The sequence below is a fragment of the Pedomonas mirosovicensis genome, assembly GCF_022569295.1.
In the GTDB taxonomy this organism is placed as follows: domain Bacteria; phylum Pseudomonadota; class Alphaproteobacteria; order Sphingomonadales; family Sphingomonadaceae; genus Pedomonas; species Pedomonas mirosovicensis.
The window spans coordinates 1,595,205-1,825,890 of the sequence record NZ_JAKFIA010000001.1 but is presented as its reverse complement, the minus strand read 5'-3'; the positions used below and the strand labels follow the sequence as shown (position 1 = coordinate 1,825,890).

At 65.5% G+C, this 230,686-nt stretch carries 192 protein-coding genes, 4 tRNA genes and 7 pseudogenes (1 of these 203 running past the window's edge); 113 read left to right on the top strand and 90 right to left on the bottom strand.

The features are described 5' to 3' along the window. Positions 1-238 precede the first annotated feature (238 nt). Entirely contained in the window at positions 239-526 is a 288-nt protein-coding gene (locus L0C21_RS08685; protein ID WP_259277977.1) for a hypothetical protein, read from the top strand. Between the two features lie 185 nt (positions 527-711). Here the strand turns inward: L0C21_RS08685 and L0C21_RS08680 are convergent, their stop codons facing one another. After that, positions 712-1,914, bottom strand: coding sequence for an MFS transporter (locus L0C21_RS08680; RefSeq protein WP_259277976.1), 1,203 nt, complete (start codon positions 1,912-1,914; stop codon positions 712-714). Positions 1,915-2,111: 197 nt separating this feature from the next. On the opposite strand from L0C21_RS08680, the gene proS reads away from it, so the two are divergent. The 4 genes from proS to L0C21_RS08660 all read left to right on the top strand — a co-directional run bounded on the left by proS (position 2,112) and on the right by L0C21_RS08660 (position 6,038). Beyond that, complete coding sequence (proS, locus tag L0C21_RS08675) at positions 2,112-3,446, top strand: proline--tRNA ligase (RefSeq protein ID WP_259277975.1); 1,335 nt, start codon at positions 2,112-2,114, stop codon at positions 3,444-3,446. Between the two features lie 70 nt (positions 3,447-3,516). Continuing rightward, complete coding sequence (locus tag L0C21_RS08670; protein ID WP_259277974.1) at positions 3,517-4,764, top strand: lipoprotein-releasing ABC transporter permease subunit; 1,248 nt, start codon at positions 3,517-3,519, stop codon at positions 4,762-4,764. Continuing rightward, positions 4,757-5,464 carry an ABC transporter ATP-binding protein gene (locus L0C21_RS08665; protein ID WP_259277973.1) on the top strand — a complete coding sequence of 236 codons (708 nt, stop codon included), beginning with the start codon at positions 4,757-4,759 and terminating at the stop codon, positions 5,462-5,464. Before L0C21_RS08670 ends, L0C21_RS08665 begins: the two co-directional genes overlap by 8 nt. Positions 5,465-5,498: 34 nt before the next feature. Continuing rightward, on the top strand, positions 5,499-6,038 hold the full coding sequence (locus L0C21_RS08660) for a phosphatase PAP2 family protein (RefSeq protein ID WP_259277972.1): 540 nt from the start codon (positions 5,499-5,501) through the stop codon (positions 6,036-6,038). Positions 6,039-6,469: 431 nt separating this feature from the next. On the opposite strand, the gene L0C21_RS08655 is transcribed toward L0C21_RS08660, so the two are convergent. The 3 genes from L0C21_RS08655 to trmFO all read right to left on the bottom strand — a co-directional run bounded on the left by L0C21_RS08655 (position 6,470) and on the right by trmFO (position 9,848). Continuing rightward, positions 6,470-7,780 (bottom strand): hypothetical protein, encoded by a 1,311-nt coding sequence (locus tag L0C21_RS08655; RefSeq protein ID WP_259277971.1) that lies wholly within the window; start codon positions 7,778-7,780, stop codon positions 6,470-6,472. A gap of 390 nt (positions 7,781-8,170) precedes the next feature. After that, positions 8,171-8,246 (bottom strand) — tRNA-Ala (locus tag L0C21_RS08650). 231 nt (positions 8,247-8,477) lie between these two features. After that, the gene (gene trmFO, locus L0C21_RS08645) at positions 8,478-9,848 is read right to left on the bottom strand and encodes a methylenetetrahydrofolate--tRNA-(uracil(54)-C(5))-methyltransferase (FADH(2)-oxidizing) TrmFO (RefSeq protein WP_259277970.1); all 1,371 of its coding nucleotides are present in this window, start codon (positions 9,846-9,848) and stop codon (positions 8,478-8,480) included. 182 nt (positions 9,849-10,030) lie between these two features. On the opposite strand from trmFO, the gene gyrA reads away from it, so the two are divergent. Both gyrA and L0C21_RS08635 read left to right on the top strand, forming a co-directional pair. Beyond that, the gene (gene gyrA / locus L0C21_RS08640; protein WP_259277969.1) at positions 10,031-12,781 is read left to right on the top strand and encodes a DNA gyrase subunit A; all 2,751 of its coding nucleotides are present in this window, start codon (positions 10,031-10,033) and stop codon (positions 12,779-12,781) included. Positions 12,782-12,866: 85 nt separating this feature from the next. Next, entirely contained in the window at positions 12,867-13,145 is a 279-nt protein-coding gene (locus L0C21_RS08635) for an ETC complex I subunit (protein ID WP_259277968.1), read from the top strand. 253 nt (positions 13,146-13,398) lie between these two features. On the opposite strand, the gene L0C21_RS08630 is transcribed toward L0C21_RS08635, so the two are convergent. Further along, positions 13,399-14,394, bottom strand: a complete 996-nt coding sequence (locus L0C21_RS08630; RefSeq protein WP_259277967.1) for an NAD(P)H-dependent flavin oxidoreductase — start codon at positions 14,392-14,394, stop codon at positions 13,399-13,401. Between the two features lie 186 nt (positions 14,395-14,580). Further along, a complete protein-coding gene (locus tag L0C21_RS16705; RefSeq protein WP_310593360.1) occupies positions 14,581-15,048 on the bottom strand; it encodes a cold-shock protein in 468 nt (155 codons plus the stop codon). 339 nt (positions 15,049-15,387) lie between these two features. Here L0C21_RS16705 and L0C21_RS08620 point away from each other — a divergent pair, with 339 nt between their 5' ends. Next, entirely contained in the window at positions 15,388-15,741 is a 354-nt protein-coding gene (locus tag L0C21_RS08620; protein ID WP_259277966.1) for a phage holin family protein, read from the top strand. A 30-nt stretch (positions 15,742-15,771) separates the two neighbouring features. Beyond that, a complete protein-coding gene (locus L0C21_RS08615; protein ID WP_259277965.1) occupies positions 15,772-16,104 on the top strand; it encodes a hypothetical protein in 333 nt (110 codons plus the stop codon). A gap of 5 nt (positions 16,105-16,109) precedes the next feature. On the opposite strand, the gene L0C21_RS08610 is transcribed toward L0C21_RS08615, so the two are convergent. Beyond that, positions 16,110-16,565: a YaiI/YqxD family protein gene (locus L0C21_RS08610; protein ID WP_259277964.1), complete on the bottom strand. Its 456-nt coding sequence runs from the start codon at positions 16,563-16,565 to the stop codon at positions 16,110-16,112. 138 nt (positions 16,566-16,703) lie between these two features. Here L0C21_RS08610 and L0C21_RS08605 point away from each other — a divergent pair, with 138 nt between their 5' ends. After that, positions 16,704-17,162, top strand: coding sequence for an acyl-CoA thioesterase (locus L0C21_RS08605; RefSeq protein ID WP_259277963.1), 459 nt, complete (start codon positions 16,704-16,706; stop codon positions 17,160-17,162). A 302-nt stretch (positions 17,163-17,464) separates the two neighbouring features. Here L0C21_RS08605 and L0C21_RS08600 read toward each other — a convergent pair whose 3' ends face one another. Together L0C21_RS08600 and uvrB are read right to left on the bottom strand one after the other, a co-directional pair. Continuing rightward, positions 17,465-17,842: a VOC family protein gene (locus L0C21_RS08600; protein WP_259277962.1), complete on the bottom strand. Its 378-nt coding sequence runs from the start codon at positions 17,840-17,842 to the stop codon at positions 17,465-17,467. Between the two features lie 106 nt (positions 17,843-17,948). Further along, positions 17,949-20,155, bottom strand: a pseudogene (gene uvrB, locus L0C21_RS08595) (excinuclease ABC subunit UvrB). Between uvrB and L0C21_RS16880 the strand changes: the two are divergent. The 9 genes and pseudogenes from L0C21_RS16880 to L0C21_RS08550 all read left to right on the top strand — a co-directional run. Next, positions 20,154-21,269, top strand: a pseudogene (locus L0C21_RS16880) (amidohydrolase); the annotation flags it as partial. The pseudogenes uvrB and L0C21_RS16880 sit on opposite strands and share 2 nt — an antisense overlap. A 37-nt stretch (positions 21,270-21,306) precedes the next feature. Continuing rightward, positions 21,307-21,702: a M20/M25/M40 family metallo-hydrolase gene (locus L0C21_RS16875; protein WP_374940253.1), complete on the top strand. Its 396-nt coding sequence runs from the start codon at positions 21,307-21,309 to the stop codon at positions 21,700-21,702. A 93-nt stretch (positions 21,703-21,795) separates the two neighbouring features. Further along, positions 21,796-22,616 (top strand): annotated as a pseudogene (locus tag L0C21_RS08580) (arylamine N-acetyltransferase family protein). A gap of 101 nt (positions 22,617-22,717) precedes the next feature. Further along, positions 22,718-23,209: a DUF3617 domain-containing protein gene (locus tag L0C21_RS08575; protein ID WP_259277959.1), complete on the top strand. Its 492-nt coding sequence runs from the start codon at positions 22,718-22,720 to the stop codon at positions 23,207-23,209. 447 nt (positions 23,210-23,656) lie between these two features. Next, positions 23,657-25,525, top strand: coding sequence for a ribonucleoside-diphosphate reductase subunit alpha (locus L0C21_RS08570; protein WP_259277958.1), 1,869 nt, complete (start codon positions 23,657-23,659; stop codon positions 25,523-25,525). A gap of 136 nt (positions 25,526-25,661) precedes the next feature. Next, the gene (locus tag L0C21_RS08565; protein WP_259277957.1) at positions 25,662-26,669 is read left to right on the top strand and encodes a ribonucleotide-diphosphate reductase subunit beta; all 1,008 of its coding nucleotides are present in this window, start codon (positions 25,662-25,664) and stop codon (positions 26,667-26,669) included. 403 nt (positions 26,670-27,072) lie between these two features. Further along, positions 27,073-28,032: an SGNH/GDSL hydrolase family protein gene (locus tag L0C21_RS08560; protein WP_259277956.1), complete on the top strand. Its 960-nt coding sequence runs from the start codon at positions 27,073-27,075 to the stop codon at positions 28,030-28,032. Positions 28,033-28,323: 291 nt separating this feature from the next. Continuing rightward, positions 28,324-29,469 (top strand): aminotransferase class V-fold PLP-dependent enzyme, encoded by a 1,146-nt coding sequence (locus tag L0C21_RS08555; protein WP_259277955.1) that lies wholly within the window; start codon positions 28,324-28,326, stop codon positions 29,467-29,469. A 201-nt stretch (positions 29,470-29,670) separates the two neighbouring features. Then, complete coding sequence (locus L0C21_RS08550) at positions 29,671-30,624, top strand: peptidylprolyl isomerase (RefSeq protein ID WP_259277954.1); 954 nt, start codon at positions 29,671-29,673, stop codon at positions 30,622-30,624. A gap of 573 nt (positions 30,625-31,197) precedes the next feature. On the opposite strand, the gene L0C21_RS08545 is transcribed toward L0C21_RS08550, so the two are convergent. Continuing rightward, positions 31,198-31,270 (bottom strand) — tRNA-Gln (locus L0C21_RS08545). Positions 31,271-31,458: 188 nt separating this feature from the next. Between L0C21_RS08545 and L0C21_RS08540 the strand changes: the two genes are divergently transcribed. From L0C21_RS08540 to L0C21_RS08520, 5 genes are all read left to right on the top strand, one after another. Further along, positions 31,459-32,538 carry a Ppx/GppA phosphatase family protein gene (locus L0C21_RS08540; protein WP_259277953.1) on the top strand — a complete coding sequence of 360 codons (1,080 nt, stop codon included), beginning with the start codon at positions 31,459-31,461 and terminating at the stop codon, positions 32,536-32,538. Continuing rightward, positions 32,535-33,239: an RlmE family RNA methyltransferase gene (locus L0C21_RS08535; protein ID WP_259277952.1), complete on the top strand. Its 705-nt coding sequence runs from the start codon at positions 32,535-32,537 to the stop codon at positions 33,237-33,239. Before L0C21_RS08540 ends, L0C21_RS08535 begins: the two co-directional genes overlap by 4 nt. Before the next feature lie 70 nt (positions 33,240-33,309). After that, positions 33,310-34,782 carry an IMP dehydrogenase gene (gene guaB, locus L0C21_RS08530; RefSeq protein WP_259277951.1) on the top strand — a complete coding sequence of 491 codons (1,473 nt, stop codon included), beginning with the start codon at positions 33,310-33,312 and terminating at the stop codon, positions 34,780-34,782. Between the two features lie 209 nt (positions 34,783-34,991). Continuing rightward, positions 34,992-36,227: an SAM-dependent methyltransferase gene (locus L0C21_RS08525; protein WP_259277950.1), complete on the top strand. Its 1,236-nt coding sequence runs from the start codon at positions 34,992-34,994 to the stop codon at positions 36,225-36,227. Positions 36,228-36,383: 156 nt separating this feature from the next. Next, positions 36,384-36,914 (top strand): tetratricopeptide repeat protein, encoded by a 531-nt coding sequence (locus L0C21_RS08520; RefSeq protein WP_259277949.1) that lies wholly within the window; start codon positions 36,384-36,386, stop codon positions 36,912-36,914. Positions 36,915-37,815: 901 nt separating this feature from the next. Here the strand turns inward: L0C21_RS08520 and rsmA are convergent. The 5 genes from rsmA to L0C21_RS08495 form a co-directional block, all read right to left on the bottom strand. Beyond that, on the bottom strand, positions 37,816-38,688 hold the full coding sequence (gene rsmA / locus L0C21_RS08515; RefSeq protein WP_259277948.1) for a 16S rRNA (adenine(1518)-N(6)/adenine(1519)-N(6))-dimethyltransferase RsmA: 873 nt from the start codon (positions 38,686-38,688) through the stop codon (positions 37,816-37,818). Continuing rightward, entirely contained in the window at positions 38,685-39,680 is a 996-nt protein-coding gene (gene pdxA / locus L0C21_RS08510; RefSeq protein WP_259277947.1) for a 4-hydroxythreonine-4-phosphate dehydrogenase PdxA, read from the bottom strand. Before pdxA ends, rsmA begins: the two co-directional genes overlap by 4 nt. A gap of 8 nt (positions 39,681-39,688) precedes the next feature. Further along, positions 39,689-41,008: a peptidylprolyl isomerase gene (locus L0C21_RS08505; RefSeq protein WP_259277946.1), complete on the bottom strand. Its 1,320-nt coding sequence runs from the start codon at positions 41,006-41,008 to the stop codon at positions 39,689-39,691. Positions 41,009-41,120: 112 nt separating this feature from the next. Beyond that, positions 41,121-42,539 carry an LPS-assembly protein LptD gene (locus tag L0C21_RS08500; RefSeq protein WP_259277945.1) on the bottom strand — a complete coding sequence of 473 codons (1,419 nt, stop codon included), beginning with the start codon at positions 42,537-42,539 and terminating at the stop codon, positions 41,121-41,123. Then, positions 42,508-43,464 carry an LPS-assembly protein LptD gene (locus L0C21_RS08495; protein WP_259277944.1) on the bottom strand — a complete coding sequence of 319 codons (957 nt, stop codon included), beginning with the start codon at positions 43,462-43,464 and terminating at the stop codon, positions 42,508-42,510. Before L0C21_RS08495 ends, L0C21_RS08500 begins: the two co-directional genes overlap by 32 nt. A 165-nt stretch (positions 43,465-43,629) precedes the next feature. On the opposite strand from L0C21_RS08495, the gene L0C21_RS08490 reads away from it, so the two are divergent. From L0C21_RS08490 to ndk, 3 genes are all read left to right on the top strand, one after another. Beyond that, on the top strand, positions 43,630-45,126 hold the full coding sequence (locus L0C21_RS08490) for a leucyl aminopeptidase (RefSeq protein WP_259277943.1): 1,497 nt from the start codon (positions 43,630-43,632) through the stop codon (positions 45,124-45,126). A 19-nt stretch (positions 45,127-45,145) separates the two neighbouring features. Continuing rightward, positions 45,146-45,595: a DNA polymerase III subunit chi gene (locus L0C21_RS08485; RefSeq protein ID WP_259277942.1), complete on the top strand. Its 450-nt coding sequence runs from the start codon at positions 45,146-45,148 to the stop codon at positions 45,593-45,595. A 128-nt stretch (positions 45,596-45,723) separates the two neighbouring features. Then, positions 45,724-46,146, top strand: coding sequence for a nucleoside-diphosphate kinase (ndk, locus tag L0C21_RS08480; RefSeq protein ID WP_259277941.1), 423 nt, complete (start codon positions 45,724-45,726; stop codon positions 46,144-46,146). Between the two features lie 294 nt (positions 46,147-46,440). Here ndk and purN read toward each other — a convergent pair whose 3' ends face one another. Both purN and purM read right to left on the bottom strand, forming a co-directional pair. Then, the gene (purN, locus tag L0C21_RS08475; RefSeq protein WP_259277940.1) at positions 46,441-47,100 is read right to left on the bottom strand and encodes a phosphoribosylglycinamide formyltransferase; all 660 of its coding nucleotides are present in this window, start codon (positions 47,098-47,100) and stop codon (positions 46,441-46,443) included. Then, the gene (purM, locus tag L0C21_RS08470; RefSeq protein WP_259277939.1) at positions 47,090-48,193 is read right to left on the bottom strand and encodes a phosphoribosylformylglycinamidine cyclo-ligase; all 1,104 of its coding nucleotides are present in this window, start codon (positions 48,191-48,193) and stop codon (positions 47,090-47,092) included. The genes purN and purM overlap by 11 nt, the downstream gene beginning before the upstream one ends. 128 nt (positions 48,194-48,321) lie before the next feature. Between purM and L0C21_RS08465 the strand changes: the two genes are divergently transcribed. The 6 genes from L0C21_RS08465 (at position 48,322) to L0C21_RS08440 (ending at position 57,200) form a co-directional block, all read left to right on the top strand. Further along, a complete protein-coding gene (locus L0C21_RS08465) occupies positions 48,322-49,662 on the top strand; it encodes a hypothetical protein (RefSeq protein ID WP_259277938.1) in 1,341 nt (446 codons plus the stop codon). A 6-nt stretch (positions 49,663-49,668) separates the two neighbouring features. After that, positions 49,669-50,763, top strand: a complete 1,095-nt coding sequence (locus tag L0C21_RS08460) for an AI-2E family transporter (protein ID WP_259277937.1) — start codon at positions 49,669-49,671, stop codon at positions 50,761-50,763. Further along, positions 50,760-51,425: an HdaA/DnaA family protein gene (locus tag L0C21_RS08455; protein ID WP_259277936.1), complete on the top strand. Its 666-nt coding sequence runs from the start codon at positions 50,760-50,762 to the stop codon at positions 51,423-51,425. The genes L0C21_RS08460 and L0C21_RS08455 overlap by 4 nt, the downstream gene beginning before the upstream one ends. Before the next feature lie 31 nt (positions 51,426-51,456). Further along, positions 51,457-53,649, top strand: a complete 2,193-nt coding sequence (locus L0C21_RS08450; RefSeq protein WP_259277935.1) for an RNA degradosome polyphosphate kinase — start codon at positions 51,457-51,459, stop codon at positions 53,647-53,649. Between the two features lie 64 nt (positions 53,650-53,713). After that, a complete protein-coding gene (ppx, locus tag L0C21_RS08445) occupies positions 53,714-55,255 on the top strand; it encodes an exopolyphosphatase (protein WP_259277934.1) in 1,542 nt (513 codons plus the stop codon). Positions 55,256-55,412: 157 nt separating this feature from the next. Continuing rightward, a complete protein-coding gene (locus L0C21_RS08440) occupies positions 55,413-57,200 on the top strand; it encodes a methyl-accepting chemotaxis protein (protein WP_259277933.1) in 1,788 nt (595 codons plus the stop codon). A 236-nt stretch (positions 57,201-57,436) separates the two neighbouring features. Here L0C21_RS08440 and rnd read toward each other — a convergent pair whose 3' ends face one another. Next, positions 57,437-58,603 carry a ribonuclease D gene (gene rnd / locus L0C21_RS08435; protein WP_259277932.1) on the bottom strand — a complete coding sequence of 389 codons (1,167 nt, stop codon included), beginning with the start codon at positions 58,601-58,603 and terminating at the stop codon, positions 57,437-57,439. Between the two features lie 99 nt (positions 58,604-58,702). Here rnd and aspS point away from each other — a divergent pair, with 99 nt between their 5' ends. The 7 genes from aspS (at position 58,703) to L0C21_RS08400 (ending at position 68,283) form a co-directional block, all read left to right on the top strand. Next, positions 58,703-60,475, top strand: coding sequence for an aspartate--tRNA ligase (gene aspS, locus L0C21_RS08430; protein ID WP_259277931.1), 1,773 nt, complete (start codon positions 58,703-58,705; stop codon positions 60,473-60,475). Between the two features lie 219 nt (positions 60,476-60,694). Continuing rightward, entirely contained in the window at positions 60,695-62,185 is a 1,491-nt protein-coding gene (gene glpK / locus L0C21_RS08425) for a glycerol kinase GlpK (protein WP_259277930.1), read from the top strand. A gap of 13 nt (positions 62,186-62,198) precedes the next feature. Next, entirely contained in the window at positions 62,199-62,429 is a 231-nt protein-coding gene (locus L0C21_RS08420; protein WP_259277929.1) for a hypothetical protein, read from the top strand. A 34-nt stretch (positions 62,430-62,463) separates the two neighbouring features. Continuing rightward, entirely contained in the window at positions 62,464-62,604 is a 141-nt protein-coding gene (locus L0C21_RS08415; RefSeq protein ID WP_259277928.1) for a hypothetical protein, read from the top strand. Between the two features lie 256 nt (positions 62,605-62,860). Next, entirely contained in the window at positions 62,861-64,486 is a 1,626-nt protein-coding gene (locus tag L0C21_RS08410) for a peptide chain release factor 3 (RefSeq protein ID WP_374940252.1), read from the top strand. A 275-nt stretch (positions 64,487-64,761) separates the two neighbouring features. Beyond that, positions 64,762-65,430: an SLC5/6 family protein gene (locus L0C21_RS08405; RefSeq protein ID WP_259277926.1), complete on the top strand. Its 669-nt coding sequence runs from the start codon at positions 64,762-64,764 to the stop codon at positions 65,428-65,430. 81 nt (positions 65,431-65,511) lie between these two features. Beyond that, complete coding sequence (locus L0C21_RS08400; RefSeq protein ID WP_259277925.1) at positions 65,512-68,283, top strand: hybrid sensor histidine kinase/response regulator; 2,772 nt, start codon at positions 65,512-65,514, stop codon at positions 68,281-68,283. 63 nt (positions 68,284-68,346) lie between these two features. Here the strand turns inward: L0C21_RS08400 and L0C21_RS08395 are convergent, their stop codons facing one another. Further along, entirely contained in the window at positions 68,347-69,000 is a 654-nt protein-coding gene (locus L0C21_RS08395; RefSeq protein WP_259277924.1) for a response regulator transcription factor, read from the bottom strand. Between the two features lie 107 nt (positions 69,001-69,107). Beyond that, the gene (gene acs, locus L0C21_RS08390; protein WP_259277923.1) at positions 69,108-71,051 is read right to left on the bottom strand and encodes an acetate--CoA ligase; all 1,944 of its coding nucleotides are present in this window, start codon (positions 71,049-71,051) and stop codon (positions 69,108-69,110) included. Between the two features lie 269 nt (positions 71,052-71,320). On the opposite strand from acs, the gene L0C21_RS08385 reads away from it, so the two are divergent. Continuing rightward, positions 71,321-72,763, top strand: a complete 1,443-nt coding sequence (locus L0C21_RS08385; protein ID WP_259277922.1) for a DcaP family trimeric outer membrane transporter — start codon at positions 71,321-71,323, stop codon at positions 72,761-72,763. A 260-nt stretch (positions 72,764-73,023) separates the two neighbouring features. Beyond that, complete coding sequence (locus L0C21_RS08380) at positions 73,024-74,679, top strand: MFS transporter (protein WP_259278849.1); 1,656 nt, start codon at positions 73,024-73,026, stop codon at positions 74,677-74,679. A 119-nt stretch (positions 74,680-74,798) separates the two neighbouring features. Here L0C21_RS08380 and L0C21_RS08375 read toward each other — a convergent pair whose 3' ends face one another. Then, entirely contained in the window at positions 74,799-75,341 is a 543-nt protein-coding gene (locus L0C21_RS08375) for a GNAT family N-acetyltransferase (RefSeq protein ID WP_259277921.1), read from the bottom strand. A gap of 238 nt (positions 75,342-75,579) precedes the next feature. Between L0C21_RS08375 and L0C21_RS08370 the strand changes: the two genes are divergently transcribed. The 3 genes from L0C21_RS08370 to L0C21_RS08360 all read left to right on the top strand — a co-directional run bounded on the left by L0C21_RS08370 (position 75,580) and on the right by L0C21_RS08360 (position 78,662). After that, positions 75,580-77,076, top strand: a complete 1,497-nt coding sequence (locus tag L0C21_RS08370) for a DcaP family trimeric outer membrane transporter (RefSeq protein WP_259277920.1) — start codon at positions 75,580-75,582, stop codon at positions 77,074-77,076. Between the two features lie 181 nt (positions 77,077-77,257). Then, positions 77,258-77,566 carry a TM2 domain-containing protein gene (locus tag L0C21_RS08365; RefSeq protein ID WP_259277919.1) on the top strand — a complete coding sequence of 103 codons (309 nt, stop codon included), beginning with the start codon at positions 77,258-77,260 and terminating at the stop codon, positions 77,564-77,566. Positions 77,567-77,807: 241 nt separating this feature from the next. Beyond that, complete coding sequence (locus tag L0C21_RS08360) at positions 77,808-78,662, top strand: universal stress protein (protein ID WP_259277918.1); 855 nt, start codon at positions 77,808-77,810, stop codon at positions 78,660-78,662. A 25-nt stretch (positions 78,663-78,687) separates the two neighbouring features. On the opposite strand, the gene L0C21_RS08355 is transcribed toward L0C21_RS08360, so the two are convergent. Then, complete coding sequence (locus L0C21_RS08355) at positions 78,688-79,326, bottom strand: DUF2076 domain-containing protein (RefSeq protein ID WP_259277917.1); 639 nt, start codon at positions 79,324-79,326, stop codon at positions 78,688-78,690. A gap of 176 nt (positions 79,327-79,502) precedes the next feature. Next, positions 79,503-80,714 (bottom strand): NO-inducible flavohemoprotein, encoded by a 1,212-nt coding sequence (gene hmpA, locus L0C21_RS08350; protein WP_259277916.1) that lies wholly within the window; start codon positions 80,712-80,714, stop codon positions 79,503-79,505. A 226-nt stretch (positions 80,715-80,940) separates the two neighbouring features. Here hmpA and L0C21_RS08345 point away from each other — a divergent pair, with 226 nt between their 5' ends. Continuing rightward, positions 80,941-81,399: an RrF2 family transcriptional regulator gene (locus tag L0C21_RS08345; protein WP_259277915.1), complete on the top strand. Its 459-nt coding sequence runs from the start codon at positions 80,941-80,943 to the stop codon at positions 81,397-81,399. A gap of 69 nt (positions 81,400-81,468) precedes the next feature. Here L0C21_RS08345 and L0C21_RS08340 read toward each other — a convergent pair whose 3' ends face one another. From L0C21_RS08340 to L0C21_RS08330, 3 genes are all read right to left on the bottom strand, one after another. Then, a complete protein-coding gene (locus L0C21_RS08340) occupies positions 81,469-81,702 on the bottom strand; it encodes a hypothetical protein (RefSeq protein ID WP_259277914.1) in 234 nt (77 codons plus the stop codon). A gap of 118 nt (positions 81,703-81,820) precedes the next feature. Continuing rightward, positions 81,821-82,030, bottom strand: coding sequence for a cold-shock protein (locus tag L0C21_RS08335; protein ID WP_259277913.1), 210 nt, complete (start codon positions 82,028-82,030; stop codon positions 81,821-81,823). A 235-nt stretch (positions 82,031-82,265) separates the two neighbouring features. Next, positions 82,266-82,355: transfer RNA gene (locus L0C21_RS08330), tRNA-Ser, on the bottom strand. Between the two features lie 495 nt (positions 82,356-82,850). Between L0C21_RS08330 and L0C21_RS08325 the strand changes: the two genes are divergently transcribed. The 9 genes from L0C21_RS08325 (at position 82,851) to L0C21_RS08285 (ending at position 92,085) form a co-directional block, all read left to right on the top strand. Continuing rightward, on the top strand, positions 82,851-83,837 hold the full coding sequence (locus L0C21_RS08325; RefSeq protein ID WP_259277912.1) for a lytic murein transglycosylase: 987 nt from the start codon (positions 82,851-82,853) through the stop codon (positions 83,835-83,837). After that, positions 83,830-84,753 carry a septal ring lytic transglycosylase RlpA family protein gene (locus tag L0C21_RS08320; RefSeq protein ID WP_259277911.1) on the top strand — a complete coding sequence of 308 codons (924 nt, stop codon included), beginning with the start codon at positions 83,830-83,832 and terminating at the stop codon, positions 84,751-84,753. The genes L0C21_RS08325 and L0C21_RS08320 overlap by 8 nt, the downstream gene beginning before the upstream one ends. A gap of 28 nt (positions 84,754-84,781) precedes the next feature. After that, the gene (locus L0C21_RS08315) at positions 84,782-85,981 is read left to right on the top strand and encodes a D-alanyl-D-alanine carboxypeptidase family protein (RefSeq protein WP_259277910.1); all 1,200 of its coding nucleotides are present in this window, start codon (positions 84,782-84,784) and stop codon (positions 85,979-85,981) included. Beyond that, on the top strand, positions 85,982-86,611 hold the full coding sequence (tmk, locus tag L0C21_RS08310; RefSeq protein WP_259277909.1) for a dTMP kinase: 630 nt from the start codon (positions 85,982-85,984) through the stop codon (positions 86,609-86,611). Then, positions 86,608-87,645, top strand: coding sequence for a DNA polymerase III subunit delta' (locus L0C21_RS08305; protein ID WP_259277908.1), 1,038 nt, complete (start codon positions 86,608-86,610; stop codon positions 87,643-87,645). Before tmk ends, L0C21_RS08305 begins: the two co-directional genes overlap by 4 nt. Before the next feature lie 3 nt (positions 87,646-87,648). Then, the gene (gene metG / locus L0C21_RS08300; protein ID WP_259277907.1) at positions 87,649-89,241 is read left to right on the top strand and encodes a methionine--tRNA ligase; all 1,593 of its coding nucleotides are present in this window, start codon (positions 87,649-87,651) and stop codon (positions 89,239-89,241) included. 19 nt (positions 89,242-89,260) lie between these two features. Next, positions 89,261-90,034, top strand: coding sequence for a TatD family hydrolase (locus tag L0C21_RS08295; RefSeq protein WP_259278848.1), 774 nt, complete (start codon positions 89,261-89,263; stop codon positions 90,032-90,034). 271 nt (positions 90,035-90,305) lie between these two features. Beyond that, on the top strand, positions 90,306-91,064 hold the full coding sequence (locus tag L0C21_RS08290; protein ID WP_259277906.1) for an MBL fold metallo-hydrolase: 759 nt from the start codon (positions 90,306-90,308) through the stop codon (positions 91,062-91,064). A gap of 223 nt (positions 91,065-91,287) precedes the next feature. Further along, positions 91,288-92,085 (top strand): MipA/OmpV family protein, encoded by a 798-nt coding sequence (locus L0C21_RS08285; RefSeq protein WP_259277905.1) that lies wholly within the window; start codon positions 91,288-91,290, stop codon positions 92,083-92,085. On the opposite strand, the gene L0C21_RS08280 is transcribed toward L0C21_RS08285, so the two are convergent. Further along, the gene (locus L0C21_RS08280; protein WP_259277904.1) at positions 92,082-92,528 is read right to left on the bottom strand and encodes a PaaI family thioesterase; all 447 of its coding nucleotides are present in this window, start codon (positions 92,526-92,528) and stop codon (positions 92,082-92,084) included. The genes L0C21_RS08285 and L0C21_RS08280 overlap by 4 nt on opposite strands. A 248-nt stretch (positions 92,529-92,776) precedes the next feature. Here L0C21_RS08280 and L0C21_RS08275 point away from each other — a divergent pair, with 248 nt between their 5' ends. Beyond that, positions 92,777-93,220: a DoxX family protein gene (locus tag L0C21_RS08275; RefSeq protein WP_259277903.1), complete on the top strand. Its 444-nt coding sequence runs from the start codon at positions 92,777-92,779 to the stop codon at positions 93,218-93,220. A 103-nt stretch (positions 93,221-93,323) separates the two neighbouring features. Here L0C21_RS08275 and L0C21_RS08270 read toward each other — a convergent pair whose 3' ends face one another. After that, on the bottom strand, positions 93,324-93,581 hold the full coding sequence (locus L0C21_RS08270) for a hypothetical protein (protein ID WP_259277902.1): 258 nt from the start codon (positions 93,579-93,581) through the stop codon (positions 93,324-93,326). Between the two features lie 78 nt (positions 93,582-93,659). Here L0C21_RS08270 and mazG point away from each other — a divergent pair, with 78 nt between their 5' ends. Beyond that, positions 93,660-94,493, top strand: a complete 834-nt coding sequence (gene mazG / locus L0C21_RS08265) for a nucleoside triphosphate pyrophosphohydrolase (protein WP_259277901.1) — start codon at positions 93,660-93,662, stop codon at positions 94,491-94,493. A gap of 118 nt (positions 94,494-94,611) precedes the next feature. Here the strand turns inward: mazG and hflX are convergent, their stop codons facing one another. From hflX to dusB, 7 genes and pseudogenes are all read right to left on the bottom strand, one after another. Further along, positions 94,612-95,874 (bottom strand): GTPase HflX, encoded by a 1,263-nt coding sequence (gene hflX, locus L0C21_RS08260; protein WP_259277900.1) that lies wholly within the window; start codon positions 95,872-95,874, stop codon positions 94,612-94,614. Positions 95,875-95,990: 116 nt separating this feature from the next. Continuing rightward, positions 95,991-96,212 (bottom strand): annotated as a pseudogene (gene hfq / locus L0C21_RS08255) (RNA chaperone Hfq); the annotation flags it as partial. Between the two features lie 222 nt (positions 96,213-96,434). Next, on the bottom strand, positions 96,435-97,835 hold the full coding sequence (gene ntrX / locus L0C21_RS08250) for a nitrogen assimilation response regulator NtrX (protein ID WP_259277899.1): 1,401 nt from the start codon (positions 97,833-97,835) through the stop codon (positions 96,435-96,437). 53 nt (positions 97,836-97,888) lie between these two features. Then, complete coding sequence (locus L0C21_RS08245; RefSeq protein ID WP_259277898.1) at positions 97,889-100,168, bottom strand: sensor histidine kinase NtrY-like; 2,280 nt, start codon at positions 100,166-100,168, stop codon at positions 97,889-97,891. A 354-nt stretch (positions 100,169-100,522) separates the two neighbouring features. Then, positions 100,523-101,989, bottom strand: coding sequence for a nitrogen regulation protein NR(I) (gene ntrC / locus L0C21_RS08240; protein WP_259277897.1), 1,467 nt, complete (start codon positions 101,987-101,989; stop codon positions 100,523-100,525). Continuing rightward, complete coding sequence (locus L0C21_RS08235; protein WP_259277896.1) at positions 101,986-103,116, bottom strand: two-component system sensor histidine kinase NtrB; 1,131 nt, start codon at positions 103,114-103,116, stop codon at positions 101,986-101,988. The genes ntrC and L0C21_RS08235 overlap by 4 nt, the downstream gene beginning before the upstream one ends. Next, the gene (gene dusB / locus L0C21_RS08230; protein WP_259277895.1) at positions 103,113-104,111 is read right to left on the bottom strand and encodes a tRNA dihydrouridine synthase DusB; all 999 of its coding nucleotides are present in this window, start codon (positions 104,109-104,111) and stop codon (positions 103,113-103,115) included. The genes L0C21_RS08235 and dusB overlap by 4 nt, the downstream gene beginning before the upstream one ends. Positions 104,112-104,259: 148 nt before the next feature. Between dusB and L0C21_RS08225 the strand changes: the two are divergent. Both L0C21_RS08225 and L0C21_RS08220 read left to right on the top strand, forming a co-directional pair. Continuing rightward, positions 104,260-105,443, top strand: a pseudogene (locus L0C21_RS08225) (bifunctional 2-C-methyl-D-erythritol 4-phosphate cytidylyltransferase/2-C-methyl-D-erythritol 2,4-cyclodiphosphate synthase). A 171-nt stretch (positions 105,444-105,614) separates the two neighbouring features. Then, complete coding sequence (locus L0C21_RS08220; protein WP_259277894.1) at positions 105,615-106,133, top strand: CinA family protein; 519 nt, start codon at positions 105,615-105,617, stop codon at positions 106,131-106,133. Here the strand turns inward: L0C21_RS08220 and L0C21_RS08215 are convergent. Together L0C21_RS08215 and lipA are read right to left on the bottom strand one after the other, a co-directional pair. Then, positions 106,073-106,555, bottom strand: a complete 483-nt coding sequence (locus L0C21_RS08215; protein ID WP_259277893.1) for a type II toxin-antitoxin system RatA family toxin — start codon at positions 106,553-106,555, stop codon at positions 106,073-106,075. The two genes, L0C21_RS08220 and L0C21_RS08215, sit on opposite strands and share 61 nt — an antisense overlap. Beyond that, a complete protein-coding gene (lipA, locus tag L0C21_RS08210; protein ID WP_259278847.1) occupies positions 106,555-107,511 on the bottom strand; it encodes a lipoyl synthase in 957 nt (318 codons plus the stop codon). Before lipA ends, L0C21_RS08215 begins: the two co-directional genes overlap by 1 nt. Before the next feature lie 146 nt (positions 107,512-107,657). Between lipA and L0C21_RS08205 the strand changes: the two genes are divergently transcribed. Both L0C21_RS08205 and L0C21_RS08200 read left to right on the top strand, forming a co-directional pair. Next, on the top strand, positions 107,658-108,359 hold the full coding sequence (locus tag L0C21_RS08205; RefSeq protein WP_259277892.1) for a carbonic anhydrase: 702 nt from the start codon (positions 107,658-107,660) through the stop codon (positions 108,357-108,359). Positions 108,360-108,511: 152 nt separating this feature from the next. Beyond that, positions 108,512-108,751 carry a hypothetical protein gene (locus L0C21_RS08200; RefSeq protein WP_259277890.1) on the top strand — a complete coding sequence of 80 codons (240 nt, stop codon included), beginning with the start codon at positions 108,512-108,514 and terminating at the stop codon, positions 108,749-108,751. A 295-nt stretch (positions 108,752-109,046) separates the two neighbouring features. Here the strand turns inward: L0C21_RS08200 and scpC are convergent, their stop codons facing one another. After that, complete coding sequence (gene scpC / locus L0C21_RS08195) at positions 109,047-110,567, bottom strand: succinyl-CoA:acetate CoA-transferase ScpC (protein ID WP_259277889.1); 1,521 nt, start codon at positions 110,565-110,567, stop codon at positions 109,047-109,049. 230 nt (positions 110,568-110,797) lie between these two features. Here scpC and L0C21_RS08190 point away from each other — a divergent pair, with 230 nt between their 5' ends. The 3 genes from L0C21_RS08190 (at position 110,798) to L0C21_RS08180 (ending at position 112,608) form a co-directional block, all read left to right on the top strand. Next, positions 110,798-111,112, top strand: a complete 315-nt coding sequence (locus tag L0C21_RS08190; RefSeq protein ID WP_259277888.1) for a hypothetical protein — start codon at positions 110,798-110,800, stop codon at positions 111,110-111,112. Between the two features lie 839 nt (positions 111,113-111,951). Next, positions 111,952-112,089: a hypothetical protein gene (locus tag L0C21_RS08185; protein ID WP_259277887.1), complete on the top strand. Its 138-nt coding sequence runs from the start codon at positions 111,952-111,954 to the stop codon at positions 112,087-112,089. Positions 112,090-112,137: 48 nt separating this feature from the next. Further along, a complete protein-coding gene (locus L0C21_RS08180) occupies positions 112,138-112,608 on the top strand; it encodes a hypothetical protein (RefSeq protein WP_259277886.1) in 471 nt (156 codons plus the stop codon). 422 nt (positions 112,609-113,030) lie between these two features. Here L0C21_RS08180 and lpdA read toward each other — a convergent pair whose 3' ends face one another. The 6 genes from lpdA to L0C21_RS08150 all read right to left on the bottom strand — a co-directional run bounded on the left by lpdA (position 113,031) and on the right by L0C21_RS08150 (position 119,479). Next, positions 113,031-114,446 carry a dihydrolipoyl dehydrogenase gene (lpdA, locus tag L0C21_RS08175; protein ID WP_259278846.1) on the bottom strand — a complete coding sequence of 472 codons (1,416 nt, stop codon included), beginning with the start codon at positions 114,444-114,446 and terminating at the stop codon, positions 113,031-113,033. A gap of 130 nt (positions 114,447-114,576) precedes the next feature. Further along, positions 114,577-115,923 carry a pyruvate dehydrogenase complex dihydrolipoamide acetyltransferase gene (locus L0C21_RS08170; protein WP_259277885.1) on the bottom strand — a complete coding sequence of 449 codons (1,347 nt, stop codon included), beginning with the start codon at positions 115,921-115,923 and terminating at the stop codon, positions 114,577-114,579. A gap of 19 nt (positions 115,924-115,942) precedes the next feature. Then, on the bottom strand, positions 115,943-117,337 hold the full coding sequence (locus L0C21_RS08165) for a pyruvate dehydrogenase complex E1 component subunit beta (protein ID WP_259277884.1): 1,395 nt from the start codon (positions 117,335-117,337) through the stop codon (positions 115,943-115,945). Continuing rightward, complete coding sequence (pdhA, locus tag L0C21_RS08160; protein WP_259278845.1) at positions 117,337-118,359, bottom strand: pyruvate dehydrogenase (acetyl-transferring) E1 component subunit alpha; 1,023 nt, start codon at positions 118,357-118,359, stop codon at positions 117,337-117,339. Before pdhA ends, L0C21_RS08165 begins: the two co-directional genes overlap by 1 nt. A 378-nt stretch (positions 118,360-118,737) precedes the next feature. Beyond that, positions 118,738-118,911, bottom strand: coding sequence for an alpha/beta fold hydrolase (locus tag L0C21_RS08155; protein WP_259277883.1), 174 nt, complete (start codon positions 118,909-118,911; stop codon positions 118,738-118,740). 1 nt (position 118,912) lies between these two features. Continuing rightward, on the bottom strand, positions 118,913-119,479 hold the full coding sequence (locus L0C21_RS08150) for an alpha/beta fold hydrolase (RefSeq protein ID WP_259277882.1): 567 nt from the start codon (positions 119,477-119,479) through the stop codon (positions 118,913-118,915). Between L0C21_RS08150 and L0C21_RS16870 the strand changes: the two genes are divergently transcribed. Both L0C21_RS16870 and L0C21_RS08145 read left to right on the top strand, forming a co-directional pair. Then, the gene (locus L0C21_RS16870; RefSeq protein WP_374940229.1) at positions 119,364-119,711 is read left to right on the top strand and encodes a LysR family transcriptional regulator; all 348 of its coding nucleotides are present in this window, start codon (positions 119,364-119,366) and stop codon (positions 119,709-119,711) included. The two genes, L0C21_RS08150 and L0C21_RS16870, sit on opposite strands and share 116 nt — an antisense overlap. Then, a complete protein-coding gene (locus L0C21_RS08145; RefSeq protein WP_310593359.1) occupies positions 119,665-120,666 on the top strand; it encodes a LysR substrate-binding domain-containing protein in 1,002 nt (333 codons plus the stop codon). The genes L0C21_RS16870 and L0C21_RS08145 overlap by 47 nt, the downstream gene beginning before the upstream one ends. A gap of 133 nt (positions 120,667-120,799) precedes the next feature. Here the strand turns inward: L0C21_RS08145 and L0C21_RS08140 are convergent, their stop codons facing one another. Further along, a complete protein-coding gene (locus L0C21_RS08140; protein WP_259277881.1) occupies positions 120,800-121,075 on the bottom strand; it encodes an FtsB family cell division protein in 276 nt (91 codons plus the stop codon). A 206-nt stretch (positions 121,076-121,281) separates the two neighbouring features. Beyond that, positions 121,282-122,559, bottom strand: coding sequence for a phosphopyruvate hydratase (gene eno, locus L0C21_RS08135; RefSeq protein WP_259277880.1), 1,278 nt, complete (start codon positions 122,557-122,559; stop codon positions 121,282-121,284). 341 nt (positions 122,560-122,900) lie between these two features. Here eno and L0C21_RS08130 point away from each other — a divergent pair, with 341 nt between their 5' ends. Beyond that, positions 122,901-123,425, top strand: a complete 525-nt coding sequence (locus L0C21_RS08130; protein WP_259277879.1) for a DUF4823 domain-containing protein — start codon at positions 122,901-122,903, stop codon at positions 123,423-123,425. A gap of 95 nt (positions 123,426-123,520) precedes the next feature. Here L0C21_RS08130 and L0C21_RS08125 read toward each other — a convergent pair whose 3' ends face one another. The 3 genes from L0C21_RS08125 to L0C21_RS08115 all read right to left on the bottom strand — a co-directional run bounded on the left by L0C21_RS08125 (position 123,521) and on the right by L0C21_RS08115 (position 125,468). Beyond that, positions 123,521-124,054 (bottom strand): SEN1982 family lipoprotein, encoded by a 534-nt coding sequence (locus tag L0C21_RS08125; protein WP_259277878.1) that lies wholly within the window; start codon positions 124,052-124,054, stop codon positions 123,521-123,523. 264 nt (positions 124,055-124,318) lie between these two features. Further along, positions 124,319-124,888: a DUF192 domain-containing protein gene (locus L0C21_RS08120; RefSeq protein ID WP_259277877.1), complete on the bottom strand. Its 570-nt coding sequence runs from the start codon at positions 124,886-124,888 to the stop codon at positions 124,319-124,321. Positions 124,889-124,898: 10 nt separating this feature from the next. Further along, positions 124,899-125,468 (bottom strand): cold-shock protein, encoded by a 570-nt coding sequence (locus L0C21_RS08115; RefSeq protein ID WP_259277876.1) that lies wholly within the window; start codon positions 125,466-125,468, stop codon positions 124,899-124,901. A 658-nt stretch (positions 125,469-126,126) separates the two neighbouring features. Here L0C21_RS08115 and L0C21_RS08110 point away from each other — a divergent pair. Both L0C21_RS08110 and L0C21_RS08105 read left to right on the top strand, forming a co-directional pair. After that, positions 126,127-127,104 (top strand): XdhC family protein, encoded by a 978-nt coding sequence (locus L0C21_RS08110; protein ID WP_259277875.1) that lies wholly within the window; start codon positions 126,127-126,129, stop codon positions 127,102-127,104. Further along, complete coding sequence (locus L0C21_RS08105; RefSeq protein WP_259277874.1) at positions 127,104-128,723, top strand: NTP transferase domain-containing protein; 1,620 nt, start codon at positions 127,104-127,106, stop codon at positions 128,721-128,723. The genes L0C21_RS08110 and L0C21_RS08105 overlap by 1 nt, the downstream gene beginning before the upstream one ends. Positions 128,724-128,937: 214 nt before the next feature. On the opposite strand, the gene L0C21_RS08100 is transcribed toward L0C21_RS08105, so the two are convergent. Next, positions 128,938-129,522 (bottom strand): regulatory protein RecX, encoded by a 585-nt coding sequence (locus tag L0C21_RS08100; protein WP_259277873.1) that lies wholly within the window; start codon positions 129,520-129,522, stop codon positions 128,938-128,940. Between the two features lie 236 nt (positions 129,523-129,758). Here L0C21_RS08100 and L0C21_RS08095 point away from each other — a divergent pair, with 236 nt between their 5' ends. The 4 genes from L0C21_RS08095 (at position 129,759) to spt (ending at position 134,162) form a co-directional block, all read left to right on the top strand. Then, positions 129,759-131,525: a fatty acyl-AMP ligase gene (locus L0C21_RS08095; RefSeq protein WP_259278844.1), complete on the top strand. Its 1,767-nt coding sequence runs from the start codon at positions 129,759-129,761 to the stop codon at positions 131,523-131,525. Next, a complete protein-coding gene (locus L0C21_RS08090; RefSeq protein WP_259277872.1) occupies positions 131,522-132,481 on the top strand; it encodes an NAD-dependent epimerase/dehydratase family protein in 960 nt (319 codons plus the stop codon). Before L0C21_RS08095 ends, L0C21_RS08090 begins: the two co-directional genes overlap by 4 nt. 192 nt (positions 132,482-132,673) lie before the next feature. Continuing rightward, complete coding sequence (locus L0C21_RS08085) at positions 132,674-132,931, top strand: acyl carrier protein (RefSeq protein WP_259277871.1); 258 nt, start codon at positions 132,674-132,676, stop codon at positions 132,929-132,931. After that, positions 132,924-134,162, top strand: coding sequence for a serine palmitoyltransferase (gene spt, locus L0C21_RS08080; protein ID WP_259277870.1), 1,239 nt, complete (start codon positions 132,924-132,926; stop codon positions 134,160-134,162). Before L0C21_RS08085 ends, spt begins: the two co-directional genes overlap by 8 nt. A 343-nt stretch (positions 134,163-134,505) precedes the next feature. On the opposite strand, the gene L0C21_RS08075 is transcribed toward spt, so the two are convergent. The 3 genes from L0C21_RS08075 to L0C21_RS08065 form a co-directional block, all read right to left on the bottom strand. Next, entirely contained in the window at positions 134,506-135,480 is a 975-nt protein-coding gene (locus L0C21_RS08075) for a hypothetical protein (protein ID WP_259277869.1), read from the bottom strand. A gap of 119 nt (positions 135,481-135,599) precedes the next feature. Continuing rightward, on the bottom strand, positions 135,600-136,571 hold the full coding sequence (locus tag L0C21_RS08070; protein ID WP_259277868.1) for a diacylglycerol/lipid kinase family protein: 972 nt from the start codon (positions 136,569-136,571) through the stop codon (positions 135,600-135,602). A 3-nt stretch (positions 136,572-136,574) separates the two neighbouring features. After that, positions 136,575-137,126, bottom strand: a complete 552-nt coding sequence (locus L0C21_RS08065) for a DUF2141 domain-containing protein (protein WP_259277867.1) — start codon at positions 137,124-137,126, stop codon at positions 136,575-136,577. A 97-nt stretch (positions 137,127-137,223) separates the two neighbouring features. On the opposite strand from L0C21_RS08065, the gene L0C21_RS08060 reads away from it, so the two are divergent. The 5 genes from L0C21_RS08060 (at position 137,224) to L0C21_RS08040 (ending at position 143,036) form a co-directional block, all read left to right on the top strand. Continuing rightward, entirely contained in the window at positions 137,224-138,429 is a 1,206-nt protein-coding gene (locus tag L0C21_RS08060) for an LptF/LptG family permease (RefSeq protein WP_259277866.1), read from the top strand. 12 nt (positions 138,430-138,441) lie between these two features. Then, a complete protein-coding gene (gene lptG / locus L0C21_RS08055; RefSeq protein WP_259277865.1) occupies positions 138,442-139,536 on the top strand; it encodes an LPS export ABC transporter permease LptG in 1,095 nt (364 codons plus the stop codon). Then, complete coding sequence (locus L0C21_RS08050) at positions 139,533-141,089, top strand: lipopolysaccharide biosynthesis protein (RefSeq protein ID WP_259277864.1); 1,557 nt, start codon at positions 139,533-139,535, stop codon at positions 141,087-141,089. Before lptG ends, L0C21_RS08050 begins: the two co-directional genes overlap by 4 nt. A gap of 114 nt (positions 141,090-141,203) precedes the next feature. Beyond that, positions 141,204-142,355, top strand: a complete 1,152-nt coding sequence (locus L0C21_RS08045) for an N-acetyltransferase (protein ID WP_259277863.1) — start codon at positions 141,204-141,206, stop codon at positions 142,353-142,355. A gap of 57 nt (positions 142,356-142,412) precedes the next feature. Then, positions 142,413-143,036 carry a DUF502 domain-containing protein gene (locus L0C21_RS08040; RefSeq protein ID WP_259277862.1) on the top strand — a complete coding sequence of 208 codons (624 nt, stop codon included), beginning with the start codon at positions 142,413-142,415 and terminating at the stop codon, positions 143,034-143,036. Positions 143,037-143,313: 277 nt separating this feature from the next. Here the strand turns inward: L0C21_RS08040 and recG are convergent, their stop codons facing one another. Beyond that, on the bottom strand, positions 143,314-144,990 hold the full coding sequence (recG, locus tag L0C21_RS08035) for an ATP-dependent DNA helicase RecG (protein ID WP_374940228.1): 1,677 nt from the start codon (positions 144,988-144,990) through the stop codon (positions 143,314-143,316). Positions 144,991-145,453: 463 nt separating this feature from the next. On the opposite strand from recG, the gene L0C21_RS08030 reads away from it, so the two are divergent. Together L0C21_RS08030 and mfd are read left to right on the top strand one after the other, a co-directional pair. Beyond that, positions 145,454-145,726: an FAD assembly factor SdhE gene (locus L0C21_RS08030; protein ID WP_259277861.1), complete on the top strand. Its 273-nt coding sequence runs from the start codon at positions 145,454-145,456 to the stop codon at positions 145,724-145,726. After that, entirely contained in the window at positions 145,723-149,220 is a 3,498-nt protein-coding gene (mfd, locus tag L0C21_RS08025; protein WP_259277860.1) for a transcription-repair coupling factor, read from the top strand. Before L0C21_RS08030 ends, mfd begins: the two co-directional genes overlap by 4 nt. 195 nt (positions 149,221-149,415) lie before the next feature. On the opposite strand, the gene L0C21_RS08020 is transcribed toward mfd, so the two are convergent. Then, positions 149,416-150,087 carry a DsbA family oxidoreductase gene (locus tag L0C21_RS08020; protein ID WP_259277859.1) on the bottom strand — a complete coding sequence of 224 codons (672 nt, stop codon included), beginning with the start codon at positions 150,085-150,087 and terminating at the stop codon, positions 149,416-149,418. A gap of 95 nt (positions 150,088-150,182) precedes the next feature. Continuing rightward, positions 150,183-152,330: a putative bifunctional diguanylate cyclase/phosphodiesterase gene (locus L0C21_RS08015; protein WP_259277858.1), complete on the bottom strand. Its 2,148-nt coding sequence runs from the start codon at positions 152,328-152,330 to the stop codon at positions 150,183-150,185. Between the two features lie 245 nt (positions 152,331-152,575). Between L0C21_RS08015 and L0C21_RS08010 the strand changes: the two genes are divergently transcribed. The 4 genes from L0C21_RS08010 to L0C21_RS07995 all read left to right on the top strand — a co-directional run bounded on the left by L0C21_RS08010 (position 152,576) and on the right by L0C21_RS07995 (position 156,829). Then, the gene (locus tag L0C21_RS08010; RefSeq protein ID WP_259277857.1) at positions 152,576-152,944 is read left to right on the top strand and encodes a hypothetical protein; all 369 of its coding nucleotides are present in this window, start codon (positions 152,576-152,578) and stop codon (positions 152,942-152,944) included. Between the two features lie 149 nt (positions 152,945-153,093). Next, entirely contained in the window at positions 153,094-154,170 is a 1,077-nt protein-coding gene (gene moaA, locus L0C21_RS08005) for a GTP 3',8-cyclase MoaA (RefSeq protein ID WP_259277856.1), read from the top strand. Between the two features lie 151 nt (positions 154,171-154,321). Next, positions 154,322-155,098, top strand: a complete 777-nt coding sequence (locus tag L0C21_RS08000) for an NAD kinase (protein ID WP_259277855.1) — start codon at positions 154,322-154,324, stop codon at positions 155,096-155,098. Between the two features lie 153 nt (positions 155,099-155,251). Continuing rightward, a complete protein-coding gene (locus L0C21_RS07995; protein ID WP_259277854.1) occupies positions 155,252-156,829 on the top strand; it encodes a DEAD/DEAH box helicase in 1,578 nt (525 codons plus the stop codon). A gap of 229 nt (positions 156,830-157,058) precedes the next feature. Here L0C21_RS07995 and L0C21_RS07990 read toward each other — a convergent pair whose 3' ends face one another. Genes L0C21_RS07990 through L0C21_RS07980 form a run of 3 tightly spaced genes read right to left on the bottom strand, consistent with a single transcriptional unit; the run spans position 157,059 to position 159,718 of the window. Next, the gene (locus L0C21_RS07990; RefSeq protein WP_259277853.1) at positions 157,059-157,400 is read right to left on the bottom strand and encodes a 2Fe-2S iron-sulfur cluster-binding protein; all 342 of its coding nucleotides are present in this window, start codon (positions 157,398-157,400) and stop codon (positions 157,059-157,061) included. Positions 157,401-157,415: 15 nt separating this feature from the next. Then, complete coding sequence (locus tag L0C21_RS07985; RefSeq protein ID WP_259277852.1) at positions 157,416-158,597, bottom strand: cysteine desulfurase family protein; 1,182 nt, start codon at positions 158,595-158,597, stop codon at positions 157,416-157,418. A gap of 5 nt (positions 158,598-158,602) precedes the next feature. Then, positions 158,603-159,718 carry a cysteine desulfurase family protein gene (locus L0C21_RS07980; protein WP_259277851.1) on the bottom strand — a complete coding sequence of 372 codons (1,116 nt, stop codon included), beginning with the start codon at positions 159,716-159,718 and terminating at the stop codon, positions 158,603-158,605. Between the two features lie 125 nt (positions 159,719-159,843). Between L0C21_RS07980 and L0C21_RS07975 the strand changes: the two genes are divergently transcribed. The 5 genes from L0C21_RS07975 to L0C21_RS07955 all read left to right on the top strand — a co-directional run bounded on the left by L0C21_RS07975 (position 159,844) and on the right by L0C21_RS07955 (position 163,448). Next, on the top strand, positions 159,844-160,491 hold the full coding sequence (locus tag L0C21_RS07975) for an alpha/beta hydrolase (protein ID WP_259277850.1): 648 nt from the start codon (positions 159,844-159,846) through the stop codon (positions 160,489-160,491). 160 nt (positions 160,492-160,651) lie between these two features. Continuing rightward, positions 160,652-161,080, top strand: coding sequence for a hypothetical protein (locus L0C21_RS07970; protein WP_259277849.1), 429 nt, complete (start codon positions 160,652-160,654; stop codon positions 161,078-161,080). Positions 161,081-161,244: 164 nt separating this feature from the next. Then, positions 161,245-161,949, top strand: a complete 705-nt coding sequence (locus L0C21_RS07965; protein WP_259277848.1) for a hypothetical protein — start codon at positions 161,245-161,247, stop codon at positions 161,947-161,949. 130 nt (positions 161,950-162,079) lie between these two features. Next, positions 162,080-162,811 carry a hypothetical protein gene (locus L0C21_RS07960; RefSeq protein WP_259277847.1) on the top strand — a complete coding sequence of 244 codons (732 nt, stop codon included), beginning with the start codon at positions 162,080-162,082 and terminating at the stop codon, positions 162,809-162,811. Positions 162,812-162,965: 154 nt separating this feature from the next. Beyond that, on the top strand, positions 162,966-163,448 hold the full coding sequence (locus tag L0C21_RS07955) for a hypothetical protein (protein ID WP_259277846.1): 483 nt from the start codon (positions 162,966-162,968) through the stop codon (positions 163,446-163,448). Between the two features lie 23 nt (positions 163,449-163,471). Here L0C21_RS07955 and L0C21_RS07950 read toward each other — a convergent pair whose 3' ends face one another. After that, on the bottom strand, positions 163,472-164,623 hold the full coding sequence (locus tag L0C21_RS07950) for an anhydro-N-acetylmuramic acid kinase (protein WP_259277845.1): 1,152 nt from the start codon (positions 164,621-164,623) through the stop codon (positions 163,472-163,474). Positions 164,624-164,694: 71 nt separating this feature from the next. On the opposite strand from L0C21_RS07950, the gene tyrS reads away from it, so the two are divergent. Next, complete coding sequence (gene tyrS / locus L0C21_RS07945) at positions 164,695-165,921, top strand: tyrosine--tRNA ligase (RefSeq protein WP_259277844.1); 1,227 nt, start codon at positions 164,695-164,697, stop codon at positions 165,919-165,921. A 197-nt stretch (positions 165,922-166,118) separates the two neighbouring features. On the opposite strand, the gene L0C21_RS07940 is transcribed toward tyrS, so the two are convergent. Then, positions 166,119-169,163, bottom strand: coding sequence for an AsmA-like C-terminal region-containing protein (locus L0C21_RS07940; RefSeq protein WP_259277843.1), 3,045 nt, complete (start codon positions 169,161-169,163; stop codon positions 166,119-166,121). Positions 169,164-169,260: 97 nt separating this feature from the next. Here L0C21_RS07940 and L0C21_RS07935 point away from each other — a divergent pair, with 97 nt between their 5' ends. The 8 genes from L0C21_RS07935 to L0C21_RS07900 all read left to right on the top strand — a co-directional run bounded on the left by L0C21_RS07935 (position 169,261) and on the right by L0C21_RS07900 (position 178,675). Then, on the top strand, positions 169,261-172,152 hold the full coding sequence (locus L0C21_RS07935; RefSeq protein ID WP_259277842.1) for a bifunctional [glutamine synthetase] adenylyltransferase/[glutamine synthetase]-adenylyl-L-tyrosine phosphorylase: 2,892 nt from the start codon (positions 169,261-169,263) through the stop codon (positions 172,150-172,152). Then, positions 172,149-172,649, top strand: a complete 501-nt coding sequence (locus tag L0C21_RS07930) for a peroxiredoxin (protein WP_259277841.1) — start codon at positions 172,149-172,151, stop codon at positions 172,647-172,649. Before L0C21_RS07935 ends, L0C21_RS07930 begins: the two co-directional genes overlap by 4 nt. A gap of 58 nt (positions 172,650-172,707) precedes the next feature. Then, the gene (locus L0C21_RS07925; protein WP_374940227.1) at positions 172,708-173,565 is read left to right on the top strand and encodes a ferritin-like domain-containing protein; all 858 of its coding nucleotides are present in this window, start codon (positions 172,708-172,710) and stop codon (positions 173,563-173,565) included. Between the two features lie 119 nt (positions 173,566-173,684). Next, positions 173,685-174,896, top strand: a complete 1,212-nt coding sequence (locus tag L0C21_RS07920; RefSeq protein WP_259277839.1) for a M23 family metallopeptidase — start codon at positions 173,685-173,687, stop codon at positions 174,894-174,896. Positions 174,897-175,010: 114 nt separating this feature from the next. Then, positions 175,011-175,346, top strand: a complete 336-nt coding sequence (gene erpA / locus L0C21_RS07915) for an iron-sulfur cluster insertion protein ErpA (RefSeq protein WP_259277838.1) — start codon at positions 175,011-175,013, stop codon at positions 175,344-175,346. A 29-nt stretch (positions 175,347-175,375) separates the two neighbouring features. Continuing rightward, positions 175,376-176,179 (top strand): exodeoxyribonuclease III, encoded by an 804-nt coding sequence (locus L0C21_RS07910; RefSeq protein ID WP_259277837.1) that lies wholly within the window; start codon positions 175,376-175,378, stop codon positions 176,177-176,179. Between the two features lie 467 nt (positions 176,180-176,646). After that, positions 176,647-177,411 (top strand): THxN family PEP-CTERM protein, encoded by a 765-nt coding sequence (locus L0C21_RS07905; RefSeq protein WP_259277836.1) that lies wholly within the window; start codon positions 176,647-176,649, stop codon positions 177,409-177,411. A 490-nt stretch (positions 177,412-177,901) separates the two neighbouring features. Beyond that, the gene (locus tag L0C21_RS07900) at positions 177,902-178,675 is read left to right on the top strand and encodes a THxN family PEP-CTERM protein (RefSeq protein ID WP_259277835.1); all 774 of its coding nucleotides are present in this window, start codon (positions 177,902-177,904) and stop codon (positions 178,673-178,675) included. A 653-nt stretch (positions 178,676-179,328) separates the two neighbouring features. Here the strand turns inward: L0C21_RS07900 and ilvD are convergent. From ilvD to L0C21_RS07870, 6 genes are all read right to left on the bottom strand, one after another. Continuing rightward, positions 179,329-181,044, bottom strand: a complete 1,716-nt coding sequence (gene ilvD / locus L0C21_RS07895) for a dihydroxy-acid dehydratase (protein WP_259277834.1) — start codon at positions 181,042-181,044, stop codon at positions 179,329-179,331. A gap of 180 nt (positions 181,045-181,224) precedes the next feature. Beyond that, positions 181,225-181,956: an N-formylglutamate amidohydrolase gene (locus L0C21_RS07890; RefSeq protein WP_259277833.1), complete on the bottom strand. Its 732-nt coding sequence runs from the start codon at positions 181,954-181,956 to the stop codon at positions 181,225-181,227. Positions 181,957-182,134: 178 nt separating this feature from the next. Then, positions 182,135-182,548 (bottom strand): response regulator, encoded by a 414-nt coding sequence (locus L0C21_RS07885; protein WP_259277832.1) that lies wholly within the window; start codon positions 182,546-182,548, stop codon positions 182,135-182,137. 8 nt (positions 182,549-182,556) lie between these two features. After that, positions 182,557-184,002 (bottom strand): sensor histidine kinase, encoded by a 1,446-nt coding sequence (locus tag L0C21_RS07880; RefSeq protein ID WP_259277831.1) that lies wholly within the window; start codon positions 184,000-184,002, stop codon positions 182,557-182,559. Then, positions 183,996-184,709, bottom strand: a complete 714-nt coding sequence (locus L0C21_RS07875; RefSeq protein ID WP_259277830.1) for a PAS domain-containing protein — start codon at positions 184,707-184,709, stop codon at positions 183,996-183,998. The genes L0C21_RS07880 and L0C21_RS07875 overlap by 7 nt, the downstream gene beginning before the upstream one ends. A gap of 342 nt (positions 184,710-185,051) precedes the next feature. Then, the gene (locus L0C21_RS07870; protein ID WP_259277829.1) at positions 185,052-187,700 is read right to left on the bottom strand and encodes a valine--tRNA ligase; all 2,649 of its coding nucleotides are present in this window, start codon (positions 187,698-187,700) and stop codon (positions 185,052-185,054) included. Positions 187,701-188,022: 322 nt separating this feature from the next. Here L0C21_RS07870 and L0C21_RS07865 point away from each other — a divergent pair, with 322 nt between their 5' ends. After that, positions 188,023-189,768, top strand: coding sequence for a M28 family metallopeptidase (locus L0C21_RS07865; protein ID WP_259277828.1), 1,746 nt, complete (start codon positions 188,023-188,025; stop codon positions 189,766-189,768). A gap of 211 nt (positions 189,769-189,979) precedes the next feature. Here L0C21_RS07865 and L0C21_RS07860 read toward each other — a convergent pair whose 3' ends face one another. Continuing rightward, positions 189,980-190,747 carry a DUF8758 domain-containing protein gene (locus L0C21_RS07860; RefSeq protein WP_259277827.1) on the bottom strand — a complete coding sequence of 256 codons (768 nt, stop codon included), beginning with the start codon at positions 190,745-190,747 and terminating at the stop codon, positions 189,980-189,982. A 388-nt stretch (positions 190,748-191,135) separates the two neighbouring features. Between L0C21_RS07860 and L0C21_RS07855 the strand changes: the two genes are divergently transcribed. The 4 genes from L0C21_RS07855 to L0C21_RS17035 all read left to right on the top strand — a co-directional run bounded on the left by L0C21_RS07855 (position 191,136) and on the right by L0C21_RS17035 (position 194,619). Further along, complete coding sequence (locus L0C21_RS07855) at positions 191,136-192,389, top strand: GGDEF domain-containing protein (RefSeq protein WP_259277826.1); 1,254 nt, start codon at positions 191,136-191,138, stop codon at positions 192,387-192,389. A 201-nt stretch (positions 192,390-192,590) separates the two neighbouring features. Beyond that, entirely contained in the window at positions 192,591-193,031 is a 441-nt protein-coding gene (locus tag L0C21_RS07850; RefSeq protein ID WP_259277825.1) for a hypothetical protein, read from the top strand. Positions 193,032-193,159: 128 nt separating this feature from the next. Continuing rightward, positions 193,160-193,939, top strand: a complete 780-nt coding sequence (locus tag L0C21_RS07845) for a class II aldolase/adducin family protein (protein WP_259277824.1) — start codon at positions 193,160-193,162, stop codon at positions 193,937-193,939. 104 nt (positions 193,940-194,043) lie between these two features. Beyond that, positions 194,044-194,619 (top strand): cytochrome b, encoded by a 576-nt coding sequence (locus tag L0C21_RS17035; protein ID WP_259277823.1) that lies wholly within the window; start codon positions 194,044-194,046, stop codon positions 194,617-194,619. A gap of 49 nt (positions 194,620-194,668) precedes the next feature. On the opposite strand, the gene L0C21_RS07835 is transcribed toward L0C21_RS17035, so the two are convergent. The 11 genes and pseudogenes from L0C21_RS07835 to L0C21_RS16855 form a co-directional block, all read right to left on the bottom strand. Further along, the gene (locus L0C21_RS07835) at positions 194,669-196,918 is read right to left on the bottom strand and encodes a putative bifunctional diguanylate cyclase/phosphodiesterase (RefSeq protein WP_259277822.1); all 2,250 of its coding nucleotides are present in this window, start codon (positions 196,916-196,918) and stop codon (positions 194,669-194,671) included. Between the two features lie 145 nt (positions 196,919-197,063). Then, positions 197,064-197,405, bottom strand: a complete 342-nt coding sequence (locus L0C21_RS07830) for a DMT family protein (RefSeq protein ID WP_259277821.1) — start codon at positions 197,403-197,405, stop codon at positions 197,064-197,066. Positions 197,406-197,673: 268 nt separating this feature from the next. After that, positions 197,674-199,346: pseudogene (gene leuA / locus L0C21_RS07825) on the bottom strand (2-isopropylmalate synthase). A gap of 564 nt (positions 199,347-199,910) precedes the next feature. Then, the gene (locus tag L0C21_RS07820; protein WP_259278843.1) at positions 199,911-200,570 is read right to left on the bottom strand and encodes an enoyl-CoA hydratase/isomerase family protein; all 660 of its coding nucleotides are present in this window, start codon (positions 200,568-200,570) and stop codon (positions 199,911-199,913) included. A 126-nt stretch (positions 200,571-200,696) separates the two neighbouring features. Next, positions 200,697-202,892, bottom strand: a complete 2,196-nt coding sequence (locus L0C21_RS07815) for a S9 family peptidase (RefSeq protein ID WP_259277820.1) — start codon at positions 202,890-202,892, stop codon at positions 200,697-200,699. A 105-nt stretch (positions 202,893-202,997) separates the two neighbouring features. Continuing rightward, positions 202,998-203,510, bottom strand: a complete 513-nt coding sequence (locus L0C21_RS07810) for a DUF2497 domain-containing protein (protein WP_259277819.1) — start codon at positions 203,508-203,510, stop codon at positions 202,998-203,000. 93 nt (positions 203,511-203,603) lie between these two features. Continuing rightward, positions 203,604-204,974, bottom strand: a complete 1,371-nt coding sequence (locus L0C21_RS07805; protein WP_259277818.1) for a TolC family outer membrane protein — start codon at positions 204,972-204,974, stop codon at positions 203,604-203,606. Positions 204,975-205,039: 65 nt separating this feature from the next. Beyond that, the gene (locus L0C21_RS07800; RefSeq protein WP_259277817.1) at positions 205,040-205,693 is read right to left on the bottom strand and encodes a protein-L-isoaspartate O-methyltransferase family protein; all 654 of its coding nucleotides are present in this window, start codon (positions 205,691-205,693) and stop codon (positions 205,040-205,042) included. A 472-nt stretch (positions 205,694-206,165) separates the two neighbouring features. Further along, positions 206,166-206,239 (bottom strand) — tRNA-Cys (locus L0C21_RS07795). Positions 206,240-206,324: 85 nt separating this feature from the next. Beyond that, the gene (locus tag L0C21_RS07790) at positions 206,325-207,656 is read right to left on the bottom strand and encodes a serine hydrolase domain-containing protein (protein WP_259277816.1); all 1,332 of its coding nucleotides are present in this window, start codon (positions 207,654-207,656) and stop codon (positions 206,325-206,327) included. 230 nt (positions 207,657-207,886) lie between these two features. Then, a pseudogene (locus L0C21_RS16855) lies at positions 207,887-208,276 on the bottom strand (DMT family transporter); the annotation flags it as partial. A gap of 187 nt (positions 208,277-208,463) precedes the next feature. On the opposite strand from L0C21_RS16855, the gene L0C21_RS07780 reads away from it, so the two are divergent. Then, complete coding sequence (locus tag L0C21_RS07780; protein ID WP_259277814.1) at positions 208,464-210,791, top strand: FdhF/YdeP family oxidoreductase; 2,328 nt, start codon at positions 208,464-208,466, stop codon at positions 210,789-210,791. Further along, positions 210,788-211,117 (top strand): hypothetical protein, encoded by a 330-nt coding sequence (locus L0C21_RS07775; protein ID WP_259277813.1) that lies wholly within the window; start codon positions 210,788-210,790, stop codon positions 211,115-211,117. The genes L0C21_RS07780 and L0C21_RS07775 overlap by 4 nt, the downstream gene beginning before the upstream one ends. Here L0C21_RS07775 and fdhD read toward each other — a convergent pair. Beyond that, on the bottom strand, positions 211,074-211,916 hold the full coding sequence (gene fdhD, locus L0C21_RS07770) for a formate dehydrogenase accessory sulfurtransferase FdhD (protein WP_259277812.1): 843 nt from the start codon (positions 211,914-211,916) through the stop codon (positions 211,074-211,076). The two genes, L0C21_RS07775 and fdhD, sit on opposite strands and share 44 nt — an antisense overlap. 278 nt (positions 211,917-212,194) lie before the next feature. Between fdhD and L0C21_RS07765 the strand changes: the two genes are divergently transcribed. Further along, positions 212,195-213,574 (top strand): UDP-glucose dehydrogenase family protein, encoded by a 1,380-nt coding sequence (locus L0C21_RS07765; RefSeq protein WP_259277811.1) that lies wholly within the window; start codon positions 212,195-212,197, stop codon positions 213,572-213,574. 157 nt (positions 213,575-213,731) lie between these two features. Here L0C21_RS07765 and L0C21_RS07760 read toward each other — a convergent pair whose 3' ends face one another. From L0C21_RS07760 to L0C21_RS07750, 3 genes are all read right to left on the bottom strand, one after another. Beyond that, positions 213,732-214,160, bottom strand: a complete 429-nt coding sequence (locus L0C21_RS07760) for a hypothetical protein (RefSeq protein ID WP_259277810.1) — start codon at positions 214,158-214,160, stop codon at positions 213,732-213,734. An 87-nt stretch (positions 214,161-214,247) separates the two neighbouring features. Next, entirely contained in the window at positions 214,248-215,003 is a 756-nt protein-coding gene (locus L0C21_RS07755) for a gamma-glutamyl-gamma-aminobutyrate hydrolase family protein (protein WP_259277809.1), read from the bottom strand. 88 nt (positions 215,004-215,091) lie between these two features. Next, positions 215,092-216,396: an NAD(P)/FAD-dependent oxidoreductase gene (locus L0C21_RS07750; protein WP_259277808.1), complete on the bottom strand. Its 1,305-nt coding sequence runs from the start codon at positions 216,394-216,396 to the stop codon at positions 215,092-215,094. Between the two features lie 273 nt (positions 216,397-216,669). Between L0C21_RS07750 and L0C21_RS07745 the strand changes: the two genes are divergently transcribed. The 3 genes from L0C21_RS07745 to L0C21_RS07735 all read left to right on the top strand — a co-directional run bounded on the left by L0C21_RS07745 (position 216,670) and on the right by L0C21_RS07735 (position 220,125). Further along, positions 216,670-218,193 carry a fumarate hydratase gene (locus L0C21_RS07745; protein ID WP_259277807.1) on the top strand — a complete coding sequence of 508 codons (1,524 nt, stop codon included), beginning with the start codon at positions 216,670-216,672 and terminating at the stop codon, positions 218,191-218,193. A 172-nt stretch (positions 218,194-218,365) separates the two neighbouring features. After that, positions 218,366-219,046, top strand: a complete 681-nt coding sequence (locus tag L0C21_RS07740; RefSeq protein ID WP_259277806.1) for an HAD family hydrolase — start codon at positions 218,366-218,368, stop codon at positions 219,044-219,046. Positions 219,047-219,270: 224 nt separating this feature from the next. Further along, positions 219,271-220,125, top strand: a complete 855-nt coding sequence (locus L0C21_RS07735) for a metallophosphoesterase (protein ID WP_259277805.1) — start codon at positions 219,271-219,273, stop codon at positions 220,123-220,125. 350 nt (positions 220,126-220,475) lie between these two features. On the opposite strand, the gene aguB is transcribed toward L0C21_RS07735, so the two are convergent. The 3 genes from aguB to L0C21_RS07720 are packed head-to-tail and all read right to left on the bottom strand — an operon-like array spanning position 220,476 to position 224,054. Beyond that, the gene (gene aguB / locus L0C21_RS07730; protein ID WP_259277804.1) at positions 220,476-221,327 is read right to left on the bottom strand and encodes an N-carbamoylputrescine amidase; all 852 of its coding nucleotides are present in this window, start codon (positions 221,325-221,327) and stop codon (positions 220,476-220,478) included. A gap of 25 nt (positions 221,328-221,352) precedes the next feature. Further along, positions 221,353-222,375 (bottom strand): agmatine deiminase family protein, encoded by a 1,023-nt coding sequence (locus L0C21_RS07725; RefSeq protein WP_259278842.1) that lies wholly within the window; start codon positions 222,373-222,375, stop codon positions 221,353-221,355. Then, positions 222,375-224,054: a M28 family metallopeptidase gene (locus L0C21_RS07720; RefSeq protein ID WP_259277803.1), complete on the bottom strand. Its 1,680-nt coding sequence runs from the start codon at positions 224,052-224,054 to the stop codon at positions 222,375-222,377. Before L0C21_RS07720 ends, L0C21_RS07725 begins: the two co-directional genes overlap by 1 nt. Before the next feature lie 270 nt (positions 224,055-224,324). On the opposite strand from L0C21_RS07720, the gene L0C21_RS07715 reads away from it, so the two are divergent. From L0C21_RS07715 to L0C21_RS07700, 4 genes are all read left to right on the top strand, one after another. Continuing rightward, positions 224,325-224,609, top strand: a complete 285-nt coding sequence (locus L0C21_RS07715; RefSeq protein ID WP_259277802.1) for an usg protein — start codon at positions 224,325-224,327, stop codon at positions 224,607-224,609. Between the two features lie 115 nt (positions 224,610-224,724). Then, positions 224,725-225,048, top strand: coding sequence for a hypothetical protein (locus L0C21_RS07710; protein ID WP_259277801.1), 324 nt, complete (start codon positions 224,725-224,727; stop codon positions 225,046-225,048). Between the two features lie 140 nt (positions 225,049-225,188). Next, positions 225,189-225,857 (top strand): DsbA family protein, encoded by a 669-nt coding sequence (locus L0C21_RS07705; RefSeq protein ID WP_259277800.1) that lies wholly within the window; start codon positions 225,189-225,191, stop codon positions 225,855-225,857. Positions 225,858-226,456: 599 nt separating this feature from the next. Then, complete coding sequence (locus tag L0C21_RS07700; protein ID WP_259277799.1) at positions 226,457-227,269, top strand: ferredoxin--NADP reductase; 813 nt, start codon at positions 226,457-226,459, stop codon at positions 227,267-227,269. A gap of 187 nt (positions 227,270-227,456) precedes the next feature. Here L0C21_RS07700 and L0C21_RS07695 read toward each other — a convergent pair whose 3' ends face one another. The 4 genes from L0C21_RS07695 to L0C21_RS07680 form a co-directional block, all read right to left on the bottom strand. Then, positions 227,457-228,140: a Fe2+-dependent dioxygenase gene (locus L0C21_RS07695; protein ID WP_259277798.1), complete on the bottom strand. Its 684-nt coding sequence runs from the start codon at positions 228,138-228,140 to the stop codon at positions 227,457-227,459. A gap of 31 nt (positions 228,141-228,171) precedes the next feature. Then, a complete protein-coding gene (locus L0C21_RS07690; protein ID WP_259277797.1) occupies positions 228,172-228,939 on the bottom strand; it encodes an energy transducer TonB in 768 nt (255 codons plus the stop codon). A gap of 173 nt (positions 228,940-229,112) precedes the next feature. After that, complete coding sequence (locus L0C21_RS07685) at positions 229,113-229,847, bottom strand: tetratricopeptide repeat protein (RefSeq protein ID WP_259277796.1); 735 nt, start codon at positions 229,845-229,847, stop codon at positions 229,113-229,115. Positions 229,848-229,918: 71 nt separating this feature from the next. Beyond that, positions 229,919-230,686 carry the final stretch of a TonB-dependent receptor gene (locus L0C21_RS07680; protein WP_259277795.1) on the bottom strand. Its footprint extends 1,587 nt past the window's final position, so 768 of the gene's 2,355 nt are visible here — the last part of the coding sequence; its start codon lies beyond the right edge, outside the window; it ends in the stop codon at positions 229,919-229,921.

The following is a 230,686-nucleotide window of genomic DNA, read 5'->3' as shown; positions in this document are numbered from 1 at the left end:
ATCTTGAGCCTTTTTAGGCTTTTATTTCCCCCTGAACCCTGGCCACCATGTGAACCAAAGTAGGGAAAGGCTAACCAAGGCTTTCCCGGTTGTCAGGTGGATAAAGCGCCCAACCGGGTTTGGCCGAGCAGGAAAGTGGACCCCTGTGACTTGGCTGCAACAAGTGCTTTTGGCCGTTCTGTTTTCGCAACCAACCCCTGCGGCAGCGCAGACCAATGCTTGCGAGGACGTAACTCACGTGCCCGACGCGGACGTTGCCTATCAATCCGAGACCGGTTTGAGCGGAGCGGACCTGAATCCCGGAATTTCCATCGATACGGACAAGGTTCAGGTGCCCGTGGTCATCGATGTGCTTCGCAAGCCGGGGCACAAGTCTCGTGCGCTGGGCGAGACGCTGGTGGGCGTGGTCAAGACCGACGGTCGGAACGCCGTGCTCTATGGACCGGCGATCAACGGCGGCGAACCGGTCACGCTCGGGCCCGATTGCCGCCCGCTGGAGCCGGGGGTGGAAACGCCGGGGAAGTGATTCTCTTTATGCAGGGGACTTGGGGCCCCTGCACCCCATTTTGTTTGAAAGGGCCGCGCTCTGCATGGCCCGAACAGCCCATTGGAGTTCTGGTGTTCGCGCGCCGGTCAGACCAAGTGCGCCCGTACAAAAGGCAGGGAGTGCAGAGGGACCGAGCCCCTCTGCAAAGAATCAAATCTCTCAGATCAAGCCGTCCGGTACGAGGCAGGTGAGAAGCGCAGGGTGAGCAGCATCAGGAGGAGGACGCAGGCTCCCATGCCGACCCACGCTTGGGTGAGATCGGCGAAGTGGTCCCGCAGCATTCCGGCCAGCACCGGCATCAGGCTGGCGAGCACGTAGCCGCCGCCTTGCACCGCAGCGGCGAGGGCTCCGGCCTCGGCAGGGTCTGTGCGGTGGTCGATGGTGACGATGAGCGTGAGCGGAAACAATGCGCCGATGCCAATGCCCAGCAGCACGCAGACGAGCACAGGTGCGCTTTCCGGTATGAGAACGAGGCAGGCCAGCCCTGCGAGTAGGCAAGTCAGCACGAACAGGAGCGGCCCGCGCCGGTCGGGGAAACGGCCGATCCAGGCGGAGACGGCAAGGCCGGAGCCAACCTCCGCCAGATTGATGCCGCCCAGCATCAGGCCCGCCGCCGAAGGGCTCCAGCCGAGCGCGGTGTAATAGGGCGGCAGCCATGCCAGAATCAGGGTGAAAGCGCCGGTGCCAATGCCGAAGAGCAACACCAGCTCCCACGTCCGCAGCTCTCGCCACAGCCGCCGAGTGGTTTGCGCGGCGCGGGCAGGGCCAACGCTCCGGCGCGGCTGGGCAGTGCTGCAGCGGTGACGGCGGGCAGCGGCCTGCCAGAGCGCAAGGGCGATGAGCGCAGGGAGAGCCCACAGGCCAAGGGCAAAGCTCCAGCTGGCCGCTTTCGCCAGCGAGGGGGAGAGGGCGGCGCCCAGCGCCGCGCCGGCCATGATGGCGGTGACGTAAAGCCCGGTGATGCGGCCGGGATCTTCCGGGAAGGTGCGCTTGAGGAAATAGGGCAGCAGGGCCTGCGCCATGGCGATGCCAAGGCCCGCCAGCACGGCGGTCGCCAGCAGGGTGGGCGCGCCTGGTTCTCCGAAACGCAGGGCGCAGGCGGCCGCGATGGCAACGACGCCGAGCGTGATGCCCCAGCGCTCCCCAAGGCGGTTGTTCAGCGCCTCGCCGAGAAGCGCGCACAGGCCCATCGCCAGGATGGGTAGGGTGGTGAGCAGCCCGGCGGTGGTGCCGCTGATGCCGGTGGAGGACTGGATGGCATCCAAGAGCGGGCTGATGCCCGCCAGAGCAGGGCGCAGGTTGAGCCCTATGAGCAGAACGGCCGAGACCGCGACGATGCGGCCGCGAACCGTGGACAGAAAGGACATGGCACCCTCACGAAAGCCCCATACGCCGGGCAGGATCGTCTCCAGATAGGGAGCGTCGGCGGCAGATGCAATCGGTTCGCACCCGATGCAATCTGCCGTGCGGGGCCTTCGGCCTCTCCTGTTTCCCGTGCAGGCAGTTGCATGGCATCTTCCGGGCGGGTAAGACCGCAGAACTGTTTGTCACGGAAGACACTTCGATGCGCCTGTCACGCTATTTCCTGCCCGTTCTGAAAGAAGACCCGTCTGAGGCCCAGATCGTCTCGCACAAGCTGATGCTGCGTGCGGGCATGATCCGCCAGCAGTCCGCCGGCATCTACGTGTGGCTGCCGCTGGGCCTGAAGGTTCTGCGCAACATCGAGCGGATCGTGCGCGAGGAGCAGAACCGCGCCGGTGCCATCGAGGTGCTGATGCCGACCATCCAGTCGGCCGACCTGTGGCGCGAATCCGGCCGCTACGACGCCTACGGCCCGGAGATGCTGCGCTTCCGCGACCGGCACGACCGGGAGATTCTCTACGGGCCGACCAACGAGGAAATGATTACCTCGGTGTTCCGGGACAGCGCCCGCAGCTACCGCGATCTGCCCAAGACCTTCTACCACATCCAGTGGAAGTTCCGCGACGAGGTGCGCCCCCGCTTTGGCGTGATGCGCGGCCGCGAGTTCCTGATGAAGGATGCCTATTCGTTCGATCTGGACGCCGAGAGCGCCAAGCGCTCCTACGACGCCATGTTCGTCGCCTATCTTCGCACCTTCGCCCGCCTCGGCATGGTGGCGGTGCCGGTGCGCGCACCGACGGGGCCGATCGGCGGCAACCTCTCCCACGAGTTCCACATCCTGGCGGACACGGGCGAGAGCGAGCTGTTCTACGACGCCGATGTTGAGGACATCACGCTGACCGAACTGGCGGACGCCGCGCCGGGCTCTGAGATCGTCGACCGGTTGCAGTCCATCTACGCCATGGAGAGCGAGGAGCACGCCAAGGTGGAGAACTGCCCGATCTCCGGCGAACAGCTGCGCCGCCGCCGGGGCATCGAGGTGGGCCACATCTTCTACTTCGGCGCCAAGTATACGGCAGCCATGAACTGCACCGTGCAGGGGCCGGACGGCACGCCGGTGCACCCGGAAATGGGCTCCTACGGCATTGGCGTCTCCCGCCTCGTGGGCGGCATCATCGAGGCCAGCCACGACGAGAACGGCATCATCTGGCCGTATGAGGTTGCCCCCTACAAGGTGGGCCTCATCAACCTGCGCGTGGATGATGCCAAGTGCCAGGCTGCGGCTGACGATCTCTACCAGAAGCTGACCAATGCGGGCATCGAGGTGCTGTACGACGACCGCGACGAGCGGGGCGGCGCCAAGTTCGCTACCATGGATCTTATTGGTATCCCAACGCAGGTTATCATTGGTCCGAAGGGGCTGAGCTCCGGCGTTGTCGAGGTAAAGGCCCGCGGGAATGGCAGCCGCGAGGAAATGCCGATCGATACGCTCGTTGACAATCTGAGCACGTGGCTGAAGCTACAGCGTAAAGGGTGAACCCAACGCATCATTGCAAAAGCCGCTCTTTACTTAGATTGCTCACCTCTTCTGGAAGGTAATAGCCCGGATGCTCTCCACCTATGAGCGGATGATCGCGGCGCGCTACCTGCGCCCCATCAAGGGCGAGGGGTTCATCTTCATCGTCTCGATGATCTCGCTGGTCGGCATCGCCATCGGCGTCGCGGCGCTGATCGCCGTGATGTCAGTGATGAATGGCTTCCGGGGTGAGCTGCTCGACCGCATCCTCGGCGTCAACGGCCATATGCTGGTGCAGGGCTATGACGGGCACCTGGACGAGTGGGAGCGGCTGCGCCGCATCACCGAGCAGGCGCCGGGCGTGAAGCGCGTCACCCCGATCATCCAGCAGCAGCTCATGGCCTCGCGCCGCAACCTTGCGGCAGGCGTGGTGGTGCGGGGCCAGGTGCCCGCCGACGTGCGGCAGCAATCGATCGTCGGCCAGAACATCGTCGCGGGGTCGCTGGACGACTTCAAGGACGGCGAGCCGGTCATCGCCATCGGCAGCAAGCTGGCCGGGCAACTGCTGGCGAAAGTGGGAGACAGCATCTCCCTCATCTCGCCCGAGGGGCAGGTGACGCCCTTCGGTGTGACGCCGCGCATCGCCAGCTACCGGGTGGTCGCCATCTTCGAGGTGGGCATCTACGACTACGACAACGCCTTCGTGCTCATGCCCATGCAGACGGCGCAGAACTATTTCCGGCTGGGCCAGTCCGTCAGCGGGCTGGAGGTGGTCGTAAACGATCCGGACAAGATCGACGTGACCATCGATGCCCTGACGCCCAAGGTGCAGCAGTACGGCGTGATCGTGGACTGGCGCTCGCTCAACCGCTCCCTCTTCGAGGCGCTGGAGGTGGAGCGGGTGGTGATGTTCTGGATTCTCTCCATCATCATCGTGGTGGCGGTGTTCAACATCGTCTCCAGCCTCATCATGCTGGTCAGGGCCAAGAGCAAGGATATCGCCATCCTGCGGACCATGGGCGCAAGCCGGGCCTCGGTGATGCGGGTGTTCATGCTGGCAGGCACGAGCATCGGCGCGCTCGGCACGCTGGTCGGCATGGGGCTGGGCTTCCTGCTGCTCGCCTTCCGCACGGAGATCGTCCACGGGGCCAGCAGCCTGTTCGGCGTTGCCCTGTGGAACCCGGAGGTGCGGTTCCTGTCGGAAATGCCGTCCAAGGTGGACCCCATGGAAGTGTTGGCGACCGTGGGCATCGCGCTCGCGCTGACGGTGCTGGCCACTCTTTATCCATCGTGGCGGGCCGCCAATACGGACCCGGTGCAGGTGCTTCGCTATGAGTGATCCGGTTCTGGGGGTTCAACACCTCTCCCGCAGCTTCAAACAGGGCGATGCGGTCATCCATGTGCTGAAGGATGTGAACCTGGATGTACGCCCCGGCGAGATCGTGGCGCTGCTGGGCGCGTCGGGCGCGGGCAAGTCCACGCTCTTACAGGCAGTCGGCCTCTTGGAAGGCGGATTTCAGGGCAGCATCCGCATCGACGGCACCGAATGCGCCAAGCTCGGCACCGGCCAGCGCACCGCGTTCCGGCGGGAGAAGCTGGGCTTCGTCTACCAGTTCCACCACCTGCTGCCGGACTTCACGGCGCTGGAGAACGTGGTGCTGCCGCAGCTGATCTACGGCCGCAGCCGGGCGGAGGCAGAGACGCGGGCGCGCGACTTGCTGACCGAACTGGGGTTGGGCCAGCGGCTCACCCACCAGCCCGCGCAGCTTTCGGGCGGCGAGCAGCAGCGCGTGGCCGTGGCCCGCGCGCTCGCCAACGAGCCGGTGCTGGTGCTGGCGGACGAGCCCACCGGCAATCTGGACGAGGAGACCGGCCTCACGGTGCTGGAGACTTTTCTCCATCTGGTGCGGGCCAAGGGCTCCTCGGCGCTCATCGCCACCCACAACCGCGAACTGGCCCGAAGAATGGACCGGGTGGTGCTGCTGCACAACGGAATGATCGAGCCGGTCAGCACGCCGTCAGGTTCAGCGGGCATCTAACCAGGCCAATTACAAGAACAGGGAGCTTACTTGCATGGCACGCAGCAAAACCCTTACCTGCGCCCTCGCGCTGTCCACTGCGCTGGCTGCCCAACCGGCACTGGCCGGAGGCTGGAAGACGGTGGCGGACGTGGGCCGGGCCGGTCTCGTCGCCGCCGCGTTCGGCGGCGCTGCGGTGCAGGAGGACTGGAACGGCGTGCTGCAAGCGGGCTACAGCGTCGGCCTGACCGCGGGCGCGACCTACGGCCTCAAGGAACTCTTCCCCGAAGAGCGGCCGAACGGGGAAGGGGATGACAGCTTCCCCTCCGGCCACACCAGCATCTCCTTCGCCTCCGCCGCCTTCATCCACCAGCGCTACGGCTGGCAATACGGCCTGCCCGCCTATGCCGTGGCCGCAACCGTGGGCGTCGCCCGCGTGGAGAGCGACCACCACCACTGGTACGACGTGGTGGCAGGCGCGGCGCTGGGCACCGCCACGGCGTTCCTGTTCAGCACCAAGATGGATGAAAACGTCCAGCTGTTCCCCTGGGGCGACAGCAACGGCGGCGGCCTCGCCATGAACGTGAAGTTCTGAGGGTTCCCGGGTTTTCTTTTGAAAGTCATGCCGAGGGGGTCTCGGACCCCCTTGGCGATCCCCCTTTCGTTTGAAAAGGGCTGCGCCAACCGTGCGCTGCTTCCCAGAGGTCGCCCGAAACGCGGCCCTGTCGATATTCAAGCGGCCGTGGTGCCAGTGCGCGCCTGAACCGCGTCTCGGCAAATTAATGGCCGGCAAATTAATGGGAGGTGCAGGAGGGGTAAGCCCCTCCTGCGACCAGAAAAAATCCGGACAAAAACCCATATGCCCCTAGATCGGCCTATAACGCCCATACAGGGGTTTTTACCTATCACGGCTAGAGGGTGTAGCGGGCAGGCCTGTTTCGGTGCTGTAAGGGGCCTCTACGGGGCTTTACGGGGTATGTCTGGTGCCGGTCTCGCCCCGTTTGGCCTTTTGGCGACAGACGGGCCTCAGCTGGCTCCGTGCGTCAGGTCGGCGGGCAGGGTGGGTTCGGAGAGGATCTTCTCCATGGCCGCCCAGCGGGCGTCCTGGCTGTCGCCCGCGCCGTAGACGGCGGCGCGCACCATATCCTGCCCGAGGCCGTAGTTGATGACGTAGCTGCGATAGGTGTCGATGAACTTCACCGCCCGCTCGGCAAGGCCACGGGTCATCAGCTGGTACTTCTGGGTGAGCTCGATGGCCTTCTCCCGGTCGATGGTTCCGGCCAGATATTCCGACGCAATGGCGTAGCGGGCGGGCTGGAGGGCCTTGGTCAGATCCTCAAGCTCGGCCAGGGCCGGGGCCGTGCTGGGGTCGAGCCCGGCCAGCGGGAACAGCACCTTCTGCTCGAACGCAAGGCGCTGCTCGCCCGGAAAGGCAAGGTCGATGCCGAAGTTGGCGCTGCCCTCGGCGATGAAGGACTGCGGGCTGAACAGCGGGTAGACGGTGAATTCCTTCCAGCCGCGCTGGTTTGCGAGCTTCTCCTCCAGCAGCATGTTGAACACATGATGGCCGGGGTAGCCCTCGTGGCAGCCGAGATCGACTGCGCGGTCGATGAACACCGGCAGGTCGACGTTTACCTCGATGTGGCTGGTGGCGTTGCCCTTGTACCAGTTGTAGCCGCTCCACGGCTTGTCGGTGACGAAGGCGAGGGTGAACTGCTCGCCCTCGGGCAGCTTGATGTGCTCAAGCGTGCGGCGCTTGCACTCGTTGGTGGCGGCGTGCATCACCGCCTCCAGCTTGTCCTTCGGGATGATGTAGCGGTTGCGGAAGGCCTCCACCCGCTCATGCAGCGGGCCTTCGCCCGGCACCAATTTGTCGATGCGGGCAAGGATGGGGTCAAAATCGGTCAAGGGCTGCACCGTGGGCCGCGCGCCGAACAGGGCTTCGGCCTCATCGGCGAAGGGCAGGCGCTTGCCCTCGATCATGTCCAGCCGGGTCCGCACCGCCTTCAACTGGGCGGCGAGGAAGCGGATACGCTTGGCGACCAGCGGGTCGGCCGCACTCGCATCCGCCGCTTTTACCGCCTGAATGAGCCGGTCGGCTTCGGTTTTCAGGGCCGCGACGGAACGGGGGTGGGCCTTGGCGGCCTCGGCCAGATCCTTGGGGCCGTAGTAGGCGTCCACATAGCCCGGCTCATGCTCGCCCACTTCCAACACCAGGCGGATGTAATCCGTGGCGATGGCGTCGAGAGTCGCAGACTTGTCGGCCGCCAGCCCGGGCGTGGCCGTGAATGCCGCCATCAATGCCGCCGCCGCGACCAGACCCTGAACCGGTTTCATCTGCGCCCCCTTGGTCTCGAAATGGAAATGCTCTGCCGTTCGTGGTGCCGCATCCGGGCCGCAGGAGCAAGGCCTTGCAGCGTCGAAAGCCCTGCCGAACCGGGGCGGTTGCCCGATTGCCGCCCGGAAGGCGCGTAGCGGAATATCAGGAATATGCTGCAATATCAGCGGGATATTGGAGAGTATTCAGGCCGGGCGGCTTAACCTGCGGGGCGACTCAATGCGGCGCAGGCAGGGAGGGCGTCATGGCACCACCGGGCACAGGCTCGATCGGCAACGGCGATAACCCAGCGGACGAACAGCATGACTGCGTGCCGGGACTGCCCAAGCGCCCGGTTCGGCCGTTACAGCCCAAAACACCAGTTTAAAACAATCAGGGAAGAGGGAGAATGGTGGAGCCGAGGGGAGTCGAACCCCTGACCTCAGCAGTGCGATTGCTGCGCTCTCCCAACTGAGCTACGGCCCCACACCATTTTCAGGCCCGGCGGACAAGATCGCGCCGAAGGCTTGGCGCATATACGCCGCCCGAGGGCGATATGCAACTGTCTCGATGATGTTTTTTGTTTCTTTTTGCGGGGGATTTCATCTCCCGCGCCCCCATTCGTTTTGATGGGCCGTACCCTTCATGGCGGGTGCGCCCCTATGAATCGAACGGGAGGTGCAGGAGGGTCCGCGACCCTCCTGCAAAACATGCTTCTTATTCCGCTGCCGTTGCTTCGGACGGCGCACGGCCGAGCCAGCGATCGACATCGGCGAGGGCGCGGGCGGAGAGGTGCGCCTTGCGCTCGTTCTTGCGGATCTTGCCTTCCAGCGGCGGGAACAGGCCGAAGTTGACGTTCATAGGCTGGAAGCTGTCGGCGTCCGCCCCGCCGGTGATGTGCGCCAGCAATGCGCCGAAGGCGGTGGTGGGCGGCGGCGGGACGATGGCTTCGCCCTTGCGCTCGGCCGCGGCGAAGCGCCCGGCGAGCAGGCCGATGGCGGCGCTTTCCACATAGCCCTCGACGCCGGTGACTTGGCCCGCGAAGCGCAGGCGCGGGTCTGCCTTCAGGCGAAGAACGCCGTCCAACACCTTGGGGGACTTGATGAACGTGTTGCGATGGAGGCCCCCTAAACGGGCGAACTGGGCATTTTCCAGGCCGGGGATGGTGCGGAAGATGCGGGTCTGCTCGCCGTGCTTCAGTTTCGTCTGGAAGCCGACCATGTTGTAGAGCGTGCCGAGCGCGTTGTCCTGCCGCAGCTGGACGACGGCATAGGGCCGCTTGCCGGTGCGCGGGTCAACGAGGCCGACCGGCTTCATCGGGCCGAAGGAGAGCGTATCCTTGCCGCGCTCCGCCATGACCTCGATGGGCATGCAGCCTTCGAAGTAGGGGGTGTTGGCCTCCCACTCCTTGAAGCTGGTTTTCTCGCCGGTCAGCAGCGCCTCGATGAAGGCGTAGTACTGGTCCTTGTCCAGCGGGCAGTTGATGTAGTCCTTGCCGTCGCTGCCGGGGCCGGACGCCTTGTCGTAGCGGGACTGGAACCAGGCGATGTCGAAGTTGATGCTGTCCTTGTAGACGATGGGCGCGATGGCATCGAAGAAGGCCAGCTCGTCCTCGCCCGTCAGCCCCTTGATGGCTTCGGCCAGCGCCGCCGAGGTGAGAGGACCTGTTGCAATCACGACGCTCGACCAGTCGGCCGGCGGCAGGCCCGCCACTTCCTCGCGGCGAATCTCGATAAGCGGGTGGTTGCTGAGCGCTGCGGTGACGGCGTTCGAGAAGGCATCCCGGTCCACGGCGAGCGCACTGCCTGCGGGCACGCGGGCGGCGTCGCCCGATTTCAGGATGAGCGAGTCGGCCCGGCGCATTTCCTCGTGCAGCAGGCCGACCGCGTTGGCGGAGGCGTCGTCCGACCGGAAGGAGTTGGAGCAAACCAGCTCGGCAAAGCCTTCGGTGTGGTGCGCGTCGGTCATGCGGACCGGGCGCATCTCGTGCAGGATGACGGGCACGCCCGCCTGGGCGATCTGCCACGCGGCTTCGGAACCGGCGAGGCCGCCGCCGATGACATGGATGGGTTCGAAATTCTGGGTCATGGCCGCCTATATGCGCTTGGGCAGCGCGCGGGTCCAGCCCTTGCGAAAAGCACGACGAATCGGGCCGGGACAACGGTGTACGGCGCGCGTCCGATCCTTAAAACTGGCTTTCCTGCGCGCAGTTGGCTACAAGGTGGGGCGAACCTCTTATGGCTCTATATTCCAGGATTTGAGCGTTGGATTTGACTGAACCGAATTCCTCGGACCCGTCCGATATCCGCCCGATCTCCATCGTCGACGAGATGCGGACATCGTACCTCGATTACGCCATGAGCGTGATCGTGTCGCGTGCGCTTCCCGATGTGCGTGACGGCCTGAAGCCGGTGCACCGGCGTATCCTGTTCTCGTGCCACGAGAACAGCTACGACCACACCAAGCCGTACCGCAAATCGGCCCGTATCGTCGGTGACGTGATCGGTAAGTACCACCCGCACGGCGACGCCCCGATTTACGAAGCCCTCGTCCGCATGGCGCAGGACTTCTCCATGCGCGTGCCGCTGATCGACGGCCAGGGCAACTTCGGCTCCATGGACGGCGACCCGGCGGCGGCCATGCGTTACACCGAGGCCCGTCTCGCCAAGGTGACGCACAACCTGCTGAGCGACCTGGAAAAGGACACGGTCGACTTCCAGCCCAACTACGACGGGCAGGAGAAGGAGCCGGTCGTTCTTCCGGCGCGCTTCCCGAACCTGCTGGTGAACGGCGCGGGCGGCATCGCCGTCGGCATGGCGACGAACGTGCCGCCGCACAATCTGGGCGAGGTGATCTCGGCCTGCCGCGCCTACATGGACAATCCGGAAATCACGCCGGAAGAGCTGATGACCATCGTGCCGGGGCCGGACTTCCCGACGGGCGGCATCGTGCTCGGCCGGGGCGGCATCCTGCAAGCCTACCGGACCGGCCGCGGCTCGATCCTGATGCGCTCGCGCACCCACATCGAACAGTGGGGCAAGGACCGCGAGGCCATCATCATCACCGAGATTCCCTACCAGGTGAACAAGTCCACCCTGGTGGAGCGGATTGCCGAGGCGGTGAAGGACAAGCGGATCGAGGGCGTCTCTGAAATCCGCGACGAGTCCAACCGCGAGGGCGTGCGCGTCGTTATCGAGCTGAAGCGCGATGCGACGTCGGACGTGGTGCTGAACCAGATCTACCGCTACACCCCGGCGCAGACCACCTTCGCCATCAACATGCTGGCGCTGAACAGCGGCCGCCCGCAGCAGCTGGGCCTGAAGGACATCATCTCAGCCTTCGTTCAGTTCCGCGAAGAGGTCATCACCCGCCGCACCAAGTTTGAGCTGAAGAAGGCGCGGGACCGGGCCCACATCTTGCTCGGCCTTGTCATTGCCGTCACCAACCTCGACGAGGTGGTGCGGATCATCCGGGCGTCGGCGTCGCCGGCCGAAGCGCGCGAGGCGCTGCTGGCCCGCGCCTGGCCGGTGGGCGAGATCATGCCGTACCTCGAACTGATCGAGGCGGTGACTCCGGAGACCTACGGTACCTCCTACCACCTGACCGAAGAGCAGGTGAAAGCCATCCTCGACCTGCGCCTGCATCGCCTGACGGCGCTCGGCCGGGACGAGATCGGCGAGGAACTGAAGGAACTGGCCACCAAGATCGATGAGTTCCTGCGGATTCTGCGCGATCGCGCTCGCCTTTACGAAGTGATGCGCGAGGAATTCGATGCCATCGCGGGCGAGTTCTCGACCCCGCGCCGCACGGAAATTCTGGAAGGCGCGATCGAGGACATCGAGGACGAAGACCTCATCAAGCGCGAGGACATGGTGGTGACCGTCACCATGTCCGGTTACATCAAGCGCGTGCCGCTCTCCACCTACCGGGCGCAGCGGCGCGGCGGCAAGGGCCGCTCGGCCATGTCCACCAAGGACGAAGACGTGCTGACCCAGGTGTTCGTCGCCTCCACCCACACGCCGGTGCTGTTCTTCTCCACCAAGGGGCTGGTCTATCGCCTCAAGGTATGGAAGCTGCCGGAAGGCACGCCGCAGGCGCGCGGCAAGGCGCTGGTGAACCTGCTGCCATTGTCGGAAGGCGAGACCATCTCGACCATCCTGCCGCTGCCGGAAGACGAGAACGAGTGGGCGAACCTGCACGTTATGTTCGCCACCGCCAAGGGCGGCGTGCGCCGCAACAGCATGGATGCGTTCACCAACATCCCATCCAACGGCAAGTTCGCCATCCGCTTCGAGGACGATGCGGCGGACGACCGGCTGATCGGCGTCGCGCTCTGCAGCGAGGATGACGACGTGCTGCTGGCGACGCGTTGCGGCAAGTGCATTCGCTTCCCGGTGGACGTGGTGCGCGTATTCCAGAGCCGCACCTCGACGGGCGTGCGCGGCATGACGCTGGCGGATGGCGACGAGGTGATCTCGCTCACCATCCTCAACGGTGGCCGCGACGTGACGGCGGAGGAGCGCGAGCAGTACCTGCGCGCCGCGCCGTGGAAGGCGGAGCCGGGTGAGGCGACCCTTTCGCCCGAACGGATGCAGGAACTGGCCGAACGCGAGCAGTTCATCCTCACCGTCACCCGCAACGGCTACGGCAAGCGGACCTCGTCTTACGAGTACCGCACCATGGGCCGCGGCAACCAGGGCGTGGCGGCGATCGACCTGTCCGAACGCAACGGCGGCGCCGTGGTTGCCAGCTTCCCGGTGGAAGCGGACGAGCAGGTGCTGATGGTCACCGACCAGGCCCAGATGATCCGCATTGGCGTTGCCGATGTGCGGATTGTCGGCCGCGCTACCCAGGGCGTGACGCTCTTCCGGGTGTCGGACGACGAGCACGTGGTCTCCGTCGCCAAGATTCGGGACGTGAACGGCGAGGAAGAGGTCGAGCCTGAAGGCGAAGCCGGCGGCGAGGACGAGGCAGGGACGGGCCCCGATGCCGGTTCGACGGAAGCCCCGGCGGAAGCCTGAGCGTTTATCGGCCTGAGCGTATTCAGGGGGCTTGACCTTGGCCGCGCCAAGCGGCAGGACGGCCCCGAACGGAGGGTTGTAAGAAATGACGGCGCGTATCTACAAGCCAAGCAAGCACGCCATGCAGTCCGGCAAGGCGAAGTATCAGCACTGGGTGCTGGAGTTCGAACCGGCGGACAAGAAGCGGCCGGACGCGCTCATGGGCTGGGCTGGCTCGCACGACACCCAGAGCCAAGTGCGCCTGCGCTTTCCGACGCAGGAAGCCGCCATCGATTACGCCAAGCGCTACGGCATCGACTACGTGGTCATGGCGGAGCAACCGCGTGAGCTGAAGATTCAGGCGTATGCTGATAATTTCCGCTAAGCCTGCACTTGCAGCTCAGTCGACAAACGTTTGAGATAAAAAGAAAAGCCGCTCCACATCAGGGCGGCTTTTTTTGTGTTTGAGATATTTGATGGTTTGAAAGGGGGTCTCGGACCCCCTTTGGATCCCCATTCATTTTCAGGGCTGCGCCTGACAGAAGGCCTTTCCAGTTTCTCTACGGGATGTGCCGGGTACGGCCGCTAAAACGAAAGGGAGTGCAGAGGGACTGACCCTCTGCGAAGTAAAAACCAACCTACTCCGCCGCCAAGGCGTCGCGCGGGCCGAGCAGGGCGGCTTTGGCGGCATTGTACTCGCGCTCCATGCGATCGACGACGGCGGCGACGGGTTTGATATCATCGATGACGCCGATGCCCTGGCCGCAGCCCCAGATATCTCGCCAGGCTTTCTTGGCTTCGTTGCCGCCGGAGCCGAAATTCATGCGGGAGGGATCGGACTGGGGCAGGTTGGCGGGATCGAGCCCAGCCGCCTCGATGGACTGGCGCAGGTAGTTGCCGTGAATACCGGTGAAGAGGTTGGTGTAGACGATATCTTCCGCGCGCGCATCGACGAGGCATTGCTTATAGGCATCGATAGCGTTGGCTTCTTCGGTGGCAATGAAGACGGAGCCGGCGTAGGCGAAGTCCGCCCCCATGGCTTCGGCGGCAAGCACGGAGCGGCCGGTGGCGATGCTGCCGGAGAGGAGCAGGGGGCCGTCGAAGAACTGGCGGATTTCCTGCACCAGCGCGAAGGGGGAGAGGGTGCCCGCGTGGCCGCCTGCGCCCGCGCAGACGGCGATCAGTCCGTCCGCGCCTTTCTCGAGGGCCTTGCGGGCATGCTGGATGTTGATGATATCGTGGAAGACGATGCCGCCGTAGCTGTGGATGGCCTCGTTGACCTCCGGCCGGGCGCCAAGCGAGGTGATGACAATGGGCACCTTGTGCTTCACGCAGAGGGCCAGGTCGTGCTCCAGCCGGTCGTTGGAGCGGTGGACAATCTGGTTGACGGCGAAGGGGGCCGCAGGCCGCTCCGGGTGGCGGGCGGTGTGGTCAGCCAGGGTTTCCTTGATCTCGCTGAGCCAGTCGTCAAGCGCTTCCTTGGGCCGGGCGTTCAGCGCCGGGAAGGAGCCAAGGATGCCCGCCCGGCACTGGGCGATGACCAGCTTCGGCGTCGAGATGATGAACATTGGCGCGCCGATGATGGGCAGCCGCAGCTTTGCCTTGAGAGACCGCGCGATATCGCTTCCTGTCATGACCAATCCCTTGCCCGTGTTGCAACGCCATGGTGTCAGGGCCTTATGTGAACCGGGAACGGGGCTGGAAGGCAAGGTCGGGGATGGCTCCCTCCCCAAAACAGCGGTTATTTCTGGCGCACAAACAAACACGGCCGCCCGAAGGGGCGGCCGTGCCTGTGTTCAACAGTTAAGCTGGATCAGAGCTTAGCTGAAACGACGCGGACCACGCGGGCCACGCGGACGGTCGCCGAAGCCGCCGTCACGCTCGCCGCCGAAGCCGCCGCCGCTGCGGAAGCCGCCGCCGGAACGCTCACCGAAGCCGCCGCCGAAGCCGCCGCCGCCACCGGAGCGCTCGCCGAAGCCGCCACCCGAACGCGGGCCGCTGCGGAAGCCGCCGCCCGGACGGTCGCCGAAGTCACGACGCGGACGCGGAGCCATGGCTTCCGCTTCTTCCGGCGACGGACCGCCGATGACCTTCAGGTCCTGCGCGGCCGGCTTGCCCTGACGGGACATGCCCAGTTCGTACTCGACCTGCTGGCCCTCGACGAGGACCCGCATACCAGAGCGCTCAACCGCGGAAATGTGCACAAAGGCGTCTGCGCCGCCATCGTCCGGCTGGATGAAGCCGTAACCCTTTTCAACATTGAACCACTTAACGGTTCCCGTAGGCATCTTGTCTTTCCTTCATTTGGTAGTGCCCGATCTTTCGGGCAGTATTTCCGTATGAAAGAAAGCCCTAGATCCGGCGACTCATTTAGCAGACTTTGATGAAACGCACCATAGGGAATGGAGTTACACGCGGAATGCCCAACCCCCTAAATTTTATGGCCGAGGCTCGATCCGTCCGGTAGTCTGAGAGCCGGAACAAACCGGAATGGCGAACTTTCGTTTCGCTCAAAAAGCGAAGAATTCCGCCAGTTCCGAAAGGGTAAGCGCTTCTGGCACAGGCCGCGCACCGCTCGTTCGCGCCGCCGCCCGCGTCCGGCCAGCTGCGGCAAGAAGGAGACAGTCATGCGGGAATTTCTCATCCGGGTGCTCTGCGTCATTGCCGGACTTTGGGTGGCGACCCACCTGATCCCCGGCATTCATATCGAAGGCGGCATGACCTTCGTTTGGGCAGCCGTGCTGCTCATCGTCGTCAATGCGCTCATCCGGCCGCTGGCCATTCTGTTCACCCTGCCGCTGACTCTGCTCACCCTTGGACTGTTCATCTTCGTTATCAATGCGGCGATGTTCGGGCTGGTCGCGGCGTTGCTCGACGGCATGAGCGTGAGCGGCTTCTTCTCGGCCCTGTTTGGTGCGCTTGTCGTCGGTCTGGTGAGCATCGTCGGCATGTCCCTGCTGGGAGCAGACGAGCGCCGCTGACGACAGACATTCGAAAGGGAGTTGCGGGCCATGAAGCGCATGTGCGTGGCAGTTTTGATTCTGGGAGCCACAGGGCTGGCGGGCTGCGCCACGCCCCGGCAGCAAGTGGCCAGCGGCCTGCAATCGCTGGGCTTGGCAGAGCGGCAGGCCAGCTGCATGGCCGACTCCTTGGATGATCGGCTGAGCAATGACCAGATGAAGCGTGTCGCCCGGCTGCTGGGCGGAGCGAGCCATGCGGACCGGGTGGAAGCCAACGAGAAGAACGTGCGGCGAGCGCTCGATCTGGTGTTCGACGTGGCTGACCCGGAAATCGCCTCGGCGGCCTCCCGCGCCTTGCTTGGCTGTACGATCCTCGGCGGGTGAGGATCTCAGGCTGATGCGCGCTTCGCCTGCTGCACCATGCGCTCCAGTTCGTTGAGGAAGCGGGAGCGATCGGCGGGCGCGAAGCTTTTGTTGTAGCCACTGACCGTGCCCATGGCGCGCAGGTCCGCCATCACGTCGCGCATGGCCAGCGCCATGCCGATGTTCTGCTTGCTGAACGGCTTGCCCGTGGGGCCGATTACGGAGGCCTGCTTTTCAAGGCAGCGGGAGGCGAGGGGAATGTCCGCCGTGATGACGATGTCTCCTGCGTTGACCTGCTCCACGATCCAGTCATCCGCCGCATCGAACGCGCCGGGCACGGTGATCTCCCTGACCAGCGGGTGGCCGCTCGGCCGGATGCCGCCGTTGGAGACGAGAAAGGTCTCAATGCCATGCCGTTCGGCAACGCGGATCGCCTCCGCCTTCACCGGGCAGGCATCGGCATCAACGTAGATCCGGGTCATTCCTCGCGGCCTCCTTGCATGTTGTTGCCTGCCTTGTGACACAAAGCCAAATGGTCGGCCACCCCACCGGATCGCTCGACAGGTCTTCAATCTCGCCACTAGCCTGAGGTGAAGCTGTCAGAGTGCAGGGAGTGATGCATGGAGGATGATCGACAGGCGGGCATGGAGCGGATGCTGCAGGAGAGGGCGAGCTTTCGTCACTTCACGCAAGAGCGCATCCGCTTCTCCGACACGGATATGGTCGGCCATGTCAACAACACCGCCTATGCGGTCTACTGCGAAACCGGCCGGGTAGAATTCAACCGGGCCGTCGCCGCCATGGACGGGCCATTCGGCGGCGTGATCGCGCGGGTCGCCATCAACATGCGAGCCGAGACCTACTTTCCAGGAACCGTCGAGATTGGGACAGGCGTGCTGCGGATCGGCCGCACGTCCTACACGCTGGGCCAAGGCCTGTTCGTGGGCGACACCTGCGTCGCCACCGCCGAAGGCGTGATCGTGGTGCTGGACCGGGCAAGCCGCAAACCCTTGCTGCTGCCCGACGACCTGCGCGCGGCGCTGAGGGCGCACCTGCTGCCGGGCTGCGAGGAGGGGTGAGGCTCTAAAGGGAAGGTTTTGTATTTGCAGGAGGGTCTCAACCCTCCTGCACCTCCCATTCTTTCCTATCGGGCCGTGCCCTTCGATCAATCTTTGCGCCTGTATGAATTTTAGATCACACGGCCGTGTCCTGCTCGTTCGCCCGGAAGCTGTCAGGATGGCCCGCACAAAGCGCGGCCCGTTGAATCGAATGGGGGATTGAAAGGGGGCCTGGGCCCCCCTTTCATCTTAAGAGTCGACGCCTCCGCGTCGGGGAGGGGGCCGAGCCCCCGTTCATTTTTAAATCTTCCCAGCCGCCCGGATCAGTGCGGCCAGTGGAACACGGCCAGCTTGTTGCCATCCGGATCGCGGAAGTAGGCGCCGTAGAAGGGCGAGTTCTCGCCGCCGCGACGGCCGGGCGCGCCTTCGCACTGTCCGCCGAGTTCGATTGCCTTGGCGTAGACTTCATCCACCTGCGCGGGAGAATCGGCGGTGAAGGCCACCATGACGCCATTGCCGACGGTGGCCGGTTCCTTGTTGTAGGGATGGGTGAGGCAGAGCAGCCCGCCCTTGCCGTTGCCCCAGAAGATCATGGTGCCGAAGTCGATGGCGCGCTTGCCGCCGAGCAGCGGCAGCAGGGAGTCGTAGAACCGTGCGCCGCGCTCCATGTCGTGGGTGCCGAGGGTAACGTAACCGATCATGGGAATGAGTCTCCTGCGGTGTTGCCTGCATATGCAAGCACGTAGCCGCAGTGGACGTTACAGCCGCGTTCCCGTCAAGCCCCGGAATGGCGGGGGACAGCTGGACTTACGACTGCGCCCCGGTCCGTGACCGTTTGCCGTACTTTTGCTGCTTGCTCTGCTTGGTGGTGCGGGTGCCGGGGCGACCGCCCGTGGCGCGGCCCTTGACCGGCGCGACGTGGGCCTCGACCGGCAGGCCGAGTTCGCTGTTCTCCAGTCGGCGGATCTCGTCGCGAATGCGGGCGGCTTCCTCGAACTCCAGATTGGCGGCGGCTTCCTTCATCCGATTCTCGAGATCGGCGATGTAGCCCTTGAGGTTGTGGCCGACGAGGTGGGTGGTTTCCTCGTCGCCGGTGTCGACCGTCATGTAGTCGTGCTGGGAGACGTCTTCCAAAAGGTCGGAGATCTGCCGCTTGATGGTCTGCGGCGTGATGCCGTGCTCTTCGTTGAAGGCGATCTGCTTGGCGCGGCGGCGGTCGGTTTCGGCCAGCGCCCGCTCCATTGAGCCGGTCATGCGGTCCGCATAGAGCAGCACCCGGCCTTCGGCGTTACGCGCCGCGCGGCCGATGGTCTGCACGAGCGAGGTCTCGGAGCGGAGGAAGCCTTCCTTATCCGCATCTAGAATGGCGACGAGGCCGCATTCAGGAATGTCGAGGCCCTCGCGCAGCAGGTTGATGCCGACCAGCACGTCGAACACCCCAAGCCGGAGATCGCGGATGATCTCGATGCGCTCCAGCGTCTCCACATCCGAGTGCATGTAGCGGACCTTGAGGCCTGCTTCGTGCAGGTATTCGGTCAGGTCTTCGGCCATGCGCTTGGTGAGCGTGGTGACGAGGGTGCGGAAGCCCTTGGCGGCGGTCGCCTTGGCCTCGGCGATCACGTCGTCCACCTGGTGCTCGACGGGGCGGATTTCGTAGGTGGGGTCCACAAGGCCGGTGGGGCGAATGACCTGCTCCACGAACACGCCGCCGGTCTGCTCCAGCTCCCACGGGCCGGGGGTCGCGGAGACGAAGATGGTCTGCGGCCGCATGGCGTTCCACTCGGAGAACTTGAGCGGGCGGTTGTCGATGCAGGACGGCAGGCGGAAGCCGTATTCGGCCAGCGTCACCTTGCGGCGACGGTCGCCCCGCTCCATCGCGCCGATCTGGCCGACGGTGACGTGGCTTTCGTCGATGAACAAGAGGGCGTTGTCGGGCAGGTACTCGAACAGGGTCGGCGGCGGCTCGCCGGGCAGGCGGCCGGTGAGGAAGCGCGAGTAGTTCTCGATGCCCGAGCACGAGCCGGTGGCGGCGATCATCTCGAGGTCGAACGTGGTGCGCTGCTCCAACCGCTGGGCTTCCAGCAGCTTGCCCTCGGCGTTCAGCTCCTTCAGCCGCTCGGCCAGCTCGTGCTTGATGGCCTCGACCGCCTGTTTCATGGTCGGGCCGGGGGTGACGTAGTGGCTGTTGGCGAAGATGCGGACATGGTCCATCGACGCCACCTTTTACCGGTGAGCGGGTCGAACTCGACGATCTCCTCCACCTCGTCCCCGAAGAACTGGATGCGCCAGGCGGCGTCCTCATAGTGGGCCGGGAAGATTTCGAGCGTGTCGCCGCGCACGCGGAAGGTGCCGCGCTGGAAGGCCTGATCGTTGCGCTTGTATTGCAGGGCAACCAGTTTGCGGATCAGCTCCCGCTGGTCGATGGTCTCGCCCTTCGAGACGTTGACGATCATGGCCGAGTAGGTCTCGACCGAGCCGATACCGTAGATGCAGGAGACAGAGGCGACGATGATGACGTCGTCCCGCTCGAGCAGGGCGCGGGTGGCCGAGTGGCGCATCCGGTCGATCTGCTCGTTAATCGAGGATTCCTTCTCGATGTAGACGTCCGTCCGGGGGACATAGGCCTCCGGCTGGTAGTAGTCGTAGTAGGAGACGAAATACTCGACGGCATTCTCGGGGAAGAAGGCCTTGAACTCTCCGTAGAGCTGGGCAGCCAGCGTCTTGTTGTGCGCCATGATGAGCGCCGGGCGCTGCAACTGCTCGATCACCTTGGCCATGGTGAAGGTCTTGCCCGAGCCGGTGACGCCGAGGAGCACCTGATTCTGCTCCCCCGCCTGGGCCTGGGCCACCAGCTCGGCAATGGCCTGGGGCTGGTCGCCCGCGGGCTGAAAGTCGGACGCCAGCTTGAACGGCTTGCCGCCTTCGGCCTTGGGCGGACGCTCCGCCTTGTGGGGCACAAAGGTGCCGCTGGTGTCGATATCGTCGAGGGTTCTGCGAATAACCAGACTGCTCATGGCCGTACTATATGCCTCGCGCGGAAGCTCACGCCAAGTTCTCTTTTTGTTCAATTCGCCTGCGTCAGGCATAATGCGGACGCCTGGTGGTTATACCCCGCAATCGGGCTTGAGTTCACATATTTGCTTTTCGCAACCGGCAAGGCACATTCTAGTATCGGCACACGCCCGAAACGGGAAAAATGAAATGGGGTATAAGGGGGTAATTTCCATGAAAACGCTTCTGGCCTGCGCGACGGCGATGGTTGCGCTGATGGGATCGGTTCCGGCCGCAACCGCGGCGGACGCGCAGCTGCGCGCGGACATCGCCAAGGATTACGATGCGCGGCTCAAGGACATGTTCATCGACTTCCATAAGAACCCGGAGCTGTCCTTCCGCGAGACTCGCACGGCGGCGCGCGTCGCCAAGGAATTCAAGGCGCTCGGCATCCAGGTGACGGAAGGCGTGGGCAAGACCGGCGTCGTCGGCGTGCTCAAGAACGGAGAGGGGCCGACCGTCCTCATCCGCGCGGACATGGACGGCCTGCCGGTCAAGGAACAGTCGGGCCTGCCCTATGCCTCGACCGCGCGGCAGGTTGACATCAATGGCAACGAGATGCCGGTGATGCACGCCTGCGGGCACGATGTGCACGTAACCGCGCTGATCGGCGCGGCCAAGCAGCTGGTGGCGCGGAAGGACCAATGGTCCGGCACCATCGTATTCGTGGGTCAGCCGGCCGAGGAGCGTATTCAGGGAGCCAAGGCCATGCTGGATGACGGGCTCTATACCCGCTTCCCGCGGCCGGACTATGCGCTGGCGTTCCATGTCTCCTCCGACCTGCCGGCGGGCAAGATCCTGCTGGAGCCGGGGCTGGCCTACTCGTCGTCCGACAGCGTGGACATCACCATTCACGGCGTCGGCGCGCACGGAGCCTCGCCACACCGGGGCAAGGACCCGATCGTCATCGGCTCCCAGATCGTGATGGCGCTGCAAACGCTGGTGAGCCGGGAGCTTTCGCCGCTGGAGCCGGGCGTGGTGACGGTGGGCTCGTTCCATTCGGGCCTGAAGCACAACATCATCTCCGACCGGGCCGACCTGCAACTGACCGTGCGCTCGGACAGCCAGGAGGTGCGGGAGAAGCTGCTCTCCGGCATCAAGCGCATCGCCGAGAATGCCGGGCGCATGGCGGGCCTGCCGGAGGACAAGCTGCCGGAGGTGCGCGTCGGCTTCGAGATCGACGCCGCCAACGGTGAACAACGCCGAACTGGTGAAGACGGTGCGCGCCGCCATCGCCGGCCAGATGGGCGAGGGGGCCTTCGTGACCAAGCCCCGCGAAGGCATGGGCGCGGAGGACTTCGCCTACTTTGTGGAGACCGACCCCAAGGTGCCGGGCGCCTACTTCGCCGTGGGCGGCACCCCGCAGGCGGAGCTGGACGCGGCAAAGAACGGTGGCGCACCGGTGCCCGCGCACCATTCGCCGCTGTTCAAGATCACGCCGGAGCCGGCGATCAAGTCGGGCATCGAGGCGATGACGTCAGCAGCGATGGGGCTGCTCGCCAAGTCATAAGGAGAAGTGGGCGGCCACGGGCCGCCCACGCTGGCCTCGCCGGTTCTGTTGAGTGGCATTGGATTCCGCGATCAAGAACAGGAGAGACTGCCAATGTTCCCGATGAAGGAAGGCCTTGGGGCCTATCTGGACCGTATCGGCTTCAACGGACCGGCGCGCAGCGACGAGGACGGGCTGGCAGCGCTTCATGAGGCCCATGGCCTTGCCATTCCCTTCGAGAACCTGGACATCCTGCTCGGCAAGGGCGTGTCCCTGCGGCCCGAGGATGTCTTCGCCAAGCGGTGGTGAGCCGGCGCGGCGGCTACTGCTTCGAGCAGAACGGCCTGTTCGGGGCCGTGCTGGCAGAGGTGGGCTTTGCCGTCCGGCCCCTGCTGGCGCGGGTGTGGTTTGGCGGCGTGACCGAACCGAGGGAGAAAACCCACCAGTTGCTGCTGGTGGAGCTGGGCGGGCGGCCGTGGATCGCGGACGTGGGCTTCGGCACCGCCGGGCCTGCCTTGCCCATGCCGATGGAGGCGGGGCGCATCAGCGCCCAGCCGGGGCGGCGCTACCGGCTTGCCCATGACGAGACGTTCGGCTTCATGATGGAGCGGTCGGTGGCGGACGGGCCGTGGGAGAAGCTCTACAGCTTCAATCTGGAGCGGTGCTGGCAGGCGGACTTCGAGATGGGAAACTTCTATGTTTCCAAGTCCCCGCATTCGCCCTTTACCAGCCGCAGCGTCTGCTCCCGTCAGACGCCGGACGGCTGGATCGTGCTGGTGAATCATGATCTGATCGAGGTGAAGGACGGGCAGACCCTGCGCCATGTGGTGGAGCCGGGGCCTGCCTACATGGACATGCTGCGGGAGCGTTTCGACCTCGACCTCGGCGTGCCCTACGAGGCCCTGGGCCTTCCGCCCGCCGCCGACGCGGCGTGAGCCTGCGGTTTCGGTTGCGTTTCGATCGCTTGCATCTGAATCGCCGGACAAAACCGCCCCGGCCGGTGTGGCGGGCGGGTCCGCATGAAGGAGCCTTGAGAATGTCCAGTGCCAATGTGGCCGCCGTTGTGGCGGGTTTGGTCGCCCTGGGGCTTGCGGGCGGCGCGGCCGCCGGGCCGAGCGTGAAGCCGGGCCTTTGGGAGATGACCATCAAATCGAAGATGAGCGGGGGCAATCTTCCGCCGGGCATGGGCGAGAACACCATGACCATCAAGTTCTGCGTCACGCCGGAGAACGCCACCGCCGCGTGGGAGGATATGGCCAAGACCATGGACATGGGCGAGGATGGCGAATGCGCCATCTCCGACATGAAGGAGGCGAACGGGACCTATTCCTTCAGCACCAAATGCACGTCCGGCATGTCCGGCACCATGACGGGGAAGATCACGCCGACGTCCATGGAGCAGTCCGGCGACATGGCCTTCGCCGACAAGACCATGAACATGAAGATGTCGTTTACCAACCTGGGCAAATGGGTGGGCCCGACCTGCCCGGCCGGGACACCGGGCGCGCCGGAGAAGGCATCGCGCTAGAACGGTTCGTCGCATTCGCGGCGCGTTGATTCTGTCCGCTCGGATTGCCTATCCGGCGCAGGCAGATAATGCTTTTGCTTTTATTACGGGTGGTTGGCTGTTGGCCTTTGCCTGCGGGCTCAGTCCGGCGACAAAAGGGCAGTTCCACCACCCGTTCTCGGGCCTCATGGGTTGCCGCTTGCGTAATGTCCCGCAAAGCCGCAATATTCCGTGGTCAAGCCTAAATTTGTTTCGCGCGGCCACTAAAGCCTCTTGCCTCGCCCCATATCTTGGGGTTGATTGTTGGAACACGCCCCAACTGTGGGGTGTTTACACAAAAGTGACATAAGGTTTCAGTTGGCGTGATCTGCGGATTTCTGCTCGGTTTTGCATGCTTTGCGGACCTCGCCAGCTACCAATCATGCGGCCTTCGGGCTGTTGTTCGTTGAGCGTCAGGAGAAGGGGCACATGGATTTTGCAAACAGCGACGGCGGGCAGGCCGCGACGCAAGAAACCCAGGTGACGTCCAGCACCGCCATCATTCCATGGCGGTTCTCGGTGCAGGTGGATCACAGCCGCGATGCCCTGCTGACCGACTTCGGCAAGGAAACGCTGAAGGACCGCTACCTCCTGCCGGGCGAGAGCTTCCAGGACCTGTTCGCCCGCGTGGCAGCGGCCTACGCGGACAACGCCGAGCACGCCCAGCGCCTCTACGACTACATCTCCCAGCTGTGGTTCATGCCGGCAACGCCGGTGCTGTCCAACGGCGGCACGGGCCGGGGCCTGCCCATCTCCTGCTACCTGAACTCGGTGGATGACAGCCTCGATGGCATCGTCGCCACCTGGAACGAGAACGTGTGGCTGGCCTCGCGCGGCGGCGGCATCGGCACCTACTGGGGCAATGTGCGCGGCATCGGCGAGCCGGTCGGCCTCAACGGCAAGACCTCCGGCATCATTCCGTTCATCCGCGTGATGGACAGCCTGACGCTCGCCATCTCCCAAGGCTCGCTGCGCCGCGGCTCGGCGGCGGTCTACCTCGACATCTCCCACCCGGAGATCGAGGAGTTCCTCGAAATCCGCAAGGCCTCGGGCGACTTCAACCGCAAGGCGCTGAACCTGCACCACGGCGTGCTGATCTCCGACAAGTTCATGGAAGCCGTGCGCGACGGCGCCAAGTTCGACCTCGTCAGCCCCAAGGACGGGGCGAAGCGGGGCGAGGTGGATGCCCGCGCCCTGTTCCAGAAGCTGGTCGAGGTCCGCCTGGCGACGGGCGAGCCGTACATCGTCTTCATCGACACGGTGAACCGGGCGCTGGCGCCGCACCAGCGCGAGCTGGGCCTGAAGGTTTCCACCTCCAACCTGTGCTCCGAGATCACCCTGCCGACGGGCCGGGATCACCTGGGCAATGCCCGCACGGCGGTGTGCTGCCTCTCCTCGCTGAACTTCGAGACCTGGGACCAGTGGTCGAAGGACGAGCGCTTCATCGAGGACGTGATGCGCTTCCTCGACAACGTGCTGCAGGACTTCATCGACCGCGCCCCCGACACCATGGCCCGCGCCAAGTACGCCGCCATGCGCGAGCGCTCGGTCGGCCTCGGCGTCATGGGCCTGCACAGCTTCTACCAGGCGCGCGGCATCCCGTTCGAGAGCGCCATGGCCAAGTCGTGGAACCTCAAGATGTTCCGCCACATCAAGGAGCGGGTGGACGCCGCCTCCATGATGCTGGCGATGGAGCGCGGGCCGTGCCCGGACGCGGCCGAGGTGGGCGCGATGGAGCGCTTCAGCCACAAGCTGGCGATCGCGCCGACGGCCTCCATCTCGATCATCGCCGGCGGCACCAGCGCCTGCATCGAGCCGGTGCCGGCCAACATCTACACCCACAAGACCCTCTCGGGCTCGTTCGTGGTGAAGAACCCGCACCTCGAGAAGCTGCTGATCGAGAAGGCGAAGAACGCCGAGTCCGTGTGGAACTCGATCCTCGAGAACGGCGGCTCGGTCCAGCACCTCGACTTCCTGACGCCGGACGAGAAGGCCACCTTCCGCACCGCGTTCGAGATCGACCAGCGCTGGCTTCTGGAACTGGCAGGCGACCGCACGCCCTACATCTGCCAGGCGGCGAGCCTCAACCTGTTCCTGCCTGCCGACATCGAAAAGTGGGATCTCCTGATGCTCCACTACCGGGCGTGGGAGATGGGCATCAAGTCGCTCTACTACTGCCGCTCCAAGTCGATCCAGCGCGCCTCGTTCGCAGGCGGCGTCGAGGCGGACAACACGCCCGACCTGCGCCAGATCGAGGTGGAGATGAAGGATTACGACGAGTGCCTGGCCTGTCAGTAATCCGCGCATAAGGGCAAGGGCGGCCATGCGCGCCGCCCCACTGTCCTACAAATCCAGGAAGTGATACAAAGAGTGAACAGTACGGTCGAAGCCAGACGTGCTTCCGCCGGGTGAGCCGAGGCTCGGGAGACCAACCATGCCGTTGCTGCAAGCATCCAAGACCTACAAGCCGTTTGAATACCCCTGGGCGTTCGACTTCTGGAAACGCCAGCAGCAGCTGCACTGGTTGCCGGAGGAAGTGCCGCTGGGCGAGGACTGCCGCGACTGGGCACAGAAGCTGACCGACCACGAGCGCAACCTGCTCACCCAGATCTTCCGCTTCTTCACCCAGGCGGACGTGGAGGTGCAGGATTGCTACCACGAGAAGTACGGCCGGGTGTTCAAGCCGACCGAAATCAAGATGATGCTGGCGGCCTTCTCCAACATGGAGACGGTGCACATCGCCGCCTACAGCCACCTGCTCGACACCATCGGCATGCCCGAGACCGAATACGCCGCCTTCCTCCACTACGCGGAGCTGAAGGACAAGCACGACTACATGGGCAAGTTCGGCGTCGACAACGACGCGGACATCCTGCGGACGCTGGCCATGTTCGGCGGCTTCACCGAAGGGCTGCAGCTGTTCGCCTCCTTTGCCATGCTGATGAACTTCCCGCGCTTCAACAAGATGAAGGGCATGGGGCAGATCGTCTCCTGGTCGGTGCGCGACGAGAGCCTGCACTGCGATGGCATCGTCAAGCTGTTCCATGCCTTCGCGCAGGAGAGCGGAGCGCTGAACCAGGCAGTCAAGGACGACATCGCCGACTGCTGCCACACCGTGGTGCGGCTGGAGGATGCCTTCATCGACCTCGCCTTCGAGATGGGCCCGGTGCCGGGCATGACTCCGAAGGACATCAAGAAGTACATCCGCTACATCGCCGACTGGCGCCTGAAGCAGCTGGGCATGAAGCCGATCTACATGATCGATGAGCACCCGCTGCCGTGGCTCCAGCCGCTGCTGAACGGTGTGGAGCACGCCAACTTCTTCGAAACCCGCGCCACCGAATATTCCAAGGCGGCGACGCGCGGCAATTGGAACGAGGTGTGGGACGCCTTCGACAAGCGCAAGTCCGCCCAGGCGCACGCCACCATCGCCGCCGAATAAGGGCGGCCCGCACAACGCATCCGGGGAAGGGGCGGCCGCCGTGCCGCCTCTTTTCGTTTGGGGATGCCTGTTTCGGGAACCTCTTGTTGCAGGGGGCTGTCTCCCCGCATCGCCTCCGGGTTTTCGAAGGCTGTGCCGGGCCGAAAAACGTCGAGAAATCTTACAATTATGCTCAAGCTGTAATTCAATCGAATTGGAAAAGCGCCGCACATTCCAATAGTTGAATTAGCTGTAATTCATTGGAATGAAAGTTGCATGGAGCTCCCCGTCTCATGCAGTTCAACGGCGCAGATTTCCCAGTGTTCCGTCGCGTTCCGCACAGGAGTCTCAGGGGGAGAATCCGTGCGCTCGTTGGTGGAGATCGCGTCCGTGAGCTGCCCAACTTCCAGATGGGAGAGCTCATGTGCTCAAACTTCTTTCTGCGCTCGTGAAGACCAGCTTCGTTGCGGCGGCCCTGCTTCTGCCGACCATCCCCGCCAGCGCGACGCCCTATTCCGAAATCTACGTATTCGGCGACAGCCTGGTCGATGCCGGAAACATCGGCATCGTGTCTCCGGGCACGCCGCCCGGCGCGGCCGGATACTTCAATGGCCGCTTCACCAACGGCCCGGTTTATACCGATCTGCTCTACCAGGCCCGTTTCGGCAGCTACATGGCGCCCTCCCTGGCCGGCGGCACCAACTACGCCTTTGGCGGCGCGCGGGCGGTGGACAACAGCGGCTATCCAAGCGGGGGCGACCAGATCCCCGATCTGGCGGCCCAGCTTGACCTTTATGCCATGAACTCGGGCGGGACCGCGGATTCCGGCGCTCTCTACATCATCAACATCATGGGCAACGATGTGTTCGCCGTGATGAACGGAAACACCAACGGCCTGGACCCGACAGCCTATGCCGCGCAGGTGGCCGCCGTGATGGCGGAGCAGATCCAGCGCCTCCATGACATGGGCGCGCGCCACATCCTGCTGACGGGCGTGCCCAACGCGGACATTCCCGAGGCCTTCCTGATGCAGGCCCTGCTGGACTCGGCCCTCGATGGGTTACTGCTCGAGACCGAGCTGATGACCTACAGCTATCTCGACCTGTTCACACGCATTCTGGCCGACCCCACCAGCGTGGGGCTGCCCGCCGGCATCGACATGGAAACGCCCTGCCTTGTGGGCGAAACCCCGTCGCCAGACATCGACTGCACCGGCTACTTCTTCTTCGACGGCACCCACCCGACCGCCGCGCTCCATGAGATTCTGGCGCGGGAAATCGGCGCGCTGACGGGCATTACCGAAGTCAGCGAACCGGCAGCGCTTGCCCTGATGGGCTTCGGCCTCGCGGCGCTGGCTCTGGGCGGCCGCCGTCGCCGCGCCTGAGCGGGAGAGGCCTTGTTTTGGTTAGGCTTTTTGCAGGGGCTCTGCCCCTGCACCCCGTTCGCTTTTTCGGACAGCCACGGGATGAAGCGTGCATCCAGCCCATCTTGAATACGGCCGTTAGAGCGAAGGGGCGCGCAGGAGGCAAAGCCACTGTCTGAACGCCCCGCATATCAATTCCAAGACTTAACGACAAAAGGCAGGGATGCCGCCGCTTCCTGTCTATACAGGCTGACATGGAGCAGTTAAGACGAAGAGATTGCTTTGACCCTATCTGAACCGTGAGTTGCTGCCATGAGTCTGCTGCCTTGCCAGCGTCATCTGTTCGATATCCCGCGTGATGTGGCCTATCTGAACTGCGCCTTCATGTCTCCGCTGCTGAGTGCGGCGCAGCGGGCGGGTGAGGAGGGGCTGGCCCGCAAGGCCCGGCCCTGGCTTGTCACGACGACCGACTTCTTCACCGAGACCGAGGCGACCCGCGAACTGTTCGCCCGGCTGATCGGAGCCGCGGCGGACGACATCGCCTTCATTCCCGCGGTCAGCTACGGCATGGCGGCGGCCGCGCGGAACCTGCCGCTGCGCCGGGGCCAGGCCGTGGTGATGCCGGCGGAGGAGTTCCCCTCCGGCGTTTATGCCTGGCGGCAGGCGGCCCATGAGGCCGGGGCCGATATCGTGACCGTGCCGCGCCCCGAGGACGGCGACTGGACAGCCGCCCTGTGCGCCGCCATTGACGCGCGCACGGCGGTGGTGCTGGCCTCCGAAACCCACTGGGTGTGCGGCGGGCGCATGGATCTTGCCGCCATTTCCGCCCGCGCCAAGGCAGTCGGCGCGGCGCTGGTGCTGGACCTCACCCAGTCCGGCGGGGCGGTGCCGTTCAATGTGAAAGCCATCGACCCCGACTTCGTGGCGGCGGCCAGCTACAAGTGGCTGATGGGCCCTTATACCCTGGGCTATCTCTACGTTGCGCCTCGCCATCAGGCCGGCCGGCCGCTGGAGCAGGGGTGGATCTGCCGGGAAGGGGCGGAGGATTTCCGCCGCCTGGCCGACTGCCGGGAGGATTTTCAACCGGGCGCGCGCCGGTTCGACATGGGCCAGCGCTCCAACTTCGCCCTGATGCCGGTGGCGAAGGCGGCGCTGGAGCAGCTGCTGGCCTGGGGCCCCGCGAACACCGCCGAAACGCTGGCCGCGCTCACCGCCCGCATCGCCGGCGCGGCGGCAGAACTGGGCGCGGAAAGCCAGCCGGCTCACCTTCGCAGCCCGCACTACCTTGGGCTGCGCTTTGCCCGCGGCCTGCCGGACAATTTCGCGGCCGGCCTCGCCGCCCGCAACGTGCACGTGAGCCTGCGCGGCGACCGGGTTCGCATCACGCCCCATCTCTACAACGATGAGGAGGACGTTGCCCGGCTGCTCGAGGCGCTGAAGGCCAGCCTGCACGCGTAGGACAATCGAGAACAGGTGTAGAACATCCCGGTTTCTGCAACTCCTCCAATCTACGACCACGCGCCGTTTGACAGGCGGAACATAACGAGGCCTAATGGGCTTCGTAGGGAACGGGAGGGGCGAATGATCGGGCGTCAAAAAGTCGGGTATCAAAAGGTCGAACAGCTTATGATCGGCGGGGAACAGCACGGGGCAGGAGTGATGGACGCTTTGGCTGGAACAACGGCCCGCAAGGCCTTGGCCTGGCTGGCGTTTGTCCTGGCGGCGTGCCTGTTGCTGGCCGACGGTCTCAGCGCATCTCCGGCCTGGGCTTCCGATGCCAAACCTCGGACCACGGCCGAAATTCTGGCTGCTGCTCCGGCGGATGACTGGCGGCTGCTAGACCCCGAGAACACCCTCTACCTCGACCTTGAGGCCGGGGATCAGAAAGGCCGGGTGGTCATCGAACTCGCCCCGGCCTTTGCGCCCCGCCATATCGAGGCCATCAAGGCCATGGTGCGGGCCGGGACCAAGGACGCCGCCATCACCCGCGTGCAGGACAACTTCGTTGCCCAGTGGCGGCTGACGAGCCAGCCCTCGCCAGCGCTCAAGGCTGAGTTCACCCGCGCCGATGGACCGGACCTCGCCTTCACGCCGCTGCCGGACCGGGATGTTTACGCGCCGGAGGCCGGGTTCGCTCGGGAGATGCCCGCAGCGCGCGATGCCAAGGCGGGAACCGCCTGGCTGGTGCACTGCTACGGCATGGTCGGCGTCGGCCGGGAGAACGGGGCCGATAGCGGCAACGGGGCGGAGCTCTATGCCGTCATTGGCCAGGCGCCGCGGCAGCTGGACCGCAATATCACCGTGGTGGGCCGGGTGGTTTCGGGTATGGAGCTGCTCTCCAGCTTGCCGCGCGGGCAGGGGGCCATGGGCTTCTATGAAGCACCGGCCCAGCCGATCCCCTTCAAGGCCGTGCGCCTGGCCGCCGATGTGCCGCAGGTAGAACAACTGCCGCTGGAAGTGTTGCGGACGGACTCGTCCACCTTCGCTGCTCTGGTTGAAGCCCGGCGCAACCGGCAGGACGCCTTCTATCACGTGCCCGCCAACGCCATAGACGTGTGCAACGTGCCGATTCCGGTACGCGAACGCCCAACTCAAGTAACGCAGGCGCAATAAACGGCGCATGATCGGGAAGCGGGGGAGGCTTAGCCCTAGAGCCAGAGCATCGCGCTCAGAGCGGGTTGCAATCTGCTCGGCAAGCAGATCACCCGCTTTTCAAGTCCTTGGTTGGTCGCACTTTCTTAACCCCAGGGTATACCCCTGCTCGAAAGCTGCCCCAGCCAGTGGCGTCGCCCCCTTGGCTCTCCCGTTTAATTTGATTGGGCCGCGCCTTTGATCCCCGCCAGCGCCTGCTGGAGACGCTTGCGCGCAGGATAGAACACCCTGCGATGAACAAGAGTGCGACGAGACAATGAATCAGAGACCGGTCTGATGATATCAGATCAGAAAGGGATCTCAGGTTCATGGCGCTACGCGTTGGTCTGGGTTGGGCTGGGCCAAGCGCGCCCGTATAAAGCGGAAAGGGGGTTCCCAGGGGGATTAAGACCCCCTTGGCAGAACGCATTGCGTAGAGAAGCTGATGAACACGCAGGCCGGCAGCCCGGCCGACACGGATGCCTGAGCGTTGTTTTCGCTGATTTTCAGAAGTGTCTAACGACCGGAGGTTCGCCGAACACGAGAGAGAAGAGTTGGTTGCCCCGCAAGGATCGAACCTCGATTAACGGAGTCAGAGTCCGCTGTCTTGCCGTTAGACGACGGGGCAACGTCGTGTCCGGGGCCGTGCTAATATGTCAGGAGAAATCGGCTGTCAACGGGGTTTGCCACGTTTTTCATGCTTTTCCCCGATCCAGCCGGTCCAGACGCCTTGTACGGCCGGGGTGCGGTTGTTAGGTTAGGCGCAAGTAAACCGCCCAGAGGCGGTTTTGAGCTTGAGTTTTGAAGGCGACGATCATGCCAAATACCGTGGCGGCTCGGTCCGTTGCGACAGCATCCGCTGTACCAACGGACGAGACTGCCGAGCCCGCCGGGCTGCACATCAAGGACGACACCCCCCTTCGCTCGTCGGCGAGCAACCGAATCTACGCGGCCTTGGACCTGGGCACCAACAATTGCCGCCTGCTGGTGGCCAAGCCTGTGCGAAACGGTTTCCAGGTCATCGATGCCTTTTCCCGGATCGTTCGATTGGGCGAGGGGCTGGCATCCACCGGCAAGCTGTCGGAGGCCGCGCAGCGGCGGGCCATCGCCGCCCTCAAAATCTGCGCCGACAAGGTGAAGCGCCGCAACGTTCACATGATGCGCCACGTGGCGACCGAAGCCTGCCGCCGCGCCGACAACACGCAGGATTTCGTCTCCCGCGTCTTTGCTGAAACCGGGCTGGCGCTGGACGTGATCTCGCCGCAGGAGGAAGCGCGGCTTGCCATGCTGGGCTGCCAGGTGCTGCTGCCGCGCAACGCCAGCTATGGCCTCGTATTTGATATCGGCGGCGGCTCGACCGAACTCATCCTGGTTCGCAACCGGCCCCGCGGCGGCGAGATTCTGGCGTGGACCAGCGTGCCCTGGGGCGTGGTCTCGCTGGCTGAAGCCTTTGGCGATGCGGGACCGGAGACGAGCGAATACGCCGAGATGAAAAAGCTGTTCGCCTCCCACCTCGGCGCGTTCGAGGAACGGGCGAACATTCGCTCCAAGCTGGGCGACGGCAAACTGTGTATGCTGGGCACCTCCGGCACGGTGACGACGCTGGCCAGCCTGCACCTGGGACTGTCATCTTACGACCGGCGGCAGGTTGACGGTTGCTGGGTGCCCACCAAGTCGTTACGCACGCTGGCGGAAGATCTGTCCGGCCTGTCGGTCGAGGAACGGGCGGCGCTGCCCTGCATTGGCGTGGAGCGCGCCGACCTCATGCTGGCAGGCTGCGCGATCATTGAGGCGATTCTCGACTTTTGGCCGGTCAGTCAGGTGCGGGTGGCGGATCGCGGCATACGGGAAGGGATCCTGCGCGTCCTCATGCAGCGGGATGGAATTGCGTTATGAGCGTTAAAGGCGGATTGAGCGGACGGTCGCAGGGCGGCAAGTCCCGGGTGAAAACGGCGCGGGGGCGCACCACATCGTCGGTGCGCTGGCTGGAACGCCAGTTGAACGACCCTTACGTCAAGGCGGCCAAGGCGGCGGGCTATCGGTCTCGCGCCGCGTTCAAGCTGGCGGAACTGGACGAGCGCTTCGGCCTGCTGAAAGGCGCGAGCCGCGTGGTGGACCTGGGCTGCGCCCCCGGCGGCTGGTGCCAGGTGGTGAAGGAGCGCCGACCCAAGGCGCGAGTCGTCGGCGTGGACATTCTGGAGGTAGAACCGCTGCCGGGGGTCGAGCTGATCCTGGGCGACATCCGCGACCATGCGACGGCGGAGCGAATCCGACAGAGCCTGGACGGCAAGGCGGACCTGGTGATCTCGGACATGGCGGCCAACACGGTGGGCCACAAGCAGACCGACCACCTGCGGACCATGGGCCTGATCGAAGCCGGGCTGGAACTGGCGGAGGAGATTCTGGAGCCGGGCGGCAGTTTCGTCGCCAAGGTGCTGGCAGGCGGCGCTGATTCCCAGCTGCTTTCCCGGCTGAAACAGCGTTTCAAGTCTGTGAAACATGCCAAGCCGCCGGCCAGCCGCAAGGACTCGTCCGAATGGTACGTCATTGCACAGGGGTTTCGGGCACAGGATTTTCAGCCTGAAGCCGCGGACTGACCATAGCATTTTTGAAATTGAGATGGCATATAGCCCCACTTTCCCCGCCCCGAACCAACGAGAGAGTCTCATGGAACTGCGTTTAGGCCTTACTTTCGATGACGTACTGCTTGTTCCGGCTGAATCGGACGTAATGCCGAGCCAGACGAACACATCGACGCGCCTGACCCGCGAGATCTCCCTCAACATCCCGCTGCTGTCCTCCGCCATGGACACGGTGACGGAGTCGCAAATGGCGATCGCCATGGCCCAGGCCGGCGGCATCGGCGTGCTGCACCGCAACCTCACCATCGAGGAGCAGGCCCAGGCCGTCCGGCAGGTGAAGCGGTTCGAGGCGGGCATGGTCGTCAACCCGGTGACGATGCTCGCCGACCAGACGCTGCGGGAAGCGCTGGATCTGATGAAGCGCCACAACATCTCCGGCATTCCAGTGGTGGAACCGTCGCCGCGCGGCCAGCCGGGCAAGCTCATCGGTATTCTCACCAACCGCGACGTGCGCTTTGCCGAGAACCAGGATCAGCCGGTCGCCGAGCTGATGACCAAGGACAATCTTGCGACGGTCCGCGCAGGCGTCAGCCAGGATGAAGCCCGCCGCCTGCTGCACCAGCGCCGCATCGAGAAGCTGATCGTCGTTGACGACCAGTACCGCTGCATCGGCCTCATCACCGTGAAGGACATCGAGAAGGCCGTCAGCTACCCCAGCGCCACCAAGGATGCCTCGGGCCGGCTGCGCGTCGCCGCCGCCTCGACGGTGGGCGACCTGGGCTTCCAGCGTACCGAGGCGCTGGTGGACGCGGAGTGCGACCTGATCGTGCTCGACACCGCCCACGGCCACTCGGTGAAGGTCTCCGAAGCGGTGCGCCGCGTGAAGTCCCAGTGGAACCATGTGCAGGTGGTGGCGGGTAACGTTGCCACCGGCGAGGCCGCCCGAGCGCTGATCGACGCAGGCGCGGACGCCATCAAAGTGGGCATCGGGCCGGGCTCCATCTGCACCACCCGCATCGTCGCGGGCGTGGGCGTACCCCAGCTGACCGCCATCATGGATACGGTCGAGGTTTGCGCCAAGGCCGGCATTCCGGTGATCGCCGACGGCGGCGTTCGCACCTCGGGCGACATCGCCAAGGCCATCGCCGCCGGCGCGAGCGCGGTGATGGTGGGCTCGCTGCTGGCGGGCACGGACGAAGCGCCGGGTGAGGTGTTCCTCTATCAGGGCCGCTCGTACAAGGCCTATCGCGGCATGGGCTCGGTGGGCGCCATGGCGCGCGGCTCTGCCGACCGCTACTTCCAGCAGGACATCAAGGACAGCCTGAAACTGGTGCCGGAAGGCATCGAAGGCCAGGTGCCGTACAAGGGCTCGGCCCGCGAGATCATCCACCAGATGGTGGGCGGCCTGAAGGCAGCCATGGGCTACACCGGCGCCGCCACCATCGAGGACTTCCAGAAGCGCGCCAGCTTCGTGCGGATCACCAACGCGGGCCTGCGCGAAAGCCACGTGCACGATGTGGTCATCACCCGCGAAGCGCCGAACTACCCGACGCGCTGAGGGTTGGCTCTGCTTTTTTCGCAAAGGGGGGCTTGCACCCCCTTTGCAATCCCCTCTCGTTTTAGGGCCGTGCGCGTGGAGAGCGGGTGCGGCCCTTTTCATTAGAGAGAATTGGGCCGCGACTTTCATAAAGGGCGCAGTCTAAAAACGAATGGGGGCGCGGGGGACAAGTTCCCCGCGATAACAAAACCTTACAGGAGTTTCCCCACATGCAGCCTGCGGGGCGGTTGGCGGCGGCGATTGAAATTCTGGACGAGGCGATTGCCAGCGCGCGCAGCGGCGGGGCGGCGGCGGACGTGCTGCTGGCGCGGTATTTCCGGGCGCGGCGCTATGCGGGCTCCAAGGACCGGGCAGCGGTGCGGACATGGGTGTATGCCGTGCTGCGGCACATGGCCTTTGACGCGCTGAACGGGCGGGCAGCGACGATCGCCTACGCGCGGGAGCGGGAACCGGAACTGCTGGGCCTGTTCGGCAGTGGCGGCCATGGGCCAGCGGCACTGAGCGCGGAAGAGGCGGCAGCTTCTGCTGCGGCCTTGGAAAATCGCTGGCTGCCGGAATGGCTGGAGGCGCGGTTCATGCGCCGCTTCAAGGCGGATTGGCCGACGCAGCGGGCAGGGCTGATGGAGCGCGCGCCGCTCGACCTGCGGGTCAACACGTTGAGGGCGGCGCGGGACGAGGCGCAGAAGGCCTTGCGGGCGGGAGGGATTGAAAGCGAAGCCTTACCTTTTGTTGACAATGGCTTACGCGCTGATGCTGGCGCGCCGGTTGAGAAATCGGATGCCTTTGCGGATGGTCTCGTTGAGGTGCAGGACCTCGCCAGCCAGCTGATGCTGGCGATGGCGAAGGCGCGGCCGGGCGAGACGGTCATTGACCTGTGCGCCGGGGCGGGCGGCAAGACACTGGGATTGGCCGCCGACATGCAAGGTAAGGGCCGGCTCATCGCCTGCGATATCGATCCCGCACGGCTGGAGCGGATGGAGCCGCGACTAAGGCGGGCAGGGGTTTCGTTGGTGGAACAACGGGTTCTGCGGCCTGGCGCTCTTGATGACTTAACAGCGCAGGCCGACTGCGTGGTGATCGATGCGCCGTGCAGCGGCACCGGCACCTGGCGGCGCAACCCGGAGGCGCGGCTGCGCCTGACCGAGGAGCGGCTTGCCGCCGTGACCACCGTGCAGGACGAAGTGCTGCGCCAAGGCGCGGCCCTCGTGAAGCCGGGCGGGCGGCTGGTCTATGCGGTCTGCTCGCTGCTGCCCGATGAGGCGGAGGACCGGCTTGAGGCGTTTCTTGAGCAATACCCAGGCTTCCGCCCGGTCGATTATCACCGCCGCCTTAGCGAAACGGGGCTGCCGGAAACTGTGGCCCTGCGGCCCGAATGGCTGGCGGTCGCACCGGCAAGTCACGGATGCGATGGGTTTTTCGTCGCGGTTTTTGAACGGGTCTGCTAACTGTCTACGGGTCAGATGTTGACGGAGCCCGGCTGGACTCCCTAGAGCCGTTCTCAGCCTGTTCGGCTCGCAGGTTACGGCTTTAGGCTCTTTGTGGTCGCACTTTCTTAATCGAAGGGCCTGCGCCCTGTTTGAGCGTTGCTCGAGGGAGGAAGAATGCAACAGTGCCATTGGATTTCCGCTCTGGCGATCAGCGCCGCCCTCGCGTTCAGCGGGCCCGCCCTCGCCAAGGCTCCCTCGGTTAACGCCGCGTCTTCCCGGCTGATGCAGCAGGGCAATGACCTTCTGTCTCAGAACAAGGCGGGCGAAGCGGCGGACTATTATGAATCCGCGCTGGCGGCCGACCCGGACAACAGCAACGCCTTCATCGGCCTCGGGCGCGCCTACGAGCAGATGGGCCTGACCGGCAAGGCCATCAGCTATTACCGCAAGGCGCTCATCATCAACCCGAACGACCTGACGGCACTGGAAGCCTCCGGCATGGCCTACATCGCCAAGGGCAGCCTCGCGAAAGCCGAGGACGCCCTGGACAAGCTGCGCCGCGTGTGCCGCAAGGGCTGCAGCCAGGCCGAGCGCCTCGCCGCCGCGCTCAGCAGCGCGCAGGCCAAGGGCGCCTCCCGCCCACGAACGGTCGCCCAGCAGCAGGCAACTCCGCGCCCGAAGCAGCAGAAGACGATCAAGCAGTAGGGTTTTCTTCCTGTTCCAGATGCAGAGGGTCGCGGACCCTCTGCACTCCCGTCCGTTTTTCTGTCGGTGGTTCAGGCGCTTACTGAAAGCGCCTGTTTTGTTATGAAATGATCGGGCCGCGCCCCGGATGGGCGGTTGCGCCTGATAGACGAGGCGCGCAAGCGCTCCTTACAATCATTCAAAATGATGACGGCATCGATAGCGGCAGTGGTGACGCTGAGAGGCCGAGGGTGTGGCTTTGGCGTTAGGGTGAAGTGCCGTAAGCACAATGGCTCCATGGCGGCAGCGCTGGAGCAATTCTGGTGCGTTGCCACCCGCTTACCGCGTGACATTTAACGGATAACCGTGCTGCAGGGCTCGGCCCCTTATTCGGCCCGACGGATCGCACCACGGCAATTCCATGCACGGCCTGAGAAGGCGGTTATAATCAACGAGGCCCATCCATGCGTTCTTTCGGCGATGGCTCAGGCGCTTACTGAAGACACCTGGTTTGTTGTGAGATGATCGGGCTGCGCCTTGGATGATGGTCGCGCTTGATGAAAGGACACGAACGCTCCTTACTATCATTCAAGATACTAGGGACCGTGGGTGATGTGGTGGAACGGGGCCGGGCTGGGCAGCAAGTTGGGGGCTGGACAAATTGGGGGCTGGGCAAGCGGAGTGCTGGGTTTTGGCTAACCTACCAAGGGTCTGGTCCCAGACGTTGCCCTGATCTGTCATGTGCCGTCAGCGTGTTGGAGGATACGGCCCGATCAAAGACCGCCAACAAGGCACGATGGCGACCCCGCACACGGCCCACTCAAAAATGCTTCCAGACGGCGCAACGGCACCCCCGCGCACGGCCCGACAAACGAAGGGGTGCAGGGGACTGAGTCCCCTGCATAGAAAAACAAAAGTAAAGTCAGCTACTTTTCCGGCTCTGCATCAGCGCCGCGTGGGCAGCCGCCAACCGGCAGAAGGCGGGAACGTCGAGCACTTCGGCGCGCAGGTCGCCGGGGATGTCGGCCATTTCGAGGATGGGTGTCGGGTCGAGCCCCAACGACTTGAGAGAGGCGCGAAGCATCTTGCGGCGCTGGCCGAAGGCAGCCGCGGTGACGGCCTCCAGGCTTTTGAGCGGCACATCGGCGATGGGCTCGGCGGGTTCGATGTGGACGACGGCGGAGGTGACCTTGGGCGGCGGGGTGAAGGCCTGCCGGGGCACGTCGAAGGCGATGCGGGGTTTGCTGCGCCACTGGGCGAGCACGGCGAGGCGGCCGTAGTCCGCAGTATTGGGCTTTGCAACGATGCGCTCGGCCACTTCCTTCTGGAACATGAGGGTGAGGCTGGACCAGAAGGGCGGCCAGTTGCGCGTGGTGAGCCAGCGGACGAGGAGGGCCGTGCCCACATTGTAGGGCAGGTTGGCGATGATGCGGACGGGCTTGCCTGCGAGAAGGGTGGCTTCGTCCACCTTCATGGCGTCGCCGGGGATGACGTCGAGACGCCCGCCGGAGCGGGTGTTGAGATCTTCAAGGATCGGCCAGGCGCGCTGGTCCATCTCGACGGCGATGAGCCGCTCGGCCCCTGCTGCCAGAATGGCGCGGGTGAGGCCACCGGGGCCGGGGCCGACCTCATAGACCGTGTGGCCTTCGAGCGGGCCTGCCGTGCGAACGATGCGGCTCAACAGGTTCATATCGAACAGGAAATTCTGCCCGAGAGACTTCTTGGCGTTAAGGCCGTGCTCGGCGATGACCTCCCGCAGCGGCGGGAGGCTGGAGAGAAAGTCCTGATCGATCATCGGTTCGCTGCTTCTGCCCGGCGGGCGGCGCACTGGGCGGCCATCTTGAGCGCGGCGATCATGGCGTCCGGCCGGGCGACGCCACGCCCCGCGATGTTGAAGGCGGTGCCGTGATCCGGCGAGGTGCGGACGATGGGCAGGCCGAGGGTCATGTTGACGCCCTGATCGAAGTCCAGCGCCTTGACCGGGATGAGCGCCTGATCGTGGTACATGCACAGCATCGCATCGTAGCGGGTGCGGATGTGGGGCGCGAACAGGGCGTCGGCGGGCAGCGGGCCTTCGGCGAGCCAGCCGCGACGGCGCAGTTCCTCGACGGCAGGCGCAATGATGGTTTGATCCTCAAGGCCGATGTGGCCGTCTTCGCCCGCGTGGGGGTTGAGGCCGGTGACGGCGAGGCGCGGCTCCGCAATGCCGAAGTCCAGCCGCAGGGCCCGCAGGGTCGTCTCGGCGCGGCGGAGGATGAGATCGGTGGTCAGCGCCTCGGGCACCTGCCGGAGCGGAATGTGAATGGTGACGGGCACGGTGCGCACATGAGGCCCGGCCAGCATCATCACCGCGTCATCGGGGGCGACGCCAGAGCGCTCGGCGACGAATTCGGTCTGCCCCGGCCAGGTGTAGCCGACGGCCTTCAGCTCCGCCTTGCTGACCGGCGCTGTGACCATGGCCGCCGCCTCGCCGGAGAGAGTGAGGGCCACGGCCTTCTCCAGCGCGGCGAAGGCAAGGGCGGCCCCGGCAGGCGTCGGCTGGCCGGGCGTTGCGTCAAGCAGCTCTCCCACGGGCAGCACGGGCAGGGCGGCATGGAAGCACGCCGCCGCCTGATCCAGCGTGGAGATGGTGGCGATCGGCCCGTCCCACACGGCGCGCAAGGGAGCTTCCGCTCCAGCCACGACAAAAGGCGAAAGGCCCGCGGTGTCGCGGGCCTCCCAACTGCGGGCGATGACTTCCGGGCCGATACCCGCAGGATCGCCGATACTGACGGCAAGGGGCTGCATTGCCAGCCTTAGCGGTAGTCGATGATCGCGTCCCGGCGCAGATCGCGCAGGTAACGGCGCGCCATCATCGACATGCGCTCCTCGTTCAACTGGGCGTAGACCTCATCGTAGGTGGGTAGCTTGGCCTCCTGCGCGTCGTCGCGGCCGCACAGGACGATGACGCGGGCGTCTTCCTCCGTGCCGAACGGACGGGTGGCCTCGCCGACCTGAAGCGCCTCCAGGTGCGGGATCAGCCCCTGCGGGAACTCGCGCAGCTTCTGGGGCTCGGGCTCCTCGACCCGGCCGCCCAGCGCCTGCGCCATGGCATCGGCGCGGCCGCAGCCGCCGCCGCGCGCGGCCTCAGTCGCCATGCGCTCGACAAGGCTCTTCAACTCGGCCTCGGACGCCTTCGCCTTGAAGGGAACGATGACCTGCTTGATGGTGAGCACCGCATCCAGCGGATCGGGGCCGAGAATCTTGCGCTTGTCGGAAACGGCGATGATGCTGAACCCGCCCGGCACGCGAATGGGATCGCTGACCTGCCCCTTGGGCAGGGTGGCGACCACGCTTTGCAGCGGCGCGGGCAGCTGCTCGGCCATCACATAGCCAAGGTCGCCGCCGACGGCAGCCGTGGAGGCTTCGGAGAACTGGCGGGCATAGGCGACGAAGGACGCGCCGCCCCGAATCTGCTGGATGATGCGCTCCGCCGTGTTGCGGACGGCGGCTTCGGTCTCCGTCGTGGCCGAGAGGAAAATCTCGCTGACGCGATACTCTTCCTGCCCCTTGGAGGCTTCCATCTTCTTGATGACCGCGTCCACTTCCTCGTCGCCGATGGAGACGAAGGGAGCAACCCGGCTCCGCAGCAGGCGCGACCAGGCCATTTCCGCCTTGATCTGCGCCTTCAGCGTATCGGCCGAAGCGCCGTTGGACTTGAGGAAGGCGGCAAACTGCTCAGGCGTTTGCTTGAAATTCTGCGCCACGCGCTTGAAGGCGGATTCGACCTCTGCGGGATCAACCGTCACATCGTGCGTCTCGGCTTCCAGAACCTGGAGCCGCTCATCGATGAGATTCCGCAGCACCTGCACGCGCAGACGATTCTTCTCATCCGGGCCGATGCGGCCACCGGACGCGGCCACCACCAGCGACAGCCGGTGCTCCACGTCGAGATCGGTGATGATGCTGCCGTTCACAATGGCCGAAGCCTTGCGGACATGGGGATCAGGCGGGCCGAAAATGCGAACATCAGCCGGGATGTCGTCCTGCCCTGCAGCGCCGAACGATTGAGCGACGGCTGGCGTGGCAACAACGGCCAGGCACAGACCCAACAGCGATAGCTTTGTCTTCACCATAGGCCCTCGGTTTACGTTACCCGGCGCACAGGCGCAACCGTCCACCCGCCGAGGCGTGCGATTCCCGTGGCCACGGTTGGACATACCGGCTGCCGACCCGCTGCCCGGCCGATCAGCTGCCGCCCAGGTTCCGCAGCGCGAAGCGGAAGAAGATGGTGGAGCCGCGCTCGAAGTCGCGGTCCTCGGTGAAGCGGCGACGCCAGGTGACGGAGAACTTGAAGCATTCATCCTCATAGGCCACGCCGATGCTGTGGCGGATCGGCTGGAAGCCATCGGCATCGCTGAACTGGTTCTCGCTGGCGTTGGTGAGATCAAGAATGGTGGCGGCGTTCAGGGACCAGTACTTGTCGATCTGCAGCCGCCCGCCGACGCGCAGCTCCTCCCGGTCCTCCAGGTCCTCCAGCATGATGTCGCGGTTGAGGTTGGCGTAGCCCACCGTGATGTAGGTGTTCCGCGTGCCGACGAAGGCATCCAGTTCGCTGCGGCGGGGCGCGAGGCTGCTCTTGTCCAGCCGGAACCGGTAGACGACATCGACGAACTCGCCCCAGCGCACGGACGTGCGGCCGACGAAATCGGAGAATCGGCCGGACAAGCCGGTGCCTTCAGGGAACAGGTCGCTGCTGCCCTCGCCGGAGAGGCGATAGCTCTGGCCCGCCTCGGCCGAGATGGAGACGGCCCGCCCGGTCCACGACCAGCTGAGACCATAGGTGGTGCGGGTGCCGCTCTCCCAGCGATCAAGACCGGAGAAGCGGTTGAGATCAAAGAGGTTGGTGTCCTCAAGGTCGAAGGCGCGGCTATCCTCGTTCGGCACCACGCTGTTGTGTCCGGGCCCGGCGGCCACCACCTGGACGATGGGCGTGAGCGTCTGGAAGCCGCCGAAGCTGGGACCGGCCAGCGGCCAGGAGAACTCGGCCGCCGCCAGCGGCAGCACGCGGCCCTGCCAGCCGTTCTCGCCGGCGTAGACCGCGTTGTCGGGGTCCTGCGCGTCGTTGACGTAGTACATGTCGCCGCGCACGAGGCCGATCAGGCGAGCAACCTGGCCCATGCTCGACATCCACTGCTTCTGCCAGTCGGCCGTGGTGGAAACGCGGTAGGTGTCCATGGCCTCGGTCCGCACCAGCGACAGGGCGTTGGCGCGCACGCCGAACTGGCCAAGTCGCGGATCCAGGGACGAGGTCCAGCGGTAGTCCACGTAGGGCAGCGCAATCGGCATCTTGCCGAAGCTGTCGTCCACCCTGAGGCCCTGGAAGGCCCAGGCCTGCACGGTCAGGTAATCCCGGTCGCCGAAGTATTCGAGCCGGTAGCTGTTGCGAAGCACGTCGTTGTCCGTGATGTCGTAACGACGCAGGAACGTATCGTCCGACGCCACCGTGGCATCGAAGCTGGAGCGCCAGCGCGACGTGTGCTGGAGCTGACCATCGGCATAGATGTAACCGCGGAAATCATTGCCGCGATTAACGAGGCCGGTCACGTTGCTGTCGGCCTCGGTTTCCTCGAAGTCACGCGAGGCATAGGTGCCGACGCCCCCCAAGCGGATCGCGCCCGAGCCCAGATGCTGGCGGTATTCCAGCCCGAGGGTGGGGTTTTCCTCCGTATAGAGGGTGGGGGGTGACGGTGAGGTCCTTGCTCGGCGAGATGCTCCAGAAGTAGGGCGTCGAGAGCGACAGGCCGAGCGCCCGGCTCTGGGAGATATCCGGCATCAGAAGACCCGAGGACTTCACCACGTCCGGATCGGAATGCGAGATATAGGGCAGGTAGAGGATCGGCACGTTCAGGAACTCGAACGTGGCGTTCCGATAGGTGATGCGCTTGGCCACCTGATCGTATTCCACCCGGAGCGCCTTGATGCGCCACAGCGGGCGCTCCCTGGTCGAGCCCTCCGCGCACAGGTCGCAGGGGCTGTAGACGGCGCGATTCAGGTCGGCGCGGTCCTCCTGCCGGGTGCCGCGGCTGGCGGCAAGGCGCGAGCCATCGGTGAGCACGAGCAGGATGTTATCGACCACGCCCTGGCGGAGCGTATCCCGCAGCTCCACCTTGTCGCCGGTGACGAGGTTGCCTTCCCGGTCCACCAGCCGCACGTTGCCGCGCGCCTCCACATAGCCGGTCTTGCGGTTGTAGATGATCTCGTCGGCGTTCAGCCGGTTGCCTTCGCGCACCAGAACCACGTTGCCCGAGGCGGTGACCACATCGGCATCGACATCGTAGTCGAGCTGGTCGGCCTCGAAGAGAATCTCCGGCGACTGGTCGGCCGGCTGCCCGGCCTGCGCCGGGGCTGCCTTCGTTTCCGCCGGAGACGCCGGCCGGGTGAGGGGCGCCGGGGGCGCTGCCAGGTGCCGCGCAGGGTCGGTGACAGACGGCTGGCCTTGCGCCTGGCCGTCCGCTTGCAGTTCCTGCGCGCCCCAAGCTGGCAGGGCGGTCGTCGTCGTCAACAGAAAGAGCAGAAAGCGGACATGCACGGACGGCGGCCTTCCTCGTTATAAAGTGGGCGTGTGTAAAGCACGGTGCGCTGCCAAGTGCAACGGTGCCCGAAACAAAGAGCCGCCGTTCACCTTTGCGGAACCGTGATTGATCGCTATGTACGCATACATCGTCTTTCAGGCTTCACAGCAGGGATGCTCTCCATGAAGGTCTCATTTGAAACGGCTGGCGCGGTCCAGGGCGGCGCCCTGGCAGTGTTTGTTACCCAAGGTGCGTTGCAGACGGAAACTGTCCAGTCCCTCGACGCGACAACCGGCGGGCAAGTGACCCGAGCGCTCAAGTCCAACCGTTTCAACGGCGAAGCCGGGCAGGTGCTGGAACTTCTCGCGCCCGCAGGGCTTGAGGCCAACCGGCTGCTGCTGGTGGGCCTGGGGCAGGCCGCCAAGGTGACCGCAAGCGACCTGGAGAAGGCGGGCGGATCGGTTTATGCGCGCCTGGCGACCTCCGGCGAGACGGCGCTGACCCTGAACGCCACGGCGCTCGAGGGCGTGTCCGTGGACGCAGGCGAGGCCGCCGCGCGGCTGGGGCTGGGCGCGCGCCTGCGCTCCTACCGGTTCGACCGCTACCGCACCAAGGAGCCGGCCTCCAAGAAGCCGACGCTGGAAGCCATTACCGTGTGGACCGGCGATGCGGCCGGAGCCGAGAGCCGCTACGCCAAGCTGGCGGCCGTGGCCGACGGCGTGTTCTTCACCCGCGATCTCGTCTCCGAGCCGGGCAATGCGCTTTACCCCAAGTCCTTCGCCGAGCGGGCGCAGGCTTTGACCGATCTCGGCGTGAAGGTGGAAGTGCTGGGCGAGACGCAGCTGCGCGAGCTGGGCTTCGGCGCGCTCCTTGGCGTGTCGCAGGGCTCGGCCAACGAGCCGCAGGTGGTGATTCTGGAGTATGACGGCGCGGGCGGCGACACCCCGCCGGTGGTGTTCGTCGGCAAGGGCGTGACGTTCGATACGGGCGGCATCTCCATCAAGCCGGCCGCCGGCATGGAAGGCATGAAGTGGGACATGGGCGGCGCGGGCGCCGTGATCGGCGCCGTGCGCGCGCTCGCGGCCCGCAAGGCCAAGTGCCGCGTCGTCGGCCTGTGCGGCATGGTGGAGAACATGCCCTCCGGCACCGCCCAGCGGCCGGGCGACGTGGTGAAGAGCTACTCGGGCCAGACCATCGAGGTCATCAACACCGACGCGGAAGGCCGCCTGGTGCTGTGCGACGTGATGGCCTACGCCCAGGACCGCTACAAGCCGAAGGTGATGGTGGACCTGGCGACGCTGACCGGCGCGATGATTATTTCGCTCGGCCACGAATACGGCGGCATGTTCAGCAACGACGACACGCTCGCCGCCCAGCTGGATGCGGCCGGCAAGGCCAGCGGCGACAAGCTGTGGCGGATGCCGATGGGCGATCCCTACGACAAGCTCATCAACACGCCGATCGCGGACATGAAGAACGTGGGTCCACGCGAGGCAGGCTCCATCACCGCCGCCCAGTTCCTCCAGCGGTTCGTGAAGGAGGGCGTTGCCTGGGCGCACCTCGACATCGCCGGCATGGTGTGGTCCGACAAGGACACGGCGCTGTGGGAGAAGGGCGCGACCGGCTATGGCGTGCGCCTGCTCGACCAGTTCATCGCCGACAACCACGAAGCCAAGTAACATATTGAGGTTTGAGGCCATGGCCGAGATCAGCTTCTATCACGTCACGCGGCAGGCCCCTCTCCAGGCGCTGGCGCGACTGATGGAGAAGGTCTATGGCCAGGGCCTCAAGACCGTGATCCGGGCCGGAAGCGAGGAGCGGGTGAAGGAGGTCGACACCTATTTGTGGACCTACAATCCTGCCTCCTTCCTGCCGCACGGCACGGCGAACAGCAAAGACAAGAGTCTCCAGCCGGTGTACATCACGGCGGATGAGGAGAATCCCAACGCCGCCACGGTGCTGGCGCTGCTGGATAACGTGCTGCCCGAGACCATGAACGGCTACGAGCGGGTGCTCTACCTGTTCGACGGGCAGGACGAGGGCCAGACGAGAACCGCCCGCCAGCACTGGAAGGACCTCAAGGAGCAGGGGCACAGCCTCGCCTACTGGGAGCAGCAGGAGGGCGGCGGCTGGAAACGCTCCGCCTGAGCCGAAACGATATTTCCCTTTAAGCCGTCCTTGAGCGCGCGAGCCATTGCCTTTTGGCGAACCCGAGGATAAGGACGCGCCAACCCAAGTTTCTTACTCTTTAACGATATTCCTGACTGGAGTGTACCATGGCGCTCGAACGCACCTTTTCGATCATCAAGCCGGACGCAACCCGCCGCAACCTGACGGGCAAGATCAACGCCATGCTGGAAGACGCCGGCCTGCGTATCGTCGCCCAGAAGCGCGCGCAGCTGACCCGCGCACAGGCCGAAGGCTTCTATGCCGTGCACCGCGAGCGTCCGTTCTTCAATGACCTGGTGAACTTCATGATCTCCGGCCCGGTCGTGCTGCAGGTGCTGGAAGGCGAAAACGCCGTCCTCAAGAACCGCGAAGTGATGGGCGCAACCAACCCGGCCAACGCCGACGAGGGCACCATCCGCAAGACCTTCGCCGAATCCATCGAGGCCAACTCGGTCCACGGTTCGGACAGCCTGGAGAACGCAGCGATCGAGATCGCCTACTTCTTCGCGCAGACCGAGATTGTTGGCTAAGCTTCTTCCAAGCTTCGCGAATGAGGGAGAGGGCCGGTTTTCACCGGCCCTTTTCTTTGGTTGCAGAATCTTATGCGGGGGTCTTGGACCCCGCGCCCCCATTCGTGGCGGGCCGTGTTTCCGGCGCTCTTCTGGAAAAACGGCCGTATTCAACAGGGCCGCGCCCGTTATGATGTGCGCGTCCCTGTAAATGAAGGGGGTGCAGGGGGGCCGCGACCCCCCTGCAAGAAAATCTGAGTAAAAAGAAAAGGGCCGGGAAACCCGGCCCTTAATTCTCAATGTTCATGCACCAGATCACCCGCGCGGGGCGGGATTGACCAGCGGTTGGGCGGTCGGCGCGCTGTCGCGGATACGGGCGACCATGCCGTCGATCTCCACCCGTCCTTCGGCGATGAGGCGCACGGCTTCTGGGTAGATGCGGTGTTCCTGTTCGAGGATACGCGCCGCAAGAGTGCCGGGGGAATCGCCTTCCAGCACCGGCACGGCGGCCTGGGCGAGGATCGGCCCTTCGTCCAGCGCGGGCCGGACGATGTGGACGGTGCAGCCCGCGATCTTGCAGCCTGCCTCAAGGGTTTTCTCGTGGGTATGGAGACCCCGGAAGGCGGGCAGGAGGGACGGGTGAATGTTGAGGATGCGGTCCGGCCAGCGGTTGATGAACTCGGCGGAGAGCACCCGCATGAACCCGGCGAGGCAGACGATATCCACCTGATGGCGGCGGAGCTGATCGTCGACCGTGATGTCGAACGCCTCCCGGCTGGCGAAGCCGGTGTGGGAGATGACGATGGCCGGGATGCCGGCCGCGCGGGCGTATTCCAGCCCGCCGGCCTGGCCCTTGTTGGAGATGACGCAGACGATCTCGGCCGGGAAGTCCGGCTGCTGGGTGGCATCGAGCAGCGCCTTGAAGTTGCTGCCCCGGCCCGAGATGAGAACGCCGATACGCAGCTTACGCGTCATGGGAGGCGTCCCATGCGTCGGCATAGCCCCACGCGCCCGCGGCGGAGGTAACGCGGCAGCCGCGCACTTCGCCCTCGGCGGGCTCGATGCGGCCGATGCGGTAAACGGTCTCGCCGCCGTCTTCCAGCGCCTTGGTGACGGCCGCCACGTTGTCTTCCGACACGACAACGGCCATGCCGATGCCGCAGTTGAAGGTGCGAACCAGCTCCGCACCCTCGATGGAGCCGAGGTCGCGCAGCCAGCGGAACAGCGGCGGCAGATCCCAGGAGGCGGTATCGAACACGGCGCGGGTGCCCTTGGGCAGCACGCGCGGCACGTTCTCGGTGATGCCGCCGCCAGTGATGTGAGCCAGCGCCTTGATGCGGCCGGTGCGGATGACCGGCAACAGCGACTTTACATAGATGCGGGTGGGGGCGAGCAGGGCCTCGCCCGCCGTCACCGCCGGATCGAACGGAGCGGGGGCGTTGAGGTCGATGGCGAAGTCCGAAATCAGGCGGCGGACCAGCGAATAGCCGTTGGAGTGGACGCCCGAGGAGGCGAGACCCAGAATCACGTCGCCCGCGCCGACGCCTTCGCCGGTGAGCTGCTGGCCACGCTCCACCGCGCCGACCGAGAAGCCCGCCAGGTCGTAGTCGCCATCGCCGTAGAGGCCCGGCATCTCGGCGGTCTCGCCGCCGACAAGGGCGCTGCCCGCCTGGCGGCAACCTTCGGCGATGCCGGAGACGACGCGGGCGGCAACGCCGGTATCGAGCTTGCCGGTGGCGAAATAATCGAGGAAGAACAGCGGCTCGGCCCCCTGAACCACCAGATCGTTCACGCACATGGCGACAAGATCGATGCCGATGGTGTCGTGGCCGTCCGCCTCGATGGCGAGCTTGACCTTGGTGCCGACGCCATCGGTGGTGGCGACCAGCAGCGGGTCGTTGTAGCCCGCGGCCTTGGGATCGAAGAACGCGCCGAAGCCGCCAAGGTCGCTGTCCGCGCCGGGGCGACGGGTGGCCCGCGCCAGCGGCGCGATGGCCCGCACCAGCGCGTTGCCGGCGTCGATGGACACGCCAGCCTGGGCGTAGGTGTAGGGGGTGTTTTTGGACATGGCCGGGTCTTTCCGAAGCTGAAAAGGCGAGGTTGGTTGCCTGCGTGTTACCAGATTGAACTTGAGAAGCGAGACCTCAGTTGTAAAAGGAACGCATTCCTGTCCAACAAAGTCACTGATTGGTCGTCGTGCGGCTCGTTCCTCTTCTCCTTTTCGGCCTGCTGTCCGGTGCGACCGTTCAGGCTGCCGAACCCACCATCGCCGACCCGTTCTCGGTGAAGGAAATCGCCGTGGATGTGGTGGCAAGCAACGCCACCCAGGCCCGTGAAGCCGGGATTCGCACGGCCCAGCGCCGGGCGTGGCGGCAGCTGTGGGCGCGGCTTACCGGCCAGGCGGAGTCGTCCGCGCCCAGCCTTGGCGATGGCAGCCTCGATCGACTGGTCGCCGCGGTCGATGTGATATCGGAGCGATTCTCCTCCAAGCGCTACATCGCGCGGCTGACGGTGGACTTTGACCCGATTCCCGTACGCGCCACCATCGGCGAGATGGGAATCGGGCCGCAGGGACACAAATCCCACCCGATTCTCCTGCTCCCCGCTCTCAAGGACGGCGGCGCATGGCTGGGCATCGATCCGCGCAACCCGTGGTTCCGGGCGTGGACCGCCTTTGGCGACGTCCGGAGCGCCATTGATTATGTGCGCGTGACCGGCACGCCGGCCGATGCCGTGTTCCTGAACGCCAAGCGGGGCGTGGACCCATCGAAGGACCTGATGCGGCTGGCGCTGCTGCGCTACGGCGCGCAGGACTTCGCCGTGGCTGAGGCCCGGCTGGACCGGAGCGCCCCCGGCGGCCCGGTCAAAGGCACGTTCCGCATCCTGCACGGGCTCGACAACGAAGTGATCGGCACGGTGGAACTGACGGCCGAGCGGCCGGCCGATGTTCCGGCCATGCTGGCCGAGGCCGTCACCAAGCTGGACGCAGCCATGAACAAGGCGCTGGAGGCCGGCAAGCTGAAGGCGAGCGAGATGGTGAGCGCGGCGGACATGGTTGCTCCCAACGCCGAGGAGGAGCAGACCTTCGCCATGCAGAGCGCGGGGTCCATCGAGGTGCTGGTGGACACGCCGGACGCCGCCAGCTGGTCGACGCTGGAGCAGCAGCTGCGGCGCGCGCCCTCGCTCACCGGCCTGACCATCACCGGCCTGTCGCTGGGCGGCGTTTCGCAGGTGCGCCTGGGCTATGGCTCGTCGATGGAGTGGTTGCACTACGACCTGGATCAACTCGGCCTGCGGCTGGGGCTGCTGTCGGACGGCCGCTGGATGCTGCGTCCGCGCCAACCGGGTGAGACGCCGCTGCCGCGCCCCGTGATCGAGGAGACCGTGGGCGAGGAGGGGATCATCACCCAGGAGCCGGGCGCGCCGGGCCAAACGCCTCAGACGCAACCGCAAGGCCAAACGCCTCAGGGTCCCGCGCCCGCCCCGCTGCTGCCGCCGGGCTTCGGCCAGCAACCGCAAAATCCCCCTCAGGAGTAAGGCCCGATGACTGGTTCCCCTCCGCGCTGGGTCTGGGTTCTTCTCGGCGTTGCGCTGCTGCTTGCCTTCTTCGTATCGATCAGCGGCATCCTGCTGCCGTTCGTGGTCGGCCTCGCAGTCGCCTACCTGCTGGACCCGGTCGCCGACCGGATGGAAACCTGGAAGCTGCCGCGCTGGCTGGCGACTTCCATCGCCATTCTGCTGTTCTTCGGCCTGATGATCGGCGTGTTCATCGCCATCGCGCCGATGCTGCGGGATCAGGTCGTCGGCTTCCTCAACGCGCTGCCCGGCTACGTGGCCAAGGTGCGGCCGCTGATCCTCGGCCTCATCAACGAGGCGGGCGGCACGGAACGGGCCCAGACCATCGTCGAGCAATCCAGCGGCAAGCTGATGGAGTGGATCGGCGCGCACGTGGGCCAGCTGCTGGCCAGCGGCATCGCCTTCTTCAACGTGCTGACGCTCATTCTCATCTCGCCCGTGGTCGCCTTCTACCTGCTGCGGGACTGGGACATCATCGTTGCGCGGGGAAAGACCCTGCTGCCGCGCCAGCACCTGGCAACCATCGAGACCCTGCTGCACGACATGGACTACGCCCTGTCGGGCTTCGTGCGCGGGCAGTTCCTGGTGTGCATGGCGCTGGCCGTGCTTTATGCCTTCGGCTGGACCCTGCTCGGCCTCAACTACGCACTGGTGCTGGGGCTGATCGCAGGGCTGCTCGCCTTCGTGCCGCTGGCCGGGCCGTTCTTCGCCTCGGCCCTGGCGCTGCTGGTGGCGCTGGGCCAGTTCGGCACGGACTGGCTGAAGGTGGGGCTGGTCTATGTGGTGTTCGTCATCGTGCAGGGCATCGAGGGCAGCATCCTGACGCCCAACCTCATCGGCAATCGGGTGGGCCTACACCCCGTTTGGGTGATCTTCGCCATCTTCGCCGGGGGTGAACTCATGGGCGTGCTCGGCATTTTTCTGGCCGTGCCGGTGGCGGCAGTGGTTGCCGTGCTGTCCCGCTGGCTGATCCAGCGGTATCTCGCCAGCCGCCTCTATGACGACGGAAGGCCGGTCGAGACCGCGCCGACCCTCCGCCCGACGGAGGAAGACGCGCCATGAAGCAGCCGCCGCTGCCGCTGTCCTACCGCAAGGCAACGGGCGTCGAGAACTTCGCCGTCTCGCCCGCCAACGACCTGGCCGTCGCCTACCTCGACAACTGGCCGGACTGGCCGAGCCATGCCCTGTTGATCGTGGGGCCTGCCATGTCCGGCAAGAGCCACCTAGGGGCGATCTTCGCCAGCCGCACAGGCGGGCGGATCCTGGGCCCCGGCCAGCTGCACAGCCGCCTGCGGCTGCCGACTCTGGTCATCGACAACCTGGGGCCGGGTGTGGACGAGGAGGGGCTGTTCCACCTCATCAACTGGACGCGCGAGCAGCGCATCGGCCTCGTGCTGCTGAGCCGCCAGCCGGTGAAGAGCTGGAACCTGGAGGTGGCGGACCTGTCCTCGCGCCTCCTGGCGCTGCCAGTGGCCGAGATTTCCCAGCCGGACGAGCCGCTGATGGCGGCGCTGCTGGTCAAGCAGTTCCGCGACCGGGGGCTGGACGTGCCGCCGGACGTGATCGACTTCCTGATGCCCCGGCTGGAGCGGGACTATGCCCGCATCCATGCGGTCGTCGAGGCGATCGACCTGACGGCGCTGGAGAAGCGCCGGCCGGTGACCGTGCCGCTGGCGCGCCAGGTGCTGGCGGACCTGGACGCCAAAGCGCCGAGCTTGTCATAAATTCTCCGCAAGGGCAGACTATCAGCCACCTATGCCGATACATGCCCACCTCCCGACCACACCGACCGAACCGGCCCATCCGGTCAGCCCCGACCGCTATTTCAATCGCGAACTATCGTGGCTGGCGTTCAATTTCCGTGTGCTGGAGGAGGCCCGGAACACCGACTATCCGTTGCTGGAGCGGCTGCGGTTCCTCTCGATCTCGGGCAGCAACCTCGACGAGTTCTACATGGTACGCGTCGCCGGCCTGCGCGGGCAGATGGACGCCGCCGTCGAGACGATCAGCCAGGACGGCCTGACCCCAGCCCAGCAGCTGGCCGCCATCTCCGCCAAGGCGGAGGAGCTGATGCGCGCCCAGCAGGCGGTATGGGCCGAATTGCGGGAAAGCCTCGCGGCGGCAGGCGTCGAGGTGCTGGACCGCACCCAGCTGAGCGACGACGAGCGCGAGTGGCTGGAAGGGCATTTCCTCGCCAAGATCTTCCCGGTGCTGACGCCGCTGGCCATCGACCCGGCGCACCCGTTCCCGTTCATCCCGAACCGGGGCATCTCGCTGGTGCTGGAGCTGCGCCGCCTCAGCGACAAGAGCCTGCTGCATGCGCTCCTGCTGCTGCCCGCCATGCTGCCGCGCTTCCTTCGCCTGCCGGGCGAGGGGCTGCGCTTCATCAGCCTCGAGAACACCATCCGCCTGTTCCTCGGCCAGCTGTTTCCCGGCTATGAGCTGCTGGGAGACGGCGCGTTCCGGGTGATCCGCGACAGCGACATCGAGGTGGAGGAAGAGGCGGAGGACTTGGTTCGCTACTTCGAATCCGCCCTCAAGCGGCGTAAGCGCGGGCAGGTGATCCGCCTGAAGATCGAGGCCGAGACGCCGCCCGAGTTGCAGCGCATGGTGATCCGCGAACTGGGCGTGGCGGACCGCGACGCCGTGGAGGTGGCAGGCGTCCTCGGCATCGCCGACACCGCCCAGCTGATCGTCGACGAGCGGGCCGACCTGAAGTTCGAGCCCTATACCCCGCGCTTCCCCGAGCGCATCCGCGAGCACGGGGGCGACTGCTTCGCCGCCATCCGCGCCAAGGACATCCTCGTCCACCACCCGTACGAGAGCTTTGACGTGGTGCTCTCCTTCCTGCGGCAAGCGGCGGCGGACCCGGACGTGGTTGCCATCAAGCAGACGCTCTATCGCGCGGGCAAGAAGAGCCCGATCGTGCGGGCGCTGATCGAGGCGGCGGAGGCGGGCAAGTCGGTCACGGCGGTCGTCGAGCTGAAGGCCCGCTTCGATGAGGAACAGAACATCCGCTGGGCGGCCGAGCTGGAACGGGCAGGCGCCCAGGTGGTCTACGGCTTCATCGATCTCAAGACCCACGCGAAACTGTCGATGGTGGTGCGGCGGGAAGGCAGCGACCTGAGAACCTACTGCCACTTCGGCACCGGCAACTACCACCCGGTGACGGCGAAGATCTACACCGACCTCAGCTACTTCACCGCCGACCCACGGCTGGCGCGGGACGCGGCGCAGGTGTTCAACTACATCACCGGCTACGTGCCGCCCGAGCAGCTGGAATGCATCGCCATGTCGCCCGTCGGCATCCGCGCGACGCTGATGAAACACCTCGACAAGGAAATCGAGAACGCGCACGCAGGGCTGCCCGCGCAGGTGTGGGTGAAGCTGAACTCGCTTGTCGACCCCATCATCATCGACAAGCTCTATGAAGCCAGCCAGGCGGGCGTGCAGATCGACATGGTGGTGCGGGGCATCTGCTGCCTGAAGCCGGGCGTGCCGGGCTTGTCCGAAAACATCCGGGTGAAGTCGATCATCGGACGGTTCCTGGAGCACAGCCGCATCGTGGCGTTCGCCAACGGCGAGGCGCTGCCCTCGCGCAAGGCGATCGTCTACATCTCCTCCGCCGACTGGATGCAGCGCAACTTCGACCGCCGCGTCGAGGTGCTGGTGCCGATCAACAACCCCACCGTCCACGCGCAGGTGCTGGATCAGGTGATGGTCGCCAACCTCAAGGACACCGAGCAATCCTCATGGTTGCAACCGGATGGCTCCTATGTGCGTATGCCGGCCAAGGGACGGTCCTTCAACGTCCACCGCTACTTCATGACCAACCCGTCCATGTCCGGGCGGGGCGCGGCGCTGAAGGATCCGGGCACCATTCCGCGGCTGGTGCTGGAGGGCGATGATGGTCAAAAAGACCAGCCTGTTCCGTCCGCCGCGGGTTGATTGACGCGCTGCCTCGGCTAAAGTGCGCGCCAATCACGTCTGTGGTCATCGTCGAGTAGGTTCCATGAATCGCGCTGCCGTGTCGCTATCCAATGCCCGTCCGCGCGCTGTCCTACGTCCGCTTGCCCAGCGCCTCATCGCCATCATCGACATCGGCTCCAACTCGGTGCGCCTCGTGGTCTATCGGGGCGTGGTGCGGGTGCCGCCCACGGTGTTCAACGAGAAGGTGATGTGCGGCCTCGCCAAGGGGCTGGCCGATACCGGCCGCATGGACGAGGGCACCATGGAGCAGGCCATCGACACCCTGCGCCGCTTCGCCATGCTGTGCGCGGACATGCAGGTGGATCAGCTCTCCGTCGTTGCCACCGCCGCCGTGCGGCTGGCCCGCAACGGGGCGGAGTTCGTCGCAAGGGTGAAGCGGGAGACCGGGCTCGACATCACCGTCATCAGCGGCGAGCAGGAAGGCTATTACTCCGCGCTTGGCGTGCTGTCGGCCATGCCGGAGGCGGACGGCATCGTCGGCGACTTAGGGGGCGGCAGCCTGGAGCTGATCCGGATCTCGAACGGGAAGGTGGGGGACCGGGTGTCCCTGCCTATCGGCGTGCTGACCCTCCGGAACCAGACCGACCTTCCAACGCCGCAAGCCATCCGGGCGCAGGTGCTCGAAGCCCTCAAGAACGTGCCTTGGCTGGCCGAGGCCAGGGGGCTGCCGTTCTACACCGTGGGCGGCTCCTGGCGCGCGCTGGCGCACCTGGACATACACCTGAACAACTGCCCGCTCAGAATTATCCACAGCTACCGGATGAAACCGGAAGCGCTCGGGCGGCTGGGCAAGGCGCTCTCCTCCCTCGACCGCAAGGAGTTGAAGCGGATCAAGAGCCTGACCGAGCGGCGGCTGCCCAACCTGCCGGTGGCTGTGGCAGTCTTGGAGACGCTGGCCGGGCATCTGGACATTCCGCTCATCATCAACTCGGCCTATGGGCTTCGTGAGGGCCTGCTGTTCGACTCCCTGCCGCAATCGGTAAAGCGCGAGGATCCGCTGCTGGCGGCCTGCCGCATGGAAGCCCAGCAGGAGGGGCGGTTCCCCGAGCATGGCGACGCGCTGATGCTGTGGATGGACCCGCTGTTCTCGGACGGCGAAAGCCCGGAAGACCGCCGCCTGCGGCAGGCCTGCTGCCTGCTGGCGGACGTGGCCTGGCGCGGCCACCCGGACTTCCGGGCGGAACGGGCGCTGGAATCCTCGCTGTTCGGCAACTGGGTGGGTATCGATTTCCGGGGCAGGGCGATGATCGGCACTGCTCTTTACGCCTGCTACGGCGCCTCCATCGGCGAGCGCTACGGCCCCATCGTCCAGCCGCTGGCAAGCGCGGAGGACCTGAACCGGGCCAGGGCATGGGGCCTGGCGCTGCGCCTTGGCCAACGGCTGACCGCCGGCACCGCCAAGCCGCTGGAAGGCTGCCAGCTCATCCGCCGCAAGGGCCAGCTGGTGCTGGCGCTGACGGAGGAGTACGCCAGCCTTTACGGGGAAGTGGTGGACCGGCGCCTCGCCAGCCTTGCCAAGCACCTGGACATGGCATCCTGCTTCGAAGTCATTCACGACAGCTGACCGGAGCCGGCAGCGACTTGGCCTACGCCAAGGGCAAGCGGGGGAAGCGCCAGCAAATTGATGCTGGTTAAAAACAATTCCATCGAGGTTTACCGATCAGTCACCATTACGGCTCTAGGACTAAGGCGTATTGTTTCGCCTGAGTCTGGAGCAGACGATGTCCTTCCTGAATTACCTGAACCGGATAAAAATCCTCTACAAGATGCTGGCCCCGCTGGCATTGAGCGGCATCGTGGCCGTGGCGGTGACCGTTTTCTCCGTCGCCAACATGGGTGAGGTGTCCGACACCTATTCCCGAATGCTGGAGCGCCAATCGCGGATGCTGACCTACGCCGCGCTGGCCGATTCGCAGCGTGCGGACACGTCGAGCCTCGCCTTCAACCTGATTGCCGACACCAACACGACCAACGTCCAGAAGCTGACCGATCAGCTCCAGGGCGTTCGATCCAAGTTCCTTCAGGACATCGATCTGGCGCTCAAGCTGAGCGACCAGCCTGAGACCATCAAGGCGTTCAAGGACTTCCGTCAGCGCTACGTGACGGCCTTCGATATCCTGGAAGCCGTCTCCGTTTCGTCGCTGAAGAACGACAACGAGACCGCCCTGGCGATCATGTACGAAGAGTTCCAGCCGGAAATGGCGAGCCTCACCAAGGACATGAACGCCTTCATCGTGAAGCGCGAGAAGGAACTCGGCGACGAGCGCGCCGCGCTTGCCAAACGCGACCAGAACACCCGCGAGGTCATCATCGTCGTGCTGAGCATCAGCACCCTCTTGTCGCTGGCGGCTGGCTTCTTCCTGACCCGCGGCGGCGTCATCAAGCCGCTGGGCGCGCTGACCGGCGCGACCCGCGAACTGGCGGACGGCAAGCTGAACACCGAAGTGCCGCTGACCCACCGTGGCGACGAGCTGGGCGACATGGCCCGCGCGCTGCTGGTGCTGCGCGAGAACTCGCTGGCGGCCGAGAAGCTGCGCGCCGAGCAGGAAGCCAACGAACAGCGCCAGCGCGAAGCCGAAGAACGCCACCGCGCCGAGGAAGCTGCCCGCCTTGAGGAAGAGCGCAAGCGCGAAGCGGCCGAATCCGCCGCCAAGGCTGCCAAGGCGAGCGCGCTGGAAGCGGCCATCGCCGAGTTCGAGACCACCATCAACGCGATCATCGCCACCTTCACCGAGGCGGCCGACAAGGTGCGCGTCAGCTCCGAAGACATGACCCGCGTTGCCCATGACAACACCCGCCAGGCCGGCACGGTGGCCAGCGCCGCCGAACAGGCCGCGGCCAACGTGCAGATGGTGGCTGCCGCCGGCGAAGAGCTGGCCAGCTCGGTCGACGAGATCCGCCGCCAGGTGATGCAGGCGAAGAACGTGGCCGACAAGGCCGTGATCGACGCCAAGGACACCGACGCCAAGGTGCAGGGCCTCGTCGAGGGCGCGCGCCAGATCGGCCAGGTCGTCGACCTCATCAACCAGATCGCCGAGCAGACCAACCTCCTGGCGCTGAACGCCACCATCGAGGCCGCCCGCGCGGGCGATGCCGGCCGCGGCTTCGCGGTCGTGGCAAGCGAGGTGAAGTCGCTGGCCAACCAGACCACCCAGGCCACCAACGATATCGCCGCCCAGATCGCCCTGATTCAGTCGGCAACCGAAGAGTCGGTGGCGGCCATCCGCTCCATCGCCGGCACCATCGGCGAGATCAACGAGATCTCCGCCGGTATCTCGGTGGCGGTTGAGCAGCAAAGCGCCTCGACCCAGGAGATCGCCCGCAACGTGCAGCAGGTGGCCCAGGGCACCCAGGAAGTCTCCCGCAACATCGGCGGCATCTCCGCCGGCGTCGAGACCACCGGCCACAATGCCCAGGAAGTGCTCAACGCCGCCGGCGCGCTCAGCCAGCAGGCCGACGAGCTGCGGGCGCAGGTGGACCGCTTCCTCACCCGGGTGCGCGCCGCCTAAGCGCCACGCCCCGACAGGAGCAAAGAGAACCCCGGTCAGGAAACTGGCCGGGGTTTTTGCTTGTTCGAAGTTGGATTCTTTGCAGAGGGTCGCGGACCCTCTGCACTCCCTTCGTTTTTCGGGCCGGGTGCGTTCCCATGCTCGAAACAGAAAAAGGGCCGCACCCTTGATGAAGGACGCGGCCCTTTGAACGAAAGGGGGTGCAGGGGGTTAAGACCCCCTGCATAAACAATCGCTTACGCCGGTCCGATCTCGCGCAGGTCGAGCCTGCCGTCGCGTACGGAGAAGGCGAGGCGACCCTCGACCATGGCCAGCGCATCCTTGCCGAAGTGCTCGAACCGCCAGCCCGACAGAATGGCGAGCCCTTCACGCTGGCCGCCGGCAAGCGCTTCCAGCTCATCCGCCCGGCAGACGAGCTTGGGGGCGATGCCGGATTCCTCGCAGCGGATCTTGAGCAACAGCTTCAGAAGGTCAGCGATGAGCGAGGCCTGACGGCCAAGGGCGGTCATCCGCTCGCGGGTGGGGATTTCGTCCTTCGGCATGGGCTCAGCATTGGCCAGAACCGCCAGCAGGCGCGCGCCGATCTCATTGCCGCCCCAGCTGGAGGGCAGGCCGCGCACGCGGGCGAGCGCTCCCTGATCGCGCGGCGGGTGCAGGGCGAGGTCGGTCAGCGTCTCATCCTTCACCAGCCGGTTGCGCGGCAGGTTCTTGGTCTGCGCCTCCCGCTCGCGCCAGGCGGCCAGCGCCTTGAGGCGGCCCAGCACCTCGGCGTTGCGGTTGGGCAGCTTCATGCGCCGCCACACCTGCTCGGGATCGATGGTGTAGCTGGAGGGGTCGAGCAGCCGGGCCATCTCCTCATCCAGCCATTCGCCGCGCCCCGTGGCCTTCAGCCGGTCGAGCAGCTTGGGGAAGGCCTGGGCAAGATAGGTGACATCGCCGATGGCGTAGTCCAGCTGGCGCTGCTCGAGCGGGCGGCGGCTCCAGTCCGTGAAGCGCGCGCCCTTGTTGAGGTGAACGCCGAGCGTCTGTTCGATGAGCTGCTGGTAGCCGACCTGCTCGCCATAGCCCAGCGCCATGCCCGCGATCTGGGTGTCGAACAGCGGGGCAGGGACCCGGCCGGTGAGGCCATGGAAGATCTCGAGGTCCTGCCCGCCGGCGTGGACAACCTTCAGCACCTCCTCATTGTGGAGGAGGGTGAACAGCGGCTCCAGCGACAGGCGCGGAGCCTTGGGATCGATGATCGCCGCTTCCTCGGTGCTGGCCACCTGGATGAGGCAGAGGTCGGGGTAGTAGCTGTTCTCGCGCATGAACTCGGTGTCCAGCGCGACGAAGGGTTGCCGGGCCAGCCGGGCGCACAGCGCCGACAGGTCCTCTGTTGTCGTTATCAGTACATATTCGCTCATGGATACCGCTGTAGCAGCTTGCAGCGCCTTGACAAACGGGGCGTGAAGCTGTGTGTGTCCGCGATCCGAATTTTTTCCGGTTACAACCGAGTTTTTGCCATGCACGCCTATCGCACCCATACCTGCGGAGAACTCCGCGAAGCCAATGTCGGCGAAACCGTCCGCCTGTCGGGCTGGGTCCACCGCAAGCGCGATCACGGCAACCTGCTGTTCATCGACCTGCGCGACCATTACGGCCTGACGCAGGTGGTGGTCGACGTCGACTCGGCCGCGTTCAAGAATGCCGAGCACGTCCGCTCCGAATCGGTGATTCGCGTGGATGGCCGCGTGGTCGCCCGCACGGCCGAGACCATCAACGACAACCTGCCCACCGGCCGCATCGAGGTGAAGGCCGAAAGCGTGGAGGTTCTCTCCGCCGCGAGCGAACTGCCGATGCCGGTGTTCGGCGACGCCGAGTATCCGGAAGACATCCGCCTGCGCTACCGCTTCCTCGACCTGCGGCGCGAACGGCTGCACAAGAACATCATCCTGCGCTCGAACGTGATCTCGTCGCTTCGCCGCCGCATGATCGAGCAGGGCTTCCAGGAGTTCCAGACGCCGATTCTGACGGCCTCCAGCCCCGAGGGCGCACGTGACTTCCTGGTGCCGAGCCGTCTGCACCCCGGCAAGTTCTACGCGCTGCCCCAGGCCCCGCAGATGTTCAAGCAGCTGCTGATGGTGGCGGGCTTTGACCGCTACTTCCAGATCGCGCCGTGCTTCCGCGATGAAGACGCCCGCGCCGACCGGAGCCCAGGCGAGTTCTACCAGCTCGACTTCGAGATGAGCTTCGTGACGCAGGAAGACGTGTTCGCGGCCATCGAGCCGGTGCTGCACGGCGTGTTCGAGGAGTTCGCCAATGGCCGCTCGGTCAGCCCCTATCCGTTCAAGCGGATTCCCTACAAGGAATCGATGCTGAAGTACGGCAACGACAAGCCGGACCTGCGGAACCCGATCGTCATTCAGGACGTGACCGAAATCTTCCGCGGCTCGGGCTTCGGCATCTTCGCCCGCTCGATCGAGACCGGCGCGGTGGTGCGCGCCATTCCGGCCCCGGACGCGGGCCTGCGTCCGCGCAGCTTCTTCGACGGCACCAACGACTGGGCCCGTCAGGAAGGCTACGCGGGCCTTGGCTACATCAACTTCAAGGACGGCGTCGCCGGCGGCCCGATCGCCAAGAACATCGGCGAGGAGCGCGTTCAGCAGCTGGTCGCCCAGCTTGGCCTCGGCCCCAATGACGGCGTGTTCTTCGCCTGCGACAAGGAAGCCGGTGCCGCCAAGCTGGCGGGCCTCGCCCGCACCCGCGTCGGCCACGAACTGGGCCTCATCGACGAGAACCGCTTCGAGTTCTGCTGGATCGTCGACTTCCCCATGTTCGAGTACGACGAGCAGGAGAAGAAGGTCATCTTCTCGCACAACCCGTTCTCCATGCCGCAGGGCGAGATGGAGGCGCTGGAGACCAAGCACCCGCTGGAGATCCTAGCCTACCAGTACGACATCGTCTGCAACGGCGTGGAGCTGTCCTCGGGCGCGATCCGGAACCACAAGCCGGAGATCATGTACAAGGCGTTCGAGATCGCCGGGTACACCAAGGCGGACGTGGACGAGAAGTTCGGCGGCATGATCAACGCCTTCAAGCTGGGTGCGCCGCCGCACGGCGGCTCGGCACCGGGCGTTGACCGCATCGTCATGCTGCTGGCCGATGAGCCGAACATCCGCGAGGTCATCGTCTTCCCGATGAACCAGCGGGCGGAAGACCTGATGATGAACGCGCCGTCGGAAGTGTCGCCGAAGCAGCTGCGCGAACTTTCCATCCGCGTGGTACTGCCCGAATAAGGGCAGGGCGCCAACGGCTGAAAAGAAGACGCCCGGGAGACTTACTCCCGGGCGTTTTTCAGTTTGGACTGTCGTATTTGCCGGCGCAGAGAACGTTACCTCTGCGTACCGACTGGTGGACCTTGGCGCATTTATGGTTAATATCATATGAACCATAAGGAAATTATGGGGGGGTGCGTGTGGTGTTGCCCCTGCCGCCAGGGCCGCTACATTGCCGTCATGACCGATTTGCTGCTCGCCATCGACGAAGGCACCACCTCCACCCGCGCCATGGTGTTCGACCGCAAGGGCTGGCCCGTTGCCACCGCCACGCGGGCACTGACCCAGCATTATCCCCGGCCGGGCTGGGTGGAGCATGACCCGCGCGAGATCTGGGAGCAGACGCTGGCCGCCACCCGCGCTGCCATTGCCCAGGTGGGCGGGCATCAGCGCATCAGTGCCATCGGCCTTACCAACCAACGCGAGACCATCGTCTTCTGGGACAAGGCGACGGGCGAGCCTATGGGCCCGGCCATCGTGTGGCAGGACCGGCGCACGGCAAGCATTTGCGCCGAACTGGAGGCCGAGGGCCACGGGGAGGTGGTGACGGCCGCCACAGGCCTGCCGATCGATCCCTACTTCTCCGCCACCAAGATGGGCTGGGCGCTGAAACACCGGCCGGAGCTGAAGGATTTGCTGGCGGCCGGACGGCTGGCGGCGGGGACGGTGGACAGTTACCTGATCTTCCGCCTGACCGGCGGCCTGTTCGTGACGGACGCCACCAACGCCGCCCGCACCCAGCTGATGGATCTCGCCACCTGCCAGTGGCGGGAGGACCTGTGCGATCTGTTCGGCGTGCCACGCGGCATCCTCCCGGAAATCGTGGATAGCGCGGGGCACCTGGGCGACACGCAGCCCGAGCTGTTCGGTCGCGCCATTCCCATCTGCGGCGTCGCGGGGGACCAGCAGGCGGCGGCCATCGGCCAGGCCTGCGTGACGCCGGGCACGGTGAAGGCGACCTACGGCACCGGCGGCTTCGTGCTGGCCCATGTGGGCGATGCGCCCCGGCTGTCGCAGAACCGGCTGCTGGCAACGGTGGCGTGGCGGATTGACGGCAAGGCGTCCTACGCGCTGGAGGGCAGCATCTTTGTGGCCGGCAGCGCGGTCAAATGGCTGAGGGACCAGGTGGGGCTCGTCATCGAGGCGGACGAGACGGAACGGCTGGCCCGCTCGGTCTCCTCCACGGAAGGGGTCTATCTGGTGCCCGCGTTCGTCGGCCTCGGCGCGCCCTACTGGCGGCCGGACGCGCGGGCGCTGCTGACCGGCCTTACCTTCGGGGCAACGCGCGCCCATATCGTTCGGGCCTGCCTCGAGGCGATGAGCTACCAGACCCACGACCTCATGAGGGCCTTTCGTCAGGACGGGGTGGAACCGCAGGTCATGCGGATCGACGGAGGCATGGCGGTCAACGACTGGATGGCGCAGGATCTGGCCGATATGCTCGGCCTGACGGTGGAGCGGCCCGCCGTCACCGAGACGACGGCGCTGGGCGCGGCCATCCTGGCGGGGGCCGGCTGCGGGATGCTCGGCAGCGTGGCGGAGGCCGGCGCGCTGTGGCAGCCGGACCGCCGCTTCGAACCAGGACTTGAAGATGACGCGCGCATGGCTAGGTTGACGGGCTGGCGGGCCGCCGTTGCCCAGGCGCTGGGCGAAGCGTTTCAGCCTGCATGAACAGGGATAACCGATGAGCAGTTTCTGGAACTTTGCCATATCCGCCGCGGTGCTCGTGTCGTTCATCCTCATCGTCTTTGGCGTGCGGCTGACGGTGCGGCAGCACGGCAAGGAGCGGCTGCGCGGTATCCTGATGGTGGTGGCGGGCCTGGTGCTGCTGGGCAATGTCTACCTCTACACCACCACTCCAAAAGCGCCGGAGAAGATGCCGGAATCCGAAGCCAGGCCGGCTGCAACCCGGTAGGCGCAAACAGACGCACAGGAAGGACAACAGGCTGATGGGCGTGCTCGTGAAAGCGTTCTTTGCCGCAATCCTGGCCATGGCGGCCCTCCTGGGGCTCGCCTCGGCCTTCATTCCCAGCCTCTCGGAAATGGCCCAGAAGCCCGACGACACGGCCCCCGTGGCCTTCATCGAGTAAGAGGCGCAAGGCTGCTGCCCATTGCCTCAGTTGCGCCGGGGGCAGGGGCCACCCATCTCTTCCGGCAGGCATAGCCAGACATTCAGCCCGGTTTCGACCCGTCCCAGGGGTATCCCGTAAATTTCGGGCTGGCCTTGGAACGGCCCTCATGCTTTGAATGCGGCCAATTTGCATCCACCCCGCCACCCTCGGCAAACCAGAGCGAGTAGCATCCGCAGTGACCAGTTTCGACGACGACCAGATCGCAACGACCACCGTGAGGGCAGGCGCCGAGGCAGGCGAGGCGACCCGGAGCCCGGCGGGGCGGCCGGAGAACGCCAGCGACCGGCGCACCTTCGCGATCATCGCGCACCCGGACGCCGGTAAAACCACGCTCACCGAAAAGCTGCTGCTGTTCGGCGGCGCGATCCGGCTGGCGGGGCAGGTGAAGGCGCGCGGCGAGCGCCGCCGTGCCCGCTCGGACTGGATGGATATTGAGAAGAACCGCGGCATCTCCGTCACCTCCTCGGTGATGACGTTCGAGCGCGGCGGCATCACCTTCAACCTGCTCGACACGCCGGGCCACGAGGACTTCTCGGAAGACACCTACCGCACCCTGACGGCGGTCGACAGCGCGGTTATGGTGATCGACGCGGCCAAGGGTATCGAGAGCCAGACCCGCAAGCTGCTGGAAGTCTGCCGCATCCGCAACATCCCGATCATCACCTATATCAACAAGATCGACCGGGAATCCAAAAGCCCGTTCGAGTTGCTGGACGAGATCGAGAATACGCTGGCGCTGGACGTGACGCCGATGAACTGGCCGATCGGCGCAGGCTCGACCTTCCACGGCGTCTACGACCTGCGGAAGAACGAATTCCTCGCCTCCAGCCACGGCCGGGGCGGGGCCTACGACAAGTATGTGCCGCTCTCGGGCGTGCACGACGCGGCACTGGACAAGGCCGTGCCCGCCGACGTGCTGGCCGAGTTCCGCGAAACCGCCGAGCTGGCCCAGTCCGCCTATCCGGAGCCGGACCGGGAAGCCTATCTCAACGGTGATCTCACCCCCGTGTTCTTCGGCTCGGCGCTGAAGGACTTCTCGGTCGAGCAGCTGCTGGACGCGATCGGCTCCCTGGCGCCTTCTCCCCGCACCCAGCCCGCCGAGCCGCGCGCCGTCGAGGCGAGCGAGCCCAAGGTGAGCGGCTTCGTGTTCAAGGTGCAGGCCAACATGGACCCGAACCATCGGGACCGGGTGGCCTTCTTCCGCCTGTGCTCGGGCCGGTTCAAGCGCGGCATGAAGCTGAAGCAGATCGGCACCGGCAAGACGCTTGCGGTCAACAACCCCATCTTCTTCTTCGCGCAGGACCGCGAACTGGTGGAAGAGGCGATGCCGGGGGATATCATCGGCATCCCCAACCACGGCACGCTGCGCGTGGGTGATACGCTGACCGAAGGGGAGGAGCTGCGCTTCACCGGCATTCCCAACTTCGCGCCGGACATCCTGCGCCGCGTGCGCCTGGGCGATCCGCTGCGGGTGAAGCCCATGCGGCAGGCGTTGCAGGATCTCTCCGAGGAAGGCGTCATTCAGGTGTTCCGCCCGTCCATCGGTTCCAACTGGATCGTCGGCGTCGTCGGTGCGCTCCAGCTGGAGGTGCTCGCCTCCCGCGCGCTTGCCGAATACAAGGTGGAGATCGGCTTTGAGGAATCGCCCTACGAAGTCGCCCGCTGGGTGACGAGCGAGGACCCGCAGGCACTCAAGCGCTTCATGGAAGCCAACCGCTCCGACATGGCGGAGGACCGCGACGGCCACCCGGTCTACATGGCCCGCAGCCAGTGGCGGCTCGACCGCGCGGCGGAGGAGAACAAGGACATCCGGTTCACCGCCTTCCGCGAACGAGCGTAAGGTCTGTTATCTGGGATATGATTACGCAGGAGGGGCTTACCCCTCCTGCACCTTCCATTTGTTTGTCCGGCCGCGCCCTGCATGGCTGCGGGGTTTTCTGGATGTTGACGGGTGCGTCCGTTTAGAACGAAAGGGGTTCGGCGGGGGCCGCGCCCTCCTTGGCGAGCATCCGAACGCCGGGCCGAACCAGCTAGACCTTTGGCTACTGCCGCGCGGCTGCCTGATATGGCATGGTGAGCCAAGGCCGCCGATGGGGGCGGGGGAGCTGGAAGACCATGTCCTGGTTGTCGCTAAGCGTTGCGCTTGTTTATGCCCTGCTGCTGTTCCTCGTCGCCTGGACGGTGGAACGGCGGGCGGCGCAAGGCCGCCGAACCGCCAGCCATTCCGTCACCTACGTGCTAGCGCTGGCGGTGTATCTCACCTCCTGGTCCTATTTTGGCGGAGTGGGCACGGCGGCGAGCAGCGGCTGGAACTACCTGCCCATTCTGGTCGGCCCGGCCATCACCTTTCTCTTTCTGCCGCGCTTCCTGACCCGCCTGGTGGCGGTCGCCAAGCGGGCCGGAAGCACTTCCATCGCGGACTTCATCTCCTCCCGCTATGGCAAGAGCCGGGTAATTGCGGCGATCGTGACCACCCTCTCATTGCTGGCGGCACTGCCCTATATCGCGCTCCAGCTGCGCTCGGTCAGCACCAGCTATGCCGAGCTGGTGGGCAGCGCCCCAGGCAGCAGCGGCGGCCAGTCGCTGTTCACCACCATGCTGGTGATCGCCGGCATCCTTGCCCTGTTCGCCATCCTGTTCGGCACGCGGCGCTATGACTCAACGGGGCGGAACCGGGGCCTCGTGGTCGCCATCGCGTTTGAATCGGTGGTGAAGATCTCGGCGCTGGTGGGGGTGGCGATCTTCGCCCTCTTCATGTTCCTCCACGCGCCGGAGGCGGCCTAAGCGCGGGGGTGGGCGCGGTTCGGCGATCTGTTTTCGCTGGACAATCTGTCGCCAGACTTCCTGACCATCACGCTGCTGTCGATGACGGCGATCATCTGCCTGCCGCGCCAGTTCTACATCGGCGTAGTCGAGGCGCAATCGCCGGAGGATATCCGCCAGGCGCGGTTTCCCTTCGCCCTCTACATGGGCATCATGACGCTGGTGGTGCTGCCAACCACGCTGGCGGGCCTCGCGCTGCTGCCGGATACCGCCTCGCCGGACCTGTTCGTCATCGACCTGCCGCTCTACGGCGGCGCGGAGATCGTGGCGCTGTTCGTGTTCCTTGGCGGCTTCTCGGCGGCAACGGCCATGGTGATCGTCGAGACGCTGGCGCTCTCCACCATGGTCTCCAACGACCTGCTGGCCCCATTGCTGCTGAGCCACCGGGCCATTGCGCGGGAGGCAGACCTGGGCCGGGTGCTGCTCATCACCCGGCGCATCACCATCATCGCCATCATCTTCGCGGCCTGCGGCTACTACCAGGCAGCCGAACATTTCGGCTCGCTCGCCTCCATGGGCCTCATCGCCTTTGCGGCCGTCATCCAGTTCGCCCCGGCGCTGATCGGCTCGGTCTACTTCGAGCGCAACCAGCCGCGCGCGGCGCTCGCCGGGCTCATCGGCGGCAGCGTCTTCTGGTTCTACACCCTGTTCCTGCCCTCGCTGCTGACCGGCAATCCGGCGGCCGCCCGCTGGTATGATCTCGCGGCAAACTACAACCTTCACCCCTATGCGCTGCTGGGGCTGGAGGGCATCAGCCCGCTGACACACGGGGTGCTGTGGAGCCTTGGCGTCAATGTTCTGCTCTACTTCGCCTTTTCCCTGCGCGGGCGCGGCGCGACGACGGAAGAGGGGGAAGACGCCGCCACCGGCCTGCCGCAGACCCGGCCCAACATCGAGCATACCCGCACGGTCGGCGACCTCCAGCGGCTGGCGGAGCGGTTCGTGGGCGCAGAGGCGGCGGCGGAGGCGTTCAGTGCCCTGTCGAAACAGCGCCAGCATCCGCTGCTGCCGACGGACCCCATCGACGGCATCACCGCCCGCCTGACCGAGCGGCTGGTGGCAGGCGTGATCGGCGCGCCCTCGGCCCGCATCATCGTCACCTCGGCGCTTTCAGGCGCGAGCCTCAGCGTGGGCGAAGTGGTGCGCCTTCTGGACCAGACCGGCCAGAGCCTGCAATTCTCCAAGGGCCTTCTGGCCGCAACGCTGGAGAACATCGGCCCCGGCGTCAGCGTGGTGGACCACGAGCTGCGGCTGGTGGCATGGAACGCCCGGTATCTGGAAATCTTCGATTTCCCGTCGGGGTTCATCCGGGTGGGACGGCCGATCGCCGATGTGATCCGCTACAACGCCATGCGAGGCGAATGCGGCCCCGGCGAGGTGGAAGCCCATGTGGAGAAGCGGCTGGCCCACATGCGGCGGGGGTTGCCCCACACCTACGAGCGGGTGCGCCCCAACGGCACCGTGTTGAAGACCATCGGCGGGCCCATGCCCGGCGGCGGCTATGTGACCAGCTTCACCGACATCACGGCCGAGAAACAGGCCCAGAGCGCCCTCCAGCGGGCGAACGAGATGCTAGAAGCGCGGGTGGAGGAGCGCACCCGGGCGCTTTCCGGCGCCAATGAGGCGCTGGCCAGGGCGGCGGAGGAGCTGATCCGCGCCCGCCAGTCAGCCGAGGCGGCAACGCGGGACAAGACCCGCTTCCTCGCCGCCGCCAGCCACGACTTGTTGCAGCCGCTGCACGCCGCCCGCCTGTTCACCGCCGCCGCGCTGGAAAGCGTGCCGGAGGGGAGCCGGGGCCTCATTGCCAACATCGACCGCTCCATCGCCTCGGCGGACCGGCTGCTGCGGGCTCTGCTCGATATCTCGAAGCTCGATGCCGGGGGCATCAAGCCCCAGCCATCCACCTTCGCCATTGCCGGGCTGATCGATGAACTGGCGACGGAGTTCGGGGCGCTGGCGGCGGAGAAGGGGCTGTCGCTGCGAACCTACCCCTCCAGCCTGTGGGTGCGGACAGACCGGACCCTGCTGCGCTCGGTGCTGCAGAACTTCCTCGCCAACGCCGTGCGCTACACGGACAGGGGCGGCATCGTCATCGGCTGCCGGATGCGGCAGGGGCGGGTGCAGATCGAAGTGTGGGACAGCGGCCCTGGCATCCCGCCCGACAAGCACCACGAAATCTTTCAGGAGTTCCGCCGCCTTGTGCCATCAAAGGGCGACGAGGGGGTGGGGCTGGGCCTTGCTATCGTGGACCGCATCGCGCGGCTGATCGGCGCGGGACTGGGCGTGCGCTCAAGCGTCGGCAAGGGCAGCGTATTCTCGGTGCGGGTGCCGCGCGCCGCCGCCCCCGGCAAGGCGGTGAGCCAGCAGGACAGCGCCCGGTTCGGCCCCGCCATCGCAGGAAGACGGGTGCTGTGCGTCGACAACGAGGCCGACATTCTCGCGGCGCTGGAAGCCATGCTGACGGCCTGGGGCTGCCAGGCTGTGCTGGCGTCCTCCTACGACGAGGCGCTGGAAATCCTGATGCGAGGCGAGCCGGTTGAGGCCGCCTTCATCGACTACCAGTTGGGAACGGACAAGACCGGGCTTGATGTGCTGAAAGCCGTGCGGACCCATGCGCCAGACGCACGCGCGGCGCTGGTGACGGCCGACCCGTCGCCGGAAGTGCTGGAAGCCGCCGAAGTGCTTGGCGTGCCGGTGCTGCACAAGCCGGCCCAGCCGGCCGAGCTGCGAACGTTCCTTGCCGGCAAGGCGGCGGAGGAGCCGACAAAGCCGGTTCGCGTGGCGCGCCAGGCTGGCCGGAAGAGACGGTCCTGAGGGAGCAGGTGAATTCCCCGCCAGGGTCGCGCCCCCTTGGGAGACTTCGGAAAGCGAAAAGGTTCAGACGTCCAGCTGTGCCGTATCCAGCCCGAGCGCACGGGCGGCGATGACCGCCTGAGTGCGGTTCTGCACGCCCAGCTTGCGGAACACGGCGGTCATGTGCGCCTTGACGGTTGCTTCGCTGATGTTGAGATCATGGGCGATCTGCTTGTTGAGGCGGCCCGCCAGCACACCCAGCAGCACCTTGATCTGGGCGGGCGTGAGGGTGGCGATGCGCGCCGCCATGTCGTCGATTTCCGCCTCTTCCTCGGTTTGCGCGCCAAGGGCCGTAAGAGCGCTGCGCCCACTGAGCGCCTCGCTCACCACCGCCTGAATGGTGTTGAGGTCCGCCGTTTTGCTGAGGAACCCGGCCGCGCCATAACGCCGGGCGCGCACCGCCGCGTCCGCGGCATCCAAAGCCGAGATGACGATGATGGGGGTGCCCGGCCGCTCCGCATGCAGGAGGGCAAGGCCGGAGAAACCTTCCGCATCGGGCATTCGGAGATCAAGCAGGATAAGGTCGAGCCGGTCGGCCCCGCGCACCTGGTCCGCCGCCTCGGCCACGCTGCCGGCTTCCAGCACCGTGGCGGAGGGCGAGGCCCTGATGACGGCGATCTTCAGGGCATCACGGAAGAGCGGATGGTCGTCCGCCACCAGAATGGTTGCATCGCTCACGAGCAAACCCTCCTTGCCCCTTCAAACTAGCGCAGGACCGGGCGCTCTGTCAGCGGTTTATCGGGGCCGGGAGCAGCATTTCCGCCCCTCCGACCCCGATGAAGCCGTCATGCCGCCTGGGCACGGTTTCCGATCAGGTCCTCAACGACGCTGGGATCGGCCAGCGTCGAGGTATCTCCCAGGTTGGTAAGGTCGTTCTCGGCAATCTTGCGGAGGATGCGCCGCATGATCTTGCCGGAGCGGGTCTTGGGCAGGCCCACGGCGAACTGGATGTGATCCGGTGCGGCGATGGGGCCGATTTCCTGCCGTACCCACATCACCAGCTCCTTGGCGAGCGCCGGGCTCGGCGCTTCGGAGGCATTGAGGGTGACGTAGGCGTAGATGCCCTGACCCTTGATGTCGTGCGGGAAGCCGACCACGGCGGCCTCGGCCACCTTGGAATGGGCAACGAGCGCGGACTCGATTTCCGCCGTGCCCATGCGGTGGCCCGAGACGTTGAGCACATCGTCCACCCGCCCGGTGATCCAGTAATAGCCGTCTTCATCGCGGCGGCAGCCGTCGCCCGTGAAATACTTGCCGGGATAGGCGCTGAAGTAGGTCTGGAAGAAGCGCTCGTGGTCACCATAGACCGTTCGCATCTGGCCGGGCCAGCTGTCGGCGATCACCAGATTGCCTTCGGTGGCGCCTTCCAGAACCTTGCCGTCCGCGTCCACGATCTGCGGCTCAACGCCGAAGAAGGGCTTGCAGGCCGAGCCGGGCTTGAGGTCGGTCGCGCCGGGAAGCGGCGAGATGAGGATGCCGCCGGTCTCGGTCTGCCACCAGGTATCAACGATGGGGCAGCGGCCTTCGCCCACCACCCGGTGATACCACAGCCAGGCCTCGGGATTGATCGGCTCGCCCACGGTGCCGAGGAGGCGCAAGGATTGCCGCGAGGTGGCGGTGACATGCTCATCGCCCTCGCGCATCAGGGCGCGCAGGGCCGTCGGCGCGGTGTAGATGATGTTCACCTGATGCTTGTCCACCACCTCCCACATGCGGGAGGGCGAGGGGTAGTTGGGCACGCCCTCGAACATCAGGGTCGTCGCGCCGTTCGCCAGCGGGCCGTAGACCACATAGCTGTGGCCGGTGACCCAGCCGATGTCGGCAGTGCACCAGTAGATCTCGCCGGGGCGGTAATCGAACACGTATTCGTGCGTCATCGCCGCGTAGACAAGATAGCCGCCGGTGGTGTGCAGCACGCCCTTCGGCTTGCCGGTGGAACCGGAGGTGTAGAGGATGAACAGGGGGTCTTCCGCGTTCATGCTTTCCGCCGGGCAGTCGGCGGAAACGGTGGCCACCAGATCCTCGTAACGGAGATCGCGCCCTTCGGTCATCGCGATCTTGCCGCCGGTGTGGGTGACGACGATGACGGTCTCAACGCCATCGCATTGGGCAACAGCCGCATCCACATTGGCCTTGAGCGGGATAGCCTTGCCGCCGCGCAGGCCCTCGTCGGCGGTGATGACGATTTTCGACTCGCAATCCGTGATGCGCCCGGCCAGGCTGTCCGGCGAGAAGCCGCCGAACACCACCGAATGGATGGCGCCGATCCGCGCGCAGGCCAGCATGGCAAAGGCGGCCTCGGGGATCATGGGCATGTAGATCGTCACCCGGTCGCCGCGCCTGACGCCGCGCGCCTTCAGCACGTTGGCGAAGCGGCACACCTCTGCGTGTAGCTCGGCATAGGTGATGTGGCGGGACTTGGAGGGATCATCGCCCTCCCAGATGATCGCCACGTCGTTTGCCCGCTCGGGCAGGTGGCGGTCGATGCAGTTGACGCTGACGTTCAGCTCGCCGTCATGATACCAGCGAATGCGGAAATCCTCCCGGTGGAAGGAGACATCCTTCACCTGGGTGTAGGGCTTGCTCCAGGTGAGGCGCTTGCCTTGCTCTCCCCAGAAGCCGCTGGGATCTGCCAGGGCCTCCGCCTGCATCTTTTCATACGCCGCGCGATCGACCCGCGCCCGTTCCCGCCAAACATCCGGTACCGGAAAAAGCTGCACGTCAGCCATTGCTGATCTCCCCAATTATTTCCTTGAGCCAAGCCTCGCCTATCCGGCCGCGCCGAGCAAGGCTTCCCCCGTTCGACTTTAGTCTTAAACCAGGTTTAACCGCGCCGTTAACCTGCTGCCAGAACTGGTTATTCGACCAATGTCTAGCTGTCCTCCCGGCCCGATATCCTGAAGCCTCCTATCAACCGTCGCAGCGGGACACGACAAGAGGCCGCGCCAGACCGGCCAGCCCGCGCCAACACGGAGACGGAATCTTGGGGAGGATCGCTATGACAATCGTGAGTAAGCGCCGTGGAATGCTCCTGGCCGGCGTGGCTGCTGCCGCGCTGACCATTCATCCTGCCAACGCGCAGGAAGCGGATCGCACGGCGGTTCTGGAACAGCGAGTCAAGCAGCTTGAAGACGCCTTGCGGGAGGTGAAGGGCGAACTGGAAGCCACCAAGCGACAGCAGGCGGCATCCGCCGCCGCGACGGCGCCCGGCGTCCCCGTCACCACCGGAACGGTGACGGCCCAGGCCGCAAACGGCGCAACATCAACGCCGATACAAACCGCCTCGGCCCAGTCGGCCCAGACCCAACCCGCGGGCGGAAGCGGTTTCCGGGTGGGCAACACCACGTTCAAGATCAGCGGCTTCATCAAGGCTGACGCCATGGTGAGCGACTACAGCGACGGCGACACCGCCACCAACGGGCTGGGGCGGGATTTCTACCTGCCGCAGTTCATCCCGGTGGACAAAACGCCGGGGGCGGGCGAGGGCAACGACTTCGACGCTCATGCCAAGCAGACACGCCTTGCCATCAGCGCCGAGACGCCGGTGGGCAGCAAGACCCTGACCGCCTATGTGGAAACCGATTTCCAGACCTCGCCGGGCACGCAGGGCTCGGAGCGCACCACCAACGGCTACAACCTTGCCCTGCGCCGCGCCTACATCGGCTACGACGGCTGGGTGTTCGGCCAGGACTGGACCGTGTTTCAGAACACCGCCGCCCTGCCGGAGAGCGCGGACTTCATCGGCGTCTCGGAGGGCACGGTGTTCGTGCGGCAGATGCAGGTGCGCGTGACCCGGCCGCTGACCCGGCAGCTGAGCTTCACCTTCGGCCTTGAAAACCCGGAGACGGCCAGCATCACGCCGACATCACCCGCCACGGTGGAGAACGACGACGACAGCTTGCCCGACGCCACGGCCAAATTGGCCTTCAAGCCGGCCTTGGGCGAGTTCACGCTGGCGGGCGTCGTCCGCAAGCTGGAGGTAAACTCGGCGGCCAGCAATGAATCGACAACCGGCTGGGGCGTTTCGCTTGCCGGCAAGGTGCCGTTCGGCGCGAACGGCCGTCACGACATCCGCTTCATGATCTCCCACGGCTCGGGGGTGGGGCGGTATGTCGGCGTCAACTTCGCGCCCGACGTGATCGCTGCGCCGCAGGGGCTGGAGACGGTGGATGTGACCGCCGGCTTTGCCGCCCTGCATTTCGGCCTCACCGACAAGCTGCGAACGAACCTGATGTACTCGTTCCAGGACGTGGACTACCCGAGCGGCCTTGCCCCGGCGACCGCAAACGAGGCCGCCAGCAGCTATGCCATCAACCTGTTCTACTCGCCGATAAAGGCCTTCGACCTGGGCGTCGAATACCGCCACGGCAAGCGCGAACTGCTGAATGGCGACAGCGGCAAGCTGGACCGGCTGCACTTCGTCGCCAAGCACGCCTTCTGATGCTTCCGTATCGCGGACGGCCCGGTGACCCCTTTATTGGCCGCACCTTTGCTCACCGCAGGGTGCGGCACCTTGCTTGAAAGCGCCTCCGGGCCGGGCCGAAAACGCGGAACTTAGACTAAAGTCGCGGTAGCGGAGAGGCGTAAAGGGCGTAGCCTTCAACCATGGTCCTGAGGAGCGGACCACGCCGCCCGACAACAACAGAACAGGGCGATTACAAGGGGAGAGGAACCACAATGGCTGACAGCGTTGCTGCCGGCATGACGAACGGCCTTTCCGGCCCCGAAGTGGCCAGGAACGAAAAGCTCGTCATTGCCGCGTCATCCCTCGGCACCGTGTTCGAGTGGTATGACTTCTATCTTTACGGCCTTCTGGCCGGCTACATTTCCACTCACTTCTTCTCGGGGGTGAACGAGACCACGGCGTTCATCTTCGCTCTTGCGGCTTTTGCCGCCGGCTTCGCGGTGCGCCCCTTCGGCGCCATCGTGTTCGGCCGGATCGGCGATCTGGTGGGCCGCAAGTACACCTTCCTGGTCACCATGGGCCTGATGGGCCTGTCGACCTTCCTGGTCGGCGTGCTGCCCAGCTACGCCTCCATCGGCGTGACCGCGCCGATCATCCTGCTCGCGCTGCGGCTCATCCAGGGGTTGGCGCTGGGCGGTGAATACGGCGGCGCCGCCACCTACGTGGCCGAGCACGCCCCCGAGGGCAAGCGCGGCCTCTATACCAGCTGGATCCAGACGACGGCAACGCTCGGCCTCTTTGCCGCGCTGCTCATCGTCATTGCCTGCCGGACCCTTATCGGCGAGGAAACCTTCGCGGACTGGGGCTGGCGCGTGCCGTTCCTGATCTCGATCATCCTGCTCGCGGTTTCGCTGTGGATCCGCCTGCAGCTGAGCGAGAGCCCGGTTTACCAGAAGATGAAATCGGAAGGAAAAACCTCCAAGGCGCCGCTCACCGAATCCTTCGCCAAGTGGGGCAACCTGAAGTTCGTGCTGCTGTGCCTGTTCGGCGCGGTCGCCGGCCAGGCGGTGGTCTGGTACACGGGCCAGTTCTACTCCCTGTTCTTCCTTGAGAAGACACTGCGGGTGGACGGCGCGACGGCCAACATCCTCATCGCCATCGCGCTCGCGCTCGCCACGCCATTCTTCATCTTCTTCGGCTGGCTGTCGGACCGGATCGGCCGCAAGCCCATCATCCTGGCGGGCTGCGCGCTGGCGATGCTCACCTACTTCCCGCTGTTCAGCGGCCTGACCCAGGCGGCCAATCCGGCCCTCTACCAGGCGCAGCAGAGCGCGCCGGTGACCGTCATCGCCCATCAGGACGAGTGCTCGCTCCAGTTCGACCCGATCGGCAAGAACAAGTATGACGCCAAGTCGTGCGACATCGCCAAGTCGTTCCTCGCCAAGGCGGGCGTCTCCTACCACAATGTGGATGCCGCGCCGGGCTCGGTGGCGCAGGTTCGCATCGGCGATACGGTGATCGACGCCGTGAACCCGGCAAACCTTGCGGGTGCGGACAAGGCGGCGGCCATCGCCGGCTTCCAGGCCAAGGTCAAGGCGGCCCTGACCGCTGCCGGCTACCCGGAAAAAGCGAACCCGGATGAGATCAACCGTCCGGTCGTGGTCGGCATCCTGTTCCTGCTCGTCCTCTACGTGACGATGGTCTATGGCCCGATCGCCGCCATGCTGGTGGAGCTGTTCCCGACCAGGATCCGCTACACCTCCATGTCGCTGCCCTATCACATCGGCAACGGCTGGTTCGGCGGGTTCCTGCCCACCACGGCCTTCGCCATGGTCGCAGCCACGGGCGATATCTACTACGGCCTGTGGTATCCGATCGTGGTGGCGGGCATCACCCTGGTGGTCGGCCTCCTGTTCCTGCCGGAGACCTTCCGTCGCCGGATTACGGAATAAGAAGGCCGTCGTCCTGCAAGACTGTTGATAAGCAACAGCCAAACTTCAGAAAGCCCTGCCGAAAGGCAGGGCTTCTTCTGTTTTCAGAAGGTCTTACCCTCCTGCGCGAAGGGCAGGGGCTAGCGCGCCGGCCGCTCGTAGAGCACCGTCGGCGCTCCCTTGAAGTCCGTGTGGGCGTAAGGGATGAAACCGGTCTTCTCCGCCACCCGGCTTGAAGCGCGGTTATCCGGGTGGATCATGCAGACGAAGCGCTGTCCCTTAAAATAGGCGTCGCCCCAGCCGAGGGCCGCCTGCACCGCCTCAGTGGCATAGCCCTTGCCATGCACGTCGGGCGACAATACCCAGCCGACCTCCGGCGCGGTGGTGAAGTTCAGGCTTTCCTCCATCGGGCGATGGAAGTCCGAAAAACCGATGTCGCCGATGAAACGCCCGCTCGCCTTCTCCTCGACCGCCCAGTAGCCGAAACCCAGCAGCGACCAGTGGCCCGCGTAGCGCAGAAGGCGGTGCCAGCACTCCTCAGGCGTTTGCGGACGGCCGCCGATATAGCGGGTCACCTCAGGGTTGCCCCACACGGCAACGCAGGCCGCAAAATCCTCCACCCCGTGCGGGCGCAAGATAAGCCGCTCAGTTTCAATGATCCGGCTGGTATCCACCTTCGCCATATCCGTAATCCCCCGGTCGTTCCATGGTGGCGGGGAGGTTCCCCGATCCCGCAGCCCCGCGCAAGAGGATACCTCCTGTGACCTATTCGCCGCGCAGTTCCCGAAAATTCGGGAATTCGACCCTTGGCCGTGAACCCAACAGCCAAGCCTGCCGTTCAACCGCGGCAGAAAAAGCCCAGACATGGCCGCTCAAGGCCACTCGCACCGGCCGCAGCGGCAGATGGCGAAGGGGGACAGAATGGTGACTGGCATTCAGCGGAAACCCGTGCTTCTGGCCGGCGCGGCATGCATTGCCCTGGCCGCGCATCCCGCCGGCGCGCAGCAGGCGGACCGGACCGCCGTTCTGGAGCAGCGCGTGCGCCAGCTGGAAGAGGCGCTGCGGGACGTGCGGCAGGAACTGGAGGCCACCAAGCGGCAGCAGAGCCAGGCTTCGGCAACCCAATCGCCCACGGAGGTTGCGCCAGCTGCGGGCCCGGTGGCATCGGCGGTTGCGCCTGTGACGCCCCCCTCCCAGACGACCGTGGCCGCCGTGCCGCCGGAGGAGCCGCCAACCCAGCCCAAGAGCGCCTCCAGCCAATCCGCCCAGGCGCAACCGCCTGGCACCGGCTTCCGCGTTGGCAACACCACTTTCCGACTGAGCGGGTTCATCAAGGCTGACGCGATCGTCAGCGATTATCGCGATGGCGATACCGCCACCAACAGCCTGGGCCGCGACTTCTACCTGCCGCAGTTCATCCCGGTGGACGACGCGCCGGGCGAGGGCGCCGACTTCGATGCCCATGCCAAGCAGACCCGCATCATCCTCACCACGGAAACGCCGGTGGGAGACAAGGTCGTTGCGGCGCATATCGAATCCGACTTCCAGACCTCGCCGGGCACGCAAGGTTCGGAGCGCACCACCAACGGCTACAACTTCGCCCTGCGCCGCGCCTTCATCACTTACGACGGCTGGACCTTCGGACAGGACTGGAGCAACTTTCAGAACGTCACCGTGCTGCCGGAAGCGGCGGACTTCGTCGGCGTAACCGAGGGCACCATCTTCGTGCGGCAGATGCAGGTACGCTACACGCATGAGTTCTCCAAGCAGTTCGCCATGGCCTTCGCGCTGGAGAACCCGGAGACCTCCAGCATCACGCCTGCGACGCCGGTGTTGGTCGAGAACGACGACGACCACCTGCCCGATGCCACCCTCAAGCTCACCTACACCCCCTCGTTCGGCCAGTTCACCCTATCGGGCCTGGCGCGCCAGCTCTCGGTCAACACCCCGATCGAGAAGGAGAGGAGCTTCAGCTGGGGCGTCTCGGCAGCGGGCCGCATCCCCTTCGGCAAGGACGGCCCCTACGACATTCGCTTCATGCTGACCTATGGCAAGGGCATCGGACGATACGTGGGCTTTAACTTTGCGCCGGACGTGCTCTATCTCGCCGACACGGCAGGCGGCGGCGCGGACCTGGAGCGGGTCGACGTGCTGGCGGGCTTTGTCGCCTTCCGCATCGGCTTTACCGACAAGCTGCGGACCAACATCATGGGCTCATTCCAGGACGTCGACTATCCCACCGGGCTCGCCCCGGCCACAGCCAACGAGAATGCCCACAGCGTAGCGGTTAACCTGTTCTACTCGCCGGTCAAGCCGCTCGATCTCGGCATCGAATACCGCTACGGCAGGCGCAAGTTGCTGAACGGCGATACGGGCAAGCTGAACCGGGTGCACTTTGTCGCCAAGCATGCCTTTTGAACCAAGACGGCAAGTCCCCCGTCAGGACTGACGGGCATCGGCAAAATCATTTCGACTTCGTTAGGATTATCAGCTTATAAATCGGCAGGCGCCATCGTCGGCACCAAACCGGCGGGGCCGAATGCGCGGACGGGGTTAATGACTCCGGCCGGGGCTTAATCACCTTGTTCAGGGGGCTTACATGGAAAACGAGGCAAAGAACGCCGCCCTTTCGCAGATGCTCTTTCAGGCGAACAGCAAATCGATCGGCGTTGCCTATCTTCTCTGGTTCTTTATCGGTACGTTTGGCGCGCACCGTTTCTACATGGGGCGGACGGGTACCGCGATTGCCCAGCTTGTGCTGGCTATTCTCGGGCTTATCACCATCTTCTTCGGCGTTGGCATCTTTATCCTGGGTGCCGTTGGCATTTGGGTGCTCGTCGATGCCTTCCTCATTCCGGGCATCATCCGGGCATACAACACCGAACTCGCCCAGAAGGTCATCGCCTAAAACTGTGCTCGAGCAGGGCGGAATACCCTGCCGTTAAGAAACAAAACCTGGAGCGGGCGATCTGCTGCAAGCAATTCACCCGCTCCAGACTTTGAAAGGGCTATCCTTCCAGCTGGTCAACCGGCAGAAGAGATGCCCTCCGCGCTTGCCGGCCGCGCGGGCGAAAATATTTCCAAAGCAAGCAGATTCCCTTTGCCTGCCAAGGGCACCCGCGCCATTCTTCTAATCAGGAACCGGCACCATGCGGAAGATCATCGCTTGCATCGACGGATCGGTTTACGGCCCCAGCGTGTGCGACCACGCAGGATGGGCCGCCGCCCGGCTGCGGCTGCCGGTCGAACTCATCCATGTGGTCCAGCGGCAGTACGAGGGCCTGGCCTACGCGGACTTCAGCGGCGGCATGGGATTTGGCGCGCAGGACCGGCTCATCCAAGAACTGACCGTGCTCGACGAGCAGCGCAACCAGGTTCTGATGCAGCGCGGCACGGCGCTTCTGCAGGATGCAGAGGCGCGCCTGCATCACGGCGGCATCGCGCAGGTGAGTCTTCGGTGCCGCCACGGCAGCCTGGTGGACGCGGTAAGCGCGCTGGAGGAAAGCGCCGCCGTCATCGTGATTGGCAAGCGCGGGGAGGCGGCGGACTTCGACCGGCTGCACCTGGGCAGCAGCGTGGAACGGCTGGTACGGGCCACCCACCGGCCCGTGCTGGTGGCAGCGCGCGCCTTCCGGCCGATCGAGCGGGTGCTTGTCGCCTACGATGGCGCGGCATCCTCCCGCCGGGCAGTGGAGGAGCTATGCGGCAACCCGCTGCTTGCCGGGTTGGAGCGGCATGTGGTGATGGTGGCTGGGGCCAGCCCCGCCGCCGAGGGGCATCTGGAATGGGCGCGGGAGCGGTTGATCGCCGCCAACCAGCCTTACACGCTGGAGCGACTGCCGGGCGAACCGGAGGCGGTTATCAGCGACTATGTGAAATCCCAGCAGATCCACCTGCTCGTCATGGGAGCCTACGGCCACTCGCGCATCCGCCAGCTGATCGTTGGCAGCACGACCACCCAGATGATCCGCACCTGCCTCATCCCGGTGCTGCTCTACCGGTAGGCGGGGTGATCTCCCGGCGTTTTATCTAAAATTCATCCATGCCGAAGTCGCCGGAGATGTCGTCTCCCGTGAAATCCTCGCCGCCGACTTCGCTGCCGGCAGCGCCGGTATCCTCGCCCGGCCCGACACCAGGGGCGTAGTCGCCTCCGGCTTCGGCGGCCGAGACGTCGTGCCCCGAGAAGGCGTTGGCGATAAGGTTGCCGATGAGCACGCCGCCCGCCACGCCCATGGCGGTTTGCGCCGCGCCCGCCAGAAACCCGCCACCCGGCGTGTGGGCGCGGAGCCCCGCGCCATAGCCATAGCGCCGTGCGCCGCCAAGGCCCGCCCACGGCCCGGACTGGTAGGACTGGGGTCCCGCGCGGTAAGACTGGTGAGGGGAGGAGCGATAGCTGTGGTCGCGCCCGCCCAGGATGCTGGAGAGAAAACCACCGCCGCCCCGGCTGTAAAACTCACGCTCCAGCTCGGTGATGCGGGCCTGGGCAGCTTCCAGCGCTTGTTCCTGGGCGATGACGGTCTGGGCCATGTAATAGCTTGCCCCAGGCTGGGCGGTCAGATGCTCCTCGATCAGCCGTTCGGCCTCGGCATCGCGCGGCGGCGACTGCGCCTCCACCTGCCGAAGCCGGGCGAAGAGACTATCGATGACCTGGCGTTCACTGTCGTTCATGACGCATCCCTGCTGTACGGATTGGCCTGCTATACGGATTGGGCAATCTCAAAAGGGAGCGCGGGGAAGAGCGGGCGGTTCCCATTTGCGCTCCAGGCAGGATCAGGCAGCGGCGCACATGAAAAGGGGAGGGCGGCGCCAAGCCACCCTCCCCATGGGATAAGGCAAGGATCGGCTCAGGCCGCCAGCAGCTCGTCCGCCGGGCCGAAGAACTCATAGTGGATGCGATCAGCGCCGACACCCAGCCGGGTCAGGGCTTCCACCATCGCCCGCATGAACGGCTTGGGGCCGCAGAGGTAATATTCAGCCGCGGCAACCGGCGTATTGGCCGCAAGCCAGCCTTCGGTGATGAAGCCAACCTCGTCAAAATGACGGCCCTTCTCATCCTCGGCGCGGGGTGTCTCATAGAACACCGACACCTTGCCGTCAGGGCAGGTGGATGCAACCGAGCGCACATGCTCGCCCAGCGCGTGGGTGGAACCATCCTGCGTGCCGTGGACGAAGTGAACCGCCGTGTCCCAGCCATTGATGGCATGGGCTTCCAGCATGGAGACCATCGGCGTCAGGCCAACGCCGCCCGACAGCAGAACCACCGGGCGCTGCGGCTTTTCTGCCAGGAAGAAGTCGCCGGATGGAGCGGCAACCTTCAGCACCGTGCCGGGTCTGGCCGCCTCATGCATCCAGCGGGAGGCAAGACCATGGGGCTCGCGCTTCACCGAGATGCGGTAGGTCTCTCCGTTGGGCGCACTGGAAATGCTGTAGTTGCGCTTGGTGGCCGGCTGGCCGGGGATCTCCAGCCAGAAGGTCAGATACTGGCCCGGCTTGTGCAGCGTAACCTTGCCGCCATCCTTGGGGCGCAGCAGGAAGGAGGTGATGACCGTGCTCTCCGAGCGAGCATCTTCCACCACGAACTCGCGCCAGCCGGTCCAACCGCCCTCAACCGCCGCGTTTTCCTGATAAAGCTGCGCCTCGCGGTTGATGAGGATATCAGCGAGGAACCAGTAGGCCTCGCCCCAGGCAGCGAGGATCTCCTCGGTCGCCGCATCGCCCAGCACCTCCTTGATCGCGCCCAGCAGGGCCTCGGCCACATACGGGTAGTGCTCGGGCAGGATCTGAAGGCCGACATGCTTCTGAGCGATGCGCTCCACCGCCGCCGTCAGCACGCCCAGGTTGTCGATGTTGCTGCCATAGGCAAGGATCGCCATGGTCAGCGCCCGTTGCTGCGGGGCATCGCCACCGTGGTGGGACTGGTTGAACAGGTCCCGGATGGCCGGATTCTGGAACATGCGGGCGTACATGGTCCGCACGATCTCGAGCCCGTGGGCCTGAAGCGCCGGTACGGTCGCCTTCACCAGCGCGATGGTGTTCGGGGAGAGTGTCTTGGACATTTCTATCTCCAGTATCAGCCCCACTCCTGGGGCACGCGGCTTACAAAACCCGGGGGATGGGGCGTTCGGGCGGGGCGAAAACCCCTGACGGAGCAACCGTTTGCTGCCTGATCGCCTCATACCTGTATTTTTAATACATGTATAAAGCCGCTTTGTATGAAGCAACGGGAATCCCTATATGGGTACATTATGTCACAGCAGCGCCTCGGCGGGATGAGGAGGAGCCATGCGGTTCACGCGCTATACCGACTATGCCATGCGGGTGCTGCTTTACCTCGGCGCGCGGCCGGAGACGCTATGCTCGGTTCCTGAAATCGCCAAGGCTTACGGCGTTTCCCAAAACCATCTGATGAAGGTGGTGCACGATCTGGGAAAGGCCGGCTATGTCTCCAGCGTGCGTGGCCGCTTCGGCGGCATTCGTCTCGCCCGCCCGCCGGAGGAGATCAACGTAGGCGCGATCGTGCGCCATACGGAGGAGGGGTTCAATCTGGTGGACTGCGGCTCGTGCGTCATCGCCCCGGCCTGCGGCTTCACCGGCGCGCTGCGCGAGGCCATGGCAGCCTTCATGGCCGTGCTCGACCGCTATACCCTTGCCGACCTCATCACCAAGAAAGCGGACCTCGCCAAGCTGTTCACGCGGGAAGAAGATGCACGGAACACGCAACCGGCCGAAGGGTCCGCATAGCCGGACCGTTCAAATCAGGATCCATGGCAGGTCGACGTGCGGGAATTGGCGTGCGGATAAGGACAGGTGTTAGCGGCCCTGCGAGGCCTTTCTGGCCCGGGGTTTCGTTGCCGACCCTGCCGCCGTTTCCAAATTCTGGGCCTCTTGCGCGAGGCGGGCCGCCCGCAGCAGTTCGGTCTTGGCATGGCGGCGGTCGGTTTCAGCCTTGATGATTTCGCGGGCTACCCTGTTGGTAATGTCTGCCTTGGTTTCGGTTCTTGATGGAACAGGGCGGAAAAGGTTGTCCTTATTGAGCTCGGTCATGGCATTTGGCTCCTTCTTAAACGCCAGAAAAAGAAAAGGCCGGGCACAGACCCGGCCTCTCCCGCTTTCTCAACGATCTGTGCCAGTACATCCGTGGTCATAGATCGAAGGTAAAGGCTTACGCAGCCTGAAGGTTCTCCGCCGCGCTCTTGCCCGAGCGGTTGTCCCGAACAACTTCGAAGTTCACCTTCTGGCCCTCGGTGAGCGTGTGCATGCCAGAGCGCTCAACCGCCGAGATATGGACGAACACGTCTTGTGCGCCATTGTCGGGTTGAATGAAGCCAAAGCCCTTGGTGGTGTTGAAGAACTTAACAATTCCGGTATTCATGACGATTTCCTTTCAATCGGCATAGAAAATTTCACGTCGAGCAACGTGCGCGACAATCAGGTACAGTCGATTTTGAAGGAAGATCGCCCGACACCAGAGGGCCAAAGCAAGATTCAAAAATCAATATCGATAGAAATAATATGGGGCCCGATTCCAATTAAACAAGGCCGCAAGCGATTTAAATGGGACTTTGCCATGCAGGGCGCCGAAACTGGCAATCAAATCTCGAGCCGGGTGGCGGAGGGAGTGGGATTCGAACCCACGGTGAGCTTGCACCCACGCCGGTTTTCAAGACCGGTGCCTTAAACCACTCGGCCATCCCTCCACGGCGGCATCAGCGGCGAAACGCTCTCATTCCCCATCTTGGCGCGGCACGCAAGAGGAAGATTGCGCCATAGGCGCTGTGAATGCCTGGCCAGGGCAGGGACGGGCGGCAGCAGGCCGCCATATTCTGTCGTTGAACGGCCTCGCTTCGCCTGCGGCATGGGCGGGGCCGGAATGGCCGGCCCGGTTCCCCGAGGCATCCGCCCCAAGGCTCGTCTGGCCGCATTTTTCCTTGGATCGACTGGCCCGCTATGGCACAGAATCGTCTCGATTGGGCGGGACGATGATGAAACGTGCATGGCTAGGGCCGCTTGCGGCTATCACAGCCCTGACGGGGTGTATTTCTTCAGATGAAGGCGGGATGTCCGTTTCGGCGACATCCCCTGCTGCAACCCGGCAGGCGACCAGAACAGACACAGGAACGGGCATTCCAGCAGCGGTGTCGCCGGCTTCCGGTGGCGCGATCCCGGCAGATCCAGCGACGGATCGGCTGACCTTGGCATCCTTTGATGTGTTGCCGGAGGCAAAACCCGGCCAGAGCTTCGATGCCTGGCTCGTCGACGTGCGCGCGGCGGCTCTGGCCGCCGGAATGGCGGAGACGACGCTCGACGTCGCCCTCGATGGCATGACGGAATCCGAAACCGTTATCCGGCTGGACCGGGCGCAGGCGCCCAACTCCGTCACGCCGTCGTTCAGCACCTACCTCTCCAAGCGACTGACCCCGCAGAAGATTGCGCGCGGCCTCAACCGCAAGCAGGAAGTGGCAGACGCCGTCTCCTACGCCACGCAGCAATACGGCGTGCCCTCGGGCGTGCTGCTCGCCATCTGGGGCATGGAGACCAACTACGGCAGCTACACCGGCAATTTCCCCATCCTGCCGGCGCTGGCGACGCTCGCTTACGAAGGCCGCCGTTCCGAGCTGTTCCGTCGCGAACTGTGGGCCGCCCTCCAGATCATCGACCGGAACATGGCGACGCCCGAGGACCTGCGCGGCTCCTGGGCCGGCGCGTTCGGCCATACCCAGTTCATGCCGACCAGCTACCTGCGCTTCGCCGTTGACGGCGACGGTGACGGGAGGCGCAACCTGTGGAGCGACATGACCGACGTGTTCGCCTCCACCGCCAACTATCTGGTGAGCCACGGCTGGCAGGCGGGCCTGCCCTGGGGCTTCGAGGTGAAGGTGCCGGCCACGCTCGACCGCGCAGCGCTGCGGCAGGAGAACCTGCCGGAGGAATGCAGCCGCGTTATCGAGAAGCACAGCCGCTGGCTGACCGCCGCCGAATGGCAGACGCTGGGGCTGGTGGCAACTTCCGCCGGGCAGGTCTGGCCTGCGCCCGAGACGCCGATGAGCCTGGTCGAGCCCGACGGGCCGGACGGCCCCGCTTTCCTGACAACCGAAAACTACCGTGCTTTCCTCGAATATAACTGCTCGAACTTCTATGCGCTTTCCGTTGCCCAGCTGGCCGATGCCCTCGATGGCTAGGCTGCTTCGCCTCTGCCTGCTGCTGCTCGGCGCAGGAATGACGACCGCCTGCGCGTCCACCGACAGCGTGCGCGCCACATCCGGCTCTCTTGCCGGGCAGGGGGCCACGGTGAAGCCGGGGCCCGGCGGCGTGGTGAAGATCGGCAATCCCTACAAGGTGGGGGACAGGTGGTACTACCCGGAGGATATCAAGGACTACGAGGAGACCGGCATCGCTTCGTGGTATGGGCCGCAGTTCCACGCGAAAACGACCGCCAACGGCGAAACCTTCGACATGAACGCCATCAGCGCCGCTCACCGGGTTCTGCCCATGCCGAGCTATGTCGAGGTAACCAACCTCAACAACGGGCGGCAGCTGGTGGTGCGGGTCAACGATCGCGGGCCGTTTGTCAAGGATCGCATCATCGATCTGTCGCGCAGGGCCGCCCAGCTGCTCGGGTTCGACCAGCAGGGCACGGCCCCGGTGCGGGTGCGACGCGTCTATCCGGATGCCAACGGCAATATCACGCCGGCGCTGCCCCAGGCGACGGTTGCCCAGGCCGCTCCGATGCCCGCGCCTGTTCCGACGCAACCTCAGCCGCAATACGCCAGCGCGCCTGTGGTGCAGACCGCGCTGCCGCCACCGCCCGCACCGTTGCCAAGCGCGCCGATGCAAGCGGCGCCCCCCTCCGCCCAGCCAGCAAAGGCGGGCATGGTCTATATTCAGGTCGCAGCCCTCTCGAACAGCGAGCGGGCCGACACCCTGGCGCTCAACCTGCGCCGGTTCGGCTCCACCCTCGTGGAGCCAACCGCCCGCGGCTTCTATCGCGTGCAAATCGGCCCGTTCGACAACCGCCAGGCGGCGGAAATCGTGCTGGCGGAGATCCGCGCGGCAGGCTATTCCGACGCCCGTGTCACGCTGCGGCCGATCAGCTAACCAACTGTTGCAAAGTCGAGGACTTTCCATGAAGCGTTTCGTATTGGGTTTTGCCGGTGTGCTTGTTGCCAGCAGCGCCCTGGCCCAGGTGCCGACATTCGAGACAATTGCCCCGTTCGCCTATCTCGTCTCCGCCGATACCGGCACGGTGCTCTACGAGAAGAATGCGGACGAACCCATGCCGCCGTCCTCCATGGGCAAGATGATGACGGTCTACGTGGCCTTCGATATGATCAAGAAGGGCACGGTGAAACTGACGGACAAGATCACCGTCTCCCCCGAGACCTGGCGGGCGTGGAACAACCGCGGCTCCACCATGTTCCTGCCGGTCGGCGCGCAAGTGACCGTGGAAGACCTGCTCCACGGCATCGTCACCGTTTCCGGCAACGATGCCTGCGTGGTGCTGGCCGAAGGACTGGCGGGCTCCGAGCAGGCCTATGTCGACCTGATGAACGAGACCGCCAAGAAGATGGGGCTGACCAACTCCCACTTCGCCAACACCACCGGCTGGCCAGACCCGGAAGAGTATGTCTCCTCCCGCGATCTCGCTATCCTGGCCACGCGGACGATCAACGACTTTCCGGACCTCTACAAGCAGTTCTACAACATGCCGTCCTTCACGTTCGGCCAGACCATGAACGGCAAGCCGATCACCCAGCCCAACCGCAACCCCATTCTGGGGCGGGTGCGCGGGGCCGACGGCGTGAAGACCGGCCATACCGAAGCCGCGGGCTACGGCTTCACCGGCTCGGCGGTGCAGGACGGCCAGCGTCTGGTGATGGTGCTGAACGGTCTGCCCTCCATGTCGGCGCGCGTGAATGAATCCGTGAAGCTGCTGGAGTGGGGCTTCCGCACCTTCAAGACCTACAAGCTGATGAAGAAGGGCTCGGTTGTCGAACAAGCCCCGGTGTGGCTGGGCACGGAGGACACCGTGCCCCTGGTGCTCGACCAGGATGCCGCCATCACCACCACCCGCGCCTCGCGCGGTAAGCTGCAGGTGAAGGTGAGCTATACCGGCCCGATTCCGGCCCCGATCAAGAAGGGTCAGCACGTGGCTGATCTCATCATCACTGCGCCGGGCCAGAAGCCGCTGAGCTATCCGCTGAAGGCAGGCGCAAGCATCGAGGAAGCGGGCTTCTTCGCCCGCGCCTGGGCGGGCATGAAGAATGCCCTGTTCGGCGGCTCGGACGCCCCGGCGGCCCCGGCTGCGGCTGTGGCAGGCAAGTAAGTGGCGCGGGGGCGGTTCATCACGCTGGAGGGCGGAGAGGGGGCCGGCAAGTCCACCCACATCCGCCATCTTGCGGCCTGGTTGCAGCAGCGGGGCATCGAGGTGGTGACCACCCGGGAGCCCGGCGGCACGGAAGGGGCGGAGACCATCCGCAGCCTGATCGTGGAAGGTTCGGTCGACCGCTGGGACGCCGTGACCGAAACCCTGCTGCTGAACGCCGCCCGCCACGACCATATAACTCGCCTCATCCGCCCCGCGCTCGAACGCGGCGCGTGGGTGCTGTGCGACCGCTATGTGGACAGCACCCTGGTCTATCAGGGCACCGCCAAAGGCGTGGCACTGGAGACGCTGCTCCAACTGCACACGCTCAGCACCGGGCCTCTGTGGCCGGACCTGACGCTGGTGCTCGACCTGCCGCCGGAGATCGGTCTTGCGCGGGCGGCGGGCCGCCATGGCATTGAGACCCGGTTCGAGGCGCACGATATCCGCTTCCACGAGGCGCTGCGGCAGGGCTTTCTCGACCTCGCTCACCGCTTCGCCGATCGCTGCGCGGTGGTGGACGCAAGCACGCCTGTGGCCGATGTCTCCGCCGCCATCGAGGCCGTGGTGAGCAAAAGGCTGGGCCTGTGAGCGACGACAGCCCTGTAACCCCGATGACCAATCCGAACCTGTTCGGCCATGCTGCATCCGAGCGGAGCTTTCTGGATGCCTGGAGCACCGGCCGCCTGCACCACGCCTGGTTGCTGACCGGCCCGCGCGGCGTCGGCAAGGCGACGCTGGCCTACCGCATCGCCCGGTTCGTGCTTTCGGGCGGCGGGGCGGGGGAGGCGGACGGCCTGTTCGGGGGCGCAGGGCCGAAGAGCCTGGAGGTGGACCCCGAACACCACGCCGCGCGCCTCATGGCAGCCGGCAGTCACCCGGGCCTCAAGGTGCTGGAGCGCGCCGAGAACGACAAGGGCAAGCTGGCCAAGGAGATCGGCGTCGATCAGGTGCGCGCGCTCATTCCATTCCTCGGCACGACGCCGGCGGACGGCGGCTGGCGCGTTGTCATCGTGGATGCGGCGGACGACATGAACCGGGCCGCCGCCAACGCCCTCCTTAAGATGCTGGAGGAGCCGCCGGTGCGAACCCTGTTCGTGCTGGTCAGTCATGCGCCGGGCCGCCTGTTGCCCACCATCCGCTCCCGCTGTCGCCGGCTGGTGCTCGCCCCGCTGGAAGCGGCCAGTGTTCACGCCGCGCTGCAGAGCGTGCGGCCCGAACTTACCTCAGCCGAGATCGAGCAACTGGTGCCGATCGCGCAGGGGTGCCCCGGCCGGGCTCTGCGCTTCGCAGGGCTCGATATCCAGGGGCTGGAGAAGGCGCTGGACCTCCTGGTCCGCACGGGCGACCCGAGCGGCGCGCTGGCGATGGAACTGGCCGGAGTGCTTTCCGCCGCCGCGATGCAATCCCGATACGAGGCGTTTCTGGAATTGGTGCCCGAGCGGCTCGCTACCTTAGCGGAGGAAGCGGAGACGGCCGATCTTGCGCGTATCGTGTCGCTGTGGGAGAAGGCACGCGATCTTGCCGGCGCAGCGGTCCCTCTGGCGCTCGATCCCAAATCCGTGGTGTTCGAGCTGTCACGGATCGTCGCGATGGCGTCTGTCCGTTCCTCGAATCTTGTGTGAGCCATGGCCGACCGCAACCGCTTCTACATCACCACAGCCATTGCCTATCCCAACGGCGCGCCGCACATCGGCCACGCCTATGAGGCGATCGCCTCCGATGTCATCGCCCGGTTTCACCGGCTGATGGGCGAGGACGTGTTCTTCCTGACTGGCACGGACGAGCACGGCCTGAAAATGGAACAGACCGGCCGCAAGCATGGCCTCACAGCCCGCGAGATGGCAGACAAGATGGCCCCGATGTTCCAGGCCATGGATGACCGCTTCGATATTTCCTACGACCGGTTCATCCGCACCAGCGAGCCCGCCCACTATGAGGCGAGCCAGGCGATCTGGAAGGCGATGGAAGCGGCGGGCGATATCTACCTCGACCGCTACGAGGGCTGGTACTCGGTGCGGGACGAAGCCTTCTACGACGAAAGCGAGCTGACCACGCAGGAAGACGGCACCAAACTCTCCCCACAGGGCACGCCGGTTGAGTGGACAGTGGAGGAGAGCTACTTCTTCCGCCTCAGCAAATATCAGGACCGGTTGCTGGCCCACTACGAGGCCAATCCGGACTTCATCCGCCCCGAGAGCCGCCGCAACGAGGTGCTGAGCTTCGTCAAGGGCGGGCTGAAGGACCTTTCCATCAGCCGCACCAGCTTCAACTGGGGCATCCCGGTGCCGGGGGCCGAGGGCCACGTGATGTACGTGTGGGTGGATGCGCTCACCAACTACATGACTGGCGTCGGCTATCCTGCTGTAGACTCTAAATCTTTCCGGAAGTTCTGGCCCGCCGACGTGCATGTGATCGGCAAGGACATCGTGCGCTTCCACGCCGTTTACTGGCCTGCGTTCCTTATGTCCGCCAACCTGCCGCTGCCCCGCCAAATCTTCTGCCATGGCTTCCTGTTCAACCGCGGCGAGAAAATGTCCAAGTCGGTAGGCAACGTCATCGACCCCAATGGGCTGGCCGACCTCTACGGCATCGACCCGGTGCGCTACTTCTTCCTGCGCGAGGTGCCGTTTGGACAGGATGGCAGCTACAGCCACGAAGCCATTGTTGCCCGCGCGAACGCCGAGCTGGCCAACAGCTTTGGCAATCTTGCCCAGCGCACGCTCTCCTTCATCGCCAAGAACCTGGGCGGCACGCTGCCAAGTGTGGGCGAGGGGAGCAATGCCGAGGATGAGGCGCTGCTGGGTGAGGTGAAGTCCGCCACCCGCGAACTCATCGAACGTTTTGAGAAGTTTGAGCTTTCCCAAGGCATCGAAGCATGGATGCGCGGCGTGTTCGCCTGCAATCAGTACATCGATCACCAGGCCCCGTGGGCGCTGCGGAAAACCGACCCGGCCCGCATGGAAGCGGTGCTGGCGGTGCTGGTGAAGGCCATCCACGACCTTGCCATCGCCATTCAACCGGTGGTGCCAGCATCCATGGCCAAGCTGCTGGAGACGCTCGGCATTCCGGAAGGCGAGCGCAGCTTCGCCGCGCTGGACGACGCCGCCTGGTATCAACGCCACAAGGACAGCGGCTTTACCCTGAGCCCGCCAAGCCCCATCTTCCCGAGGCTGGAGCTGCCCGCCGAGGACGGCGAGGCGGAAGCGAAGAAGGCGTAAAACGGAGTAGGGCGTGCTGATGCTGGTCGATAGCCACTGCCACCTGAACTACAAGGGCTTGCGGGAAGATGTGTCCGGCGTGCTGGCGCGGGCGCGCGCCGCCGGTATCGGGCGCTTTCTCAACATCTCCACCAAGGCGCATGAATGGGCCGAGGTGGTGGGCCTTGCCGAGCAGGAGGCAGACGTGTTCGCCAGCGTCGGCATCCACCCGCACGAGGCCGAAACCCACCCGGACGTAGACACGGAGCGGCTGGTAACGGCGAGCGACCACCCCAAGGTCATCGGCATCGGCGAGACCGGGCTGGACTACTACTACGACCACAGCCCACGCGAACAGCAGATCACCAGCTTCCGCGCCCACATTGCCGCCAGCCGAGAGACCGGCCTGCCGCTGATCGTCCACACCCGCGATGCGGAGGAGGACACCGCCAACATCCTGCGTGAGGAAATGGAGAAGGGGGCCTTCCCCGGTGTCATCCACTGCTTCACCGCGAGCCAGGCGTTTGGCGAGATCGCGCTGGAGCTGGGCTTTTACATCTCCATCTCTGGCATCGTAACCTTCAAGAACGCCAAGGACTTGCAGGAGACGGCGAAGATCATTCCGCAGGACCGGCTGCTGATCGAAACCGACAGCCCGTTCCTCGCGCCCGTGCCCATGCGCGGCAAGCCATGCGAGCCGTCCTACGTCACTCACACTGCCAATTTCCTCGCGGACCTGCGCGGGCAGACGGTGGACGAACTGGCGCAGGCCACCACGGCCAACTTCTTCCGCCTGTTCAGCAAGGCGAGCTAAGTTATTTTTTAAATTGGATTTTTGCCAAGAGGGGCTTACCCCTCTTGGCAACCTCCCGTTCGTTTAAAAGGGCCGCACGCTTTATAACGGTTGCGGCCCATTGAGATTTCCAGTGCAGATACGGCCGAGCCGGTTGTGCCGCACACAGCCATGAAAGATCAGGGGTGCAGGGGATTGAAATCCCCTGCGAAAAACCAAAGCCGAAGGCTATCCTGCACTCCATGCGTTGCGATAAGAGCGGCACGCCGGGCATGACACGAGGTAGAGGCTTATGAAGGTTCGTATTCTAGGGTGCGGTACGTCGGGCGGCGTTCCGAGGGTGGGCAACCTGTGGGGGCGCTGCGACCCGAAGAACCCGAAGAACCGCCGCCGCCGCGTTTCCATCCTGGTAGAGGATCAGGGCACCAAGATCCTCGTGGACACCTCGCCGGACCTGCGCGAGCAGCTGCTGGACGCGGAGGTGAAGAAGCTCGATGCGGTGCTCTACACCCACGATCACGCAGACCACACCCACGGCATCGACGATCTGCGCGGCCTCTACCACTCCAACCGCCGGCCCCTTGAGTGCTATGCCAATGAGGCGACAGCCACCACCCTCAGCCAGCGCTTCGGCTATATCTTCACGGGCTTCAAAGATTACCCGGCCATTGCCAACCTGCATGTGATTGACGAACAAAGCCCGCTCGCCATCGGCCCGGTGACGGTACAACCGTTCCCGCTTGTTCACGGCGGCATCACCTCGATCGGCTACCGCTTTGGCAAGCTCGCCTATACGACGGATTTGAATGCGATTCCGGCCCAGTCCGAACAATACCTCTATGATCTGGACCTGTGGATCGTCGATGCCCTGCGCTATGATCCGCACCCGACGCACCCGCATCTCGGCCAGACCCTCCAGTGGATCGACAAGTTCAAGCCGAAGCGGGCCATCCTGACCCACATGAACTGGGAACTGGACTACGACGAACTGAAGGCCCGCCTGCCGCTCCATGTCGAGCCCGGCTACGACGGTATGGAAGTTGAGCTGTAAGCTGTCCCAGCGGCATCTGGCACCGTGATGCATGGAAGAGGAGGGGGCACCCCTCCGGCATCAATGGCGAGTAAACCATTGAAATCGGCAAGTCTTTCCGACATTCAGGCAAGGGTGGCCAAGCGGGCGCTATACTATTTCCGCAATGGATCAATATAAACCCGAAACGCGTTAGCGAACCGTGAGGGTTATGCTGTATCTTTTCCAGCTAAAGGGAAATTCCATGTTGCATCCCAAGGTTCAGGCCAAGGTTCATGTGCCCAGCTGCGTCAGGGTGGCCGCTCTGGCGCTGGCGGCCGGGCTTGCCATCGGCGCGGCTCCGGCACTTGCCGAAGATAAGTCGGACGAACTTTCCGGGATGGTTGGCGTCGGCATCGCAGCCGTACCGGACTACGAGGGCTCGGACGACTATCGTATACTGCCGCTGCCGATGTTCGACCTGCGTTACAAGTCGTTCTTCGCCAACTTCCGCGACGGCTTCGGCGCTTTCCTCTTGGAAACGGACAAGATCGACGTCGGCGCGGGCGCGGTGTTCGTGCGTGGGCGCCGGGCTAAGGATTCGCCGGAAGGCCTTGGAAAGGTGAAGGATGCAGTGGGCGGCCGGGTATTCGCCCGCTATCGGCCCATCGACAACATGGCCCTGACTGCCGGCCTCACCCGCAGCTTCGGCGGCACGGATGGCACGCTGGTCGATGTCACGGCGAACTACCAGTTCAAGCCCAGCAAGCAGATGATGCTGATTCCAGCCGTTTCGGCAACCTGGGCCAGCAACAAGCATACGCAGCGGTACTTCGGCATCAGCGCCGAGCAATCCGCCCGTTCAGGCCTGCCAGCATTCGACGCTGATAGCGGACTGAAGGACGTTTCCATGTCGTTGACCGGGCTTGTCGCGCTGAACCGCCATTGGCACCTCAACGCCACTGCCGTGCTGACCCGATATCTTGGAGATGCGGCCGATAGCCCGATCAATGAGCACAAGTGGCAGCCGGCCATGGTCGTGGGCGTGGGCTATCGATTCTAGGGCAATGCGTAACCGACCGTCGCCTGTGCTACCAACCGGTCTTCCGAGCCTTGCCAGAGGCGGACGTCGACCGAGGCCAGGCGACGGCCCAGCTTAAGCAACCGGGCATCGGCATACACAGGCTCCATACGGCAGACGCGCAGGAAGTTGATGGTGAGGGTGTTGGTCATAGCCATGGCCACAGGGCCGATATGGGCCAGGATCACGGCATAGGCGGCAACATCCACCAGACCCATCATGGCCGGGCCTGAAACAACGCCACCCGGGCGAAGCATGGAAGGCCTGGGGTCCAGCCTCATACGGACGTGATCCAGCTCGACCAGTTCGACGGCCCCGAGAAGTCCACGCGCCTTTGGCGAAAAGGCTTGATCGAGAAAGGCGGAAAGCGCCTCGGTATCAAAGTGCAGCGTTCGCTCGTGGGCCGAAGGCGGAGAAACAGTCATACGTCATTCCGGCAGGTCGATGACGGCCGATCATGGCAAACGGCACCATCCGCGGCAATCCGGAATGGCACGGAAATGGGGGGCTCGGCAGCCTTCCCATGGACGATATTTAACATAACATAGATTATGCGTCTTTCGATTGGGCTTCACTGCAACGTGAGGAACCTTTCCTGCGGACCGGATTTCCCAGCCATGGTGTCGATCGCCCGCCGTTGCGCGTGATGCCCAATAACTCCCGGAGCCTGACCATGACCGACGCCCATGGCCTTACCCGACTTGAGCCAGCCCTGGCGCTCATCGGTCGGCTGCTGCTGGCTTACATCTTCATTACCTCCGGATGGTCGAAGATCGCCACCTATGCGGCCACGAGCCAGACCATGGAAACCCAGGGCGTGCCAAGCGCATTGCTGCCGCTGGTCATCTGCGTCGAGATTGGTGGCGGCCTGGCTGTGGCCTTCGGTCTCCTGTCGCGTTTGGCTGGCCTTGGCATGGCCGCTTTCGCCATCGCCACGGCCGTGTTGTTTCACCTTGTGCCATCCGATCAGGCGCAGATGATCAATTTCAACAAGAATCTTGCGATTGCGGGCGGCTTTCTGCTGCTGGCCGCCTTCGGCCCTGGTGCATGGTCCATTGACGCATGGTGGCGTCATGCCCGGTCTCGAGCCAGGCCCACGCCTGCTCAGGAAAAGTGAAGGAAATGGAAGAGTTCTTGCTGGCTTCTCATCAAGGCCGGGAATGGAACCCTTGGCTGAGGAAATTTAGGAAATTCGGATCTCTGCCCTTATGCCACGCCGATTAAAGCCGCGCGAAATGCGGCTCAAGGCCCAACCGGGCCAGAGCCCGACGTTCGTAGATCAAAGCGGACTTCATATGGTCCTGATGACGGTAGCCGGCCGGTGTCAGCATGCTGTTGTCGGGATAAGCCGCCAGGCTCAGCTCGGCCATCGCGGGCTTGCTCCTGGACAGTTCACGCTGGCCGACAGCGATCACCGACACGATGGATGCCAGCAGAATCGCTCCCAAAACGGCCAATCGCGTTGAGGTCCAAGCCATCGCTGTCTCCTTGCTGACGCACGCCTTGGTGCATTAAAGCCTTTTTCGCCTATATACCCTGAACATGGGATGAACTGCATGTCCGAAGGTTTGAACGCTTCACCGCTGCCGGAACAACGAGCCAAAGCCGCAGAAACCTTCGCCCGCCTGGTCGAGATAATGGCCACCCTGCGCGACCCTGAAAGCGGATGTCCCTGGGATCTGGAACAGACCTTCGAGACCATCGCGCCTTACACCCTCGAAGAGGCCTACGAAGTCGCCGAGGCCATTCGCCTTGGAGACCGGTCTGCCCTGCGCGAGGAATTGGGCGATTTGCTTCTTCAGGTGGTTTATCACGCCCGAATGGCGGAGGAAGAAGGCTCCTTTGATATAGGAAGCGTGGCCGAAGCTATCAATGCCAAGATGATCCGCCGTCATCCTCATGTGTTCGGTGACGCTACCGTCAAGACCGCCGAGGAGCAGACCCGGGCCTGGGAAGAGTTGAAAGCGCGCGAGCGGGCCGGCAAGGCCGCTAAGGGGCCGGAGCCGCACAGCGCCCTCGATGGGGTGGCAACCGCCCTACCCGCCCTGCTCCGCGCCCAGAAAATCCAGGCTCGCGCCGCGCGCGTGGGCTTCGACTGGCGCGCCGCCGAGGATGTGGTGCCCAAGATCGAGGAAGAACTGGAGGAAGTGCGCGAGGCCGTCTCTACGGGCAACGCCGACCGGGTTGAGGATGAAGTGGGCGACCTGCTGTTCGCCGTCGTCAACCTCGCCCGCAAGCTGGATATTGATGCGGAAGGCGCCCTGCGCCGGGCAACCCACAAGTTCGAAAGCCGCTTCCGCGCCATGGAGCACACGGCCGGCGAAGGCTTCTCCAAGCTGGATCTGGATGCCATGGAAGTGCTGTGGCAAAAGGTGAAAAAGCAGTCTTAGTATTTTGCTTTTGTTGCGCTTTTCAGGGGGCGCAGCCCCTCTGCACTACCGCTCGTTTAAAAAGCCTAGGTGCGTCCCTAAAATGAAAGGACGCAGGGGTCCGAGACCCCTGCGTAAACTACCCCGCAAGCTCTTGATAGCGCCCGTACTGCTGGGGCGTGAGGCGCACGCGGACGTGGACCGTCTCGCCCTCGTCCCGGCGCTCCAGCACATCGCCATTGTTGTAGAGCCATGCGAGGCGGCGGCCGTCGCTAACATCGAGGTCCATGTCGTAAAGCCGGGCGTGGGCATAGAGGTAGTCGCCAAGACGGGCGAGCAGAGTGTCCACCCCTTCTCCGGTCAAGGCGCTGACGGCCAGAACATTGTCGTCCCGCGCCGCCAGCCCTTCGACCGAAGCACGGGCCTCGGGCGGCAACTGGTCGACCTTGTTGAGGATTTCCACGATGACCGGCCCGCCATCCTCCAGCACGCCCATCTCATCGAGAACGGACATTACATCCTGCTTCTGGGCCTCGGTGTCCGGGTGGGAGATGTCGCGCACGTGCAGCACGATATCCGCCTCCACCACTTCTTCCAGCGTGGCCCGGAAGGCTGCGACGAGCTGGGTCGGCAGGTTGGAGATGAAGCCCACCGTGTCGGAGAGGATCACCTTGTCCTCCCGCCCCACCTTGATCGCCCGCATGGTGGGATCAAGGGTGGCGAACAGCAGGTTCTCCGCCATGACGGACGCGCCCGCCATGCGGTTGAACAGCGTGGACTTGCCCGCGTTGGTGTAGCCCACCAGCGCGACCACCGGATAGGGCGCCTTCTGGCGGCGCTGGCGATGCAGGGTGCGGGTGCGGCGCACATCCTCCAGCTCGCGGCGCAGTTTGGCGATGCGATCGCGGATCAGGCGGCGGTCGGTCTCAATCTGAGTTTCACCAGGGCCGCCAAGAAAGCCGAAGCCGCCGCGCTGACGCTCAAGGTGGGTCCAGGTGCGGACCAGGCGGCTCTGCTGGTACATAAGGTGCGCCAGCTCCACCTGGAGCGCGCCTTCGCGGGTGTGGGCCCGCTCACCGAAGATTTCGAGCACCAGGCCGGTGCGATCGATGACCTTGCAGCCGAACGATTTCTCGAGGTTGCGCTGCTGAACCGGAGACACAGCGCCATTGATGACGACGAGGCCGACCTCCCTCTCCTTCACGAGAGCCGCCAACTGCTCCACCTGCCCCGGCCCGAACAGGGTTGCAGGACGGGCGCGGCGGATGGGCACGCTTTCGGCGGCCACGACCTCGAGGAAAATGGCCTCGGCAAGACCAACGGCCTCTTCCAGCTCGGCCTCGACCGAGCGGGGACCCTGCCCTTCACTGCGCTGTTCCGGATGCAGAACAAGGGCGCGCAAAGGCGCACGGCCCAGCCCGTTTCCGGACTGAGCCGTTCCAGTCTTGTCAGACGAACTGTTACGCCGTTGTTTGGACAAAGGTACCGTTACGCTCCCTCGCCAGCCTGACCTTCCTGCTCGAACAGGGAGATCGGAGCGGCCGGCATGACGGTTGAGATGGCATGTTTATAAACGAGCTGCGAATGCCCATCGCGCCGCAGCAAAACCGAGAAGTTGTCGAACCAGGTAATCACGCCTTGCAACTTGACGCCATTGACCAAGAACATCGTCACCGGCGTTTTGTTCTTACGAACATTGTTCAGAAAAATGTCCTGAAGGTTGTTTGGTTTTTCCGCCATTAAGCCCTCGCTTGGCTCCTTTTTGGGTTCGCCCGGCTGCTCCCTCACAGGAACAACCGTGAACGGACCTTACGTATTATTACGAGTGAAAACGCTAGATAGTTGTTATGCTAGAGGTTTCTTAGTCAACTATGGCAGCGCGGCCCAAGAAACACAACCTAAAACGCCTGCGGCATGGTTGTATTACGGCCGCGCCCAGCCCTATTTGGCCCACCCCTTCCGCTAACCGTTCGACACTTCTCCCTCCGCCCGGTCATCATCGCCCAGGCCCAGAGCCTTAAGCTTGCGATGCAAGGCAGAGCGTTCCATGCCGATGAACGCCGCTGTCCGGGAGATATTTCCCGAAAAGCGGCGGATTTGTACGCGCAGATACTCCCGCTCGAAAGCCTCGCGGGCTTCCCGAAGCGTGGTCGCCATGATGGACTGCGCCGCCTCGCTTGGGAAGAGCCGGGCAGGTTCCGCGACCACTTCAGGCGGCAGCATGCTGAGATCGATCTCGCTGAGATCGTCGCTGGCCGCCAGGATCAGGGTGCGCTCGATCATGTTCCGCAGCTGGCGCACGTTGCCCGGCCACTCATAGGCCTGCAGCGCAGCCTGCGCGTCGTCATTGAGACGCGGAATGCGCCGTCCGCGCTGCTGGCAGAAACGCTTGAGGAACAGGTTGATGAGCGCCGGAATGTCCTCGCGCCGCTCGGTCAGCGACGGAATACGGATGGGCACCACGTTAAGGCGGTAGAACAGGTCCTCGCGGAAGCGGCCGGCGGTGATCTCCTGCCGCAGGTCTTTCGTGGAGGCGCTGATGACGCGCACATCCACCCGCACGTTGCGGGTGCCGTCCACTCGCTGAAACACCTGGTCGGTGAGCACGCGCAGCACCTTGGCCTGGGTGTGGAGCGGCATGTCTCCCACCTCGTCCAGCAACAGGCTGCCGCCGTGGGCCTGCTCGAACAGGCCGGTCTTGACGACCACGCCGTCCTTCTCGAGGCCGAACAGCTCAACTTCCACCCGCTCCGGCTCCATGCTGGCCGCGCCGATGACGACGAACGGCGCATTGGCGCGCGGGGACCAGTGATGCAACAGGCGGGCTGCCACCTCCTTGCCCGAGCCGGCCGGGCCGGTGATGAGGACCCGGCTGCCAGTAGCCGCAACCTTCTTCAGCACGTTGCGGACGTTGTTGATGGCCGGGCTGGAGCCGGTCAGCTCAAGATCGAGACCGGCGCGCTCGCGCAACTCCTCGTTCTCGCGGCGCAGACGCTCGGCCTCGGTCGCCCGCTTCACCAGCAACAGCAACTGATCGGACTCGAACGGCTTCTCGATGAAGTCGTAGGCCCCGCGCTTGATGGCGGCGACGGCGGTTTCGATGTTGCCGTGGCCCGAAATCATGATGACCGGCAGGCTGGCATCCCTGTCCTTGATCAGGCTGAGCAGCTCCAGCCCGTCGAGCCGGCTGCCCTGGAGCCAGATGTCCAGAATGACCAGCGATGGCCGCCGCTCCGACAGGGCTGCCAGCGCGCTATCGCTGTCCGCCGCCGTGCGGGTGCCGAAGCCCTCGTCTTCCAGAATCCCCGAGACCAGATCCCGGATATCGGCCTCATCGTCGATAATCAGAATATCAAGCGCCATGACCCACTCTTGTTATATCCTCACCCTGGTTCCTGACAGCTCCGTCGCCCGCCTCAACGAGCGACGCCAATGCGGCGAGATCGAACTGCAGGAATGCGATCGCCCCCCCCTTCAGGACGATCGCGCAGTTCGAGCGCGCCTTCATGGTCCTCCACAATCTTTTTCACGATCGCGAGCCCCAGCCCCGTGCCCTTGGCGCGGGTGGTGACATAGGGCTCGGTGAGCCGGTTCTTCAGCTCCGGCGGGAAGCCGATGCCGTTGTCCTCAATGGCGATGGCAAGCAGGCACCCCTCCATCCGCGCCGAGACGGCAATGGCAGGCTGGTAGCCCGATGCCGGTCCCGCCTCGTCGCGGCGGGCCTGGGTGCCCTCCACCGCATTCTTGATGAGATTGGTAAGCGCCTGGCCGATCTGCCGACGGTCGCACACCATCACGGGCAGGTTCTCGGGCGCATCCAGCGTGAAGGCGACATCCGTATGAGCCACCTCCTGCAGGAACAGGGCCTGGCGAATGATGTCCAGCGCCGGCTCGGGCTGGAACACGGGCTTGGGCATCCGGGCAAAGGACGAGAACTCGTCCACCATGCGGCGCAGATCCCCCACCTGCCGGATGATCGTATCCGTGCAGTTGGAGAAGGTCTGCGGATCGCTTTCGATCTCTTTTAAATACTTGCGCCGCAGCCGCTCCGCCGCCAGCTGGATGGGCGTGAGCGGGTTCTTGATCTCGTGGGCGATGCGCCGGGCCACATCCGACCAGGCCGCGCGGCGCTGATCCGCCAGCTGCTGGGTGATGTCGTCGAAGGTGATGACCCAACCCGCCAGTTCGCCGCCGCGCGTCTCCGGGCTGACCTGTGCCATCAGCGTGCGGTGCACATGACCGCGACGCACCGCGATCTGGCCGCTGGCGTTGCGATCGGGCGACTGGCGCGCCTCGTCAAGCAGCGGCGCCAGCTCCGGCGCCACCTGACTGAGCGGCCGGCCGGAGAGGCTGGCCTCCTCCGTCTCCAGAAGGATTGCCGCGGAGCGGTTGGGCAGTGTCACCCGCCCCTCCGCCGACACGCCGAGCACGCCCGCCGACACGCCGGAGAGCACCGCCTCGGTGAAGCGGCGGCGCTGGTCGAGCTGGGTATTGGCGGCCACGAGCGCACTGGTCTGCGCCTCAAGCTGGGTGGTCATGCGGTTGAAGGCGCGGGCGAGCACGCCGAACTCATCGGGACTGCCGCGCACCGGCACACGCACGGTAAGGTCGCCCCGGCCCACCCGATCCGCCGCGCGGACGAGCCGGCCAATGGGAGCCACCAGACGGTTGGCCAGCCACAGCGCCGCCCACATGGAAATGAGCAGGATGAGCAGCGAGATGACGACCAGGATGATGTTGAAGCGCAGCTGCAAGTCGTTGCGGCGCTGCACCAGCTGGCGGTAGTCAGACAGGGCGGACTGGGTGCGCGCTACCTGATCGAGCACCTGCGGGCTCGCCTTGCGGCTGACGTAGAGGAAGGTGTTCTTGTAGCCGTCCAGCCGGATAAGCGCCTGGACGCGGTTGTTGTCCTCGCCCCGCCCCTCGATCACCACCACGTTGCCGGTCGCCGCTCGGTTGACCGCATCTTCCGGCAGACGGGCGGTCGTCACGTTGGGGTCGAGGCTGATGCGGCTGACCACATCCATCGCCCGGTCGGGCGCGACCTGAAAGACGATGGCCTCGGTGAGATCACGCGCCAAGGCCTGCCACAGCACCACGTCCGTGAACGCCTGCACGTCGCGGCCCAGCACCGGGGCCTGCCGGCTGAGATCGCCAGCCATGGCGAGAAGATCGCCGCGAATACGGTCCCGGTTCTCGCGCACATAGGCCTGCGCCACCTGGTCCGCATTGTCGAGCACGGTGCGTACCCTGTCGGAGAACCAGAACTGGAGGCCGGAATCGAACAGGTAGGTGGCAAAGCCGACGACCAGCACGGTCGGGATGATGGCGACCATCGAAAACAGGCCAACGAGGCGGATGTGCAACTGAGAGCCCGCCAGCCCCCGCCGCCGGTTCGCCAGCAGCACGGTCAGCCGCCGCACCACCAGGAAGGCGACGATGCTGAGCGGAATGGCATTGGCAATGATGATCCAGGTCAGCAGATGCGGCGAGTTGATCCGCACCACCGTCGCCTGGTTGGAGAGGGTGAAGTAACTCCCCACGCCAATGATGAGCGTGAGGGCGGCCAACCCTACCTCCAGCTTCGGCCAGAGATTGGCCTCAGCGGCCCACTGGTCGAACTGGCGGCGCCGGATGCGCCAACGTCGGATTGGCTGGGAGAGAGAGATCATGCTCTGCCAAGGACGATGAACCAATGCAGCACTCTAACGTGAAAGCGTGGCAGTTCAAATACAGTGTTGCACACGCGCAGCAGAATAAGACGAGCCGAAACTGCGCGCCTCAGGAAAATGGCGGACTTCCGGGGAAGCCTGCCTCCGCGACCATGGCCGCATTAAGGGATTATTGCAACCATTCTACCCACGCTTGCGCGAACGCAACTGCATGCTACCGTTCGCCCGGCTAACAGCGGGAGATTGCATGAGCTCTCTGAAACCCGTGGGCCGGGCCAGCGCCCTGCTCCCTGGCCTTCTGGCCGCCGTGGCCCTTGCGCCTGCGCGCACGGGGCTCCTCCTGCAAACCCGTCTTTCCTCAACCGGCCTCAACCAGAGTTATCTCACCCGCTTGAGCGTCGCCGCGTTGATGCCGAGATCGCTCAGCTTCTTGCGGAGGGTATTGCGGTTGAGGCCGAGCAGCTTGGCGGCGCGGATCTGGTTGCCGCGGGTGGCGGCCAGCGACATGAGCAGCAGCGGGCGCTCGACCTCCTGAATGATGCGGTCATAGAGGCCATCGGGCGGCAGGTCCTGCCCGAAGGTGGCGAAGTAGCGGGCCAGATGCTGCTCCACCGACTCGGCCAGCCCCTGCCCGGCCTGCGGCACGGACTGGAACTGTTCGGGTTCGGCAAGGCTTTCCTTCAGCTCCACCTCGATGGCGCCAGCGGTAATCACGTCATCGCGGGCGAGCGCCGCGAGGCGACGCATGAGGTTCTCCAGCTCGCGCACGTTGCCGGGCCACGAATACTGGCGCAGCCAATCAACGGCGGACTTGTCGAGCGTGCGGAGCGGCAGGCCCTCGCGGTGCGCCATGTCGAGGAAGTGGCGGGCAAGCTCGGGGATGTCGTCAGCGCGCAGCCGCAGGGGCGGCAGGCGGACGGGGACGACGTTGAGGCGGTAGTAGAGATCCTCGCGGAAACGCCCGGCCTCGATGAGCTTTCGCAGGTCCTTATTTGTGGCGGAGATGATGCGAACATCCGCCCGCTTGGCCTTCTGGCCGCCAACGAGGGTGTACTCCCCCTCCTGCAGCACACGGAGCAGGCGGGTCTGGGCGTCGATGGGCATGTCGCCGATCTCATCCAGGAACAGGGTTCCGCCCTGGGCCTGCTCGAACCGGCCGATGGAGCGGTTGGAGGCCCCGGTGAAGGCCCCGCGCTCGTGGCCGAAGAGCTCGGATTCGATCAGCTCCCGCGGGATGGCCGCCATGTTGACGGCGACGAACGGCCCGTTGCGGCGACTGCCAAGCTCATGCAGGGCGCGGGCGACCAGCTCCTTGCCGGTGCCGGATTCGCCAAGGATCATCACCGTCAGGTCGGTCGGGATCACCCGCGCCATGGTGCGGTAGACTTCCTGCATCACCGCAGAGCGGCCGATCATCGGCAGCTCGTCTTCCGGCTGCTGCTCGGCCTCGCGCCGGGCGGTCGCCCGGCCGGAGCGGATGCGCTCGATCGCGCTCTGAACGACGCCCTTCAGTTCATTGATATCGAAGGGTTTCGGCAGATACTCGAATGCGCCGCGCTCCGTCGCCTTGACGGCGGTTGCCAGCGTGTTCTGCGCGCTCATGACGATGACGGGCAAGTCCGGCCGGCGGGCTGCAATGCGGGGCAGCAGGTCGAGCCCGCTTTCATCCGGCATCACCACGTCCGTGATGATGACATCGCCCAGCCCGTCCTCCACCCACTTCCAGAGCCCAGCGGCGGTATCGGTGGTCTTCACCTCATGGCCCGCACGCACCAGCGCCTGACGCAGCACGGTGCGGATCGCCTCATCGTCGTCGGCAACAAGAATGGTGGCGGTGTCGGTCATGCTACGTCCGATGCAAGCGGCAGAAGAATGCGGAAGATGGTGCGGGGCGGCTCGGCCTGGCGTTCGTATTCGATGACGCCGCCGTGATCGCCGATCACCTTGGCCACCAGCGCCAGCCCGAGGCCGGAGCCGTTGGGCTTGGTGGAGACGAAGGGCTCGAACATGTGGTCGGCCAGTTCCGGCGGCGCGCCGGGGCCGCTGTCGATGACGCAAATCTCCAGCGGCAGGGAGATGCGGCTCTTGGCGCCGCGCAGCGCCATCTTGACGCCGTGCCGGTACGCGGTGGTGAGCTGGATTTCCCCGCCCTCGCCCGCTGCTTCCGCCGCGTTCTTGACGAGGTTGAGGAACACCTGCACCAGCCGGTCCCTGTTGGCGAGAACCGGCGGCAGGGACGGATCGTAGCGCTCGCGGATGGTGAGATTTTTCGCAAAGCCGTTCTCGGCGATGCGACGCACATGGCCGAGGATCTGGTGGATGTTCTCCGGCTGGCGCTCCATCGGCCGGGTGTCGGTAAAGCCTTCCATCCGGTCGACGAGTGCGCGGATGCGGTCTACCTCGGCGCAGATGAGGCGGGTCAGCTCCTGGCTGCCCTCATCCGCCCCGTCCTCCAGCAATTGCGCCGCGCCGCGAATGCCGGAGAGCGGGTTCTTGATCTCGTGCGCCAGCATGGCGGCGACGCCCACCACCGAGCGGGCCGCGCCCTGGTGGGTGAGATGGCGGTCGATGAGCTGGGTGATGGAGCGGGACTGGAGCATGAGCAGCAGCCAGCCCGGCTGTTCGGCCAGGGGCGTCACGGAGATATCCGCCACCACCTGCCCGCCGCCGATGAAGGCCAACTCCACCGCGTGGCCCGCAAACGAGGACTGCTGCTGGCGCGCCTCCTCCAGCAGGGCGAGCAGCGAGCTGTCCGCCGGCAGCACGTGGGTGAGCCCCCGCTCCTCCAGCATCAGCGCCGACATGTTGAAGAAGTCTTCCGCCGCCGTGTTGGCGAAGCGCACCACGCCATTCTCATCAAAGCACAGCACCGGCCCCGGCAGGGTATTGACGATATCGAGCAGCAGCGCCGCCGAGGGAGTCCTGGGCTGGCGACGCCGGGCCGCAGCGATGACCGGAACGCGCTCGATCATGCGGCCTGACGTTCCAGCAGCGGCGCGTAGAAATCGTCCAAGGCCTGAAGAGCTTCCTGCGGTGTCGGGATGAAGTTGAAGGTGTTGCGGAAGGTCGCCCCGCCGCGCAGCCCCTTGGTGTACCAGCCCACATGCTTGCGGGCGATACCGACGCCGGTGCGCTCGTCGTAATGCTCGATCATCATGTTGTAGTGCTCGCGCACCAGGGCGTACTGGTGGGCAAGATCCGGCTCGGGCAGGCGAATGCCGGTCTCCAGGAAATGCATGGCATGGGCGATGAACCACGGGCGGCCATAGGTGCCGCGCCCGATCATGATGCCGTCCGCGCCGGACTGCTCTAGCGCCGCCGTGCAGTCGTCGTACTCATTGATGTCGCCATTGGCGATGACGGGCACTTTGACCGCTTCCTTCACGCGGCGGATGAAGGCCCAGTCCGCCGTGCCGGAATACATCTGGTTGCGGGTGCGGCCGTGGACGGTAATCATCTGCACGCCCACGTCCTCCGCCCGACGGGCGAGTTCGGGCGCGTTAAGGGAGTTGTGATCCCAGCCCATCCGCATCTTGAGGGTGACGGGCACCTTCACCGCCTTCACCACGCTTTCCACGATCTTCGTCGCGTGGTCGAGGTCGCGCATCAGCGCCGAGCCCGCCCAGCCGTTGACCACCTTCTTCACCGGGCAGCCCATGTTGATGTCGATGATGGCTGCGCCCTGATCCTCGTTGAGCTTCGCCGCCTCGGCCATGATGGCGGGGTCAGTGCCGACCAGCTGCATGGAGACGGGCTCTTCCTCCGGCGCCCAGGCGACCTTCAGCATGCACTGGCGGGTGGCGCGCACCATGGCCTCCGACGCCACCATCTCGGTGACGGTGAGGCCCGCGCCATAGCGCTTCACCAGCTTGCGGAACGGCAGGTCGCTCACGCCGGTCATGGGCGCAAGGATTACGGGACTCGCAATCTCAACGGGGCCGACTTTGATGGGCTTGAGCTTCTGCATGGGTTCTCGGGGTCCGCTTTGCACAGCAAATGACCAGGGCACGGCACGCTTAACGACAACCACCCGGCCATTGCACAAAAAACAGGCACTCGATCTACACGAGAGACGGTTGTTTGCCAAGCCGGGCATACCGTAATAAGGGCGCGGCATGACGTACCAAACCATAGCCCTTATCGTCGCGGCGGGGCGCGGGTCCCGCAGCGGCGCAGACAAGCCGAAACAGTACTGCGCGCTCGGCGGCAAGCCGCTGGTGCGCTGGTCGCTGGAGCGCCTTAGCGCCCATCCTGCCATCGATGCGGTGCGCGTGGTCATCCACGCCGACGACGAGGCCGCCTTCCGCGAGGCCGCGGACGGCCTTGATGTGGGCGCGCCCATCATCGGCGGCGCAACCCGGCAGGAGTCGGTGCGGCGCGGGCTGGAGGCCATTGCGCTTGAGGGCGGCGCGCAGCGCATCCTCATCCACGACGCCGCCCGGCCGTTCGTGACGCACGGGCTCATCGACCGGCTGCTGGCGGCGCTGGAGAACGCGCCGGGGGCAACCCCCGCCCTGCCGGTGGTCGACACCCTGTGCCGCGAGGAACCCGGCCAGGACGGCTGGCTGCGCCAGGGCGATGCCGTCTCTCGGGAGGGGCTGTGGCGGGTGCAAACGCCCCAGTGCTTCCGCTTCGAGCCGCTGCTGGCGGCCCACCGGGCGGCCCATGCCGCAGGCAATGAGAGCTTCACGGACGATACCGGCGTCCTCAAGGCGCAAGGCCACGAGGTCGCGCTGGTTGAGGGCGATGAGCGCAACATCAAGGTAACGCTGCCGGGCGACTGGCAGCGGGCGGGCGAGATACTGATGAGCATGTCCAGCTTCCGTTCCGGCTTCGGCTACGACGTTCACCGCTTCGCCGCCGGCGACCACGTGTGGCTGTGCGGGATCAAGGTGCCGCACGACCGCAGCCTTGCCGGCCATTCGGACGCGGACGTGGGGCTCCATGCCCTCACCGACGCGATTCTGGGGGCCATCAGCGAAGGCGACATCGGCCAGCACTTCCCCCGTCTGACCCGCAATGGAAAGGCGCGCCTTCATGGAAGTTCCTCGACCATGCCCGCGCGCTGGTGGAAGCCAAGGGCGGCATCATCGAGCACGTGGACGTGACGCTGGTGTGCGAGCGGCCGAAGGTGGGCCCGCACCGGGCGGCGATGGCGGCGCGCGTTGCGGAAATTCTGCGGCTGACAGGGCCTCGCGTCAGCGTTAAAGCAACCACCACCGAAGGACTGGGTTTCACCGGCCGACAGGAGGGCATCGCCGCGCAGGCGGTGGTGACGGTGCGCCTGCCGATCTGTTGAGACGAGGCTAAGGCCAAAGCCAAGGCATGGGCGGGGTTTTCAAACCCGAGTTGCGTTGCGAAGCATTCCGCTTTAGGAGAGCCGCCTTTCGGACACTGCCTGCGGGCGGCGTGCGGAAGACAGACCAAAGGGCCAGCTGGCTCGCATCGCTTTCGGACAGAAAGGCATGACATGCTGTTTCCCGATGACATCTCCGCCAAGGCCCAGGCCGTCATTGAAGCCTGCCGGGCGCGGGGCTTGCGCGTCGCAACGGCGGAATCCTGCACCGGAGGTCTGGTGGCCGCGGCCCTGACCGACGTTCCCGGCTCGTCCGACGTGCTGGACCGGGGTTTCGTGGTCTATTCCAACGAAGCGAAGATGGAGACGCTGGGCGTCAGCCTCGACGTGCTGGAGACGTTCGGCGCGGTGTCCGTCGCGGTGGCCTGGGCCATCGCCCATGGCGCGCTGCTCAAGTCCAACGCCGACGTGGCCGTGGGCGTGACCGGCATCGCCGGCCCCGGCGGCGGCAGCGAGATGAAGCCGGTGGGCATGGTGGTGTTCGCGCTGGCCCGCCGCGGCGACGACCCGGAGAACGCCGTGGCCGACACCCGTTTCTTCGACCCCGAGCTCGGCCGGGACGAGATCCGCCTTCAGGCGGTGCGCGTGGCGCTCGACTTGTTGATGCCGGAAGAATCCCCGCCCGCGCCGTAAACGGCAGCCGCGCGCTTCTCGAACGCCGTGACCATGCGCTTGACCGCCTCATGGAACACGGCGCCGGCCATGCTCTCGAACAGGCGGTTCTTGAACTCGAAGTCGACGAAGAAGTCGATGGCCGTCGCCTTCTCCCCGGCTTCGGTGAACGTCCAGTCGTTGTGCAGGTACTTGAGCGGACCGTTCACGTAATCAACGTGGATGCGGTTCGGCCGATCGAGCGTCACCTTCGACGTGAAGGTCTCCCGAAACACCTTGAAGCCGACCATGAGATCGGCCACCAGCAACTCGGGCGTCCTCGAGCGGACCCGGCAGCCCATCACCCAGGGCAGAAACTGCGGGTAAGCGCCTACATCCGCGACCAGATCAAACAACTGCTCGCGGGTGTAGGGCAGAACGCGCTTCTCGACATGGCGAGGCATCAGGCGCCCTTACCGCGCCCAGCCCCATCCCGTTCCTGGGCCAGCTTCTCGAGCCGGGCCGCCTTCAACCGGGCGAAATCCGCCCCCGCGTGGTAGCTCGACCGCGTCAGCGGGCTCGACGACACCAGAAGGAAGCCCTTGGCCTTGGCCATGCTGGCATAGGCGTTGAATTCCTGCGGCGTGACGAACTGCTCCACCTTGGCGTGCCTGGGCGTCGGCTGGAGATACTGGCCGATGGTGAGGAAGTCGATATCGGCCGAGCGCATGTCGTCCATCACCTGATGGACCTCCAGCCGCTCCTCGCCCAGCCCGACCATGATGCCGGACTTGGTGAAGATGGAGGGGTCCAGCTTCTTCACCGTCTCCAGAAGGCGCAAGCTATGGTAGTAGCGCGCGCCGGGCCGGATGGTGGGATAGAGCCTCGGCACGGTTTCCAGATTGTGGTTGTAGACATCCGGCCGGGCCGCGACGATCCGCTCGACCGCCGTCTGCATCTTGTTGCGGAAATCGGGCGTCAGGATCTCGATGGTGGTGCCCGGCGCGCGCTTGCGAAGCTCCTCGATGACGCGGACGAACTGGTTCGCGCCGCCGTCGGGCAGGTCATCCCGGTCGACCGAGGTGATGACGATGTGCTCCAGCCCCATCTCCACCGCGACCTCGGCCACGTGAGCGGGCTCCATCGGGTCGACGGGGCGCGGCATGCCGGTCTTCACGTTGCAGAAGGCGCAGGCCCGGGTGCAGGTGTCGCCCAGGATCATCACGGTCGCGTGCTTCTGCTTCCAGCACTCGCCCAGGTTCGGACAGGCGGCTTCCTCGCACACCGTGTGGAGCTTCAGCCGTCGCATGAGCTGGCGAGTCTCCGCCACCTCCTGCGAGGTTGGTGCCTTGACCCTCAGCCACTCGGGCTTACGCAGGACCGGACGGCCGCCGGCCGAAAGAAGTTCTGGCTTGTTCATGCACCCCACATAAACCTTTGCGCCGCTCATTCCAAGACGGACGGCGCCCTGGCGAGCGCGGTTTTGCGCCGGTTGCGACACGGTGCCTCCGTTAACGAAACAGAAAGCCTATTGACGCTCCCGCCGGATTGCCGTTTTTAGCAGCCATGTCAGACGAATCCCAAGACGCCACGCCGTCCCAGCGCGAGTTCGAGGCGCTGATCGACGGATACCGCCGTTTCCGGAAAGAGACTTACAATCGTCACCGGGAACGATATGACTCGCTGGCCAACAAGGGCCAATCGCCCAAGGTTATGGTCATCGCCTGCTGCGACAGCCGGGTCGACCCCACCATCATCTTCGACGCCGAACCGGGGCAGATGTTCGTGCTGCGTAACGTCGCCAACCTGGTGCCGCCGTTCGAAACCGGCACCAGCGGCAGCCGCCACGGCGCCAGCGCCGCCATCGAGTTCGCCGTCACCGGCCTTGAGGTGGAGCACATCGTGGTGATGGGCCACGCCCGCTGCGGCGGCATCGCCGCCTCGCTGGCCGGCAAGCTGGGCCGGGAGGAAAAGCTGGGCGAGCCCATCAGCTTCATCGACCGGTGGATGTCCATCATCAACCCGGTGCGCGACCAGATCCTGATGGCCTACGAGATCGCCCCGGACATGGACCCGCAGCGGGCGCTGGAACTGGCCGCCATCCGCCAGAGCCTCCAGAACCTGCGGACCTTCCCCTTCGTCGAGGAGCGGGAGAAGGCAGGCACGCTCAAGCTGCACGGCGCCTACTTCGCCGTCGCCGACGGCATCCTCCAGCTGATGGAAGCGGGCACCGACCAGTTCAAGCCGGTCGAGCTGCCGTGGGACTAACCCCCAACGATCCAGACCGATCTTAAAGATCCCAAAGAGCCGCCGGCCCAATCCGGCGGCTTTTTTGTTGCCCCGCCCATTCGACCATGCGGAACTTTTCAGGAACAAGGGGCCGCGCTAAGGTCCTAAAAAGAAAAGACAAGCATAATGCGATGTTATTCGAAAACAGGAACAATCATCGGTTCCGAACTGAACGGATGAATGCGTGGATTTCTCAAGTCGCCAGCCTGTTCACCAGCATGGCCGCGACCTGCATCGTGGGGGCATTTGTCATCCCCATGCTGGACGGGGAATGGCCATCCAACCCCGGCCTTTGGGGCGCGGCGGGCATTGCCCTGCTGGTGGCCGCGTTTTTAACGCTGAACCATCTTTCCGTGGAGGATGAGCTGTGAGTTTTCTGAACTTTTCCCTTATCGACTTCGCTCCGGTCATCATGGCTGCGGTTGTCAGCACCCTTGGACTCGGGCTTGTGAAACTGCTCGTCTATCTTCACCATCGGGAGAGCCGCCTTCGCATGGGAAGAGGCAGGCACTGAGGCCCGCATTCGTGGGCGGGGAAAAAAAAACAGCCGCCAGATCGTTGATCCAGCGGCTGATTTTAGAACCTGAACCGCAACCGAGAAACGGATGGGCAGCAGGGGGCAAGCCCCCTGCAATCACCCCTTCCCCTTTTCCGCCCAGCGCCCGATCAGGCCGGGAGCATGGAGCCGGTCTCGACAAAGCGCTGGTGCCAGGACAGGGCCTCGTTCAGCAGCATCGGCGTCTGGAGGCCGTAGCTGCCCGCTTTCGCCCGCTCGAAATAGTCCTTGAGCAGCGGCTTGTAGAGGGGGTGCGCGCAGTTCTCGATGATGACCTTGGCGCGCTGCTTGGGGCTGAGGCCGCGCAGGTCGGCGAGGCCCTGGTCGGTCACCACCACCTGCACATCCTGGGTGATGTGATCAACGTGGGAGACATGCGGCACGATGGTCGAGATCTTCCCGCCCTTGGCGACGGACGGCGCCATGAAGATGGAGATAAAGGCGTTGCGGGCAAAATCGCCCGAGCCGCCGATGCCGTTCTGGATGCGCGAGCCCATGATGTGGGTGGAGTTGACGTTGCCGTACATGTCGGCCTCGATCATCCCGTTCATGGCAAGACAGCCCAGCCGGCGCACCAGCTCGGGGTGGTTGCTGATCTCCTGCGGGCGCAGGATGATGCGGCCCCGGTAATCCGCCATGGCTCTGTTGAGGCGCTCGGCCGCCTCGGGGCTCAGCGAGAAGGCCGTGCAGGAGGCCACCCGCAGCTTGCCGCTGTCGAGCAGGTCGAGCATGCCGTCCTGCAGCACTTCGGTGTAGGCGGTCAGGTTCTCGAACGGAGAGTCGACAAGACCGGCCAGCACCGCGTTGGCGATGTTGCCGACGCCCGACTGGAGCGGCAGGAGCGACGGCGGCAGCCGGCCCATCTTCACCTCATGGGCGAAAAATTCGAGCAGGTGGCCAGCGATGGCCTTGGACGACTCATCGGGCGGCGAGAACGGCGCGTTGCGGTCCGGCGTATCGGTCTCGACGATGGCGATGATCCTGGCCGGGTCCACATGGAAGGTGGCGGCGCCGATGCGGTCATCGGGCCGCACCAGCGGGATGGGCACGCGATTGGGCGGCAGGGCCGTGCCGTAGTAGATGTCGTGCATCCCCTCCAGCGCCTCGCTCTGCCAGCTGTTCACCTCAAGGATGATCTTGTCCGCCCGTTCCAGCCAGGTCTTGTTGTTGCCGACCGAGGAGGACGGCACCAGCGTGCCGTCCTCGCGGATGGCCGCCACCTCGATCACCGCCACGTCGAGCGGCCCCAGGAAGCCCTGCCAGGCGACGGGCGCGACCTGGCTCAGGTGCATGTCCAGATACTGCATCTGGCCGCTGTTGATCTTCTCGCGGGCGATGGGATCGCTGTTGTATGGCAGGCGGAACTCGATGCCGTCGGCCTTGGCGAGCGCGCCGTCCAGCTCCGGGCCGGTCGATGCGCCGGTCCACACCCGGATGCGGAAGGGTGCACCCCGCGCCCGCTCCGCCTCGATGCGCGCGGCAAGGGCCGTGGGCACCTGCTTGGGATAGCCCGCCCCCGTAAAGCCGCTCATGCCGATGGTACTGCCGGATGGAATCAGCCTTGCGGCCTCCTCGGCCGACATGACCTTGGCCCGCAGCGCCTCGTTCCTGATCCTCGATTGAACGCTCATACGTCTCTCCGCAACTCGCACACGCCGGGCGCGCCGTTGCCAGCGCCCCCTGCCCGGCCAGTCTATTTCCCGAACTACCGTTCGGTCAATTGCGGCTTTCGGCCCTGAGGCATGAAACGGCCAATAACGGAGGCCGGCCGCGCGCCCAGCGGAACAGCCCGCCCCGCCTGCCGTTGGAAATCAGGAAGCCGGCGTTCGCCGGCAAACGCCGATCCCTGACGAGAGATGCCATGACCAATGATCCGAACCGGCGTCATGACGCCGCCCCCGATCAACCCTCCTTCGCCGGCGAGGCCGAGCAGCACCGCAAGCGGACGGAAAACCGCCAGCTGGAGGCCAAGGCCGCCGCTCGCGCCTCGCTGCAGGGCGAGGAGGAAGCCCTTCGCAACCAGGTGGAGGACAACCCCAACGGCCCGCCCAACGCGGACGAGGCCCCGCCGACCGCCAACAATGGCACCATGCGCCCGGCGCGCGGCGAGGTGCGGGCCAGCCCGGATGAGGAGAAAACCCGCTTCCAGAGCGAGGAAAGCCGCCGGGGCGAGTAAGCCTCATTAAGCCTCATAACGCGAGGCCCCTTCCTGCTCTTTCGTGCCGATCAATCCTGCTGCGGTGGTGCCGGTGGTTGAGGGCCGTTTCGGTGTCGGTGGATCAGGGTCAACTCGGGCGGGGCGGATCGAGGGTTTGGGGACAGGCCTGCCGTCGCAGGCGGTCGCGGTTCGCTTGCCGCTGCAAGCGTTTGTGATTGGCTTTTCGCCGCAAGCGTGAGCTGACGCCCCGCCTGCTGCTCTGGACGACTGCCCGCTGTCCGGAGACTCCGTTGTCCGGAGTTGGGCAAAGGATACGCGTACCGGCCCTCAACCGTGCCACAAGGGCACCGTACCGGCATAACCGGTGACAGCAACCGCCACCGGACCCTGAACACATGAACCGACTTTCATACGCGAACCCGGCGCGCCTGTGCCGCTGACCGCCCCCTGCGGTCCTGTCCGGACATGATGGCGTGTCCGCCGATGTTCGGCGCCATATCCACCCTGACCTCGGCAGGGTGCCCTTGATCCTGTGATCCTGATTTGCCCCAGGCGGGGAAGAACGCCCCCGCGACGATGACCCCTGCGCCGCGAACGGCGCGCCCGGCGAGGCCACCCAAAGCGCCAACAAAAACCTGCGGTCCCAACGCAGGGACGGGAGATGCAACCGACTCAACAACCCTATCGCGATGGGGAAACGATAGGTATTTTCCTATAAAATGTCAAGGAAAAAACCTCTTGAAATGCTTTTTTGACGATAGTCGCCCTGCCCTTGCCAGTACTTAATTACAAAAAATTAGGTATATTGGCGGGCAGCACCAGACCGGGACTGGATAGACCAGGGCAAGAGAGGGCTTATGCGGGGGGCTCAAATCGCTGTGGCGGCGGCGGCCATACTGGCCAGCGGGACGCAGCCGCCGGGTCAATCAACCAACCAGCCGGGCATCGCCATAGGACCAAGCGAGGCGAGCCGCTACAAGGGCTCCGTGGTCTAATATGTGTTTAATTATAACAATTTAGGTCACGGAGTGCGGTATTCGACCATGAGGGGTTTGCGTGCTGACGCGAAATTTTTTATGCTCTTCCTGTTCCAGAATGCAGAACATAGTTCTCGCTCTACAAGGCCCCGCTGGCGTCAATCCGGCGGGGTCTTTTCGTTTGGCGATGCGGGCCACAGGGAAGCTCCGGACCATAAGGAGGTTCCAGGCGATGCCCAAGGCATCCAGCACCGCCCGGATGCGCTCCCGTTAGCGGCCGTCTACTCCTTGCGCCGCCTCTCAAGCGACAATCCTAATCGGATTGCCGAGATCAACAGCGCCAGCAGTGATATAATGACCGTCAAGATCTCTGCAGAAACTAGCATTTTCATCCTCCTTTCCAGCCCGGAGATTTCCGCAATGTGCGGATCAAGGCGGTTGTCGGCAGGATGCATTGCCGATGCCCTCAACCAGCCAGGCGGGCAAGCAGCATGGAAGCAAGCCGCGTTGGACATGACAACACAGTCATGGTCGTAAGTTGTTGTAATTCTTTTATATTTCTTAAAACCCCCAGCAGTGGATACGACCTACCAATCAGAGCCTTAGGGCAGGTTCAATCCGCTGTGCCCGCGTTACACCGGGCTCTGGATATTCGACTATAAGGCCGTTGTGGGCCTGGATGGATGGCGTATAGTCAGACCCATCTCTGCAGGAAAGAGCATTCGAACCTTTCCATCAGGCCCCGCGGGTATGCCCCCTGCGGGGTCTTTTCGTTTTGCAATTAATTGCAAAACTGGCACTTATCCGCGCACACCGACCAATACACAGAAGCCGGACAGGGAGGCCCCTGCCCGGCTTTGGTATTTTGGCGTCCCGTAAAGACAGGGCGCGGCCCGATAAACAAATGGGAGGTGCAGGAGGGTTAAGACCCTCCTGCGTATAATCTCCCAATTTTAACTCTAGAAATGGATGGCGCGGCCGTAGGCGTCGAGCACGGCCTCGTGCATCATTTCGCTGAGGGTCGGGTGGGCGAAGATGGTCTGCATCAGCTCGGCCTCGGTGGTCTCGAGCTGGCGGGCGACGACGTAGCCCTGGATCAGCTCGGTCACCTCCGCGCCGACCATGTGGGCGCCCAGCATCTCGCCGGTCTTGGCGTCGAACACGGTCTTGATGAAGCCCTCGGGCTCGCCGAGCGCAATCGCCTTGCCGTTGCCGATGAACGGGAACTTGCCGACGCGCACCTCGTAGCCCGCGGCCTTCGCCTTGGCTTCGGTGAGGCCGACGCTGGCGACCTGCGGGCGGCAGTAGGTGCAGCCCGGAATGTTGGCCTTGTTGAGCGGGTGCGGATGCACGTCCTTGCCCTTGCCCAGTTCGACGGCGATGCTCTCGGCGGCGGTGACGCCCTCGTGGCTGGCCTTGTGGGCGAGCCACGGCGCACCGGCCACGTCGCCGATGGCCCAGACGCCGGGGACGTTGGTGCGACCAAAGCCGTCCGTCACGATCTGGCCGCGCTCGACGGCGATACCCAGCGTCTCAAGGCCGATGTTCTCCACATTGCCCTGAATGCCGATGGCGAGGATCACGCGGTCGAACTCGACCACCTCGCTCTTGCCCTCGGCCTCGATGGTGGCGGCAATGCCCTCGCCCTTCTTCTCCAGCTTGGTGACGCCCGCCTTGGTGCGAACGGTGATGCCCTGCTTGGTGAAGGCCTTGGCGACGAAGGCGGAGACCTCTTCATCCTCCACGGGGAGGATGCGGTCGATCATCTCGACGATGGTGACCTTGGAGCCGAGGTCGGAGAAGAAGCTGGCGAACTCGACGCCGATGGCGCCCGAGCCGATGACCAGCAGCTTGCCCGGCACGGTGTTGGGCACGAGGGCGTGCTTGTAGTTCCAGATGCGCTCGCCATCCGCCTTCAGGTGCGGCAGCTCGCGGGGCCGCGCGCCGGTGGCGAGGATGACGTGCTTGAAGGAGACGTCCTCGACCGCCTTGCCGTCCTTGGAGACGGTGAGCTTGTTCTTGGCGGTGAGCTTGGCTTCGCCGTCAAACACCTGCACCTTGTTCTTCTTGAGGAGCGTCTTGACGCCCGCGCTCAGCTGGCCGGAGACGCCGCGCGAGCGCTTGACGATCGCCTGGAGATCGAACGACACGTTGTCCGCCTTGAGGCCGTAGGCCGCGGCGTTCTGCATGTTGTGGTACATCTCGCTGGAGCGCAGCAGCGCCTTCGTTGGGATACAGCCCCAGTTGAGGCAGATGCCGCCCAGGTGCTCGCGCTCCACAACCGCCGTGTTCAGGCCAAGCTGGGCGGCGCGGATCGCTGCCACATAGCCGCCGGGGCCACCGCCCACCACCACAACGTCGAACTGGGATGCCATGTGCATGTCTCCTCATCCCGTAACGCAAAAACTTCAGGCGTTTCAGGGAGATAGAAAAACTCTCTAACAACTTTGCTCAAAAACCCGAAAGGGCGGAGGAGTTGCCTCCCCCGCCCCACGGATTCGATGCTTACGCCAGCATCAGCAGCGGGTCCTCGATCAGGCGCTTGAACGCCTGGAGGAATTCGGCGCCGACCGCGCCATCGACCGCGCGGTGATCGCACGACAGGGTGACGCTCATCACCGTGGCGGCGGCAACCGCGCCGTCCTTGATGACCGCGCGCTGCTCGCCCGCACCGACGGCGAGGATGCAGGCCTGCGGCGGGTTGATGACCGCCTCGAACTGCTTGATGCCGTACATGCCGAGGTTGGAGATGGAGAAGGTGCCGCCCTGATACTCCTCAGGGGCGAGCTTGCCGCTCCTCGCCTTCTCGGCCAGCGAAGCCACTTGGCGGGAGATCTCGCCAAGGCCGAGCGAACCGGCATCCTTCACGACCGGCGTGACGAGGCCGCCCTCGATGGCGACGGCCACCGAGATGTCCTGGCGCTTGAACCAGTACATCTTGTCGCCCGCGAACTGCACGTTGGCGGCGGGCACCTTCTTGAGCGCCAGCGCCACGGCGCGGATCACGAAGTCGTTGACGGAGACCTTGACGCCGTCCTTCTCCAGCCGCCCGTTCAGCTCCTTGCGGACCTTGAGCAGCGCGTCGATCTCGCAATCGACCGTCAAGTAGAAGTGCGGGACGGTCTGCTTGCTCTCCTGCAGACGGCGCGCGATGACCTTCCGCATGTTCGAGAGCTTGACCTCTTCGAACGGCACGTCGGCCGGCGGGCCGTAGCTGGGCGCGGCAGGCTGGGCCGGAGCAGCGGCAGCCGCCGGGGCCGGAGCCGGTGCGGCGGCGGGAGCCGCAGCGCCGGGCTGGAAGGCCTCGATGTCCGCCTTGACGATGCGGCCATTGGGGCCCGAGCCCTTCACGGCCGCAAGGTCGATGCCCTTCTGACCCGCGATGCGGCGGGCCAGCGGGGACGCCTTGATGCGCTCGCCACCCTGCTGGGAAGCGACGGCCGGAGCAGCTTGCGGACGGGCGGCGGCAGGCGCCTCGGGAGCCTGCTGCTGCGGCTGGACGGCTTCCTTCCGCTCGGCCTGGGCAGCTTCGGCCTTGGGGCTCTCCGCCTTCTGGCCGGGAGCGGCCTGGCGCTGCTCGGACGCACCGGCCAGCGCATCGGCGCTTTCGCCCTCTTCCAGCAGCACGGCGATCTTGGTGCCAACGGCCACGTCTTCCGTGCCCTCGGCCACCAGAATCTTGCCGACGGTGCCTTCGTCGGCCGATTCATACTCCATCGTCGCCTTGTCGGTCTCGATCTCGGCCAGCACCTGACCGGCGCTGACCGTATCGCCTTCCTTCACCAGCCACTTGGCCAGCGTGCCCGTCTCCATGGTGGGAGACAGGGCGGGCATGAGAATGTCGATCGGCATATGCTTGTGCTCCCCCGGCTCAGCGGTAGCAGACGCGCTTGGCGGCGGCGACCACATCGGCCGACTTCACCAGCGCCAGCTTTTCCAGATTGTTGGCGTAGGGCAGCGGCACGTCCGCGTTGGTGACGCGCAGCACCGGAGCGTCCAGATCGTCGAAGCCTTCCTCCATGCAGATGGCGGCGATTTCCGACGAGATGGAGCACTGCGGCCAGCCTTCCTCGACGCAGACCAGACGGTTGGTCTTGGCGAGCGACTTCAGCACCGTCTCCTTGTCGAGCGGGCGCAGGGTGCGAAGATCGATGACTTCCGCCTCAATGCCCTCGGCGGCAAGCTCTTCCGCCGCTTCCAGCGCGACGCCAACGCCGATGGAGTAGGACACCAGCGTCACGTCCTTGCCCTCGCGGGCAATGCGCGCCTTGCCGATGGGAAGCACGTAGTCCTCATCCGTCGGCACGTCGAAGGAGCGGCCGTAGAGCAGCTCGTTCTCCAGGAACACCACCGGGTCGGTCGAGCGGATGGCGGCCTTGAGGAGGCCCTTGGCATCGGCCGCCGAATAGGGCGCGATGACGATGAGGCCCGGCACGTGGGCATACCACGGGCCGTAGTTCTGGCTGTGCTGGGCCGCGACGCGGCTTGCCGCGCCGTTGGGGCCGCGGAACACGATGGGGCAGCGCATCTGGCCGCCGGACATGTAGTTGGTCTTGGCGGCCGAGTTGATGATCTGGTCAATCGCCTGCATGGCGAAGTTGAAGGTCATGAACTCGACGATCGGCTTGAGGCCGCCCATCGCCGCGCCGGTGCCGATGCCGGCAAAGCCGTGCTCGGTGATCGGCGTGTCGATGACGCGGGTGGAGCCGAACTCATCGAGCAACCCTTGGGTGACCTTGTAGGCGCCCTGGTACTCGGCCACTTCCTCGCCCATGACGAAGACGGACGGGTCGGCGCGCATTTCCTCGGCCATGGCGTCGCGCAGGGCCTCGCGCACGGTCTTCTTCACCAGCTCGCCCTTCACGTCCGGATCGCGAACCTCCGGCTTGCGGGGCTGATCCTCGGCGCGGGCGGGCTGCACGGCCGGCGGCGCGGACTGGGCGGCCTGCGGCTTGGCGGCATCAGCGGCGGGAGCCTGCGGCGTCACCGGCTTTTCGCCGGCCGAGAGCGCATCCAGGTTCTCGCCTTCCTCGGCGATGAGGGCAATGGGCGTGCCCACCTTCACCCCATCGGTGCCGGCGGCGACGAAGATGCGGGCGACAATGCCCTCATCATCCGCTTCCAGCTCCATGGTGGCCTTGTCGGTCTCGATCTCGGCGATGGTCTGACCGGCCTTGATCTTGTCGCCCTCGTTCACCAGCCACTTGGCCAGCGTGCCCTCTTCCATCGTGGGCGACATGGCGGGAAGGAAAATCTCGGTGGCCATCAATAGTTCTCCACCAGTACGTCAGTGTAAAGCTCGGACGGGTCCGGCTCGGGCGAGGTCTGGGCGAAATCGGCCGCTTCGGCGACGATCGCGCGGATCTCCTTGTCGATGGCCTTCAGCTCGTCCTCGGTGACCTTGCCGGATTCCAGCAGGCGGCGCTTGGTGCCCTCGATGGGGTCCGACTGCTCGCGCACCTGCTCCACCTCTTCCTTGGAGCGGTACTTGGCCGGATCGGACATGGAGTGGCCGCGATAGCGGTAGGTCTTCATCTCGAGGAGGATCGGACCGTTGCCGCCGCGCACCCACTCGACCGCCGCATTGGCCGCGCCGCGCACTTCCAGCACGTCCATGCCGTTCACCTGGATGCCGGGGATGCGGAAGCTCTCGCCACGGCGGAACAGCTGGTCCTCCGCCGACGAACGGTTGACGCTGGTGCCCATGGCGTACTGGTTGTTCTCGATCACGTAGATGATCGGGAGCTTCCAGAGTTCGGCCATGTTGAAGCTCTCGTACACCTGGCCCTGGTTGGCCGCGCCGTCGCCGAAGTAGGCGACGCAGAGCTTGCCGTCGTTCTTGTACTTGTGGGAGAAGGCAAGACCGGTGCCGAGCGACACCTGGGCGCCGACGATGCCGTGGCCGCCGTAAAAGCCGTGCTCGACGGAGAACATGTGCATCGAGCCGCCCTTGCCGCGGGAAATGCCCCCGGCGCGGCCCGTAAGCTCCGCCATCACCGCCTTGGAATCAATGCCGCAGGCCAGCATGTGGCCGTGGTCGCGGTAGCCGGTGATGATGCTGTCGCCCTTCTCGAGGGCCGCCTGGATGCCGACAACGACGGCTTCCTGGCCGATGTAAAGGTGGCAGAACCCGCCGATGAGGCCGAGGCCGTACATCTGGCCCGCGCGCTCCTCGAAGCGGCGGATCAGCAGCATCTCGCGGTAATACTGCTTCAGCTCATCAAAGCTGGCCTTGTAGGGTTCGGGATAGTCCGGGGTCGGGATGCGGCTGGTCCGCAGCGCGTCCATCTCTTCCCGGCGGTTCCGCCCCTTCCCCTTCTGCTTGCCACCGGCGTTTGCCGCTCCGGTGTCGGGCGATGGCGACATAATCACCCCTCCACTTATAACCGAACGTTCGGTTTGTTTCTAACTTGTCATATTGTTGTTAGCCCAGCAATACCGCCGCGCCAAGGTATTTTCACAATGAAGGCATGAAGGATGCCTGGATGGTAAACACAACGCAGGGCAAGGATGTTGGGTCGCAACGGCGATTGCAAGGGGGAATGGGCGCATTGGCCAACGGCGGGTGCGGCCAACGGAACAGATAAAAAAGGGGTGCTTAACCGAAGGTCAAGCACCCCTCTCCGGGGGGATTGGTCTGGGGAGGGCGAACCAGCGCCGCGGCGCTCAGGCCGCCAGGGCGTGCCAGGCCTCGCCCGCCTGGAGCCACTGGCGCAGGAGGCGGGTGGCCTCCTCGGGCTGCTCCAGCGGTGGCAGGTGGCCGCACGAAGGCAGGACATGCAGCTCGGAACCGGCAATGCCCTCGTGCATCACCTGCGCCTGTTCGAGCGGGGTCGTCACGTCATCCGCCCCCCACCACGATCATGGTCGGCACATGGATAGAGAGAAGCGTCGGGCGCGAGTCCGGGCGGGCGAGAACGGCGGTCTGCTGGCGCACGAACGCCTCGCCGCCGATGCGCTCGGCCATGTCGCGCACCGCGTCGCCCACCGGGCTGTCCACATGCTGGGCGTGAACCAGTTGGGGCAGCATCCGCTTGGTGACGCCCATGAACCGGCCGACCTTGAGCGAGTCGATGCTGGCCCGGCGCAAGGCAGCGCGCTGGGGCGTATCCGGCGAGGCGCTGGTATCGAACAGGGCCAGCCGCGTCACCCGCTCGGGCTGCTGGCGCATGATCTCGAACGCCACATAGCCGCCCATCGACAGGCCAGCGAGCGCAAAGCGCGGCGGAGCCGACGCCAGCACCCGCGCCGCCATGGCCTCGACGCTGTCGTCCTGCGTCAGATCGGCGATCATGGGATCGGCGATATCCTTGAGCGCCTCGGCCTGCTGGAGCCACAGACGGTCATCGCACAGCAGGCCCGGCAGGAACACAAGAGGCGTACGGCCAAGAGAGGTAGGGCTGGTCATCGGACTGTCTCCGAACGTCATATCAATGTCGTCACGGGAAAAAGATGACTCCGGCAGCTTCATTCGTCCAATATATGATAGAGTATATTGTGATAGGTTTTGGAGATACCGCATGGAGCTGCGCCACATCCGCTACTTCCTCGCCGTGGCGGAGGAAGGCAACTTCACCCGAGCCGCCGCGCGCGGTGGGCATCGGCCAGCCGCCGCTCAGCCAGCAGATCCGCGACCTTGAAACCGAAATCGGCGCCGCCCTCTTCCACCGGGTGCCGCACGGCGCGGAGCTGACCGAAGCCGGACGCGCGTTTTTGGAGGCGGTGCGGACCATGCCCGACCAGGCGCGCGCGGCCATCCGCAGCGCCCAGCGGGCGGCACGCGGCGAGACCGGCACGCTGCGGGTGGGCTTCACCGGCTCGGCCGTGCTCAACACGGTGGTGCCCGCCTCCATCCGCGCCTTCCGCCGCAGGTTCCCGGATGTGGACCTGACGCTGGAGGAGCGCAACAGCAACGGGCTGGTCGCCGGCCTGCGCGACGGCAGCCTGGACCTCGCCTTCCTGCGCCCCGGAGCCATCGACGGCGATGACATCCAGGCCCACCCCTTCCCCGACGAGCCGCTGATCGCCGCCCTGCCCTCTGCCCGCGCCGCCGCGCTGGAGGACGACCAGCAGGAAATCCACCTCACCAGCCTGCACGCGGACCCCTTCATCCTGACGCCCAAGCCGATCGGCCCGACCCTGTTCGACGCGGCGGTGGACGCCTGCCGGGCGGTGGGGTTCGAGCCGATTATCGGCCAGCCCGCCCCGCAAATCGTCTCCGTGCTTTCGCTGGTGGCGGCGGAACTGGGGGTCTCGCTCGTGCCCGCCTCCATGCGGCAGCTGGCGGTGGCGGGCGTCGCCTACCGCAGCCTCGCCGACGCGCAGCCCGTCGCCCGGCTGGCGCTGGCGCACCTGCGCGGCAACATCCCCGCCATCGGCCGCAACTTCCTCGACCTGTCGCGGGGGGCAGGCAAAGGGCGGGATGGCCGGGGCGTAAAGGAAGTTCGGAAGTTAAGGTTGAAAGGGGGATTCATCCCCCTTTCGATCCCCCATTCCTTATCGGGACGCCCCCGGTCATGCGGGCACAAACTCGGGCGTGCCGGTGGTGCCGGGTGCGGCCCTTTGATGTCGTTCAGGAGACACCCGCTGCGATGACAGGCCTGGCCCGATCCAACCGAACTCCAGCGGGGAAGACGGCTCCGCCACGCGCGGCCCGAAAAACGAATGGGAGGTGCAGGAGGGACAAGTCCCTCCTGCAAACAACTCAAACAAAAACTGGAGCGCCAACCTAGCGGCGCGGCTCCAGCATGATGACGTCTTCGTCCGGGTGGGCGAGGCCGAGATGGCGGCGGACGAGCTCGTCCGCATAGTCGGGGTCGATGTGCTCCGGCGAGAGCAGCGCCACGCGATGCTCCAGCGTTTCGCGCTGCGCCCGCACCTGCTTGGCGGTGGTGGACAACTCGCGGAGTTGGGACTCGTAAACCGAGTAGGCCCGCAGCCCATGCTCACCCTGAAACGTGTGATAGGCAAAGTAGCCGATGGCTATGATGCAGCCAGCGGGCACAAGTGCCTGACGAATCAGGTGAAAGAGGGGCGATTCTGTTTCCACGGCTTTTAAATCAACATGGCTGAATCGTCCCGTCAAGGGCTACGATTAACCAAAACGATGGAATTTACTAGAAAAAGCGCCGGTCCGTTTTTTCGAACCGGCGCCCTCTCAAGATGTGGTGTGTGGCAGCATCATGCCACACAAGTCACAATTACTTTTTATTACGCCTTCAGGATCGACCGGCCGGCGTAAACCGCCGCCACATCCAGCTCCTGCTCGATGCGGATAAGCTGGTTGTACTTGGCGAGACGGTCGGAGCGGGCCAGCGAACCGGTCTTGATCTGGCCGCAGTTGGTGGCAACGGCGAGGTCGGCGATGGTCGCGTCCTCGGTCTCGCCCGAGCGGTGCGACATGACGGCGGTGTAGCTGGCGCGGTGCGCGGTCTCGACGGCAGTCAGCGTCTCGGTGAGCGAGCCGATCTGGTTGACCTTCACCAGAATGGAGTTGGCGACACCCTTCTGGATGCCCTCGCGCAGGCGCACGGCGTTGGTGACGAACAGGTCATCGCCCACCAGCTGGCACTTGTTGCCAACGAGGTCGGTCAGCTGCTTCCAACCGGCCCAGTCATCCTCGGCCATGCCGTCCTCGATGGAGATGATCGGGTAGCGGCCGACGAGATCGGCAAGGTAGGCGGCCATCTGGCCGGAATCGAGGGTCTTGCCCTCACCTTCCATGACGTACTTGCCGTCCTTGAAGAACTCGGTCGAGGCGCAGTCGAGCGCGAGATAGACATCCTCGCCCGGCTTGTAGCCCGCCTTCTCGATGGCCTTCATCACGAAGTCGATGGCGGCGGTGGTGCTCTCCAGCTTCGGGGCGAAACCGCCCTCGTCGCCCACGGCGGTGGAAAGACCAGCGTTGCTCAGCTCCTTCTTGAGGACGTGGAAAATCTCCGCGCCCCAGCGCACGGCATCCGACAGGCTCTCGGCGCCCACCGGCATAATCATGAATTCCTGGAAGTCGATCGGATTATCCGCGTGCGCGCCGCCGTTGATGATGTTCATCATCGGCACCGGCAGGGTGCGGGCCGAAACGCCGCCCACATAGCGGTAGAGCGGCAGGCCCCGGCTCTCGGCCGCCGCCTTGGCAACCGCCAGCGACACGCCGAGGATGGCGTTGGCGCCAAGCCGGCTCTTGTTCGGGGTGCCATCGAGACCCAGCATGATCTCATCGATCTGCACCTGGTCCTCGGCGTCCAGCCCGGCGAGCGCGTCGAAGATCTCGCTGTTCACCGCCTCGACGGCCTGGGTCACGCCCTTGCCGAGGAAGCGGCCCTTGTCGCCATCGCGCTTCTCGACGGCCTCATGCGCGCCCGTGGACGCGCCGGAGGGCACGGCAGCGCGGCCGAACGAGCCGTCTTCCAGCAGAATATCGACCTCGACGGTGGGATTGCCCCGGCTGTCCAGAATTTCCCGCCCGACGATATCCACAATGGCCGTCATTGCACTGCCCTCCAAATGATTCGAAAAAACCGAGGGCACGTCTAGCGTTCAAGCGTGGCAGCGGCAAGAGACGCCGCGCGCCGGGAGGCGATTGGGAAGCAGATTCTTCGCCGTGAAAGAGAAAGAACAGACAACCTGCCTCAGTTGCACGAACGCCCCCCCACACTTCACACCAAGCAAGCAAGCGCCTCGGCGTGGAATTGCACGCGCACGAAGTTTACAGTTTGTTACGCACCCAGACCTAAATTGAGGGCCCTCGCTGGCCAAAAATCCCAATATGGCCAGCAATCATCGAAAGCCTTTGATGATTGCCAATCAGAATGACGCCGCAGGAGCTATTCATGCGCCCCATTGCTCTACTTACTGCAGCTGCAGCCGTGCTACTGTCGGGCTGCTCAGCAACCTACGAGCACCACGCCGTTCTACAGCCATCGGCCAAGCTGCAAATGAGCAAGTCCGTTCTTATCGCCACGCCGGCCGATGGCGTCTATGGTGCCCGACAGTATGCAGGCTCCGGCAACCAGACGACGATGGCAGTTCGCGCAGCTTTCGCGCGCTATGTCAGTAGCGTCGATGTATCCGTGCAGTGCCGGGACCTTGCTTGCCTAAGAAATCTTCCGAATGGCGAGCAGCACGGCTATCTTGTTGTTCCGGAAGTCCTCCATTGGGAAGACCGGGCCACGGAGTGGTCAGGAAAACGAGACAAAATCGAGATTAAAATCTCGGTTTACGACGGCGAGACAGGCCAGAGCCTGGCCAGCAGCATCATCACCGGCAAGAGCAAAAAGGGCACCTTCGGCGGCGATCACCCACAGGATCTGCTGCCCGAGCCAGTCAACAGCTACATCCAGTCCCTTTACTACTAGCACTCGCCACAACTGCGACCGCCGCCTTACTGGCGGCAGACCAGAACAAAGAAGACAAGCGCCGGCCGACGTTGAACATCGGCCGGCGAGTGGACTTAGTGCAAAATCCAGCCGTCTTCGGAGCCGCGCAGGGTGCGCTCCACCACCTCGCGGCCGGACTTGATCTGCCCCTTGAGCGCCGGATTCTTCGCCCAGGGCGCGGTGACCACATGCATCAGCACCACCTGCGCGTCGAGGAAGCGCTTGCCGCTCTCGCCATATTCCCGCGTGTTCAGGATCCGGTCCACCTCGGTCTTGCCATAGCAGAGCCGGTTGTCCTGCAGGAACGAGCGGCCCTGCTCGCTGAGGTCAAAACTGACCGTTTTGAGGACCATGGGCGGCGTTCCGGATTCCATGACTTCGCCTTCCGTCAGCACGCCCTCCTCGACCAGCGGGAGCGCCCATCTGGACTCCGGCGCTTCGGAAATGTCGTTTTGATAGGTGATGGAAAACGGAAAGCTCTCCGCGACCTCAAGGCAAAGATCCTTGCCATATTTGGCCATGAAGGCCTGTTTCACCTCGCTGCCAGAGTCGCAGCCCACAAGCAGAACACAAGCCGACAACACACCGATAAGTCCGGATGTTTTCATTTGATCCTCCCCGAACGCGTCCTCGGTTATTCTGTCATTAGTTTTATTATTTTATTCTATTTTGATTATACACAGGCCTCACTGCGCCAACAAGGCAGATATACGACGAATACCAGAGGCATGGCGCGAAGACGCCGGAGGGAAGCCCGGCAAGAAATCAGCGCGCGCCGGAACGCGCGCAGCGCAACAGGCGCCCGCTTTCAATATGGTGCAGGGAATTGCAAAAGCGGCCGCGCAGGAATGCCCGCGCGGCCCTGGCCGGGATCAGCCCTGGGGCAGGTCCTTGTGAAGGACGCGGTCCCCAGCCGAAAGCCCGAGACGCTCCGACAGGCCGCCGGCAAGCTCCAGCACCGCGATCACCGGACCGTTTGACTGGAGCAGATCCAGCGACTCCGGCCTGGCGTTGGGGAGAATGCTCTCGATGCGGCCATCCTTGCGGATGAAAATGAGATCCAGCGGAACGTAGGTGTTCCGCATCCAGAAGGACGCGGGCCTGGGCGAGGGAAACAGGAACAGCATTCCCGTGTCCTCCGGCACCGCCTGGCGGAACATCATGCCGATGGCCTGCTCCTCCGCCGTGCGCGCCACCTCCACGGAGAAGTCATGGCGCTTGCCGGACCCGGTGACGATGGCCAGCTCCGACGTTGCCAGGCGCTGCGGCGTGCCCCAGCCCTGCGCCCCCTGCTCCTTCGCCTGGGCGCCGGGAATGCCGAACACGGCATCAGTAACCGACCGGACCTCGGACATGTTCGATACATGCACAACAAGAGCGAGCGCGACAATCGCCGCGCCCGCCCCCAGGGATGCCCCAAACGGGGTTGTTTTTCTAATCATGCCTTCGACTTCACGCGTCGCTCACCTGTTCGACGACGACCGCCAACGGACCCTTCTCACCGGATGCGATCCTGGCCTGCAAGGTCTGACCAGGTATCAACTCCAGAATGTTGGCCCGCCGGAGCGTCTCCATGTGAACGAAGATATCTTGCGTTCCGGCTCCGCGCGATAGAAAGCCATACCCCTTCAACCGATTGAACCACTTTACCGTAACGGTTTCAAAATTCCCCGCCAGGGGCAGGAGCGAGAGCGGATCGGTCCGCTCAGCGACACGCTGCAAAACCGTTTCAGGGTCTGGCCCGATCGCCGTCGAGAGATCCAGATTAAGGATCTTCGACGCCTGGCGGCCCCGATCCCGCTTCACGGCAAGGCAGGTTATCGTCGCCCCTTCAGGCAAGGTACGGCGACCCACCTCCCGCAACACAGTAAAGTGAACCAAGACATCTCCACCACCGCCTGAAGGCACCAGGAAGCCGTATCCTTTTACGGCATCAAACCATTTTACAGTCCCGGTGACTTCTTCCGCTATGGCTTCAGACTGCCGGTCGAGGTTCTCCCCTCCTTGAACCCTTTCCGCCATTTGGTTCCTTCCAACGCTATGCACCACAGAAATGTGCCATGACGCTCAGTTAGCACAGGTTGCCACTGCGTCCAATTTACAAAGACCTGAAGCCCCCGGTTCTAAGGACGCAATATTTAAACTTATCAAAGTATTTCGTTGATCAATCGGCCAGACCTCCCCCTCAAAAGGTCGCTGTAAGCTGAAGCAATTAACAAAAAGTCCGTTTGTTAACAGCATCTTGCCAACGGCGTACGATCATATGGATTATTTGTAACCAATTCAACCTCGTCCTCTGCCAGGCGAACCGGATATCGTTAACCATACGACCATTTTGCAGAACCCCCCTACCGGTTGCTAATACCCAGAACAGGTGGGTTCAAGGGGGTTTCCCCCTTCACCCCACCGCGAATCGGCATCGACTCGCCGCGTTTGGACCGCCTCGATCGAACCGGCGATAGTATACGAACTTCGCGCAAACCATTGTAAAGATGTAATTAATTCTATCAATTTCCGCGGCACCCGCCCCGAGAGGCCTCGCCGGCAGGGCGCCGGCCAGATCATCGATATTTGACCGGACAGCCAGAACACCCCCTTTATGCCTGTGACGCTTGAAGGATAGGCCGCGCCTCCGGTATCAGCACGCACACGAGCGATGCCGACAACGCGGGACGCCCCCATGGCCGAGACAACCGACGAAACCGCCTTCCTCTTCACCTCGGCATTGACCTGGCTTGCCGAGGGCCACCGGGTCGCGCTGGCCACCGTCATCGAAACCTGGGGCTCCGCGCCGCGCCGCACCGGCTCCCACATGGTGCTGCGGGCCGACGGCCTGTTCCAGGGCTCGGTCAGCGGCGGCTGCGTGGAAGGCGACGTGATCGTGAACGCGCAAGAAGCACTGGCGCAGAACCGGGCGGTGCGGCTGGACTACGGCGTGAGCAACAGTGAGGCGTGGCAGGTCGGGCTGGCCTGCGGCGGGCGCATCTGCGTGCTGGTGCAGCCGGTGGACGATGAACACTTCGCCCCAAGGCTGATGCGCCGCATTCTCGCCGAGCGGCAGGCCGGGCGCGGCGTCATGGTGCGAACCCACATCCCCAGCGGCCAAAGCGAGGAGGCGGAGCCCGGCGCCAAGCCGGGCGAGGATGAGTTTCTTGCCACCTACGAGCCGCCGCTGCGGGTGGCGATCATCGGCGCGGTGCACATCGCCCAGGCGCTGGTGCCGATGGTGACCGCGCTGGGCTATGCGCCCTTCGTCATCGACCCGCGCGGCGCGTTCGCGGCCGGCCGGTTCGTGGGGCTGGATGTCTCGCCGCTGTGGCCGGACGAGGCGCTGCGGGCATGGTGCCCGGACAGCCGCTCCGCCGTCATCACCCTCACCCACGACCCCAAGCTGGACGACCCGGCGCTGGTGGCGGCGCTTCAATCCCCCGCCTTCTACATCGCGGCGCTGGGCTCGCGCAAAACCCACGCCGCGCGGCTGGAGCGCCTGAAAGCCCACGGCTTCGGCGAGGAAGACTGCGCGCGCATCCACGGCCCGGCGGGGCTGAACATCGGCGCGCGCGCCCCCGCCGAGATCGCGCTTTCGATCGCCGCCCAGATGACCGCCGCCCTGCGGCGGGACCCTGAGCATGCCGCATCGCGGCAGGGAGACGCCTGATGCGCTTCGGACCCGTTGCCCCGAAAGACGCGGTGGGCGCGATCCTCGCCCACAGCCTGAGCCTTGACGGCCGGCGATTGAAGAAAGGCACGCGGCTGACGGACGAACACGCGGCGCAGCTGGCGGCCGCCGGGATACGGCAAGTGGTGGTGGCGCAACTGGAGGCGGGCGACCTGCCGGAAGACACGGCGGCGCGGCTGCTGGCCGAGCGGCTGGCAACACCCGGCCTGCGTCTGGGCCACGCCGCGACCGGCCGCTGCAACATCCACGCGGAAGCGCCCGGCGTGGTGACGTTCGAACCCGATGCGGTGCACCGGCTCAACCTGGTCGACGAGGCCATGACGCTGGCCACCCTGCCCCCGGCCACCCGCGTGGCGGCGGGCCAGATGGTGGCGACCATCAAGATCATTCCCTACGCTGTCCCCAAGAGCCAGGTGGAAACGGCGCTGACGGCCGCGCAGATGGTGCGGCTGCGCCTCCACCCCTTCCGGCCGATGCGGGTGGCGCTGATCCAGACGCGGCTGCCCGGCCAGAAGGACGCCCTGTTCGACAAGACCGAGCGAGTGACCGCCGCGCGCCTCGCGCCGCTCGGCCTGCGGCTCGACCGGACGCAGGTGGTCTCGCACGACACGCCCGCGCTGACCGAGGCGCTGTGGGATGCGCGCGAAGACCTCGTTCTTATCATCGGCGCCTCGGCCATCGCCGACCGGCAGGACGTAATTCCGGCCGCCATCGCGCGCGCGGGTGGCCAGATCGAACGGCTCGGGATGCCGGTCGACCCCGGCAACCTGCTGTGCCTTGGGGATATCGGCGGGCGGCCGGTGCTCGGCCTGCCGGGCTGCGCCCGCTCCCCCAAGCCCAACGGGCTGGACACGGTTCTTGAACGGCTGGTGGCGGGACTGCCGGTGGACAGCGGCACCATCGCCCGCATGGGCGTGGGCGGACTGATCGACGAAATCCCCGAGCGCCCCGCCCCGCGCCTCAGCCCCGAGATCGCCGAAGACCGGCCGGGCCCGGTGGGCGCGATCATCCTGGCCGCCGGGCAGTCCCGCCGCATGGGGCCGCGCAACAAGCTGCTGATCGAGGTGGACGGCCGCCCAATCCTCGCCCACGTGGCGCGGGCCGTGCGCGAGGCGGGCCTGCCGCCGCCCGTGGTGGTGACCGGCTGCGAGGCGGACCAGGTGCGCGCCGCCCTCAAGGGCGAGCCCGTGCGCTTCGTCCACAACCCGGACTTCGCGCAGGGTCTCAGCACCTCCATTCATGCTGGAATATCAAATACGCCAGAGGCTTGGGCCGGGTCCTTCATCTGCCTTGGCGACATGCCGGAGGTAACGCCCGCAACGCTCCGGACGCTGGCCAGCCATTTCGACCCGGCGGCGGGCCGCACCATCTGCGTGCCGGTGCACGGCGGCCGCCGCGGCAACCCGGTGCTGTGGGGCCGCAAACACTTCCCCCGCCTGCTGGCCCTCAGCGGCGACGTGGGCGCAAAACACCTGCTGGCCGAACTTCAGGATGAAGTAACCGAGGTGGACGCCGCCTCAACCGGCGTGCTGGCGGACGTGGACACGCCGGAGGACGCCGAAGCATTGCTGGTAACGCGCTCGCAGAAAGTCTTGTAAGTTACTTATACTTTTGATTTTTTTGCAGAGGGGTCCCAGACCCTCTGCACTCCCCTATCGGGACGTGGTTCCGGCGCTGACTGAACGCGGCCGAATTAAAGAGTGTTTGGCTGGAGCGCGGTTCCAGCGACCTCTGGAAACGCCTTTGGCAAAACGAAGGGGGTCGCAGGGGGCGAAGCCACTGGCTGAGCGACCCCCCGCAAACAGAACCTTATTATAAGGAAACAATCAGCCTTCGCGCTCTGCGCGGGAACTGCTCCAACTCCTCCTCGGACACGAGGCGGAGGAGCTTGCCGGCAAGGTCTGGCGGGTGGCCGGCGCGCATCATGGCGGCGAAGGCCTTGCGCCGGGCGTCTGGATCATGCGGTGCGCCTTCGCCGAACGGGCCCCAGCGGCGACGGCGAAGAAAAGCGATGGCGGCCTCCAGCGCGTCCGTCTCGGCAATGGCTTCGTCCGCCACGCCCCGCTCGATGCCCGCCCCGCTGAGGGCCTGCCGGATGCGGTGCGCGCCCATCCCCCGCCGGGTGAGCGCCCGCGCCCGCCCTTCGGCGAAGGCGGCGTCATCAACCGCGCCGAGGCGAGCGACGTAATCCAGCGTCTCGTTTATGGCGGCCTCGGCGGCGCTTGCCTCGCCTTCGTCTGTCATAGAAATGTCAACGTCCGCCCCGGTTTCCCAGCCCTTCTCCCGCACCTTGCGCCGCAGGTACGTGGCGAGCTTGTGGCGCGTGGTGGCGTAACGGGAGACGTAATGCAGCGCCAGATCCTTCAAACGCGCAGTATTCAAAGGGGCTTGAGACATTTGGAAAGACACTTCATAGGAACAGGATGCAGGAGCAATCGCCTTGATCCTGCCACAGTCGGGCCGGATTTTGAACGCGACTGACAGGCAAAAGTCCATGCTGGATGACAGTTTTGAGACACAGGCCACGAGTCATGCGTGGAGCTGGGTCAGTGATTAGAGACGGGAGCGCAGCGTTGCTGAATTCGACTTCGCAGCAACTCAATGCCGACATCGTGAACGGGGTGGCGGAGCAATTGAATGGACAGCGGGCAGCGCGGGCAAACGCCGCGGCGCTGACGCCGACGCCGACGGAAGACACTCTGCCCCGTCGTTATGCCGACTTCGAGACGTTCACCGAGGCGCTGGATTACGCCGCCCAGGGCGTGCGCGGCTTCAACGTCTACACGGCGCGCGGCGACCTGAAGGAAGTGCTGCCGTTCGCCGCCCTGCGCGAAGGCGCGATCTCCCACGCCCGCCGGCTAATGAAGCTGGGCGTCGAGCGCGGCGACCGCGTGGCGCTGATCGCCGAGACCTCCTCGGCCTTCATGATTGCGTTTAGCGCCTGCGCCTATGCGACCGGCCTGCCGGTGCCGCTGCCGCTGCCGACCTCGTTCGGCGGGCGCGAAGGCTATGTGCAGCAGATCCGCAACCAGCTCTCCAGCAGCGAACCCAAGGTTGTGCTGGCCCCCAGCGGCCTCATCGACCTGATCCGCGAGGCCGCCGACGGCCTGGGCGCGGTGTTCGTGGGCGACTGGGACGCGTTCGCGGCCCTGCCGGAAGCGGACGGCGAGCTGCCGCAGGCCCACCCGGACGATGTGGCCTACCTCCAGTATTCCTCGGGCAGCACCCGCTTCCCGCACGGCGTCGAGGTGACGCATCGCGCCATGCTGGCCAACTGCCACGGCCAGGCGTTCCACGGCACCAAGGTGCAGCCGAATGACCGCTGCATTTCCTGGCTGCCGTTCTATCACGACATGGGCCTGGTGGGCTGCTTCCTGGCGACGCTGACCAGCCAGGTTTCGACCGACCTGATCCCGACCGACGAGTTCGTGCGCCGCCCGCTGACGTGGCTGAAGCTGATCTCGGAGAACAAGGGCAGCACCATCTCCTACAGCCCGACCTTCGGCTACGACATCACCGCGCGCCGGGCACCCTCGGACGTGGCCGGGACCTTCGACCTGTCGCGCTGGCGGGTGGCGGGCAACGGCGGCGACATGATCCGCCCCGACGTGATGCAGGCCTTCATCGACGCCTTCGCGCCCGCCGGCTTCAACCCCGGCGCGTTCATGCCGTCCTACGGCCTGGCCGAGGCGACCGTTGCCATCAGCTTCACGCCGGTGGGCCAGGGCATCGTCACCGACCTGGTGGACGAGCGCATGCTCTCGGGCGACACCGCCCCGCGCGACCCGCGCCAGCCGGTGCGCTATCGCGCCATCGTCAACTGCGGCAAGCCGCTGCCGGATCACGTCATCGAGATCCGCGACGAGGACGACCAGATTCTGCCGGAACGCGCCATCGGCCGCGTGCTGGTGAAGGGCCCCTCCATCATGAAGGGCTACTTCCGCGACCCCGAAGCGACCGCCGCATGCCTCAGCCCCGACGGCTGGCTCGACACCGGCGACATGGGCTACCTGCTGGACGGCTCGCTCTATATCATCGGCCGCGCCAAGGACATGATTATCATCAACGGCAAGAACCACTGGCCGCAGGACATCGAGTGGGCCGTTGAACAGCTGCCGGGCTTCAAGAACGGCGACATCGCCGCCTTTGCCGTGACCGAGGCCAACGGCGAGGAACGCCCCGCCGTGCTGGTGCAGTGCCGCGCCTCCGACCCGGCCGAGCGCATTCGCCTGCGCGAGGAAATCCGCGCCAAGGTGCGCCAGATCACCGGCATGAACTGCATCGTCGAGCTGGTGCCGCCGCGCAGCCTGCCGCGCACCTCCTCGGGCAAGCTGAGCCGCTCCAAGGCGCGCCAGCTGTACCTCTCCGGCCAGATCGTCCCGCTCAGCGTCGCTGCTTGAGCGGGACCGCCCATACGCCGCTTACGAACCGGATCGTCGCCGTCACCGGCGCGACGGGCTTTGTCGGCGCGCACCTGATCCGCCAGCTCGCAAGGAGCGGCTGGGACGTGCGCGCGCTGACCCGCCGCCCCCAATCGGTGCTGGACTCCGGCATCACCTGGGTGAAGGGCAGCCTGGAGGACGAGCGCTCGCTCACTGAACTGGTGAAGGGCGCAAATGCCTGCATCCACGTGGCGGGCGCCATCAAGGGCCGCACCCGCGACGACTTCGCCCGCGCCAACATCGAGGGCACGACACGGATGCTGGCCGCCTGCGCGGGCAGCGGGGTGGAGCGGTTCATTCATGTGTCGTCGCTCGCCGCGCGGGAGCCGGACCTCTCCGACTACGCCTGGAGCAAGCGGCAGGCCGAAGAGGCCGTGCGCGCCCTGGCCAAGGAGAGCTGGGCGATCGTGCGCCCGCCCGCCGTCTACGGCCCCGGCGACCGGGAAACCCTCAGCCTGTTCCAGAGCGCCAAGCTGGGCCTTGCCCCGCTGCCCAATGCAAAGGCCCGCGTCTCCCTCATCCACGTCTCTGACCTGTGCACGGCGCTCGCCGCCGCTCTCGAGGCGGACGGCCGCCTGCACGGGGCATTGGCCGAAGTGCACGACGGCCAGCCGCAGGGCTATGGCCTCATCGAGCTTTACCGGCGCATCGGCGCGACGCTCGGCAAGCGGGTGGTCTCGGTGCCCGTTCCAAGCCTGCTGCTGCGCGGGCTGGGCTCGGCCAACGCGGCGCTCGCCCCGTTCCTCGGGCGCGTGCCGATGGTGACGCCCGGCAAGGTGCGCGAACTCCTCCACCCCGATTGGACCACGGCGGACGACACCCTTCAGCACCTCACCGGCTGGCAGCCCTCCATCTGCCTGGACGACGGCCTCTTGGCCACAGCCCGCTGGTATCAGGCCCAAGGGTGGCTGTGAGGGGTTGGCTGTAACGCCCAAGTCCCGCTATGAGACGGGCCAACCGGCAGGGCAAAGTCTTTGTTGGTCGCACTTTTGTTCACCGCAGGGCATTCGCCCTGCTCGAAAGCTGCTCCAGCGCCCTGCCCATGCCCCGCTTTGACCATATTGTCGGAGCATAGGGTGCCCACACATTCAATTAGGTCGTCGTTTATGCTGTCGCACCAACAAATCTACGAAGTTCTCACCCGCCTGATCGCCCCGTTCAACAAGAAGGGCATCGCGCTGACGCCCGACACGTCGTTCGCCAATGATCTGGAATTTGACTCGTTGACCGTGATGGACCTGGTGGCGGCAATCGAGGACGAATTCGACATCACCCTGCCGCTGAACATGCTGCCGGACCTGGAAACCGTGGGTCATGTGGCAACGGCGGTCGAGAAGATCCTGAAGGACCGGGCCAATGGCTGACCTTCTCGCCAAGTTCGACTCGCTGATTGCGGAGCGCGCGGCGCTGAACGCCACCGGCCTGCCGGACCCGTTCCGCGTGGTGATGGAAAAGGTGGTCTCCCCGACCGAGGCCATCATCAACGGCAAGCACACCATTCTGGTCGGCACCTACAACTACATGGGCCTGACCTTCCACCCGGAAGTCATCAAGGCCGGGCAGGACGCGCTGGAGCAGTTCGGCTCCGGCACCACCGGCAGCCGCGTGCTGAACGGCACCTACGCCGGGCACAAGGCGCTGGAGCAGACGCTGGCCGACTTCTACGGCATGCAGCACGCCATGGTGTTTTCGACCGGCTACCAGGCCAACTTAGGGATGTGCTCGACGCTCGTCGGCAAGGGTGACTACATCGTCATCGACGCCGACAGCCACGCCTCCATCTACGACGGCTGCATGCTCGGCAACGCCGACGTGGTGCGCTTCAAGCACAACTCGCCGGAAGACCTGGACAAGCGCCTGCGCCGCCTGCCCAAGGACGCGGGCAAGCTGGTGGTGCTGGAAGGCGTCTATTCCATGCTGGGCGACATCGCCCGCCTCAAGGAACTGGTCGCCGTCGCCAAGGCGCATGACGCCACCATCCTCGACGACGAGGCCCACGCCATGGGCTTCTTCGGCGAAAAGGGCCGCGGCGTCGTGGAAGCGGCGGGCGTTGAGGATGACGTTGATTTCGTCGTCGGCACCTTCTCCAAGTCGGTCGGCACCATCGGCGGCTTCGTGGTCTCCAACCACCCGAAGTTCGACATCCTGCGCGTCGTCTGCCGCCCCTACGTGTTTACCGCCTCGCTGCCCCCATCAGTGGTCGCCACCGCGCGCAAGGCCATCGAGCTGATCGCAGCCCAGGCCGACCGCCGCAAGCAGCTGATGGAAAACAGCCGCAACCTGCACGCCGGCCTCAAGGCCGCCGGCTTCCAGCTGGGCACCAAGGAAGCGGAAAGCGCCATCATCGCCGTGATCTGCCCGGATCAGGACGTGACCGTGAAGCTGTGGGCCAGCCTCTTGGCAAACGGCGTCTACGTGAACATGGCCCGCCCGCCCGCAACCCCGCACGGGCTCTACCTCATCCGCATGTCGCTGTGCGCCGAGCACCGGCCGGAACAGGTGAAAACCATCATCGAGCGCTTCACCGCCGCCGCCGGCGCGGCCGGCTACCCGCTGGGGCAGGAATTCCTCGACATTCCGCTGACCTCGGCCTGAGGGCTTCGGTGTTTGAGCAAGAGTGAGGCGGGGCCGAGAGGCTCCGCCTTTTTCTTTGGGGTTCTTATGTTTGCAGGGGGTCTTAACCCCCTGCCCCCCTTCACTTATCAGGATGCACCTGGTCATACGGCCGCGCGTGCTGAACAAGGTGGCGCGCCTGCTCCTTACTATTATTCAAAATTGTAGGGGCAGGCACAGAGGGCCGGTGACGGGCGCGGTCGATTCAAGGAATTGATTGGGAGGTGGTTCCAGCATGCACTGGAAACGCGGCCCGAAAACGAACGGGGTGCAGGGGCCCAAGACCCCTGCAAAAAGAAAAGCTTATCAAAGTAACTTCAAGGAATTACCGGATCGCGCCCTTGCGCTTGAGATCGCGGAACAGGACGAGGCCGCCGATGATGGGGTGGCGGCGGTGCCAGGGCTTGATCTCGACGGCGACGCCGGAATGGCGGGTGATCTTCCACGCGAGATAGTCGATGCCGCCGGTGAAGGTGGCGGTCGCCTTGATGAGGCGCAGCGCGGAGAGCAGCTTGCCTTGCAGGCTGCGGAGCGACCACGCGATGCGGCCCGCGAGGCGCTGGGGGGCGGTGGCGGCAGGAAGCGAGACCTGATCGCCCGATACGGCGGCGGGGATGCCTGCCGCTTCAAGGGCGGGCGCGGTGATGGCGAGGTAGTAGTCGGGCGCGAGGTCGAAGAGCTCCAAGCCCTTGCCCTTCTTCTCAGCGCGCAGTTCCGAGCCGTAGGTGAGACCGAAGGCGGCGACCCAAAGTTCGCGGACGGTGGTTTCAGCGGGCAGCATCGGGCGGGCGGCCCGCAGGAGCGTCGCCGGGGCTTGCGCGACGGCGGCGGCGACCGAGCGGGGGATGTCCTCCCGCCCTTCCCGCACCCACACCAGGAGCGACGGCTGGGCGAAGCGCGCCCACACCGAGACGTTGAAGCAGGCGGGGCTGGCGAGATGACGGAAGTGCGCGGTGCTCAGAACCGCGTATTTGGCGCGGTAGGTGACGCCCTCGATCACTTCCTCCGCATAGAAGACGTTGGGCGGGATGAGCCGGTTGGCGATGGCAAGGCCCGTGCTGCCGTAGGCGTGGCGGTAGCTGTCCACCAGCACGTAGAAGTCGAGCAAGGTGCCGGAGAGATCGCCCGTGCGAAGGGCCGAGCCGTAGAACAGCACGGCCTCGGCCGCCGCGCCGTAGCGTGCGGCCACCCGCTCGGCGAAGGCAACGACCACCGGATGGGCCGGCGCTTCCAGCTGCGCGGCAACGAGGTCGGTTATTGCCTCCGACGGGAGATGTTCTTTAACGGCCGTACCTGTCATTCATCGTCTGCCAACTGGATCAAGGTTTGCGCCATCAGGAGTGGCCAAGTGCGTCCGTAGAACTAAAGGGGGATCCAAGGGGGTCCGAGACCCCCTTGGAAAAACAAAATCCCGCACCCTCACGCAGCGAGAGACAGGAACGGCTGGGGCGCGGTCTGGGTCAGCACGATCGGCCGGCCGGGAGCGGCCTTGTAGATCTCGCCGTCCAGCAGCACGGCCGGGTTGCGGCCTTCGATGAGAATTTCGGAGCCGCCGTCCAGATGCAGGCCGGGGGTTTCCTCCACCTTCCTTGAGCGCAGCAGCAGCATGGAGATGGCGGTGCGGAGGATGCTCATGCGGCGCTGCTCAAGGCAGATCATCTTGAGCGAGTCCTTGGCCGCAGGTTTTGCCGGCCGCACGCCGAGCAGCAGCTTCTCCAGCGTCGTCACCAGAAGGACGAAGAACCGCCCCTCATAGGTGCCGACCCCGCGCACGGTGACCTTGAGCGGCTCGGAGCGCACCGGCGACAGGCGGGACTTGCCGCCGATGATGACACCGATGAGCGTCGCCACCGCCGCGAGGAAGTGGGACAGCTTGTTGGACAGGCCCAGCGGATAGATGCGGTTGCGGCAGAACAGCAGCGCGTTCAGGAGGCCCGCCGCGCCGAGGAACATGCCCAGCACCGGGCGGTTGCCCTGCCCGTCCGACAGGGCGATGAGGCGGCGCTCCACCACATGGGCGGCAAGGTCGCCGCGCGCGATCTCCAGAATGCGGCGCAGGGCCGTCAACGGATCGCCGGACGCGCCGAGATCAGCGGCGATGAGGTTGGTCTTGCCGTTGGGCAGCACCGCCACCGGCGGCATGGCGTCGCCGAATGGCCGGGCGTGGTAAAGCTCGGTCAGCGCGGCCTGCACCGTGCCGTCCCCGCCGTTGATGACGATGACCGCCGGCTTCACCGAGGCGATGAGCTTGAGGGCATCGGGGATCTCGTTGATGTCGCTCAGCTCGACATGGAACAGATTGGGGCACGACGCCACGATGTCACGGATGCGCGGGAGCAGATCCTTGTTCCTGGTCGATAAGGGATTGGACAGCAGTGCAACCAGAGACATGAATTACTCCGACTCCCGAATCGGCTTTACACTCAAGCCCGAGACATAGTTGAGGACGATCCGCATGACGCCCACGCCCTTGGGCGCGGTGAACGCCGCCTCGGCGGTTTCCGGCTTGGCGAACTTGAGCTTGGGGTTGTTGGAGACGCCGAAACCGTCGCTCCAGAGATCCGTCTTGCCATCCATGTCGCGGTCATGGAGCACCGAGACCGCGTAGCTGGCGTGATTGCCCGGCAGCGGCACGCACAGCGTCATGTCCCCTTGCGCGGGAACCCGCGCATCGAACTTGACCAAGTACTTGCCGGACTTGAGAAAGCCGGACTTGAGAAAATCGTCACCCTCGCCGCTGTAGGCCTTCACCCGCACCTGGCCGACATGATCCTTGAAGCCGGTAATGGTGAGCAGCAGCGCCGGCTCCGTGGAGCCGGGGGCGCAGCGGTCGGCATGAGGGCCAAGGTTGCCCGCGACCCGGGCCGAGGCCGGCAGCGCAGCCACAGCCGAGGCCGTCATCAACGCCATTGCGGACAAGAGCATCCTCAGGCTGCGATTTTTCATGTGACCTCTTCCCTTCCGCGGGCTATATCCAGCCCACAACTATTCTCTGTGGGGGTCGTTCGCGGCCAAAGTTTGACCAATCGGCGACAATACCGCGATGATCAGCCACCTCGACCGCTACATCTCACGATTGATCGTCATACCGCTGATCGCGACTCTGCTCGTCTCGGCACTGCTCCTGCTGCTCGACAAGATGCTGCGCCTGTTCACCTTCGTGATGGACGAAGGCGGACCGGTAACGGTGGTGTGGCAGATGCTGGGAAACCTTATTCCCCAGTATCTTGCCCTGGGCATTCCCATCGGCCTCCTGCTCAGCACCATCCTCGCCTTCCGCAGGCTGGCGACCAGCAGCGAGATGGACGCCATCACCTCCTCGGGGGTGTCGCACGTCCGGCTGCTCAGGGTGCCGTTCCTCTACGCCGGGCTCCTGGCGTTCGCGACGCTGTGGCTGGTGGGCTTCATCCAGCCCTACAGCCGCTATGCCTACGAAGGGTTGCGTTTCGAACTGCGCTCGGGCGCGCTCGGCGCCAGTATCAAGGTGGGTGAGTTCGCCCATCTCGGCAAGAAGCTGACCATGCGGATCGAGGAATCGCGGGAGAACGGCCGGGTGCTCTCGGGCATCTTCGTCCATGCCGTGGACAAGGACGGCTCGATTCTCACCGTCTCGGCCGACCAGGGCACGTTCCTGGCGACGGACGACCCGAACATCGTGCTGTTCCGCCTGTTCAACGGCGAGCTGATGCTGCGCGGCAAGACCCCTGGCAGCCAGCGCATCCTCCAGTTCGACCAGCACGACCTGCCGGTGGACCTGCCGGAGTTCGAATCCTTCCGCGCCCGCGGCAACGAGTATCTGGAGCTGACCCTGCCGGAGCTGGTCGTCACCCAGCACGACGACAAGCAGTCCCTGCAAGCCAAGCTGGACGCCAGCGCCAACTTCCACCGCCGGCTGATCCAGGTGGCGGTGCTGTTCGTCATCCCGTTCCTGGGCGTGGGCCTTGCCATACCGCCCAAACGCAACACTTCGGCGCTGGGCGTGTTCGCCGGCATTGTCATTCTGGTCGTTTACAACGAGATTTCGGAATTCTGTGAAAAGCTTAGCAGTGATGGCGTTGCGCCCGCAGTCGTGCTTCAGTGGGTTCCTTTCTCCCTGTTCGCGCTTTACAGCCTGTGGCTGTTCCGCCAGGTGGCCTATCGGGTGGGCGAGCCCCCGATCGGCGGGCTCATCCGGGCCGGCCAGAGGCTGACGAAGCTTGTAAAGCGCCTGGCCGCACCGTTGCGCCGGCGTCGGAAGTTGGCTCATTGACGGGCAAGAAACATGCGGCTGTTCCCCTCCTCCACGCTTGCGCGCTACCTCGGGCAGATGTTCACCATCCGGGTGCTGGCGTTCCTCATCGGCCTCGTGATGGTGCTGCAAACGCTGGACCTGCTCTCGGAATCCGACAAGATCCTGGCCGTGGAAGGCAACGGCTACGGCGCGCTCCTGCATTACGTGAGCCTGCGGATGCCCCAGCTCATCTCCCAGTTCCTGCCCTTCTCGGTGCTGCTGGGCACGCTGGTGACGCTGGCGACGCTCAACCAGACCAGCGAGGTGGTGGTGATGCGCGCCGCCGGCATCTCGGCCCACCAGGTGCTGATGCCGCTGGTGGCGGCAGCCGGCCTCATTGGCCTTGCCCACTTCGTGTTCAACGAAACGGTGGTGGTGCAATCGACCGCCCAGCTCCAGGCGTGGGAGCGGGTCGGCTATGCCCCGCGCAGCGAGGAGGCGCCGCCCGAAACCCAGGAGGTATGGGTGGCGGACGGCGCAACCATCATCCACGCCCGTGAGGCCATCCAGCGGGACGGCCGCCTGATCCTGCCCAACTTCGAGTTGTATGAGCGGCGGGAAGGCAGCCACCTGAGCCGCGTTACCACCGCCGCGCGCGCCGAATACGCGGGCGGAACCTGGACTCTCTACGATGTCCGGGAATACAGCCCGACCGGCGCTCCGCCCGTCAGGCGGGACACCCAGCCCTGGCACACCAATGTGCAGACGGACCGGTTCCTGGCCGTGGCGGTGGACCCGGCGACGGTTTCCTACCTGCGGCTGCACCGGGCCGTCGCCGAGCTCTCCGAAGGCGGCCACCCGACCGAGAGCCTGCTGGCCTCGCTCTACCACAAGATCTCGGGGCCGTTCTCCTCGGTGCTGATGCCGCTGCTGGCGGCGGTGAGCGCCTTTGGCGTCGTGCGCTCGGGCAAGCTGTTCGTGCGAATCGTCATCGGCATGGCGCTGGGCTTCGGCTACTTCGTCGCCGACAACTTCATGCTGGCCATGGGCCAGTTCGGCACCGTGCCGCCCTTCCTTGCGGCCTGGGCCGCGCCCCTGCTCTTTCTCTGTATTGGTGAAAGCGTGCTGTTCCGGACCGAGGAATGACCTCCGCAGATACATCCAACGGCGCGACCCCGGTCAGCCACAAGCCCGTCACCGAAACCGAGGTGGCGCGCGGCGCGGCCACGGCCCTGCTCGCCCGCTTCGGCGCAGTGATCGAGCTGGTCAGCCAGCCCGCCTATACCTGGCTGTTCTCGGTGGCGACCTACGGCGTCTACACCGTGCTGTGGTCCACGGTGAACATCGTCTCCAACATCTGCGACCTCGCCATGACCACCGTGCTGCAACGCACGGTGCCGCAGGCGAAAACCGAAGAAGAGGCCCACGCCTCGCTGAAGGTGGCGCTGCTCCTCATCCTCGGCATCACCGTACCGCTGGCGGCGCTGGGCTCCATCGCCGCGCCCTGGCTCGCCAAGGTGGTGAACGCCGCGCCCAAGGACCAGCCGACGCTGGCGCTGGCCATCGGCCTGTTCGTGTGGACCCTGCCCTTGTGGACCTTCCTCGAGGTGGCGGGCTCGGCCATGCGGGCGCGCCGCGCCTTCGGCCCCGAAATCCGCCTCAAGGTGTTCTACGAGCAGGCCAGCCGCCTCACCTTCGCCTTCCTCTGCTTCTTCATCGGCCTGGGGAGCCTGGGGCTGGTGGTGGCGCACCTGTCCTCGCTGATCTTCATTTCCTTCATCTCGGTGCGCCTGCTCGGCCGCTACTACAACCTGAAGCTGCTGCTCACCGTGCGGATCCCCAAGGGCATGCCGCGGGACATGGTGAGCTATGGCCTCGCCATCCTGCCCGCCAACGTGCTGAAGCGCTGCTATTCGGACCTGCCGCCGATCCTGCTCAACACCCTGCTGCCGGGCGCGAAAGGCGCAACGGCCGCCGCGCTCTACGGCATCGCCCGCAAGGTGGCGAGCGTGATGCAGATGGTCAAGCTCAGCTTCGGCTATGTGATGGCCCCGCTCGCCTCGGCCCAGAAGGCCGCCGTCGACCACAACGCGGTGCAGCCGCTCTACGGCTTCGCCACCCGGCTGGCGACGGCCGGCATCCTGCCGCTGCTGGCCGCCATCATCGGCCTGTCCCAGGAAATCCTGCTGCTGTTCGCCCCGGAAGCGCGGGCTGCGCTCGCGCTCGTCATCATCCTCTCCATCGGTCGCACGCTGGAGGCCCTGCTCGGCCCCAGCGGCGCCATTCTGGAAGTGATCGGCCAGCGCCGCCTCACCCTCATCAACAGCGCCGCCGGGCTGGTGAGCTGGATCGCCCTGTCGCTGGCCCTCACCCCCGCCCTCGGTGCGGTCGGCATGGCGGTGGCCGTTGCCATATCGCTGAACGTGGCGGCGGGCCTCGCGCTGCTGCAGCTGTACTGGTCGTACCGCCTGCACCCATTCCGCGCGCCGTTCCTGCGGACCCTCGTGGTCAGCCTGGCGGTCTCCTGCCTGGCGCTGGCGGTGGAGGAAGCCGTCAGCCAGTGGTCCGAAGCCGCCGGCGCGGTGGTGGCGGTGGCGGCATTCGCCGTTGCCTTCTGGCTGTCGCTGCGCTTCGGCCTCGCCCTGGCGGACCGCTCGGCGCTGGGCCGGTTCGGCCAGTGGATGCGCCTCAAGGTCTAAGCCCCTGCGCCATCAGGGGGATCACGCGCCAACTCCCGGCGGCGCCGAGCCCAAAATCTGCCATAGTGATGGCCCATGGAAGACCCTAAAGCGCCCTATAAGGAGTGACCCAGCGTGCTGCCGCAAGCCTTCAACATCGAGATCCGCCCGGTTGCCTCGAAGGCCGATCTCGAAGCCTTCGTCCGCCTGCCCTGGTCGCTCTACAAGAATGATCCCCAGTGGGTGCCGCCGCTCCTCGCCGAGGTGAAGGGCCTGCTCTCGCCGAAGTCCAACCCCTATTTCGGCCACGCCCGCGCCCAGTACTGGCTGGCGCTGCGCGACGGCAAGCCGGTGGGCCGCATCTCCGCCCAGATCGATGACCTGGTGCAGCAGCACATGGGGCAAGGCATCGGCCAGTGGGGCATGTTCGAGTGCGAGGACGATCCCGCAACCGCCGCCCTGCTGTTCGAAGCCGCGGAAAGCTGGCTGAAGGCGGGCGGCATGACCCGCTCCATGGGGCCGTTCAGCCTCTCCATCTGGGACGAGCCGGGCCTGCTGATCGACGGCTTCGAGCACCCGCCGCTGCTGATGATGGGCCATCACCGCCCCTACTACGCCGGGCTGGTGGAGCCGCAAGGCTATGCCAAGGTCAAGGATCTCTACGCCTATGACCTCGATATCACCACGGGCTTCCCCGAGCGCATCCAGCGCATCGTGGAGGCGGGCGACAAGAACCCGCGCATCCGCATGCGGAAGGCCGACCCCTCCCGCTTCGAGGAGGAAGTGCGGCTGGTCCTTGAGATCCTGAACGACGCATGGGCGGACAACTGGGGCTTCATTCCGCTGACGGAAGCCGAAATCGCCTATGCCGCCAAGAAGATGAAGCCGCTGGTGAAGCCGGACCTGGTTCGCATCTGCGAGTTCGACGGCGAGCCGATGGCCTTCATGATTACCCTGCCGGACGTGAACGAACTCCAGCGCGACCTCGATGGCCGCCTGTTCCCCTTCGGCTGGGCCAAGCTGCTGTGGCGGCTTCGCAAGCCGTTCACCCAGCGCGTGCGCGTGCCCCTGATGGGCGTTCGCAAGAAGCTTCAGACCAGCCGCAACGGCGCGCTGATGGCGATGATGCTGATCGAGCACATCCGCCGCGACACGGTGGGCGTCTATGCCAACCGGGGTGAGCTTTCGTGGATTCTCGAGGACAATCTGCCGATGCGGAACATTCTCGAATCCATTGGATGCTTCATTTATAAGACCTACCGTATCTACGAGAAACCGCTGGGTTGATCGGCCACCAACATGGATTCGCCCGTACCCCAGGCTCCAGAGAGGCCGCGCTCTTCCTTGCGCCAGCGCCTCAGGACCTATTTTCTCACCGGCATCGTTGTCGCCGCGCCGGTGCTCATCACCCTTTACCTGATCTCCAGCGTCATCGGCGCGATCGATGAACTGGTGACGCCCCTGCTGCCGCCCGAGGTGCGCCGCATCGGCGTGCCCGGCATCGGCGTGGCTGTCGTCGTTATCGGCCTCACCCTGCTCGGCGCGGTCGCCGCCAACGTGATCGGCAACTGGCTGCTCAAGATCTGGGAATATCTCGTCAACCACACGCCGGTCATCCGCGCCATCTACCGCCCGGTCAAGCAGGTGTTCGAAACCGTCATCGGCCCCGGCGGCATGTCCTTCCGCGAGGTGGTGCTGGTGGAATACCCCAGCGACGGCCGCTGGGTGCTGGGCTTCGTCACCGCCAAGGCCCCGGCGGCGGTGGCTGCCGAACTGGCGCCAGGCGATGACGGCGACGAACTGGTGAGCGTCTACCTGCCCACCGCCCCCAACCTCTATGCCGGCTTCCTGCTGTTCCAGCCACGCTCGCGCCTCAAGCACCTCGACATGAGCGTGGATGAGGCGGTGAAGCTGATGGTCTCGGCCGGCATCGCCGGACAGGGCGACAAACCCAAGACGGGCAAATAGCCTGCGGCATTGGTTTCAGAATTTGCTTCGTGGGGGTCCCCGTGCGCGCAGGCGCACAAACAATCGCTTCCCCCACACCCCTTATGTTTCCAGGAGCGTGCCAGCGGAGGCGTTGGCGCGTTTCTTTCATTTTGATTGAGCGGGACGCACCCGGTCAAACCATCGACGCGGCCCTGTATATCCCTTTATCCAGCAAACGCGACGCGCCATCAAACGCGCGGCCCGGCAAACGAATGGGAGGTGCAGGAGGGATGAATCCCTCCTGCAAAAAGTCCTCTCACCCCGATCTCAGCAGCCCTGCCGCAACGTCGCGTTCCATGAGATAGAGCAGCGTGCGGGCGGCCTCGCCCCGGGGGGATGTGAGCGTCGCGTCTTTCATCGCCAGCACGCGGGCGTCGTCGCGGGCGACCTCTAAAAGGTCGCCGTGGAGCATGGGGTCGGCGAGCTTGAAGTCGGGAAAGCCGGACTGGCGGGAACCTAAGATTTCGCCCGCGCCGCGCAGGCGCAGGTCTTCCTCGGCGATGCGGAAGCCGTCGTCGGTTTCGCGCATCATGGCGAGGCGGGCGCGGGCGGTCTCGCCGACGTTTGATCCGCGCAGCAAGAGGCAGGTGGATTTGCCCGAGCCGCGCCCGACGCGGCCGCGCAGCTGGTGGAGCTGGGCGAGGCCGAAGCGCTCGGCCTGCTCGATGATGATGAGGGTGGCATTGGGCACGTCGACGCCGACTTCGATGACGGTGGTGGCGACCAGCACCTTGATCTCGCCCGCCTGGAAGGCGGCCATGACGGCATCCTTCTCCGCCCCCTTCATCTTGCCGTGGACGAGGCCGATGGCAGCGCCGAAGCGCTGCTGGAGGTCGGCCGCCCTCGCTTCGGCGGCGGCGAGGTCCACCTTCTCGGACTCCTCGACGAGCGGGCAGACCCAGTAGGCCTGCGCGCCGGAGGAGATGGCGCGGGCAAGGCCGGCGTAGACATCCTCCAGCCGGTCGAGCGAGACGACGCGGGTGTCGATGGGCTGTCGGCCGGGCGGGCGCTCGTCCAGCTTGGAGACATCCATTTCGCCGTAGAGAGTGAGCGTCAGCGTGCGCGGGATCGGCGTTGCGGTCATCGCCAGCAGGTGCGCCGGAACCGGGGCCTTTTGCGTCAGAAGGAGGCGCTGGTGAACGCCGAAGCGGTGCTGCTCGTCAATCACCGTGAGGCGCAGGTTGTGGTAGGTCACATCCTCCTGAAAGATGGCGTGGGTGCCAACCAATATGTCGATCTCGCCCGCCGCCAGCTTTTCGAGCAGGCTAGCTCGGCCCTTGCCCTTCTCGCGCCCGGTGAGCAGGGCGATGTTGACGGGCGCATCCCCCACCAGCTTGGTGAGCGTCGCATAGTGCTGGCGGGCGAGGATTTCGGTGGGCGCGAGCAAGGCGGACTGCGCCCGGCACTCGACGGCTGTGAGCATGGCGATGAGGGCGACGAGCGTCTTGCCCGAGCCCACGTCGCCTTGCAGCAACCGCAGCATGGGCTCAGGGCTGGCGAGGTCCGCCCTCACCTCCTCGAACGCGCGGGCCTGCGCGCCGGTAGGCTGGAACGGCAGGTGTTCAAGCACCTGCGCCACCAGACGGCCGTTGCCGATGAGGGGTTCGGTCTTGCGCTTGCGGGTGCGGCCGCGCAGCAAGGCAAGCGCCAGCTGGTTGGAGAACAGCTCGTCATAGGCCAGCCGCTCCCGCGCCTCGAACGTGCCCTCGCCCGCGTGGATCTCGGCAAGCGCATCGCGCCACGCCGGCCAGCCGCGCCGCTGGATCAGTTCGGGGTCGATCCATTCCGGCAGCGGCGGCGTCTTTTCGAGCGCGGACTGGACGCACTGGCGCATCCGCTTGTTCGAGACGCCTTCGGTGAGGCCATAGACCGGCTCGCGCGCCGGGATCTGGTCGAACTGGCCGGCCTCCACGATGTAGTCCGGGTGGACCATCTGGAGATTGGCGCCAAACCGCTCCAGCTTGCCGGAGACAAGCCGCTCCGCCCCCCACCGGCAGGCGTTTGGACAACGTGTTGCCATAGGTGGAGAAGAACACCAGCGTGAGCGTTTCTCCCTCTGAATCATGACAAACCACACGAACGGGACTGCGCGGCCCGCCCTGAACATGCTCGGCGACGGTGACGGCGATGGTGCCGACGCTGCCCTCCCGCGCCCACCGCAAGGCAGGCCAGTGGGGCCGCTCCACCACATCGACCGGCAGGTGGAAGATGAGGTCCACCACCCGGTCGAGGCTGATGCGGTGCAGCTGCTTGGCCAGGGCCGCCCCAACGCCGCGAAGCGACGTGGCTGGGGCAAAGAGAGGAAAAAGGCTATCCGGGCGCATCGTCTCAAGGCTTCAAACTCGGCACACCTTAGCCTAAGGTGCGCGCCCGCTCTATAACAGGATGATACGGAAATGACTTCGGATCTTGAGGGCCGCAAACGCAGGCTGCTCTTTCGTGCCAGCCACAGGGGCACCAAGGAGGCCGATATCATGATCGGCAGCTTCGTCGAGCGAAACCTCGCCACCATGAGCGAGGAAGACGTGGCGTGGTTCGAGCGTTTTCTGGAAGAGAACGACGTGGAGATCATGGCCTGGATGATCGGCCGCAAACAGCCGCCCGCCGAGTTCGAAGGTTCCATCATGGACGCCATGCGTCGCCTTGATTATCTCCCGGTAAGCCGTTGATCGACCCCAAACAGATTCTGGATGCCCCGGCCAGCCTGCAGCTTTCCGGGTGCGTTGAAGGCTTCATCCCCTGGCTGCTGGCGGACCTCGCCCGCGCTGCGGGCACGACCGCGCGGGCGGTCTACATCGCCCGTGACGACGCGGCAGCCGCCCAGGTTGCCGACGCCGCGCCCTACTTCGCGCCGGAGCTGGAGGTCATCTACCTCCCCGCCTGGGACTGCCTGCCCTACGACCGCGCCTCGCCCGCGACGCGCGTGGTGGCCGAGCGGCTGGCGGCACTCGCCCGGCTGGCCGCCAAGCGCAGCGACAAGCCGCAACTGCTTGTCACCACAGTTAATTCCGCCACCCAGAAGACCTTGCGGCCGGAGCGCATCAAGAAGCTGGTGCGCCGCATTGCGGTGGGCGACGCGCTGGACCGGGAAAGCCTGACCGCCCTCTTGATGGCGGCCGGCTACGTGCGCGCCGACACGGTGGTGGAGCCGGGCGAGTTTGCCGTGCGCGGCGGCATCGTCGACGTGTATCCCGCAGGCCAAGAGCTGCCGGTGCGGCTCGACTTCTTCGGCGACGAAATTGATTCCATCCGCCGGTTCGAACCCGCCGACCAGCGCACCGTGGAGCGGATCGAGCGCTTCACCCTGATGCCGGTGAACGAAGTGCTGCTGGACGAGGATTCGGTTCGCCGCTTCCGCCAGCGCTATGTGGAAGCCTTCGGCGCCGTGCTGGGGCATGACCCGCTCTATGCGGCGGTCTCTGAACAGCGGCGGCTGACCGGCATGGAGCACTGGCTGCCGCTGTTCGAGGAAGACCTGGCAACGGTGTTCGATTACCTGGGCAGCAAGGACGTGATCCTGCTGGATGCCCACGCCGAAGCGGCGGCCAAGACCCGCTTCGAGGCGATCCGCGACTATTACGACGCCCGGCGCTCGGCCCTGCTCGCCGACAAGGGCAGCTACCACCCGCTGAAGCCCGACCAGCTGTACCTGACGCTGGAGGGCTGGCACGAGATGCTGAGGGAGGTGCGCGCCCACGCGACCTCGCCATTCGAGCAGCCGCCCTCCGACGTGGTGGTTGATCTCGACACCAACCCGGCCCACGATTTCGCCCCCGAGCGGCAGAACCAGCCGGGCAACGTGTTCAATGCGGTGGGCTCGCACCTCGACGGGCTGCGCCGCCACGGCAAGCGGGTGATCCTCGCCACCTACACCGAAGGCTCGCGCGAGCGGCTGGAAGGCCTGCTGGCGGACCATGGCGTCAAGCCGCTGATTTATGCCGACAGCTGGCAGGAGGCGCTGGGCGCGGGCCAAAAGGGCGTGGCGCTCATCGTGCTGGGGCTGGACCACGGCTTCACCACGGCCGACATCGCCGTCCTGACCGAGCAGGACATCCTGGGGGACCGGCTGGTCCGCAAGCGCCGCCGCATCCGCAAGGCCGACAACTTCCTGACCGAAGTGACGGCGCTTAACACCGGCGACCTGGTGGTGCACACCGAGCACGGCATCGGCCGCTATGAGGGCCTCGCCACCATCGAGGTGGGCGATGCGCCGCACGACTGCGTGCTCCTGGTCTATGCCGACGGCGACAAGCTCTACGTGCCGGTGGAGAACATCGAGGTTCTGACCCGGTATGGCTCGGACAGCGAGGGCGTCACCCTCGACAAGCTGGGCGGCGCGGCCTGGCAGGCGCGCAAGGCCCGGTTCAAGGAGCGCATCCGCGAGATCGCGGGCGAACTCCTGAAGGTGGCGGCCGAGCGCGCCCTGCGTCAGTCCGACGTGATCGAGACGGAAGCGGGCAGCTATGCCGAGTTCTGCGCCCGCTTTCCCTATGTGGAGACGGAAGACCAGATCAAGGCGGTCAACGACGTGCTGGAGGACCTCTCCTCCGGCAAGCCGATGGACCGGCTGGTGTGCGGCGACGTCGGCTTCGGCAAGACGGAAGTGGCGCTGCGCGCCGCCTTCACTGCCGCCATGGCGGGGCACCAGGTGGCGGTGATCGCGCCGACCACCCTGCTCGCCCGCCAGCACGCGGCGACGTTCGAGGCGCGGTTCAACGGTTTCCCGCTCAAGATCGGCAAGCTGTTCCGGCTGGTCACCCAGCGGGAGCAGACGGCAACCAAGCAGGGCCTTGCCGACGGCACGGTCGATATCGTGGTCGGCACCCACGCGCTGCTGGGCAAGGGCATCAGCTTCAAGCGGCTGGGCCTTGTCATCGTGGACGAAGAGCAGCATTTCGGCGTCACCCACAAGGAGCGGCTGAAGCAGCTGCGCTCCGACGTGCATGTGCTGACGCTGACCGCAACGCCCATCCCCCGCACGCTGCAAATGGCGATGACGGGCCTGCGCGAACTCTCGCTGATCGCAACGCCGCCGGTCGACCGCCTCGCCGTGCGAACCTATGTGGCCCCGTGGGACGATATCGTGATCCGCGAGGCGCTACTCCGCGAGCACTATCGCGGCGGGCAGAGCTTCATCGTGGTGCCGCGCATCTCGGACTTGCAGGAGATCGAGACCTTCCTGCGCGAAGCCGTGCCCGAGGTGAAGTTCATCACCGCCCACGGACAGATGGCGGCCAGCGACATCGAAGAGCGGATGACCGCCTTCTACGACCGGCAGTATGACGTGCTGCTCTCGACCACCATCGTGGAATCGGGCCTTGATATCCCCAGCGCCAACACGCTCATCCTCTACCGCGCCGACATGTTCGGCCTCGCCCAGCTCTACCAGCTGCGCGGGCGCGTGGGCCGCTCCAAGGTGCGGGCCTATGCGTACCTGACCACCGACCCCAAGACGCCGCTTACCCCGACGGCGGAGAAGCGACTGCAAGTGCTCTCCAGCCTCGAAGGGCTTGGCGCGGGCTTCCAGCTGGCCAGCCACGACCTCGACATCAGAGGCGCGGGCAACCTCTTGGGCGATGAGCAATCGGGCCACATCCGCGAGATCGGCTTCGAGCTCTACCAGCAGATGCTGGAGGAGGCGATCACCGCCGCGCAGGCCAAGGCCTCGGGCGTGAAGGAAACCGAGATCCTCGAGGAGGAGTTCTCGCCCCAGATCACGGTCGGCGCGAGCATCCTCATCCCCGAGGATTACGTGCCGGACCTCACCGTCCGCATGGGCCTCTACCGACGCATCGGCGAGCTTTCCACCCGCGCCGATATCGACGCCTTCGCCGCCGAGCTGATCGACCGCTTCGGCAAGATGCCGCGCGAACTCAAGAACCTGCTACAGGTTGTTGAAATCAAAGCCTATTGCCGCATCGCCGGCATCGCCAAGCTGGATGCCGGGCCGCGCGGCGCGATCGTCACCTTCCGCAACGACCAGTTCGCCAACCCGGCCGGGCTCGTCGCCTACCTGGGCAAGCTCAAGGGCACGGCCAAACTCCGCCCGGACCACAAGCTGGTCGTGGCGCGGCCGTGGACCGAAGAGGCCACCCGCCTCTCCGGCGCGCTCTCGCTGGCCAAAGGCCTCGCCAAGGTGGCCCGCCAGGCGGACGCGGCGTAATTCTGGCTTGGTTTTAAGGACCATGCAGGGGGTCTTGGACCCCCTGCACCCCCCTGCGTTTTTACCGGGCGCGCCCAGTCGTACTGACGCATCCGCCGGATGAAGGATGAAGGGCGCGGCCCGATAAAAGAATGGGGGATTGCAAAGGGGGGCCGAGACCCCCTTTGCGAAAGAAAAATCAGAACCGAAAGCGCCCTACTCGGTGTCGTTGGCGGCGGGAGGCTCGTAGCCGGTGACGGCTTCGGCTTCCAGCTGGTCGAGCACCTGGACGAGGGCTTCGGTGGCCTGCACGCCGGCGACGGCCCACTGGCCCTGGAAGATGAGGGTCGGGATGCCGCGCACGCCGATTTCGCGGGAGCGCTGGAACCCGGCGCGGATGGGCTCCACATCCGTATCGGTGGCGAGGAGGCTGGCAACGTCTTCCCCGCTGAGGCCGATGTCTTCGGCAAGCCGGGCGAGCACGGCGCGATCGCCGATGTCCAGCCCTTCCTCGAAATAGGCTTCGAACAGGCGCTGGGCCATGTCGTGGGCAAGGTCGTGCTCGCCCGCCCAGCGCAGCAGGCGGTGGGCATCGAGCGTGTTGGGCACGCGCCGGATGCGCTCGAAGCGGAACTCAATGCCCGCCGCCACCCCGTGCTCGCGCACGGAATCCTGATGGGCGGCCAGTTGCTGCTCCGAGCCCAGATGGCTTTCCATATAGTCGGCCCGGTCAGCGCCCGCAGGGGGCACGTCCGGCGCGAGCTGATAGGGCAGCCACTGGATGGTGACGGGATATTCCGAGCGTTCGGCCAGCGCCATGTCGAGGTTGCGCTTGCCGATATAGCTCCAGGGGCAGATGAGGTCAGCGATGATGGCAATTTCAATCATCAAGGCACACTGGCGACAGCCAGCCGACGGGTCAAGCGCGGCAGCGGGCTAATTTGCTCGATTGAAGCAGGCTGGCCAACGAGGCGGGCGGCGCCTCAGCTCCGCCGCTCCGCCCGGACGGGCGGCGGCCCGGCCTTGCTGTTCCACTCCGCCACGAAGGCCTTGAGTTGCAGGGCCGGCAGCGGCGGGGAGCAGTAGTAGCCCTGATACCAGTTGCAGCCCTCGCGCCCGAGCAGGCTCAGCTGCGCCTCGGTCTCCACGCCTTCGGCAACGACGCCGATGCCGAGCGAGCGCGCCAGCTCGACGAGGCTGTGAATGACGATGCGGTCCCGCTTGTGGCGGGTCAGATCGCTGATGAACTTCTTGTCCACCTTGAGGTAATCGAGCGGCAGCGACTTGAGGTAGGCGAGCGACGAGTAGCCGGTGCCGAAGTCATCGATGGCGATGTGAACGCCGTTGCTCCGCAGCCGCCCGAGCATGCGCGCGGCAACATCAAGGCTTTCGATGATGGCGGTTTCCGTCACTTCCAGCGTGAGGCGGGAGGGATCGACGCCCGCATGGGCAAGGGCGTTGAGCACCTGGGCATCGAAGGCCTCGTCGTGCAGCTGCACCGCCGAGACGTTGACGGAGACGCGAAGCTGCGCCCGCTCCGGGTCGGTCCAGGTGGCGATTTCGCTGAGCGCCATGCGGAGGATGCGGTCGTCGAACTGCGACATGATCTCCGCATTCTCGGCAATGGTGAGCAGCACATCGGGCGTCACCATGCCGTGCTCCGGGTGGTCCCAGCGCACCAGCGTCTCGACGCCGACGATGCGGCCCGTGGCGATTTCCACCTGCGGCTGGAAGACCAGATCCAGATGGTCGTTGACCAGGGCCCGGTGCAGGTCGGACTCCAGCCGGGCCATGAGCGCGGGCGGCGTCACGTCTCCGGCGTTGAACACGTGGTAGCTGTTAGGGCCGAGCGCCTTGGCCTGCCCCAGCGCCGCGCCGGCCCGCTGGAACAGGTCCGTCACGTCCTTCACGTCCGCCTCGGCCTCGGCCAGCCCCATGCGCGAGACCAGATGCACCACGCGCCCGGAGACGATGTACGGCCGCTCGAATGCCGCCGCGATGCGCTGGGCCAAGGCCACGCTGCTGGCCAGAACCGACGGGCCGGTGACGATGACGGCAAACTCCGCCCCGTTCATGCGGCAGGGAATGCTGCGGCTCGCGCAGGCATCGGCACGGGCGGCCAGCCCCGCCATCGCCTCGCGCCGCAGCCGCCGGGCCACGGCCTGCAGCAGCATATCGGCGATCTTGTGCCCGTAGGCGGTGTTGATCTGGTCGAACCGGCGGATCGACACGCGGATGAGCGCGCAGGCGGGCTCGCTGCCCTCGCGCCGCTCCGCCAGCGCCTGTTCGATGATGGCGCGGGCGAAGTCCTGGTTGGGCAGGCCGGTCAGCGGGTCGAAATCCCCCGCCGGGCTGTCCTGTCCCAGCATGTCGCCCACCACCTCGACGGTGCCGAACAGGCCGGAGACCTGGCCGTCCTCCGCCAGCTTGGGATAGACGTGATGCAAGAGCTCGCGCACCGGCGTGTTCGGCCCCATGAAGGAGAAGCGCACCTGGCCGGGCCGCCCGCTTTCCACGATGTTCTGGAAGGCCGTCAGCACCTGCCGCTTGCGCTCGGGATCAACGTAGCGCAGCAGCGCCTCCAGCCCGATGACGGTCGAGGGAATGCCGCCCCCCAGCAAACGAGCAAGGCCGGGCGAAATCTGCACCTGGTTGGTAAGGCGGTTCCACGCCCAGGTCTGGTTCTCCAGCTGCTTGCCGGCTTCGGCCTGCGGCTCGGCCGACGGCAACGACGCGCTGCGGGCGGCAACCCGCTCGGCCAGCCGGGCCATGGCCGCCAGCTCCACCGGCTGGAAGGGCGCGCGCAGGAAGTGGGTCGCCCCCATGTCGTGCAGGGCCGCAGGGGAGATATCCGCGTCCTCATCCAGCAGCAGCACCATGCACCCCCGGCAACGGGCCATGATCTCGCCCATCGCCCGCAAGAGCGCGCCATCCACGCCGGGCGCGTCCGGGTGGGTTCGCAGGTCGGCAATGAGAACCTGAGCGGCGCTGCCCGCCAGCCACTGGGCCGCCTCGCGCGGCTCAGGGCAGAGAACCACGCGGAAGCCGTCTGCCGTCAGCGCATTCGATACATCCCGCCCGAAACCGGGCGAGAAGACGAACAGCGGAGGCACCGGCGCGGCTGTGCTCATCAGTGGACTCAAGGCCCTCAACCCTCCTGACACGACCCCTTAACACAGTAGGCCATGCGCGCGCTGCCGTCATCACGATTCAGAAACGCAAATTAATTATTTGCTAAGAATTAGAAGACACACTTTGCTCAAATCTGCCGAAAAGCACTTTATTTTTGCTGGCGGCAGACTGGTTTTGTGTCATCGTTTTTCTCTACGGCGGCCAGAAAGGCTGCCGCCCGACACGGCAAAAGGTGCGTGCGAGCATGATACCAGCGCTGACCATAGCGGTATCCGGACTGATCGACGCCACGAATCGCGCCAATACCGCCGCGAGCAACATCGTTCGCAAGGGCACCGTGGAGTCCCCCTTCTCGCTGGAAAGCCAGGATGCCGCCGCCAGCTACGCGCGGGCCGCCGGCCAGCAGGAAGGCCCCGGCAACACGGCGAACCTCAGCGGACAGACGCAGGCCCAGATGCAGGCCATGCCGCGCTACATCCCCTCCATGGCCGAGGACGTAGTGATGATGCGCGAGGCGGTGCACGCCTATAAGGCCAACGCCAACGTGATCCGCCAGCTCGACCGGACCACCAGCGAGCTGCTCGACGTGCTTCGCACGGACAAGAAGAGCTGACCGCCCTTCCCGCTGATCGCCCTTTGACCTGCTGACCTGCCGGACAGGCGCGCGGCTTCCCTTGCCTGCCTTGGGGAAGCTGCGATAAGCTCCTACATCCAGGGGACAACGCAGGCCCCGCTCCCGGCCACGACGGCCGGGTTCCTGACATGGACACGATACGATCGTCCCCCGGACGACTGGAGACCTCGCCCTTGCTGACCGCCGCACCGGCCCTTCGGACCGCAGATGCCCCGCTGATCGACCCGTTCGGGCGGCGGGTCGACTACCTGCGCGTGTCGGTGACGGACCGCTGCGATTTCCGCTGCGTCTACTGCATGGCCGAGCACATGACCTTCCTGCCCAAGGCGGAGCTGCTGACGCTGGAGGAGCTGGACCGTTTGTGCTCCGCCTTCATTCGCCGGGGCGTGAAAAAGCTGCGGCTGACCGGCGGCGAGCCGCTGGTGCGGCGGAACATCCTAAGCCTCATCCAGTCCCTCGGGCGGCACCTGAAGACCGGCGAGCTTGAGGAGCTGACGCTGACCACCAACGGCAGCCAGCTCGGCCGCTTCTCCGAAGAGCTGTACGCGGCCGGCGTGCGGCGGGTGAACGTGTCTCTCGACACGCTGGACCCGGAGCGCTTCCAGGCCATCACCCGCTGGGGGCGGCTCGATCAGGTGCTGGACGGCATCTTCGCCGCCAAGGCGGCGGGCCTTGCCGTCAAGATCAACACCGTGGCGCTGAAAGGCACCAACGAGGACGAGATCGAGACGCTGCTGGGCTGGTGCGCGGAACACGGATTCGACCTGACGCTGATCGAGACCATGCCCATGGGCGAGATCGACGAGGACCGGACGGACCAGTATCTGCCGCTGAGCGCGGTCAGGGCGCGCCTGGCCGACAGGTTCACTCTCACCGATCTGGCGATCTCGACCGGCGGGCCTGCCCGCTACATGCGGGTGGAGGAGACCGGGCAGCGGCTCGGCTTCATCACCCCCCTCACCCACAATTTCTGCGAGGCCTGCAACCGGGTGCGGCTGACCTGCACCGGCATGCTCTATATGTGCCTGGGGCAGGACAACAGCGCCGACCTGCGCGCGCCGCTGCGGGCGAGCCGGGACGACGCCCTGCTGGATGCAGCCATCGACGCGGCCATCGCCGGCAAACCAAAAGGCCACGATTTCGTGATCGACCGGCGCGGCGGCCGGCCGGCCGTCGCCCGCCACATGAGCGTGACCGGTGGGTGATTGCCAGCGCTGAGTTAAGCTGTCACAAAGGGTTACGCGAAAAGCCGGATGCCCGGCCGTAAGTGATTTCACGACCCCGACCTGACAACCATATCTGACAACCACCGACCATATCTGACAACCACCGACCGAACGGACCACCTGCCCCCTTATGTTCGACCCCAATCGCCACAAACTGGCCCTCGTCGCCAGCTCGTCGCCTGAGGCCCAGGCGGCGCTGAAGGAGATCGGCGGCCGTCACGATTGGGTGCCGCCCAATGAGGCGGACGTGATCGTGGTGCTGGGCGGCGACGGCTTCATGCTCCAGACCCTGCATGCCTCCAAGGACCGGCACTGCCTCATCTACGGCATGAACTGCGGCACGGTCGGCTTCCTGATGAACGAGTACAGCCCCGACAACCTGATCGAGCGGCTGAAGCGAGCCGAGCAGTTCGCGCTCAACCCGCTGAGGATGGAAGCGCGCACCATCTCGGGCGAGCGCATCACCTCCTCGGCCATCAACGAGGTCTCCCTCCTGCGCGAGACGCGCCAGGCCGCCAAGATCGAGATCGCCATCGACGGCCGGGTGCGGATGCAGGAGCTGGTGTGCGACGGGGTGATCGTAGCGACGCCCGCGGGCTCCACCGCCTACAACCTTTCCGCCCACGGGCCGATCCTGCCGCTGGGCTGCGACCTGATCGCGCTCACGCCCATCTCCGCCTTTCGCCCGCGCCGCTGGCGCGGGGCCATCCTCCCCAACAACTGGGTCATCGAGTTCCGGGTGTTGGAGGCGGGCAAACGCCCGGTCAGCGCCGTGGCTGATCAAAACGAGGTCAGGGACGTTTCCTATGTACGCGTAGAAAAGGACCAGTCCCTGCGGCTCAATCTGCTGTTCGATCCCGGCCATACTCTGGCCGACCGCATTCTGATGGAGCAGTTTACGGCCTGAAGACTGTGGATTACGGCCATCGCTCGAGGAAAAAGTACGGCGGAACCGGCTCATGGCGTAATGCTGCATTGCGAGACAATGCATTTTCGCACTATATGGGCCCCGAAATACGGCTGGTTCTGCCCGATTTTTCGTAAATTTGACGGTAAGTGCATGTCATTTGAATTCTTAGGTCTGTCGGATGAATTGCTTCGCGCAGTCGGAGACAGCGGCTATACGGAGCCGACGCCGATCCAGCGCCAGGCCATTCCCACCGTGCTGCAAGGACGCGATGTTCTTGCCGTGGCGCAGACCGGTACGGGCAAAACCGCCTCGTTCACCCTGCCGATGATCGACATTCTGGCGCAGGGCCGTGCCCGAGCCCGGATGCCGCGCTCGCTCATCCTCGAGCCGACGCGCGAGCTGGCCGTGCAGGTCGCCGAAAACTTCGAGAAGTACGGCAAGTATCATAAGCTGAACATGGCCCTGCTCATCGGCGGCATGTCCTTCGGCGAGCAGGACAAGGTGCTCGACAAGGGCGCGGACGTGCTGATCGCGACGCCGGGCCGCCTGATCGACCAGATCGAGCGCGGCAAGGTGATGCTGTCGGGCTGCGAGATCCTCGTCATCGACGAGGCCGACCGCATGCTGGACATGGGCTTCATCCCCGACATCGAGAAGATCTGCAACCTCTTGCCGCCCCGGCGGCAAACGCTGCTGTTCTCGGCGACCATGCCGCCCGCCATCAAGCGGCTGGCCGACCAGTTCCAGAAAGACCCCAAGATGATCGAGGTGGCGCGCCCCGCCACCACCAACGTCTCCATCGCCCAGTCGATGATCGTGGTGCCGGAGCGCTCCAAGCGCGAGGTGCTGCGCGCCCTGCTGCGCGGCGAGGACGTGAAGAACGCCATCGTCTTCTGCAACCGCAAGAAGGATGTGCGGATTCTGCACGAGTCCCTCACCCGCCACGGCTTCAGCGCCGGGCAGCTGCACGGCGACATGGAGCAGCCGGAGCGGCTGGCGGTGCTAGAGAAGTTCCGCTCGGGCGAGCTGCCCATTCTCGTCGCCAGCGACGTGGCGGCGCGCGGCCTCGACATTCCAGGCGTAAGCCACGTGTTCAACTTCGACGTGCCGGTGCACGCGGATGACTACGTTCACCGCATCGGCCGCACCGGCCGGGCGGGCCGCAGCGGCACCGCCATTACGCTCGCGACCGAGGACGACGCCGAGGCGGTCGCCACGGTCGAGAAGCTCATCCAGCAGCCAATCCCCCGGCGCGAAGTGCCCGAGGGCGTGAAGCTGGTGGAAGGCCGCGCATCCTCTTCCAAGCGGCGCGGCGAGCGCGGCGCGAAAAAGGAAGCGGCCGCCGAAAAGCCGACCCGGAGCCGTCGCCGCAAGAGCGAGGCCGACAAGGCGGAAGCCCCGCGCGAGGAGGCAAAGCCCGCCAGCGCCAAGCCTGCCGCTCCGGCGCCGGAGCGCGCCGAGCCCCGCGCCGAACCCCGCGCCGAACCCCGCGGCAGTGACCGTGAACGGGGCGAGCGCGCCGAGCGGATGGAGCGCGGCGCGGACCGGGGCCGTGGGCGCGGCCGGGACGAGCGGCGCGACGAGTACCGCCGCGAGGATCGCCGCCAGCGGTATCAGGACCGGGACCGCGAGCGGGACGAGCCGGTGCTGGGCTTCGGCGACAACCCGCCCGCCTTTTTCCTCGTGGCCGCGCGCGGCCCGGAAAAGGACGAAGACAAGGGCGCATAATGGGTGAGCGGGCTACGGCCCGCTTTCTTTTTTCTGAAGTTTTTTGCAGAGGGTCTCGGACCCTCTGCACTCCCAGTTTGTTTACCGGGACGCACCCGGTCAGGCTGTCAGCGCACCCTGAAAGAAAAGGCTGTGCCGGTCAGGCTTGGCGCGGCCGACAAAACGAAGGGGGTGCAGGGGTCCAAGACCCCTGCGAAAAACAAAACACTAACCTGAGAAACCCGCCCGCTCACCGCCCCTGCATGTTGCGGACGTCTGCGGGGAGCTGGACTTCGAGCGAGCCCCACTCCTCTTTCAGCCAGATCTGGCAGGACAGGCGGGAGGTGGCGGTGACGCCGCCTGCGAAGTCGAGCATGTCTTCCTCCTCCTCGCTGGGGAGCGGGAGCTTGGGGAAGTCGGCGCGGGAGACGATGACGTGGCAGGTGGAGCAGGCCATCTGCCCCTCGCAGGTGCCTTCGAGCGGGATGTCGTGATGGTGGGCGATATCGAGCAGGCGCTCGCCCGGCTGGCCTTCCGCCTCGATGATCTTCTTGCCTCCGGGGAATACGAACCGGACCTTCACGCTCGCCATGTCATCTCCCCATCGTTACTGGCGCCAAGAAGCTTCGCGTTGTGCTTTGACGGCCTTGAGGATGGCCGCCGTCATCTCCGTTACGTCGTCCGCCGTTGTGGTCCGTCCGAAGCCGATACGCAAGGTGGCCTGAGCCACCCGCGACTCTACGCCCAAGGCTTCGAGCACGTAGCTGGTCTTGCCGACCGACGAGGCGCAGGCCGCGCCGGACGAGACGGCGAAGCCGCGCAGGTCCGCCAGCAGGCGCGCGCCGTCAATGCCGGGGAAGGAGACGTTGAGGTTGCCGAAGTAGCGCTGCGTCGCCGAGCCGTTCAGCCGCCATTCGATGCCGGACTGTTCGAGGGCTTTGACCGCCTGCCGCCACAGGGCCGCGACATGGGCCTGATCGTCCGTCAGCCGCTCCCGCGCGATCTTCGCCGCCTCCCCGAAGCCGACGCAGAGGAACGGCGCGAGCGTGCCGGAGCGCAGGCCTGCCTCCTGCCCGCCGCCGTGGATTTGGGGCGCCAGGCGCACGCCCTTGCGAACGTAAATTGCCCCGATGCCCTTGGGGCCGTAGAGCTTGTGGCTGGAGATGCTGGCGAGATCGAGCCCGAGCGCCTGCACATCCACCTCGATCTTCCCCGCCGCCTGCGCGATGTCCGAATGCACCAGCGCGCCTGCTGCGTGGGCGAGACGGGCGACTTCGGCCAAGGGCTGAATCACCCCGATCTCGTTGTTGACCAGCATGACCGAGACCAGCGCGACGCGCTCGTCCAGCGCTGCCTCCAGAGCATCGAGGCGCAGGAGGCCGTCGCCATCGACCGGCAGCAGCGTGACCTCGTAGCCGCGCGTCGCCAGATAAGCGGCTGTCTCACGGACGCAGGCGTGCTCCGTCTCGGCAATGAGCAGGCGGCGGCGGGTCTCGGGCGCGGCTTCCAGCACGCCCTTGAGGGCAAGGTTGTTGGCCTCGGTCGCGCCGCTGAGAAACGTGATCTCCTCCGGCGCGGCGTTGAGGAGCGCCGCGATGTGCTTGCGGGCGACATCTACGCCTGCCTTGCCTTCCCAGCCGAAGCGGTGGGTGGCGGAATGGGGGTTGCCGAACTTCTCCGTCAGGTACGGCATCATAGCCGCGAGGGCCCTGGGCTCCAGCGGTGTCGTTGCCTGAAAGTCGAGGTAAATGCCCCCTCGCCTGCGGGCCTGCTGCGCCGATTCTGCCATCTTCCCTATTCCGCTGCCTGAGAGGCCGGGCGCCTGCGCGCGTAGAGCCGTTGCCACGCGGCGAGGAAGCGGTCAATCTCGGCATCGGTGGTGTTCCACCCGAGGCTGACGCGGATGGACTGGCTCGCGGCCTCCTCCCCCTGCCCCATGGCGGAGAGCACGTGGCTCGCCTTCACCTTGCCGGAGGAACAGGCCGAACCCGCGCTGACCGCGATGCCCGCGAGGTCGAACGCCATGACCTGGGTTTCGGCCGGCACGCCCGGCATGCGGACGGAGGAGGTGGTGGGCAGGCGCTCCACGCTTTGAGCGTTGATGACTGCCCCCATCTCCAAGAGCTTCGCTTCCATGCGGTCCCGCAGGGCGCGCACGCGGCCTTGCCAGTCGCCCAGCTCCGCCAGAGCCTCAAGAGCCGCGCCGAAGGAGACGATGCCGGGAAGGTTCTCGGTGCCGGATCGGCGGCCCAGCTCCTGCCCGCCGCCGCGGATGGCGGATTTGATCTCGATGAGGTCGTTGGCCAGCACCAGCGCGCCCACACCCTTCATGCCGCCGACCTTGTGGGCCGAGAGAGTGAGGAAATCCGCGCCGAGCGCCTGAACATCCACCGGCACCTTGCCCAGCGCCTGCACCGCATCCACGTGCAGCCACGCGCCGCCCGCCCGGCAGCGCTCGGATATTGCCGCAATCGGCTGGAGGACGCCGGTTTCATTGTTGGCGAGCATCACCGAGACCAGCTTGCGGCCCTCTGTAGCGGCGAGGCGGCTGCTCAGGGCCTCCAGATCGACAATGCCGTTGGCGTCGACGGCCAAGCGCTCCGCCTGGGGTGCGTTGGCGAGCACCGAATCATGTTCAACGCTGCTGACGAACAGATGCGCGGCAGGCGTGCCCGCGAGCACGAGGGCGTTGGCCTCCGTGCCACCACTGGTCCACACAACCTGACGGGGCAGACAGCCGACGGCCTTCGCCACGCTCTCCCGCGCCGCCTCCATCAGGCTGCGCGCCCGGCGGCCTGCGCTGTGGACGGAAGACGGATTGCCAGTTTCGGCAAGGCAGGCGGAGACCGCCTCGATCACGCGGACGTGCGTCGGAGCGGTTGCATTATAGTCGAGGTAAATCGTATTCATCAGCAATCGGTCCGCCCTAAGATGCGGTTTTCGTTGCAACGAGAAGGCCCGGAAATATATAGCGGACCATCATCGTGCGGAATGTTCGCGCCTGTCATCAACAGTTTCACGAGCGCTGAGGTCGAATGCCCGACGTTATCTTCACTGGCCCGGAAGGGCGTCTTGAAGGCCGGTATCAGCCGGCGTCTCAACCCCGTGCTCCCATTGCCCTGATCCTGCACCCGCACCCGCAGGGCGGCGGCACGATGAACAACAAGATCGTTTATAACCTCTACCAGTCCTTTGCACAGCGGGGTTTTGCGGTTCTGCGCTTCAATTTCCGGGGCGTCGGCCGCAGCCAGGGCACGTTCGACAATGGCATCGGCGAGCTTTCCGACGCCGCCGCCGCGCTCGACTGGATGCAGCAGTTCAACCCGGACGCCTCCAGCTGCTGGGTGGCCGGCTTCTCCTTCGGCGCGTGGACCGGCATGCAACTGCTGATGCGCCGCCCGGAGATCCGGGGCTTCATCTCGGTCGCCCCGCCCGCCAACCTCTACGACTTCTCGTTCCTCGCGCCCTGCCCGTCCTCGGGCCTCATCGTCCAGGGCACGGCGGACGAGATCGTAACGCCCTCGGCGGTGCAGAAGCTGGTCGACAAGCTGAAGACCCAGAAGCACATCACCATCGACTACGAGACCATCGAAGGGGCCAACCACTTCTTCGAGAACGAGCAGGAACAGCTGACCGAGGCGGTGAACCGCTACCTCGACATGCGGCTGGCAGCGGGCAAGTAAGCCCCGCTCCAACGGGTTTCGCGCAAGCGCCGGCCGGCCCCGCCGACCGGCGCTTTGCTTTGTGGCGCGGGTGCCTATCACGTCGCTGGACAACGGCCTGCATTTCGGGGAAGGATCGCGCCCACGGGTATGTCGCCCGTTTGCCAACGGAGATAATCCCGTGAAACTCGGTTCCCTACTTGTTGTCTCTCTGCTCGCCGCATCCACTTCGGCTTACGCCGCGGAGAGCACGGCCCAGAAACCTGCCGCACAGACGCCCGCTGCCCAGACGCCGACGATGGACACGCGCTGCTTCATGGTCGCCTCCGCCGCTGCGGAAAACCTGCCCGACCCGCAGATGAAACAGATGGCTCTGATGTCGAGCCTGTTCTATCTCGGCCGGATGAGCGCCCGCATGTCGGACGCGGAGATCGAAACCGTCGCCCTGAAGGAAGCCAAGACGCTCCCGACGTTGGACATGCCCGCCCTGCTGAACCAGTGCGGAACCTTCATGGGCGCGCGCGGCCAGGCCATGAACGCCATCGGCCAGCGCATGGCGGCAAAGGCCAAGGGCGAAGCAGGCAAAGGCGCTGGCGGCGCCAAGAAGTAAGCGCCTCCCGCCAGCCCATCGCTGCATTTCGCAAGCGCCGGTCGGCCCCGCCGACCGGCGTTTTCGTTGCGACGGCCCCATACGATCGCAAGACAATGTTAATCATTTCGGGAAAGCATCATCCGCGCGGGCGATCCGCCCGCCTGCCAGCGGAGAAATGATCTGTGAAGTTCGGTTATCTGATTGCGGCATCCCTGCTCGTTGCCAGCGCACCGACCCATGCGGCCGAGCCTGTCGCGCAGTCCCCCGAGATGGATATGCGCTGCTACTTGGCAGCGAGAACCGCTGGGGCACTCCCGATCGATCCAAGAGCGGCGGTGATCACCGACATGTTGGGCAGGTTTTATCTTGGCCGTATGAGCGGCCAGTTGTCAGATACCGAAATCAAAGCCCTCGCGAGCACGCAAAATGCGGCACTGAAAGCGAAGGACTTCCCCGATCTGATCGAACCGTGTGCAACATTCCTGTATGAGCGCGACGCAAACGTTGCAGATGATACCCTACAAGGCCTCGACAAAGACGCAAGCGACGCCAAGCCCGAGACCAAACCCGCGCCCAGAACTCCCGAACTGGATATGCGCTGCCACATGTTCGCGCGCCACCTCATTACGACGGCAACGGATCCGCTGTCCAAACTGGCCGCCGCAGAGTGGTTGAGTTTCTATCTTGGCCGTGCCAGCAGCCAGTTATCCGATGCCGAGCTCGCGACCGTCTCCGGCTCAGAAGCAAAAACAGCCAGTATATGGGGCACACCCGGTCTGATCGAGCAGTGCAAAGATTATGCCGACCGGCGCAGCGTGGAAGTTGCGGAGCTCATAAATCAGGGCAAGAAACAAGATGCTGCAAGCGCGACTGGATCGGAAGAGTAACCAACACGCTCACTGGCGCCAGTCAGCCGCACTGGCCGGCGTTTCCATTTTGTGTCGCTGGACAGCAGATATCGTTTCGTCAATGCGCCGATCTCGCAGTATGTCGCCGGTTTGGAAGCGGAGATTAGCCGTGAAACTCAGTCATATGTTTGCCGCTTCCCTGCTCGTCGCTGGCGCACCGGCTCGCGCCGCCGAGCCTGTTGTCCAAACGCCTGCAATGGACATGCGCTGCTATGTGATGGCCCGCGCCCTCTCAGCACTTGCTGCAAGCCATCCGAAAATAAAGCAGCGCACCGAGGCATGGAGCATGTTCTACCTTGGCCGTGTCAGCACCGGACTGCCGGATTCCGAGATTGAAACCCTTGCCGTTACGGAAACGGAAGCGGTCGAAACGGAGGATGCCACCGACCTGGTTGTTCACTGCGGAACGTTCGTGAGAGAACGCGAAGCCAAGGTCACTCGGGGCATCTTACAGGGCCTCAGAAAGGAGGCGGGAAACGCCGAACAGATGCCCTCGTCGCTTGCTCCTGCGGCCGAGCCTGACGCACACCCGCTTGGAAAGGAGATGTTATGCCACATAACCACCCGGGATCTTGCGCTGATGGGCATGCCGCAGACGGCCCAGTCGTGGAGCATATTCTATCTTGGCCGTATCAGCAGCCAGTTGCCAGATGCCGAGATGGTGGACCTTGCCGAGGCAGAGGCAAGGGCGTTTGCGACGGGGACGTTTGCAACGCGGGATATCGCCGATCTGTTGGCCCAGTGCGGCGCGTTCGTGAATAAGCGCGGCCAGGAGACCACACAGGCCATCGAACGGGGCAAGAAAAATGGCGCAGCACCCGCGGCAGACGCGAAAAAGTAAATGCGCTACCGCTAACCCATTTGCTGCATTCTACAAGCGCTGGCCAGCCTTTGCTTGTGACAAATATCCACCCGGTCGCAAGACAATGTTAATTATTACGGGAAAGCATCATCCGCGCGGGCGATCCGCCCGCCTGCCAGCGGAGAAATGATCTGTGAAGTTCGGTTATCTGATTGCGGCGTCCCTACTCGTTGTCGGCACACCGGCCCGCGCGGCCGAGCCTGCAACACCTGTGACGGCTCCTGTCGCTCATACGCCGGAGATGGATGTCCGGTGCTTTCTCGCTTTTCGGAAGATGGAACGCGCACTGAGCGAACAGAAGAAAGGGGAGGCTGTCCAGCCCTACTCCTTTTTCTACCATGGCCGTGCCAGCGCCCAGTTTTCAGCTGACGAGTTAAAATCTCTAATCATTGCGGACGCATTTACAGCGAAGCGGGAAGACTATCCTAATCTGGTTGCTCATTGCACAGCGTTTATCGTCCAGCAGGCAAAGAGCATGGACGTCATTGCTGAGCAAATTAAGACGGCCAAACCTTGGGAAATCGCAGAAGCCCTTCGGCGAAAAAGGGAAAGGGATGCGGCGGCAGCGGCTGCGGATACGGCTGAGAGCGCAGGCGCTGCAGAATCCGGCAAGTAAGCGTTTCCAGCCAGCCCTTCGTCTCACCCCTGATCGGGTTTGGCGCAGAGGCCGCCCGCCGGTTGGCAGAGGACGCCGCCGGTGAGCGGTGTGGCTACGCCGGTGGTGCCGGGGAAGGAAATGGGCAGGCCGCGCAAGCTGCGGACGGCCATGTAGGCGAAGCCTTCGGCCTCCACCGCGTCCCCGTTCCAGCCGAGCACATCGACGCTGCGGACATCACCCAGCCGTTCGGCCAGCATTCGCATCAGCGTTGCATTATGCCGCCCGCCGCCTGCCACGAACCACTGGCGCGGCGGCACGGGCATATGCTGGAGGGCAAGGCGCACGGTCTCGGCCGTGAAGGCGGTGAGGGTCGCCGCGCCGTCCTCCACGCTCAGCCCCTCGCAGGGTGCGGTTGAGAAGTCGTGCCGGTCCAGCGACTTCGGGGGCGCGAGGTTGAACCAGGGCTTGTCGCACATGGCGGCCAGAATATCCTCATGCACCCGGCCGCGCGCGGCCGTTGTTCCGCCCGCATCCATGACGTGCCCAAGGTGAGCGAGCATCCAATCATCGATGAGGCCGTTGGCGGGACCGGTATCGAAGGCGAGCATGTCCGCCTCCCCCTCCCCGATCCAGGTGACGTTGCCGACGCCGCCCAGGTTCAGAATGGCGACCGGCAACGGGAGACCGGCCGCCAGCACCAGCGCGCGGTGGTAGACGGGGATGAGCGGCGCGCCCTGCCCGCCCGCCGCCACGTCCGCCGTGCGGAAATCGTGAACCACGGGGATGCCGGTTTTGGCGGCGAGCAGGCCGCCATCGCCGATCTGCCAGGTCCAGCCCTGATCCGGCCGGTGGGCGATCGTCTGCCCATGAAAGCCGATGACGCCGATGGCATCGCGGGGAACGTCGACTTTGGCCAGCAGGGCTTCGACCGCCTCGGCGTGGAGGAGAGTTAACTCCTGCGCCACCGCATCGATGACAGCGTGAGGCTGCGGCTGCTCCAGCGCCAAGGCCGCGTGGGTGGCGGCGCGGATGCGGGCGCGGGTTTCGTCCGTATAGGGCTGCTCGATATAGCCGAGCGGCGTGACCGCCCCCTCGCCATCCGTCTCGATAAGGGCCGCATCAATGCCGTCCGCCGAGGTGCCGGACATGAGACCCACCGCAATGGTGGTTCCGGCAATGGTTGGATTTCCCACAATCCTCTCCCTGTGCTATGCAGCCTGCCCTTACCGTTCCCTTGGCAAGAAATCGACCGAAGGCTTGAGTGATGTCAACGTTCCGCTCCGAATTCCTGAAGACGCTCGATGAGCGCGGCTTCATCCACCAGCAGACCGACACTGCCGGTCTGGACGAACTGGCTGCCAAGGGACCGATCACCGCCTATATCGGCTTCGATTGCACGGCAAAGTCCCTGCACGTGGGCTCGCTGGTGCAGATCATGATGCTGCGCTGGCTGCAAAAGTGCGGCCACAAGCCCATCGTGCTGATGGGCGGCGGCACCACCCGCATCGGCGACCCCACCGGGCGCGACGAAGCCCGCAAGATGCTGACGGACCAGGACATCGCCGACAACATGGCGGGCATCCGCACCGTGTTCGACAAGTTCCTCAGCTTCGGCGAGGGCGCGACGGACGCGGTGATGGTGAACAATGCCGACTGGCTGGACAAGCTCGGCTACATCGACTTCCTGCGGGATGTGGGCCGCCACTTCTCCGTCAACCGCATGCTGACGTTCGACAGCGTGCGGCTGCGGCTGGAGCGCGAACAGCCCATGTCGTTCCTGGAATTCAATTACATGATCCTCCAGGCCTACGACTTCCTGGAGCTGTGCCAGCGCCAGAACTGCCGCTTGCAGATGGGCGGCTCGGACCAGTGGGGCAACATCGTCAACGGCGTTGAACTCACCCGGCGCGTGGCGCAGACGGAAGTCTTCGGCCTGACGACGCCGCTGCTCACCAAGTCCGACGGCACCAAGATGGGCAAGACGGCATCGGGCGCGGTGTGGCTGAACGAGGAGATGCTGCCCGCCTACGACTACTGGCAGTTCTGGCGGAACACCTCGGACGCGGACGTGGGCAAGTTCCTGCGGCTATTCACCGAACTGCCGCTGGACGAGATCAGGAAGCTCGAAAGCCTCGGCGGCTCGGAGATCAACGAGGCGAAGAAAATCCTCGCCAACGAGGCGACCGCCATGGCACGCGGCTTTGAGGCCGCCGAAGCCGCAGCGGAGACCGCCCGCCGCACCTTCGAGGAAGGCGCGGCCGGTGAGGACCTGCCGCGCATCGCAGCAAACGGCCCGATCGCGCTGGTCGACGCCATGGTGGCGCTCGGCCTCTCCGCCTCCAAGGGCGAAGCCCGCCGTCTCATCAAGCAGGGCGGCGCGCGGGTGAACGGCGAGGCCGTCAGCGACGAAGCCTTCGTCGTCACCGTGGGCGCGGACGCGGTGAAGATCTCCGCCGGCAAGAAGCGCCATGGCCTGGTTGAGGGGGCTTAAGGAAACCTCACCAAGCCATTGATTTCGCAGGTGATATACAACCCCCTGCACCCCCGCTCATTCAAAAGGGCCGTGACCTTCAAAAGGGTGCGGCCCTTTTCTCTTGGTCACAGGGACGTGTTCCCCGAGGGCGCTGGACACGCGACCGGAAAACGAATGGGGTTGTAGGGGTCATGGACCCCTACAAATAATCAAACCTAATCCGCCATGCTCGTGGTGGCATCCCTTGTCTCGTCCTTCACCCGCGCGGGCGCGCCGGAGAGGATGAGGCGCAGGAAGCCGGGAGCAAGGCCGGAGGCGGCATTGACGGAAATGTCGGGGTCGAGCAGTTCGCCCGCCACCCGGTAGTTGAAGCCGATGAGCCCCTGGTATTCGCCGCCCACAACCAGCGGCCCGAGCAGCGGGATTTTCCCGATGAGCGAGTTGAGGGTGTAGGACGGCACGACCACGCCCTTGAGGTTGACGTTGCCGAGGCTGCGCTGCACCTGCCCCTCGACGGTGATGCCGAGCGCGGGGCCGATGATGCGGCCGTCGTCGATGGTGAAGATGCCCTTGCGAAGAACGAACGGCACCTTGGCGGTCTCGAAGCGGATGCCGCGCCCGGAGAGGGTGTCTGCAAGGCCGGTGAGCGAGGCGAAGCCGAGGATCTTGGCCAGCACCGGCGCCTCGACCAGCCGGAAGTCCTTCATGCGGGCAACGCCGTCGATCTCCAGCGCCGGGCCGGTGCCGCGCATGTCGCCCTCGACCGTGAGGCTGCCGCCCGCGCCGTTGGCGTAGAGGTCGAGCGCCCGCGCCAGCTCGCCGGCCTTTGCCGCTTCCAGCCGGAAGCGACGCTTGCCGCCATGGGTTTCGACATGCGCCGAGAGGTCGGACGCGCCATCCAGCTTGCCGGTGAAGTTGAGGGCGGAGAGCAGGTTGCCGTTCGTCTCGAAGCTGAGGGCGGCGTTCTCCACCTTCTGGCCGTGATAGAGCAGCACGTTGCGGAAGCGGCCCGCCCCCGTCATGTCGGGCCACACGGAATCGGCGGCGGGGGCGGATGCGGCGCTGTCGGCCCCCGCCTTGCCTGCCCCTTCCTTGTCCGCCGCCAAAATGTCCTCGACCAGCGGCTTCAGGTCCAGCGTGTCGCCGCGAATGGCAAGGCGCATGGGCTGGCCTTCCACATCGAGAATATCGGCCTCTGCGATGTAATAGGGTGTCTCCACCCGGTCGAGGAACCAGTGGCGGATCTCCCGCCTGGGGTCGAGCGCGCCGCGACCGGTGGCGCGGTACTTGTCCGCCCGGACGACCAGATCCTCCACCTGATACATCTCGCCGTTGCGGGTCAGGTTGAAGGTGGCGGTCGCCGCCTCTCCCGGCTGCTTCACGATGCCGAGGTTCCGCATGTTGACGGTGGAATCGATGAGGGACGCAGCGATCGCGCCGCGCTCGATCGCCTGCCCGCGCCCCACCAGATCCAGCGTCAGGTCGATGGGCCCTTCCACCAGCGCGCCGATGCCATCATAGCCAAGGCGGGTGAGCCGGTCGCCATCCGTGCGCGCCACGATGTGGTAGCGGCTGGACGGCTGGCCGTTGGGGGCGAAGTTCTCGTTCCACACAATATGGGCGAACTGCGGCCCCACATAGGCCGTGCCCCTGGCCTCCAGCCCGTGGCGATTGGCCGAAACCTGCACGGTGCCCTGGGTGAGATCATGCACATCGAGCACATCGGGCAGGCCGACGCCCATGCCCTGGGCGGTGGCGGTAAAGTCTACGTCGTCCATGCCGACATTGGCCCGCAGCGGCACGGTGAGCGTGCCGGCCATGGTCATGTGCCCGGCAACATCGTTGGGCTTCAACCCGAAGGCAGTGATGTAGCCAAGCGGCTCGCTGTCGAGCACCTGCAAGAGGCGATAGATGGCCCCGCGCCCGCGAGTTTCGATGACCGCCTCGGCCTTGCCATGAGTGGCAAGCTCAACGAGGTTGACGACGGAGCCGGAGACATCCAGCCCGTTGATCTCCCCCTCCTCCACATCGAAGCGCAGGGTATCGCTGATGAGGCGGGCCTTGCCCGTGCCCCGGACGACCGGCGGCATGGGCTTGCGGTAGTGGACGACGAGGTTCTCGAAGGAGAAGCCGAGGTCGACCTTCTCCTTGCCTGCCGTCTTCGCAAGGGTGAGGTCGAGCCGGGGAACCGTGCCTGCCGAGACGTTCCGCACCACCCACTTGCGCCCGCCCTCGACCACGCCTTTGGGCCACAGCGCATGCAACTGGCGGGTGGAGATGGGCCCCAGCGCCAGGCTGGCGGCATGGCCTGCCGCGTCCCACGCCACCGTGCCGTCCTGCACCCGCACGCCGCCGATGTTGGCAGCCAGGCTTTCGAGCCGGGCGGCGTGGGTGGCGCCATCCCACGCCAGCCGGGCGGAGAGGCTGTTCAGATCCACCGGCCGCGCCCAGAATTCGGGCAGCACGAGGCGGCCGTGCTCCGCGCTCACATCGGCGGCAGCGGACAGCGCCTTGTCCGCCCGGACAAGCGCGTTGACGCGCAGCGGCACATCGAGCGTGCGGTTTTCAAGTGCCGGGTGCAGCGGCCCGGCAAGACCGGTCAGCCCCTCGGCGTAGAGGGAGACGTTCAGCGTCCACGCCCCGTAGGGCACGGCGGTGCCGGTGAGCTTGAAGGTGGCCGTATCCTCCGGCCCGGCGAGCTGGGCAACGACGCTGGCCTTGAGGCGCTTCGGCCCCTGCGCCTCGATGCGCCCGGCATTGAGCGTGAAGGTGTGGGCAACGCCGGTTTGCGCCTCGGTGAGGGCGACGGTGATATCCTCCAGCGACAGGCGCTCCAGCCCCTTCACCCACGGCATGGTAGGAAGCGCCTCGCTGCCGGGCTCCGCCAGCAGGGCTTCCACCTGCGCCCGGTCCCAGCGGGCGGTGAGCGCCACATCGCTGACGCGGAGCAGCTTGAGGTGGGGCGCGGCGCGCAGCAGGCTGTCCCTGTCGATTTCCACCACCAGATGATCGATGCGCCCGGCAAGCTGGTCGCGGTAGCGGAGCGTGGAGCCGCGCACGTCGACGCGCACGCTGTCGCGCCAGGGAATGTTGCGGGCACGGATATCGCCAAGGGAAACGGAGAGGCCGGGAACGCTGGCCTCGATCTCCTCCTCGATGGCGGAGCGCAGCCAGGAGGCGTTGACCTCGGCGCGCAGCAGCCACGCGAGACCGACAGCGCAAGCGCCGGCAGCAACGCCGACCACCCCCGCCCCGATCACAAGCTTACGCCACCGTACCAATCCCCTCGCGCCTTTCCGCTGACAGTCTCTTGACCAGCGCCTATAACGTGATTGTCGCCCCAAGTGGATAGAATTGATGCCTCTCTCGTCGCAAGACCGGCTACTGTTTCCGCTGCCTGCCCCCACGGCCAAGATCCCCGCCGCTTTGTGGAAGGAAATGCTGGGGCCGGAACCACCCTTGCCCGCGGCCGAACTGGCGGACCATCCGCTGGCCAGGGCCATGGCCCATGCCTGGAAATATTCCCCCTATCTCAAGCGGCTCATCCGCGACGATGCGACGCGCATCGCCCGCCTGCTGACGGAGGGCCCGGAAGCGGTGGTCTCCGCCGCGCTGGCCGCCGTGACCAGCCTCAACGTCGATGAGATGAGCACGGATGACGTGATGGCCGCCCTTCGCCACGCCAAGGCGGCCGCGGCGCTTGCCACGGCATTGGCGGATATCGCCGCTCTCTGGCCGCTGGAGGATGTGACCGGGGCGCTCGCCGACCTGGCCGCCGCCGCTGCCAACACGGCGCTGCGCGCCGCCTGCCGCGACGTGACCGGCACCACCGACCCGACCGGCTTTACGGTGCTGGCGCTGGGCAAGCTGGGCAGCCGGGAGCTGAACTACTCCTCGGACATCGACCTGATCCTGCTGTTCGATCCCGGCAAGCTGGCCAGGGGCCGCCGCAACGAGGACCCGCAGACAACGGCGGTAAAGATCGCGCAAAGATTGGTGAGCTGCCTCTCCTCCCGCACGGCGGAGGGCTATGTGTTCCGGGTGGACCTGCGGCTGCGGCCCGACCCGGACGTGACGCCGCTCGCCCTGCCGGTGCAGGGCGCGGAAGCCTATTACCAGTCCTCCGCCCTGCCGTGGGAGCGCTCCGCCTTCGTGCGCGCCCGGCCTGTTGCCGGCGACATGGCGCTGGGCGGCGCGTTTCTTGCCGACATTCGCCCGTTCATCTGGCGGCGCTCGCTCGACTATACGGTGGTGCGGGACATCCGCGACATGTCGGTCCATATCCGCGAGCACTTCGACCAGACCGAGATCGACCTTTACGGCTATGACGTGAAGCGCGGGCGCGGCGGCATCCGCGAGGTGGAGTTCTTCGTCCAGATCCACCAGATGATCCACGGCGGACGGGACGAGCGCCTGCGCCTGCGCCCGACGCTGGCGGCGCTGAAGGCGCTGGTGGAGACGGGCAAGGTTTCCCCGAAGGAGGCGGACACGCTGGAGCGCGCCTATCGTTTCCAGCGCGCCATCGAGCATCGCCTGCAAATGGTGGACGACGCCCAGACCCACAGCATCCCCGACGACGAGGAGACCGTGGCCGACTTCGCCCGCTTCTGCGGCTACCGCTCGGAGCGCGACCTGGCGGCGGCCCTCAAGCGGCACGGCAACGGGGTTGCCAAACTCTACGACCAGCTGGTGGAGCCGGTGGCGAGCGAGACGCGCAAGGTGCCGCTGGAGGCGCAGGCGCTGGCCGGGTGGCTCGCCAGCCGCGACCTGCCGCCGACGGACGGCGTGCCGGTGATCGAGAAGTGGCGCTCCGGCCGGTATCGGGCCATGCGCTCGGACCGGGCACGGGCGCTCCTGGAGGAGACCCTGCCCGCCATCGCCGAGGCGCTGGCCCGCACCCATGACCCGCGCGCCGCGCTGATGCGGTTCGACGACTTTCTCTCCGGCCTGCCGGCGGGCGTGCAGATCTTCTCCCTGTTCCAGAGCAACCCGGCGCTGCTGACGCTGCTGGCCAAGGTGCTGACAGTGGCCCCGCCGATCGCCGACGCGCTGCGTCGCACGCCGGAGCTGCTGGACACGCTGCTCGACCCCGGCGCTGCCATCACCCTTTCAGACCCCACGCTGCTGGCAGAATCGCTGGAGCTGCGGCTCAAGCGGTTCGACGATCTGGAAGGCAAGCTGGACGAGGCCCGGCGCTGGGTGGCGGAGAACCAGTTCCTCATCGGCGTCGGGCTGCTGGAGCGCAGCATCACGCCGGAGAATGCCCGCGCCGCCTACAGCCGGCTGGCGGACCTGATCGTCCCCGCTCTTGCCGACGCGGCGCAGGAGGCCTTCAGCCGCCGCCACGGCCGGGTGCCGGGGGCGGACCTCATCATCCTGGCGCTGGGCCGGTTCGGCAGCGCCAACCTGACCGCGGGCTCGGACCTGGACCTGGTGTTTCTCTACACCGGCGAGCACGACACGCCGTCGGACGGCCCTTCCTCCCTGACGGCCGCCCACTACTTCAACCGGCTGGCCCAGCGGGTCATCACCGCGCTTTCAGCCCAGACGGCGGCGGGCGGCCTCTATGAGGTGGACACGCGCCTGCGCCCCTCCGGCCAGCAGGGACTGCTGGCGGTAACGGTGGAGAGCTTCCTCGCCTACGAGCGCAAGGAGGCCTGGACCTGGGAGCATATGGCGCTGACGCCTGCCCGCGTCGTCCACGGCCCGGAAGACGCGGCGGCCCGCCTGCTGGAGGGCATCAAAGAGGTCGTCTGCCAGCCGCGCGATGCGACGAAGCTGCGGAAGGACGTGCTGGAGATGCGCGCCGAGATGGACACGCATCGCCCCGCCTCCTCTCCTTGGGATGTCAAGCGGCGGCGCGGCGGGCTCATAGACCTGGAGTTCATCGCCCAGTATCTGGCGCTGCGGGAAGCGGCGGAGGGCCGCCTGCCCCCGCTCGGCTCCCCGGCCACGATCCTTGGCCGCTTGACAGAAACCGACCTGCTGCCCCAGGACGTGGCGCAAAGCCTCGCCAGCGCCTACGACTGCCTCTCGGCCGCGCAGACGGTGCTGCGGGTGGGCTTCGACTCGCCGCCCCAGACCGCCGACATCAATGCCGGCATGGCGGCGACGCTCTCCCGGTGCCTGGGCAAGACAAGCTTGCGGAACGCGGAGGCGGCGTTATCGAAGACCTGTGACGCGGTCATCGCAAGCTGGAAAACGGTTTTCGGCGCGCCGCGTCCGCCACAAAGGGAAGGAAAAGCATGACGACGATGGAAGCTGCTGCCGTGGAAGGCGGCGTTGTGGAAGCAGGCCAGCCGGCCCCCAACTTCACCCTGGCGCTCGATGATGGCCACACGGTCAGCCTCGCCGACTTTAGGGGCAAGCCGCTCGTGCTTTACTTCTACCCCAAGGACGACACCTCGGGCTGCACTTCGGAAGCCAAGGCGTTCAGCGAGCTGAAGGCCGAGTTCGACGCGCTGGGCGCTGAAATCATTGGTGTTTCCAAGGACAGCATCGCCTCCCACGCCAAGTTCCGGCAGAAGTACGACCTCACGGTTCATCTCGGAAGCGACCCCGATCTTGAAACCATTCGCGCCTACGGCGTTTGGGTCGAGAAAAGCATGTATGGCCGCAAGTATATGGGTATCGAGCGCGCCACCTTCCTCATCGGCGGCGACGGCGTGGTTCGGACCGTCTGGCGCAAGGTGAAGGTGACGGGCCATGCCAATGCGGTGTTGAAGGCCGTAAAGGCGCTGTCCTGAGACGACGGCCCTTTTCCTGTTTCTCACGACGTATCGCGTTTCACGGAAGGACCAGCTGATGTCCAGCCACGCCCCGGACGCCGGGCCCCAGACCCCTGGCCCAATCTTGGGCCCAGTCACCTTGGGTCAGGCGGCCACCGACGTTCTGACCACCGCCGATGCGACCGAGAAGGCGCGGCGGTCGCAGCGCCATGCGGAAGCCTGGCGGGCGGGGCAGCTGGACTGGGCGTTCGATGCACCGCCACCCGCGCGGCCGGCCCGTCCGGCGCAGCCGGAGCTGCTGCCGCCCAACCGGATGCCCAAGCGCGGCAAGGCGGGCTCCGAAGCGGCGCGGCTGGCGCTCCTGCATGCGCTGGCGCACATCGAGCTGAACGCCATCGACCTCGCCTGGGACCTGCTGGCCCGCTTCGGGGCCGAGATGCCGCGCGGCTTCGCCGACGACTGGGTGCGCGTGGCCGACGAGGAAGCACTACACTTCCTCCTCCTGGAGAAGCGCCTGCGTGACCTCGGCAGCTGCTACGGCGCCCTGCCCGCCCACGACGGCCTGTGGGAGGCCGCGCAGGTGACCGCGCACGATGTCGTCGCCCGTCTCGCGGTTGTCCCGCAGGTGCTGGAGGCGCGCGGACTGGACGTGACCCCGCAGACTATCGAACGGCTGGAGCGAGCCGAAGATCCCGAAAGCGCAGCAATTCTTGCGCGCATCTACCGGGACGAAATCGGCCACGTGGCGGCGGGCAACCGCTGGTTCCGCCATATGTGCGACGTTTTGGGCAAGCCGCCTGCCGAGACCTTCCACGAGGCCGTGCGGCGCTATTTTCGGGGCGGTTTGAAACCACCCTTTAACGATCCCGCGCGGCTGGAGGCCGGTTTGTCGCCGGAATTTTACGAACCTCTTGCAGGAGGCACCCAGGCCTGACTAAAAAACGCCGCCGCTTTTCAGGGGCCAAGGCGGCGTGAAGAGGACATGCGAGATGCCGGCGCGCAAGCCGGAAACCTGAGACGGTTGGCAGAAACGCAACTGAAGGAGCGACCACAGTGGAGAAATTCAAGGGCCTGCTCCAGGTCTGCAAGACAAAGGCCATCAAGGCCTTTCCGGAACAGCAGATCTACTTCAGAAGCAATGGCAACGTCCGCTTCGTCCGCCTGACGCCCCTTACGCAGATGGCCGGCATGGCCGGTTTCATCGTGCTGTTCGGCGGCGTGACCGTGGCCGGCGTGACGGCGGCGGTTCGCCACTACGAGCTCTCCCAACGGGAGGAACGGGTCGAGGCGCTGGAAGGCGACATCACGGCGCTGGCCAGCCGGATCGAGAGCCGCCAGCAACTGCTGCTGGACCTGATGAACCGGCACCTGGGCCCGGAGGAGCCCGAGGACGCCGCCGCTGCGGAAGAGGCCCCCCTCCTCGCCGCCGCAAGCGTCTCGCCCAGCGGCGAGCCGGTCCTGCCGGGAGCCACCGACGTTTCCGCCGAACTGCAGCGCTACCGCAGCTTTGAGCAGCAGCAGCTGGCCCTCATCCGATCCGCCAGCCTTGCCGCCGAGACGCGCATCAAGGAAACCGAGGCGGTGCTGAAACGCCTTGGCATCAGCACCCACAAGCTGGTGGGCCAGTCCCCGGTCAACCTGCCCCAGACCGGCCTGGGCAGGACAGGTTTGGGCGGCCCGTTCGTCAAGGTAGGCCTCGGCAAGGACGGCAAGCCGTTCTCCGGCGCGTTCCAGGCGCCGTTCCGCAGCCTGATCGCCTCCTGGAACAAGCTGGATTCGCTGGAGCGGGCGAGCCTTTCCATCCCCTCGCTCATCCCGGTCAAGTCCTACCACCGCTCCAGCAGCTTCGGTTATCGGCACGACCCGTTCACCGGCGGCGGCGCGTTCCACACCGGGGTCGACCTTGCCGGCACCTATGGCGAGCCGGTGGTGGCGGCGGCAGGCGGCGTTGTCACCCGCGCCGAATACTGGGGCGCGTATGGCAAGATGGTTGAAATCGACCACGGCCGCGGGCTGGTGACGCGCTATGGCCACATGTCCGCCATCAAGGCCAAGCCCGGCCAGCGGGTGGCCCCCGGCACGGTGATCGGGCAGATGGGCTCGACCGGCCGCTCCACCGGCACCCACCTGCATTACGAGGTGCGGTTCGATGACCGGGCACTCAATCCGCTGCCATTCCTGAAGGCAGCCGCCGACTTGCAGGAAATCCAGTCGCGGGCCCTGGGCGCGCAGGTCCCGCAGCGCGCCGCCAAGGCGCAAGGGTAAACGCGCCGGACCAAAACCATCCCGCCCCAGCGGGGCCGCGCCAATTGAATTCGGCCTTCGTCTTCCTTAGATCAGACAGGCGGCCATGAGCGCCGAAGTCTGGAGGTTCGTTTTATGTCCCAATCACCCGTTGCCCTTTCGGAGGCAGCCGCCAAGCGGGTCGCCACGCTCATCGAGCGGCAGGGCAATCCCCGGCTCAAGCTGCGCCTGTCGGTCGATGGCGGGGGCTGCTCGGGCTTCCAATACAAATTCGGCTTCGACGAGACCGTCCAGCCCGATGACACGGTGGTGGAACGGGATGGCGTGACCATGGTGGTAGACGCTGTCAGCCTGCCGCTGCTGGAAGGTTCGGAAGTGGATTATGTCGAGACGCTGGGGGCAGCGTCGTTCCAGGTGAAGAACCCCAACGCCCAGTCCTCCTGCGGCTGCGGCACCTCCTTCTCCATCTAACCCAAACCGGCAGCAGAACGGGGGCAAACGTGCGGATCGCAACCTTCAACATCAACGGGATCGGCGCGCGCCTGCCCCGCCTGCTGGAATGGCTGGACACGTTCAAGCCGGACGTGGCCTGCCTGCAGGAAATCAAGACCCAGACGGAGACCTTCCCCCGGCTGGAGTTCCAGACGCGCGGCTATGAGTGCGCCGTGCAGGGGCAGAAAGGCTTCAACGGCGTCGCCATTTTGAGCAGGATCGGGCTGGAGGATGTCTCCATCGGCCTGCCCCACCTTGCCGGGAATGACGACGAGACGGACGAGCAGTCCCGCTTCATCGAGGCGACGGTGGGCGGAGACGTGCGGGTCGCCTGTCTCTACCTGCCCAACGGCAACCCCCAGCCCGGCCCCAAGTTCGACTACAAGCTGGCGTGGATGCGCCGCCTGATCGCGCACGCGAAGACCGAACTGGCAAAGGAGCGGCCCTACGTCCTGACCGGCGACTACAACGTTTGCCCCACCGACGAGGATGTGTGGGACGTGGCCAAGATGGCGAACGACGCCCTTACCCAGCCGGAATCCCGCGCCCTGTTTCATGAACTGCTGTGGCTGGGCTTTACCGACGCCATCCGCGCCGTGCAGCCCCAGGGCCACGCCTTCACCTACTGGGATTACCAGGCCGCCGCCTGGTCGAAGGACTGGGGCCTTCGCATCGACCACATGCTGCTCTCCCCCCAGGCCGCCGACCGCATGGTGACGGCGGGTATCGATCGACGCCCACGGGGACAGGAAAAGGCCTCGGATCACACGCCGGTGTGGTGCGAGCTGAAGGACGGCCAAACCACGGCCTAAAACGCCTTTCGAGCAGGACGGCGCACCCGGCGCCGTAGCGGAAGCGACCAGAGGGGCACGCGGCCAACAGCCGTGCCCCCGTTCTTCCTTGTCGTTTGGTGCCCCACCCTTGCCGGCGCATACGCAGCTGCGCCGCACAAATCAGCCTATTATTATCCTGTTTGGTTTGTTTTGCCGCAAAGCTCCGCGCGCGCCGGACGCGCTGCCACCAAGGTGCGCTTACCTCTCCCCTCAGCCAAGAATCCGAAAATCCATTATTTTACATTGAATTAATTCAAAACTATTGAATTCTGTCGGCTAATTTTACGCCATTACAGACCAGACATATTTTCTTATGATATAAGGCATTGATATAGCCACTTTATCCAAATTGGCACATCGCTTGCTTCTATCTCCTTGCCGAAAGCAACCAAGCCCAAGGGCACAACCAACCCAACCCGAGGGCACAGACATTGTGGGAGATGGAAATGAAACTGCAAAAACTGCTCATGAGCGTTGCTGCCGCAGGCATGCTCGCCGCGGCTCCGGGCGTTGCCCAGGCTGCCCTCATTACGTCCTGGGACTACACGGTCGACGCAACCTGGGATAACTGGGCGCCCGCCGGGGTTACGCAGTTTGTCGAAGGCAACGAGGACGTGCTCGAGTGGGGCACCGAGGACCTCGGCGGCCTCAGCCAGCTGCGCGTGACCAACAACATCGCCGGCACCATCATTACCAACGACGGCGTTGGCTCGCCGGGTGCGACCCTGACCCATAACAACTTCGCGATCGACCCGCCGACCCTCGCCAGCACCGACCTCATCATCGACCTGACCTTCGCCCCGACCGACGACGGCCTCGGTTCGGCGTTCAGCCAGACCTTCTTCATCGACTTCGAGGAAACCCTGAACGAAGAGCCCTGCCTGCCGGACTCCATCTCGGTTTGCGATGACATCTTCGTTCTCAACAACCCAGGCGACCTGTCGGTCCAGTTCCAGATCGAGGACTATCTGTACACCGCCAGCCTCGTCTTCGATGAAGCCAACTTCGAAGGCGGCCAGATCTTCTTCGACGACATCGATGGCGACGGCGTGGCCGAGCTGTACTTCCTGACGCAGGAGAACCTGAGCTCGGTTCTGCCGACCAACATCGTGATTACCGCCCAGCAGGTCCCGGAGCCGGCCGCTCTGGGTCTCGTGGGCGCGGGCATCTTCGGTCTTGGCCTGGCCGCGCGCCGCCGCCGCAAGGCCTAAGCCGGAATTGGCAGAAGAACCATCACCGGATCCTGGCGGGAAGCAAGAACGCCTGGCCAACCAATACAGGCCCTGCTCCCGCCAGGATGACGACAGCCAAGGGAACCCTGAAATAAAATTTCCGTTCTTCAGACACAAGCACGGCCCGCCAGTACACCTGCCCATAGCGGCAGCGCGCCAATCGCTTTGTCTATTTTTATCCTGTTTGGTTACATGAGGGTTTGCGCCCAGCGCCACAGCCTTGCCGCCGGCAAGAATGCGCGCGACTGGCCCTTGCCCTGTGACCCGCCGTTTTCCTCAGTTTTTTATTACATTAAATCAATATCATTGAAATTTGTCGGCCAGATTTACGCCGTTACGCAACGTATATATTCTGTCCGGACATAAGATGTTGAGTTTCGACAATTTTCCCAAATTGGCACGCTCATTGCTTATCTCCCCCTGCCAAAAACAACCATGCCTAAGGGCATAGCCAACTTGGGAGATGGAAATGAAACTGCAGAAATGGTTTATGAGCGTTGCTGCTGTTGCCGTGCTGGCAGCTCCTGGCGCTGCCCAGGCCGCACTCATCACTGCGTGGGACTACACGGTCAATGCCCACTGGGAAAACTGGACTCCGGGCAGCGTCACCAACTTCGTTGAAGGCAACGAAGACGTGCTGCAGTGGGGCACCGAGGACGACGGCGGTCAGAGCAACGGCCTCAGCCAGCTGCGCGTGACCAACAACATCGCCGGCACCATCATTACCAACGACGGCGTCGGCTCGCCGGGCGCGACGGTGACTCACAACAACTTCGCCATCGACCCGCCGACCCTGGAGAGCACCGACCTGGTGGTTGACCTGACCTTCGGCCCGTCCGGCTCGGGCGAGAGCGTTCCGTTCACCCAGACCTTCTTCATCGACTTCGATGAAACCCTGAACCAGGAGCCCTGCCTGCCGGACTCCGCCTCGGTTTGCGATGACATCTTCGTTCTCAACAACCCAAGCGACCTGTCGGTCCAGTTCCAGGTTGAGGACTATCTGTACACCGCCAGCCTCGTCTTCGACGAAGCCAACTTCGAAGGCGGCCAGATCTTCTTCGATGACCTCGACGGCGACGGCGTGGCCGAGCTGTACTTCCTGACGCAGGAGAACTTCAGCTCCATTCTGCCGACCAACATCGTGATTACCGCCCAGCAAGTTCCGGAGCCGGCCGCTCTGGGTCTCGTGGGCGCGGGCATCTTCGGTCTTGGTCTGGCCGCGCGCCGCCGCCGCAAGGCCTAAGCCTACGCTACACCTGACCTGACATGGGAAAAACGCAAAGGGCGCCGAAGAGGCGCCCTTTGTCGTGCCAAAAAACCATGCGGGAGCGGAAACGCTCCTGCGAGGGCGAAACGGTCAGGGCTGAGACAGCCGCCCTCCCCGGTTCACCGGACCTGCACCGGCAGCAAGGTCGCCATGCTTCCTCGCCACCGGCCCAGGACAGACATGTACACCATTTAACGCAACGATACGCAACACGCTTAACGCGACGCAACCAGCGCAAACGGAGACACTAAACGCAACGCAACTGACGCAACGGAACGCCACTTACTCACAACGCAACGCAACAGTTACACACTCCCTGGCAGGAGATTCCGTTGTTCGTCCGCCTGGCCGCGCGCCTTCCCTCAGACCTGCCCGAGCCCGGTTGCCACCCAACAACAAACAGGACACGCAACGCTTACGCGGACATTGAAATTGCTATTAGCAATCCCGGTCTCTTAAATGAGAAGCGGAGCCCAAGAGTCAACCCGAAAAACTGCAGAAAACTGCCGTTTCGCGGGCTTCTCAAACAGAACGCGCCGCCCTCGGGGAAGGACGGCGCGCCTTATCTAGCGAATAAAAAGACTTATTGCTATAACAAAAAGGCCAAGGTTCGCCCGAACGGTCGGATTTTAGATATCCGCAAAGACATGGGTTTCGGCCTTGGCCCCTGGGTGGGTGACCGCGCCCAGGCGGGCCGGCCCCACATTCTGGGCGAATCGCCAGATAGCGCCGGCGTTATAGTCGGTCTTGCGCGGCTGCCAGGCCTTGCGGCGCTCGGCCAGCTCCTCCTCGCTCAGCTCCACATCAATGGTGCCCGCAACGGCATCGATGCGAATCATGTCGCCATCCCGCAGCAACCCGATGGGACCGCCCTCCGCCGCCTCCGGCCCCACGTGGCCGATGCAGAAGCCGCGGGTGCCCCCCGAAAAGCGGCCATCGGTGATGAGAGCCACTTTCTCGCCCATGCCCTGACCGTAAAGGGCGGCGGTGGTGGAGAGCATCTCGCGCATGCCCGGCCCGCCCTTCGGCCCTTCGTAACGGATGACGATGACATCGCCTTCCTTGTACTGCCGGTTCTCGACCGCCTGGAAGGCGTCCTCCTCGCAATCGAACACGCGAGCGGGGCCGGAGAAGACCAGGTTCTTCATGCCCGCCACCTTCACGATGGCCCCTTCCGGCGCGAGGCTGCCGCGCAGGCCGACAACGCCGCCGGTCGGCGTGATCGGGTTGGAGATGTGGCGGATCACCTTCTGGTCCGGGTTCCAGGTGATCTCTTCCAGGTTCTCGGCCAGGGTCTTGCCGGTGACGGTCATGCAGTCACCGTGCAGATAGCCGCCCTCCATCAGGGTCTTCATCGCCATGTAGATGCCGCCTGCCTCATGCATGTCCTTGGCGACATAGCGGCCGCCCGGCTTCAGATCGGCGATGTAAGGCGTGCGCTTGAAGATCTCGGCCACGTCGAACAAGTCGAACTCGATGCCGCACTCGTTGGCCATGGCCGGCAGGTGCAGCGCCGCGTTGGTGGAGCCGCCCGTGGCCGCCACCACCGTCGCCGCGTTCTCGAACGCCTTGCGGGTGCAGATATCGCGCGGACGGATGTTCTTCTCGATGAGCTTCATCACGGCGCGGCCGGCGGCGCGCGCCACCTCCTCGCGGCTCTGGTAGGGCGCGGGCGCCATGTTGGAGTTGGGCAGCGACAGGCCGATGGCCTCCGCCACGCCGGCCATGGTGTTGGCGGTAAACTGGCCGCCGCAGGCGCCATGGCCGGGGCACGCCACCTTCTCCAGCGCGATCAGCTCCTGCAGCGGGCAGCTGCCCGCCGCGTGCTGGCCCACCGCCTCGAACACGTCGACAACCGTCACATCCTTGCCGTGGAAACGGCCGGGCAAGATGGAGCCGCCATAAACGAACACGGAGGGCACGTTGAGGCGCAGCATGGCCATCATCATGCCAGGCAGGGACTTGTCGCAACCGGCGAAGCCGACGAGCGCATCGTAGCAGTGGCCGCGCACGGACAACTCGACGGAGTCGGCGATGACCTCGCGGCTGACGAGCGAGGCCTTCATGCCCTGGTGGCCCATGGCGATGCCGTCGGTCACGGTAATGGTGTTGAAGCGGCGCGGCATGCCGCCCGCCTCGATCACGCCCTCGCGCGCAATGTCCGCCTGCGCGTCCAGCGCCGTGTTGCACGGCGCGCTGTCGTTACCGGCCGAAACCACGCCGACGAACGGCTTGGCAATGTCTTCCTCGGTCAGCCCCATGGCGTAGTAGTAGGACCGGTGCGGCGCGCGCTCGGGCCCAACCGAAACATAGCGGCTGGGCAGCTTGGACTTGTCGAACGGCATTACATGACCTCCTGATAATCTTGAGCCACGTCCTAACGGCTGCGCGCAATAAACGGAAGGCCCTGGATGCAAAAATCGTAAAAAAATGGCGCAAACCGCGCCCTGCCCCACCGGCTTCCGGATTTCGGCAGAGGAAGCCTACTTCCCCTTGCGAAGCATCGCCGCGCCTACAGGCCGCACCTACAGCAGGAAGCGCAGCAGGGCCGAGAGGCGTTCGCTCCAGTCGGCCACGCCCTCGGGGGTCGAGATCAGGTCCTGCCGGATCTCGATGGAGAGGTAGGGCAGCCCCCGCGCCTCGGCGTGCCGGTCCATGGTGTAGTTGAGCAGGCGGCCCGAATAGGGCTCGTTGTCACCCACCACCAGGCCGGGTTCACGGCGCAGCCAGTCGATGGCGCGGCGGGAGAGCCGGTCATCCTGATTGTAGAGCAGACCGATGTGCCACGGCCGCTCGAAACCATTCATTCTGGGCGTGAAGCTGTGCATGGAGATGAGCGCCGGCTTGCCATCGGATTCGAGCATGGAGTCGATCTCCGCCGACAGCCCGTTGTGATAGGGGTGGAAGTAGCGATCCAGCCGCCGCTGCCGTTCCTCCGCCGTCAGCCCCATGTTGCCGGGGATGAGAACCCCGTCCGATGACTCGGGGATCAGCCCAGGGTGGTCGGGGTCGCGGTTGAAATCGATGAGCAGGCGCGAGACGCTGGCCGGCCACAGCCGCCCGCCGGTGCGGTTCCGCACGGCCCGGGCCACGTCCAGCGAGCCGATGTCCCAGGCGATGTGTTCCTGAAGGTAGCGCTCGTCAACGCCAAGGTTCTCGTAGCTTTCCGGAATGAAGTTGCTGGCGTGGTCCGCCACGAACAGCAAACGCTGCGCGAGGTATGTTTTCCGGGGACCGGACGGGACCAGATTGAGCATGACGACAAGACCTCAGGGGAAACGGCGCAAGCAATGACGAAACACAGCTTGGCATTTAGCCGATTGCGCGGCCCTGAGGGTAAAAAATCTGCGCCTTGCGCCACCGGGCGTCGCGCCTGCGCCTCCACTCCCCGAAGCGACTGTTCCGCCACGCCGCAGGCCGCCCGCCCGGCGGCCCCTAGCCGCCTTCGACGGCCGCCTCCCCGCAGCCGGCCGCCTTCTTGCGGTTGCGAACCAGCGCCGCCTGCAGAACCCAGGCCAGGTCGTCTATCCTGAACGGCTTGCCGATGATCGGCACGCCCGTGAACTCCGGCGGCACCCCCTTCCCGCCGTAACCGCTGGCGAAGGCGAACGGAATGCCACGCTCATCAAGGGCGGCAGCCACCGGAAACACCATGACGCCGGCCAAGTTGATATCGAGCAGCGCGATATCAAACCCGCCCTGCGACACGGCGGCCAGGGCATCCTCCACGGTGCCGGCGATGGCGCTGATCTCACAGCCCAGGTCCGCCAGCATGTCTTCGGTCAGCATCGCCACGATGCTCTCGTCTTCAACGAACAGGACGCGCAGGCCCTGAAGCTCGACTCGCATAGACCTTCCTAATCAAGCGGCAGATCGAGCCGGCACTGAACGCCGGCCGGCTCGAACCGCAGATCGCACTGGCCACGCAGATCAACCCTGACGCTACGCTCCAGCAACCGGGTTCCGAACCCCTTGCGGGACGGCGGCGCCACTTCCGGCCCGCCGTGCTCCCGCCATGCCAGGCGCAGATGGCGCCGGCCGGCCTCGTTCGGCGCAACCGACCAGTTCAGCCGCACCATGCCTTCCGGCCGGGACAGCGCGCCATACTTCGCAGCATTGGTCGCAAGCTCATGGATGAGCATGCCGAGCAGCACGCCGATGCGCGGGCTGAGCGTGATCTCCGGCCCGGCAAGCCGCACCCGCCCTTCATCACCCGCGTGGGCCGCCAGCTGGGAGTCCAGCAGCTCGCCGAGCCCCACGCCGGTCCAGCGGCGGCGGGTCAACAGGTTGTGCGCCGCGCTGAGCGCCATCAGGCGGCTCTCGAAGTTCTTCGCAAAGTCCTGCGGCGTCGAGCGCATCGTTTGCGCCGCGATCGACTGAACCGTTGCCAGCGTGTTCTTGACCCGGTGGTTCAGCTCATCGATCAGCGCCCGCTGCTCATCCTCGGCGCGCTTGCGCTCGGTCATGTCGACCAGCATGTTGATGGCCCCGGTCGCCTCGCCCGTCGCATTCCGCAGCAGCTTGGGGAACGGCATGAACGGCACCCGCGTGCCGTCCGGCCGCTCCGCCAGGGCGATGAGGCCCCGCATTTCCCTGCCGTGCCGGAGCGTCTGGGCCATCGGGCACTCCTCATGGGGCATGGGGGTGCCGTCGCTGTCATAAAGCCGCCAGGTGACGCACCACTTGTCGTTGCCCAGCTCGGGCCGCCGCCCGGCAAACTGCACGGCGGCCTCGTTGTAGAAGCTGATCCGGCCGTTTATGTCGGTCGTGTAGATGGCAACCGGCAGCGCCTCGAGCAATTCCCGCGATACCCGCTCGCTCTCCTCAAGCCGGTTCTGCGTCTGCTTGCGCTCCGTCACGTCCTCGACAATGCGGACGCCATAACGGACCTGGCCGGTCTCATCCCGGACGACCGAACTCAGGATGCGGATGAAGATTTCGCTTCCATCCCGGCGCTTGTGACGGGTGACGACGGCATAGTTGTCGTCACCGGCTGCCTGTTCCCGATAGCCGTCCTCGCCGGTGTCCCCCTCGGGGTGCACGACCTCCTGAAAGCCAAGGCCAAGCAGCTCCTCGCGGCTGTACCCGAAAATCCGCTCGAACGCGCTGTTCAGCTGGACGAGGCGCCCCTTTTCATCCACCTCGGCAATGCCGATGGGCGCGGCCTCGTAGGTGGCGGCAAGACGCCGCTCGGCCTCCGCCTGCAGCACCTGCGACTGACGCCAGGCCGTGACATCGACGGTGAAGCAGCGGGAATTGAGGAAAACGCCGTCGCACATGTTGGCGTTCGAGGTAATCAGCACATGGCGGATCGAGCCATCCTTGGCGAGGAGGCGGGCCGGATACTTGTCCAGCCTCTCCCCCTGGACAGCCGCGCGAGAATGTCGGCAATGGCATCCTCATCCGCATGGAAATCGCGGATGGAGCGGCCGACATACTCCTCGCGCGTGTAGCCCAGCAGGTCCAGCTCGGCCTGGTTGGCGCGCAAAATCGTGCCATCGGCCGCCACCAGATGCAGGCCGACAGCGCCGTTCTCGAAGAAATCCTCCAGATCCTGAAGGCTGCGCCTCAGCGCGCTGCGGGTGCGAACAGTCTCCGTAATATCCCGAAAGCAGCAGATGGCGCCGGCAAGCTGGCCCTCGTCATCCCGCACCGGCTCGCAGTTGACCAGAAGCGCCACGGAGCGGCCATCGGGCAATTCAAATTCCAACTCCTGCTCCGCCACGGGCACGCCGGTTTGCAGCACGCGGGCGGCAGGCGTTTCGGCAAAGGACAGCTCCCTGCCGTTCCCATAGATGCGGCAAGACTCGCAAAGAGCCTCCAGGCACTTGCCCGGCTGCGGAGCCTCGCCCCAAAGCACCTTGGCGCGATGATTGTAGCGGATGATCCGGCCATCGATATCAATGACGCAGATGGCAGACGGAATGGCATCAAAGATGGCGGCTGGCGCATCCGCAAGGGCAGAGAGGCCCGGCGACTGCCCGTCGTCCACACGGCAAAACTGGTTCATACTCTGTACCGCCCCTGCCCCCTTTACAGAGAGCGCTGGTCCTGCAGTCAGTAGAACTCATAAGCCCGGCAATTGTTCCGACGCCGGACCAATCCACCGCCATATTATTAGGAAGCCGGAATCTCGATAACGCGCAGAAGCGGCAATCCGGTGCCATGCCCAACCGGCGAGGCTTGCGGCAAGGGCGCAAGGAAGCTTCAAACTGGCGTATACGGATTTGCAGTCCGTTGTCCAGCCGCTCTGCCCCCTGCAGCAAAGGGCGCTGATAGCGCGGCCCGGCCCAACGGACGGCAGGCGCAGGAGGGCCAGAGACCAGACCCTCCTGCAATACCTGAACCCGGCTTAGCCCAGCGTCTTGAGGGCGTTTTCCAGCCGCTCGGCCTGGGCGGCGAGGTCGGCCAGCTTCTCGCGGGCTTCTTCCACCACCTCGGGCTTGGCCTTTTCGATGAACGCCGGGTTGTTCAGACGCCCTTCGATGCCGCCCATTTCCTTGCGGGTCTTCTCAAGGCTCTTGGTGAGGCGGGCCTTTTCGGCGTCCAGGTCGATGATATCGGCCACCGGCAGCAGGTAGGTGGCTTCCTCGACCACCACCTGGATCGCGCCCGCGTCAACGCCCTCGCCGGGGTTGATGCTCTCAAGCCGAGCGAGGCGCAGCAACGCGGGCTCGTAGTGCTTGAGGCGCACGATGGTCTCGGCCTTCGCGCCCGTGACGACCGCCGCGATCTTGGCAGACGGCGGCACGTTCAGCTCGGTGCGGGCCGAGCGGATGGATGAGATGAGGCCGATGAGCCAGGAGATATCGCTGACCGCCGAGGCGTCGATCACATCCGCCGGGACCTTGGGCCACTCGGCAGTGATGAGCGCGGTATCGCGGGTCTGGCCAAGGGCGTTCCACAGCTCCTCGGTGAGGAACGGCATGATGGGGTGCAGCATGACCAGAATCTGATCCAGCACCCAGCCGGCAACCGCGCGGGTTTCCGCCGCCTCGCCCTCGCTCTCGCCGTTCAGGATCGGCTTGATGAGTTCGAGATACCAGTCGCAGAAGCGGTCCCAGACGAAGCTGTAGATGGTGTTGGCGATATCGTCGAACCGGTAGGCCGCATAGGCCTGCTCGACCTTGGCGACGGTCGCCGCCACCTCGCCGATGATCCAGCGGTTGATGGTGAGGCTGGCCACAGGCGGGGTCGGCCCTTCCGAGCCGCCAATGCCGTTCATCTGGCAGAAGCGCGAGGCGTTCCACAGCTTGGTGCCGAAGTTGCGGTAGCCCTGGATGCGGGCCTCCGACAGCTTGATGTCCCGCCCCTGGCTTTCCATGGCGCACATGAAGAAGCGCAGGGCATCCGCCCCGAACTTGTCCATGAGGGTGAGCGGGTCGACCACGTTGCCCTTGGACTTGGACATCTTCTGCCCCTTCTCGTCGCGGACGAGGCCGTGGCAGTAGACGGTGTGGAAGGGCTCGGTGCCCATGAACTCGATGCCCTGCATCATCATCCGGGCGACCCAGAAGAAGATGATGTCGAAGCCCGTCACCAGCACGTCGGTCGGGTAATGGCGCTTCAGGGTCTCGGTCTGCTCCGGCCAGCCGAGCGTGCCGAACGGCCACAGGGCGGAGGAGAACCAGGTGTCGAGCACGTCCTCATCGCGGCGGAGCGTCACGTCCAGCCCCAGCTTCGCGTGAGCAAGCTTGTAGGCGTCCTCCTCCGTCTCGGCGACGAACACGGAGCCATCCGGCGCGTACCACGCCGGGATCTGGTGGCCCCACCACAGCTGGCGGGAGACGCACCACGGCTCGATGTTCTCCATCCAGTTGTAGTAGGTCTTGGTCCAGCCCTCGGGGACGAACTTGGTGCGCCCCGAGCGCACCGCCTCGATGGCGGGCTGGGCCAGGGTCTTGGCGTCCACGTACCACTGGTCGGTGAGCCACGGCTCGATGACGACGCCCGAGCGGTCGCCATAGGGCATCTGGATGGTCTTGGGCTCGATCTTCTCGACAAAGCCCAGCGCCTCCAGCGCGCCCAGCACTTCCTTGCGGGCCTCGAAGCGGTCCAGCCCGACGAAGCGGGAGGGAATGCCCTCGGCAGCGATGACGCGGGCCTCGGCATCGAAGATGTTGATCATCGGCAGCTTGTGGCGCTGGCCGACGGCGAAGTCGTTGAAATCATGCGCCGGGGTGATCTTCACCGCGCCGGAGCCGAGCTCGGGGTCCGCCCATTCGTCGGCAATGATGGGGATGAGCCGCCCGGTCAGCGGGTGGCGGATCATTTGGCCCACGATATCCTTGTAGCGCTCATCCTCCGGGTGAACGGCGACAGCCGTATCGCCCAGCATGGTCTCGGGCCGCGTGGTGGCAACGACGATGTAGCGCGAGGGATCGTCCGCCAGGGGATACTTCAAGTGGGCGAAGATGCCCTGCACTTCGCGCATCTCGACCTCAAGATCGGAAATGGCGGACTTGAAGCGCGGGTCCCAGTTCACCAGCCGCTTGTCGCGGTAAAGGAGCCCCTTGTTGTAGAGATCGACGAACACCTTGACGACAGCCCTGGACAGGCCTTCGTCCATGGTGAAGCGCTCGCGCGACCAGTCGCAGCTTGCGCCCAGACGGCGCAGCTGGCGGGTGATGGTGCCGCCCGATTCTGCCTTCCACGACCAGACGCGCTCCAGAAACTTCTCGCGGCCGAGGTCGGCGCGCTTCAGCCCTTCGCCATCCAGCTGGCGCTCGACCACCATCTGCGTGGCAATGCCCGCGTGGTCGGTGCCCGGCTGCCAGAGAACGTCGTAGCCCTTGAGGCGGTGGTAGCGCACCAGCACGTCCTGCAGGGTGTTGTTGAGCGCGTGGCCCATGTGCAGCGAGCCGGTGACGTTCGGCGGCGGGATGACGATGGTGAAGGTGGGCGCGCCTGGGCGCTGGCCGGCCTTGAAGGCCCCGGACTCTTCCCAGATTTGATACCACTTGGCCTCGATGGCGGACGGTTCGTAAGTCTTCTCAAGCATGGCGTCATCCTCTCGCGGCCGGCACATTTGCCAGACTTCGCTCGATGGGGAAAGGCTTTAGAACAGGTTTTCCAACGGTTGAAAGCGGGATAGGGCCCGCCTCGCCGCGTCGCAAAGATCAATTATCGTTTTTTTCCTATTGACGACAGGCAATGACTGTGAGACAAGCAGCGAACGAAGCGGTGCGGTTGCGTTCATGACGGGGCAAGATGAAAACCCTTGCCTGCGGCGGCCAAGCCTTTCAGGGTCTCTCGTCAGGGGGCGCTGCAAGGGCGAACATCCTTGGCCCCGTGCAAGGGAACAGACAGGAAGGAATGAACCGATGCGTCCGCAGACACGCAAGGGCCAGAAGCGCAAAGGGTTGGAGAAGAACAAGGCCGGGCTGCTGCTGGCCTGCTGCCTGATGGCGGCGACGCCTGCCGTGGCGGCAAGCACGGGCGGTCTTCCCACCGTTTCGGCCGAGCGGCTGGAGAACCATGTGCGCCTGCTGTCCGACGACAGCATGGAAGGCCGCGAGGCCGGCAGCCAGGGCTACAACCGCGCCGCCCAGTATGTGGCCGGCCAGTTCCAGGCGCTGGGCTTGAAGCCCGCGGGCGACAACGGCCAGGCGACGGGCCTGAACGGCTATTTCCAGAAGGTGACGCTGCAGGGGGCCAAGCGCGTGGCCGAGGGCGCGAAGCTGGTGCTGCACACGGCGGACGGCAAGACCATCCCCCTCTCCTACCCCAATGATTTCATCATCGGCGTCTCAATGCGCGAGGCTGAGACCGCCCTTTCCGCGCCGCTGGTGTTCGCCGGCTTCGGCATCGACGCGCCGGAGCGCGGCCACAACGACTATGCCGGGCTGGACGTGAAGGGGAAGATCGTCGTCCTCCTCGCCGGCACGCCCAAGGGCTGGCCGAGCGAGATCGGCGCCTACTACGGCTCGATGAAGGACAAGACCGCCGCCGAGCACGGCGCGGTCGGCATCATCACCGTGTCCACCAAGGAATCGCAGGAACGTCGCCCCTACAAGAAGGCGCTGGACTACCTCGGCAGCGAGAGCATGACCTGGGTGGGCGCGGACGGCACCCCGTTCGACAAGGCCCCCGGCATCCGGGTGAGCGCCTCGCTGAGCCCGGAGTCGGCCGCCAAGCTGTTCGAGGGCGCTGCGAAGACCTACGCGCAAGTGCTTGATGAAGCAGAGGAAGGGACGCCCAAGGGCTTTGCCCTGAAGATGTCGGCCGACATCGCCCAGCGGTCCGCCCATCGCCAGCTGACCAGCATGAACGTCGTTGGCCTGCTGGAGGGCAGCGACCCGGTGCTGAGAGGCGAATATGTCGTGCTGACCGCCCACCTGGACGGCCTCGGGCTCGGCAAGGAGATCAACGGCGACAAGACCTATAACGGCGCGATGGACAACGCGACCGGCATCGCCACGCTGATCGAGACCGCCCGCGCCTTCACGGCAAGCGGCGAGCGGCCCAAGCGCTCCATCCTGTTCACGGCGGTGACGGCCGAGGAAAAGGGCTTGGTGGGCGCGGACTACTTCGCCCGCACGCCGACCGTCGCCAAGGACAAGCTGGTGGCCAACGTGAACCTGGACATGCCGGTGCTGCTCTACCCGTTCAAGGACGTGGTGGCCTTCGGCGCGCAGCACTCGACGCTGGGCGACACGGTGGCCAGGGCGGCAGCAACGGCGGGCATCACCCTCAGCCCGGACCCGATGCCGGAAGAGGCGATCTTCGTGCGCTCGGACCACTACCGGTTCGTGCAGCAGGGCATCCCCTCAGTGATGCTGATGCCGGGCTTCCAGTCCGCCGACCCGTCGAAGGACGGCGGCAAGCTGTGGCACCACTTCCTCACCACCGACTACCACCGCCCGAGCGATGACATGAAGCAGGGCATCAACTTCCAGGCAGGCAAGCTGTTCGCCGAGGTGAACTACGTGATCGCGCGGGACATCGCCAATGCGGCCCAGCGGCCGACCTGGCTGCCGGGCAACTTCTTCGGCCAGAAGTACGCCCCGCACCAGACCGCCGCTTCCGCCAGCGGCCACACCGGGCACGCCGGCCACGGCCAGCACTGAGCGGGTTTGCAACTAGAGATTACCGGGATTCACCAAGGGGGACTTATCCCCCTTGGACCCCCTTTCGTTTTTCGGGACGCACCCAGTCAAACCGATGCGCCAAGCCTCGGATGCCCAGCGGGCGCCACCACCCATCAAAGGCACGGCCCGATTAAATGAACGGGAGTGCAGAGGGACCAAGTCCCTCTGCAAAAACAATCCAGTCAAAGTTCTAGAACAAAGTGGGCTGGGCGACGGCATCGAGCGGGATGACGCCGTGGGCGCGCCAGCCGTCCGGCTCCTGCGCGCCCGTGACGAGGGCCATGCCGTTGCGGGGAAGGTCTTCCCCGTAGCAGCGGGCCATTTCCTCCAGCGCCGTCTTCTCGCCGTGGAGCCTCAGCCACTTGAGGAAGGCGGCCTCCATTTCCCAGTCCTGACAGGCGATGGTGCGCTCGCCGTCCGCATCGCGCAGGCGGTAGCGGAAGGCATAGGGACAGGGCCCGGACGGCATGAGGTGGGTCTGCCCCACCAGATCAAGCCGGGCGCGCAACTGCTCGAACTCCGCGCCCTTGCGAAGCAGGTCCGCCGCGCTGAGCCGCTCGGCCTCGAAGGCGAGCACCTCGGGCTTCAGCAGCGCCAGGCGGCGGCCGGCCTGGCGCGCTTGCTCCAGGCTGTGGACGACGGCGCGGCTGAGAAACCCGGCCCGCTCCGGCGCGCGCAGCTGGCCGGTGATCTCGATGGACCGGGGATCGGCCCGGCAGGCCTCCGCAGGGGCATCCGCAGAGGGCGGCAACGGGCTGAGCCGGAAGCGAAGCCGATCCCACCGGCCGAACCTCTGCTCGTCCTCCGGCGCGCGGAAGGAGACCGGCGAGAGCTTCAGCCACTGGTGGTAGGGGTTAAGCGCGAGGATGGCGACGGCCTCGCCGGGCCTGCCCTCCGGCTGCGGCAGCGCCCGCACCAGAACCACCGCCTCGGCAACGCGGCTGCCTAAATCCTGCATACTGTCTGCCAACCCTCGTCTCCAAGCCTCGCAACCGCAGCCGGAAGGCGGGCTTCATGCGCCCCGCCGCGGCGACGGCAGCGTTATAGGCCAGCCCGCCCGCATGATCCATTCCCGAAGCGCCAAGCCGTCTCCGGCTCCGATATGGATAATCAGATTTTAAGGAATTTCAGACATTGTCCGCAGCTATGAGGAGAATAGGCGAGAAGACGCAAAAGGCGCACCGCAACACCCGGTTCCGGCACCAGCCAAAGGCCTGAAACCTGCCGACAGGCCCGGCCGGAACAGAACGGGATGCGGCCCCCGAGCGGCTTGCCCGCACTCTTCCGGACAGAGCACGACAGCGCCAAGGGTGGCGCAGCCTTCACCCTGTCCATTCGAGGACACCATGAGTCATACGGCATTCACGCACCTGTTTGGAACTGACCTGGCAACGGTGCGAACGGCGGTGAGCGCGCAGCTGGTTTTCGGCGCGATGTTCTTTTCCCTGACCCGCCGGGTGTTGCAGCGCTCCAGCCTGCCCGCCTTCTGGGTGCTCGCCAACGTCACCACCCTTGGCGCGGTCTTCTTCGATGGCCTGGCTGATACCGACGCGGGTTCGTTCTGCAAACTGCTCGCCGGGCTGCTGCTGGCCGCCGCCGGCGCGATGGTGCGGCTGGGCGTGCGGGCCCACCTCGACCTGGAATTGCAGCTGCGGCGCACCCTCATGCTCGCCGTCATCGCCGCCCTTGGCATCGGCCTGCCGCTGTGGCTGTTCGCGCCCGCGGGCCTTGCCTTCATCGTGCTGTTCAACATCATCGACGCCGCAGTCCTGTTCGACGCCACACGGCTTTACGTGCGGGGCCAGAAGGAGTTCTGGAACGCCCAGACCGGCCTGCTGGTGGGGCTGATCGTCGCCTGGTCCGGCTTCTCGCTGATGACCGGCGTCATCCAGGTCATCCACAACACCCTCCTGGTGCTGCCGGTGCTGGTGGATCTGCTCCAGCTCATCCATAGCGCGGTGACGGCGCTGATCATCATCTCGCTCAACTTCTTCGGCTTCCTGCTCGTCAGCCAGAAGCTGGGCGCGGAGCTGAACACCCTCGCCTCGGTGGACGGGCTGACCGGCGTGCTCAACCGCCGCGCCTTCCAGCGCGCCGCCAACGAGGTGTACGGAACCTCGGTGGCGTGGGGCTACCTGCTGATGCTGGACATCGACCACTTCAAGCGGATCAACGACACCTACGGCCACGCCGTGGGCGACCGGGTGCTGGAAGGCTTCGCGGACGCCCTGAGCCGCTCGGTCCGCAGCAACGATCTGGTGGGCCGCACCGGCGGCGAGGAGTTCAGCGTGCTGATGCCCGCCGTGGACAAGGCCATCGCCGTCGCCGTCGCCGAGCGCATCCGCGCCAGCGTGGACGAGCTGACGTTCCCCGTGGATGACAGCCCGACGCCGCTGCGCGTGACGGTGAGCATCGGTGTCGCCTCGATCGAACCGGGCTGCACGCTGGACCAGACCATGGCCCACGCGGACAAGGCCCTCTATGCCGCCAAGCGCGCCGGACGCAACCGGGTGGTGCGGGCAACCGCCGTCGTCTGCAAGACCGTCGACGAGGCGTGGTCCGGCGGCGGCACGGCAGACCAGCATGAGCCCGTCCTGTGATGGCCGGCGCTGCGATCATCCGCGAAACGGAGGCGCGGTTCCCGGCGCTGGACGCGGCCCCGGCCCGCTTCGCCTCCGATTTCCCGCCGAACGCCGCAGAATGGCATCCGGCGGATTGCTTGCCAAAAGCAATGGTCATAGCTTTCAAGACGCGGCGAGGACTCGCCCCGCCGCCTCTGATAGACATTAGGATGTGGAGCAATGGAGAGCCTGGGTCGGCGCTTGCGCGCCTCCATCGAACGCTCGATTGATGAGCATGAGCGGCAGAAGCTGCTCGTCTTTCTGGAATCCCTGAAGCTGGCGATCACGGATCAGATCGAGGCGGGCGACACCGACCTCGTCTACGAACTGACCGAGGCGGTTTACGAGGTGCGCTCCCCCCTCAACCCGCTCAACGAGCTGTGGATCGACTTCGAGGACTGGCTGCGCCACAACGACCTCTCCTCCTCCCTCCGGGCGGAAAAGGGCTTCAGCGAGAGCAGCTACAGCCTCGCCGTCTACCCCAGCCGCTTCGGCCCCTCGCGAAAGAAGGTGGACGGCGGCCTGGCCGAAACCTGGCTCGAGAAGCTGATGGCCAAGCCCGACGTGACCGACGGCACGCCCGATGAGCCGGGCAGCCCCGCGACGCCGGACGGCCAGTAACCACCGGCCCGCTTGGCAGAATATACGAAGAATATTGTAGGGGGGATGGCCGCCCCGACGCAGAAAGCCGCATCGCTCCGCCCCAAGTGCCGTTATCATCGCGGCACAATCCTGGGGAGGAGAGCATCATGGCAGATGTGGAGACGAAAGGCGCATCGGTTCAGGACCGGGTGAGCGCGGAGGAATGGAAACTGCGGTGCGACCTGGCGGCGGCGTTCCGCCTCGCCGCCCACTACGGCTGGGATGACCTCATCTTCACCCACATGACCGTGCGGGTGCCGGGGCCGGAGCATCACTTCCTCATCAACCCCTACAACCTGATGTTCGATGAGGTAACGGCCTCCTGCCTCATCAAGATCGACCTCGACGGCAAGCCGGTGGAGCCGACGCCCTACCTCGCCAACCCGGCGGGCTTCACCATCCATTCCGCCCTGCACATGGCGCGCGAGGACGCCCAGTGCGTCATCCACCTGCACACGGCGCAGGGACAGGCGGTCTCCACCATGGCCGAGGGACTGATGCCGCTGACCCAGACCGCCATGCTGGTGCGCTGGGACACCGCCTACCACGACTACGAAGGCGTGGCGACGGACCTGGACGAGCGCGAGCGGCTGGTCGCGGACATCGGCGACAAGCACGTGCTCATGCTCCGCAACCACGGCACCCTGACGGTGGGCCGCACGGTGGGCGATGCGTTCCTGCGGATGTACTTTCTGGAGCGGGCCTGCGAGGCGCAGGTGATGGCGCTTTCGGCCGGCGCCCAGGGCCTCTACACCCCGCCGCAGGGCACGCCCGAGAAGGTGGCGGGACAGGCCAGCGCCGACAACATCACCCTGCTCGCCCAGTTCCTCGCCTGGCCCGCGCTCATCCGCAAGCTCGACCGGATGGACCCGAGCTATCGCACCTGAAGCGTGCGCTCACCCTCGGCGACGGCCGGACGCGGCGAGCCTTGCCTGCGAGAATTGTTTGTATACGCTCAGGCAACGAACTGTCGTGCCGGAGAGATTGGCTTATGCTGAACGATACGCCCACCCGCTATGGAACCCTGACCCGCCTGATCCACTGGACCATGGCGGCGCTGATCGTGCTGCAATTCCTCAAGCTTGGGGATTACATCAACGACGGCGAGCACTGGGTGGGCCAGACCATCGTGCCGCTGCACGGCTCGCTCGGCCTCCTGCTGTTCGTGCTCATCGTGGTGCGCCTCGCCTGGGCGGTGAAGCAGCGCGGCCGGCGTCCGCTCTATGCCGGGCTCCAGCGCATTCTGGCCAAGGCGGGGCACGGCCTCCTCTACGCCTGCATGGTGCTGATGCCGCTCTCGGGCATGTCGCGGGGGGCTCGGCCACGGCCGGGGCCTCAAGCTGTTCGGCCACCAGCTGATCGAGGGCAGCGGCACGCAAACCGACTGGCTCCTCGCCTTCAGCCAGATCCACGCGCCGCTCGCCTGGCTGTTCGTGGCGCTGGCGATCGGCCACATCCTTGTCGCCCTCTACCATCGGTTCGTAATCAAGGACGGCACCTTCGCCCGCATGGCGGGGTAAACCCGCCCTCGCAAAGCGCGCCCCGACAAGCGAACGGGAGATCATAAGGGGGTCCGCGCCCCCCTTATGTCTTTCATAGACTCTACCCGATGCGCTTCAGGCCAGCCCCGGCAGGAGGGCGAGCTCATCCCCCGGCACGGGACGGGAGAACAGATAGCCCTGCATGCCGTTGCATCCGGCCGCGCTCAGGAACCGCTGCTGCTCGGGCGTCTCCACGCCCTCGGCGACGACGGTAATTCCCATCGCCTGCCCCAGATTGGCAACCGCCGCGACGATCGCCACCGAGTCCGCGTTCTGATCGGCATTCTGCACGAAGCTCCTGTCGATCTTGATCTTGTCGATCTTGAACTGCCGCAGGTAGCCGAGCGACGAGTAGCCGGTGCCGAAATCATCGAGCGCGATCCGCATGCCGCTGGCGCGCAGCATGGCCAGCGCCCGGCGGATATAATCGTCGCCATTGAGGAAGATGCTCTCCGTCACCTCCAGCTCGATCTGGCTGGGATTGACGCCGCTCTCCCGCACGATGCCGATGAGGCGCTCGGCAAACCCGGCAACGCGGAACTGCACCGGCGACAGGTTGACGGCGATAAACAGGTTCGGCCACCGCTTGGCGGCGACGCAGGCCTCGCGCAGCACCCACTCGCCCAGATCGCTAATCAGGCCGGTCTCCTCCGCGATGGGGATGAACTGGCCGGGCGCGATCATGCCGCGGGTCGGATGCCGCCACCGCACCAGCGCCTCAAGGCCGACGACGCGATACCCCTCCCCGCCGACCTGCGGCTGGTAATGGACCTCCAGCCCCGTGCCGCTGGCAAGCGCATCGCGCAGATCCGCCTCGATGGCGCCGCGGAGCCGCACGGACTCGTCCATCTCCTCCGTGAACACGCAGAAGTTGTCGCGCCCCTCGGCCTTGGCCCGGTACAGCGCGATGTCCGCCTTGCGGAGCACATCGACCCGATCCGTGGCGTCTACCGTTACGTTCACAACGCCGATGCTGACGCCCACGAACGCCTGATGGCCCAGCAGGCTGAAGGGCTCCCGCACGGCGGCCAGGATCCGCTCGCAGATGGCTTCGACCTGTTCCGGATTGCAGTCGCTGAGGATTACGGCGAACTCATCGCCGCCCAGGCGCGCAACCGTATCGCCCTCGCGCACCAGGCCCAGGAGACACTCGGCCACCTCGCAGATGAGCGCATCGCCCGCATGGTGGCCAAGCGTGTCGTTCACCTGCTTGAAGCGGTCGAGATCGAGCGCAAGCACGGCAACCCGCTCGCCCCGGCGCGCCCGCGCCAGCGCCTGCTTCAGCCGGTCGTTGAACAGGGCGCGATTGGGCAGACCCGTGAGCACATCGTGAAACGCCAGATGCTGGGCCTGCGCCTCGCTCGCCTGCAGCTCGATGAGGGTAGACTGAAGCTCGCTCGTCGCGCGCCACAGCCAGCGGGCGAGCAGCGCCATGCTGGCGATGGTGAGCAGAACGGTAAAGATCGTCAGCACCCCGGTCTGGCGCATCAGCATGGAACCGGGCAGATCCGGATGCCAGAAGAAATAGCCGATCGGCTCGCCGCGATGCGAGGTCACCGGCAGAACCTCCTCGCCCTTGCGCTTGACAGGAGACATCGAGAACCGCGGAGCATCGATGAGGTTGAGGCTCGCGAGGTCCTTGAGAAACTTCCGGTCGAGAAACTGCACGCTGATGATGAGATGCTCGCGCCCCGGCTGCACATGAACCGTGTCGGTGAACGGTACGATCCGCATGACGCTGGCAATGGCGGGGCGGCCGTTGATCCGCACCATCCCCGACTCGTGCACCATGCGCTCGGACGTGAGCAGGGTGTTGTTCGTTGCGGGCGGCTGGCCGGGATTGCGGTCGTGCGGGCCGTTCCGATGATGGATGCGCCCGCGCACCGCATCAATGAATGACTGAAGATCGGCCTGGATCGTTCGGAAACGCGCCCCGCTGACTTGCTCGCCGCCGATGGCGGCATAGATCGGCCGGTCTTCCACATCGAGGATGTAAACCTGATCGTGGCCAAAAAGCTTGTACAGCCACTTGCCGATATTCGTATTGAGCCACTGGCGGTCGAGCTGCGGCTGCTCCAGGGTCACGACCAGGGCGTCCCAGGCCGCAACCAGTTCCTGCTCCTTGGCGAGCTTGTCGATACTGAGGTTGATGGCCTGACGCGTCTCGCGCACCTGCCGCGCGACGGAGGCCTCATCAGTCCGCTGGATACCCAGGTAAAAGACGAAGGTCGCCGTTAGAACCGCGACAAGGGTAACACCGGCAAGCGGCCCGAAGATCTTTGTCCTGAAGCGCCATTTCTGGCGCGCACCATCTGGAGAAACCACTTGTTGTCACATCTCCACAAACACGCAAAAGGTTAAATACCGGGAAAGTATTAATGGCCGGTAAGCGAAGCATCGCCGATGCCTCCCCCGGTCCTACAACGGGCGGCGAGGCAAGGATCATTCGGGCGGGGTTTTGCCGGCCAGCCTACTTGCTGAAAATGAGCACGGCGGCCACGACAATGAGCGCAAAGCCCACTGCCTGCCGGGCGCTGATCGGCTCGCCCAGATAGGCCCAGGAAAAGACGGCGAAGATGAGGAGCGTGATGATCTCCTGCATCCCCTTCAGCTGCGCGGCGCTGAGGCTGCCGTGGCCGATGCGGTTGGCCGGCACCTGCAGGCAATACTCAAAGAAGGCGATGCCCCAGGAGATGAGGATAACGGCCCAGAGCGGCGCGGACTTGAACTTCAAATGCCCGTACCAGGCGAAGGTCATGAACAGATTGGACGCAACCAGAAGACCGACGGCGACAACGGCGTTGGACGGCATACGGAACCCGCAAAGCCTGAGAAACCTAGCGTGGCCGTACACCCGTTCGCGGGGCGGAGGAAGGGGTTTTAAGCAAGCGCTTTCCAAAGTCTTATGCAGGGGGATCTTGATCCCCCTGCACCCCCTTTCACTTTTCGGGCCGCGCCCAGCATGGGCCTTGGCGCTTCGCGTTTCAGATCGCGTTGCGGACAAGACCGGGTGCGGTCCTTTCAAACGACTGGGGGATCGAAAGGGGGTCCGAGACCCCCTTTCCTCCTCACACCACCACTCAGGCCACCGCGCTGTTGGCGGCGCTGAGCACGGCCTTGACCGAGGCGGTCGCCACGTCCGCGTCGAGCCCGACGCCGAAGACGGTGCGGCCATCGGCCGTGCGGCATTCCACGTAGGCCGCGGCTTCGGCGTCAGCGCCGCGGCCACGGGCGTGCTCGTGATAATCAACGATATCGAGGCTGAGGCCGCAGTCGTCTGCGAGCGCCGCGATGACGCTGGAGAGGAGGCCGTTGCCATGGCCGGTGATGGAGCGCTCCTGCCCATCAAGACGGATGCGCCCGGCGAAGCGGCGGGCGGCGTTGCCCCCTGCCCCATGGTCTCGGCGTAATCCACCAGTTCGAAGCGCTGGTCGCCTTCCAGATGATAGGTCTGGCGGAAGGCGGCCCAGATGTCGGCGGCGGTCAGCTCGCGGCTGGTGGCGTCCGCCAGGTCCTGCACGGCGCGGCTGAAGTCCACCTGCAGGCGGCGGGGCAGCTTCAGGCCCTGATCCTGCTCCAGCACCCAGGCGACGCCGCCCTTGCCGGACTGGCTGTTGACGCGGATGACCGCCTCGTAGGAGCAGCCGAGATCGGCCGGATCGATGGGCAGGTAGGGCACGTCCCACAGCTCGTCGTTGCGGGCGGCCTGCGCCGCGAAGCCCTTCTTGATGGCGTCCTGATGGGAGCCGGAGAAGGCGGTGAACACCAGCGAGCCCGCATAAGGATGGCGCGGGTGCACCGGCAGCTGGTTGCAGTGCTCGACGGTCTCGACGACCGACTGGATGTCGGAGAAATCCAGTTCCGGATCAACGCCTTGCGTATAGAGGTTGAGCGCGAGGGTGACGAGATCAACGTTGCCGGTGCGCTCCCCGTTGCCGAACAGGCAGCCCTCGACGCGATCCGCCCCCGCCATCACGGCGAGTTCGGCGGCGGCGACGCCCGTGCCCCGGTCGTTGTGCGGGTGCACGGAGATGATGACGCTGTCCCGCCGGGAGATGTGGCGGCAGAACCACTCGATCTGGTCCGCATAGACGTTGGGCGTTGCCGCCTCGACCGTTGCGGGCAGGTTGAGGATCAGCGGGTTCTGAGGCGTTGGCTCCAGCACGTCCATCACCGCCTCGCAGACCTCCAGCGAGAAATCCAGCTCGGCCGTGCTGAAGGTCTCGGGCGAATATTCGAAGGTCCAGCGCGTCTCCGGCTGCTTCAAGGCTTCCTCGCGCAGGAGCGTGACGCCCTTGACCGCGATGTCCTTGATGCCCGCCCGGTCCATGCCGAAGACGACGCGGCGGAAGGTGGGCGAAATGGCGTTGTAGAGGTGCACCGTTGCCGAACGCGCGCCGCGCAGGCTCTCGAACGTGCGGGCGATCAGCTCTCCCCTCGACTGGGTGAGCACCTGGATCTGCACATCCTCCGGCACCCGGTTGTTCTCGATGAGCTGGCGGACGAAATCAAACTCGGTCTGGGAGGCCGAGGGGAAGCCCACCTCGATCTCCTTGAGGCCGATCTTCACCAGCATGTCGAAGAAGCGCTGCTTCTTGGCCCCGTCCATGGGGTCGATGAGCGCCTGGTTGCCGTCGCGCAGGTCGGTCGACAGCCAGCGCGGCGCGCGGGTGATGACGCGGGACGGCCACTGGCGGTCCGGAAGGGCAACGGGCGTGAACGGGCGGTACTTGGTCGAAGGGTCGCGCAACATTGGGGCTACTCCGCGAAGAAAGGGGTCTCAAGAAATTTGAGACGGCAGAGGGTGCAGCCGCCGGGCAGCCGTCTTGTCCCGGCGACTGCCGGTAAGTCGCGCAAGCCCCCTGGCGCGGCGCGGCAGAATGCGGCGGCGCGAGTGGGCGCGGCAAGGCTCCAGGTGATGCGGAACAGTAATGATGAGAACCATGACAACCCCCATGGCGGCGCAAACGGGCAAACGACGAAACCCCGACTCCCTTAGGAAGCCGGGCAAAGAAGTCGTAGCATTGCGGCGCGATGGTGCGTCATGCCGCCAACGTTACCGAGTTACGCAAGCCTGTCAACCATCGGGGCGATGCCTTTGGCGCACCCCCGCCAGTTCAAGGGCTTTAAGGGGGTCGCGGCCCCTCTTTGGGAACCCCCTTTCGGTTTGAACGGGACGCACCCGGCCGTGCCGATGCGCGAGCCTTTGAAATCCAGTGGGCTGCACGGCCGATGCGGGGGCGCGATCCGATCAAACGAGAGGGAGTGCAGAGGGCCCAGGCCCCTCTGCAAAATCAAAACCCAAACCCAGATAGCGCTAGGACTTCAGCAGCGACTTGAGTGCCAGAAACCCCGGCTGGGCGCTGAGGCTGCGGGCGCGGGCCACGGCGGTGGACAGCAGGCTCTCGGGGTCAACGCAGCTTTCCGCCAGCCCCAGCGCCAGCGCCTCGGCAAAGGGGAACGGGATGTGGGACAGGCTGAGCCGGCGTACGGCGACCGGCCCCAGCTCGCGCCCCACCAGCTCCAGCGCCAGATCGGGGAACAGCACCTCGCCCGCCGCGTCGACAAGGCCGAACTGGCCCTCGGGCGTATCGGCGAACAGGCGCACATCGGCCGTCAGCGCCAGAATGAGACCGCAGCCGAAGGTGTTGCCGTTGACCGCCGCCACCACCGGCGTTTCCAGTCCCTGGAGCGCCTCGATGAGCGTGCGGAACGAGCGGGCCAGGTCCTGCCGCCCTTCCGGCGACAGGGCCTCGACGCACGGCCCCGACAGGCCGCCGCAGAAGCTGCGCCCCATGCCGGTGAGCACCAGCCCGCCCGCCGGCGGGGCTTCCGCCAGCTGGCGCACAACCCGGGTGAGCGCCGCCAGCGCCACCCGGTCCAGCGCATTGTCCGGCGGGCAATTCAGGGTGACGACCACCGTCTCGCCCTCGCGCCGCACCATGACCGTCGGTTGCGGTTCGGCCCACTGTTCCATCACGGCCAACTCCACACTGTCATTGACTGCTGGCATATGCCGGAGGCGCTACGCCAGGGCGACAGCCACACCGCAGGGGGAGAACCCAAGGCCCCGCCCCATGCGGCCCGGCGCGCCGCCCCGGCCTTATTGCCCAGCCTGCGGCGCGGCGGCCTGGCCTTCGGCGTTGCCGCCGTTGACCCAGCGATCCAGCCAGCCCAGCACCTCCCGGTGCCATTGGATACTGTTGGCAGGCTTCAGCACCCAGTGGTTCTCGTCAGGGAAGACGAGGAAACGGCTGGGAATGTTCCGCCGCTGGAGCGCGGTAAAGGTTGCAATGCCTTCCTCCAGCGGCACGCGGAAGTCCTCCTCGCCGTGAATGACGAGCATGGGCGTCTTCCAGTTCCGCACATAATTGACCGGATTGAACTTCTCGTAGGCCTCCGGATTGTCGTGGTAGGCCCCGCGCCCGTTCTCCCACTCGCTGAACCACAGCTCCTCGGTGGCATAGGCCATGTGGCGGTTGTCGAAGATACCATCGTGATTGACGATGCAGCGGAAGGCATCCGGCCAGTTGCCGGCGATCCAGTTCATCATGTAGCCGCCGTAAGAGCCGCCGAGCGCGCAGGCGCGGCTGCCATCCAGGAACGGATACCTGGCGAGCGCCGCCGCCCAGCCCTTCTTCAGATCCTCCAGCGGCTTGCCGCCCCAGTCCCCGCTGATGCTGTCGGTGAAGGCCTGGCCGTAACCGGTCGAGCCGTGGAAATCGACCATCACCACCGCATAGCCCGCGCCCGCATAGGCCTGCGCGTTCCAGCGGTAGTGCCACTGGTCGGAGAAGCTGCCCTGCGGGCCGCCGTGGACCAGGAAGGCGACCGGGTATTTCTTCGCGGGATCGAAGTTCGCCGGCTTGATGAGGTAGCCGTAGACATCCTCGTTGTTCCAGCCCTTGAAGCTGAACTGCTCGTAGTCGCCCATGGCGATGTCGGCGAGCTTGTCCTTGTTCACCTCGGTCAGCTGCTCCGGCTGCACGCCGCGATAGGACAGGCGGTAGAAATCCGCCGGGCGGGTGAGGCTGTGCCAGCTAAAGACGATGTCCTTCTCGCCGGCGACGAACTCGCCCACCGAGCCGCTGCGGGTGAGCGGAATGCTGCGCCCGGTCTGGACGTTGACGAGGAACAGCGGCTCCTTGCCCGTGTCCCCCGCCGTTGCGACGATGGCGGAGCTGTCCGGCTTCCAGTCGAAGTGGCTGATGGAGCGATCCCAGGCCTTGGTGACGGCGCGGGTCTCGCCGCTTGCCAGGTCGCGGATCATCAGCGTCAGCTGGTCCGCCTCGAAGCCGGGGCGCTCCATGGCGAGGTATGCCAGATATTTGCCGTCCGGCGACACGCGCGGCTGGGTGTCCATGGCGTCGTTGGCGTCGGTGAGGTTCTGCGGCGCGGCCGAACCGTCGGCGGGCGCGGCGAAGATGTCCAGGTTGGTGGACAGGGCCTCGATGCGGCCCGCCTCGCGCAGGGTGAAGTAGAGGGTCTTGCCATCGGGCGAGAAGGCGATCTCTTCCCCGCCGCCGAAGGGCTTGGACGGGGTGTCGCCGATCAGCCCCTGCGAGACGAGGGTAACGGGGCCGCTCGCCTTGCCGTCCTGCAATGCGACGGTGAACAGCTGGGAGCGGGTGCCATCGGCCCAGGTGTCCCAGTGACGGATGAACAGCTGGTCGTAAACCCGGCCGGTTTCAGGGCTTTCCTCCTTCGCCTCCAGCCGCTTGGCGGTGCAGGCGAGGTCCGCCTTGCAATCGGGGAAGGTATCGGCCCAGAAGGCGATGCGGTCATCCTTCGGCGAGAGATGGAAGCCGCCGATGCTGACCGGCGCATCGGTCACCTGGCTGGCCGCGCCGCTGGCGAAGGTATAGCGCCACACCTGCGACGTGCCGGAACGGGAGGACAGGAAGTAGAGATGCTGGCCGTCCGCCGACCACTGGGGCGAGGTGTCCGCCGCCGGATCGGCCGCCAGACGGCGGGGCTGGGCCCCCTTCTCTTCCAGGTTGAGCACGAACAGATCGAACCGGCCCTTGTTGGCCTCCATGTCCGTCTCGCGCAGGGCATAGGCCAGCCACTTGCCGTCGGGCGAGAGGGCGGGCTCGGACACGCGGTTGAGGGTGACGAGATCATGGGCGGTGAAACCGCGCGGGGCGCTCTGGGTGGCGGTGGCAGAGGCCGGCGCCGGAGCCGGCGCCGGAGCCGGCGCCGCTTGGGCCAGGGCCGCGCCCGAGGCCAGACCGGAGGTGGCCGCGCCCAGGAGCGCCACGGACGCAAGACGGCGTCCAAGCAAGGAGAGTCGGGACATCAGCTTTCCCTTCCAAATGCAAAACTTGCCCGGACTATAAAGGCAAAGTTTCGGGAAGGGAAAGAGCCCAGACGGCAGGGCCTGCCCCGGCCAGGTGGGTGTGGTTTATTCGCCCGCGACGCGCCCCGTGATGCGCGCCACTTCGCGCGCCACCGTGCGCTCGACGATCTCGGGCAGGTTGGCGTCCAGCCACTCCTTCAGCATGGGGCGCAGCATCTCGCGCACCAGGCCTTCCAGCGTATTCTCGCTGCCGGGGTAGTTGCGAACCAGCAACCCCGAAAGAGTGTTGAGCTTCTGGGTGGTCGCCGCCACCGTCTGCTCGGAGATCAGGCCTTCGTCCATCAGCGACGGTCCCTCCGGTTCAGGCTTTTGGGCAACCGGCGCTTCTACCGTGTCGGTCAGCTCGAGAACGTCCTCGTCCTCGGCCTCTTCGAAAGCCTCGTCAAAAAACTCATCAACCGCCTCCTGGGCGGCGGGCTGGGGTTGCGGCTGGGGCGCAGCCTCAACCTCGGGCCGGGGCGCCTGAGCCTCAGCCGGCGCCGCCTCACCCTCTTCCGAGATGATGCGGCGAATGGAGGCCAGTATTTCCTCCATGGTCGGTTCTTTGGAATCGGCCATTGCTTGCCCCAGTTCCCTATAACATCAGCGCCGCGACCTTACACTGTCGCGGCGCCTGCGTCATCAGCCCCGATTAAGTCTGCTGAGTTAAAATCAATCCCAGCCGAACAGGCGACCCTTCGACCGCTCGTAATGCTCGGTCGGATCATAGACCTCGACCGGCAGGCCCAGATCCTTCGCCGTCAGGCGGCCCAGGGCGCTGAGCAGCTCGTAGGCCGCCACATACTGGTTCCGCTGCGCCCGCACGAGCGACACCCGCGCGTTCAGCAACTCCTGCTGCGCGTCCAGCACTTCGAGAATAGTGCGGGAGCCAACCAGCTGTTCCTGCGTTACGCCTTCCAACGCGATCTCATTGGCGCGCACGGCCTCGGAGGCCGACTGGATGGTGGAACGGGCAGTGCGAAGCTGTTCCCACGCATTCCGGGTCGCTTCCGTGACCTGGCGCTCGGTCGCGGCGATTTCGAGAACACGCTGGCTCTGGATCTGCTGGGCCCGGCGTACGGCGGCATATTCCGCCCCGCTTTGATAAAGCGGAATGGTGAGGGTTGCCCCGATGCTGACGTCTGTCTGGTCCCGGTCGTCATTGATAACGCCAGGAAATTCCTGGTCGAAGCTGCTGCGCGAGAAGCCGTTCTGCCGCCAGGTGACGCCCGCCGAGGCGTTGACGGACGGCAGGATCGCGCCCTTGTTCACCGAAACGGCGTAGCGCTGGGCCTGCTCGTCGTAGCGGGCGGCCAGCAGAACCGGGCTCTCGTTCTGCGCGATGGCGATGGCTTCCTCCGCCGTTGGCGGCAGCACCGGCAGCTTGGACGTCGCCTCGAGCGTGCCCGGCAGCTGGCCGACGACCCGGCGGTAGGCCTCGCGGCTGGCCGTGAGCGCGGCTTCGGCGGCCGTGCGGTCGCTGATGGCCGTGGACAGGCGCGCCTCGGACTGGGCCACGTCGGTGCGGGTCAGCTCACCCACCTCGAAGCGGTCGCGGTTGGCCTCCAGCTGGCGCTGGAGCACTTCAACCTGGTTCTGGTTGAGACGCAGCACGGCTTCATCGCGCACCACATCCATATAGGCGGTCACGGCGGCGAGGAGCACGTCCTGCTCGCTGACGCGCAGCCGCTCGCGCTGGGCCAGCACCTGACTGTCGGCCGCGCGCACCGAGTTCACCGTGCGGAACCCGCGAAACAGCGGCTGCGTCACCGTGGCCGAAGCCGACTTGGACGTGGTGGCCCTCGTGCCGCCATCGCTGTCGGCGCGATCAATCGTGGCCTGGCCACTGACATTGGGACGGTATCCGGACACGGCCGTGGCCACATCCTCGTCCACCGCGCGCAGGGCCGCCCGCTGGGCCGCCAGATCCGGGTTGGACGTGTAGGCCTGAGCCAGCGCCTCGGCCAATGTTTCCGCCGAGACAGGCGACTGGCCAAACACCATCATCGCCGAAGCCATAAGCAGCACTTTGCGGTAAATCATAAACAAAAAGTCCTTGCCACCCCTAAGGGCCGCACCTGTTACGCTGGACGGCCGGACACAAAATCTCAGAACACGAATGTTTTTGGCTTTGTAAAACCAGGAAGGACCGGCACTGCCGCGTCCATGAAATCGAATACGCCGAAACCCTTGCCGCTCCTTCGGCCGATGACGCCTTTTCCGACGCCAGCCGCCACGAGCACCATGGCCACGCGCCCGCCGTCCTTCACCTGATCGATGATGGCCGCCGGGATCTCCTCGACCGCTCCGTCGATGAAGACCAGATCATAGGGAGCGCCGGCCGCGTTGCCCGCAGTCAGCTCGCCCTCGACAAAAGTGACGTTGGCCACGCCCAGCTCGGCCAGCCGTTCGCGGGCGATGGCGACCAGCTCGGGATTGGATTCAAGCGCCACCACCGTCGTGCCCATCAGCGACAGGAGCGCGGCGACATAGCCCGTGCCCGCGCCGACCAGCAGCACCTTCTCGCCCGGCTTGGGCGCGGATTCCTGAAGCAGGCGGCCAAGGACCATCGGCTCCATCAGGAAGCGGCCCGGCGCCACCGGCAGATCCTCGTCCACATAGGCAAAAGCGCGGCGCTCGGGAGACACGAAGTTCTCGCGCGGAACGGCGCGGAACGCGTTGATGACACGCTCGCTCGTGACGCGGTTGGTCCGCAGCTGGCTTTCCACCATGTTGGCCCGGAGCTGTTCGGCAGTCGGCATTTTTCTCGTCCCAGGTTAGAGTCTTGCGCGTGGCTTATAGTGCAGCGTCATGAAACCTGGCAACCAATCCGCCATGTATTTTCCGCCACACCACCTTCCAGCGGTGAACTCTGGCAGCATCGGGTGGCTGCAACAACCACCCGAGCCGGTATGTTTCGGCTACATAAGGACTAGGCGGGGCAGATTCCAGCCCCTTGAAGGCATGAATTACGCAACGGTTCTTCCAGGATCGGGCAACAGTTCCCTACCTGACTTTGGAGGGAACACATCCCAGGACGCTCTGCGCCAGGAGAATGAGATTAATTGAATTGCGCGGAGGCGATTTCCGATCCGCTTCCAGCAGCCCATATGCACGGGCACGGAAGACAAAGGCGCAGCGTGCCGCAAATCTGCTGCGCTGCCATCGCCGGATGGTTGGGCGCCGGAGGTTGGATCGGGAAGAAGGGAAAAGGCGGCAAGGGTGCGAGTGTGTTGGAGGCCCGAGCCGGAATCGAACCGGCGTATACGGATTTGCAGTCCGCTGCGTCACCACTCCGCCATCGGGCCCCGTGCCGCGTGGCGACGGCTTCTAGCAGGTCATGAGCCACCGCGCAACCGAAGCCGCGCATTCTTATGAAGATTCTTGGCGCGTTCAGGTCTTGTCCGCTCCGGCTTTCGCGGCCCCGGTCTCCACGGCCTCGGCGACGGCGCGGATGTAGGCGAGCCGGGCCTTGCTGCGCTCCGGATCGCCCGCCCGCGGCCAGGCGCTCAAGGTGACGACCACCAGCTTCTTCTCCGGCCAGATGCGGATGTTCTGCCCGAACACGCCCCGCGCCTCGAAGCCCGCGCCATCGACCGTCCACCATTGATAGCCGTAGCCCTGCCCTTCCCCGCGCAAGGGGGCTCTGGGGCCGGTGGCCTCGCCCACCCACCCTTCGGGCAGGAGGGACTTGCCGCCCACCTTGCCTCCCGCCAGGATGAACTGGCCGAAGCGGCCATAGTCGCGCAGGGACGCGCTGAGACAGCAGCCGGTCATCGCCCTGCCCTCCGGCCCCCGCTTGTCCGTCACCCAGAAGCCGTCCTGCTCCATGCCGAGCGGTGCCCACAGCTTTTCGGACAAATACGCCGCGACCGGCTTGCCGGTGGCGGCGCGGATCACTTCGCCGAGCAGGCCGGTTTCCGCCGTGTTGTAATTGAACACCGTGCCGGGGGCATGGGCGCGCGGCAGCGTGCCCATGAAGGCGACCAGCGGCGGCACCTTGCCTCCGCCGGGCGCGGTCTCGCCCGGAGTCACGGATTTACCCTGGGCCGCGGCCTCGGCGATGCGCGCGAGGCGGTTCACGTCTGACTGGGGGTCGGCATAGTTCTCGTTCCAGCGCACGCCCGAGGTCATGGTGAGCAGATGGCGGAGCGTCGCGCCATCGTAGGCCGTGCCCTTGAGAGCGGGCAGGTAGCGGGTCACCGGCTCATCGAGGCTCTTGATCGCCCCGTCCTTCAGCGCCGCGCCGATGAGCGTCGAGGTGACCGACTTGGCCATGGAAAAGGAGGTCCAGCGGCCCTTCTCGTCGAGCCCGAGGCCATAGCGCTCCAGAACGATGCGGCCATCATGGAGGACAAGCAGCCCCGCCACGTCGTTGTTCGCCATGAAGCGGGCGGTGTCCCACGGCGCGCCGTTATAGCTGTAGCGCACCGCCAGTTCCTGCCCGGCGCGCGGCAACGGGCGGATCGTCTTGCCCCGCGCCACCACCTGACCGGGGAACAGCCGCTCCATATGGCTGTAGCCGAACCGCTGCTCGTCCGGCGTCCAGAACAGCAGCCTGGCCGGATCGGGCAGCTTGATGTCGCTGACGGCGATGGGATGGCGGACATCCGCCTGCGGCTTTGCCGGCCTGTCCTGCGGAGAAGGCTGGGCCACCGCGCCCGCGCACAGCGCTGCCAGCCCCGCGCCAAAGAGACCTGCCCGTATAAAAGCTGCCGCCGCCATGAAATGCCTCCCCTTGCTCCCTTTGCCCATTGAGGTGAAGTCGGGCCCGGCAAATCAAGAATATATTGCCTCAGGCGGGTGGATTTTCGGACGATCCCTCGGGCGGATTGCCGGGTTCGGCGGACGCATCGGCCTTCGCCTTGCCCCCCGCCGCCGGGATTGAATTGAATGAGGAAAATGCCGCCGATGATGAGCGCCACGCCCGCCAGCCGCCAGGGCGTGATCGGCTTCTGCTCGAACCCGGCCAGGGCAGATCGATCAATGACGAGGGAGGCGATCACCTGCCCGCCGATGACCGCCACCATGAAGGCGGCCGCCCCCAGCCGCGGCGCAACCAACAGGGAGGTGATGAGGAAGATCATGCCGTAAAGGCCGCCGACCCACACCCACAGCGGCCCGGCGCTGATGGCCGCAAGGCGCGGCACCGGCACGTGCAGCACGGCGATCGCCGTCAGCGTGAGGGTGAGGCTGACGCTGAGGGACCCGGCGGTGGCCCACAGCGGATGGCCCAGCACCTTGGCCAGCTGGGCGTTGGTGCCCGCCTGAAGCGGCACCGCCGCGCCGACGATGGCCGCCGCGAGCAGCAGCAGGACATGGCTCCACCAGGGCGTCGAGAGCATGGGCTTGTCTCCGTTCAGGCTGTCATGCCGGAGGCGGCAGCGGGTGGTTTCGGCAGGGTGGCGTATATGGGCCGCCCGGATCACAACGGCAATCCCCCCTCGCCCCGCCGCACGATCGGGCGTAGATGCCGCAGGAAACAAACCGAAGGCTTGCATCCGCCGCCGGATCGGGGAAACAGTTGCTGCTATGACGGAACAGAAACCAGAACGGCAAAACCAGCGCCCCGAACGGGCCTCCGAACAGTCTCCCGGGCGGCCCAGGGCTTCGGCCGGCGGCTGGGGCGCGCTTACCGCCGTGGCCCGCTCCCTCCTCCATTCCGGCAACCCGGCCAAGAGCGCGCTGAGCTTGCGCGGCGTCAACCAGCCTCACGGGTTCGACTGCCCTGGCTGCGCCTGGGGTGATCCGGAACACGCCTCCTCCTTCGAGTTCTGCGAGAACGGCGTGAAGGCCGTGGCGTGGGAGGCGACCTCCAAGACGGTTGGCCCCACCTTCTTCGCCGAACATTCCGTCGAATGGCTGAAGCGGCAGGACCATCACTATCTGGAATCCCAAGGGCGCATCGCGCAGCCCATGCGCTATGAGCGCACGCTCGACCGCTACGTGCCGGTGAGCTGGGAGGACGCCTTCGCACTCATCGGCCGGACGCTGCGGGAGCTGGAGAGCCCGGACGAGGCGCTGTTCTATACCTCCGGGCGCACCAGCAACGAGGCGGCGTTCCTCTATCAGCTGTTCGTGCGCGCGTTTGGGACCAACAACTTCCCCGACTGCTCCAACATGTGCCACGAGGCCTCGGGCGTTGCACTCACCGAGCAGATCGGCGTCGGCAAGGGCACGGTCCTGCTGGAGGATTTCGACAAGGCCGATGCCATCTTCGTGTGGGGCCAGAATCCGGGAACCAACCACCCGCGCATGCTGACCAGCCTGCGCGAGGCGGCGCTGCGCGGGGCCAAGATCGTGGTGTTCAACCCCGTGCGGGAGCGCGGGCTGGAGCGCTTCGCCCACCCCAAAAGCATGAAGGACATGCTGCCGGGCGGCGGCGTCGATATCGCCAGCCACTACCTCCAGGTGCGCGTGGGCGGCGACATGGCCGCCGCCAAGGGCCTCCTCAAGATCCTGCTAGAGAAGTACCAGGGCCGCCTCGACACCCGGTTCATTGAGGAACACACCGAAGGCCTCGAGCAGCTGAAGGCCGATGCCGAGGCCACGGATTGGTCAGAAATCGAGGCGCAATCGGGCCTGACGCGGGAGCAGCTGGAAGTTCCGGCCGAGATCTACGCCAACGCCGACAGGACCATCTTCACCTGGGCCATGGGCCTCACCCAGCACCGCCATTCGGTGGTGACCATCCAGACGCTCATCGACGTGCTGCTGCTCAAGGGCAACATCGGCAAGCCCGGCGCGGGCGCCTGCCCGGTGCGCGGCCACTCCAACGTGCAGGGCGACCGCACCATGGGGATCACCGAGCACCCGAGCGCCTTGTTTCTGGACCGGCTGGAGGCCACCTTCCCCATCAAGGCCCCGCGCAGGCCCGGCTACGGCACCATCACCGCCATCCAGGCGATGCTGGAGGGCAAGGCCAAGGTGTTCATCGGGCTGGGCGGCAACTTCGCCGCCGCCACGCCCGACACGAAGATGACCGAAGAGGCGCTCGCCCAAACCAAGCTGACGGTGCACATCTCCACCAAGCTGAACCGCAGCCACCTCATCGTGGGCGAGCAGGCGCTGATCCTGCCCTGCCTCGGGCGCACCGAAATCGACATCCAGAACGGCGTCCCCCAGATGGTGACGGTGGAGGACAGCATGTCGATGGTGCACGGCTCGGGCGGCATCAACAAGCCGGTCTCGCCGCATCTTCTGTCGGAGCCCGCCATCATCGCTGGCATGGCCAAGGCGACGCTGCCGGAGGTGAAGATCGATTGGGACGGCTATGTGGCCGACTACAGCCGCATCCGCGACGCCATAGCCAGGGTGGTGCCCGGCTTCGAGGGCTACAACCAGAAGGTGGCCAAGCCCGGCGGCTTCCACCTGCGGAACAGCGCCCGGGAGCGGGAGTGGAAAACGGAGACTGCCAAGGCCCGGTTCATGGCCAACCCCCTGCCCCCGGCCGAGTTCGCCACCGGCATCGCGGCGCAGCCGGCGGAAGGGCCGCGCGTTTTCACGCTGATGACCTTCCGCAGTCACGATCAGTACAACACCACCATCTACGGCTACGATGACCGCTACCGGGGCATCTACGGCTACCGCCGGGTGCTGTTCATGAACCGGGAGGACATGGCGGCCGAAGGGCTGGCGGTGGGCGATATCATCGACATCCGCACCGCCATCAACGACGGGGTGGAGCGGGTGGCCGAGGGCTTCCGCATCGTCGGCTACGATATTCCGCGCGGCCAGGTGGCCAGCTACTACCCGGAGACCAACGTGCTGGTGCCGCTGTGGAGCTATGGCGAACGCAGCATGACGCCGACCAGCAAGTCCATCCCCGTCGTCCTCGCCAAGCGAGACGCGGCCACATGACGAAGAGCGGCGGCGCGGACGGGACGGACAGCGCGGAAGGCCCGGCCTACCTCGCCCGTCTTTCCGATGTGCTGCCGGATGCCACGCCCCTCGGGCAGGCCATCTTCCTGCTGCTGGCCGAACGCGGCGAAGCCAAGCTTGCAGCGCTCGCCAAGGCGCTGGACCTGCCGCTGGCCCTGGTCGTGCGGGGCGCGAGCGAGTTAACCGGCCTGACGGATGAGCGAGGGGCGCCGCTCGCCACCCTGGCGGAAGGCGCCAGCCCCGGCGCGGGGCTCCTGCGCCTCACCCCCGCAGGGGCGGACCTGGCGCATCAGCTGGCGGGCTGAACAGGCCGCAAGGATCGTTGAACACCAGCACCGCGTCCCGCCGGGCCAGCGCCACCAGCGTCAAACCGGCGCGGCGGGCAAGATCCACCGCCAGATCGGTGGGCGCGGAGATGGCGACCAGGGCCGGAACGTTCGCCGCCGCGCACTTCTGGACCAGTTCGAAACTGCACCGGGAGGTGACGAGGGCAAAGCCGCTCGCCGCGTCCCGCCCTTCTCGCGCCAGCGCCCCGATCAGCTTGTCGAGCGCGTTGTGGCGGCCCACGTCCTCGCGGGCGAGCAGGATGTTGCCCTGCACATCGGCGAAGGCGGCAGCGTGGACGGCCCCGGTCTCCCGATTGAGCGGCTGGTGGCCAGAAAGTTCCTCCAGCGCCCGGAACAGCGCTTCGGGCGCGAGCGCGGGCGGGTGGCCGACAGCACGGACGGCGCGGATAGCGTGCTCAAGCTCGGTCACGCCGCAGATGCCGCAACCGGTCTGCCCCACCAAGCCGCGGCGGCGGTCGATGAGCGCCTCGGCGCGGTGGGCGGGAATATCGACCCGCACCAGGAGGCCGGGCGGGATCTCCCGCGCCTCGACGCCCTTAATCTCGGCGGCGCTCTCCACGATGCCCTCGGCGAGCGAGAAGCCGACGGCGAAGTCCTCAATGTCGCGTGGGGTTGCCATCATCACCACATGGGCAATGCCGTTGTAGGTGAGCGAAACCGGCACCTCCGCGGCCAAAAACCGCGAGGCCAAAGCCGCCGCTCCACCCGCCTCGACACGGATGACGGCAGCTGGCCCGGCCCTGGATTCACTTGCCAAAACACGCTCTTCCATACTGCCGTCTTCCACCCTGGGGCCCTTCCCCGCGCGCGTCCATCCTCTAGGATACGCGCTGCTGCCCTGCTCGCCAGCACAAAGTCGGAATCATATAATTCAAGATGCTTGCAAGGCCTCGCGCCAGGTGCCCTCAGCCCCGTGACAAGATGGCATAAGGCCATGCGTTCATGTGAAATTCAGCCCGTCATCATGATACCGTCACGATACGGACATAATGGTTTACGAGAACCCCGCGCTCATTGTTTGTGTCAGGAGGTCTTATGCGGATTGCTGTTGTCGGCACGGGTTATGTGGGCCTGGTTTCGGGTGCCTGCATGGCCGAGTTCGGGCACCAGGTCACCTGCGTTGACACGAACCCGGATATCGTCGCCCGCCTCAGCCGGGGCGAGCCGACCATCTACGAGCCGGGGCTCGATGATCTCCTGCAACGCAACATCAAGGCCAATCGCCTCACCTTCACCACCGAACTGGCGGCCGCCGTTCCCGAGGCGCAGGCCGTGTTCATCGCGGTCGGCACGCCCTCCCGGCGCGGCGACGGCCACGCGGACCTGACTTATGTGTTCGCCGCCGCCAAGGACATCGCAACCCACGCCCGCAACGGCGCGGTCATCATCACCAAGTCGACCGTTCCGGTCGGCACTGCCTCGCGCCTGCGCGAACTGGTGGCTGAGGTCGCCCCGCTGAAGAAGCTGGAAGTGGCCAGCAACCCCGAGTTCCTGCGCGAAGGCTCGGCCATTCAGGATTTCATGCACCCGGACCGGGTGGTGGTCGGCACCACCTCCGAGGAGGCCCGGCAGGTGCTGAAGGAGATCTACCGCCCGCTTTACCTGCGCGAGACGCCGATCCTGTTCGCCTCGTGCGAGACGGCGGAAGTCATCAAGTACGCCGCCAACGCCTTTCTCGCCACCAAGATCAGCTTCATCAACGAAGTGGCTGATTTGTGTGAGAAAGTCGGCGCGGACGTGCAGGACGTGGCCAAGGGCATCGGCCTCGACAAGCGCATCGGCGACAAGTTCCTCCACCCCGGCCCCGGCTACGGCGGCAGCTGCTTCCCCAAGGACACGCTCGCCCTGCTGCGGACGGCCGAGGAAGCCGGCGTGCCGCTGCGGCTCGTCTCGGCAACCGTCGAGGTCAACACCAACCGCAAGCAGAACATGGCCCAGCGCATCGTCGCCGCTTGCGGCGGCGCGGTGGACGGCAAGACCATCGCCGTGCTGGGCCTGACCTTCAAGCCCAACACCGACGACATGCGCGACTCGCCCGCGCTGGACATCGTGCCCGCGCTCCAGAAGGCCGGAGCCCATGTCCGCGCCTACGATCCGGTGGGCATGGAACACGCCGCCCCCTTGCTTCCGAACGTGGACTTCGCGGACGACCCCTACTCCGCCATGAAGGACGCCAGCGCCGTCGTCATCATCACTGAATGGAACGAATTCCGCGCGCTCGACCTCACCCACGTCAAGCGCCAGCTGAAGGAGCCGGTGTTCGTCGACCTGCGGAACATCTACCGCACGGCGGACATGGCCGCCGCCGGCTTCCGCTACGTCTCCATCGGCCGCCCGCAACTCGAACCCGCCGCCGTGGAAGACGAGCGCACCCCCGCAACGGTGGTGCCGCTGAAGCCGGTCGCCGGGGCGTAAACACTTAGGTTCTTCTTTCGCAGGAGGGGCTTACCCCTCCTGCACCTCCCCCTTTGTTTCGGGCCGTGCCCTTTATGACGGGCGCGCCCCGCAAAAACGAATGGGAGTGCAGAGGGTCTTGGACCCTCTGCAAAAACAAGTCGTTATTTAAAAACCCTCAGTTCCCGACCCGGCTCAGATCGAGCGAGAACTTACCGAAGCCGCCCTTCTCCTTCATGTCGAGTTCCAGATTGGCGGCATCGGGCGCGGTAGCGATCAGGCTGACCGTGCCGCCGGAGGGCAGCGCGCCGCTGTAGGCCTTCGGCCCGGTTTGTTTCAGCAGCACCTTCTGGGCCTTCATGCCGGGCAGAAACTCGTTCGGCAGGGAGAGCAGCATCTGCTCGCCCTTCGCCTTGGCAAGAGTGGCGACCTGCGGCTTGCCGGTTGGCGATGGCATGCCGCTCACCGCCCACGCGCCGGGAGAGAGGGCGGCCTCGGCGGCCATGGCGACAGTCTCGCCACCGAAGAGCGACAGCATCAGGCCAGCCAGAAGCGGCAGGGCCGAACGGGCGGCAGAGAGGCGCTTGAGCATCGTGGATCGGGGCATGGGTGTCCTCCCTGAAATGGTAGATCTGAGTTTCCAGGGAGGCTATCGACCAGCCGGGTTCGCACCAATCACCCGTTCGCGTAGGCCTTATGGAACGGCCAGTTCTTCACCGCGCAGCAGGCGGCCCATGAGGGAGAAGAAGGCCTGGCTGTCCGGGTTCTCGGCCGTGCGCCACTCGGGGTGCCACTGCACCGCCAGCACGGGCGCGCCGTTGCGAACGGTGGAGAAGGCCTCGACCACCCCGTCGGACGCCCGCGCCTCCACCTTCAGCCCCTCGCCCAGCCGATCGATGCCCTGATAGTGGACGGAATTGACCGTAATCCGGTGCTTGCCCATAGCGCCGGCCAGCACCCCATCGGGCGTGAGGTCGACCTCGTGCACGTGCTCGTACATGGCCGGAAAAACCATCTCGGGCGGGGCATGGTGGGCCAGCAGCGCGGGATGCTCGGCCATGTCGCGCCGCAAGGTGCCGCCGAAGGCGACGTTCAGCTCCTGAAAGCCGCGGCAGATGCCGAAAATGGGCTTGGAGCGGTCAAGCATCGCCTGGATGAGCGCCAGCACCATGGTATCGCGCCCCGGATCGAACGGCCCCGGCGGCTCCTCGATGGGATCGCCGTAATGCTTGGGGTCGATGTTGGAGGTGCTGCCCGTCAGCAGCAGCCCGTCGAGCAGCGGCGCGACCTCCTCGGCGCTCATCAGCTCAGGCAGGCCGGGCACCAGTACCGCCGCCGCATCGGCATGACGCATGGTCGTCGTGATATAGCGGCTCAGCACCGTCTGGGCGGGCACGCCGTCCACATCCCTGGCGCAGCAGATGATCCCGATGACCGGGCGGGCAGACATGGGAGACTCCCGTATCAAAAGCGGATGGACGCGTAAGAGAGGAACGCCAGCCCGCACGCGGGGCTCCGGCATATGCCGGAAGTAGGCCTCAGTGGGTCTCGCGCAAGGCAGCGAGCGCGCCGATGGCGGCGAAGATGGGCAGGCGCAGCCAGCGCCCGCCCGGCACGGCCAGGTTCGGCAGGTGGCTAATCAGCTCGAAGCGGCTGCACTCCCCGCCGATCGCCTCAACGATGAGCTTGCCCATGAGGTTGGCCAGCGCCACGCCCTGCCCCGCATAGCCATCGGCATAGAACACCGGGCCCTCCCGCCCGATGGCCGGCATCCGGCTCGACGTGACGGTGACGAGCCCGCTCCAGGCATAATCCAGCTTCACGCCCGCAAGGTGCGGGTAAACACTCTCCAGCCGGGGGCGGACGATGCTCTCGGGCGCTTCCTCCGGGTCGAGCCGGAAGCGCTCCCCACCGCCGAATAGCAGCCGCCGATCCGGCGACAGGTGGAAATAGTTCGCCGACATGCGGGTGTCGCACACCGCCAGCCCATCCTTCACCAGCGTCGCCGCCACGTCCTTCGGCAGCGGCTCGGTGGCGGCGGCAAAGGCGGTGAGCGCCCCGGTGCGCCGCTCCACCCGGTTCAGCAGCTTGCCGGTCTGGGCCCCGCAGGCCAGCACCACGGTCTTGGTGAGCACCTTGCCGCGCTGGGTTTCCACCAGCATCCGGCTGCCCGCCGGGCGCAGGCGGACAACCCGGCTGTTCTCATGCAGGCGCGCGCCGGCGCCCTCCGCCGCTCGCGCCAGCCCGAGGGCCAGATTGAGCGGGTGAAGATGGCCGCCTTCCGCATCCAGAACGCCGCCGTGAAAGGCTTCCGAGCCGGTGAGGCGAGCGACGGTCTCCCGATCGACCAGGCGGCTGTGGCCGTAGCCGAACAGCTGGCTCCTGCAGTCGACCACGGCTTCCAGCATTTCCATATCGCTGGCCGTCGCGGCGGCGATGAGGTGCCCCTTGTTGGCCTCGCAATCGATGGCGTGCCGCCCGATCCGCAGCCACAGCTGCTCGACCGCTTCCGTTGCAAGCGCGAAAAGCTGGCGTGCCCTCGCCTCGCCGAACTGTTGAATGAGGCTGCGGCTGGTGCGGCTCCAGCCGGGCATCACCTGCCCGCCGTTCAGCCCCGACGCGCCCCAGCCGATGCGCCGGCCTTCCAGCAGCACGACCGACAGACCCCGCTCCGCCCCGTGCAGCGCGGTCGACAGCCCGGTATAGCCGCCGCCGATGACGCACACGTCCACCTGCTTCACGCCTTCCAGCGCCGGGCGGAACGGGGCCACATGGGCCGTCGCCGCAAAGTAGGACTGCGGGTAATCGTGCAGGTGCGCGGTGTCCTCAGTGCTGACTGTCATGGCGATCCCGAGCAAGGGGCGAAAGCCTGATCCTCCAGCCGTTCCCGGCTGGCACGCATTCCGGCAACTTTGTGCACATATGATAACGTTGCTACCAAATATACAACCATTAAGCACATATGTCGTCAGTGTTTTTTGGTCTTAAGACCCTGCCGCGCGCTGCCTTCCCGCCCTCAAATGATGTTTGACGGGCGCGGCCAAGAAGAGCAAAGGCATGGGCGACGCGAAGCTGTGCCGTTCGCGCCGAGCTGAATTGAGTTCGAGGATCTTGCAATGACCGTAATTCGCCAGGACGACGTCATCGAGTCCGTCGCCGACGCCCTCCAGTACATCTCCTACTTCCACCCGATGGATTACATCCGGGCGCTGGGCCGCGCCTACGAGCTGGAGCAGTCCCCGGCCGCCAAGGACGCCATCGCGCAGATCCTCACCAACAGCCGCATGTGCGCCGAAGGCCTGCGCCCCATCTGCCAGGACACCGGCCTTGTCGTCGTCTTCGTGAAGGTGGGCATGAACGTCCGCTGGGATGCGACCATGAGCCTCGAGGACATGATCAACGAGGGCGTGCGCCGCGCCTACATGCACCCCGAAAACCGCCTGCGCGCCTCGATCGTCGCCGACCCCGCCTTCGGCCGCAAGAACACCCACGACAACACCCCCGCCGTCATCCACACCCAGATCGTGCCGGGCGACCATGTGGAAATCGCCGTGGCGGCCAAGGGCGGCGGCTCGGAGAACAAGTCCAAGTTCGTGATGCTGAACCCCTCCGATGATATCGTCGAGTGGGTGCTGAAGACCGTGCCGCTGATGGGCGCGGGCTGGTGCCCGCCGGGCATGCTCGGCATCGGCATCGGCGGCTCGGCCGAAAAGGCCATGCTGCTGGCCAAGGAATCGCTCATGGAGCCGATCGACATGGCCGAGCTGAAGGCCCGCGGCCCGCGCACGAAGATCGAGGAACTCCGCATCGAGATCTTCGACAAGGTGAATGCGCTGGGCATCGGCGCGCAAGGGCTTGGCGGCCTTTCAACCGTGCTCGACGTGAAGATTCACGACTACCCGACCCACGCGGCCTCCAAGCCGGTGGCGATGATCCCCAACTGCGCGGCCACCCGCCACGCCCACTTCACGCTGACCGGCAACGGCCCGGCCTATCTGGAGCGCCCGAAGCTGGACGAGTGGCCGAAGGTGCAGTGGACGGCCTCCCCCTCCGCCCGCCGGGTGAACCTCGACACCCTGACGCCGGAGGAAGTGGCGAGCTGGAAGCCGGGCGAGCGCCTGCTGCTGAACGGCAAGATGCTCACGGGGCGCGACGCCGCCCACAAGCGCATTCAGGAGCTGCTGGCCAGCGGCCAGGGGCTGCCCGAGGGCGTCGATTTCCGCAACCGGGTGATCTACTACGTCGGCCCGGTCGACCCGGTGCGCGACGAGGTGGTCGGCCCGGCCGGCCCCACCACCGCCACCCGCATGGACAAGTTCACCGACATGATGCTGGAGCAAACCGGCCTCATCGCCATGGTGGGCAAGGCCGAGCGCGGGCCGGTCGCCATCGAGTCCATCAAGAAGCACAAGGCGGCCTACCTGATGGCCGTGGGCGGCGCAGCCTACCTCGTCTCCAAGGCGATCAAGAACAGCCGCGTCGTCGCCTTCGAAGACCTCGGCATGGAAGCCATCTACGAGTTCGAGGTCGAGGACATGCCCGTCACCGTCGCCGTCGACTCGACCGGCGAGAGCGTCCACCACACCGGCCCGCTGGTGTGGCGCGAGAAGATCGCCAAGAAGGAAGTGGAACTGGCGTAAGCCCTCCCCGCCTTTCGGCAACCGCGAAGAAGCCGTGCCTCAGCAATGAGGCGCGGCTTCTTCCGTTTGGGCGGAAAGAAACCACGCCGCCACCCGTTCCATGCGGCGTATGCATAACTTCTATTAATTAAAACGTTTTGGTTTATTTGGCGTGAAGGGCTAATGTCGCTCCATGAAAATTTCCCCACCGACTGCGATCATCTTCGACTGCGATGGCGTTCTCGTTGACAGCGAGGTGCTGAGCAGCGAAGCCCATGCGAAGGCGCTGACGGCCATTGGCTACCCGATCACCCCGGAGGAGGCGCTGCGCCGCTTCCAGGGCCTCTCGGAATACCAGATGTATGACGTGATCGCGGCGGATTGGGGCCGCCCCCTGCCCCCCGACTACGATGACCGCTACAAGGCCACCATTACCGATATCTACCGCTACAAGCTCCAGCCCATCGATGGGGTGGTCGAGGTGGTGACCGGCATCGACCTGCCCAAGGGCGTCGCCTCCAACAGCGCCGCCGGAATGCTGGACATGAAGCTGCGCCACGTGGGCCTCTATGACCAGTTCGCGCCCAACATCTTCAGCATTTCACAGGTGAAGCGGGGCAAGCCCGCGCCGGACCTCTACCTTTATGCGGCCGAGCACATGGGCGTCGCCCCTGGGGACTGCCTCGTCATCGAAGACAGCGTGCCCGGCCTGCGCGCCGCGCGATCCGCCGGAATGCGGGTGCTGGGCTTCACCGGCGCAACCCACGCCGGGCAAAAGCCGGACGCCAAGCTGCTGGCCGAGGGCGCGCTTCTCACCTTCGACGACATGCGTGCCCTGCCCGCGCTGCTTGAGGATATCCGCGCCAGCGCCTGATCCGCATCTGGGCCTGATCCGCGCCCGGCTTTGGATTGCCTTGGTGCGACGCCGGTCTGACAGCCAGCGCCGTTCACCGCTTCCATGTGTTCGGCGGGACGCGCGCCATGCTAGGCATCGCGCATTGCCACTTAATTGCTATTGCAAAGTTATCAATGCGTTACGCGAGTTTATTGTTTCATAACATTATGCCGCGCCACCAGTCTCAGCGCAGCCCCGGCCCAATGACGAAGCAGCGTTTCATCAAATGGGCCGCGCTCGTGACAGTCATTCTGCTGGCGCTGCTGATTGGGCACATGGTCAGCCTGGCCCGGTCCGCGCCCGTGGTGCGGCACGCCTCCCTCACCCTCGCGGACTGGCCCAAGGGCCAGCCCCCGGTCCGCATCGCCCTCGTCTCGGACATTCACATCGCCGGGCCGGACATGCCGCCCTCTCACCTCGACAGGGTTGTGGCCCGGATCAACGGATTGCGGCCGGACATTGTTCTGCTTGCGGGGGACTTCCTCAGCGACAAGAAAACCACCACCCGCCGTTATACGCCGGAGGAGGCCACGGCCCCGCTCGGGGCGTTGCATGCGCCGCTCGGCGCCGTCGCGGTGCTCGGCAACCATGATTACTGGGTCGATGCGGCTGCCATCCGCACGGCCCTGCGCCACCGGGGCATTACGGTGCTCGCCAACACCGCCGTGCAGCGCGGGCCGCTGGCCATCGGCGGGGTTGACGACGACGTGACCGGTCACGCCGACCTGCCCAGGGTCGCGCGAGCCCTCGCCGCCCTCAAGGGCGCGAAGCTGGTGCTCAGCCACAGCCCGGATGTCTTCCCTGACCTGCCCGCGACGATCGGCCTGACGGTGGCGGGGCACACCCATTGCGGGCAGATCGCCCTGCCGGGGCTCGGGCCGCTGATTACCCACTCGCGCTACGGCCAGCGCTACGCCTGCGGCCTGATCCGCGAAGGGCACAAGGCGCTCATCGTCACCGCCGGGCTCGGCACCAGCATGTTGCCGCTGCGTCTCGGCGCGCCGCCCGACTTCTGGCTCATCACGGTCGGTCCCGCCGGTGCGGCGACGAAGGGCTAAGGAAATTTGCAGGGGGCCTTGCCCCCTTGCATCCCGTTCATTTGAGAGGGGCCGTGCCCTGCATCAGGGCCGGTCTATCACATTAAAATGCCTACCTGTTCCGGGTGGGGCGTTCGATATTTTCTGCATATTTCCCCTGCTCCCCCGTCCTTTCCCCATTCAATAGGGCGCAACGGCGGCCCCGTGTGCGGCCGGAAGAAACGAAAGGGAGTGCGGAGGGGCCAAACCCTTCTGCGTAAAATTATTCATAAAAACAATAACATAATAAAAAGCCGCGCCCCCTTTGCGGGAGGCGCGGCAAGTCTCGTGGCAATTGGGAAGCGGGCTTGAACCCACCTCCGCCGTAATAACTAGATGTCTTGTGTTAAACGGCCATAGAGCTCCGGCCGCCGATCGCGGAAAAATCCGAAGGCGTAGCGGTGCTTCTGGATCAAATCGAGGTCGAAGGTGCCGATGACGACGCCGGTCTCGCCGTCGCCGAGTTCGGAGACCTTGTCGCCACGGTGGCTGGCGACGAAGCTGTGGCCGTAGAAGTGCTGGCCGCACTCATCGCCGATGCGGTTGGCCGCAACCACCGGAACGACGTTGGAGACGGCGTGGCCGATCTGGGCGCGCTGCCACAGGGCGCTGGTGTCCAGCTCCGCGTCATGCGGCTCGGAGCCAATGGCGGTGGGGTACATCAGCACCTCCGCGCCTTGCAGCATCATGGCGCGGGCGCACTCGGGATACCACTGGTCCCAGCAGATGCCGACGCCGACGGTGCCGTGGCGCGTCTTCCACACCTTGAAGCCGGTGTTGCCGGGGCGGAAGTAGAACTTCTCCTGATAGCCCGGCCCATCGGGGATGTGGCTCTTGCGGTAGACGCCCATGATCCCGCCCTCGTCGTCAATCATGGCGAGGGAGTTGTAATAGTGGTGGCCGTCCCGCTCGTAGATCGAGGTCGGGATATAGACCTTCAGCTCCTTCGCCAGCTTCTGCATTTCCAGCACAGCCGGATGCTCCTCCACGGGGTAAGCCTTGGAGAAGAAGTCCTCCTGCTGGTCCTTGCAGAAGTAGTGGCCCTGAAACAGCTCGGGCGGAAGGATCACCTGACCGCCCTGACGGGCCGCCTCGCGCACGAGGGCGGCGACGGCAGCAATGTCCGTCTTCATGTCGTCGGTGAAGGCGAGCTGAAGCCCCGCAACCGTAATCTGACGCGTCATTCGCTGATTGACCCTTTTCCCTAGCTTACTTGCCGTCCACCACGGGGAAGCTCGGCACCTGCTGCGTGATGCAGTGGAACGAGCCGCCGCCGGTGAGGATGTGGTCCGCCCGCAGGCCCACGGCCTTGCGGCCGGGGAACAGCTTGCCGATGGCCTCCACCGCCGCATCGTCCCACTTCGTGCCGTAGACGGGCACGACGACGGTCGTGTTGGCGATGTAGAAGTTGGAGTAGGACGCCGGGATCACCTCGCCGTCCTCATTCTCCACCCGGCCCGCAGATGGGAAGGTGACGACCTCAATTCCAGGGTATTTCTTGAGGCGCGCCAGCGCATCGGCGAAAATGTCGCGGTTCGGGTCGTCCGCGTCCCGCGCCTCGGGCAGCGCGACGACGCCGGGGGCGACGAAGCGCGCCAGATTGTCGATGTGCCCGTCCGTGTGGTCGTTCACCAGACCATCGCCCAGCCAGAGAATGCGCTCGACGCCCAGCTGCTCGGCCAAGTGCCGCTCGATCTGCTCGCGCGAGAGGTTCGGGTTGCGGTTGGTGTTGAGGAGGCACTGCTCGGTGGTGAGCGCCGCGCCTTGTCCGTCCACATCGACCGAGCCGCCTTCCAGCACCCAGTCGAACTCACGGAACGGCAGGCCGCACGCCTTGCCGACGGCAACCGACACCGCATCATCGAAGGGCAGCACATACTTGCCACCCCAGCCGTTGAAGCGGAAGCCGTGGGCGGCAAGGCCCTCAGCGCCTGCCACGAAGATGGGCGCGGTGTCGCGCAGCCAGATATCCCCGAAGGGGATGGCATGCAGGATCGCCCCCGTGCCCGCCAGCGCGGCCTCGGCACTTGCCTTCGCTTCCTCGTTGGCAACGAGAATGTTCAGCTGCTCGCCCCGACGCGCGCCGGTGGCCGGATCCACGTCCGCAATGGCATGGAACAGCGCCGCGACTTCCGCGCGCGCAGGTTCCAGATCCTCGACCCACAGGTCGGCATGGCTGGGCCATGCCGACCAGACTGCATCATGCTTCGCCCATTCGGCGGGTTGACGCATCACTTACTCGCTCCCTTGAGAGACGCTTCGCGCGCCGCGCCAAACTCGGCGCTCGGCAACCACTTGGGCCACTGGCCCGAATTCGCAAGGTCCAGACCGGTCTGGAACAGCAGCTCCGCATCTTCCGCCGTGCCGGAAAAGTCCATATCCGGCGTCACTTCATCGGACGGCTTGTGGTAATCGTGCGCCACATAGCGGGCAGACTGCTGGCGGCCCCACTCCGGCCCCTTGCCGACCACGTCAACGCCGCTGTCGGCGTAGAGCATCGGCACGCCCACCTTGGCCAGCTCGAAGTGGTCGGAGCGGTAGTAGGAACCGGCCTCCGGCTTGGGCTCCGGCACGAGGACGCGGCCCTGCATGGCGGCGTGCTTCTTCAGAAGCGGCTCCAGCTCGGACTTGCCGGTGCCGACCACCACCACGTCGCGGGTGCGACCGAAGGTGCTGAGCGCGTCCATATTGAAGCCGGCCACCGTCTTGGGCAGCGGATAGAGCGGGTTGGCGGCATAGAACTTGGAGCCGAGCAGGCCGGACTCCTCGCCGGTGACGGCCAGCAGCACCACCGAGCGCTCCGGCTTGGCGGCGGCAAACCGCTTGCCAATCTCGATCAGGCCGGCGATGCCGGTGGCGTTGTCCACCGCGCCGTTGCAGATGTCATCGCCGGTCTCGTCCGCCGTGCAGCGGCCGATATGGTCCCAGTGGGCGGTGTAGAGGATGTACTCGTCCGGCCGCTTGGTGCCGGGGACGATGCCGACCACGTTCTGGGAAGCAGACCGGCGAATGGTGTTGTTGAGCGTTGCCGAGACCTTGAGATCGCCCATGTCCACGGCCTTGAAGCCCGGCTTGGCGGCAGCGGCGACGAGCGCCTTGTAGTCGAGCCCGGCGCTCGCGAACAGGCGCTGGGCGGCGTCGTTGGTGAGCCAGCCTTCAACGGCGGCGCGGTCCATGCCGTCGTTGTCGTGGGCGATGTCCAGCTGCGGGCCGGTCCAGCTGGTCTTGACCACATCCCACGGATAGGCGGCCGGGGCGGTATCGTGGATGATGAGCACGCCCGCCGCGCCCTTGCGGGCCGCTTCCTCATACTTGTAGGTCCAGCGGCCGTAGTAGGTCATGGTCTTGCCGTTGAACAGCTTGGGGTCCTGCGTCGCAAAACCCGGATCGTTCACCAGCACGACCACCGTCTTGCCCTTCACGTCGAGCCCGGCGTAGTCGTTCCAGTTCCACTCCGGCGCGTCGATGCCGTAGCCGACGAACACCAGGTCGGAATTCTCAAGCTTCACCTGCTCGCGCACGCGCTTGGTCCAGATCACCTGATCGTTGATGTAGTTCAGCGTGATCGGCTGCTTGCCGCCGGTGATGGTGAGCGGCGTCGGGGCCGTGGTGCTCTCCACCATCGGCACAGCCTGGAACCAGCCGCCCTTCTCGCCGCCCGGCTTGATGCCGCCCTTGGCCATCTGGTCAGCGATGTAGCGGACGGTCAGTTCCTCGCCCTTGGTCGCCGGAGCGCGGCCCTCGAATTCGTCGGACGCCAGAGTCTTCACATGCTCGCCAATGGTGACGGGCGAAATCGCCTGCCCCAGCGTCGCAGCCTGGGCGGAAAAGCCAGCGCCCGTCAGGCACAGGCCCAGGGCTGTCGAACTCAGGATGGCTGTCGCGGTCAAAAGGCCGGTCGCGCGGAACATAGGCACCTCTTTTGCTAGATTTTCTGGCAAGGCTTCCCCCTCGGGATTTCCGCTTCCTTCCATGTTGCGGGGGGCCGGTCAAGACGCAGCGAGGCGATGCCGCCGTTAGCACTCACTCAAGATGAGTGATAATAATATGCGACAATATTCAGAATTTTGAGACGAAACGAGGCAATAGGCCGTAGGTGTTCGTGCGTTAAAAGGCGTAGAATAGCTTGTACACGCCGGTTCCCTGGCAGACCAAAATAGGGTGTTTTAGGGAGTCAATGTATGACGATGCGTACGGAAAATTCGACGGAATTCGAGCTCCGCCTGAAGGGATACTCGCTCCTGACGGCAGAAATCCTTTACTGGATGCCGGATCATCATGATCTGCTCCAGAGTTTCGTGTGGCAAACCCTCGATATTGCGCCCCGTTTTCCCCGGCTGCACCGGTTCCTCGATTACTGGCGGGAGCACATCGAGGCTCCGCTGCACTCAATCCAGATCACCCATGCCAGCCTTGTAACGCCGGCAGAGATGAAACTGGTGGGTTCGGAGTTCCGCCTGCACTAGGCGGCGCGGGGCCGTCTGCCGACCCACAAAAATCCTTAACGCCTGAGGGCCGCTGCGGTGGCCTTCCGGCATATCCGAACCATATTCTGTCGGGCACCGTTTGAGGGAGAGCGCCATGTCCCTAAAGAAGCAAGGAGCCTTGCAAGCCTGGCTGCGCCCCGCCAATCCGGACTGGGCGACCGACAGCCACCGTTACATCTTTCCGCCACTGTCCTCCGACGGCATCCGCATGCACATCACCAAGCAGGCGGACCGCACCGTCGAGGTGCTGGTATCCACCCGTGATGCCAGCTTCACCTTCCATGCGCCCATGCCCCAGCAGCTTGCCCCCAAGGGGCTGTTCGTCTGCGTGACCTGGCAGGACGGCGAGACCATCGACCTGCAACTGGGCGAGGAGAAGGTGGGCTCCCACCCCTTCCACCTGCCCGCCCTCGCCTGAGCGCAACCCGGGCCGGGTTCTCCGGCCCTTCGCGCTGCTCGTTTACTCCCTCCTCCGCCTTCCCTATCCTGCTTCCCGCCGCGCCGCGTGGCGGTATGCCATCATGCGCCACGCAAGCAGGCGGAGCAGGGAGACACGCATTGAAGCAGCGCACCTTCTGGCTGGCGGCGATTGCCGGCGTGGTCTTCATCGCCCTTGCCGCCGAAATGCTGAGCCGGATGGGCGGCGGCGGGCCGGGCGTTCCCCTCGCCCTGTCTCCGGAGGCTTTCTTCGAGGATGCGACTGCCCCGCAACATACGCCGGAGCAGCATGACCTGACGATCGTGGTCTACTCCGACTACCAGTGCCCGCACTGCCGCAGGGCCGATGCGGCATTGCAGACACTGCTGCGGGAAGACCCGCGCATCCGCGTGGTCTACCGTGACTGGCCGCTGCTGGGCCCCGCCTCGCTCGACGCGGCGCGGTTCGCCATCGCCAGCCAGTGGCAGGGCCGCCATGGCGCGTTCCACACGGCGCTGATGGAGAGCCCCGGCCGCCTCGGCGACGAGACCATCCGCCGGGCCGCCGCGCAGGCTGGCGTGGACTGGCAGCGGCTGGAGGAGGACCTTGCGGCCCATGAGGATGAAATCGATGCCCTGCTCGCCCGCAATGCGACGCAGGCGGCCCAGCTTGGCCTTGTGGGCACGCCAGGCTTCCTGATCGGGCGCTACCGCGTACCGGGGGCTATCGACCTGCCAACCATGCGCGATATCGTTCGCCGGGCACGGGAGGATGCGACGGCCCGCGCGGCGGGCGCACCGCCACGCTAGACGTTTCCCTTCCGGCTTCCCATATGAGCGCGGCCCTGGGGCCTCGCCCGGCAGGCGCAGGCGGGACGCGGCAAATCAGCACGCCGGGACGCCGTTTTACCGCGCAAGCCCGCCCGCGAGTCGCCGCAAGAGGCGTCGCAGCGCCGTGATTGGCAAGCGAGAGCGCGCATATTCCGCCTCTCGCCACAGCCCCGGCCGGCGACTCCCCGAAACCTGAAAAGACAAGGTTTCTCCGGGTGATAACAGAGGCTCTTAATGGAGGAATGTGCGCCCGAAACCCGCCGGGGCAGGCAAGAAATTGTTTATTCGGGATAAGCGGATCTTTCGGCCACCGGCTAAGCCATTAAAGAAACAAGGGTTTCCCTAAAACCGGCCCTTCGGCGCACGCCTTGCGACACGCGCGCGCTGAGGATAAAGAAGCAACCGGCGTGACCCTGACGATGATGGCTGGTGAGCAGGCAGCTTGTCCGCTCGAGGTATGAATGAAGCGGGCCTTGCCCGCAGGAGGGCCGCGCCGGGGGCCTTTACAGTCCGGCTTGCGGATACTGTCTTGACGACGGCGCCCGCCATAACACGTTGATTAAGAGGAACTGTCACCAATGAGCGATCGCCTGCAGCATATGCCCAAGCTTGAGCCCTCCGCTGCGCTGACTGTAGAGACCGTCCTGAAGGTTCACCACTGGAACGAGCATCTCTTCAGCTTCTCGATCACGCGGCCGGCCAGCTTCCGCTTCCGTTCGGGCGAGTTCGTGATGATCGGCCTGCCCGGCGAGCAGCGCCCGCTGCTGCGCGCCTACTCGGTGGCCAGCCCGGCCTACGCCGAGGAGCTCGAGTTCCTGTCGATCAAGGTGCCCGATGGACCGCTGACCTCGCGCCTCCAGAAGATCCAGCCGGGCGATGAAATCTTCCTCGGCCGCAAGCCGACCGGCACGCTTGTCACCGACGCCCTGCTGCCGGGCAAGCGCCTGTTCCTGCTGTCCACCGGCACCGGCCTGGCTCCGTTCCTCAGCCTGATCCGCGATCCGGACGTCTATCAGCTGTTCGATCAGGTGGTGGTGGTCCACTCCGTGCGCCGCGTCAGCGACCTTGCCTACCGCGAGGAGCTGGAAGCCAAGCTGGCCGATAATCCGCTGGTCGACGAGCAGGCCAAGACCCAGCTGCACTATGTGCCGACCGTCACCCGCGAGGAATTCCACACCACGGGGCGCATCAACACGCTGATCGAGAACGGCAAGCTGTTCGAAGGCCTCGACGGCCCGGCCAAGCTGGACCCGGAAACCGACCGCGTGATGCTGTGCGGCAGCATGAACATGATCAAGGAATTCCAGTCCCTGCTGGAAGGCCAGGGCTTCATCGAAGGCTCCAACGCCTCGCCGGGCCAGTTCGTCATCGAACGCGCCTTCGTGGGCTGATGTTTTCCTTATGCAGGGGTCTCGGACCCCTGCACCCCGTCTGAATTCAAGGGCCGCGTCCTGCTACAAGGGTGCGGCCCTTTTCTCATTCACGGGGATATCAATGGACCGCGCCCTTCCCCACGCGCGGCCGCAAAAACGAATGGGGGACTCAGCCCCCCTTTCATCTTGAGAATTGGGAGAGGCCCTACATCTCCGCCCAGCGGCGCAGCAGGTTGTGGTAGATGCCGGTGAGGCGGATGATCTCCCGGTCCCCCTGCCCGCGCTCCGCGGCAAGGGACTGGATGGCGGTGTCCAGCTCGAACAGGGTGCGGCGCTCGCCGTCGTCGCGCACCATGCTTTGAATCCAGAAGAAGGAGGCGAGCCGCGCGCCGCGCGTGACGGGCGTGACATGGTGCAGGCTGGAGGCCGGATAGAGCACCATATCGCCCGCCGGAAACTTGACCGTGTGGGTGCCGAGCTGGTCTTCGACCGTCAGCTCGCCGCCGTCGTATTCGCTTGGGTCGGCCAGGAACAGGGTGGCGGAGAGGTCGCTGCGAATGCGGAAATCCGAGCCGCGCTGGATGCGGATGGCGTTGTCCACGTGGGTGCCGAACGCCTCCCCGCCCGCGTAGCGGTTGAACAGCGGCGGGAACACCTTCAGCGGCAGCGCCGCCGCGATGAACAGGGGCGACTTGGCCAGCGCGTCGAGGATGAGGTTGCCCATCTCGCGGGCCGCCGCCGAGCCTTCCGGCAGCTGATGGTTGCGCTTGGCCAGGGCCGACTGCGCGCCGGAGGTCTCGTTGCCGTCCACCCACTCGGCTTCCGCCATGATCTGGCGGCAACGCGCCACCGAAGCGGCGTCGAGGACGCCGGGAATGCGTATCATCATCGCGGAAAACCACTCACTTTCAGGGCAATTCTTATTTTTTGAGAACGAAGGGGATTTCGACGAGGCCGCGCACCGGAACCGGAGCGCCATCGCGCACCGTTGGCGACCAGCGCCATTTCCGCACGGCCGCCAGCGCCGCCCGGTCGAGCCGGTGGAAGCCGCTGGATTTAAAGACCTCGATGTCCGCCACCCGGCCGTCCGTGCCCACCGTTACCATCAGCGCCACCATTCCCTCCTCCTTGCGGCGGCGGGATTCGCGCGGGTACTGCGGCGGTTCGGCGGAGACCATGGTGGCGGAGAGGTCCGGCATGATCTCGCCGATGCCCGACGCGGCGGGCACAGGCGACGGCGCAGGCCGGGCAGCCACCGCGGGCGCGAAGGACACCGGGGCCGGCTCCGCCACCGCTTGCACGGGCGATGGCCGGGGCGGCAGGATATCGAGGACCGGCGGCGCAACGATGGGGGTGATGGGCTCCAGCCTTGGTTGCGGCATGGGCGCGGGCGGCGGTGGCGGAGCGGCAGCGGGCACCAGATCCATGAGGATCGGCTCGCTGACCGGCAGCTTGAGCGAGACCACGTCCATGGTGACGAGCGCCGCCAGCAGCGCCGCGTGCAGCCCGGCGATGATGCCGATGGCGGGCCAGTTGACCCCGCCTCCGGCCCCGGCGCCAAAACGCGCGGGCGCGGCAGCCCCGGCCGGCGCTGCGGCCTTTGCCTCGGGAGGAGCGAGATCTGCCCGGTAGAAATCCTGCCCGTGTTCAGCAACATCCGCTGCCGATAGTGCGCCGCTCACATCCATTGCAGACCCTTAGGTGAGTTTTTCCGCGCCCTGATACGAACAGGTGAAACGAGCAAGACCGGCTATAGTGCAAAATTTATTGCGACGCAATTGCAAATTCGTCGCAAACCGGGGCTGCAAGAAGGCAAGTCAAGCAGTTAACGGCAGCCAGGCCCCTGCCCGCTCGGCGCGCTTCAGGCAGATGCCGGAGGCTGCTCAATAGCGCCGAGCAGGCCGGGCGCATGGTCGGCGAGCCACCCGCGCGCCTTCTCAAGGAAGGCGGGCGTGGCGGTTTCCGGGATACGCCGCAGCCAGTCTTGCGCCTCTACCGTCTTTCCCACAAGGATCAGCATGCGGGCGTGGTTGAACTGGCCTCGAAAGTCCCCGCCCTCGGCGGCGCGGCGGTAATGGTCGGCGGCTTGTCCCAAGTCGCGCTCCACCACCCAGCCGTCCTCATAGAAGCCGCCCACCATGTTGATGGACTTCACATGGCCCAGGTTCATCGCCTTGCGGTAGAGGCGCAGCGCCTCCTTGCGGTCGAGCGGCACGCCCTCCCCCAGGCAATGGAGGGTGGCGAGGTTGTACATGGCCCAGTCCAGCCCCCGGTCGGCGGCGGCCTTGTACCACTGCGCCGCCAGCGTCTTGTCGACCGGGGTGCCCCAGCCCTGCTCGCAGCAGCGGCCGACCATGTTCATGGCCATCACGTGGCCCGCCTGCGCCGCCTCGATGAACAGGCGCAGCGCCTCCACCGGGTTGCGCGCCACCCCGCGCCCATCCAGCAGCGCCTGCGCGTAGAGCGCCTGCGCCTCGGCGATGCCGGCCCCGGCCATGACGGAGAGGATCTTCGCCACCGCCTCCGGCGGGCCCGCCAGCCTCTGCGACAGCTCCTCCGGCTTCCAGGCGCGGATGTCTTTCATGGTCAAGGACATGGCCTCTTCCCTCAAACGACAAAAGGAGCCCGCCCGGTTGCCGGGCGGGCTCCGTTTTTTGCAAATACCGGTCAGTATTTCAGGCTGAGCGTTGCGAACGCCGACCGGCCCGGCGCCACCGTTGCGAAGTGGGTGCTGTAGGTGCGGTCGTAGTACCGCTTGTTGAAGATGTTCTGCACATTGACGCGCAGGGCGGCATAGTCGGTCAGGTCCACCGCTGCGGTCGCATCAAAGCGCCAGTAGCCGGGGATGGAGCGGGAGACGCCCTCGCGGCCGAAGTTGCCGTATTGCTTGGAGTTGTAGATCGCACCTGCGCCGAACTGATAGCGGTCCGCGATGTCGACGCTGGTCCAGGCGGTGAAGCTGTGCTTCGGCGTGTTCGGGAAGGGGTTGCCGTTGGCAACGTTGTTCGGCCCGGCGTTCTTCACCTCCGAGTCCATGTAGGTGTAGCCGCCGAACACGCTCCAGTTGGGGATCAACTGGCCGGTGACGCTCACCTCGACGCCGTCGATGCGGCGCTCGCCCACGAACTCCGGAATGCCGTCGATGCCGGTGGTGCGGGCATTGTCGGTTTCCGTGCGGAACAGGGCAAGGCTGGTCGACAGGGCCGCGTCGAAGAACTCCCACTTGGTGCCGATCTCGTAGCTCTTGGTCTTCTCGACCTTGAGATCATCCGGGCTCACGGCCACCTGCCCCCGGCCCGGCGTCAGGCCGTTGCTCTCGCTGCCCTCGCCGATGAAGCTGCCCGGCGGGGTCGCGGAGGTGGCGTAGGAGACGTAGATGCTGCCGTTGGGCAGCGGCTTGTAAACAATGCCCGCCTGCCAGTTGAACAGGTCGTC

Coding starts and splice junctions, on each gene's coding strand:
- L0C21_RS08535 (WP_259277952.1), top strand. CDS start 32,535: ATGAGCGTTAAAGGCGGATTGAGCGGACGGTCGCAGGGCGGCAAGTCC.
- L0C21_RS08125 (WP_259277878.1), bottom strand. CDS start 124,054: ATGAAAACATCCGGACTTATCGGTGTGTTGTCGGCTTGTGTTCTGCTT.
- L0C21_RS08415 (WP_259277928.1), top strand. CDS start 62,464: ATGGGCGTGCTCGTGAAAGCGTTCTTTGCCGCAATCCTGGCCATGGCG.
- L0C21_RS08120 (WP_259277877.1), bottom strand. CDS start 124,888: ATGATTAGAAAAACAACCCCGTTTGGGGCATCCCTGGGGGCGGGCGCG.
- L0C21_RS08420 (WP_259277929.1), top strand. CDS start 62,199: ATGAGCAGTTTCTGGAACTTTGCCATATCCGCCGCGGTGCTCGTGTCG.
- L0C21_RS08295 (WP_259278848.1), top strand. CDS start 89,261: ATGCTGGTCGATAGCCACTGCCACCTGAACTACAAGGGCTTGCGGGAA.
- L0C21_RS08360 (WP_259277918.1), top strand. CDS start 77,808: ATGCGGAAGATCATCGCTTGCATCGACGGATCGGTTTACGGCCCCAGC.
- L0C21_RS07845 (WP_259277824.1), top strand. CDS start 193,160: ATGGCAGATGTGGAGACGAAAGGCGCATCGGTTCAGGACCGGGTGAGC.
- L0C21_RS16870 (WP_374940229.1), top strand. CDS start 119,364: ATGGGATCGGCGATATCCTTGAGCGCCTCGGCCTGCTGGAGCCACAGA.
- L0C21_RS07690 (WP_259277797.1), bottom strand. CDS start 228,939: ATGGATGTGAGCGGCGCACTATCGGCAGCGGATGTTGCTGAACACGGG.
- lipA (WP_259278847.1), bottom strand. CDS start 107,511: ATGAACAAGCCAGAACTTCTTTCGGCCGGCGGCCGTCCGGTCCTGCGT.
- L0C21_RS08505 (WP_259277946.1), bottom strand. CDS start 41,008: ATGGTGAAGACAAAGCTATCGCTGTTGGGTCTGTGCCTGGCCGTTGTT.
- L0C21_RS07810 (WP_259277819.1), bottom strand. CDS start 203,510: ATGGCCGATTCCAAAGAACCGACCATGGAGGAAATACTGGCCTCCATT.
- ntrX (WP_259277899.1), bottom strand. CDS start 97,835: ATGGCGCTTGATATTCTGATTATCGACGATGAGGCCGATATCCGGGAT.
- L0C21_RS08570 (WP_259277958.1), top strand. CDS start 23,657: ATGGATTTTGCAAACAGCGACGGCGGGCAGGCCGCGACGCAAGAAACC.
- L0C21_RS08010 (WP_259277857.1), top strand. CDS start 152,576: ATGATACCAGCGCTGACCATAGCGGTATCCGGACTGATCGACGCCACG.
- dusB (WP_259277895.1), bottom strand. CDS start 104,111: ATGCAGAAGCTCAAGCCCATCAAAGTCGGCCCCGTTGAGATTGCGAGT.
- L0C21_RS07860 (WP_259277827.1), bottom strand. CDS start 190,747: ATGCAGGATTTAGGCAGCCGCGTTGCCGAGGCGGTGGTTCTGGTGCGG.
- L0C21_RS08365 (WP_259277919.1), top strand. CDS start 77,258: ATGGAAAACGAGGCAAAGAACGCCGCCCTTTCGCAGATGCTCTTTCAG.
- erpA (WP_259277838.1), top strand. CDS start 175,011: ATGTCCCAATCACCCGTTGCCCTTTCGGAGGCAGCCGCCAAGCGGGTC.
- L0C21_RS07850 (WP_259277825.1), top strand. CDS start 192,591: ATGGAGAGCCTGGGTCGGCGCTTGCGCGCCTCCATCGAACGCTCGATT.
- L0C21_RS08180 (WP_259277886.1), top strand. CDS start 112,138: ATGAGGGGTTTGCGTGCTGACGCGAAATTTTTTATGCTCTTCCTGTTC.
- L0C21_RS08150 (WP_259277882.1), bottom strand. CDS start 119,479: ATGACCAGCCCTACCTCTCTTGGCCGTACGCCTCTTGTGTTCCTGCCG.
- L0C21_RS08030 (WP_259277861.1), top strand. CDS start 145,454: ATGACTTCGGATCTTGAGGGCCGCAAACGCAGGCTGCTCTTTCGTGCC.
- L0C21_RS08460 (WP_259277937.1), top strand. CDS start 49,669: ATGACTGGTTCCCCTCCGCGCTGGGTCTGGGTTCTTCTCGGCGTTGCG.
- L0C21_RS08600 (WP_259277962.1), bottom strand. CDS start 17,842: ATGATCGGTTACGTTACCCTCGGCACCCACGACATGGAGCGCGGCGCA.
- L0C21_RS08235 (WP_259277896.1), bottom strand. CDS start 103,116: ATGATCGAGCGCGTTCCGGTCATCGCTGCGGCCCGGCGTCGCCAGCCC.
- L0C21_RS08015 (WP_259277858.1), bottom strand. CDS start 152,330: ATGAGCACAGCCGCGCCGGTGCCTCCGCTGTTCGTCTTCTCGCCCGGT.
- hmpA (WP_259277916.1), bottom strand. CDS start 80,714: ATGTCCAAGACACTCTCCCCGAACACCATCGCGCTGGTGAAGGCGACC.
- L0C21_RS07935 (WP_259277842.1), top strand. CDS start 169,261: ATGCCTCTCTCGTCGCAAGACCGGCTACTGTTTCCGCTGCCTGCCCCC.
- L0C21_RS08670 (WP_259277974.1), top strand. CDS start 3,517: ATGCTCTCCACCTATGAGCGGATGATCGCGGCGCGCTACCTGCGCCCC.
- L0C21_RS07755 (WP_259277809.1), bottom strand. CDS start 215,003: ATGTCTGCCCGCCCGGTCATCGGGATCATCTGCTGCGCCAGGGATGTG.
- L0C21_RS08065 (WP_259277867.1), bottom strand. CDS start 137,126: ATGAAAAATCGCAGCCTGAGGATGCTCTTGTCCGCAATGGCGTTGATG.
- L0C21_RS07855 (WP_259277826.1), top strand. CDS start 191,136: ATGAGTCATACGGCATTCACGCACCTGTTTGGAACTGACCTGGCAACG.
- L0C21_RS07985 (WP_259277852.1), bottom strand. CDS start 158,597: ATGGCAGAATCGGCGCAGCAGGCCCGCAGGCGAGGGGGCATTTACCTC.
- L0C21_RS08100 (WP_259277873.1), bottom strand. CDS start 129,522: ATGTCTCAAGCCCCTTTGAATACTGCGCGTTTGAAGGATCTGGCGCTG.
- L0C21_RS08335 (WP_259277913.1), bottom strand. CDS start 82,030: ATGAATACCGGAATTGTTAAGTTCTTCAACACCACCAAGGGCTTTGGC.
- L0C21_RS08550 (WP_259277954.1), top strand. CDS start 29,671: ATGGACGCTTTGGCTGGAACAACGGCCCGCAAGGCCTTGGCCTGGCTG.
- L0C21_RS07790 (WP_259277816.1), bottom strand. CDS start 207,656: ATGGCGGCGGCAGCTTTTATACGGGCAGGTCTCTTTGGCGCGGGGCTG.
- aspS (WP_259277931.1), top strand. CDS start 58,703: ATGCACGCCTATCGCACCCATACCTGCGGAGAACTCCGCGAAGCCAAT.
- proS (WP_259277975.1), top strand. CDS start 2,112: ATGCGCCTGTCACGCTATTTCCTGCCCGTTCTGAAAGAAGACCCGTCT.
- metG (WP_259277907.1), top strand. CDS start 87,649: ATGGCCGACCGCAACCGCTTCTACATCACCACAGCCATTGCCTATCCC.
- L0C21_RS08165 (WP_259277884.1), bottom strand. CDS start 117,337: ATGGCCACCGAGATTTTCCTTCCCGCCATGTCGCCCACGATGGAAGAG.
- L0C21_RS07905 (WP_259277836.1), top strand. CDS start 176,647: ATGAAACTGCAAAAACTGCTCATGAGCGTTGCTGCCGCAGGCATGCTC.
- guaB (WP_259277951.1), top strand. CDS start 33,310: ATGGAACTGCGTTTAGGCCTTACTTTCGATGACGTACTGCTTGTTCCG.
- L0C21_RS07930 (WP_259277841.1), top strand. CDS start 172,149: ATGACGACGATGGAAGCTGCTGCCGTGGAAGGCGGCGTTGTGGAAGCA.
- L0C21_RS08405 (WP_259277926.1), top strand. CDS start 64,762: ATGTCCTGGTTGTCGCTAAGCGTTGCGCTTGTTTATGCCCTGCTGCTG.
- L0C21_RS08000 (WP_259277855.1), top strand. CDS start 154,322: ATGTTCGACCCCAATCGCCACAAACTGGCCCTCGTCGCCAGCTCGTCG.
- L0C21_RS08660 (WP_259277972.1), top strand. CDS start 5,499: ATGGCACGCAGCAAAACCCTTACCTGCGCCCTCGCGCTGTCCACTGCG.
- L0C21_RS07925 (WP_374940227.1), top strand. CDS start 172,708: ATGTCCAGCCACGCCCCGGACGCCGGGCCCCAGACCCCTGGCCCAATC.
- L0C21_RS08070 (WP_259277868.1), bottom strand. CDS start 136,571: ATGTCTCTGGTTGCACTGCTGTCCAATCCCTTATCGACCAGGAACAAG.
- L0C21_RS07870 (WP_259277829.1), bottom strand. CDS start 187,700: ATGCTTGAGAAGACTTACGAACCGTCCGCCATCGAGGCCAAGTGGTAT.
- L0C21_RS07735 (WP_259277805.1), top strand. CDS start 219,271: ATGACGAAGCAGCGTTTCATCAAATGGGCCGCGCTCGTGACAGTCATT.
- L0C21_RS08635 (WP_259277968.1), top strand. CDS start 12,867: ATGACGGCGCGTATCTACAAGCCAAGCAAGCACGCCATGCAGTCCGGC.
- L0C21_RS08525 (WP_259277950.1), top strand. CDS start 34,992: ATGCAGCCTGCGGGGCGGTTGGCGGCGGCGATTGAAATTCTGGACGAG.
- L0C21_RS08520 (WP_259277949.1), top strand. CDS start 36,384: ATGCAACAGTGCCATTGGATTTCCGCTCTGGCGATCAGCGCCGCCCTC.
- mazG (WP_259277901.1), top strand. CDS start 93,660: ATGTCCGAAGGTTTGAACGCTTCACCGCTGCCGGAACAACGAGCCAAA.
- L0C21_RS08440 (WP_259277933.1), top strand. CDS start 55,413: ATGTCCTTCCTGAATTACCTGAACCGGATAAAAATCCTCTACAAGATG.
- L0C21_RS08280 (WP_259277904.1), bottom strand. CDS start 92,528: ATGACTGTTTCTCCGCCTTCGGCCCACGAGCGAACGCTGCACTTTGAT.
- L0C21_RS16875 (WP_374940253.1), top strand. CDS start 21,307: ATGCCGGGCGCATGGCGGGCCTGCCGGAGGACAAGCTGCCGGAGGTGC.
- L0C21_RS17035 (WP_259277823.1), top strand. CDS start 194,044: ATGCTGAACGATACGCCCACCCGCTATGGAACCCTGACCCGCCTGATC.
- L0C21_RS07740 (WP_259277806.1), top strand. CDS start 218,366: ATGAAAATTTCCCCACCGACTGCGATCATCTTCGACTGCGATGGCGTT.
- L0C21_RS08020 (WP_259277859.1), bottom strand. CDS start 150,087: ATGATTGAAATTGCCATCATCGCTGACCTCATCTGCCCCTGGAGCTAT.
- L0C21_RS07760 (WP_259277810.1), bottom strand. CDS start 214,160: ATGCCCCGATCCACGATGCTCAAGCGCCTCTCTGCCGCCCGTTCGGCC.
- L0C21_RS07820 (WP_259278843.1), bottom strand. CDS start 200,570: ATGGAACAGTGGGCCGAACCGCAACCGACGGTCATGGTGCGGCGCGAG.
- L0C21_RS08320 (WP_259277911.1), top strand. CDS start 83,830: ATGGCTAGGCTGCTTCGCCTCTGCCTGCTGCTGCTCGGCGCAGGAATG.
- L0C21_RS08575 (WP_259277959.1), top strand. CDS start 22,718: ATGTCCAGTGCCAATGTGGCCGCCGTTGTGGCGGGTTTGGTCGCCCTG.
- L0C21_RS08050 (WP_259277864.1), top strand. CDS start 139,533: ATGACCTCCGCAGATACATCCAACGGCGCGACCCCGGTCAGCCACAAG.
- L0C21_RS07710 (WP_259277801.1), top strand. CDS start 224,725: ATGTCCCTAAAGAAGCAAGGAGCCTTGCAAGCCTGGCTGCGCCCCGCC.
- L0C21_RS07695 (WP_259277798.1), bottom strand. CDS start 228,140: ATGATGATACGCATTCCCGGCGTCCTCGACGCCGCTTCGGTGGCGCGT.
- L0C21_RS08490 (WP_259277943.1), top strand. CDS start 43,630: ATGAAGGTCTCATTTGAAACGGCTGGCGCGGTCCAGGGCGGCGCCCTG.
- acs (WP_259277923.1), bottom strand. CDS start 71,051: ATGGCTGACGTGCAGCTTTTTCCGGTACCGGATGTTTGGCGGGAACGG.
- pdxA (WP_259277947.1), bottom strand. CDS start 39,680: ATGCAGCCCCTTGCCGTCAGTATCGGCGATCCTGCGGGTATCGGCCCG.
- eno (WP_259277880.1), bottom strand. CDS start 122,559: ATGACGGCCATTGTGGATATCGTCGGGCGGGAAATTCTGGACAGCCGG.
- L0C21_RS07775 (WP_259277813.1), top strand. CDS start 210,788: ATGACGAAGAGCGGCGGCGCGGACGGGACGGACAGCGCGGAAGGCCCG.
- L0C21_RS08400 (WP_259277925.1), top strand. CDS start 65,512: ATGACGGCGATCATCTGCCTGCCGCGCCAGTTCTACATCGGCGTAGTC.
- tyrS (WP_259277844.1), top strand. CDS start 164,695: ATGTCAACGTTCCGCTCCGAATTCCTGAAGACGCTCGATGAGCGCGGC.
- ndk (WP_259277941.1), top strand. CDS start 45,724: ATGGCGCTCGAACGCACCTTTTCGATCATCAAGCCGGACGCAACCCGC.
- L0C21_RS07815 (WP_259277820.1), bottom strand. CDS start 202,892: ATGTCCCGACTCTCCTTGCTTGGACGCCGTCTTGCGTCCGTGGCGCTC.
- L0C21_RS07745 (WP_259277807.1), top strand. CDS start 216,670: ATGACCGTAATTCGCCAGGACGACGTCATCGAGTCCGTCGCCGACGCC.
- L0C21_RS08110 (WP_259277875.1), top strand. CDS start 126,127: ATGGCCGAGACAACCGACGAAACCGCCTTCCTCTTCACCTCGGCATTG.
- scpC (WP_259277889.1), bottom strand. CDS start 110,567: ATGAGCGTTCAATCGAGGATCAGGAACGAGGCGCTGCGGGCCAAGGTC.
- aguB (WP_259277804.1), bottom strand. CDS start 221,327: ATGACGCGTCAGATTACGGTTGCGGGGCTTCAGCTCGCCTTCACCGAC.
- L0C21_RS08085 (WP_259277871.1), top strand. CDS start 132,674: ATGCTGTCGCACCAACAAATCTACGAAGTTCTCACCCGCCTGATCGCC.
- L0C21_RS07975 (WP_259277850.1), top strand. CDS start 159,844: ATGCCCGACGTTATCTTCACTGGCCCGGAAGGGCGTCTTGAAGGCCGG.
- L0C21_RS07865 (WP_259277828.1), top strand. CDS start 188,023: ATGCGTCCGCAGACACGCAAGGGCCAGAAGCGCAAAGGGTTGGAGAAG.
- L0C21_RS08075 (WP_259277869.1), bottom strand. CDS start 135,480: ATGACAGGTACGGCCGTTAAAGAACATCTCCCGTCGGAGGCAATAACC.
- L0C21_RS08655 (WP_259277971.1), bottom strand. CDS start 7,780: ATGAAACCGGTTCAGGGTCTGGTCGCGGCGGCGGCATTGATGGCGGCA.
- L0C21_RS08540 (WP_259277953.1), top strand. CDS start 31,459: ATGCCAAATACCGTGGCGGCTCGGTCCGTTGCGACAGCATCCGCTGTA.
- trmFO (WP_259277970.1), bottom strand. CDS start 9,848: ATGACCCAGAATTTCGAACCCATCCATGTCATCGGCGGCGGCCTCGCC.
- L0C21_RS07980 (WP_259277851.1), bottom strand. CDS start 159,718: ATGAATACGATTTACCTCGACTATAATGCAACCGCTCCGACGCACGTC.
- L0C21_RS07900 (WP_259277835.1), top strand. CDS start 177,902: ATGAAACTGCAGAAATGGTTTATGAGCGTTGCTGCTGTTGCCGTGCTG.
- L0C21_RS08205 (WP_259277892.1), top strand. CDS start 107,658: ATGTCAGACGAATCCCAAGACGCCACGCCGTCCCAGCGCGAGTTCGAG.
- L0C21_RS08610 (WP_259277964.1), bottom strand. CDS start 16,565: ATGACCCGGATCTACGTTGATGCCGATGCCTGCCCGGTGAAGGCGGAG.
- ntrC (WP_259277897.1), bottom strand. CDS start 101,989: ATGACCGACACCGCCACCATTCTTGTTGCCGACGACGATGAGGCGATC.
- L0C21_RS08200 (WP_259277890.1), top strand. CDS start 108,512: ATGTTATTCGAAAACAGGAACAATCATCGGTTCCGAACTGAACGGATG.
- L0C21_RS07780 (WP_259277814.1), top strand. CDS start 208,464: ATGACGGAACAGAAACCAGAACGGCAAAACCAGCGCCCCGAACGGGCC.
- L0C21_RS08290 (WP_259277906.1), top strand. CDS start 90,306: ATGAAGGTTCGTATTCTAGGGTGCGGTACGTCGGGCGGCGTTCCGAGG.
- L0C21_RS08680 (WP_259277976.1), bottom strand. CDS start 1,914: ATGTCCTTTCTGTCCACGGTTCGCGGCCGCATCGTCGCGGTCTCGGCC.
- rnd (WP_259277932.1), bottom strand. CDS start 58,603: ATGAGCGAATATGTACTGATAACGACAACAGAGGACCTGTCGGCGCTG.
- L0C21_RS07885 (WP_259277832.1), bottom strand. CDS start 182,548: ATGCGAGTCGAGCTTCAGGGCCTGCGCGTCCTGTTCGTTGAAGACGAG.
- glpK (WP_259277930.1), top strand. CDS start 60,695: ATGACCGATTTGCTGCTCGCCATCGACGAAGGCACCACCTCCACCCGC.
- spt (WP_259277870.1), top strand. CDS start 132,924: ATGGCTGACCTTCTCGCCAAGTTCGACTCGCTGATTGCGGAGCGCGCG.
- L0C21_RS07750 (WP_259277808.1), bottom strand. CDS start 216,396: ATGACAGTCAGCACTGAGGACACCGCGCACCTGCACGATTACCCGCAG.
- L0C21_RS08315 (WP_259277910.1), top strand. CDS start 84,782: ATGAAGCGTTTCGTATTGGGTTTTGCCGGTGTGCTTGTTGCCAGCAGC.
- L0C21_RS07830 (WP_259277821.1), bottom strand. CDS start 197,405: ATGCCGTCCAACGCCGTTGTCGCCGTCGGTCTTCTGGTTGCGTCCAAT.
- L0C21_RS08170 (WP_259277885.1), bottom strand. CDS start 115,923: ATGCCGATCGACATTCTCATGCCCGCCCTGTCTCCCACCATGGAGACG.
- L0C21_RS08370 (WP_259277920.1), top strand. CDS start 75,580: ATGGTGACTGGCATTCAGCGGAAACCCGTGCTTCTGGCCGGCGCGGCA.
- L0C21_RS07725 (WP_259278842.1), bottom strand. CDS start 222,375: ATGCGTCAACCCGCCGAATGGGCGAAGCATGATGCAGTCTGGTCGGCA.
- L0C21_RS08185 (WP_259277887.1), top strand. CDS start 111,952: ATGCGGGGGGCTCAAATCGCTGTGGCGGCGGCGGCCATACTGGCCAGC.
- L0C21_RS07990 (WP_259277853.1), bottom strand. CDS start 157,400: ATGGCGAGCGTGAAGGTCCGGTTCGTATTCCCCGGAGGCAAGAAGATC.
- L0C21_RS08285 (WP_259277905.1), top strand. CDS start 91,288: ATGTTGCATCCCAAGGTTCAGGCCAAGGTTCATGTGCCCAGCTGCGTC.
- moaA (WP_259277856.1), top strand. CDS start 153,094: ATGGACACGATACGATCGTCCCCCGGACGACTGGAGACCTCGCCCTTG.
- L0C21_RS07685 (WP_259277796.1), bottom strand. CDS start 229,847: ATGTCCTTGACCATGAAAGACATCCGCGCCTGGAAGCCGGAGGAGCTG.
- L0C21_RS08455 (WP_259277936.1), top strand. CDS start 50,760: ATGAAGCAGCCGCCGCTGCCGCTGTCCTACCGCAAGGCAACGGGCGTC.
- L0C21_RS08355 (WP_259277917.1), bottom strand. CDS start 79,326: ATGAACGACAGTGAACGCCAGGTCATCGATAGTCTCTTCGCCCGGCTT.
- L0C21_RS08605 (WP_259277963.1), top strand. CDS start 16,704: ATGGAGGATGATCGACAGGCGGGCATGGAGCGGATGCTGCAGGAGAGG.
- purN (WP_259277940.1), bottom strand. CDS start 47,100: ATGACGCGTAAGCTGCGTATCGGCGTTCTCATCTCGGGCCGGGGCAGC.
- L0C21_RS08115 (WP_259277876.1), bottom strand. CDS start 125,468: ATGGCGGAAAGGGTTCAAGGAGGGGAGAACCTCGACCGGCAGTCTGAA.
- L0C21_RS07715 (WP_259277802.1), top strand. CDS start 224,325: ATGACGATGCGTACGGAAAATTCGACGGAATTCGAGCTCCGCCTGAAG.
- L0C21_RS08450 (WP_259277935.1), top strand. CDS start 51,457: ATGCCGATACATGCCCACCTCCCGACCACACCGACCGAACCGGCCCAT.
- L0C21_RS08270 (WP_259277902.1), bottom strand. CDS start 93,581: ATGGCTTGGACCTCAACGCGATTGGCCGTTTTGGGAGCGATTCTGCTG.
- L0C21_RS08630 (WP_259277967.1), bottom strand. CDS start 14,394: ATGACAGGAAGCGATATCGCGCGGTCTCTCAAGGCAAAGCTGCGGCTG.
- L0C21_RS08375 (WP_259277921.1), bottom strand. CDS start 75,341: ATGGCGAAGGTGGATACCAGCCGGATCATTGAAACTGAGCGGCTTATC.
- L0C21_RS08220 (WP_259277894.1), top strand. CDS start 105,615: ATGCTGTTTCCCGATGACATCTCCGCCAAGGCCCAGGCCGTCATTGAA.
- L0C21_RS08345 (WP_259277915.1), top strand. CDS start 80,941: ATGCGGTTCACGCGCTATACCGACTATGCCATGCGGGTGCTGCTTTAC.
- L0C21_RS08555 (WP_259277955.1), top strand. CDS start 28,324: ATGAGTCTGCTGCCTTGCCAGCGTCATCTGTTCGATATCCCGCGTGAT.
- L0C21_RS08215 (WP_259277893.1), bottom strand. CDS start 106,555: ATGCCTCGCCATGTCGAGAAGCGCGTTCTGCCCTACACCCGCGAGCAG.
- L0C21_RS08615 (WP_259277965.1), top strand. CDS start 15,772: ATGAAGCGCATGTGCGTGGCAGTTTTGATTCTGGGAGCCACAGGGCTG.
- recG (WP_374940228.1), bottom strand. CDS start 144,990: ATGGTCCACCCGGACTACATCGTGGAGGCCGGCCAGTTCGACCAGATC.
- ppx (WP_259277934.1), top strand. CDS start 53,714: ATGAATCGCGCTGCCGTGTCGCTATCCAATGCCCGTCCGCGCGCTGTC.
- L0C21_RS07805 (WP_259277818.1), bottom strand. CDS start 204,974: ATGATTTACCGCAAAGTGCTGCTTATGGCTTCGGCGATGATGGTGTTT.
- L0C21_RS08340 (WP_259277914.1), bottom strand. CDS start 81,702: ATGACCGAGCTCAATAAGGACAACCTTTTCCGCCCTGTTCCATCAAGA.
- lptG (WP_259277865.1), top strand. CDS start 138,442: ATGCGGCTGTTCCCCTCCTCCACGCTTGCGCGCTACCTCGGGCAGATG.
- L0C21_RS07800 (WP_259277817.1), bottom strand. CDS start 205,693: ATGCCGACTGCCGAACAGCTCCGGGCCAACATGGTGGAAAGCCAGCTG.
- purM (WP_259277939.1), bottom strand. CDS start 48,193: ATGTCCAAAAACACCCCCTACACCTACGCCCAGGCTGGCGTGTCCATC.
- L0C21_RS08060 (WP_259277866.1), top strand. CDS start 137,224: ATGATCAGCCACCTCGACCGCTACATCTCACGATTGATCGTCATACCG.
- L0C21_RS08190 (WP_259277888.1), top strand. CDS start 110,798: ATGACCAATGATCCGAACCGGCGTCATGACGCCGCCCCCGATCAACCC.
- ilvD (WP_259277834.1), bottom strand. CDS start 181,044: ATGCCGTTCGACAAGTCCAAGCTGCCCAGCCGCTATGTTTCGGTTGGG.
- L0C21_RS07995 (WP_259277854.1), top strand. CDS start 155,252: ATGTCATTTGAATTCTTAGGTCTGTCGGATGAATTGCTTCGCGCAGTC.
- L0C21_RS07765 (WP_259277811.1), top strand. CDS start 212,195: ATGCGGATTGCTGTTGTCGGCACGGGTTATGTGGGCCTGGTTTCGGGT.
- L0C21_RS08565 (WP_259277957.1), top strand. CDS start 25,662: ATGCCGTTGCTGCAAGCATCCAAGACCTACAAGCCGTTTGAATACCCC.
- L0C21_RS08275 (WP_259277903.1), top strand. CDS start 92,777: ATGACCGACGCCCATGGCCTTACCCGACTTGAGCCAGCCCTGGCGCTC.
- L0C21_RS08105 (WP_259277874.1), top strand. CDS start 127,104: ATGCGCTTCGGACCCGTTGCCCCGAAAGACGCGGTGGGCGCGATCCTC.
- L0C21_RS08380 (WP_259278849.1), top strand. CDS start 73,024: ATGACGAACGGCCTTTCCGGCCCCGAAGTGGCCAGGAACGAAAAGCTC.
- L0C21_RS07700 (WP_259277799.1), top strand. CDS start 226,457: ATGAGCGATCGCCTGCAGCATATGCCCAAGCTTGAGCCCTCCGCTGCG.
- pdhA (WP_259278845.1), bottom strand. CDS start 118,359: ATGGACGCGCTGCGGACCAGCCGCATCCCGACCCCGGACTATCCCGAA.
- L0C21_RS07720 (WP_259277803.1), bottom strand. CDS start 224,054: ATGTTCCGCGCGACCGGCCTTTTGACCGCGACAGCCATCCTGAGTTCG.
- L0C21_RS08485 (WP_259277942.1), top strand. CDS start 45,146: ATGGCCGAGATCAGCTTCTATCACGTCACGCGGCAGGCCCCTCTCCAG.
- L0C21_RS07890 (WP_259277833.1), bottom strand. CDS start 181,956: ATGCTCAATCTGGTCCCGTCCGGTCCCCGGAAAACATACCTCGCGCAG.
- L0C21_RS08665 (WP_259277973.1), top strand. CDS start 4,757: ATGAGTGATCCGGTTCTGGGGGTTCAACACCTCTCCCGCAGCTTCAAA.
- L0C21_RS07875 (WP_259277830.1), bottom strand. CDS start 184,709: ATGAACCAGTTTTGCCGTGTGGACGACGGGCAGTCGCCGGGCCTCTCT.
- L0C21_RS16705 (WP_310593360.1), bottom strand. CDS start 15,048: ATGCCTACGGGAACCGTTAAGTGGTTCAATGTTGAAAAGGGTTACGGC.
- L0C21_RS08385 (WP_259277922.1), top strand. CDS start 71,321: ATGACAATCGTGAGTAAGCGCCGTGGAATGCTCCTGGCCGGCGTGGCT.
- rsmA (WP_259277948.1), bottom strand. CDS start 38,688: ATGATCGATCAGGACTTTCTCTCCAGCCTCCCGCCGCTGCGGGAGGTC.
- lpdA (WP_259278846.1), bottom strand. CDS start 114,446: ATGGCATCCCAGTTCGACGTTGTGGTGGTGGGCGGTGGCCCCGGCGGC.
- L0C21_RS08130 (WP_259277879.1), top strand. CDS start 122,901: ATGCGCCCCATTGCTCTACTTACTGCAGCTGCAGCCGTGCTACTGTCG.
- L0C21_RS08620 (WP_259277966.1), top strand. CDS start 15,388: ATGCGGGAATTTCTCATCCGGGTGCTCTGCGTCATTGCCGGACTTTGG.